This window comes from Bacillus mycoides (genome assembly GCF_018742245.1).
Classification (GTDB): domain Bacteria; phylum Bacillota; class Bacilli; order Bacillales; family Bacillaceae_G; genus Bacillus_A; species Bacillus_A cereus_U.
In genome coordinates, this window is the sequence record NZ_CP036132.1 from 2,897,941 (window position 1) to 3,128,626 (window position 230,686).

The window sequence follows — 230,686 nt, forward strand, 5'->3', positions numbered from 1 at the left end:
TCCTTAGCTTCTTTTTAATTGTAATTGGAGAAGTTTGTTTATCTCCTTCAGGGTTATCAATAACGACGAAGCTGGCTCCAGCTGCTTTCTCTTCGCAAACCATGAGCTTATGGTTCTTATCAACTGCGTCTGCGCAAGCAATAAATGCCCAAGTTGTTAAACTGTATAATCCTGCAACAGAAGCAATTTACTTTGGTGTTATTGGTACTATCTCCATTTTAGTTAGCATCCTGCTGTTTGCATTATCATCAAAAATCCAAAATTTCATGAAGGGACTTCAATAACGGTCTCTTATTGAAATGAACAAATACAAGTTTCTATGTGAAGAGTAGCCAAACGGGTTACTCTTTTTTTGTATAACCATAGTAATATCCATTACGTATTTTTGATTTTGTTTTTCTGCTTGAAACTCTCGGTTCAAATGGTTTTTAAATACCACAGATGTTTTTCTTCCATAAAACGGACGTTTTTTTCTGATGATAGATTGAACGCCCAGCTCTCTCATCAGACGGCAAACACGTTTATGATTCATTATCATTCCTTCCCGCGTAGATTTGGATTGCGCTTTTTTAAATACTCAACCTGCGCCTTCAAATAAGTATTTTCTTCTTCAAGACTATTAAAATTCTTTCAATTCCAAACACCACGTTGTTTCTCAAATGACTCCCCTTGTTGAGCTCGTTTTACCCACTCTACAATTTGAGCATCACTCTTCACACCAAGTTGTTCACGAATTTCTCGTAATGATTTTCCTTCTTCTAATCGAAGACGAACTACCTCTCGCTTTAGTTCTTCTGTATATTTTTGAAATGATTTTCCTTTTTTTACTATAAAAAAATCCCCTCCGGATAAACCAGTATTGAGTCCATCATGCCAGATGGACTCTTTTTTTACTGTCTACCTATAGGGGATAATACCAATGCCTCTCTTTTATATTTGGAATTCTGCTTGTTGTTCTTCCGTAATAGTCTCATATCCGTCAGGGTTAACTGTATTACTAAAGATTAACTTAGCTGATGTAATCTCCTCAGGCTTCCCTTTAATAATAAGACCTACACTTCCCTCTTTTTTTACTTTACCATAAAATTTACTATCATTATCTTCTCTTTCCCAAATGAAATCATTTCCAATTGCATCCAGCTGTTCACCATTGTTCAGAACAACTTTTTGAAGACCATAGAAGTCTACATTTTGATCACTAGTGTTTTCTACACTGTACTGAATTTGTATGTAATTTAGATCCTCAGGCAACTTGTTCCCGCCTGTATATTGAAGTAAAAATTCTGTCATAGACTTATTAACTTTATTAAGCTTAATAATCTTCATATCTTTTACAGTATATTTAATAGGTGCAATATCTACAGTTTGGTTAACTTCTTTAATTTTCATTAATTCGGCTTCATTACCATCTGATTTGGCTTTCTGTCCTACTTTAGATAAGTTTACAGTACCTTTCTCCTCTTTTTCGGACTTGTTAGAAACATCTTTTTGCTCAGCAGAAGTTGCTTTTTCCTTATCCTCTGTGGATGCTTTTTCATTTCCACAACCTGTAAGAATGCTTCCAGTCAGCATGATGCTGCCTAATAAAATTGAAATTTGTTTTTTCATAATGTACCCTCCATGGTGTTTCTCATACTTAATTTTCCCTTGAAAACTTTACCATGGAATATTATATTATGTAAATAGTTACATCAAATTAAAAAGAAATCCAATTTTCGGATTTCTTTTCCTTTATTACCAGTTATTCTATTATTTTTGCAAACATTTTTTAAACTTGCTATTTAGCTACTTTATCATCTTGAAGTTGCTTTTTTATTTCATTTTATATTTCTAATAAATCCTTATCGAATAACAAAATATTAAAATTAGATTTAACCTTCTATACGCGTGACACATAATATTACTCCGAAGAATAGAATTTTACCCATTGCCCTCACCTTAACTATCTCTCCAAAACTTTGTGAAATCATCTATGGAATATGATTGTATCCCAATTTATTCTTCTATTTAATGCGTCGCACCGCCGCACGCTACAATATCTACTTCCACTTCCGTCGTTACCTCAATTGCCAATTCAATCCCTTTACTAATAGTAGAAAGTGACATACTCGGTTGACCTGGATAGTTACTAGCTTGTTCTGGTAAAAACGGAATATGAACAAATCCGCCTTTTATTTTTTGATCATGCTTCCGCAGTTCATGCATGAGACCATAGAATAAGTGATTACAAACGAATGTACCTGCCGTTTGTGAAACGGAAGCTGGTATGCCTTCCTCGCGAAGTTTTTTTACAATTGCTTTCATCGGTAATGTCGACCAATATGCAATCGGTCCTTCTTCTACAACCGGTACATCCACTGGCTGATTTCCTTCATTATCAGCAATTCTTGCATCATCAACATTAATTGCTATTCGCTCTATCGTAACATCTGGTCTGCCCCCAGCTTGTCCAATACATATAATAATGTCAGGCGACAACTCTTCTATATACTCTTTTAATACTTGTATCGATTTATGAAATACCGTTGGAACTTGTTTACTTATAATCTTGTATTCTCCAATTGTTTTTTCATGTAAACTTTTTGCGACTTCCCAAGCTGGGTTGATGCTTTCTCCTCCAAACGGATCAAATCCTGTTACTAATACTTTTTTCATAGTTTCACTCTCCTAATTAGAAACGATATACAAGGCCGTACATGATAAACATATTGATAATGAAAATGGAAAGAGCAATTGGTACTTGCGCCTTAATAACAGCATTCTTATCTTTCAATTCTAAAAGCATCGCTGGAACAATATTAAAGTTTGCCGCCATTGGCGTAATAAGCGTTCCGCAATATCCAGCAAACATACCGAGTGCTGCCATAATTGCTGGGTTCCCGCCGTGCATTTGAACAATTAAAGGCAAGCCAATTCCGCCAGTAATAACCGCAAACGCAGCGAAAGCATTTCCCATTACAACTGTGAATAGCATCATTCCTAAACAGTACGCCATAACAGCAACGAATGGATACTCTGTTGGTAACACTTGTCCGACTAAATCAGAAACGACCTGGCCAACGCCAGATTTTGCGAAAATACCGCCAAGCGCTGCTAACATTTGTGGTAAAATAACAGCCCAGCCGACAGCCTGTAGTAATCTGCTTCCTTCTTGAACAGGCGTTGTTATTTTCGCTTTTGTAATACGCATCGCTGCAACGAATGCGAGTAATGCACCTAACGCTAATGCAACTAACGTTACTTTATCAGGATCAACAAGAGAGACATTTCCCCATTTGATTTTCCCTAATGTCAGTGTACCGATAATTGTAAAAATAGGTATTAACAGTGCAGGCATAAAAATTTTATTCTTTAATTTCTCAGCATGTTTCACACGTTCTTGCACTGGTACTTCTTTTTCCTCGGATTTTGTTACTTTATTTAATGAAGCTAACACGACCATAGCGAGTACGATACAGCCAACGTAAAACGAAGGTATTATATTTCCAAATAAAAATGTAACTGCAAACAATGCCCAAAATAAGCTAGAACCGAATCGGTTTGGATGTTCACGATCAAATGCAATACGAACAGCGATAAATGCAACGATTATTCCTAATACATAATAAATTGTATCCATTGTTATGATGTTCATCTTATATAGCCTCCTTCTCTTGTTTTTCTTCTGCCTTCATTGTTTTCTCTATATACTTATCAAACCTTCTAAACCTAATCCAGCTCACAATAAGAGCAGATATCGCAGTTGGAATACCCCAAAGCGCCATATCCCATACACCGACATGCATACCTACTGAATCGAAGAACCCTTTCATTAATAAAATGGCACCAGTTGCGATGAAAATATCCTCTCCGAAAAACCAAGCTGTATTTTCCGCAGCTGCTGCGTTTGCTTTAATCTTTTCTCTCAATTTTTCAGGGAGTTTACCGTATCTTCCTTGCGCAGCTCCTTCTGCCATCGGTGCAACAAGCGGTCTCACTGTTTGCGCATGACCACCGATATTAAGTCCAAGTGCTGCTGATGATTCTCTTATCGTAAAATATGACATTAATACTCTTCCAGTTGTTGCTCCTTTTGATTTCGTTATAAGTGCTTCTGCTCTTTCTTTTAAACCGTAACGCTCTAAAATTCCGATTACCGGTAAAGTTAATATGATTGGCATAGACATATATCTGTTTTCTATGAAAAATTTACCGAACATGCTAATCACATCATAAAAGCTTAAGCCTGAAACCATACCAGTAACAATACCCGCAACCATTACTACTAACAGTGTATTTAATCTAAATAAAAACCCAACTGCAACAAGTAGTATCCCAATTAATTTAATCATTTCCAGCACTTCCCCTCATTTATTATTTCGGTGCACTTATAGAAACACCGTTAAGTTCGAATGTTCTGTATATTTTTTCCGCAAATTGTACTGCTTTCTCTCCGTCCCCGTGTAAACATATCGTTTGCGCCTGAACTGCTACTTTCTCCCCATTAACCAATTCTACATACCCTTCCTTCACCATTTGAAGTACTTGTTTTATTGCTTCATCTTCATTTTTTATAAGAGCATTTTCTTCTGTACGGCTCGTTAAAGTTCCATCCTGCTTATACGTACGATCAGCAAAAGCTTCTTGTACGAGAGTTATATTATATTTTTCTGTTGCCCTTATAAACGCCTCACTATTCGCTAATCCGTAAAGTAATAATCCAGGGTTAATATGATAAATTGCTTTTGCGATTGCATCCGCAATTTCCGAATCAGTTGCCGCCATATTATATAACGCACCGTGCGGTTTTACATGTTGCATCTTCCCACCGGCAGCTTTAACAAATCCTTCTAATGCGCCAATTTGATATAAAACATAATCGTATACTTCACTTGCTGAAACGTGCATATTCCTTCTCCCAAATCCAATTAAATCAGGAAATCCAGGGTGTGCTCCTATTGCTACGTTATGCTGCAGAGCTTTTTCAACCGTTTGCCGCATAACGGCCGGATCACCAGCATGAAAACCACAAGCAACGTTTATAGAGGAAACGAACGGAAGAATTTCATCATCATTCCCCATTTTATAAGCTCCAAAACTTTCTCCTAAATCACAGTTCAAATCGATTGTAGTCACGATGTTTTCCTCCTAATCTCAGCTTCGTAAAGCGATGAATTTCTTTAATAGACTCATACTTGTTTCCTGTTCTATATATAAGTGTGCAGCTTCTTCCATAGTTATTTTTTCAAAAGTTACATAGTCTCCTGGTTTTAGCTGCGCTAGAAGAGGTAAATCTACTGAAACTACATTTCCAATTCTCGGATAACCACCTGTCGTTTGTCTATCCGCCATTAATATAATAGGCTGTCCACCATTCGGTACTTGAATTGTTCCGAATGTAACTGGGCTCGATAAAATTTCTATCTCTTCAACTCTATTTAAAACATCTCCGTCAAGCCTATATCCCATGCGATCAGCATAATTGGATACTTTATACTCTTTCGAAAAAAACGACTTTATACTTTCTTCTGTAAATTGATCATATTCAAAGTCTGTTATGACGCGAAGAATAGGCTGCTTCTTATATTTTGGTAAAGTATTGTTACCAATTGCCCACTTCGTTTTTATACGCTCTTCTTCTTGTAAATTTCGAATGAAACGACTCCCAACTTCTGCCCCTGTACCAATTTGAAAATAATCTCCTTTTTTCAGCATTCTCCCTTCAATACCGCCAAGAGCAGCACGTATGTAAGTACTTTTACTTCCCATCGTACGATCAATATTTATACCACCCGCAAAAGTCACATACGCCCTGCAACCGCTTTTCGCCTTTCCGAGACAAAGCATGCTTCCTTCTTCAGCTAATATGGGACGCCATAATGGAATGCGTTCTCCATTTAACAACGGTTCCATATCTGCTCCACCAATCGCGAGCAAAGTCGTTTTCTTTATTAACAATTTAGGTCCCATTATTGTAATTTCGAGTCCAGCCTCATTCTCCTCATTACCTACTAACATATTAATCATCCTGAGCGCATTTTTATCCATAGCCCCGCCAACAGGTACACCGTATTGTTGATAATGAGATCGTCCTAAATCTTGGACTGTTGTAAACATTCCTGCATGCAAAACCTCTACATCCATTCTTTAGCCCCCTCAAGCGATACGTACTCTTCCTTTGTTATTGGTATAAATCGTAAATACATACCACTTTGAATATATGTTGGTGTTTCTTCTTTTGGATTAAATAGAGAAATAGGTGTTCGGCCGATAATATTCCAACCTCCTGGTGTTTCAAGCGGATAAATACCTGTTTGATTTCCGCCAATACCTACTGAACCAGGAGCAATTTGTAATCGCGGCGTTTCTTTTCTAGGTGTTTCTAGTTCTTTCGGTAACCCGCCTAAATACGGGAACCCAGGTGTAAAACCTAACATATACACGAAATATGTTGTTTCACTATGTATTCGAATAACATCCTCTACTTGTAATCCTTGATAATATGCAACCTCTTCTAAATCAGGTCCATATTCTCCCCCGTAACACACTGGTATAGAAATATGTTTCACATCTCGGTTCACTTCTTCTTTATATGAATCACACAGCTCCTTTATATACTGGCAAACGTGATCATACGGTCTTATATTTCTATCATTTTTCTTCCATACTTCGTACAAATTGTAGTACACCGCTAATGAAGTAAACGACGGAACGCATTCAACCATTCCTGCAAATGGATGCCGCCTCAGCGCTTGAAATAATCGTTGTACTTTTTCGTATATATCCATCCCAATTTCTTCACCAAATGTAACAATAATTGCTTGATCCCCTAACGCAGAAAATTTCATCCCACTCCCTCTTTCTATGCCCAAAAGCCGAGTTCTTTCGAAATGCGGTATGCTGTTTCTTTCACTTTCGCAGTAAAATATGCAATGTTACTTTCGCTATACTCAATTGCTAATCCCGAAATACTAATGCCAGCTACAACCGTTCCATCACTTGCAAAAATTGGTGCTGCTATAGCTGCTGTATGATTTTCTAATTCAGAGTAGCTAATTGTGTACCCTTCTTTTTTCGCCATATGCAATACTTCTAACAAATGCTCCTTATTCACGATTGTTCCATCCGCAAACTGCTTTAAATCTGTTTCCTCTACGTACTTTCTTTTCTCTTCCTCAGAAAAATACGATAGCAAAATTCTCGGACATGCACCCGCATACAGTGGAGCCCTTCTTCCAACCGCCGTATAAACACGTACCGGCTGAGCTCCTTCCATTTTTTCAACATAAATTGCATCATTACCATCTTGAATAATTAAATTTACTGCTTGCCCTAAACTATCTCTAAGCTCTTTCATATAAGGTATCGCAATATTTCTTACGGATAACCTTTGTGAAACAAGTTGACCAAATCGTAAAAAAACGACTCCGAGACGATACTTTCCCTTTTCTGTTTTTTGTAAAAAGTCCATTTCTTCTAACGAGCCAATTAAACGATAAACAGATGTTTTCGGCATATTCGTAAGCTGAACCATCTCTGTTAAACTTAGCTCCTCATGCTCATAAAACAACTCTAAAATATCCATTGTCTTAACTGCCGTTTTATTTATACTCATCCTATCTCCTTTATGTTCCGAATTTCGGAACTTGAATTCCGTTTTTCGAAACAAACATATAATTTAAAATTATAAAATATTCTTTCAATTCTATCAATATATTTTTCACAAACAAAAAAGTATGGAAGAATATTCCTCCCATACTTTTGCTTTATTTTATAACGCTCTCACTTGTTTCAATGGCCAGAAAACAGCTTGTCCTTTTCCGACAATTTCATCTTCTGAAATAAATCCAAACATACGACCGTCTTTAGAAACTTCACGATTATCTCCTAAAACAAACACTTGGCCTTCTGGCACTTTCGTTTTTCCTGTGATTTGTTCTAACGTAAAATCAGGAGTTAATACACGGCCAGCTGCCTTTTCTTTAAATTCTTTTAAATACGGTTCTTCCATCGCTTTTCCGTTTACATATAAAACATCATCTTTATACTCAACTATATCACCTGGTAAACCAATTACTCGTTTTACTAAATCGTACCCTTCTTTTCCGTGGAAGACGATAACGTCAAAACGGTCTAACCCGCTTATACTATAACCAATCTTATTCACGAGAACTCGCTCATTATTTTCTAAAGTTGGCATCATCGACTCACCTTGTACTAATGACGGCGTAAATAGCACCCCACGAACGATAAAGGCAATCGCAAAGGTAATACCTATCGTTTTAATCCATGAGATCAATTCTTTCTTCGTATTTGTCTTCATCGTCTCTCCTCTTTCTTAAATACTTACTTTATTATTTCAACTAACTCTTGTACTAACTTTAGGTCAATTTCAGAAAAACATGACTTACCTTCTCTAACCGCTGTACCTACATGCGCCTGCGTAATTCCAGTTTCATCTAGCAATTGTTTTACATTCTCTTTCGTTACTCCGCTTCCGACAACAAGCTGTATATTCCCTTCACTTTCCTTTTGCATCTCTGTAAGCACCGGAATATTATCTACTACATTTCCTTGTCCGCCTGAAGTTAACACGTGAGTAACTTTATTGAATTTCTTCAAAGCTTTCATCGCTTCTACTGGATTTTCTGTATCATCTATCGCACGGTGATACGTGACATTTATTCCATCTACAACAGATAATAAATCTACTAATTTCTCTTCATCAACTTCATTTTGTTCGCTTAATATACCTAATACAACACCAGCAGCTCCAAGATTTTGAGCAACTACAATATCTTCTTTCATCATTTTAATTTCTTCTTCCGTATATGTAAAAGACTTCGCATGCGGACGAATCATAACATGAACTGGTATTTTCACTGCTTCTACTGCTTTTTTTATAAAAGCATAACTCGGTGTTAAACCACCTTCTGTATATGATGAAATGAGTTCAATTCGATTTCCACCAGCCTTTTCAATTCGCTTCACATCTTCTAAACAAGTTGCAATAACCTCTAGCATGAGATAACCTCTTTTCGTACTTTTTTCTTATTATACAGTAGGTGAAATAAGAAGCATAGCATTCCACTATAAAACTACAAAAAGAAGAATGAAAAGAAAGATTTTTTAATTGATAAATCGAGAATTCCCTCTTCTTGAACAATGACATAATACATGGAATTATATCAACGATTTTTTAAATATATCTATCACAACTCTAAATATACCAACGATTCACCGACAACGAAAAGTCTGTTCCAGAACGGAACAGACTTTATATTTCTTCATTAAGACCGAAACGCCGCATCCGCCAGCATAGATAGTGTTGCATCATCCATCGGCGGATTGTGTAGCCCTGCTCTGACGTTTAAATAATAACGATGAAGCGGATTTTTTTCTGATAAACTTTTTGCTCCTACGATGCGCATTGCTTTATCTACAATGGATATCGCCGCATTTGTTACTGCATATTTCACTGCCGCTAGTTCTGCTTGCAGTGATAGTTTATCTTCTGCTTCATCGTACTTTTTCGCAATTTGATATAAAAAGACGCGAGCTTGCATAAGCTCAAGTTCTAATTCTCCAACTAATCTTCTAACATTCGGCAATAAACTAATAGAATGATTTAAACTATTTGGCTTGTATGATTCCGCAAACTGAACCGCATAATTTCTTGCCGATTGTGCGATTCCTAAATAACATGCTGGTATATGAAGTAACCAGCCAATCCCCTTAGCTTTAACCTTTGAACCCTTTATATCAGTGAAAAAGCGATCTGGTATCTCTACATTTTGTAAAACGAGATCATGGCTCGCAGTTCCTCTCATTGCGATACTATCCCACGTTTCTTCAATTGACACGCCTATTGTATTCTTTGGAATGACAAACTCTCCGATTTCTTCCTGGCCTTCAATACTTGCTGAAATGATAAAATAATCAAGTACTGGCGCCATTGTCGTAAACGTTTTTCTTCCATTTATAATCCACTTCTCACCTTTTTTGACAGCTAACGTCTCTGGTTTCCCGCCGCGCGTAGGACTACCTGTATTCGGCTCTGTCGCTGCTCGATTAAAGAGGGCGCCATTACGCACTTCTTCACAAAACCAAGTGAACATTTCCTCATCCCAAGAGCGATTTTCAGCTAATTCCTTTACAATGCCAAGGTGCCATCCAATTGATAATGCGGTAGCACCGCATCCTTCTGCTATTTTCTCTTGAAATAAAACGAAGTCATATAAAGAAATCGCATTGCCTCCCAATTCTTTTGGCAACGTTAATTTCGTATATCCGATATCTTTCAAATTATTAATATTTTCATACGGAAATGATCCTAATTCACTTAGTTGATGCTCCCTTTCCATGAACTTCGGAATCAATTTATTTATTTTCTCAATAACTAAAGATTGTTCTTCTGTTTCAACAAATGAGAGTGCCATACATAATCTCCTTTATGTTCGATTCATAAACCGTTCATTTTGTCATTATGATTATATGAAGTTACTTCTCTACTGTTTCACTATTCCGATAAAAATACAATGCTTTTGAACAATAAGAAAAGTTCCTATATGAAAGGATAGGTTCTTTTCTTATATTAATCCCCTTTCAATGCCTTTAATGGCAAAGAGGTTACATATCCAATATACGAGCATAATTCTTTAAAAAAGAAAGGGATTTCTGTATCTAACGTTTTATACGCTGACGTTGGAGTTGGTGATGCATACGCTTCAATTTTAAGATGTTTTGCAATTTTCATCGCACGTTTCATATGAAGTGGATCACTCACGATCGTATATGTGTGTATTCCGTTCTCTATTCCAACTTGCTTTGCATTCTTTAAATTCTCTTCTGTGAAAAGAGATTTTGTTTCAATTAAAATATCCTCATCTTTTACACCATGTTTCAGTGCATACACTCTAGCAGTACGCGCTTCCTCAAGCTCTGCCTCAAACTTTGTACCACCTGTGAAAATAATCTTTTTAATATTACCATTCTTATATAAGGAAATTGCATGATTAATTCTTTCTTTAAATACAGGAGATGGTTTTCCGTTCCATGAAGCTGCTCCCAGCACAATACCAGCATCTGTCTTCACACCATCATCTGTTTTAAAGCGATAACTCCAAATATCGTAAGCTGCATAACTTACATATAAAATAATAGAACAAATCATAAGCAAGAATACTTGCAAGATTCTTCTTTTCTTACTTTTCTTATTTTCTTTCATTTAAACTGCCTCCGTACATCATCCATACTTCTATATAAAAACGTATATATCAAATCATTTTGTTTGAATTTGTTTAAAAGAAGGAATTTTTCTTGTCATATATATTCATTAAAGGGTTTTCATTTAAAATTGAGGATTATCAATTCATTTTTCGTTTGCGGTTTCATTACATTTGTGTAATTTATAAGTTTATTACCATACAACTACATTGTAACGAATTTTTTATCATAATGGAATGATGAAACAAAAGTAAATAAAAGAAGTAATCATTTTGTAAGAAAAAAGGTATATTTTTCATCTTGACGATCAATACACCTTTCTTAATATGAATTATCGTTTTTCTTTATACGACTCTAATTTTTCTAATAACCGTTCTTTTACAACTGGCCATTCACTTGCAATAACACTGTATACAACTGCATCTCTAACATGTCCACTCGGCAATTTTCTTTCGTTTCTAAGTACCCCCTCTTTTACTGCGCCGAGTCTTTCAATTGCTCTTTGTGCTTTTTCGTTTCGGGCATCCGTCTTAATTTGTACTCTCCGCATATACAATTTTCCAAAAGCATATTGTAATAGTAGGATTATCAAGACCTAAATCCAAAAAACACTTGAAATATCACGCTTCTAACATATTATATATGACTAATATGTTAGGAGCGTTTATTTTTGGTAATGAGTTTTGAAACTGAATTTGAATAGTATTTTTCTCTATCCGGATAGAAATAAGTAAAATACCATAAACGGTCGTTTTTGTTACGGTGGTTAACTTAGTGCAAATAGGGTCAACATATTTGCTTAATAATGAGTTAATCTTATGCTATGATACACCCTTGTTCATAGTTTCTCTCTTCTCTTTTTGTAAAACTAGCACTTGAGGTATAAAAACTCCAATCAAAATACCCAAAACCCCAAACCATTGTAAAAGCGATACTTTTTCATGTACAAGTGTTATAGAAGCAATGATAGCTACTGGTAGTTCGGCTGCCCCTAAAATTGTTCCAAGACCTGTACCGACTTTTGGTACACCCAGCGAGAAACAAATAACCGGTATAACTACCCCAAATAAACCTAGGAAAAAAGTATATTTCCATAAACCTGCTTGTAATGTACCATCTATTAAAAAATTAGGAGGATATATGAAACAAACAAGGAGTGTAGCACCTGTTGTCATGAGAAAACTTTTAGAATAGGTTGGTACAGTTGTAGCTACACGTCCGCTTGCAAATATATATAAGGCAAAAACTATAGCTGCTAGTAATCCATAAATAATTCCTTTTACAGATAAATGTTGTCCTAAGCCTTCAAGCATACCACTAGCAAACAAAGTTCCTATAAACAGAACCAGAATCGATAATAGTTTTTCACGGCTTGGGAAAGTTTTACTAACAACAGCTTCAATAAGCACACCAATCCATGTGGATTGAAATAATAAGATAACAGCGATTGATGCTGGTAATTCTTTTACTGAATACCCATAAAAAATACTCGTTACGCTCATAGTTGTCCCAACAACTAACAATAGAAATATATTTTTTCTTGATACTTTATGACGGGAAAATAAGAGAACAAGTACTAGTAGTCCCAACCATCCAAATACATATTGTCCACCTAATAATTCATCAAAAGAAAATCCATTTAAAAATCCAACTTTTAGAATAGATGAAAGGACACCATAGCTACAGGCACCTAATAACACTAATAATGAAAACTTTAGTTTTTCCAAAAAATTCCTCCTTCGAAAATAAAAAACGCCCGTTGTCTATACATAGACAACGGGCGAATGAAACAGAGTTAAACTCTACAAAATTCCGCCGCTCACATACATGTGTGTGAGTTTGCGAATAAAATTCTAATTAAGATTCTATACATAAAACTTAAAATAGTCAACGACTAATATATATAAGAGTCGTCTTTTATGTTCATCAGAATAAATAGACGAGAATTACTAGGTACAAAAAAGTTATAACTGATCATAAATGACCCATTAGACGGTAAAAAAGACCAACCAATGGTAAAATCCCGATTTGAGAACAGTTATAACCAAATGGGTAAAAAAGCTTTAAGTATCTATTACCTCTCATAATCATCCACAATCACTTGAATCACACGATACGATTCTTCGGCTACTTTCTCATTACTATCCCTATTCGCATCATATGTAATTAACGCCTTCCAAAGCGCCCATCCTCTCGCTCTATTCCACGTTTCTTCATCCATACGTAGTACTTTTTTAAATATCTTTCTACTATTCTTATCAAAAAATGTCCATGCCATCGCTGCATCACAAGCAGGATCTCCTACTCCTAAAATACCAAAATCAATTACGGCACAAAGCTTTCCATCTTTAACAAGTAAGTTACCCGGTGCAACATCACCATGGACCCAAACTGGTTTATGGTCCCATGTTGATCTAAGTGCTAAATTCCAAAGATGCTTTAATGATGTCTCATCAAAAACATCCTTATTATTTTCAATGGCTGCTCTCGCCTCTTTATCGTATACAGATATAAGCCCGCCACGGTAAAAATTATGCGCTCCAGCTATTGGTCCGTTACTCGTATCAATTGATTGTAATTCTACTAGAAATGAACCTAAGTCCGCCGCAAACTCATCTAAGTCACGAACATTTTCTTTCGTAACGGTCTCCCCTTCTATCCACTTATTAATAGACCAAGGCCACGGATATTCTTCAGATGGATTCCCTTTCGCAATAGGTGCAGAAATTTGTAAAGAAAGTCCCTTACTTAATATAGGAAGCCAAATATTTTCTTTCTCTACTTGCGGTGCATATGCTGCATCACTTGGTAATCTCATACTCATCTGATCTCCTAAATGAAACGTTCTATTATCATGCCCGCTAAGCTTTACAGGCTTCACTTCTAAATGTGCCCATTCAGGAAACTGTTCCTGTATTAACTTCTCAACTAAACTTACGTTAATTGGATTCATTCACTTTCTCCTTCTCTTTTGAAATTTACTAAGCCCATCTGTACTACCAATATATTCTAAGCCGCATCGCTTATAAAAATCATTCAACAGTTGGTTATGCCCAACACAATCTAACTTCAAATACTCTTTATCACTTTGCACATTCTCTTCTACCCAATGCAAAATCCATTCTCCTATTCCATTCCCCTTATACTTCCGTTTTACCGCAAATCTATGAATATATAATGAATTAGAAACTTCCTCTTTACCAAAAATATGTTCATCCCATTCATTTTGTTTAGGAGAAACTGTAACTGTACCAACTATTTCATCTTCTTTCATAACAACATATGTATATTTCTCTCTTATACATTCTAGTATTTCAGCCGTAGCTTCCTCTCCTAAAAGATACTGCCACTGATCCACTTCTTTATGTTGTAGCCATTGTGCTACTTCTTTTAATAGAATTATAATACTATCACTTTCATTTTCAGTAGCAATTCGAATTGTATATTCTTTACTAATATTTCTCTCCATATTGCTGTTCCCCTTTCAAATTACTACCATACTGACATACGAGTCCTTCCATCATTTTCATCTGTAATATATTCTACATAAAATCCTTGATTCAGTGCGTTTTCATACATCATTTCAATCTCTTCTTGTTTTTTCGCATAAATTTGTATGTAATCACCATCGGCTACTAATACGACTACTTCACACTTACTCTCCTTAAATTCTTCATATGTTTCAATTTCTCCTAGTACTTCCCCTTTTGGATATGCTTTTAAGTCTACAAATAAAAGATAATATATGTTATCTTTTATTTGTTTTTTTAATTCTGATCCTTCCATGATCTCGTTATCTTCTGAAAATAATTCTGGACCTAATCCATTCCCTACTATTATATAAGCTTCCTCCCTTCCCACGGCTTGCCAATCAAATGCAGTAATATCAATTGGCTTTAACACTTTCCAAAGTAAATTATCATATCCATCTAGAATATCTACTGTAATTCCTCTTTTCATATGTTTGCTCCTAGCTTATTTATTTTTATTTTCATTTTTGTTTCATACATTATATATCAAATTTGATTACTCTATTTTGTCGATACCTATGTAACTTCTATTTCATCATAAAAAACCGCTCCACTACTAGCGAAACGGTTTCCTTCTGCTTACATTTAAATATCTTATTCAATTGTTGCACTGCGTTTTAAAATAATTCCTAATATATTCACCACATCAGCCATTCATTCTTAATGCTCACTTCGACTTCACAAAGTAATATAAAAACCATACCGCATGATTTTGTTCATCTGCAGCTATTCTCCGCAACAAATCTTTCATAGATGCATCTGATGTTTCATCTGAAATTTCTAAATAAAAATCTACAGTCTTTTGCTCATCTTGTATAGCGAATTCTAATCCTTGTAAGTAAGTATTAGGACATCCTTCATTGATCTGCGGTTTCGGCTGCCTGCCAGTTAAATTCGTATAGATTTGTACAAAATTTTGAAAATGCCTTATTTCATCATTACGGATTTCAAGAATTTGTTTTTGTTCTACTTGATTTGGAGCCATGTTAGCTAATTTAGCATAGCAATTTATGGCAGTAAACTCTCCGTTTATAGCTTTTTCAATATCACTTATCAACTTATCATTCTGCCTATACCAATCTTGATAATTCGAATTATACATCGTATCCCCTCCATAATTTCGCATAACATTTTATGCACTTTGAAATAGTAGGAGCATGTATACAAAAAAGAACCGCAAATACTATTTCTTCAATCACCTTTAAAATATTGAAAAAGCCTATCTATCGCTGCTTAATTTTCTTATCAATTCATAATGAATTCATCAAAAAAAACGCTTCACTACAAGTGAAACGTTCTTTACCTTTTAAGCGCTTAATTCAGTTTTATGTTCCTTTATTGCACTACGCTTGAAAGCCGTTATTAAAACGATAACCATACTTACCACACCAATCCAAACAAGCACAGTAACAGGTGTACTCCAGCTTAACCCTTTTCCGAAGAAGAATATTTCTCTAAGTCCTTCGATCATAAATTTCATTGGTAACCATGAGTAAATCCAATCTTGATAAAACGGAGACAACATTTCAGGTGCTAATGATAATAACGGTGCTCCGAAGAATAGTAAGAGTGCAAATAATCCGATTCCATTTAGTCCAACTAATGAAAGCACTGCAGAAATCATTAAGAAGAAACTAAACGCTGTAATAGATAAGAACAACGCCGTATCCGTTACATTCGAAATATTTAATCCTACCATTCCATCTGCAATCCATGTAAGACCAAATCCAATTACAAGCGCCGCGATAGCTCCAGCTAATATTTGTTTTAGTTTTAATACAAAGTTTTCTTTTCTTGTACCTACCGGCATTTTGCTAATCGCAATAAAGATAATCGCTGCACTAGCTAAACTTGCAATCCATAGCGGTTGGAATAAAGATACTGGTGAATTACCGTTCGCACTATTTTTGCCAATTTCATTCACATTTGTCACTTTCTTCGCAATAGGTGTTACTAAATTTGAAGCTTGATCAGCTGTTAAAGTAGCTCCTTTTGCTTTCAATCCGTCTAATAGTTCAGTACGAACAGTATTGTTCATATTATCAACTACACCATTTAATATTTGCCCCGCCATAGTTGATGCCGCTGTATTCATTCCTTGATTTATGAATATTTCTACCTCTGGTGAAGATGGCTGTGATGTTCGTAATGATGCTTGTTTTGCACTGAATTCTTTCGGAATGACTAATGCCGCATAATATTCTTTATTATTTAAACCTTTTTGAACGGCTTCTTTATTTTTTACTTCTACCCATTTCACCGCAGGTTCTTCATCTGATTTCGATTTGTTTTTCATCGTATCAACAATTGTTTGCCCCATATTCATTTTAGGTTGATTCGGAATTTCTACTCCTTGATCTTCATTTACAATTGCAATTGGCAAGTTTTTCGGCTGAGGTTGAACTGTCGGGAATAATGTTAATGAAAAAATGAAAACAACAAGTAGTGCAATAACTGGTGATAACAATAAAAGTTTGTTTTTAAACATTTTCTTTTCTCCTCCTTTAATTTGATTTATAATAGCCAACAACGTGTTGTTTATTTATATTTTGAATCATATGTTTAAGTTAAACCTTATACAATAATCAAAATTCGTGAATGTGTCGGTTATAAGACACTTTCTTTAAATGTGTTGGAAAAAATTAAGGAGGGACATGCTTTGCGCGATAGTAATTTAGATTTACGTGTTATTCGTACGAAAACTGCCATACGAAATGCATTGGTGGAGTTAATTGAGGAAAAAGGTTTTGACGCCATTACAGTGAAAGATATTACTACGAAAGCAAACATAAACCGTGGTACTTTTTATGCACACTATCAAGATAAATTTGATTTAATGACAAAATGCCAAGAAGAAATTATGTATGAGTTTTCTAGCATCGCCAAACAGAAATTTCCGGAAGTTATTGCTGAACTTGGATCAAATCCTTCTCCAACAACGCCGTTTGTACTTATCACTTCTATCCTTGAATTTCTAAATGAAAATAGTGATTTTATGAAAGCTGTACTAAGCCCAAAAGGAGATTTATCTTTCCAAACAAAATTGAAAGACTTTATGTGGAAAACACTATTTGAAGATACGAATGGCGCTCTTATTAATAAGGAACATTTACTCGTTCCAAGCCAATACTTAGCTTCTTATATGGCATCTGCTCATATAGGTGTCATTCAGCAATGGTTAAATAATGGACAAAAAGAAACACCTGAGGAAATTGCTCGTATTTTATCAACAATCGCAGTTCATGGACCTTTTTATGCAGCTGGCTTAAAAAAATAAGCTTGCCTGCATAGAAACATGCTTTAATCAATCTGAACATCAACAAACTTCTAAATGAAATATATGGCTGAGTAGTTACTATTATTATTAATAACTTGAAATTTATGTTCCTATGAAAAAAGCTGTTGAAAGGAATCCTCTTCAACAGCTTCTCCATTATTAACGATATAAACGAACTGCACCTGCAGTATTATCATCTGCTTGTCCAACTACTTCAAATTTCAATCCAAGCTTCGGTAATTTACGTCCTGCATCTGGGATTAAATCGTTCATATACGATTTAGAATCATCAAACTTCGTTACACCTGGTAACCCTTTGTAATCATATGTTCCGCGTGTTGGAGATACAACTTTCCATGCTGGCGTTTGGTTAAAGGAGAACGCAGCATCTGCGATTTGGTATCGTGTACTATTTTTAACAGTTGGTTTGCCGTTTAGCGTTCCAACAATTGCCTCTGGGTGAGAGTCAACAACCCCTAAGAAACCTTCGCCTGGATGCATACCAACCCAATTATCTGTAAAGCTAGAGTCTGCATACCATACAACAAGACCTGTATTATACGGTACACCACTGCTATATTTTAACGCTTGATCAGCACCAGCGTGGTTTCTCCACTCTAAATAGTAGTTATGTTTCTTCTTATCAAAACCGTTTGCTGTAACGAAACCATTTAATTTTAATTTCGCTTCGCCTTCTGCATCATCAGAGAACACAACATTTCCATCTACAGTTAATGTAGCGTTATCAAGAGTAAAACCGTTCGGTGCTAAACCACCATCTGTAATGTATTCGAATACTAGTTTTACTTTTTGACCTTTAAATTGGCTTAAGTCATATGACTTATCTACCCATTTACCATCCGTTGTGTCTAGACCATTTTTCACATTCTTTTCGCCAATTCGATCCACTAACGTTTTCTTATCATCCTCTGTCACTGCATGTACTTCAAGGAAGTCATAACCTGTTTCAATTTCATACAATGATTTGTAATCAAACTTCGCCAGTGTTGCATTTGTTAAATCAAACACTGGTGTTTCTATTGTTGTATGAATATCATCGCCTTTTGTACTATAGTAATATTTCTTACCGAATGCAGGCTGAATACCTTTTACATCTTTATCTGGTAAGTTAACGCGAATCAGACCAGGACGAGCTGATTTCGTTACACTTTGATCTAAGTACGTCGCAAGACCGATACCGCGATTTAATTTATCATAGTCAACCTCTACAATATTTGCCCAGTTTCCACCCATATTCTTTTGAAAGAACTCTTTGTTTTGTGGAGAGAAACTTGGTGGCGTTGAACCTGCAATTTTACCAGCCCAGCTGCCGCCACTCATAACAGACCAAGAGTTAATTGGCTCACCTGCTCCTGAATACTTCGTATCATACTCATCTGGAAGACCTAAATCATGACCAAATTCATGTGCGAATACACCAACTGCTCCGTCTTCTGGCTCAATTGTGTAATCGTATGCTGCCATTTTGCCGCCCCAGTTATCAACCTTTGCTTTTGTTCCTTCAATTGGATATGGTGTTCCAAGGTTCCAGCGATGTGACCAAATTGCATCATCACCTAGTCTACCGCCGCCTCCATCTTGCCCAACTCCAGCGTGAATAACCATTAAGTGATCAATAAGACCATCTGATTCGTTTTTATTGCCATCACCATTATTGTCATATTGATCGTATTGGTCAAATTCAGATAAATCAATACCACTTTCTACAGCTGCATTTAATGCCTCTTTTACAAAATCACGAGGTCCTTTTGGTCCTTTATTATCATGACCGCCATCTCCTGCATCTGCACCATAATCCGCTGCTGTACCTGGAACTGTCAACCACTTTGTTACTGTCCCATCGACTGTATAACTACCACCAGATTGCTCTTCATAATATTGTTTAAATGTTGGGACTTTTGAACCATCAAAGAGTGTAAACGGCTCATTACCAAATAACATTTTTTGATAATGTTCTGGATTAAAATCATTTGAATACATATAACCTGGTACTTGATCAATATTGTTGTGCTTAAAGTCAGCAAACTCTACTAGCAATACAAGAACTTTATCTTTACGAACATCACCGTTATATTGTTTTTGCTTCGCTGAATTAGTTGGTACTTTGCCGTTTAATCCCCCTTTAACCGGCTCTTGTCCAGCTACCGGGCCACTAACAGGTTGATCAGCTTTTGCTTTCGTATCTGCTTTTGCATCTTTAACTTTTTTTAAAAAGTCAGAAGCTTCTCTCGTAACACTGTCCCCCGCTGCTGGTTCTTTTCCAGCATTTTCGCCTTTTTTCTTCTCTACGTATTTTTCAACAGCTTTTAATGTGTCTGCTTTCGACGTAGATTCACTAATTACACCGCGTTTCTTGAGCGCATCTGCTAAACGCTCCTCTGGAATTAAATTTTCATCAATTGGACTTAAAGCTCCTACATTAGGCGGCGTTGCCGCATAAACAGATTGACTACCAAATCCAAATGTGCAACTAAGCACAGCTGTCGCCGCAAGCGTAGACAGCACTTTAAAAGGCTTTTTCTTCATCCCTATTCCTCCCCAATCTTAAATGTTTCCCAACGTCCTTATAATAAAGAAAATTCTAATAATTTGCAATATACTGTCTTAATTTGTAATATTTTTGAAAATATTCTTTGTTTTAGATTGGTGTACATTCTGATTCATCGATATTTATGGTTGCTTCTTGCATGTGAATTAGAATCGTGGCATGTATGTTTTCTTCTACGACAAGGACATCCAAAGAAATCCAATCCATATGCTCATTTTTATTTTGATCTTCAGTTTCAGGTGATAGCAGTTGGCTTAAAATCATAAAGAAATCGTCCACTATATTTAGTGGACGATTTCTTTATTTATCTAAAATACAACTACAGTATCTCAATATACCCTTCTGTTCCATGTACCCGAATTCGTTGCCCGTCTTTTATTAGTTTTGTAGCATTCTCTACTCCGACGACTGCTGGTAATCCATATTCACGTGCAATAACTGCTCCATGTGTCATCAGTCCGCCAACTTCGGTGACTAACCCTTTTATAGACACAAATAACGGTGTCCAGCCAGGATCAGTAAATGCTGTAACTAATATATCTCCATCTTCTAAATTCGCATCTTCCATATTTAAAATAACGCGAGCTCTCCCCTCTATAACTCCTGAAGAAACAGGTAGACCTACAATTGCTTCGGCCGGAAGGTTTTCTCGTTTATACTTCCCTGTAATGATTTCTCCATCAGACGTAATAACACGTGGAGGTGTTAGTTTTTCATATAATTTGAACTCATTTTTCCGATTATTGATGACTTTGTAATCTAGTTTATTTGTACGGACAACTTCGTGAAGTTCTTCCAAAGTCAGATAGTATATATCTTCTATTTCATGAATAACGTTATTTTGCAAGAGTTGCTCGGCTTCTTTTAATATTGCCTGCTTATATATGAAATAGCGATTAATCATGCCGTACTTTGGATATTCACGATAACCGATAAAATTCCGGATGTTACTAATCATTCGCTTCGTCTCTTCTATTTTTTGTTTACCATCCGGCAAGTGCTGCAATCGCTCTAATAACTCTTCTTCTTTTTTCAAAGCTTCCTGCAGCCCTGCTTCAAATTTCCGTTTACTAGCACCAGTTTCAAAATCTCTTATGTTATTTAAAATCATCGGGATAATTGTAGTTGGCTTTTCACTCCAGCGCGTTTTTGTGATATCGATTTCTCCGCTACATCTCATTCCGTATTTATTCAGAAAAGCATAGATTGCATCTTGTGCTTTATCCCCGCCTTCAAACTTAACTAGCTCATCTAAAAAACTGTCATCTTCTATATGCTGTAAATACGCAATGACTTCTGGATATGGCCGAATCACATCTGCAACATCCAATAATGCTAGACCCATTTCCGACGTAATATTGTTTTGTACAGATTGTGAAAGTGTGTCTGCTACGTTTTTTTCACCTAGCCATTGCTCCATCTTTTCATTGATCCATGATGAAGCATTCATACCTGCCATAAGGACAGCCATACTTTGCGGGTGAAATAATATTTTCTTTAATTGCTGGATATCTTCTAAAATAAAATCAAGTACATCCAGCCCTGATTTCGTTTGAATATTTTGTTTTAACTCTTCGATCGATGCTTGACTATTCTTTATTAAATCCATAACGATTGCCGGATCGCTTTCGATTTGTGGTTGTGAACTTGCAGGTGGCATACTTTTACCAAGACTCTTTTCTTTTTCATCATCCGGTAACAATTTGATAAAATTATCTCGCTCTATTACAGTCGTTAATGCATCTTTAATAAGCGGCTCCGAGTTCCCTATTGTATTTAATAAAAGTTCTCTACTAGCAGGCGACGCCAATCTTTGTGCAACATCAACAAACAGCCTTCCTCCAGCTTGAAACCTCGGTCCAAAGGATGTTAACTGGAATAAAGACATTCCTAACGGCTTCAAAGGATCGGTCATCATTTGTTGGTGACCAACCGATACATACACATGATTTTCCTGATCATTTGCTTCTGGAATTGGATATAAAGTCGTGATTGGCCTGCTTTGAACAATATAAAATGTGTCATTAACTAAACACCATTCAATATCTTGTGGGCAGCCAAAATAAGCTTCGATCTGTCTTCCAATCTGTGCTAGTTGTACTATTTGTTGTTCCGTAAGCGTTTGAATCTTTTGCTGAGCGAGATTGATTTGTTTCGTCTCTGTTCCGCCCTCTTTGAAGGCATAGATAGCCAATTTTTTAGTTGCGATCATCTTCTCGGCGATTTCGCCTTCTTTTACTTTATAATTATCGGCAGAGACCAGTCCTGATACTAATGCCTCGCCAAGTCCAAAACTGGCATCGATCGATAACACCTTTCGATTACAAGTAATCGGGTCAGCAGTAAATAAAATTCCCGAAGCCTGCGGGAAAACCATTCTTTGAACGACAACACATATAGAAACTTGGCTATGTTCAAAACCATTTTGCATGCGGTAAATGACTGCTCGATCTGTAAATAAAGAAGCCCAGCACTTTCTTACATGCTGCAAGATTGCTTCTTTTCCGATGATATTTAAATACGTATCTTGTTGACCAGCAAATGAGGCATATGGTAAATCTTCAGCAGTAGCGCTAGAACGCACTGCATAAGCATGTTCATTTCCAAAACGAGAGAGATAATGAGCCACCGCTTCCACTACATCAAAAGGGATTTCTACTTCCATAATGGTTTCTCTAATCTTCTTACTGATTTCAGCAATTTGAGCCCGGTCTTCAATTTTTAACATTGCTAATTGACTCAACAAAGCTTGAAACGCTTCATTTTGTTCGATGGCTTTTTCATACCCTATCGTTGTAACACAAAACCCTTCTGGCACTTGTATCCCTTGAATATTTGATAATTCCCCTAAATTCAATCCTTTTCCGCCAACGAGCGAAAGCTGTGTTTTTTCTATTTCCTGAAAATCGAGAACGAAAGAACTCATTCGGCACCTCTCCTTACTGTTCATGTGCTATTGATTGTAGCAGTAGTAAATGAGAATAAACAGTCTATTTTGAACGTGATTTACATGATATAATTAAGTTAGGAAGAGATAATTATTTTTATTCCCCCTCTAATTCACTTCAATTACATCACCAAACTTAAACATTCTCTTATTACGAAAAACATCAGTACATATAATCGTCTTATTTAATGGATGAATATCAACTACTGTTATTTGAGACTCCCACGACTAAAGTCGCAAGCCCAAATCCTTACGGATTTACGGGTGGGATTCTTGAATGACTAAGCGTTCGCAGTCCATTTCTGTTTTGAACAGCCTTCAAGATAAGGGCATCTCATTGCCCCTCCTAAACCAGACCATATAGGTGCTTAGGCTGATTGACTGTTACCATCAATCACAGTTGCGTAGCGAATATTCATCGCTCCAACGATATCACGATGTGTCTTAAACCCACATGGACACTTGTATTTTCTATCTCGAGCCTTATTCTTTTCAGCACATTTCGGACAACTTTGACTTGTATAAGCTGGATTCACATATTCAATCTGAATACCAGCTATCGTTGCTTTATAGGCAATAAATTGTGCCAAACGATAGAAGGACCAAGTGTGTAGATTTTTTTCGTTTTTACGGCTTGTTCTTGCCGTCTGTCTTATATTCGTTAGTTGTTCTAACCGAATGACAGAAATACGATTTGCAATCGCAAAATTAATAATTGCACGACTTATTTTATGATCTTTATCTTGCATCCATCTTTGCTCTTTATCATCCAATCGCCGAATGGCATTCACTTTTTTGTCTTTTCCGAACTTCTTACGAACACTACGAAACTTACGCTTCCTATATTTGTTTTTCCTACCATTTCCAAAGAAACGAACCTTATCATCATCTGTGATTGCTACCGCGGGGACCTTGAGACCTAAGTCCACTCCTAAAATTTTCATTCCTGTCCTTTTATTGATAGAAAGTGTGACAGATATTTGGGCTATCCACTTATTCGATTTTTTTATGATGCGAAGTGTACCTAATTTATGTTTTAACAGATTCAGATTACGATTGTTTTTATCGCTTAATAAAGCTCGGATTTTTACACGAGTCGATTTTCCATTTACCTTCAATGGGATTGAAATATAAGTAGGATCAAATGAATAATTTTGATTGTTCCATACACAAACAGGTCTCTTTAGAATCGGGATGATTTTATAATGGCTTTTCTTTACTTTTGTAGCAAACAAACTTTTCGCGTCTTTAATCGCTTGATTCTTCACTGCACTTGGGATATTTGCTTCAATATCTTTTGTGCTTTTTTTCGTACTTTTCTTTGCTTCCACCATTTCCGATACAAGTGTATTTATAACTTTGATATATTCGTGACTGCTTTGTTCCAATAAACGGATTTGTCCTTTTGTTGGAATCAATTTCACTTTCACTGTTAGGGTCTGTGACATACGTTTCATCCCCTTGTTTTTTTGATTTTCAACATCGTGTTCATTTGATACATTTCTAGCAATCAGAACAAAATCAGAACGTGTTTATAAACTTTACAACTGCATGAAACGAGGATGTTTTCCTCTCAAACACTTTGAAACATTCTTCTATCATCATTTATTCTAGTTATATCATTTATTTTCGAAAAATTCCAACAAAACACCCGAAGAAACTACCTATACTTTGGATACTTAAAGTACCACGAATCTTGCGATTTTTAGTGGTACTCCGTATCCAACCTCACTTTCATCCCATGCCTAAAGGCAATGGGCTTTCTTGTTCGGGAAAAGCTGTAATTTTTATATAAGTAGCCACCTCTGTAATATGTAAACAGCGTGTATGTTCAATTTCACGACCATTACGACAAAAAAATCACCAACTTCTTTACGTACAGGAAATCGGTGATTTTTGTTTAAATAGTCTCTTAAGGAACTATCAGTTTTTTGTTATGTTCAGATTTTCCAAAACTAGTTTCTTATACTCATCACATATGGATACATGGGATCTCTTAATTCAAAGTCATACGTTTCTCCATTCACAATTCCTACCACCTTCTCACTATCATATAAATTGAGTAAGAAACCGGCCATTTGTTCAGCTGTATGGAACTTAGGAACAACATTATCATATTCAAAATTATCAACATCATAAGACCGTTTTGCAAATTCGGTCTCTGTAGCAGCAGGAGCCAACACTTTTGCTTGCATTGCCGCTCCTTTTTCTTTTAATTCTTGTGCTAGACCTTCTGTAAAGGCACTTACATAGAACTTTGTCGCGCAGTAAGTCACAGCATCGGCAACAATCCTATATCCTCCTCCTGAAGATATATTGATAATTTGAGTTCCTTCAACATCTGCATAATCACGTACATAAAGAGAGGACAGAACGGTTAAAGCCTCAATATTCAAGTGAAGCATCGTCTCAATTTTATTTAACTTTTGCTCCCCAATGGAAGCAAAGTTTCCAAATCCAGCATTATTAATCCAGGTGTCGATTTGATAAACCTGAAGACTTTCATAGAATTCATAAACATTTGCAGTAACAGATAAGTCAACGGTTCGAATGACAACATCCAGGTCTGGATTAATTTCAGCCACTTTTGACTTTAACTTTCCTAATTCCTCCGTTCTGCGTGCTGCTATAATTAAGTTTTTTCCACGAGTCGCAAAAGCAAGAGCGGTTTCATATCCAATTCCTGAGCTAGCCCCTGTAATAACTGTATATTTCATATAAATCCCTCCTAAATTTTATCCAATTGATTTAATTGTAAACGAACTATGAGTTGATTATAATGATTAGAGTAAACTCTAAGTCAAGAAAAATTTATATGGAGGTTTCTTATGTACACTATTGGTGAAGTGGCTAAAATGTTAGAGATAAGTACATATACATTACGGTATTACGAAAAAGAAAAAATTATAATTCCTGTTCGTAACATTAACGGAGACAGACGATATAACGATTCACATATTAAATGGCTGCAATTTGTTATCAAGTTAAAAGAAACACAAATGCCAATTGCGAAAATAAAGAAGTATGCTGCATTAGCTTTGGAAGGAGAACATACCACGACAGAGCGTTTAAATCTTTTAGAAGAACATAAACACTCTATTAAGGAACAAATTAGAACGTTAAAAGCTGCGGATGAGATGCTTGAATATAAAATTACCACTTACAAAGATTTCATCAATAAACGAGATTAAATACAGGTTTTATAAGGAAAATCGCCACAGATCTATGGAATAGAAAGAACCATAACCTTGCCGTTTTCCTCTTATTCCCCACTATTTTTTGGGATTGAACAGTTAAAGATATAAGCTGGTGGTACATTTCTAAGTTCCCTTTTCACATCTATTCTATTAAAAAACTGATTAAGAAAATTCTTTTTAAATTTAGTATATTGAAAGGTAATAAAATTCCCACCTTCCTTTAAAATTTTGGTGGTAGTTACTAATATTTTTTTTGAAACATTGGGGGGTAAACTAGAAAAAGGAAGACCAGAAACAATATAGTCTGCATAAGGAATGCAATAGCCCTGTAGATACTCGTCAATATTTTCCGCAGACCCTAATACAATGAATACATTTTTCTCTTTTTTATATTTTTCTTTCAATAATAAATAAAACTCTTTATTATTTTCCACTAATAAAAGAGTAGTATTCGAACTTCGTTTTTCAAGCAATTTATTCGTGAATACACCCGTACCTGGCCCATATTCAACAATATATTTAGCTTCCTTAAAATTGATGCTTTCCACCATTTTATCTGCAAGAAACTTTGAACTTGGAAGTACTGCACCAACGTTTCTCGGATTCGTTATATATTGAGATAAAAAAGACAGAGGCTTCATATTTAATCACTCCAATAGTTTGAATTTACTACTATAGTTTAAAATTCAAACCTGAAGAAACTAGAGTGACATCCTTAAGAATCCTTAAGATTTGAATAAGCTCTCTAAAAATAGTTTTTCTTAAAGGACATACCTTATAAAAACTCCCTCTCTCCCCTTTACCATAGTTTTTTCAAACGTCAGATACAGAAAACCATATATTTCTCCTTCACTTTCCAAAGAAAACCTATAAGATTACCAGTAATTATACACATACTTGCGGTCATATCCATGAAAAATTCGTCGGTGCAACGTTTTGTAAGGCTAAACTTGTTACATAATTGGATTTACAATCATTATGTCCGTACATTTTCATATTCCGTACAACCTAATCATCTTTTCATCCATAGCACCTTTGAAGGTACTTCTCCTACTACAGCCCACTTTATATACCGCGAATCAAGTCTTTTTTTAATATATGAAACAATTACATAAAAGTTACGAAGATCTACACAAATAACAATCACACAAGGTCATCACTCAAAGTGACAAACATAATGACTCCCCTGCTCTATTCTCGTTAATCTGCATAAAAGGAATCCCATGCTCGCGTAAATAATGCGTAAGCCGTAATGTAACAAAAAGCCTTTATTTTGATCAAACTTTCTTTCAAAGCTACACAATAAAAAAACTCTGTAAAATTTTTTACAGAGTTTTTTTCTAATTATTTATTGTTTTACATATCGAATACGAACGTTATCGTCCATGTGATACATTTGTAATGTATTACCATCGTAGTTTTGTAGTTTATACATTACACTGTCATTTGTTAGCTTCACTTCTTGACCGTCTTTAACTGCTTTTGTTATTTTTAAGGCTAACTGGAATGACGGAACATCTACTGTATATGTTCCTGTTAAGTAGTTATCCTTATTCGGATAAGAACCATTCGCATAAGACTCAAATGTCTTATCACCTTTTAGTACTAACGTAGTTTTTACGCCACTACCGTAATCAATACCCCAATTACCAATAATTTCAGTACCGTCTTTTATGTTCTTTTGCATGTTTCCATAACTAATTCCTAACTCTTCAGATGTACCAATTGTACCTACGAATACGCCAGTTTTAGCTTGACTTTTATCTGTCTGAGCCTGACTACCAGTAGTTGGGCTTGCTGATATAGAACCACTAGAACTACTTGTTGTACTGGAAGGTTTATCTGTAGTTGTACCACCGCTTACTTCGGATCTTAACTTATCGAATGTAGGTTTCCAAATACGTTTTGCTTCCTCTAGTTTTGTATTTGCTTTATCTAAGATTTCCTTATCAGTCTCTAAGCTGAAACCTTTATCGTTGAATAACTTCTCTATTTCACCGAATGTTTCTCTTAATTTATCTGTAGCTCTTTCAATCTCTTTTTGATCTTCTTTATGTTTTGGCGGTGCGGCAATCTTCTCTATCTTATCAAATACTTTATAGACGTCTTTAATGCTATCTAATACCTCAGCGTTTGATTTACTTCCGTTTCTCAAATCTCTTACCGAAGCATCATAGTAATCAAATCGTCTTAACATATCCTGTTCAATGTCTAATAAATATTGTGCATAATCTTCATCTAAAACTCGAACCTTTTGAACATCTTTACTTTCTTCTTTCGAGTTAGTTGATTTTTCTTTTGTTTCAGAAGACTTATGTTTACTTGTTTCTTCTGTCTTTTCTTCTTTATTTGCCGATTCTTTTACTGTAACACAACCACTTAATAATAATGCAACTGGAACTGCAACACCTATTAGTTTCTTCACTTTCATACCTCATACCCCTTTTAGTAATATATTCTTAGTTGGTTTTACTAGCGATACTCTTTGCTGCTTCTTCAAACAGTTTTGAACCTTCTTGTGCTTTCGATACGGATTGATGCATTTTACTCTCGTCTTCTTGGTCTAATGCATCAAAGAGAAGTTGGAAACAATCCGCATACAGTTCCATTGACTGCTTTATTTTCGCCTGTTCTCCCTGTAACTCAGGAGGTGCTTGTAGATTCTTCAGTTTCGTTGCGGTTGCCTTTGCTCCACCTAAACTCAGTTGTACTTCACTTTTCTTTTGTTTGTATGACTTTACGTCTGAACCTGCTATTCCTTCAATTAATTTCATTGTATCTTCAATTTGAGTAGCACTGTTTATGATATCTGACTTGTACCTTTCAACATCTGAACCAGTTACCTTACCAGTTGAAGAACTAGAAGAAGAGCTTGGTTGACTACTTGATGAACTACTGTTTGTACCCTCACCTTTCGCTACAGATAAGCTATCCTCTTTCTTGCTATCAGTTGACTTACTCTCTTTTTCAGAAGTCTTACTCTCTTTCTCTACCTTTTGCGTTTCTTCTTTCTTTGGTTCAGCTTTCTTACCATCAGTTTCAATTGTAATACAACCACTCAATAACATAACTGGTAACGCTAAACTTACTAATTTCTTTGCTTTCATGCCCCTCATACCCCTTTATTTGTAAAATCCATTGCAAACAAGTTAATATACTTAACTAATAAATTTTCCCCGAATAATTTATTAGAAACTATTATCCATAGATTGCCTGTATATTCACAATTTTTCTATATATATCATTTTACAAAAAATCACAAATATGGTCAAAGGTATTTATGCAGTTTTTTAAGAGTAATTTACTAGATGGGGTCACCATATTAGATCCTTGCGTTGGGTTTTCCACCTCTTTTAGGTTTAAAATCATTATAGCAATGTAAATTTTGTATTATTATTTTTCTAACAATCAAATTGAATAAAATCTATATATTGTATTCATTTCTTTAAGTCTATTAAAATATCAAAAACACCTGTCTTTTAATGTAAAACAAATGTTTTTCTATATTTAAGCACTACTATTGGATAGAGGAATCTTTACCGCAATAATTACAGCACAAACAAAAAGGCCGCATTTGCGGCTCATGAATTTATAGGACTAATACATGCGTTAGTTGAATGACTTATCGTTTAATCGCATCAACAATTAGCGATGGAAAACCAAGTTTGTCTCCTTTATTTCTAGAATCATATCTTTTTGAACGGAAGATAACACCATCATTCGCATCCCATTCATTGTAATAAAATTGCCCATTTTCATCACAATATTCCAGCAAAACTACTTCAAATCCAGCAGTTTCAAACATTTCCGTTAATGTTTTATAATTATGAACGATTTTATGGCTTGCAGCTGGATGATCTTTCGGGCCAGGTCCGCCTACTTGAACTATGTTTTGGTATGTTTCATCTGGGAAAAATGCATCAGGGACGCCGCACCGAATATGACCTGATGTTTTTAAAAATTTATAACAAATTTCAGCTGCTTTTACCCCTTCTTCAAAAGTAAGGTGTTCCCATACATGCTCTGCTAAAATAGCTGAAATGGAACTATGCTCAAACCTTTCTTCCCATGTCGTTTCAACTAATAAGTTAAGCTCTTCTTCTTTAGTTTGAATCCAACCTGGATTATTGTTAAATGCTCCAGCTCCAACTACTACTTTAATTTCATCTTGTTTTATTGCCATCACTTTCACCTCATAAAAATTTCAAGTCATTACTCTTTTTCTATGTTTACTATAAAATTCAAATTAACCCCAAACAACACCTCGCCTCTCGTATTCCATTCTATATTCAACAGCAGCTGCAATTCGGGAGCTTGCAAACCTTTCCGTGATCCAAAGTCCCAAATCAAGCCCTGAAGTGACTCCTCTTGCAGTGATAATATTCCCTTGATCCACAATTCTGTAACGAAGAAGCTCTGCCCCATATTCACTGATTTCATTCTGCGCCAAATGATGCATCGTCGCCTTTCGACCATTCAATATACCGGATGCAGCTAGTAACATCCCTCCAGTACAAACTCCAGCAACAATCGTTCCTGCATTGTGCATCTCTCTAATCATTTTTGTCAGGTTTCCAATCTCTGCTTGCTTTCGTGCTCCATGTTCAGCTTTATGATTCCATCCACCACCAGGTACAATTAACAAATCTGGACGATTATCCATTCGTAAAAAATCATTTAGTTTAACCGTAACTCCAAACGAAGTAATAACTTCTTGCTTTGGTTCACTTGATATGAGTTCAACCGTAAATGGAGCCCCTTCTTCTATCGCTCTGTTGAGTACCTCAAAAGGTGCAAAAGTGACAAGCTCTCCGAAGCCATTAAACAATACAATTTGTATTTTCATTTTTAAAACACCTCATATGCTTTCTTTTATGAAACATAGACATATAAAACAATTCGGCTATTATGCAATTGATTTACACAAAACCTCATCTAATAGAAAATATCCTGTATAGCTAAACAAATAAGTCCTGAATCAGGAGATGAAATGTTATCTACAAATTAACAATGAAGACAATCTTTCTCCTCTTATTTTATAAACTTTCAAATGTTCCTCTAATCCACTCTCATCATCTAACATATTTAACGTTTCCTTCACAAAATTCCAATTCAAACTACCGGATAACCACAAAAGTGAAGCAAGTCTTTTATAATCGATTGAAGTTAAAATATTACTAGCTTTATACCCTTCTAGAAATGCCCTAACAACTTTCGAACATACTTCATGTGACTGTATCCCTTCTGTTCGAGAATACCATTTCATTAAAAAGGCTAATCCTTCAATACGATCAACATATCCAATCGATTCAAAATCTACAATCCCTATTACAGATTGACTTGAATCCCATATGACATTTAAAGGATTTAAATCTGTTTGTATAATAAACTCCAAATCACTTGTATGTGCGCATTCTATATGATACTTAGCGAGATCTATATACCCCCGCAATTCCTTACATGTACCGCCCTTATTTTCTAACAGCTGTATAAACTCACCATATCCATCTAAATGAGATTTCTTTTGAAAAATCGAAATTTGAAATCTACTAGAAATATCATGTATCTTTCTCGCTTCCTTTCCAAAGACTTCTGCAATAGTTTCTGTACAATGTGTAATATGTTCTCCTTCAATCCAAGTAGACAATACAAATCGGTATTGATCATCATTCCAATTGACAAACGTAAGTAACTCTTCCGCCCTATTCTTGTTAATTCGCATAAAAGGAATCCCATGCTCTCGTAAATAATAAGTAAACCGTACTTGTTCTTTCAATTGTTCATTTGATAACGTCCCAAAGGCCGGATTGATTGTTCGCTTGCTATTAATAAACCGTGCGGAATATCGCTTTCCATTTACCATGATTTTATAGTGTAGATCTGTATTCCAACTATCCTTATGTAACTCTTCTTCCACTACTAATGAATGGGTTTCTTTAAAATAATTTATTAATACGTCTTTTATTATGTGTTTCACCCTATTCTCCTTTCATGCAAAATTTAGAGTAAATGGGATTTATTTTACTCCCAAATAAAACTCTATTAAGGTGAGAAGTTTGTAAAGTACGCCTAATTTACTCAAACGAAAAATAATACCCTACATAATTAAACACATTTGCAAACCCTACATTTTCTACAACAGCAACAGAAGACTTGTTTAATTCCATACAATCCCAATATGGAATGATGTCATTCTCCAAACACTCTTTTACAAAACTATGAGCTATCTTTTGAGCTAATTTTCTTCCCTGATGACCTTCTATCGTTTCAATATCTATACAATGTATATTTCCAAAGACGAATCCTGAAAAACAAACACTTATGATCCTATTGTCATAAACAATACAATAACCTATTCCTTCATTAAAAAAGCTATCCGGTGAAGACCAAAACTCTAAAATTTTTGATTGTAAAAATTCAATATTCTTCAATGAATTTTCATAGAGGGTTTTACTGATTTTCACCACAGTATATCCTTCTTCAATTTTAGGTTCATGATTATCTTCATAGCCCCCTCTTTTTAGCGTATACACTCTTTGATTCCAACTCTTTAATTTACGATGCTGAAATATTCTTTCGATTGTTTTATTCCACTTTGAATGATTACCGATTCCTTCAAAGCAATTTAGTCCAACCTTTCTCGCCTCAGGTTCTATTACATTATCAATAAAACTACTAATTTCATTATTAAACTTTTCATTTTCTGCACTTCCTATAAAAAAGAAGCCATCGTTATTACCTAACCAAATAAGTCCTGAATTAGGAGAATAAATATTATCTACAAATATACGACCAGGATTAACTCCTGCAATTACAGCCTTTACTTCTAATTGTCCTTTTTCATTTACTAAACTGTTACATTTATAAAAATCATTCTTGTTTAATTCAGAAATCATACGTTACACCGCCTTCCTGAAACTATTCTATTCTAACTTTACCACTATGACAGAATATTCTCTATTCCTTTCATTTGATTTAAACCGATGCAACAAATAAATGGCTATGTAATGAAATCTATAATAAAAAAGAGCCAATCCCCTATACGATAGAAGATTGACTCTTTACTTTATTCACCTATTTCAGAAAATCGTTTAATACGTTCTCCGATTTCATTACGAACACGTTGAAATTCAGACCACTCTTTTCCTGCTGGATCATCGAATCCCCAGTGAACACGATTCACATGCGAAGGAGTAGATGGACACACAGCATCTGCATGACTACAAAGCGTAACGACTAAATCAGCACTATTTAAAGTGTTTGAATCAATTATATCCGATGTTTGATTTGTTATGTCGATATTTACTTCTTTCATAGCTTTAATAGCATTTGGATTTACTCCATGTGCTTCAATGCCTGCAGAATAGACATTCCACTTATCTCCTAAGTATTGTTTGCCAAAGGCTTCTGCCATTTGACTTCGGCACGAATTTCCTGTGCATAAAAAGTAGATTGTTTTTTTGTTTTCCATGTTGTTTTCCGCCTTTATTTTTAAATTAGACTGGTTGATCATTAAAATATTTACGTTTAAACCAAAAAGCAACATTTACAAGTGCAATCATTACAGGTACTTCAACTAACGGTCCGATAACAGCTGCAAATGCTGCGCCTGAGTGAATACCAAAAACACCAACTGCTACAGCAATTGCTAACTCAAAGTTGTTGCTACCTGCTGTAAATGCTAACGTTGTAGTCACCGAATAATTTGCACCAATTTTTCTTCCCATAAAGAAAGAAACAAAGAACATCACAATAAAATAGATTAATAACGGAATCGCTATTCTTACTACATCAAATGGTACGCTAACAATCATTTCTCCTTTTAAAGAGAACATGATGATAATCGTAAAAAGTAATGCAATTAATGTAAGTGGACTAATCTTAGGTATAAACACCTTTTCATACCACTGTCTTCCTTTTAGTTTCACTAATACGAATCGTGTCAACATACCGGCTATAAAAGGAATTCCCAAATAGATAAATACTGATTTCGCTACTTCTACCATTGTAATATCTACAATAGCCCCTTCAATTCCTAACCACTCTGGGATTACTGTTACAAACACGTATGCATAAACTGAGAAGAATAACATTTGGAATACTGAATTAAAAGCAACTAAACCTGCTGCATATTCTTTATCACCATCAGCTAGATCGTTCCACACAATTACCATTGCAATACAACGTGCTAAACCAATCATAATGAGACCGACCATGTATTCTGGCTTATCAGGAAGAAAAATAATTGCTAAAACAAACATAAGTACAGGCCCAATAATCCAGTTTTGTACTAAAGATAGAACCAACACTTTTACATCTTTAAATACCCGGCCCATTTCCTCATAGCGAACCTTCGCCAACGGTGGATACATCATTAAAATCAAACCAACAGCAAGTGGGACAGACGTCGTTCCAACTTGTAATGTATTAAGTCCGTCTACTACACTAGGAAACACAAATCCTAAACCAATTCCAACAGCCATAGCTAGAAAAATCCATAATGTTAAATATCGATCTAGAAAAGATAAACGTTTCATTTTATTTTCCATCTCCTATTAACAACAAGAATTTTTATCTACTACGTTAGAAGTCGTGCAACAAGATGGATCTTCAATTTTATGAACATCACTATCTGCTTTTGTATAAAAGAACTCCCACTCGTTACCATCAGGATCCGTTACCCAAAACTTATCTTGAACCGCATAACAACAAGTAGTATCCATCTCATCACGTGCAAAGAAACCTTCTTTTTCTAATCTTTCTTTATGAAATGTAATTTCTTCAGCTGTCTCTACTTGGAAACCAAAATGATTTACCTGATTTCCCTTCACTTCATCTCGTACATTCAGTGTAAAATTAAGCCCTGGGTTTTCTAATAAAAATTTTGCATAATCCATTTTCACCTTAACTGGTGACACACCAAATAACTTTTCATAAAATTCAATAGACTTCTCTAAATCCGTAACATTTATACCAACGTGAACATATTTCATAGCTTCTTCCTCCTCTTTACATGTTATTAATCAAGTTTTTTTGATTAATAGGGCAAAATTTTAACAACAGCTCCCTTTTCCTGTTTTTCTAAAGATACAGCACAATTCTTCTGATAATAAATTATTAACTTCCGCATCATTTAAATCATAATAACTCCACGTACCTTTTGTTTCTTTTACAATTAAACCTGCATCTAACAGGATTTTTAAATGATATGACAACTTAGATTGTGTCATTTCGAAAACCTCTGTTAAATCACACACACAAGTCTGGCCGCGCTGGCAAAGTTCATACATAATCTCTAAACGCTTCTGATCAGCTAACGCTTTAAACTTTTTCTCATACAACCGAAAATCTTGTGCCACTATCATTCACTCTCCCTTCATCAAGTTTTTTTGATGTTTATAGTATATACGCTGGTTAAGTCTTTATGCAACTAATTAATCAATTTTTCTTGATTAACATTACACTTTCCTCAAAAAAGAAAAAGGAGTGGTCAAATCCACTCCTTCTCACCTACCCCTAATTCCTCTGCACCTCTCTAAACTCCTCCTTCACCTTCTCTAACAACCCTTCTTCCGTAATTAATCGATACGCTGTATTTGCTAGTGCTTTTGCGGATGTAATTAACGCTTTGTCTCCTAGTTCTGAACGAGCTGCTTCTCTAAATTCATTCGTATGCGCAATTAAATCGTCTGGACCAATTTTAATGTACGGATGAATTGTCGGTACGACTTGGCTTACGTTTCCTGCGTCAGTTGAACCAATGCCGATTCTTTCTTTACGATTTACGTCTTCACCTTGTAATTCTAGTTCTTCGGCTACGACGTCATTAAATGTTTTTGTTACGAGCAATTCATCGATTTCATTTTGGAATTGATGAATTTTCACTTTCGTACCAGTTGCTAACGCTGCCCCCTGTGCAATATTTCTTACTTTTTCTGTTACTTCCGCACATCTTTTTCTCGTTGCTGCGCGGATGAAGAACCTTGCTGCAGCGTAGTCTGGAATAATATTAGGCGCTTTTCCGCCTTCTGTAATGACCCCATGAATTTTCACATCTGATGGGAGTTGTTGGCGAAGTGCATTAATACTGTTATACAGCTGAATAATCGCATCTAATGCGTTTATTCCTTCTTCTGGTGACGCTGCTGCGTGAGCTGTTTTTCCGTAAAAATGAAAATCAAGTGGATCAACTGCTAGTGACGGACTCGTTGTCGCTGTTTTTCCGCTCGGATGAATCATAAGCGCCGCATCAATGTTTTTAAATAAACCTGCCTTTACATAACTCGCTTTCGCGCTACCGTTTTGCCCTCCTTCTTCAGCTGGTGTCCCAAACACGACAACTTCTCCGCCGATTTCTTCCAGTATTTCTGATAATGCGATCGCTGCCGCAACGCTAATTGTGCCAATTAAATTATGACCACACGCATGACCGAGTCCTGGCAAAGCATCATACTCCGCTAAAAATGCAATTACTGGTCCTTGTTTCCCTGAACTTTTCCGCGCGATAAATCCTGTTTCATGACCAGCTATATTATGTTGCAATTGAAATCCTGCACTACCTAGCAATAAACTTAACGTTCTTGATGCATAAAATTCTTGGTTACCAATCTCCGGATTCGCATGAATATCATGACTTGTTCCTATGTACTTTTCCTTATTTCTTTCTATACTCTCTTCAATTGTTTTTCTTTGTGACGTTACTCCTGTCGCTCCCATTTTTCTTCCCCCTTTATTTTTACGTAAAAAAGCCTCTTTCTAAAAGATAGAAAGAGGCTTTGGCATATACAGTCAAAATGAGCTTCTTTCTTATCTTTCAAGTTACCTTGCTGGAATTGGCACAGTATTCATAAAGAATCCGCTGCCGAGGTGTCATAGGGCCAGTCCCTCAACCTCTCGTGATAAGAATTTTCATAAAATTATATTAAATTATTTTTATTCTAAGTTTATTCCAAGTAAAAGTCAAGGAATTCCTATCCGAATTTACCGAATATCTAAAAATCCTTTTAATACACCAATTGTTTCAGGTGCTTGCATCCTTGCACATATGTACGGAAATTCCGTACTACCTTCAAACATCATTTGAGATGTGAGCGGTGCCCCCGCCCAAAAGATTTCATCATCAATTACTATAAACGGGAATGCTTTATTTTGCCTTTGTAACTTTATATTTTTCAATGGAACTGGTCCATCACTATACACCGTTATTTGCGCATTTGTACGCATTAACGCTTGCCATACTCGTTTATCTACTTGCCTTGTACTTGGAAGGGAAATGATAATTTTTCGTTTTGCCGCTAAAATATCTTTTAATAGCCCTTTCGGCTCTTCAAGATTCATTTCCATAAACCAACGTAATCGTTTCGAGATTTTTCGCTCCCACACTTGTCTTGATGTCGTCCGATCATACACATCTCCGTGACGTTCTATATGAGCGGTTAATTGCGATAACGCTTGTTTTCTCGACAGATTTTTACGCATGTAGTGGCAATCTGATAATTGAATGAACTTTCCTCTCGCTCTCGTTACTGCTACATTGACAAGACGATGGTTTTTATGATCAAAGAATAACACGCCAGGACGTTCTTGTGGGTAACTATCAACCGTATCAAAGATCATCATATCTCTTTCGGACCCTTGAAACTTATGAACTGTCGCCGCTAAAACTGGTATGTGTTGATATTTAGTTTTCTGCAACATTTCTCTAATACACGTTGATAAAAAGCGGGACTGCGCCCTGTAAGGTGTAACTACACCGATAGATTGAACACCGTCTAACAGTCCAATTAAAATCATTTGCATCGCTACTAAACCAGACATAATATTAAAACGCGAACCTGAAGCAGCGTCTTTTAAAGAAAATGCCCCCATTAAGCTCGTATCAAATAAAACACTCGCTTCATTTGCGAACGGTTGTAGCTGTGCAAGCTCCTTACGTTCTGAAACAGACGGATGGTCATACACTCTATTTTTATAAATAAATGAGTTTGTAAACTTCGATATATCCGCATGCATACGTCTTTGCTCCTGTAGCATAAAAAGATTGGGATGTGCTTCTGATTTATTTACAGAATCAACAATCCCTGCATGATAAAACATATCTTCGCCGAGCCACTTTCGAACAAGTTCATGATTCGCCATCGCAATAGGAGGCAATTGTAAAAAGTCGCCACAAACGACAATACGTTTTCCAAGAGAAGCAGCTAATGCAATTTGCGGAACATATGCCATACTTACTTCATCTACGACAACTAAATCAAATGTACGCTCATAAATAAGTGAATCAATGGCACATTTTGATAGCGTTGCACCGATTACTTGCGCATTTTCAATATATTCTTTTTCTACTTCTTTAATTTTCGCTTTTTGCTTTCGAAGATCACTTTCAATCTCTTGTATACGCTTCTTATCAGCAGAAGTCGCTTTATATGATAAAATCTTTTCACGAAGATCTTGTCGTGTCTCTTCTAAATAGAGTCTTTCTTCTCCCCAAGATCCGTTCGTCGTTTCAACTAACTTCGATGTAAGTAACGTTTCATGATTTCGTATATGTTCATGTTGGCTAAAACCGTAACGAACGATTTCACCAGGTGTCCATTTCTTTTTCTTCTCAATTTGCTTCGTTACTTCGCTCATTAATACGTCAACTGCCGCGTTACTGTGAGCTAACACAAGTACCGATTTTCCTTTTTGATAATGAGCCGAAATAATACGTGATAAATTGTACGACTTCCCTGTTCCAGGCGGTCCCCACACATACGTTGTCGGATTGTAAAAAGAGCGATACGCCAATTCATTTTTCGTATTTTTCATCTTTTCAAGGTGTTTCGGACTGCTCGTCCCATCAACAAGACGCTTTATACGATTACGTTTCAGCTTATCTTTATGTGCTTCTTTCAATCTCTCTTGCAACTGTTCTAACAATTGCCACGGTTCACTGTATAAAACGGCTTCTCGTATTTCGCCTTGTATATAATCATTTAACTTCAATTCGATTTCTAATCCATGTACAGATAATACTTCCCCCGTCGCTTCCTCACCATCGAACTCAATTCGAATTGGTGAACCTTCAGGTAAACTTACTTCCGATATAAGCTGAAATACGTATACTGTACTTTCATAATCTGTATATAAAAAACGACCGTTAATGATAGAGATTTTACTACCACCTATCGTTTTCCAATGTTTAATTTCATATGCTAATGCATAATGCCACTCTTTCATTGTTTCCGATAATGAAGGAGTTTGAGTAGTTGTATTCATAGTATAATCTCCTTCCTTCTCCCCAAACATACTTTCTCACTATACCATATAATACGCTAAAATTTGTAAGGTTTTTATCTTGCTTATTTTCTTAATTTTCAATAATATATTGTATATAATTTTCAGAAAGAAGGAGTGCACATGCCAGTTAGAAGAATCGAACACGTCGGACTTATGGTCACAAATTTAGAAACATCTATTTCATTTTATGAAAAAGTAGTTGGCTTACAACTTATTAAGCGCATGGGACATCCAAACCCAAACTTAAAGCTCGCATTTTTAGGCGTAGAAGAATCAAAAGAAACGATACTTGAACTAATTGAAGGTTACAACGCTTCCCTTCCGGCAGAAGGAAAAGTACATCACATTTGCTTTAAAGTGGATTCATTAGAGGATGAAATCAAAAGAATACAGAAACATGGAGTAACATTTCTACTAGGAGAAGAAATCGAAACATTACCAGATGGAACACGTTACATATTCTTCGCTGGTCCTGATGGAGAGTGGATTGAGTTTTTTGAGACGGAGAGATAGAAAAAGGAGCTGGAATTCCGGCCCCTTTTTTTCGCAAGTGCATCAACGATTTGAACACCATTAACAATTAAACATACCTTCAACCTGAAAATTCACCCAGATTAAGAAACAATCATTTTGTTAGGGGTAGAAACTGATGAATACAGTCTATATTATAGTTTTTTGGATACTTATACTATTTCCAATCCTTTATATAATCAAGATAAAGCATTGGAATATAAAAGTAGCTGCCGTATTTGTTGGAAGAATCCTATTAAGTATTATCTTTTTCATAAACGGAATGGTTTTAGGACTGCAACGAAATTGGGTAGAGCCTCCCTATGAAAAAGAATGGGATTTCTTTATAAAGTCTTTACTAAACGGGAAAACTGATGCACTTATACACTTGTTACTTCTAATTATTATTATCACTTTCGACTTACTAATTATATTTTATTATAAAAATAAAAAGAAATAGGGTGTTTCCCCTATTTCTTTTCTTACTGGGGTATCGCTATCAAGCTAAGCTTATGCAAAGTCAATTTTAGGCGAGATTGTTTCTTTTTTCTAAAGGGCAAGTGTAGGTGATTGAAAGATTTGCATACGAAATAAACCCTAACTGGTTTCACTTTTTTGAATTAAGCGGCTTGGTTATCAGACAGGGTACAATTGTAAACGACACCTAATATATCAAAGACCGTTTTTTCTCATATCGATGAAGAATCACACGAGTTGGGACTTTATCAGTCATAGCTACATTTTGGCTCACCCATACACATAAAGCTACTAAATCTTTTGCTTGGTACTTACTGGTTCGTTATACAAAACCAACATCTCTAGCAAGATCCCGTAAGGTATTTGGAGATAAAAAACTTTGAATCTCTTGAGCAAATAGTTGTAATTCGTCAGACACAGAAACAGACATAAAAAACGCCATCCTTTCCTAGGATTCTACAGAAAAAATAGCGTATTTTTTCATTTTAGGGGGCATTTCTTTTTATTAGTTTGATACCGAGGTAACGATACCCCTTTATTGTTTTTCAGACTTCGCTTGTTCTAAAATGTATGCTTCTTCTTGTTCCGGTGTCGCTAATTCGTATGCTTTACCAGTGCTGTTATTGTCCCATTCCCATAATAAATTATGCTCCTCAACCGATTGAGAGAAATCGCCTTCATACCAACGAACCAAAATCTTGAGGTACTGTTCTTTATGTTGTAAGGTTCCACTATTACTTTCATCAATCGCTCGACGTACTTTTTCGATGTTTTCTGGAGTCATTTTTATAAAACCTTGCTTTTCGTGAGATAATACTTTTTGATGAGTCATTTTGTGCATTGCATTGATTATATGACGATCAGAGTTGAGGTCAAGTATTACCTCTTCCCCTTTAATTCTCTCAGTCTGCTTTTCCTTAACGTCTGAACCTGCATACGTACCGACTTTGTAACCAATAAAAATACCAACTGCTATAGCAATAACTAAGGTTGATGTGATTTTAATCCACTTTTTCAAACCTCTTCCCCCCCCTTTTTATTGAAGTGTACCATAAAAGAAGAACTGTATACCCATATCTATCTGTGAGGTCTACATAACGCATCATTATCAGTAGTCAATGATGCATGAAATTTTCGTTCTGGGGGTAATTAAAAATCTTAGCTTGATAGCGATGTGGTTCTACCCCACATCCATCAACTTAACGTATATTTTTATACAAAATGCGGTCTTTCCACGTAGTTTTTTATTATCTTTTATAGATGTTATAAAAGTAGGCACATCAAATAAACCCTGACGGGTTTCAAATTTTTCGTTATGCTACCTGATGGGCAGAAGTGGTATACTCATACACAACACCTAAAATATCAAAGACTGTTTTTTTCTCATATCTGTGAGATTTTCGTCCGTTTCGCTGTAGGAGGTTAAACAGACGAAGGAGAATCTTTGATAATTCTTGGGTGTTTTTATGTAGTGCTTGATGAAAAAGTAAGAAATAATCTTTAATTATGTACATCGCTTTATATTCACTTAGTTCTTTCTGTTTCTTACGTAACAGGAGTTCTCTCATTTTAAACATAGTAGAAGAACATAATAGGATACTAATGAGTTGTCCATAAAGGTGGCATTCTAATCGCTCTTGTTTAATAGATTTACAACGATGAATTCGAAACCAAGATTTCCATATTTTAAATAACAGCTCAATTTGCCAACGCAGTGAATATAAATCATAGATTTTCTCTTTCGGTACCCATTCCGTAGGAATGTTTGTCATATATACTGTAATTCCTTGTAAAAGTTTCGTACGCTCTGTATATGTAATCCCTTTTTTCTTTTCACGAATAGCTCGATCATGTAGACGTTTCTGTTTTTGCTCCTCTGTACATCTATAAACCACAATGCGAGTGGGTAGTTTGTCTTTGCTCCCTACATATACATCATGTAATTCATACACTTGGCCAGGTTGTAATTGGTTCATGATGTCTTCCAAATGAATTTGTATATATACCGGTCTCAATTGAGCAGGTTTTGTTTTAAATACCACTGTTTCGAATTCTTTTCTATATATTTTAGTTGGTAATTTAAGACGCGATAAATAATACCCTTCCTTATCTTGGATCGATTTAAAGTCTTGTAAACGAAAATACCCTAAGTCACGAATATATAGTTCATTCTTTTGTGTCATGTCCATTCGAGTCGCCCCATATGCCTGATCACTTCGTTTTCCTGGTTCAATTTTCACATCAGAAAACTCTCCACTCAACAAGTCATACTCTAATTGAATTTTCACACCAGCTGTATGACTACAGCCTCCGGCACCAGGATAAGTAGCTGCGAATCGATCTGGAACTTGAAAGGTTGTAGAATCAAGGATGCGAATCCGCTCAAAGTAAGCAGAAAGAGAATGAGAAATTGTAGATGATCCTCCAATTTTAGCTTGTAGAAGTGTAGTAAATACATTTCGAAAGAAGGCTACAGAAGCCGAGTTAAATCGTCGATTCAGTCCCTCAGGACTTAATAAAATTCCTGTTGAAGTTTCTAATTGACTACAAAGTTGAGTAAGAGAGGTTGTAGCGATTTGTTGATTTAACCATACACACAAAGATAAAAAATGGTGCCCATGGCACTTACGTTTTCGTTTCATTCCACCTGCTTCTATAGCTAATTGATTAAGTCTAGCGGGAGACATATATCGATATAACTCTTCGGCAAATAAAGACAGCTCTTGTTTTTGATGCATATTCATAAAAAGCACGTCACCCTTTCTCATTAACATAAGAGAATAGTAACGTGCTTTTATGTTTAAGAATAGTCTAAATCCTTAAGTTGATGGATGTGTGGTTCTACCCCTATAAACGCAAAAAAAGACACCCTAAGGTGCCTTCCTGCGACTTGAACCATCTTAATTTTAATAATATGTATTGGACTCCCATCCAAATATTGTTTTACCATGTTAAGTAATGTTGGTCATTGAGAAAAAAGAAAAAGCCCTATATAGGGGTATCACCACATGACTAGCCAGCACTCACACCCAAAAACAGGAGGGAATGATAAAATGTAGTTTAAGGAGGGCAAGAATGAAAAATGTACATAGATGGTTAAATTATTTTGGTTTTATATGTGTGTGCATGTCTAGCTTCGGCTTTTTTCACCAAAATACTTGGGGGTATTTCAAAATCTCAAGTTGATGGGCATGTGACGGTGCCTCATGCTCACCAAGCTAGTTAGTGTATGTTAAGTAAACCTTATGGATTTGTATATCTCATCCATCCACTTTCAGATTGTTTCGCTTTATACTTCCCATAAGACAGAAGCTTCATTGCCGAGCGATTGGCCGCATGAAAAACCAAGTTCAGCTTCCATTCTTCCTCCATTTCACTGGGATAGGTGGTAGATTCATAAACATAATAACCCGCCATGATACAGGGGATTACTTGCTCCGGTTCAAATCCATAAGCAGTTGCATCATCCACAACCAAATCAATGATGCATCGGTTTCCATCTTTAACTTTTTTCTGGAGTAATTTTTTTACCGATCCTGGTACTAATTCTAATATTTTATCCTTCATGTTAGTCACCTCATCTTTTATCATGTCCAGATAACCTGGGGATATGTGTCAAACAGAATGAAATTCCAACCATAATTGCACAGGTCCTTTAAGAAAAAAAGGCCCCCTAAGGTGCCTTCTTCCGAGTTAAATCATCTTAATTTTAATAATATGTATTGGACTCCCATCCGAATATTATTTTACAAGGTTAAGTAATGTTGGTTATTGAGAAATATGGTTCAAATCTATATTTTAAAAAGTTATATAGAAGAGAACAAGCTATTAATTAGGTGGAAAAACACATGCCGAACCGATCAAGTTAAGATATCATAATCCCCCTGAACGAAAATTTTGAGCATGTTGCTCGTATTTATTGTTTAAGGATAACTGGTTCTTTTAGCTTGATGGCGATGTGATACTACCCCCAAAGGAAATACCGTATTGCAGAGTAAAAACATTTTACTTCCTAGTGGAGTGAAATTCAATTTCATTTCTATAACTCTCCATGTCTCCACTCTTTATTATGAATATCTAATCCTTCTTGACCAAAGAAATGGAGAATAAATTCTTTTTCATCACTATCAGTTTTTTTAGCTAGTTTAGATCCCTCCACACTTAGCTTTTTTCCAGAACGTAAATAATGAATTTCACTATAGTCTTCAACTGCAGATTCGAAATTTCCATCGTACCATTTGTTCAGAATAGATTCATATTTTTGTCTTTCATCATTATTGATAACATTTAAGTTGTTTTTTAAGTACTGAATGTTTTCTTTGGTCATTTGAAATCGACCTACATCACGGGTACCAGAAACATGAAGATTATTCCCATTGAATATGAGTTTTTGGAAAGACATATGTATCATCATGTCATTTATAGTCTGCTCGTTTTGGATTTCTCCAATCGACTGTGCTGCTTTAGATAAATCATCTTCACTTACTACATAACTATCTTTTTGTTGCTTTTGAATAGTTCGAACTTTCGGTTTTTCCTGAACCTTTTCTTCTTGTTTAGGTTTTGATTCAGCTGCAGGCTTCTCATTTGAGCTACAAGCAGTCATACTCAGAAGTAATGTACCGCATGTTAACGCCGTAAGTAACTTTCGTTTCATTTTTTCCCTCCGATCTGTATTAGTTATTTTAAATAGTTCTTTTTAAAATGTAAGATTTCTCATCTCATAGTAGCAAACGATTTATTTGTGTATTGTCATATTTTGTCGAAGGGTAATAAAAAAAGACACCCTAAGGTGCTTTCCTCCGACTTGAGATCACATCTATGGATTGAAGAAATTTAGAAAAGATAAATACAAAAAGGGAAGCTTCTAACTATAATTTATAGATATTTATTACTCTGCAACGTACTGAAGATCTCCTGATTTATGTAATGCGGCTGTTACTTCATCACCGAAATTATTTAAAGAGAATGTTTGCTCTTCTATCGGATCCATTTCTGTAGCTTCACCTATCTTGCCGTCTTGAAGTTCCCAGAAATAGTTATGTTCTTCTACGATTTTACTAAAATCTCTATTTACCCATCTTTCAGTGATTGCTAATAGTTCTTCTTTGTTCTTAAAATCATTTTGGTTTAGAATGCTTCTTACTTTTCCTGCATTCTTTTTAGACATAGGAGTTGCTCCCCGTCCGTCATTCACTTTTACTTTTTGATGAGTCATGCTATGCATAGCTGAAATAACTTCTTCTTCAGTAGAATTTTTAGTGATGTGAAGTTGTGCATTTGAACCTTCAATTTCTGCTTCATTCGATGGTGTGCTTCTTTATAATCAGACTCTGCAAAAGCATGCTTATCACTACCCATTGGTACTTCAGCAAACTGTAACATTCCATAAGTCATACCAGCTGCAAGTACTATTACCCCTATGATAGATCCTAGCCAATACGTTAACTTCTTGTCCATATTCACTTCCCCTAGCTACATTTTAATATTCCATATAAATAATATTATATCGAATTACCTTTTTATGGATATATCATTTTACCACGTTAAGTTATATTGTTCATCGAGAAATATGATTCAAATCTATATTTTGCTAGATATCTAATTACGACTAACTCCTAATTTCGATTCAACTTCAGTTAGATTAGCTAATGCGTTAATTAGTTTTTGATTGGAAAGTTTAATGGATTTTTGAGCTTCCTCCATTCTTCCTTTCAACGGAGCGATACCTTTCATCCCTTGAGTTACAGCTCTTCCAGCATTACTTCTATAATTCGTTGCTAGTCCAAACTCTACTCTAAATTTTTCGATTTTTTCTTTTAATACAGGATCGCTTAGTTTCGCACCATCTTTAAATGCTGTATTTTTATTGGATAGTTCATCGTATCTATTTGTATCTGCCTCCATTTTCTCTTTTAAAGCGTTCTGATCGACAGATGCAGGGTCTTTACTTGCTTCGCCCCAAATAGGTCGCCATTCTTGATTCCATATCTCATCATATTCTTTTATCATGGAATCAATTTTTGGTTTAAGCTCATTTTCATATCTACTTTTATCAGTATTTACAGCTGTTTTTTGTTGCTCTTGTTTTTTCTTATCTTCATCTTGTTTGCATTGTTCTTCAACCTGCAAAATTACAGCTGTGAACATTCTCTAAAATTTAGAGATGTATAATAAAAAATAGCACCAAATGCCCATCCACCTAAGATTTTAAAATATCTCCAAAACGAAAAATTTATATCTCTACAGTTATTTATGAGAATTCAGCTCATTTTTTCGTTTTTCAGATGAGTGTATTTCTTAACTTGATAGCGATGTAGCGGCTCCCCTTTTAGAATAGTAGAGTATAAACGTGAAAAAACTCATAACAAATTTTGTTAGGAGTTTTTTAAAATACATGATATTTTATTTGTCAATATTTCTTCAATCTTCATTATTGATTTCTATTGTGCCTGTTCTAGCACTAACCTTTAAAATATTTAACAGATTATCAGGTGTCTTGATTTCCAATTCATATTCAAATTTAGATTGTGCTAAGTTGTCATCTTCTAATTCGAATTCTTTTTTCACATTAATAATTTCTCCATTTGTATGAGCTAAAGAAATTTCACGAACTTGTTTCTCTGTGTAGTTTTCATTCTTTTTTGCATAATTGTAACCCATACCATAATATCCACCAACAATAGCAATACCACTTACTAAAATAGCAATTACACTTATAATTATTTTCTTTTTATGTTTTAACATTTTCATCCACTCCTTAATGATTAATCATCTATTCCAAATCTTACTTCAAGTGCATTTTCTGCTTGCTCTAATTGATCTTCAAGTATATCTTGTTCTCTTTCTTGTATTTGATATTGTTCAACAGTTATCGTTCCAGCGTGATAATCTGCTTCTAACTGATCTTCAGATAGATCTATCTTGTCATCTAATTGGTCAATTTCTTTTTTTGCTGCTAAGTACGTATTTAAGTTATCTTCTTTTGCTCCAACTGATTTCGTGTTATTTGCCTTTTCTACAATAGATGTAACTTCGTTTTTGAAATCTTGTGTTTGCTTAGTATCATTCATAGCAGGCCCTGTTTTGTGTGGTTCTTGTTGTAGTTGAGCACCTTCTTTTTGTAATTTATCATTTTCCACTTTCAGTTGTTTTACTTCTGTATTGTTATCAGATTGAGTAGAACAAGCTGTTAAAACTAAACAAGACATTGCTCCAATCATCATCCATTTTCCCATTATGTTCTCCTCCCTTTACATGTGCACCTTATCCATGTCCTTATATTACTGAACAAACATTAAAGGAAGATTAATGTGCAAAAAATAAAATGATATAATTAAATAGTTTCTAATCTTTCTTTAATGTTTTGGAATTATAGTGATACATATAAATAAGAAGAAAAGGAGAATGTTAATGCGAGTTCTTATTGTCGAAGATGAACAAGACTTACAAAATATATTGGTAAAACGATTAAATGCAGAATATTATAGTGTCGATGGATGTGGGAATGGAGAAGATGCTTTGGATTATATAAGCATGGCTACCTACGATTTGATTGTGCTTGATATTATGATTCCCGGAATAGATGGTTTACAAGTATTACAAAGATTACGCGCGGACAATAATACAACTCCTGTCTTGCTTCTTACAGCTAAAGATACGATTGATGATCGCGTAACAGGACTCGACTTAGGTGCGGACGATTATTTAGTAAAGCCGTTTGCTTTTGACGAACTGTTAGCAAGAATTCGAGTGTTGATGCGAAGAAAAACAGGAAATACATCTAATGTGTTTGAAATCGCTGACCTAGTGGTGGATTGCAATATGCATAAAGTAACAAGGGGCGACCGAGTTATCAATCTTTCCAGTAAAGAATTTGCTATTTTAGAATATATGATTCGTAATAAAGAAGTTGTGTTAACACGAGATAAAATTGAGCAACATGTGTGGAATTACGACTATGAAGGTGGCTCGAATATTATTGATGTTTACGTCCGCTATCTTCGCAAAAAAATTGATAGCCAGTTTGAAACGAAGTTAATTCATACAGTACGAGGCACTGGTTACGTATTGCGAGTAGAATCATGAAAAGACTATCAATAAAAATGAGAGTGACCCTGTGGTATACGGGGCTAATTGTAATTATTATGGCGCTCGTGTTAGCTTTTATTTTAACTTCTTCAGATAAAGTTGTGCTCTTTAATATGAAAAATCAATTGAAGAGCACAGTAAAAGAAAGCATTGAAGATATCGAATATAAGCATAGACAGTTAAAGATTGACGATGATTTTGAAAATTTAGAAGATGGAGTAAATATCCTCATTTATAGTAAACAAGGTGAGCTGCTGGCAGGACATAGTCCAACAGGATTTAATAAAAAGGTATCGCTTAAATCCGATGAAATACAAACCATTAAAGATGGTAATAAAGAATGGATAGTATATGATTTCCTCCATAATGTAGGCGGCGATGAGCAATTCTGGGTTCGTGGAATAATGACCATGAATCAATTATCATCGACCATGAATACGCTTATTGTGGTAACACTCATCTCATTTCCATTACTTATTCTCATTGCGGCAGTGGGTGGATATTTTATTACGCAAAGAGCGTTTCGACCTGTGCAACAAATGAGTGATTCAGCCAGTGAAATTGGTGATGGTAAAGACCTTTCGAAGAGAATTAATTTACAAGGTTCATCGAAAGACGAAATGTATCATTTAGCACAAACCTTTGACAAAATGTTTGAGCGATTGGAGACATCATTCGAAAGTGAAAAACAATTTACATCTGACGCATCTCATGAATTAAGAACACCAACATCTGTTATTATTTCGCAATGCGAATACGCTTTATCGCAGAGGAATAATCCGAAAGAAATGGAAGAATCGTTAGAAGTAATTTTAAGGCAATCACGTAAAATGTCCGCGTTAATCTCGCAACTCTTATTATTAGCAAAAGTTGACCAAGAAAAGCATAATACTTTTCAATTTGAATGTATCAATATGAGTGAATTAACGGAAATCGTTGTAGAAGAGCTTTCATTAATGGTTCAAGAAGCTTCGATTAATATAACAACTAATATAGAAGAAGACCTGTTTATTAAAGCAGATCAAACATTGATGATGCGTTTATTAATGAATTTACTAACGAATGCGATTGCTTATAGCAAAGCGAACGGCACTGTGAATATGCAACTGTTCCGTGATGAAACCAACATAATAGGTAAAGTCTCCGATAATGGCATAGGCATCAGCGAGCAACATATTGCGAAAATATGGGACCGCTTCTATCGAGTTGACGCAGCACGAACATCTTCAAACAATGGAAACACAGGTTTAGGATTGTCGATGGTAAAATGGATTATAGAACTACACGGAGGAGAAATTACCGTTGAAAGTGAATTAGGAGAAGCCAGTACTTTTACATTTAAACTACCAATTGAAAAACGAGCATAATGTATGCTCGTCTGTAGCTTCAGAATAAAGATTGATTAAAAAGCTCTCTTCACTCCTTATTTAAAAGTAATTACAAAAACTCCATTTTGAAAAAGAGTGATCAAAATGGAGTTACTCTTTTTAGCTATATATGAGATTTTATAAAACCATCCACTTAAATCTATTTTCCAAATATACCATTCAACACTCTGAAATATTCTAATCAACATAATCACTCAATTAACTAAAAAAGTCGGTTAATTGCATAACGCTCTTCTAACTTTTCTTGCGAAAGTTAGTGGATCATCAACGTCTTCGATATTAACGTAAATCAAATTTGGATTATCACATAACCACTCATTGTGTATAGACGAAACTATTATTCCTTGTTTAATAATTGTAGCAACAAATTCAGTAACTTCCTTTTGCAAGAGTGCTATCCGGCCTAAGCATAATGCCCGTCCAGTTTTATTATCTCTTGATTCAAATGAGAAGGAAGTTGTTACTCTAAAACGTTTTCCCAAGATCGTTGCGCGTATTTCATCCCGGTTTATTGTTGCCACGCATTTTCCACCGGCGAATCCTTCTTGGCCGCCGATAATTCTTGCAAACTGTTGACAAATTGATCCCTCATTAATCGCCATACCTTTAATCATCCCCCTTTTACTGTTAGGTTATGAATGAATACATCGGTCTGAAACGGTAATGAATCTATTCTATTACAAAAAAGATAATGGCAATCTAACGAAATCTATTAGCTCAATTATTCTTGATCATTTGAATGGTTACCAGAATTTAAATGATCAAGAATTTTTATTTTATGTTTGATGGGCATCGGAGACTGAAGACAAAACTCGACTATTATATGTTAAGACATTTTTAGAGAGCATAAAAAAGACACCCTAAGGTGCCATCCTCCGACTTGAGAATCATATCTATGTATGGAGAAATTTAGAAAAGACAAATACAAAAGAGAAGGTTCTAACTATAATTTATAGAGCTCTTATGCCATTAATTACTTACATGCATATTTCCTTATTTACTGAAAGAAGAATCCCCGTTATATTACTTTCTAATCAGTCTCGTTAAAGCCATCCCAAGAAATCCAGCACCCATTCCTATTAGCCATCCAGTTTGGGTACTTCCTAACATAGATCCCACCCCTCCACCAAGAAACATGCAGCCAACGAATACTAATCCTCCAATTCCCCAGTTCGGCCGTTCCATAATTCAATCACATCCTTTCAATAAAACATATGCTATTAGCTACCTAAACTTTCTTACATAGGATTGTTAATTATTTTGCTTAAGTTTAGTACTTTCAGGGAATTCAAAAGATGCGGTGATTGAGCCATTTGAATGGATTGTAGAAGGTGAATTTAATTTTTTTATATTATAATAACTTAAGAGTTGTGGAACAAATTCTTCTTCAACTAACCAGTTAATAGAAGCATGGAGATTTTCCACTATCGGGAGCTCGTCGCTATTAAGCTAAAACTTCATTTTTGGGGAAGAATGTATTTCTTTACTTGGTAGCTGAAATAAAGTGAAACTTTAATCAGCTCGCACTAATCGGGCGTTTACGGGCAGTAAGGCTCCCAACAAACTTCTGTACTCCACCTAAATTTCGAGGTGAGAGTTTACTGCCCACAAATAGCAAGAAGCTAAATATATAGTAAAACCCCAGAAATCCAAAGATCTCTGGGGCTTCATTATATATTTAGCTCTTTTTGCTTTTTATTTTGTTTATATCTATAGAGCAATTTTCGACTTATGAGAGAAATCAGTAATAAAATCAGTACTAGTACGAAAAGTTGCATATATGATAAATTAAAATATTTAGCACCTGTAACAAGTAAAAGTGTAGAAATCGTACCTTTTACAATGAAAAAAATAATAATCCATAATCCGCCTTTTTTCCAGTTCATTTTTATTTTACCCTTTCCTACGTTTAAATTCTTGAAAAATTTAGTGATGGTTCTTGAATGTGACACCTTAATAGAAATCTATTATATTAATAAAAAAATAGACTTTTTCACAAAAATCATGTCCAATTACATGTGACGACTTCATAATAAATGAAAATGATATTCAGTGTCAATTTTATTGACTATTTGAATACCTATTTTTCATCTCAATCTCTTTCCGCTTTGTTTCTTCTGGTAATGAATTCTTATCTTCAAACGAAAAACACCTCTATTGAATTCGCATACTTAGTATGCGAATTCAGGAGGTGCTTTTTCATGTACCACTATTCAGGTTCACTTCAATCATGATTCCCTGCTTTTTTTATTAATTTAAGTTCTTGATACATGCATTTCTATTTTCTAGTACACGATAACTGGATCATAAGTGTTCAAACTATCATACACAGTTTTTGCAACATTAGGAAGAAGATTAACACACCCGCCTGATCCCCCTGTTAAATAAGCATTATTTGCCCAGTCTTTTCGCCAACCTGCATCATGGAATCCTTGACCACTATTTGTGAATGGAACCCAGTAATCTACTTTAACTGCATAATCAGCTTTACCTACTGCGCTACCTTTCAGCGTGTACGGTGTTCGTTTATATAGAACGTACCACACACCTGGTGATGTATCTTCACTCGTGCTATGTTTACCAGTTACTACATTTGTTGTAACTACTAAATTTCCATCTTTGTAAATCCAAATTTGTTGCTCTGCAATTGAAACTTCCGCATACGTGTCTCCGATGCCATTATTCGAAGTTGTTTTATAACCGATACCTTCCTTCTCCCAACCATTTCCGTGAATATTAGAAGCAGATAGCGATTTTTCACCCTTTTCAAAGGCTTGTTGAACTTGTTTTGTTTCTTTTTCAACATCTAGTGCCCAGCCATAGCCTTGCCCTTTTACTGATATGACCGAACCAGAATGAGTTTTAAATGCGAAATCTTTATTTAACGTTGATTTAGCATTATTAATTTCAGCGATCTTATTCTTAATGTCGCTCGCATCGATTGTAACTTTCATATCCTTTGACATAGAGGCATTTTGAATTAAATCTTTCGCTTTTAAAGGATAAACTTCATTCTGCACTTTATACTCAACGGACTGTTGAAGAAGATTTTGTAGTGCTTCCTCCTCTTTTTTGACAATCGGATCGTCTTCTTTAATAGGCTTTATGTATGTAGACTTCAGATGAATTTCACTTTTATACTTCTGCTTGTCGTAATCTTTCAGTAGACTAGTAACGTCATACTGTTTTCCATCAACGCTCTTCGAAATAACAACTTTTCCTTGTTCAAGCTTCGCCATAGCATCTTGAGGCGCTTTTAATTTTTCATTCATAGAGATGAGCTTTTCTTCTACAAGTTTTTTCATCGTTTCACTACGATACTGATCCGCCTCGTCCGGTAGCAATGAATAATTTTTTTCCTTTGAAGAAGGGAAAAATGTCCACTGGCTTTTTAATAGTTTCTTAATTTGAGGCAAATCTTTTTCCGTAAGTTCCGTTTTTGTATCTTTTTCATCTAAAATTTGTTGTTGATCGACATAGACTTTGTTTGCTAATCCAGATGTTTTTAATTTCTGTATTGCCTGATCAGCGCTCAAACCACCGACTTTTGTATCGTTAATCGTAACATTCGAATTGAAGTGAGTTGCCTGATAATAACTCACTCCCCCAATGAGAAGTACAACTATACCAATACCCGCTGCGATAAACTTCCAATTTGTAAAACGTTTGCTTGATCTTACTCGTTTTCTATCAACTTCTTCAACTGATTCATTTACTGTATTGTTGTTCATTAATCTTTCCCCCGTATACATTAACGTCAATCGATTTTAAACCAAAACCATTGACTAGTGTACCTTATTTTTCCTGAAATTTCATTATTTTTAACTAGATTTTATCGCAATTAATTGATTTAATTTAGATTTCTTAATAGAACGACACATTGAATAGTCCCTTACACGTAGTAAATCATTACAATAAACACCAAAAAGTTAAGTACCTTATACTTTTATTCAGCTAACTTCTCTCCCGTAACAATCCAAAACAAAGTGGCTGCATTTTTTCCTTCTAATTGAGCATACCGATTATCCCCCGCCATTACTTCTACTTTATCTTTATTAGGACTTATCCAAATTTGATACAACACAGCTTTCGCCTCTATTTTCGGATTTTTAAATTGAAAAACAAAGTGATAATCAGCTGAACGAGACATTTCCACTTTTTTATTTTCAAAATGAATTTCATTTAATATTTTCTTTACTTGCAACACCTGATTATTGTCTGTCACTATCTTAAGATCTTCATATTTATCATCACCAACACGTTTTTGCACTTCGATTCTTTGATCTTCATTTCCTAGTATATTTGAACAGCCTGTTACTATGAATATACAAATAGCAATAAACACTAAAGTCAATTTTCTAATTCGCATATTAGTCCCTCTCTTTTTAATAAAAAGCATCCCTAATTGTAAAATAAAGGTAAATAACTTGCAATTAGACATATAAACACTAATAAGGAAGGAGTGCCCTTCGATGCAACTAAAAACATACACTTGGAAAAGTTATACGTTTCTTATTGTAAGTATATTCGTTACTATTAATCTATTTCTCTTCTCACCTATTTTAGACAGAGTTGGTGTAGAATATGCGGTTCCTTTCGCATACTTCATATTAGCTTCCGCTGTTATAACAATTATATTAGCAGTTATCTCTTTTTGTAGTCGTACCGAAAAGAAAATTTTATCTATTATCAGTTTAACCTTTACATTATTTAATACAGCAATTATTTTATTTTTCCTTTGGTTCGGTTATCATTTCACGTAAAATAAAAATTAAGCGAAGTAAGGGAAGCCATTTAGCTTCCCTTACTTCGCCTTTAAAGAATAATGAGTAAGCGTGAATAGCTTACTCATCCGGCTTATTAAGTAACAGTTCACTATTTTTTACACAATTTTAATTATAGTGTTTTTTGACATTTGATCATTATAAATTTAAATGGAGGTTTACTCTCCATATTCTTATGTGGCTCCACAATTTCTGTAGTTTCCATCAGTCCATATTTTCCAAAGTCTTCTTTTACCGAGTCAACATCATAAAAGTACATTTTGACCCCTTCCATTATCTCGAAGTAATCTTTACCTAGTTGTTTACCCTTCCCAAACATTGGGGCATCTTTAGAAATAGTAGTAAAAATCATATATCCGTTTGGTTTTAGCTGACTATAACAATCTTTAATAAACTTCTCTCTCTCATCCTTATTTAATAAATGAATAAGTGCATAACAAAATATACCATCATACAGTTTATTATCAAAAGGCATATTCGTTACTGAACCATGGAAGAAATCAGCATTGAGTTCATTTTGCCTTGCCAATTCAATCGCTGTTTTTGAAATTTCAATACCTGTTACGTTTATTCCGTTATCAATAAAAACCTTTGCATTTCTTCCATATCCAATACCAGGAATCAATATATCCTTCACTTTCTTTTCAAGGAAAAAGTCCTTCGCTAAAATTGCGGAGTCTGAAGGTTCAAATCCCCACATCATTTGATTTTCTATAAAACTTGCTTCCCAAAATTCTGTCATACATCAATCTCCTTTATATATCTCTCGTTATTTACCATTGAATGTTGAAAAATCATCGCATATTCACGAAATTGTATCAAATTTCAACATTAATTCAAAACAAAAAGCATTGGATACCCAATGCTTTTTCACACTTACGCAAACAGAGATGTATTCGCATATAAAGCTGGCGAGCCACCTGAATGTACGAATAAAATGTTGTCTTCTTTATTAAATTTACCTTTTCTAATTAAGTCGATTAGTCCCGCTACTGCTTTACCTGTATAAACTGGGTCAAGTAAAATACCTTCAGTTTTCGCAAGTAACTGTACTGCTTCAACCATTTCTGGTGTTGGTAAAGCGTATCCTGGTCCTACATATTCATCAAAACATGTAACTGCTTCGCGTGAAATAGAGTTTGGGATACCAACGTGAGCTGAAGTTTCATCTACAAGTTTTGCTACTTTCTCTTCTTGCTCCGCTTTTCCTCTACTTACATTTATTCCGATTACAGGAATTTTGCTTTGTGTTCCGGAAAAACCAGTAATTAAACCAGCATGCATACCAGCGCTACCACTTACACAAACAACTGAACTGAAATCAATTCCTTGTTCAAATGATTGAGCCATAATTTCTTGCGCACAAGCAATATATCCCATTGCTCCAGTAGGGTTCGATCCACCAACTGGAATGACATATGGTTTATTTCCTTTTTCACTTACTTCTTTCGCTACTTTATGCATCTCTTCCATAAGGTCTGTTCCATTTGGCACAACAATTACGTTTTCAGCGCCTAATAAATGATATAAGAAGTAGTTTCCATTAAAGTCTGGCTTTTCTTCTGGCTCAAGCCCTTCTTCTAACACAAGAATACATTTCATTTTTTCTTTTACCGCAGCTGCAAGTGTTAGACGGCAATGGTTTGACTGAATACCACCAGCTGTAATTAACGTATCTGCACCTTTTGCCTGTGCATCCGCAACTAGAAACTCTAACTTTCTCGTCTTATTACCGCCAGCTGTTAAACCAAGTAAATCATCTCGTTTAAAATAAATAGTTGGCCCACCAAGTGCTTCAGAAAAATTGTTTAACTTTTCAATTGGTGTATATGATTCTGTATATTTTTTTCTCGGGAATTTAGCTAAATTCATCAAAAACGCTCCTTTTATACTCTTTCACAGTAAATGTAACCATACTATTATTACATGGAAAAATGATGAAGTCACCTTTCTGGATTAAAAATGTATTGAAATTCGGTAAATGAAATTTATATCAATGTTTTTTAACTCCAGTACGGTAAATGAAATTATACGAACGATTTTCTTAATATATCGTTCATTACTTGCAATATATCAACGATTTTTCAAATATATCGATCGTAACTTGAAATATATCAACGATTTTCTTAATATATCGATTTACCGACAAAAAATCACAAACAGAAATACTTTCTCATCAATCAAAAAAGAGCCCACTCTTCTTGAGATGGGCTCTCTCCAATCACTTATTTGCCAAAAAACGAAGAAGCTGCGTTAATCCTGACTGTAAATTCATTTCCCCTTTATGACGTACGTATACGATTTTGTCGCCATCAAATTTTGGCGGGTTTCCTGGATTATACGTATTCCACTCGTTCGTTCCTTCTACAGAGTACTCCATATATTCTGTTGCACCAACGATTACATTATTTCTATCATCAGCCGTCACATCTGGTGCCATTTGTGCGATTTTCGCATCACTAATTGATAATTTCTTTATATCCTTATCACGTTTGTAATCGTAAGCTGTTACGATTACATCGTTACCATATGCTTTCACTTGTAATCCTTGTTTAAATGAATATCCATCGGGAGCAGTCTTCTCTCCGCCATTTGGTCCAGCTGACATCCAGCCTGTTTCAATTCCACCCGTATTTACAACCGTAAATCCTTTTTCATCTCCGCCTGCAATTTTCTTTTTACCAGCCCAGTCTGGTAAGTTTAAATCCCAATGCGTATGACTTGTGAAGAAAACAACTTGCGGATAGTCCTTTAATATATCGTACAATTTATCAATGTTTAAATAATCTTGTAAATACGGATTTTGTCTTGATCCAGATACCGTATCCGGTAAAACGTGATGAGAGAAAATGAAAATTGGTTTATTTTTATCTTTTTGACTATACTCTTCTAAATTTTGTTTTAACCATCCTAATTGCTCATCACTCATATATACTTCATCCCACATTTTCGAATCGTGGTATTTCATATATTTTTCAGTTCCTAAAAATAAAAGCGGATAACCGTCTAATTCTTTTTTATGATATACCTTTTCTTGCCCGCTAAATTGCAAGTAGCGGTTGAATAGTGTTTCTTCCGTTACACCATTTGGCCATGTATTTTGAGCTAACGTTCCATCAGCTTTCCATTTCCCAGCATAAAACTCATGATTCCCAACCGTTGACCATACATTCTCCGGGTGCTTATTTTTGTTTAACACACGCTTCACATCATCATATTGTGACTGCTGTCCAGTTGGCGTTATATCCCCATTCATAATAAGCGCTCTAGAAAGTGGCGTTACTTTATTCATATCTTTTAATACGTGATCAAAATCCCCTAAATCCCCTTGAATGTCACTAATAACATTAAACATCGTAGCTGTTTTTCTTACTCGCTCTTTCTCTTCCGCATGCATTGTAAATGTCGGTAATAATACCGCCATAACAGCTAATGAAGCAACTGCCTTTTTCATACAATTTCTCCCCCTAATAATAGAATGTATAAACTGACATGTTCTGCGTTCTCTTAGTTGCTTGTCCAATTCATATTATAAGGAGGGATTGTAAAGATAGATGGAGTAAAAATTTAAGTGTTTTTTAAGAGATTTTGTCTTTTTTACACTACCCATTCAACAATTGGCACCAATTGTTCTATTTACCTATTAATATTAAATGAGTGTAAAATCACACGATAAATCGCTTAGTTTGATACGTTGTGTTTTAATCTATTTTACATAATCTCAATAAAATACTTTACCTTTTCAAATTCTCTTCATTTAATCCGAACAACTCTGACAAAATAAAACGTCCATCTTTTCTTATCAGTACGTCATCAAACCAAATTTCACCACCGCCATACTCTGGCCTTTGAATGTTTACTAAATCCCAATGTATTGCTGATTTATTCCCATTGTCTGCACCTTGTAACGGATCTCCAATCGCTAAATGAAAACTACCATTTATTTTTTCATCAAATAACGTATTATTCATCGGGTGTAGTATATAAGGATTAAAAGCTAATGCAAATTCTCCAATATATCTCGCTCCCTCATCCGTATCAAGAATTCGATTCATTCGCTCTGTATCATTTGCATATGCCTCTATTATTTTCCCCTGTTTAACATGTAACTTTACATTTTGAAACGCATAACCTTGTTGAACAGATACTGTGTTAAACGTTATTACTCCATTTACAGAATCTTTAACAGGTGCTGTATATATTTCGCCATCCGGGATATTATCCGTACCATCCCCCTTTAAAACACCTATTCCTTCAATAGAAAACTCCAAATCCGTTCCTTCTCCAATAATCCTCACTCGTTTTGTCTTTTCCATTAATTCTTTTAATGGCTCCATTGCTTTCGACATTTTCTTGTAATCTAACGTACATACATCATAATAAAATTTTTCATAAGCCTCCGTGCTCATATTTGCTTCTTGCGCAGAAGCCGCATTCGGAATGCGAGTTGTCACCCATCTCGTTTTATACACTGCTTCACTATGTGCTTTTCCAAATATCTTTTGATATAACTTCATTTTTTCTGCCGGTACATCTGCTAATTCATATGCATTTCTAGGACTACGGAGATTAATATAAACTTGCATTTTACTTAATCGATAACTCTCCCAATCTGCAAATAACTTAAATTGTTCTTCAGATCCTGATAGAATTAATTGCCTTGTAACAGAAACATCGCGCATTGATACATGCGCATATCCCCCTGCTTTTTCCACAGACTTAATAATTTCACGAACTACTGCGGGATCTATTTCAGTAACACTTTGAATTAACACATGATCACCAGGCTGCACTTTAGTCGAATGATTGACTAGTACATCCGCTAATTTCGATAGTTCTCGCTTCATTACGCTCTCGTCCCTTCACTATCGTTTCAATAGCTTAATAAAAAATAAAAGGCTCTTTTCGTAAAGATTGTTGCTTATAATTAAAATAAAGGTTAATTTTCTTAATACGGTATAGTATTTACAGCAGATTATTCAGCAAACGGGCAGGATTGTGAAAGTATTGAGTTCGAGATATCTTCCTCAAAACCATTACTATAATAAAAGGATGACAAAATTTTTATGGTTAGTATGATAATTTGGAAACAGAAGTCAACTTAATCTATGAAAACCTTATCTGAGGAGTGATGTAGGTGAAACAAAATATTTACGATAATCCGAATTTCTTCAAAAACTACACAGCATTGCGTGAAAGTGGAATAAACGCTAATGACTTCATAGAACAGCCAGCAATCAAATCATTAATTCTGTGTTTGAAAGGAAAATCGGTATTAGACTTGGGTTGCGGTGATGGTCATTTTTCAAAGTATTGTATAGAAAATGGTGCAAAAAACGTAATAGGTGTAGACATATCCAAAAATATGATTGAACGTGCTAAAAAGTTAAATCAGGATGATAACATAGAATTTATGTGTCTTCCTATGGAGGATATGGGACTAACCAATCAAAAGTTCGACCTGATTATAAGTTCCCTCTCTATACATTACATTGAAAATTACTCGGCAATGATTCAAAAGATTAATGAACTATTAAAAAGCAGTGGTGAATTTATCTTTTCAACCGAACATCCAATAGCAACAGCTCGCAAAGGAAGCAACCATTGGATAAAAACTGAGGATGGTAATACATCACACTGGGCATTAGATAATTATCAAGAAGAAGGAATCAGAGTACACAACTGGTTTGTTGACGATAGTGTGGTTATTTATCATAGAACTGTTGCCACATTAATAAATACTTTGATTGAACACGGGCTTTCGCTGGATAAAATAATCGAACCACAATCAACTTTGGCAGGGATAGAGAAAATGCCAGATTTAATAAACGAATCGCGAAGTCCATCTTTTATTATAATCAAGTCAAAAAAAACAAAATAATATTTAAAAATATCTACCGCAATCTGGGAGCTTTTATTGAATTACAAAAACAGCCGTTTCACTAAGGAATGGCTGTTTTTTATACTTCACGCAGAAAATTCACAGTGATTTGATTAGAATTTTGACAGGCACTAAGTAGTATTTGATTTATCTGTTCTTTTTCCGCCAATTTTTTGCTTTGTTGAAGAAAGTTGAACCAATAAAGGTAATTGTCCAAGTATTTGGTTGCTACTCCTTGAAACCTATTCATCCACCCTTTTAATCGCTTGTGATAGTTGTTGACGTTTTGGAGATGGTAGATGCCCTTTTTTACATATCCTTCTTTGCTTAGATTAATAGGTTCGTGTTTCAGAGCTTTAATTAGAGCAAATTTCTTGTAGTTCGTTGCTGTGTCTGTGCATAGCAACGAAGAAGGGTCAATGTAGCATCCGATAACCGCATCAATTTCTTCAGCTCTCACACGACCAGTTCCAGCTTTTTGGGCGATAACTTGTCCATTACGGTCCTGAGCCACCACAACGGCAATTTTAAGATTGCTAATCCCTCTTTTTTTGTCTCTTCCTCCGCGTTTCTTGGGCTTTCTATCTAAACCCCTACGCCCTTTTAAAGACTCTTTAAAAAAGGTCTCATCGCTCTCGATAATCCCGTTCAACATTTGAAACCCCATCGAACGGAGGGAATAACCTTCGACCATCATTTGAAAATATTTCGACCATTTTCCAAGATAACGTGTCCCTGAAATAGGGGTATTAGATAAGTCATTGAAAGACTTTCCACAGTTACGACAGAGATAACGCTGTCTATCTCTATACTTGCCGTTCCGCTTTACCTTGACACTACCGCAATGGACACAACCTAACCCTTCTTTAAAACGCATTTCCCTAATGGTGGTAAAAGCATCCTTCATATTCTCTTCATCGTTAGAAAAAAAAATCTTCTGTTAATAGATTAAACAGCTTGATTTGCTCATGTTTTGGCAAATCTGAAAAATTGGCATAAACGTCTTTCCACATACTAAAATCCCTCCTGAAAGAGAATTTTATTACCTCTCAGAAGGATGGTCAAAATAGCAACAATCTATACAAAAAGAGCCAAACAAAAAGAGAACTACTCTCTCCAAGCACTTCTCTTTTTCATCCAAACGATAGATATAAAATAAATCATTAAAAATATAATGTATAAATTCCATAACGTAGGTATTGCAGCTACACTAAGGTACAGAGTCCCAGGTAATAACCAAACTCCACAAAAGATCATCAAAACAGTTTTCCTAACAAGTACTGCAATAACAGCTAAAAAAGAAGGAAGCAACAAAATAAAAAATACAGTGATATATACTTCCTTATCAAGCATTTGATTGCTATAAGGGTTAAAATACAGAAAAATAATTGAAAGGATAACAATACTTATAGCTGCAACAATCGCTATACAAACGCTTAAATTATTTTTCATAATCCCCCTACTTCCAACAGCAATTTATTCCTATATACCATTACAATAAACGTTGCTCCCCTTTTAATTCGCTTTAAAATTGTAAATCGGCTTAATAACATGTTTGATATCGATTGTGTCCTTTGTATTCTCCACAATTTCATCCATCGGCTTATATACCATTGGAGCTTCATCTAAAGTGCTTTCTGTAACAGATGTAGTCCAAACCGCTGTCATTGTATTTTGAAAATCCTCTAAGTTAAGTACTTCTTTAGCCTTTTTACGGCTCATAATACGCCCCGCTCCATGTGGTCCAGAAAAGTTCCAATCTGGATTTCCTTTACCAAATGCAATGATTGAACCGTCTCTCATATTGATTGGAATGATTACTCGTTCATTTTTCTGAGCTGAAATAGCACCTTTTCGTAGAATCATATTTTCCAAATCGATGTAGTTATGAATTGTAGTGAATTGATCTGCTACTTTCCAATCCATTCTAGTGACGATTTCATCCATCATTGCTTTACGATTTAACTCCGCATACTGTTGAGCAATTTTCATATCATTCATATAGTCTTTAAATCCTTGACCTTCTAAATAGGCTAACTCTTTACGAATTGCCGGCTTCTTAATCCCTCGTATAGCTTCATGTATTTCTTGTTGTCTACCTTCTCTTGTGAGACGCTCAATGATTTCTTCTTTAATAGATTTAACATTAATAAGTTGCTCGTAAGCAAGGTTTTGATAATACTCTGCTATTTGTTTACCTAAATTACGAGAACCACTATGAATGACAATGAATACATTCCCTTTATCGTCTTCATTCAGTTCGACAAAATGATTTCCACCACCAAGCGTACCAATACTCTTTTGAGCACGTTGTAATGTGAACGGGGCTCTTACACTATCAAAATCAATCATTTTTGAAAATCTATGTTCCTTATCTCGAATACGAAAACCACTTGGAACAAATTTACGAATTGTTTCGTCTAAGTGATCGAAGTTGATTTCCTCTTTCTTCTTATTAATCATAACAACTTCCATGCCACAATTACCTGTAATAGCAATACATCCATTTCGTCTCATAATCCAATATCCAGTATGAGTAGTAAAACAGTATTTAAAACCATCTTCAGAAGAAACAGTTTGAATTTCTGTCTTTGGTGTTCCTGCTATTTGTACTCTAGGCTTTGATTTTGCCACTAAACAACGATACGACTCCTTGCCTTCTCTCTTGTCATGATTAATAGATGTACGAATTCCTTGTGTTGCAAAAGCATATTGTATAAAGTCTGCATCTTCTTTATAAATGCTACAATATGCTCCTTGATCCACTGCATAATCCCAATGTTTTACTTCATCACAAATAACAGCCAATTGAGATAAGGATGCTTCATATAATTTATCCATTCTCTTCTCCATTATTGGCGGCTGGAAGCGAAAATGAATAACATCGTCGTATGTTTTCTGAGAGTACATAATGTTAGCGGCCTCTAAGAGCTTTTTAATTCTTGAAATTTTACGCTCTTTCTTTAATTTAATGACACATGTGGTCTTATTTTCTAATCGACCGTCTGCCATAACCATCACCTGTACTCTAACTTGTGCATCCGTTAATGGGAGTTGTGTCGAAATCTCTAAGCCTGGTATTTCAGTAATAAAATTATCACGAAAACCAAGTTTTAGTTCTGAATGCTTGTTAAATAGTTCCTCTGCTGTCAAAGTATAGCGTTCACCTCTAGATTTCGGCCTATGGTGTGAACCCTTCTCCACTAAAACTGTATGCTCCTTAGAAAGCATTTGATCAATACCATATTTGGTCTTCAAATGATAAAATTCAGTTTCTTCTTTCTTAATAAACATAATAGGCTTTTCGAAATAGGTACGATCGTTTTTAATGTCATATGTCGCAACCTCTTCACCATTATATTCAGAAATTTTAACCCATCCTTGCTTGGATAAAAACTCTGTACCTTTATCCACACAACCAATATCCACCCCGACTAAATTAGGAACGATTTTATCTTGAATCGTCATTGTTGTCCCAATCGTACAACCTGCGCCCGCATGTGTATCTGGCATAATGCGAATCTTGCTATCCTTTACGAATTCTTGATTGCAGAGGTCAACAATCTGCCCTGCTGCAGTTTCTTCAACGTTAGTAGTAAATACCTTCGCCTCATTGTATTTCCCTTGTAATTTCAACATCTTTTATTTCCCCTTTCCTTTAGTTTCCACAAAACAGTGATTAATATATAATTGAATTATTGGAGCTTTAAGTGGTGATACAAATAACTAATACATTTAGATGAAATATAGATTTAAACCATATAGCAATATACATATCATTATACTTTCCATCATTACATCTCATTTCCTTTTTTCATAAAAAAGAGACACAGAGATTTCTCCCCATGCCTAATTGTAGCTTTAAAATAAAGTTTAATTGAAATAATACCATTAACTTTAATAAACAAAAGAAAAGAAAAGAGCCTATTTTAAAAAAAGGTCAATCAAAATACAATATTTTTGTGATAATTCCAATAATTCTTTCGAAAAAAGTTTAATCGCTTTGTACACCTTATGCAACAGAAGCATTTCGCTTAACAAGATGTTGTTTCTTGCTTTTATTTTTCTACTACTCTTAAAAATTAACTACTGAATATTTTTATTGCGCTCTAATTGGTTTTGAATTCCTGACCTATCAATTTGAATCCAATACTCTGCAATTTTTCCATCTTCTACTCTATACACTGCACTTGCTATTTGAATGATTGGAAGTCCTGTAGGTTGATATCCATCGATTTCTCCTACATGCATACCTACTTGTTTCCAACGTACATATACTTTACTTCCTTGTACTAAAAATTCTTGAATTTCTAAAGAAAAATTGCCATATACTTCAATCATCTCTCTTACATGTTCAGCATAATCTTCAGGTGTTCTGCAAACTGTTTGTTCTTCTTCAGATACAATTTGATGTGCCAATACTTTTTCTGCCATCAATTGATTTGAATAGTCAGGATTCTTCCCTGAACGTACTTCATCAAAAAATTTTCTAACAATTTGTTCTGGCGTCATTTAAAAACCCCCTTATTAATAAATCCAATACTAATCATATCACAGTTTATTTTAATCTAACTATTAAAGTAAACTGATCCGTGTGTACAAAAAAACAAAACCTCTTCATTATTAAGATATTTCGGTTCTTATCTTTCAGAAAAATCGAAACTTTATTCAAAACATCGTATGACGTATTGTTTTGCGCCTAATGCAATTTCATGTAGTAATACTCTTTCACAATATGCCGCGCGTGCCAAAGGTGTTGGTGATAACTGTACTTGTGTGATCCATTTTAATATTTCTTTCGGATCATCTTGAAACTGCTGTACAATATCTGACTTAAAAAATGTATCCCTTGAACCATATTCGTTTCGATATCATGACGTTCTTTTTTTGAAATTAAAGCTTTAGCTACATAATCATCAAAGATTTTAGGCGTATCAAATCCACTATGATACGCCCTTCCAAAAGCTGATACTAACGACGTTATACTTGCTTCACCTTTTTTCACGCACATACACACTCCTTCATCTCCACAACAAAAATAGGGTTCCCCTGGCCAGGAGAACCCTATTATACATCTTATTTTTAAATTGGTAAATTATGTCATAAATAAGTTTTTTGTCAAATGATACGTGTTTCCAATCGCTCAAAATCGAAACTACTAGTTCTTGCAAACGCCATTCTCGCAAACTGGACCAGCTTCGGCTGAAGTAGGATTCAGCACGGCCAGTGACTGTGATTCAGCCCATGTTTTCTCAAGCGCTTCGAGAAACACATTCGCCGGCTGCGCACCGGAAATAGCATATTTGCGATCGATGACATAAAACGGTACGCCACTTACACCCAAACGAATGCCCTCGAGATGATCCGCTCGCACTTCATCGGTGAACTGCTCGCTTTTCAGCATCTCCTCTGTAGCTTTCGGATCAAGTCCTACTTCAGCGGCAATCGCAATCAACGTTTCATGACGGCCGACATGCTTACATTCGGTAAAATAGACTTTGAACAACAGCTCAGCTACCTCATTATTTTTGCCATGCTGCGCCGCAAAGTGAAGCAGACGGTGAGCGTCTAACGTATTTGTCAGCTGAAGCGTATCAAATCTAAGGTCCAAACCATCTTCTTCAGCCTGTTTGGCAAGCTTCTCGTGTATCTCCTTTGCTGCTTCACGGCTCATTCCAGACCTAGTGGAAAGCGCATCGTACGCATCATATTCCGTATCTTTCTTCGCATTTTCATTCAGTTGAAAGCTTTTATAAACAATTTGCACTTGATCTTTATGAGCAAATTGCTCAAGTCCTGCTTCGATACGACGTTTCCCAATATAACAGAATGGACAAGCAATGTCTGACCACACTTCTACTTTCATTTAAAAACCCCCTTTATACTGCAACCACGTCTCAACTTGGTTGACTATATTATGCATAGTACAATAACCTTTTGAATAAAGCCAATTAAGTTGACTTTATTCAAGAGGTTATTATGTACTTTGGTGCGACTAATTAAAAAAGATATATAAAGACGTAGATTTTTCGTTTCGCTATATTTTATATTCTCCATTTTTATCACTCGAACTTTAGCTCTGCAACTGAATATAGAGCTGTTTTTTCAACAGAAGCCGAAATGGAAGGATGTATTTGCTGAAAGCCTATCTTTCGTACGTTGATTTTTCGTCATGGCTTTGCATGGCATATTGGCACACTTTAGATTGAACTTGCTGTTCCTCCGCCACCGTTGTACGTGTTGTGACTTTACATTTACAATGGAAGGCACAAATAATAAAATTAAACTAATCAAAAGACGTGGTTTTGGCTATAGAAATGACAGTCATTTCTTCTTACGACTTCGCTTGGAAACTGGGTGTTGATTTTGTCACCCCGACTTTTGGTGATGAACCTAAAAAAGAGGCACAGAGATTTCTCCCCATGCCTACTAATTAGCTACTTCTTCACCGCATGAACATAATGTACCGTCTCAAAAGCTTCTAAATAATCGTTTCGTCCTTCAAAATATAATTTATTTATATCCTCTGGTGATAAGTGCTCATAAATGAGTAAGCCCGCCTTCTCTAACAGTACTTCCATTTCGGTATAAGAATAACACGCTGTCATCGGTTCTCCACCTACCGAAGCCATTTTCACCATTTTTTCAACTCGATTGGACAGCCCTTTTTCTGTAAATAAGTTTTCATCCGGATAATCGAAAACGATAGAACTTCCTACTGGAACCATTTTGAATAAATATTCTATTAAACTGGAAAGTTCCTCTTTCATTAAATAATACGTAACCCCTAACAAGCTGAAGAAAGTCTTTTTATTTTCAAATCCTTCATTTATTAATTCTTGTTTAGAGAAATCCTTAGTGAAATCCATTGAAACAAAATGAAGATTATTTGGAACTTCAAGTTCTGCTTCTTTTATTCTTTCCTTCTTAAACTGCTGTGTAGAAGGATGATCTACTTCAAATATTTCTATATTATTCTCTAATTCTCGGTGTCTAAAACTGAACGTGTCTAAGCCTGCACCGAGTATGACGTATTGCTTTGCTCCTAATACCATCTCATTTAGCAATACTCTTTCACAATAGGCTGCACGTGCTAAAGGTGTTGGTGACAACTGAACTTGCGTAATCCATTTTAATATTTCATTTGGATTATCTTGAAACTGCTCTGCAATATCTTTATTGAAAAAATGTATCCCTTGAACCATGTTCATTTCAATATTTTTACGCTCTTTTTGTGAAATTAAATCTTTAGCTACATAATCATCAAAGATTTTAGGACTATCAAACTCACTATGATACGCCCTCCCGAAAGCTGATACTAACGACGTTACACTTGCTTCACCTTGTTTCATGCACATACACTCCTTCATTTTCACAACAAAAATAGGGTTCCCCTGGCCAGGAGAACCCTATTATACACGTTATTTTTATATTGGTAAATTATAGCATAAATAAGTTTTTTTGTCAAGTTTTCAACCTACTACCACTCCGACAATTTGTGTATTATCTGGCAGGAAGATTTCAATCCACACCGAATACTCCAGATTATAACAATATAAATGGAGGCCATATGAAACGATTAGTCATTATTACAGTAGGAAAAACTACATTTGCAAAAGAGCTAGAAAAAGAGGTACCTAACTCTTTCATTATGGATCAAGACAACCAAGCTGAATTTATTAACACATATTATGAAAAATTACAGCCGACAGAAGGAACGAATACACTAAAGCATGGTCTTTCAAAATTCATTGTTGATTATGCAAATGAATATACAAATTTATACTTTATTATCTGTAATTCCAATCGCAACAAAAACGGAAGATTATATTTACTAAATGAAGTGTTTCCACAAAATGAATATGTACGTATATTAGTTCATTTTGACATTCCAGATGATGTACTTTATGAAAGAATGGCTCGTAGTAAGCGAAATACAAATATATTTAGAGGTAACTATTCCAGTTTCGAGGAAGTATTCGTTCGGCAACAAGCTGAATCTCAACATGAAAATGTAGTAGATCCTGTAGAAAATGAAGCTGATTATTTGTTTGTTATTAACGATAGTGAGGAAGTGAAATCTACTATAAAGGAAATCGTTCATATCTTTGAAGGTCTGTCCCTCATAGGTTAATCCCTTTTAGTCCCCTACCCCATAGCTAAGAAAAAAAGTTTAATAATCACAGATTATTATGCAAATGCTTCCTCTGGGCATCACACATGGTATATAATGATATAATAATCTGCTTTTATATGCTCAATTTTACACAATAGAGTGCATTCATAGGAAAGAGGTACAAAAATATGAAAACAAAACAAACAATCGCTGCGTCTACACTGGCTTTAGCAATTATTGCGGGATCTACCCCTACTCATGCAGAAGTAAATGATGCTACTCCCCAGCAAAGTACTGGAGATCGCTTAGCTGAGATTAAGCAACATAGACAAGAGTTAGATGCGAAATTGCAGCAGCACAAAGAAAATGTGGATCAAACGTTAAATGAACTTAACCAAGTTAAGCAAACTGTCGATGAAAAAGCGAATGAACTGCATCAACATAAACAAGTAGCAGATGAAAAAATCGGCGAGATTAAACAACAGAAACAAGAGTTAGATGCAAAACTTCAGCAAGACAAACAAATCGCCGAGGATAAAATCACTGAAATTAAAGAGCATAAAAAACAAGTAGATGAAAAAGTTGCTGAAATTAAAGAGCATAAGCAAACTGTTGATGAAAAGGTTAACGAGATTAAAGAGCATAAACAAACTGTCGATGAAAAAGTGAATGAAATTAAGCAGCATAAAGAAAACATCGATGCAAAGGTTAATGAACTTAAGAAAGTTAAAAAACATGTAGATGAAACATTAGCTGAGTTAAAGAAAGCAAAACAAACTGCTGAGGACAAACTTGCTGAAATTAAAGAAAATAAGCCGAATACCGGTAACACGTTAGAGGAACTTAAGAAAATTAAACAAAATTTAGATAGTCTTTCATCTAACTTAGAACTAGCTAAACAAGATATAAAAAACAAACTAGCTGAATTACAAGAAGCTAGACAAGATTTACTAAATAAAATAAACGAAATGAAACAAGCGAAACAAACTGTTTCAGACGATTTAACACAGAAAAAACAAGACTTAGATATTAAAATAAACGATTTTAAACATACTGAGAAAAAAATTGATGACAAATTAGCTGAGATACATACAACAAAGCAAAATGTAGATAACAAGATTAATGAAGTATCACAACCTAAACCAACGACAGCGAATAATAACAATACGAATGTTCCAGCGAAAAACACTGCTAGAGAACTTCCTAACGCTGGTAGTGAGCAATCAAGTAACGTTCCACTCGGAATGTTATCTGTCTTAGGCGGCGTTTTATTACTTTCTCGCAATAAAATTAAAACGTTATTCTCAAAATAATGCTATTATAACTATCTTAAATTATTAATAAAAAGGACAACAGCGTTTATATGTACTGTTGTCCTTTTTCATTGTTTAATTTTGTATTAACTGCCCATCTCTAAGCGTCAATATACGATCACATACATCAAGCATTCTTTCATCATGTGTAATCATAATTGCTGCTTTTTGACTTTCTTTCACTTCACGTTTCATCATTTCCACAACTTCACGTGCGCGTTTTGAGTCTAAGCTTGCAGTTGGTTCATCAGCTAATATTAAATCTGGATTGTTCATGAAAGCACGAGCGATTGCTACCCTTTGTTTTTCCCCACCAGATAATTGATTTGGATAATGAGTTTTTCTTTCGCCTAATCCAAATGCCGCTAATAAGTGATCCGCACGTTTTTCAGATTCTTGTTTGTTGTCTTTTTTTAGCTTTGCAATGTAAAGCAATTGTTCTTTTACATTTAAATATGGAACAAGATTTGCAAACTGGAAAATGAAGCCAATTTTTTTCAAACGAATGTCTGTCATTTCCTTTTCTGATAACTTCGTAATATTTTTCTCACGAATGTAAATATCCCCTTTTGACGGTGATAGTAAAGCACCCGCGATTGATAATAACGTACTTTTCCCTGATCCAGAAGGACCGACGATTCCGATAAACTCTCCAGCTTTCACATCAAGCGACATCGGATGAAGGGCTGTTACTTCAGTATTCCCTTCTCCGTACACTTTACTTACTTTGTCTAATTTTAATAATGAAGTCATTACATCCCGCCTCCAATTGCTTCTAACGCATCAACTTTTAATACTTGATATAACGAAATAAGTGTTCCTAAAATACTAATTACGATAAAGATTGCTGCATATTGTGCAATCATCGGTGTTGTTAATAAGAACGGCATACCTGCTGGTAAAATTTGTTCTAACCCTTGTACAAGAACAATACTGATTATCATCGCAACGACTGATAAGAATAACGCCTGTACGACTAAGCTATTTGCTAAATAAGAATTTTTCGTACCGATTGCTTTTAATACACCTAATTGCTGTGTTTTTTGTAATGTAATTACGTAGAAGAATACACCAATTAGTAACGCTGCGATAACAAGTAAGAACGCAATAATCATCGTTAATGTTCCTTGTTCTTCTTTAAATCCTGGAATACTTTGTAATACTTCTTTTTTGTCGATAACATGTGCATTTTTAATGTCTTTATCTGTATTAAGCGCAATTGCACTATAATCTTTTTGATTTGGTTGAGAGATAGCGCCCCATACGTCTTCATTTACATAAACGACTGGTGTATGGCTAAACATTTGATCTTTCGTAAATCCAACGATTTTAAATTCTTTCTTTGAAACAGGATCAATAATTGTATCTCCAATATCGATTCCTTTTTCTTTAATTGATTCATCAGCAACCATTTCGTTGTTTGCTGTACCTAATTTCTCACCTTTTACAATTTTCGGCTCTAAAAATGAATCACGTTCACTTGAGAAAATAGCAACATCCACTTTTTTTGAACTATCTTTCTTTTCATAAGTTGAAATTTTTACACGAAACGGAACGGCCTCTTTCTCGCCTACTTGATTTACTACGTTATCTACATCATCTTGCTTAATTTGTGAACGAAGTAATTTATTTTCCGCATCATCCGCTAATACAAATTTATTTGCCTCCATATTTTGAATCGATGAAGCATTATCATATGATAATCCATTTGCTAATCCTGAAATGACAAGGACTAAAAATGATAATAACACCATAATAAGTCCGATTAATCCATATCTTAATTTTGATTGTTTTAATTCACGCAGAGCTAAAAACATTTCGCTCGCTCCTTCCTATTACTTTCTATGCACTTATCATAAAAAAGAAATATGAACGGAGTATGAACAGAAGATTACAGAAGAAAGATTAAATTTTCGGAAAGTATTGAAAATAATCAAAATCCTTGATACAATTCAGTCAAATAATATTGACCGAGTAATTTAATTCAAGGAGTTGATTATGTTGAAGCCCGTGTTAACACTAACTACTTATAGCCAACTAAAAGCATTAAGCGATCCACTACGTGCCGAAATGATGATACGTCTATGCGAACGTCCTTATACTGGACAATTACTTTCTGAGAAATTCGGCATTTCAAGGGCGAAAATTCATTATCATTTAAAAGAATTAGAGAAGAATGGGCTTATAGAGATCGTTTACACCGAAGAAAAGAATGGCATCGTTCAAAAGTTTTATCAATCTGTTGCTAAAGGCTTCACTCCTGCCGCAGATCTATTACCTCATTTAGAAATATTAAGCGAATCAGGTCGCCAAATCTTTTTACAAATGATAGAAAGAACAAAAAGACAAATTCTCGCTGCACCAGAAGAAGCTTTTACATTACGAAATGCAAGTGAAGACCCAACTGAGTGGAATTACGTTTCATCCTGCTGGGAATTTGATGCTACGCCAGAACAATTTCAATTGTGGGTGAAAAAGTTTCATGAATTAATGGCTGAATTAAACGAAATCACAAAAGGTGCAGATAAAAATCCAAATAGTAAACCTTATTATATTTCTACTACTGCACTTCAAATCGCTGAGAGAACAATGCAGCAATTTGTTAAAGAAGAAGAAAAATCGTAATACGATTTTTTTTACCGAGACGGTCAAATTTATTTTACCGAATAAATTTATTATAAAGGAGTAGATTAAATGGACGTATTAAAAAACCGGAATTTCCTCTTATTATTTTTAGGGAGAATTTTTACAAACATAGGAGATAGTTTGTATTATGTAGCAGCGATGTGGCTCGTATATGAACTTAGTGGTAATCCTTTTTATTCTGGATTGGCTGGTTTCCTTACATTATTACCTTCTGCATTACAATTTCTTACTGGTCCATTCGTTGATAGATGGTCAATAAAAAACACCCTCGTCATCACACAAGTTCTGCAATGCATTCTTATATTAATCATTCCTATTACACACTACTTCGACCTATTAACAGTTCAACTACTACTCATCGTTATGCCCATCGTAGCCTTTATCGAACAATTCGCCTATCCCGCACAATCAAAAGCTTTACCACTTCTACTGCATAAAACACAATTATTAAAAGGAAATTCACTCTTCTCATTTGCTTATCAAGGCATCGATTTAATTTGTACGACTCTTTCTGGAATATTAGTAGCACTACTTGGTGCCATTACTTTATATGTGATTGACTCCTTTACATTCGCAATTACTGCCCTTTTATTCTTTTCATTAAAAATGCCGAAACAAGCAGAAGCCAATACATCGCTTTCCACTAAACAATATTTCTCTGATTTAAAAGAAGGCTTTTCAATCGTCTTTCGTTCATTAATGGGCGTCTTCTTAATCGGTTCAGTTGTCGCTAATTTTTCAATTGGTATGACGATGGCGATACTTCCTTCTTTCGCTGATTCTTTAGGAGGCGTGAAATTATATGGCTTCTTTTTAGCCGCTATATCAGCCGGCAGTTTAATCGGAGCACTATTCAGTTCATGGGTTGGTAAACATAACGTTGGCCGTGTCTCCATTATTAGCTTTGCGACTAGCGCTTTCTTTTGGTTTCTCTCTACGCTTGTACCGTTTCAATGGTTATCCATTTTTTTATTCGGCTTAGCTTGGATACCAATTGGTGCGACCAACATATTATTTGCGACAATTGGTCAAATTGTAATTCCAAACCAGTATCTTGGGCGCATCAACTCAGTCACACGAAGCATAGGTACAATCGCTATGCCGCTTGGTTCTTTAATTGGCGGATACACTGCGAATGTATTTAGTAGCCAACTCATTTTCGCGCTCGCTAGCATCGGGGTTTTATTTATTTCTCTCGTATGGCTACTTCATCCGAAATTACGGGCTTTGCCGAAAGCTGATGAAATTACAGCGGATACTTTTGAGCTTCGGTTTAAGGAAGAACATACTAAGGGGGCAGCTTTATAACAAAAAAAAGAGGCCGTTCCAAAACAGCCTCTTCCTTTTCATTTATTTCGGAAGCTCAACCTGAACAGTCGTCCCTTCCCCTTTCGTGCTATATACCGAAACGTTTCCGTTATGAAGTTCGACGATTTTCTGTACGATGGATAATCCTAATCCACTACCTTCTACGTTTCTTGCCCTTGCTGTATCTACTTTGTAAAAACGATCAAATATACGGTCCATTTCTTCTTTTTCCATGCCGATTCCGTTGTCTGATATAGAGATCATAACGCTAGATTCTAATTCTTCTACAACAAATTCAATCGTATCGCCATCGTTTGAAAACTTAATGCTATTCGTAAAAATATTGCTCCATACTTGATGCAGTAAGTTTTCATCACCTTTTATAGTGATGTCCGGTACATCAAATTCGACGGCTATATCTTTTTCACGCCATTTCCATTCGAGCATAAAAATGACGTCTTTAATTTGTTTTTGTAAGTGAAACTCTTTAATTTGTAGAACTTTTTCTTCTTTATCTAATGAAGCGAGCGTAAGTAACTGTTTACATAAACTAGACATCCGCTTACTTTCACCCTCAATAATTTTCAAGTAACGTTTTCTTTCCTCTTCACTCATATTCTCCGATTGTAATGTTTTCGAAAAACCTTGTATCGAAGAAAGTGGAGATTGAAATTCATGAGAAACGTTCGAAACGAACTCTTGTCTCATTTGATCTAATTCTTTAATACTTTTCGTCATCTTTTGAAAATTAGTTGCCAGTGTACCAATTTCATCTTTTCGGTTTTCATCTAATTCGATATCATATTCACCACTTGCAATCTTTTGAGTCGCTTTCGTAAATGTTCGAATTGGACGAACGATATAACCTGCTGCAATCGCTATAAAAATGATACTTAATACAACGATGAAACTAAGTAATACCGCTAGAAAAATTCTCATCTCACCAAATTGTTGCTGAATGTCAGGGCGAATGAATAAAGCGTACTGTTTATCACCGTGTTTTAATGGGACACCGACACTATTAATTAATTCATTATCGAAAAACCCTGTAATGAACAAGCGGGTTGGATATGTGGAAACGCCATTAAACGTTTCACCTTGCAATACTTTATGAACTGTATCATCACTAATTGTTATCTTACGAAACGCATTCCCAATACGCTTTCCATGATTTTCGTCATCTACAATATAAATTTCATATCCTAATTTCGCAATAGACTGTAAGTATGCCTCTTTATTCTCTTCACTTTGCTTTTCATATAATGATTTTACTTCCTCAGCATACATTAAAATCTTTTCACTATTGTACGGTTTTAACTTCACTTGATAATATACATTCGTTAATAAAAAGCCAATTATACTACTAAGTAGCATAATCCCGACCGTCATAAAAACAAATCTAGAATACAATGATTTCATCTTATTTCAACTCCAACTTATAACCGAGTCCACGTACTGTTGTAATTTGAAAATCATCTGTTCGTTTTGAGAAACGATCTCTAAGTCGCTTCACATGAACATCAACCGTTCGTTCATCCCCTTCAAAATCCATTCCCCATACTAACTCAATTAATTCTTCTCTTGAAAATGTTCTTCCAGGATAACTAGCAAGTTGCGATAATAATTCAAATTCCTTCAGTGGTAATAAAATCGTCTGACCGTTACACTTCACTTCAAACCCTTTTCGGTCAATTGTCGTCCCGTGCAGCGTAATAATATCAGCACTCAGCATTTGATAACGACGCAATAATGCTTTCATGCGGAAAATTACTTCAGCTGGTTCAAATGGTTTCACAATATAATCGTCCGTGCCAGAAATGAATCCTTTTTCTTTATCAACTAACTGATCTTTTGCAGTTAATAATATAACAGGTATATCATGATACTTCCTGATTTCTTCACATAACGTATAGCCATCAATAAACGGCATCATAATATCCACTATCGCAAGATGAATATTTTCTTTCTCTAATATGCCTTGAGCTACCTTCCCATCTTCAGCCTCAAAAACTTTAAACCCCTCTTTTTGTAAATGGTAATGTAACAACTCTCTAATATGCTTGTCATCATCAGCTAATAAAATATGTATCATCTTCATTAAACCCTCTCTTGTTCATCCTTCTACATTCTTACATTAAGAAACAATTGGATTTTTTGCAAGAAAAAGAAAAACAAACTGCTATTTGTTTTTTTGAATAAGAGTTGATAAATAGTAATCTTTACGCCAACATTTTACTGTACATAAAAAGAATCTATTTTGAAAAAAGATGATTCAAAATAGATTCTTGCATTTTAGTATTCAGATTTTTTTAATAAAAAACAATTTCTAAGCCTTCGAAATATCAACAAATCCTTCTCCAAATACGTCACGAACATCGTGTATAGCGATGAACGCAGCCGGATCCGTAGTTTGAACAATCCGTTTTAGCTTCACTACTTCTTGCTTATTAATAACAATATAAAGAATTTCCTTCGGAGTTTTCGTGTAATAGCCATGACCTGAGTACACGGTAACCCCTCTGCCCATTAAGGTAGTCACCTTCCCGGCAATTTCATTCGGGTTATCAGAAATAATCGTAATAGCCTTTTTCGGATTTAAACCTTCAATTACAAATTCCATCACTTTCGTTCCTACATATAGCATAATAATTGTCAGCATCAGTTTTTCTGCACCAATGATGAAATAAGATGAAAACGCAACAATTAGATCGAAGAACAATAGACCATAACTAATGCTCCAGCCTAAATACTTATGTGTCATCCTTGCTAAGATGGTAGTACCTGCTGTTGTTCCGCCAACACGAATAATTAGACCAATCCCGCATCCGATAAATATTCCTCCGAAAATGGCATTTACGAGCATTTCATCCGAAGTAATATACCAGCCCTCTGTCAAATGAAGAAATAGCGAGTTAGTAACTACGGCAATGATCGTATAAATTGTTGTTATCTTATTCAAAAATTTATAGCCAGCTATTAACAAAAACGCGTTTAGAATTAAGTTGACTAAGCCTGGTGACCATTCAAATAAATAGTAGGTAATAATCGTGATACCCGTTACCCCGCCTTCACCAAACTCGTTCGGGATAACAAACAAATTCACACCTAATGCAAAAAGGAATGCACCAATAATAATAAAAATAATGTCTGTCGTTCTTTTCTTCATACAGTACCTCACTTCTTATGTAAATATTTATTCTGTCATAAACTCTCACCATTATATCGTGGAATATTCAAATCGAACAGTGGTTTGTTTTTATTTTAATATAGGATGATAAACAAACTTTTCCTATATCCACATGTAATTAAAAAAGTAAAACAACTGTATTTATTATGTACTACAAATAAAATTTTGATTTCACACGCAATTGACGCTTAAAAATGAATATGAACACTCACTCACACCAACTTCGAATACAAAACAAATAGGCGAAGCTATAGAATAGACTTCGCATCAAACATGTGATCACAGAGATTTATATGAGATTTTATATTCATACATTCCAGAAATAAATTTACTTATCTTTCTCCATATATTTTTTAATCTTTCGTTCTTCCCACTCTTTTCCGAATATCCCAAATGGAAAAGTTGTCAAACCGTGTATAACGATACCGATCCCCCAACCTCCAAGTGGATATAAAAACCATAATTTGCTTGAATCAGAGCTTACATTTATAAAAAAAAGCATTAAGTTAACTAGTATATAAACCGTTAAATGAATGTAAAACGCTTTTAAATTTTCCACCCTTTTTTTAGCTCGTAAATAAATCTCATCTCGCTCCATATATAAACACCTCTTTCATTATTGTATTTTTTAAACTCGCTCCGATTTAAACATCATATTCTAATCGAAAATCCCTTATTCTCAAAAAATACAAAAGAAAAAAGTACCGAGCAAATCGTCATACACATGATCATTTGCTCGGTACTCCGTGATACATTTGTTATTTACAGAAGTCTAATTAAGACCAAATCCAAACATCATCATTATTTTCAACGTTGCTCTTTACCTCATGAACTTTTTCAATGTTGTCCGTTGTGTTCCAGTTAATAGAACTTCCGCCCCAGCCCACATACTTCATATCAATTTTTACTTTCTCACCCGTATTAAATACTTGTCCCTTTGTTAAGAAAACATCAATAATAACTTTCTTCCCATTTATCGATGGATACTCAACTACGACATATTTAGTAGAAACGTCTCCGTCTTCTTTCATGTGCATGCCTAATTTATTTGACGTATTTTCAACTGTATTTGCAATCATATATTCCGTAAAATTACGCATCATAGATCCAGTAGCTTTAACCTCATCCCCTACTTTCACATTTGAAAGGGAATCCATATACACACTAACAGGTTCTTCATATTGCTTAGATTTTACGACAATTACACCTTTATCTACTTCTATTACTCGTCCTTCTAACGTCGAGAAATTCGACTCAATAGAAGCCGCACTCGCTTTTGACAGTTCTAATCCTGGTAAATTCGTTCCTGATAATGCTGCGATCCCTAAAGCACCTGCTAAAATTAATTTTTTCATACCCATTATGAAACATCTCCATTCATGATGATTTTATTTTTTCGATTGGATACGACCAACATGTAACCATTATAGTTACACGTTATAAAGAATAGCAATCACTTTTCTCATGCAATGTTACATACTGTATTTTTCAAATATTCAGTAATATAACTAGATTCTCGAATTACAAAAGTTGATTCAAAGCTAAGATAACCTTATGAGCACGGTATAAAGAAATTAAAAGCAGTTTTCGGTCTTAAAGTTAGCGAATACCTTTATAAAAACTCAATCAAAATCTATTCAACCAATTGAAAAAATGGCTTTTGTCGAAATTTATTTTTATAAAATTCAAATTTCAAGGAGGTTTTACAAAATCTTACACAGAATCATTCGTATATCGTAATGTAATTGGTAATTTTTTACGATTCATTTCATTTTATCTACCACGTTTAGACAAAATGGAAAAAACAATACAAAAGGAGAGATATAGATTGAAAAGAAAAATTGGTACAGCTGTTGTAGGATTATCAGTACTTGGTTTTGGTCTTTTTGGTGTAAACATTGGGGATGGAGGCATTGTAAAAGCTGAACACGGCGATGTTCCTGCTCCGAAATTAGAAAATCATGGTGACTACGGCGGCGCTCCTGCTTATGATCATGGAAGACCTCCAGCTCCGAAATTAGATTCACATGGAGATTCATGGGCTCCTGCCTTTAATATTGGCGATACGCCTGCTCCGAAACTAGAAGCACATGGGGAAACAGCACCAAAGTTAGATGCCCGTGGCGACACTGGTGGGGCTCCTGCCTATAACATCGGGGATACTCCTTCTCCTAAACTAGATTCACACGGCAATACTGGCGGTGCTCCTGCTTATAATATTGGTGAGGGCGGCGGTGCTCCGAAGCAAGAGGGGCATGAACATTTTCCAACTCCGAAACTAGAAGCTCACGGTGAAACTATTTAACACAAAAACCCTAGCCATGTAGCTAGGGTTTTACCTTCTCATCCTATTCACATCTCATGCAAACTTTCTCAACTTTTATTTTAGTACTGTGCATGTGACATCATTTTATTAAGATTCTATAGTCGATCGTGGTCCCGTTTCTCCCTAAAAAATAGCCAGCACCATAAAAACACATGGACTGACAGGTTTTATCCATCTATAAAATTCAGAATATTATTTATCAATAAAAAATTACAAATAATCACTTTTAATTGTGTTACCATTATAGTTGCAACTATATAAAAGAATATAAAGGGGGGCTATTATGAACATTTCATTAAAGGGACATACATATACAACAAAACATTTAGAAGCTTGGTACCATGCAATCTTAACGCAAAACGTTAAGGAAGCACAAGTTCAGTTTCAAGAAGCTACAAAAGAACATGAGGAAATGCTTTTGAAAGAAACCGAAACAATTCCACTCTATCATTTATATTACGCATTACTCCAGTTCCGACATACAGCTCTGACAGATGGACTATCAATCACGAAAGATAGTTTTCAAATCATAGAAGACCAGGAAAAACCAGAAGATAAACACTTATCTTATCTATATCATTATTATAAAGCGATTCATTTTGCAGCAATTAATCATTATCAAGAAGCAGAAGAATATTTCTTAAAAGCACAGGCACTTTTATCCGGACACAGTCAGATTGAACAGGCTGATTTCTATTACCGATACGCAGCTTATCATTGTCACCAACAACAACCGAGTTTTGCGATTGTAAATGCTTCTAAAGCATTAGAAATTTTTGAAACGCAACACGGATGTGAAAGAAATATTTCTTCCTGTTTAAGTGTACTTGGTGCTTCTTATGTAGACGTTGGACATTTTGAACAAGCTGAAGAAAGCTATAACAAAGCGTTAGATATTCTCCAGAAATTAAATGAAGAATCATTACAACTGTATGTACGCGGTAACCTAGGACATTTATACGCTAGCCAGAATCTATCTGAAGAAGCGATTCGTCACTTGACACAGGTCGTTGAAAAAATCCCTTCTCACTACAAAGCTATATTCTTACTTGCACAAGAACATGAAAAATTAGGACATACAGAAAAAGCGAACGATTACATTAAAATAGGAAATCAAATCGTGTCTAACTTAGATAATGAAGAGCACAAACATCACTTTGCTATATTAGAAGCTTTCATGAATCAAACTGAATTAGACAAAATTGAACCGATTGTTTTAGAAGGAATTGAATACTTCACTAAAGAATCTTTATATATATTTGTTTCTGAGTATCTTGAAAAGCTAGCTCTTGCGTTTTATAACAAACAACAACATGAGAAAGCAAGTTTATACTTCTTTAATAGTACAGTAGCAAAAAAATCAAATGAAAGAGGGTTAAAGAAATGAAAAAAACAATTGGTAAAATCGCTTTAGGTATTGCATTTACGGGTATTGCTGCATTTGGCTTAAACGCAGGTTTCACGAACCAAGCTGGACATACTCACTTCCCATCTCCACCAGCTCCTTCTTTTTCTGAGGGACATACTGGAGGCGCTCCTGCTTATAGTATAGGCGACGGCGGCGGCGCCCCTGCTAATTCTGAACATGGTACAGGTATTTAAGTTACCAAAATTGAAATCTATTTAGTTTTCAATTTCCATATCTATACGGAAACCATTCAATTTAGCAAATATTATGTATTCCATTGTGCTACACTGTAACCGAGAGAAATCTCCAATACATATGTGGTTTTCAAGTCTAAAAAAATACACCTATTAATTAGGTGTATTTTTATTTTACCTCTCTACCTAATAATCAAAGAATAATCCCCGAAAAACTCCCCTTCAATACTTCTTTTTCAAGTTGGTTCATACATGTAAACATCGCAATAATCTTTGTCCGATTTTTTTCATCGGGTTCAAATTGTTCAATTGTTACGTCACAACGAATCGTATCACCGCTAAAAACGGGACGTAAAAATTCAAAATCCATCTTGCGAGCTAATACATTATGATCACCGCCAACTTTCGTAGGAAGCGTTGATGTTAAAAGACCTTGTACAACAAATCGTCCTTGTTCATCTGGTGTAATATGATGAATTCCCTCATCCCTAGATACTTCTGTAAATAAAACAACATCTTCTTTTGTAAAAGTTCGCTCAAAGGTGATTTTTTCGCCTACTTGCAATTTCATCGATACCCCTCCTCAAAAACTCTTTTAAAATAAGAAAAACCGAAACTAAAATCAGTTCGGTTTTTCAAAACTAACGAAGTCTATTTACTTTAACGAATGAACAAACAACCCACTGCGCAGTTTCGGTTCGAACCACGTTGATTTTGGTGGCATTACTTCCCCGGCATCTGCGATTGCTAATAAATCTTCCATTGACGTTGGATATAATGCGAATGCCGCTTTATATGCACCGCTGTTCACAAGGCGCTGTAGTTCTTCTAGCCCGCGGATTCCGCCGACAAAATCAATACGGGAATCAGAGCGTGGATCATGTATTTCAAGTACTTGGCTTAATAAATGATCTTGCAGGATAGATACATCTAAACCTCTCACAAGATCGTTCGCATCAAACGTTTCCTCTTTCACAGTAAGCTTATACCACTTCTCGTTTATATACATGCCAAATGATTTTGGTTCATTTGGTTTATATGGAGAAACATTTGCTTCTTCCACATAAAAATATTGTGCAATTTGCTTTAAAAACTGTTCCTCTGATAAGCCATTCAAATCTTTCACAACTCGGTTATAGTCCCAAATTGATAATTCATCGTGAGGGAAGAGAACTGATAAAAAGAAGTTAAACTCTTCTTCTCCTGTGTAATTCGGATATTGTTCTCTTCGCATAAGTCCAACTTTTGCAGCTGATGCCGAGCGGTGATGTCCATCTGCAATGTACAAGTTAGGGATATCATCAAATGCATTTACTAAAGTCGTAATTACTTCTTCATCTGCAATCTTCCACGCAACATGCTCAACGCCGTCTTCTGCTGTAAATTTATAAATTGGCACATGTTCTTCTTTCCAGCTTGCAATTAAACGTTTCACTTCTTCTTTTGTACGATAAGTTAAAAAGATAGGACCCGTATTTGCATCACACACATCTACGTGACGAATGCGATCTAGTTCTTTTTCATGACGCGTTCTTTCATGTTTTTTAATTGTATCGTCTTCATACTCGTCAATCGATGTACAAACGACAAGGCCTGACTGCGTTCTTCCTTGCATCGTCAGTTCATAAATATAAAGCGCTGGCTCTTCATCTTGAACGAACACTTCTTCTTGTATAAATTGCTTTAAATTTTCACCCGCTTTTTCATATACGCGATCATCATACGGTGAAAGTGCTGGATCTAAATCAATTTCTGCTTTATCAACATGTAAGAAAGAATATGGATTCCCTTTTACAACTTCTCTTGCCTCTTCACTATTTAATACATCGTAAGGTAAAGCTGCCACTTGCACAGCTTTTTCTTCTACTGGACGGATGGCCCGAAACGGTCGGATATTTGCCAAGTTCCTCTCTCCTTTACACAATCATTCGAACGGCTACAACACCTGTAATTTTGCTTATATTTTCCACAATATTCTCTTTAATTATATCATCAATACCATTATCGATATCAATCATTGTGTACGCCCAAGAATGTTTACTACGATTAATCATATCCGCAATATTAATATGATGTTCTGCTAAACATCCTGTAATTTGCCCTACCATGTTCGGAACGTTTTGATGCATAATCGTAATTCGTTTTTTTCCAATGTACGGAAGTTCTACGTTTGGATAGTTTACTGAATTACGAATATTTCCTGTCTCTAAATATTCACGTAATTGACGAGCTGCCATTACCGCACAATTTTCTTCAGACTCAGACGTAGATGCACCAAGGTGAGGCGTCGCTGTTACATTTTTCATCTTTATAACATTTTCATTCGGGAAATCTGTTACGTAATGTGTAATAATATCTTCTTCTAACGCTTTTTGAAGAGCTGTTTCATCTACAAGTTCTCCTCTTGAGAAATTGAATAGACGCATTCCTTTTTTCATCGTCTCTATAGCGTGTTCACCAACAATCCCCTTCGTTTGGTTCGTAAGAGGAATGTGTAATGTAATATAATCACAAGTTGCAAAAATTTCATCTAAACTAAATGCTCTTTGCACTTGCGTAGAAAGACGCCATGCTGTTTCAACAGATATATATGGGTCGTATCCGACAACGTCCATTCCTAAAGCTAACGCATCGTTCGCAACTAAAGCACCGATTGCACCAAGACCGATAACACCTAGACGTTTCCCTGCTATCTCTGATCCAACGAATTGCTTCTTCCCAGCTTCAACAAGCTGTGGTACTTCTTCTCCATCCAACTCTTTCGTCCAGCTCACTCCATTTATAATATTACGGGAAGACATAATAAGACTTGCGATAATAAGTTCCTTCACTGCATTCGCATTAGCCCCTGGCGTATTAAATACTACAATCCCTTTTTCCGTACAACGCTCAACAGGAATATTATTTACACCGGCACCAGCTCTTGCAATTGCCTTTAAATCCTCTGAAAACTCTTCTTGATGTAAAGAATAGCTACGAAGTAAAATACCGTCAGGATGACCTACTTTGTCTCCAATTTCATAGCGATTCCCAGCAAAAATTTGCAAACCCTTTTCCGCAATTTGATTTAACGTCTGAACACGAAACATATCCCCATCTCCCTATCTATTTTCAAGCTCAAATTCCTTCATATAAGCTACTAATTGCCCAACACCTTCCGCCGGCATCGCATTGTAAATACTTGCACGCATACCACCTACTGAGCGATGTCCCTTTAGCGTAACGAAACCGCGTTCTTTCGCTTTTTGTAAAAACTGATTGTTAAGCTCTTCTGACGGTGTTGTAAACGGAATATTCATAAGTGATCGATACGTAGGGTCAACTGGTGAAGTAAACAATTTAGATTCATCTAAAAAATTGTAAAGAAGTGAAGATTTCATTCTATTTTGTTCTTCAATCGCAGATACCCCGCCTTGTTCTTTCAACCACTCTAGTACAAGTTTCGTCACATAAATACTAAAGGATGGCGGTGTATTATATAGGGAGTTATTTTTACTGTAAGTTTCATAGTTTAGCATCGTAGGACAAGCACTACTTGCACTGCCAATTAAATCTCTTTTTATAATTACAATCGTTAAACCCGCTGGCCCTAAATTCTTTTGCGCACCCGCATATATGAGACCAAACTTCGTAACATCATATTGTTCTGATAAAATATTTGAGGACATATCCGCAACAAGCGGCACTCTTTCTACATGTGGAATATCCACATATTTTGTCCCCTCAATTGTATTGTTTGTTGTAATATGTATATAATCTAGTTCTTCATCATTTGGTAAATCATCCATTTTAGGAATCGTAGTAAATTTCTCTTTTTCAGAAGAAGCAATCACTTGCACTTCCCCTACTTTTCCGGCTTCTTGCTGCGCCTTTTTAGACCATGAACCTGTCAGTACGTACCCAGCTTTTTTATACGTACTCATTAAATTTAACGGTATCATAGAAAATTGTAATGACGCACCGCCTTGTAAAAATAAAACTTCATAATCATAAGGAATGTTCATTAATTCACGAAGTAAGCTGCTGGCTTCATCAATAATACTTTGGAAATAAGAAGATCTATGGCTCATTTCCATAACAGACATGCCTGTCCCGTTATAATTTACAAGCTCCTTTTGCACTTTCTCTAAAACCGGCAAAGGGAGTATAGATGGTCCTGCTGAAAAATTATACACTCTCTCCATCACCCAGATAACCTCCCTATTTCTCATTTTTATTATTTTTTAAACTTTCTGAATTATAACCTATATACAATACACGGTCAATTTGTTTTCCGTTATTACGGCGTAAGACGCAATGGAATCGCTTGCATGTGCAAATATTTTTTTATATAAAGTGAGCAGAAAACATATCAACAAAACAACAGCCTAGATGCATAGTGCTCTCCTTTCAAATTTGATAGGTTCTTCTCTTATCTATTTTACTTTTTATACATTAGAAAAAGAGCGAATCTACATTCGCTCTTTTCCACATATTTATGGCCCAAAGCTTATCATCCAACCTAACATAAATCCAAATATAGAAAACAGCAGCATAAAAATAAATAAACTACATGCCCACAATGCATATTTTCGACTTTTGCTTTTTGTGATCATACCTATGACTGAGCACACCACTCCAATACCAACTATTTGCAGAAAACTTTTACCTATAAATGTTTCTTGAATAAGCAATATAATGTTCAAATACAATAACGCTAGAAAGGCAATAATTAATGAAATAGTCCCCATCCACGTTTCCTGTTTATACATATGATTCTTTCCTTTTTTTAAGAATGCCAATTCCATAACCTCGCTTCACCTACTTTCAATTTTCTAACTTTTTCGTGGCTCATCAATTTTTCAACTTCTACTTTAGGCCCAGTTACAACTGCCCCGTATGTTTTTATCCCATTTTTTTCAAGGAAAGAAATACGCTTTGACAACTCTAATACTTTCGCTCTAGATAGCTTCACTGCTAAATTTTCATGCTTCTGTAATGACTTTAACACATCAATAAATTGTTCCTCATGAGGTAAATCACTTACAAAAGCACCACTTGGACTTGAAATCATTTCTGCTGGAAAGCCAATCGGGGCTACATACATACCCTCTTCATTCGTTTGCTTCTCCTCTAATCCTGTATTAACGGCATACCACACAATATCAATAGTAGGAAACATATTCGTTACCTCTTGTACACTTAATAATTCTCTAAAAGATACAAATGCTTCTACAACAGATTCTTGCGGAAGACCCTTTAATACCTGCGCTTCTTCGCTACTATTATAGGACGCATTATAATTATTAGGATGAGACAACACCTCGTTATCTATATATGGGACTTCTGGAATTTTTTCATCTGTTGTATATTCACGGCTTACTTTCGTTGCTCTACTTAATACATAATCTGTTTTCTCTTCTCCTATTCGAATATCTTTCTTTCCTACCCTTTTATACAAATCAAAATGCAATTGCAAACTAAGCGGTAGCAATGTTTGCTCCATGTCCCTATCTTTCAAAAATACATTTGGTTCTGTTACACTTAACGTTTGATTTACTACATTCCGTATCTCCATTGCGTTTGTAGGTGCCACTGTATAATATAAGAGTGTAGATATATATAAAATAGGTTGAATAAGTAGTAAAAAAGTAAATACAATCAAAACATTCGTAATACGCGCTCTTTTTTTACCTATTTTCAACACTTGCTCCTGTTTTCCATCAGGAAGTGAAGCCGGTCTTTGATCAAGAGCTTCTTGTAACAATTCTTTATAATCATCTTGTTCAGAATGAGGTTTATCATTTGTCATTTTGACTCTTTTCCTCCTTTAACAATTCTTTTAATCTCTTTCTCCCGCGAAATATGTGACTTTTATACGTGTTTACCTTTAAATCTAATACAGTAGCACCCTCTTCGTACGTTAATTGATGTACGTCACATAATAAAATAGATTGTGCCTCTACCACTGGTAAAGTATGAATAATCTGAATTAATTTTTCATAACTATTTTTTGCGACTACATACTCTTCTGTAGATTCCCCTGCTTGTATTGTCTCTAATTCTTCCGTTCCTACAAAAGTTACTTTTTTCTCTTTCCTAACAAAATCAATAAACGTATGATATGCCACTTTAAATAGCCATGATTTTACCTTTTGGTTTTCATAGTCTTCTAGATAAAGATACGCCCGATAAAAAGTCTCCTGCATCAAGTCCTCCGCTACGTGATGGCTACGAGAAAGGGAAAATAAATACCGGTACACATCGTTTATATAAACTTTATATATTTCTTCAATTTCCATCCCCCTCCTCCTTTCATATATAACACGAATAAGCGCGTTAAAAAGTTGCATTATTTTTCCTTTTTATATTTTTTATTTATTAAAAAAGAAATAACATTTATAGATTTCAATAACTATTTACAATTATAAACAAAATATGAGATGTTATAACTGTAAATTCCTAAAAAAACTCCACATGTAGTATGTACGGAGATTATCTCATGGGTTATTTACAAATTATAGGTGGGGAATATTTGACGCTTATTTCATAAACATACAAAAAAGTGTTAAGTACATAATCATACTTAACACTCTAGTAATAAAGTATAATAGCTACTTACTCGTAAAGAACCGATCAAAAATTTGATAAATAGCTGAAAGACCAAAGAGCCAATAAATAGTATCCACAAGCGCCGGCATAGAACCAAACCATTTCTCAACTACATTATAATCTAACGCTACAAACAACCAATTCAAACCGCCAAGAATCACCAAAATTACTGTAAGGTATGACAAAAATTTCATTATGATTGCCCCCTAGGTGATAAGATGGTGAAAGGCCTTTCACTAAAATATATGTAATGGATTCTAAAACTTACCTATTTTATAAAATTTATTTTCGATACCATCCATTAATAACTGCCTCTGCTTCTTTACTATGTATTTGATATGAATGATTACTATCATTAGAGCCAATAAACCAAATTGAAAAACCTTTAAAATACGGCTTCGGTTCTAATACATCTCGGTAAGCACGCCACCCGTTAAGTTGTACATCTTTTGAAAACACATTCGTAATATCTGGGTTCCACGGATTTTGCAGTCCAAGTTCGCGTGCTGGTACATTAAATCCACCAAAATATACTGGCTTTCCTGTTGCTTTATGTAATGTCTCAAGTTGCTGAACGACATTTTGGCCACGATTATATACTGTCGTCGCAAATAAACCTTGTTTTACTTCTTCGTATGATGGACTTCTTTTTCCTGAAACTTCAAACCAACTATCAATACTTACGATGTCGACCTTTTTTAAATACGGGCGATTTATTTTCTCGTTAAATTTCGCCTCAAAAGAAGGATCCCAACTTGCAGTTAACCACCAGTTCATTTGATACAAAATATTTCCTTTATACTGCTGGCGAACAAAATCGATTGTATCATTCCAATATCCTTCTGCATATTCCATATTCACGAAATTAGAAGCGATTTTTAGCCCATAAATATTGTACTTACTTGTAATGGAATTAAAAATATCTTGTAAAACAACCGTTTTCCAATTCCAGAAGAAATCGTTAATATTACTCGGGTTCCATTCCGTCTCCCCAATATTTCCTTGCTGAATAAATGGGAATGGCTCCAGTATAACTTGAATATTACGCTTTAATAATTCTCGAATTAAAATAATAGCTTGTTTCTTTTGTGCCTGATTAATTACCATATTAGCCGAATTCACATTCGGAATATCAACTTGGATCGGTACATTCACCGTATTCAAATTCAAGCGCTCTACATCAGCTAACACTTTCGCTACATTTTCTACTTCCCATACTGTTACGTTTCCTGATTTTATTTTTCCAGATTGAACAGTATTTACATCTGCCTGTACATTTCCTTGGAAACAAAAAGAAAACAACATGATACACACTCCTAAAATACTTACTAAACTCTTACTTTTCTTCACAAGTTTCCCCCTATAATTTTTGGCTTTCTTGATTATTTTATACAATGTTTCACATATATTCCAGAAAAAATCACATGAAGTTTTCATTAATAAAAGTGTTATTCATATAATTCTCCTAAAAATAGTAAGATAAATAAAAAAGAGCGGATTTCCGCTCTTTTTTATCCTTTTACGATTGAAATTATTGAATTCCTTCTGGTAACTTAATTGAATCAAACTTTTCATATGAATCAATCTTTATACTCACAACTGCATCCAATTTTTCCTTATCTGTACTAGCTTTTTTATCTGAGTTACTTTCACTCACTTTTATAGTTGTTCGCATCTCTTCAAATTTATAATCTCTTGTTATTATATATTCAATGTTAAACGCATCCATATTAAATCCTTCCGTTAATTTCTTCATATCTCCATTAATTTTTTGTAACGTATCTACCGCTTCTTTTCCCTTTAATTCAAGTGTAAGTTTATATGTGTCCCCATCCTTCTTTGCTTTCATTTTCTTAGCCAAAGCTTCCGGTAAATCTAACTCATTAAGTAAATTTTTACTGACCATTACATCATTTACATTAAATTGATCATTAGGTATCGTAACTAACTCTCCTGTATCAGGGTTTTTCACTTGAGCAGCGACCTTTCCATCTACTTCATACGTTACAATATCTGTACCACTTATTTTCATTTCAGCTCTAGAATTCTTCAGTTTCGGCTCCATCTGTATTTTCATTTTAATCTCTTCTGATTGGCTGCTCCCCTTCATTGACATAAGAGATGTCAATGTAAGATATTCCTCTTGTTTTAATCCGTCAGCTGCTTTTTTAAAAATATCTTTCGCTACTAACTCTTTTTCTTTTTTTACAGATACTGTTTTAGGTCCACTTATTTTTTCACTGCTACAACCAGTTGTTAAACCTACTATTAGCGCCAAACTAGATATTACAACCATTTTCTTCATAATGATCCTCCCCATTTCCCGCTTAAAAATATTTTCATCTCATGTATAGTAAATCAACTGAAATAAATATATATACAATAATTATTTAACCTCTAAACTAAACCAGTTATTCACTCCGTATACTAACGTAACTAATGCTCCTATTACACCAAAAACAACAATATTTATACCAATTGACGAACCGAATAAAACAGCCATCATTGACACCATCAGTAATAGCATGGCGATACTATTTATCTTAATTTCTACTATTTCGCCATCCTTTACTTTCTTTTCTTTACTTCCAAAAAAGAATTGTTTTACTTTAATATTCGCTTCATCTAATTCAAAAGGAAGCGTATATTCTTCGTTATTCTCAAGTTTCATTACTACTTCGTTATCTACCTTTACAGCAACTCTTGTTGCTCCGCCCATCATACCCGTTGCCCTTATTACTTTAATGCTCATATTAAATCCCCCTATTAGATTTCACTGCAACTATTAAGAAATTCCCCTTGTTGCACACTACTTCATCCTCAGTTCAATAAACATAATATTCCAAAAGATATTATAACAATTCCCCGTCCAATATTTTGTCAAAATTTGTCGCGTTTCTACAAAAAGGATATTTTATCCATTATCATAGTAAAGAGACTCTTACAATAGTAAGAGTCTCTTTTATAAAGTAAAACCTTCATTAGCGGAAGGATTATTACTTCATAAAGCTGGGCCATCTGCAAATAGGAACATACTATCACTTCGGCTGTAAAGTTAATACTTTCCCTTCAATTCCATCTGTATTTAAAGTAGTCGTATGATACTCACCATTCACCCAATCATCTATTTGATCATGATACCAATCGCTTCTAAAATGTCCTGACTGTCCCGGCCCCACTATATGATAACCGTTTGACATATCTTTCGTATCAATGACAAATCTCCATGAAGCACCGTGATTTACAATACCGTTATCTCCGTAATTCGCTGCTTGAACCGTAACTTGACTTCCTCCAATTGGAACTGGTTTCTCACGATTAAATGCGAGTAGTGCTAATATACTAGATGATCTCGAAATTGGATGTGTAAAAGCAAGTTGATGGTAATCGCCCCACTTCCATTCTCCAACATCGGATCCATACTCCTTCTGCAATTTCTTCATTACATTTGCATACGACGTATGTACAACTTCCGTGAAGCCACCATACTTTGAAAACCAAGTGCTATTTTCACCATTTACTTGTTTACGAATTAATTCATCGACAACTTGTTGCTTACCTTCAAATAACTCCATCACATCTTTCGGAATTTCTTTTGAAAATACTGTATTAGAAATCTCTTTCATTACTAAATGAAAAATTAATGGTGCTGCTTCATCCTTACTATCGTAAAAATTCCACTTCGATAATTCTTTTACTCCTTCTTTCTCTACTTCTGATAAATTTGTTTTATTTAACTCATTCAAAAATATAGGAACAAACTCTTTCCCATATAAATTTTTTTGATCCATCTGTAACTCTTCTAAATCTTTTACCGTATACTTATCCTGCTCTTGCAAAAACTCTTGAATACGCATTTGTCTGTACGGCTGCGCCCACGTATTACTAATATGGTATGGATAAGCGTCATCAACAATTTTATTATTCGCAGTTGAAATGAACCCTTGTTTTGGATTTATTACTTTTGGAAGCTGATCAAATGGGATATACCCTTCCCATTCATATTCATCTGTCCATCCTGGAACTGGCAAACTACCATCGCCTTTTTTACGCACTGGTATATTTCCATTCGCTTTATAAGCAATTGTGCCGTCATTTGATGCAAACACAAAGTTTTGAGTTGGTGTATGAAAATCTTGAAGTGCAGTTTCAAACTCATTCCAGTCTTTCGCTTTATTCATATTTAATACAGCCTTTAATTCAGCGGAAGGCTCCAAAGCAGTCCATTTCAAAGCGAATACTGTTTTCGTTTTCTCTTTCCCCTTATCCGCAAACTCTGAAATTACTGGACCATGCCTCGTAACCGTAACGTTATACGGAATTGTTTTCCCGCCTTTTACTTTAATAGATTCATCAACAACCGTAGCCTTTTCCCATTTATCGTTATACAAAAATTCATTTTCATTATTAGGATTTCTCTTTTCAATATATAAATCTTGTACATCAGGACCAGTATTCGTAACACCCCATGCTATTTTGTCATTGTGACCTAATATAACACCTGGTACTCCAGCAAAAATAACGCCACTCACATGTAAATCTTTCATGTCAAGTCTCGTTTGATACCATATAGAAGGTGTCGCAAGCGATAAATGAGGATCATCCGCTAAAATCGGTTTACCAGACACACTCTTCTCACCGCTTATCACCCAGTTATTACTACCGTTAAACTCCGGCGGAATTACTGTCTTTGAAAAACTTTGTGCTACATTTACATTTGTATTTTTCAGTTCAGCTAGTAATCTAGGTGCATCTTTCGGATAAGCCGGAAATAGTTCAGCTGCTTGCTTTTCCGGAAGATTTTTCAACGCCCAATATCGAAATGCTTGTCCATGCCAATGTCCTCCTAAATCAAACGCCATATACTTTCCGATCGTTAAAGAATCAACCATTGACCATTCAGCAGGTTCATAACCTAATAGAGTAAACTCCACTGGCAATTTCTTTTCGGTCTTCGCCTCACGTATAAAAGCATTCACCCCATCTGCGAATGACTGCAGGACATATTTCGCTTCTCCATCATATTGATTTAAAGATGCTTCTGCCGCTCGCCGTAAACCGAGCGTTCGAAACAACTTATCTCTATCAACAGCTGCTTCCCCTACAACTTCACTTAACATACCAGAAGCTTGCCTTCTACTTAAATCCATTTGAAACAAACGATCTTGCGCTTGTACATACCCTTGCGAAAAATATAAATCATGTGCATTTCCCGCTTTAATATGCGGTACTCCTTTACTATCCCGCTTCACCGTAACAGCGTGTTGTAAATCCTCTAGCTTTATCGTTCCATCTATCTTTGGCATAGAACTAAGCGTATATATGTTCAAAAAAATCATAACGCAAATAAACAAAAAAAGAACGATACTACTAGACCAAATAAAAATTCTTTTTCCCCTATTTCGTTTCTTTTTTATGACGACTTCCATACAATCCCTCCTCTCTCAATCTATTCGCTTCTATTGTAAAAGAACCTTTTAGAAAAATTGAAAACCCCCTTCATTTTCCTACCAATGAAGGGGGTTTTTCTTATCGTCCGCTACGCCAGCTTTCATTATGACCAAGATTTGACTCGGTCGCTAATTGCACATTATATAATATTTCACTAAAGAAACGCTTATCTACTCGTTTTGGTACAATGCGTCTCTCATCATCAATTTCGTCATATTCATATGAACCGCGGTTCACTGTACCCGCTTTATAAAATTGAATTTCAAATACACATACATCTTCTTCACCTTCATATCCAATCGGCGCTCCGCTAAATGAAAGTTCCGCTCCTACTCCAGTTCGAGTGTCTTCTTTATAAAATGTATAATAAACGCCGCCATCTTGAACCGATCCACGAGTCCATCCAAGTTTCGTCATCTTACCGAATAACGAGCGACCATTTAGTAAAATACCGCCAAATCTCTCAACAGCAATCTCCTCATTTTCCTCTACTACAAACACTGGACGTTCAATTTGTAGGAACGGCTGGACAATTCCCGAATTGGTCAGTTGCTCTTTCCATAACTCCTTTTTCGCCCCGGATAATTCTAACGGATGAATTAAACCAATAACAGTTCCAGATGAAAGCTCATGATTCTCTCCTATCATTGAATAAAACGTATCATCCTCCGCATAACGGAACGTTTTAAGCAACTTTCCTTCCGTATATTCACCCCAAATAAGTGAAGTTGCAAATTGCTTCATAATTAGATTCTCCAGAAATACCGACTTCCACGAATCGTATGACCAATAGCGCTTTCGTGATAGAGCAGCTTCCAAACGTTGTTTCTGCATGGAAAGAGCGCTTCGAAGCTCTTTCTTTAAAGTGGATAACTCTTTCTTAGCTTCTTCAGCTTTTTCTACATCATCTTTTGCATTCGGCTTTGGAAGTGACTTCATACGTTTTCCTTCTTCTGTCTCTAATTCCATTTTCGACTCTGAAGTTAAAATAGCAGTAAAACATCTATTTCCGAAATCAATTACCTTTTCACCACGTATATTGAAGCCAAGGTTTGGTACCAGTTGATCTTCCAGCTCTTCTTCCGTTATACCACGTGTTTTCGCAGCAAGACTTAGTGCTTCTTTTGCCGCATTACGCACTAACTTATGTTTATATTTAAATGCCATTGCATGAATAGACGTAAGTGCAAGCTTAGATGATGACAAGCCCAAAGCTTGAACAGCATCCGCTGCAATCTTCCCTCTCATATGAAGCACCCATTCATCAATTTGCTTTTTAAGTATACCTACCATTTTGTCATCACTATATATTCCATATAATGAAAGGATTCCACGTTTCTTCACATCTGCATCTTGAGAAATCCATATTTGATATATTGTTTGTACATACTCTTTCAAGTCTTGTTCATTTAAAGTACTACCAATTACTTCAGCTGCCTCCTTCTTCTCAATAACAGAATCTGAAATATACTGCTGTATATAAGCTAACGAAATTGTTGCGTCTGCTATTTCATTTGAATCGCGAAGACGGATCTTTGGTTCAAATCCAATCCACTGCACAAGTGCATCTCTTTTTTGTTCCGTTACTATACGACTACAAAGCTCTTCGATATTTTTTGAATCTCCTCCTACTTTTCCCACTTCAAGTAATGGAGCAAACTTCTCGATAAAAGAGGCATTCTTCTTTTCTTGTAAAGCTTCCTGTACAAGTTGCATATATTTTTCAATCTTATAATCTATAAGTATTTCCATCACATGTTCACGGACAATTTTCTTTTTATTATTAAGTTCAACTGCTACGTATTCTACCGCTTCTACATCTTTTGAAAGCAGTTTAACTACAGACTCACGGATTTTTTTAGAAGAAGCGCCTAAGCTTTTGATTAAAATTGGACGCATTTTAACTATGTTATCCCTTGCTAACTCTTCTAAAATATATGCTTTGGCCACAGTAGAATGCTCATCAAATCGTTCAATTATGTACGCTTGTTCTTTTACAATGACATGAACAAGCGCTTCCTTCGCCTTATTTCTCTCTTCACTGTAGCATGCAGCTTGTTCAACTGCATAAGCGATAAGCTTTTCCTTACTTAACCCATACGAAAGAAGATCTTCCAATACTTGTTTCGGTTCTATCCCTCTGACAGAACATTCGTAAAGGAGTTCATATAAATTAACACTATAATCATCTCCGAATTGTAGTGTAAGTACGGCTTCTCTCTTCGCCACATCATCTATATCCCAAAGGATTGCGACCTCTAAAACTGGCATACCCCAATACATACTTCTATATTTCGGATTTTTAAGTATTTGCTTCATATCCTCAAATGACAATTTCCCTAGCAAATAATCACGATATGTATCCCGCACTGTAGACAATTTAATTTGCAAAGCAGCCACAAAAAATTCTTCTCGCATTTTCCCTCTATTTAGCTCATGCCCTTTTTCAGCTAACATTCGTGCGATGATGAGATAATTAATTTTACTTAAATAATGCAAAGTACGTTGAACAAATTCAGGATTTCCCTTCACCATGAAGCATAGCAATTCATATTCATACGTCTTACAAAAGTCTTCACTATTCAAATCATGTTGTCTCAAACGATGTGCAAAAAACCTTTCCTCAGAAATCCAAAACTGTTTACAAAAACTTTGAATACCTTCATATGTGTTTTTATTTACACTACCTGTTTTTTTGTAGTTTTGAGACTGACCGAGAGTATGACACATATAACGTGTAGCATAATTAATAAAACTCCAAACATTTTTCTTCGCTAATATCTCAATATATCGTCTCGCAACATTTGAATACTTATGAACACAAAATAATAGTCGCCAAATATATTCTGGTAAAGCCCCACCTACAAATACTTCACTACCATCTTCACCTTTAATATACCGTTTAACCGCTTCAACCTTTTCCTTTTCTCCTAGTAGTTTCAATATAAATTCTGCATGCTCTTCTAATCTCTCATTCAATAAAGAACTATATGTACGAAACTTTTCATAATCTACATCAAACATTACGAGAAATAATGTTAATTGCTGCTGAGTTGGTAAAGCGTATAATTGCTCATCTATATAGTTCGGATTCTCACTTATTAATTCTCTAAGAAAAACATCTGCTTCATTCACATAACTTGAAATATTGGATAAATATTTACATGCACTTGCTACAAGTTTCTCCAAAGGAAGTTCACTTTTTTCTAAATAAACCTTCATTTTAGGAAAACTTACATGTGCAAAACGTACTACAAGAACATTTAATAATTGCCCCTCGAGTATATGATAAAATAACCGAAAGAAAGCCGGATCTTGTTTATGTACTTTCCTAAAATCGCTTATAAACTGCTCCGCAAAATCGGCTCTCTTTTGATCTCTAATTGTCGTTAGTTGAATATCCTTTAAAATTGCTTCTTCTCTCGACTCTAAATATCGCAGTGATAATTGTTTCTGCTCTTCTGTCATATTAATATATTGAAACAACTTTGATGTACTGTTTGTCAAACTCTGTTCCTCCCGCATCTTTTTATCTATTTATAAAAGAAAAAATACCCATATATAATTCCTCTATCATTCAAAAATAGTATAGCATACAACCCACTGAATACGAACGTATATTCTACATTAAATTTATATAAATTAAAAAACACTACTCAAAATACTTCTCCTTCGCTCCAAATTTCCCATCACATTCTTTTCTTCACTAGAATTCTCCAACTTTTTATTACACCAATTCCTCAAAATCCCCTGCACATAAGCAAGTGTTCCCTTATTATTTTCAAACGCGATTTTAAGCGCCTCTAATACTGTCTCTCCTGAAACTTTTTGTATCCACTCCTTCAATTCCTTCACGATATATGGAGATAGACTACTTATATTTTGTTCGTAAAACTTATAAACTTTACTATGCGAAGTAGCCTCTTCTACCGTTTCTACCTCTTTCATATCTTCTTTCTCTTCAATAACTGCTTGTGAACCCTCTTCTTTCGGCATACCAAAATACTGTAGTAATAATGGAATCTTGTATTCTTCTTCAAGACATTTACGTAAAAACATATGTATGAACTCGTTACTTTTCACAGTCTTTAACTCACGTAACACACACTTCTCTACATTCGTATTTAAAATAGGGTTATAATGTAGCCAATTTATTATGAATAACTCTTTCGTTTCCGCATCATATAAAATCTTCCCGTATTCCACAAACCGGTTCAATAACTTCTCAACAGTCTCCATACTGTAACCAGTTTCAAGCTCTGCCAAACGCTTTGGCAATATGTAAATACCACATTGCTTCGTTTTCGTACCAGTTAACAAATATATATAAAAATAACGCTCTTCTGGCGTTAAATCTAATATGAATTCATCTTGCCAAAAGTTCACCTGCACATTACGGTACACCGCCATCAGTTTCCCTCCACTCTTTGCTAGCAAATAGGAAAATTCCAATCCTTCAATATAAATATAGGAATGTACGGATGGTTTGGGCAGTTGAATTCAAAATTTTTCACTACTACAACAACGGTTTTGTTTTTTCGCGCGTTTTTGTTCTTGTAGTTGTTTTTGTTTTGTTTTTTCTTAGTGATTTATTACTTGGTAGGTGCTTATAAGGGGCTTTGAAGGGGGTTATATAGTGTTTGCATGCCCCTCTTATCTGATGTCTAATTACAAATGTCTCCAACAATCTTCATACATTGCAGACAACTATTATGACTCACCTGCTCATATTTACCGGAAAACAAAAAGCACTTGTTGCCTTCGTAGACAATTCAGTGCTTTAAGGTTGAAAGTTTATAAATAAAATTGTCTATAATCGACATAGTTGATTGAAATACAATTCTGTTACATTTATTTTAATAACGATAATATGATAGATACCGAATTATCTACAACTGAACGTTCTGGACGAGATTTCATTAACACTGTTAATCCAATTAATGAAGTGACTAGCGTTTGTGCTAATGCTTTAGCATTCACATCACTTTGCAGTTCTCCAGACTGAATACCTTTGGCGATTAATTCTTGAAATATAACTGAAAGATACATTTGATGTTCTCTAGTCAACACTTCAAACTTTTCATTATGAGGGGCAATCTCAACCATTGTGTTAATACAAAAACAGCCTTTATTTGATTCTCTTTTATATTCCTCTTCCACCATATTTTCAAAAAACATACGAATTGATTCTTTGACAGATTGTTCTTTTTGAAGTTTTGTTCGAATGCTAGTCGCGTGTAAATTCGTGTATCTCCGTAATGCAGCTTCAAACAGCCCTTCTTTATCACCAAAGGCTGCATATAAACTCGGTCTTTGTATTTCCATTTTAGCAGTTAGATCACTTAATGAAGTAGTAGCGTATCCTTTCTCCCAAAAAAGTTGCATAGCAGCATCCAAAGCTTTTTCTTCATCAAATTCGCGTAGTCGAGCCATTTAACCCCTCCTCTTTCTTCATCTGTTTTCTAAATTACAAATCACGATTTTATGTACTAATCAGTATATTATATATCGTATAAAATTATAAATGATATGTCAAAAGAAACTGAAATTACTTTACAATTAACTTGACATAGCAACTTCTCCCTGTTTATATTTTACTTACGAAATAATATACCGTTCGGTACGTTATTTTTTTAAAAAACAAAAGGAGATGATATTATGAATACTAAAGAAAAAACAACAACTGCTCTTACTCAGAATAATGATCAGTTCCAATTACCTATCAATACAATCATGCCCCGCTATATAACTCTATTATTTTCAATAGCTTGCGGGATGGCTGTGGCGAATATATACTTCGCCCATCCTCTACTTGATTCTTTATCAAATGAGTTTAAGATCAACCATTCAACTATTGGTGTCGTTATTACGATTACTCAAGTTTGTTATGCACTCGGATTACTTTTATTAGTTCCACTTGGTGATTTGTTAAGCCAAAAAAGACTTATTATTGTTCAAATGCTTTTATCCGTTTTCGCTTTAATTGTGGTCGGAGTCGCTCCTTCAAGTACCGTACTTTTTATAGGTATGGCCTTAGTCGGAATTCTTGCGACTGTTACGCAGACACTCGTCGCATACGCATCCATTTTAGCTAACCCAGAAGACCGTGGGCGAATAGTAGGTTTCGTCACGAGTGGTGTCGTAATAGGAATTCTACTTGCACGTACATTTGCCGGAACATTAACAGATCTAGCGGGATGGCGTTCCGTTTATCTTACCTCTGCTGTACTTATGCTCTTCGTAATTGGTTTGTTATATCGTAATTTACCTAATCTTGAACATAAAAAAACAGCTATGACCTATCGTAAATTATTACATTCTGTTCTCTTATTATTTGTAGAAGAAAGGATCTTACGTATTCGCGGAATATTAGCATTGCTTATTTTTACTTCCTTCAGTATTTTATGGACTTCATTAGTTTTACCTCTAAGTGCTGTACCATATAATCTATCACATACAGCTATCGGAGCATTTGGTCTTGCTGGAGTTGCTGGTGCATTAGCTGCCACTAAGGCCGGACAACTCGCTGATCGCGGATTGGGAGAAAGAACTACTGGCATAGCCTTATCCTTATTATTACTTTCATGGCTCCTCATTAAATTAATGAACCATTCTCTATTCCTACTAGTTATCGGTGTTATCCTTTTAGATTTAGCTGTGCAAGCTGTACATGTCACGAACCAAAGTATACTTTTCACAGTGCGTCCTGAAGCGCGAAGTCGGCTCACTGCTAGTTATATGATTTTTTATTCTATCGGCAGTGCTACAGGTGCTATTCTTTCCACAAACATTTATGCAAGCTACGGATGGAACGGAGTTTGTATATTAGGTGCATCTGTTAGTGCTTGTGCTCTTTTATTCTGGGCAATGACCTTACGACGATCATCACAACTAAAAGAAGACTAATTCATAAGTATATTTTTTAATATGTGTTTTTCTACAAGACTATAGAATACCCTTTACTTTTTAAAATAAATCAACGGCATTTTCATATAAAAAATGCCGTTGATTCCAAACTTTTATGTATGTGATTCGCCATTTCATGATAATAGATCATATACTAGCGAAATACATCTATTACAAATTACCTTTAACTTGTCCGACAATCTCATTTATCGTATTTCGATCAAACTTATCACTAATTTCGTATGGCTTACGATCTCCTACTAATTGTACCCCTACGATGTCTTTGCGGTCCTTACCATATTGCACTTCAATAATAGATCCGCGCTCTATTTGTTTCCAAATGTAACCTGCTTCATCTTTATTATCTAAAATAATACAGTCCTCAATATTTTCATCGATCCCAATTAACTTGTTATCATCCATATACCCAACCTCGTATTGTAGACGTTCTTTCGCTTTTCCGCTTACTAATATACCTTTGCTACCATATGAGTAATCCGTATAATCCTTTTTCTCCGCTTGTACCGCTTTCGGCTCTTTTGCTTCAGTTTTTTCAGCAGTTCCACAACCCGTAATAAGACATATTGGCATAACCGCCGTTAATACTACTCTAGTAAATTTCTTTATCACTTATAACCAACCTCACATGCTTAAGTTTAAATTGCATTTATTACCTTATTAAACAATAACATGATACTAAGTAGACAGAACCAAAGATAACCTATTATTTACATACTCACACTTTAATTAAGGACTATGCCATTTAAACCTAGTCCCTACATAACTTTAACTTTGCTTCACATACTTAATTGTATTGAATGACGTCTCATTAAATAATCGCAAGTTTTTCCCATCATAATCTTGAACTTTATATGTTATTTTCTTTTTTTGAATTGTATCTTCTACACCGTCTACTAAACGTTTATTGAGATGTAAATAGATTGTAAAAGCTTCCTTATCATACTCCCAAGTTCCTTCAATATAATTCTTTTTATTTGGATACTCACCTTTACCATATGTTTCAAATGTCTTATCACCTTTTAGAATGAGTGACATATTGAAACCGTCTGTTCCTTGGAATCCCCAGTTACCGATTAACTCCGTACCATCTTTCACATTCTTCATAACGTTATCCGTGTTAATTCCAGCTTTCTTATCTAACTCTTTCAAATCTTTCATAGATACTGTACCGTCACCGACTTTAATATCCCCTTCAAGATCTTTGAATGCTTTAAGCCAGTAAATATCTCCTTCTTTCACTAGCTTTTCGGATTTCTCGATTAACTCTTTATCAGTCTTATCACCTTTTTCTCTTTTTTCTTTTCGGGTGAATACTTCATTTATTAAAGAAAAAGACTCTCTAAAATAACTAATTGCTTTTTCAAAATCCTTTTGTTGATTTACATACTCTTTCGGCGGATCTATCGACTCAAATTTATCTAACATTTCATTCAATTCTTTCACACTATCTACTAGGTCTGATTTCTTTTTCTTACCGTCAAAAACCTCTCTTGTTATTTTATTATGCTCGGCAAACAACTTATCAAACTCTATCCCTAATTTATATACTTTATTAGGGTAGTCTTCCTTCGAAACTTTTTCCTTCTGAATCTTAGACTTCGATTCTTTTACTTTAGACTCTTCTGTTTTCTCCTGTTTAGAAGTGTTCGTTTTCTCAGAAACTCCACAACCAAATAACAACATGACTGGAACTGCTACCCCTAGTAGTTTCTTTGCGTTCATGAATGAATTCTCCTTTTGCTTGAATAGATTATTCGTACTATACTCATCCTTTATTTTTATCTTGTAATTAAAGTTATAATCGCAATAACTCCTAGAATCGGTCCCCAATATTCCATTTTTATAAAAAATAGTGAGTGCCTTTTGTTAAACATCACTTTTTCACCAGTTTCGGCATCTATATAAATTTTCCCACTTGGTTTATTAATATATTTTCCTAAATACCAAGACATAAGCCCTGATATAATAAACATTACTGCCATTGGCCAACTATGTTCTTGAAAATATGTAGCGTCTCCCGTTATAGATTCAAAGAAAACCTTACCCAAAAGAGTATTAATAATTACAATAATTGCGACTAAAAAACCCCAACCTGACCAAATAATCATTTGTTTCTCCTCCTAATGCATACAACTTTGTACCTTATGTTAATTTGAACTGCACACGAAAACATCTATTTTTTTGAATATACAGACTCTAAAAATTACACTTAAGCTATATTCATCAATTAGAGTCTAACTTTAATGTTCTAAATGCAAATGAACCAGACATAATTTGTAATATTGTCGGAATAAGTAAAAAGAATAATGACATAAATAACATAACTATAGGAATCACAATCATACAAACTCCATAAACTTTATTATTAACCTTGTTTACTAAACATGATAAAATGAATAGCCCTATTTGAACCGTTAAAATAATAGAATAATAAGCCAAAAGTTTGTAATCAAAACCTTCCATAACATTAATAGCTACAATTATTAAAATAATAGAAATTATAATTCCCAAAATACCACCAATTAAACCTAATACGAATTCAGGTGTTCTTTTCAATACAATCCCCCCTTCTATTAACCATTAACAATATGTATATTTTTCCCATTCACTATCATACCAAATATTTATTGGAAAAACTATACATATTCATTTTTTATTCTTCCTTACCTTACTATGATTTTCTCACAACTATAGATAGCTTGTAGCAGTTACAAAATCAAAGCCTTCAAAATTACTAACGGCATTGTCATACTGAAAATTATAAATTAATACGATAGAATTATAGGATTTCTTTAATTTAACTTCTTCCTTAATTCGAGAAAGTATTTTATCATCATATGAGCATCCCGTTAACAACACAGAAATATCATCACTCGCTTCTTCTAACACTTCCTTTTCAATAAAATCCTCATCTACATCAATCATATCAATATTAAAATCAACAAAAAACCTTGCTGATATAGAGTCTCCTTCTTCATTATATGTAACCTCCATATATACATCTAACTGATCTTGCGTTTCCATATTCCCTAACCATATTGAAACCATTCCATGTACTTCCATTAATAGCGTCCTCCACTATGAAAATATATTATACTTTCTCATTCAACTTACACTTTAAATATTCAGCAATTTTCATCTCCCCTCTTTCAATAGCAAACGTATAAGCGTCCATATCTTTCATATTATTACCAGAATATTTTATCGTTATATCTATACCATTCATAACTAGCAATTTAACGATTTCAAAATGACTGCTATATATTGCAGCAAACAGAGGATTTCGATCCGGCTCGCTAGTGTCTATTTCAACTTGGTGTTTAATGAGATACTCTGCAATATGTAGATATCCTTTCGTAGCAGCTCTTTCAAGAGCATTTGTAGAAAAAGTCCCACCCTTTGCATGAATATTAATTCCTGAATTGATTAAGTACTCTATTATTTCTAACTGTCCATGCGCTGTTGCTACATGTAACCACGTACCAAATGGCGTCACATATTCCAACATCTTAGGCTCTTTCTCAAGTAAATCTCTTAACGTGTCCAATTGACCACTCTTTATGGAATCTCTCATTCTTTTCGCAATTTGAATCTTATCCATTCTACTTCCCCTTTAATTCTTATCTTGTAGAAATAGCTTTGTAACTTATCGACTAATTTAAAACTCATGATTTTTATAAAAAAGCATTTCTTCTTTCCATTCAGTTAAATGGGATTATTCAGAAATTCACTATCATACTTCTTGATTAAGACTTTATCATTTTCATCAATTGGTAATTCTCCTAAGTATTTATATTTCCAAATAATCATCTGATCACTAAAACTATATTCTGTATCGAACCAATTTGTATAATCGAAATGCATGTTAAATTTCCCACTATGTTCAAGCGACATCGTAAAGGCGTACCAAAGTTCTTGCTGATTATCTTTGAAAACATTTCTTAATTCTTTACTCAATCTATATAAAGAATCTTCTTTTCTTTCAAATTCAATTTCATCAATTTCATATTTAAAAGGAATTTCCACACTATATGTATACTTTTTTTCACTTCTGATGGTGTTATAGAAAAAGTAAGTTCCCCCTCCCGTTTCTGATATTTGAGCATAAAAATAAAATCCCTCCCACTCTTCCGGAATCATGTCATTAACCGTTTCCGCTATCTCTCTATATAACCTATTCAGTTCTTTTTCCAATCGACTTCCCCCTATTTGATTTTTACCATCCACTTTTTTCTATATTATACCATCCTCTCGATTAGCTCTGTTTTCATTTGCAATAAAATGTAATTTATTTCATTCAAAAATCAGACCAAGTTTCGATGAACTTTAGAAAGTAGACATACCTCCTGAATACAATTAGTATTAAAATTGAGAAGTATGAAAGACTTGTAAACTAGATAATTACACTTAAAAAGGTTTTTATATTAAGGAAGGACGTGCACAGCTATGGACTTTAAAACAGTTATGCAAGAGCTTGAAGCCCTCGGTAAGGAACGAACAAAAAAAATATACATATCTAACGGTGCACATGAGCCAGTTTTCGGCGCGGCTACAGGCGCTATGAAACCAATTGCTAAGAAAATATCAAGATTTAGCTGAGGAACTTTACTCCACAGGTAACTACGATGCTATGTACTTTGCAGGTATTATTGCAGATCCAAAAGCTATGAATGAGTCTGATTTTAATCGTTGGATAGACGGGGCGTATTTTTATATGCTGTCTGATTATGTGGTGGCAGTGACTTTATCAGAGTCCGATATTGCACAAGATGTTGCCGATACATGGATTAAAAGTGGGGACGAGCTAAGAATGTCAGCAGGATGGAGTTGCTACTGCTGGCTTTTAGGAAATCGCAAAGACAATGAATTTTCCGAAAGCAAAATTTCCGATATGCTTGAAATTGTGAAAAATACGATTCATGATTCACCAGAACGAACAAAATCCGCTATGGATAATTTTCTAAACACTGTCGCAATTTCATATGTACCACTACACGAAAAGGCAGTTGAAACTGCAAAAGAAGTTGGTATAGTTGAAGTAAAACGTGATAAGAAAAAAAGCAGTTTACTAAATGCTCACGAAAGTATCCAGAAAGAACTTGATAGAGGCAGACTTGGTTTCAAACGTAAATATGTAAGGTGTTAAAAAAACTTCGTATTAGGGTGTCAATCCGATAAAGATTGATACCCTTTTTTACTCACGTTATTCGACTATTAGATAAGCTTAATGACTTCATTAACAGATTCACTAAACATATCAGGATCTTCATTTTTTATTTCCAATAATAGTTCTTTAATGCCACTCGTAATGGATGGATTAAATTGCGAAAGTACTTTTCCATACACCGTTCTTATTTGCGGATTATTGAGTATTCTGTAATGTATAATCTCTACCCAGTCTTTAGCGCCACTCATCATCGACGGAGCAGCTGTAGCAATATATTTCAATCCCTCTTCTATATTATTTTCATATAAGCTCTCTATCCCATGAATCAAACTAAACATAACGTCAAACTGTTCCGTATCATCATCAAAAACTAAACACAAATCTGGAATAACAGAAACATCATTACACTCGATTACTCGTATGCATGACTCATTAAACTCTCGTATCTCATTTTCATTTTGCAGCAAACGACTATCATATAATCGCTTTAAATATTCTTGAGTATCCAAAAGAGATTATCCTTTCCTTTTTTCATCTTCAAAATATTCACTGTCCCGATTGATCTTTATTATAAATTCCATCAGTGAATCAGCTATTTTATTTTCAAAATAATATACGTGCGCTTGTTGAAGCGTATTTAAATTCAAGGTTAAATATATCCCCTCATTTACTTCGAAAAAAACTAGTTTATCTTCCTCTTCGTATATGCCATCTAAATCTGGATCGAACTCAAAAACCCCTTCCCTCAATGTAATATCTGCTACAGTATCAAGATCCATTATTCTATTTATTGCATTCACATTACTTCCTTTTATAAAACCATAACCAATCTCTAAGTAAAACTTTCTAAGCTCAATAGGAAATGTAATCCCAAGTCTCTCTTCTGCCATTATTAGTTCGTTTTCTTGTAATCTAAAAAACTTATGATGTCATCATCTTCTTACTTGTTTTATCCATACCCTTACAATCATATATAGATTAGTTTTCTTATATTATTTTGAAACTATTAATTACATAACAGCTCCATTCTAAAAAAAGGTTACCTCACGAATAAGTAAAACCACCACTTATGAGATAATCCTTTTATTCTAATCCTCCACTAATCATGTAATTTATTTAAAAACTCCTTAAAATTATTAGCCACAAAAAATACATTTTCCCTCGCTACTTCCTCTGCTTCTTCTGCCGTAATCCCTTCACTTTCCATCAATGTTTCCTTTTCCCATGCGTCTTCATGTTCCCAAAAGACAACAATTGGAGCTTCTTTATGATTTTTATAATCAAAGCAAATTAAATTTCCTGCTGGATCAAATGCGAATGGCACCAATGCTCTCGGTAATGTGTCATTGTAGTCATGAAATACCTCAATAATATTTTCATCATCATCCATATCATAAGTTAGTAATGTGCCAAAAACTTTTCTCTTCCCCTCAACTTCAAATACTTCTGGGCTAACATGTGATCCATTATTCTTCATTACACATTCTATATAATCTAAAGGGTTTAATGTGAAATTATCCATAAGTCTACTCCTAAATACTTTTAATAAGTTTTATTCCCTCAATAAAGAATAATACTAAGTGCATAGCGTTTATTAAAAACCATAACATGAAATTTGAGTTCTTTACAGTCTTCAACTGATTTGACTTTGTATCAGACAATTCTATCTTTAAAGACGTTAATATAATAGTGTTAGACATAAAACCTAACAATATAAATCCGAATAAAGGTAAGTTTGTTATAGCACCTATTACCATAATTCCTATGTATACTATAGTTAACTTCTTAATATACTGTTTATCTTCTTTTAACTTCTCTATATCTTTACTCTTGAACCAGTCTCTTGCTATTCTTACAAAGACAATACTTTGAAATATCAATACAATTATACTTACAAAGATAAGAAACAAGGTCTCAACATGATTTTCAATTAAGTTCCCTATACCGTTCATTTCGTCTGTACCCCTTTTATTTATGTAATATTGACTTTAATAATACAATCTATTAAGCAATTCCGTAAATGTGTTACAAATTGGCTCAATTGCACTCTCATTTTGTTCTTCATGATTATAAAATATAACTGTTGGTTCATTCTTGTTCTGTCGATAATCAAAACAAATTAAATTTCCAAAAGGATCTCTACCAAAGGGAATCAATTTTTGTATGGCAAATTCAGAAAACATCTTTATATTTAAGTCTTCATCAGTTAAACTAATCAAATCATTGAAGACCGCCTCAATTCTTCCACTATCACAATCAAACGTATTTGGTTCTGGATAACCTCCATCACTTTCCATTACACAATTTTTATAATCACCGGGAAGGGAAAATCCGAATAAACTTTCTACTTCAACTATTTTATCTTCAGCTAAATAATCTCCTGAAAAAAGCCATTTTTTCACTCCCATAAATTCATCTCCTAAACCTTTTTTTAATTCTCTATTTTTGATTAGCTATACAGCCTATTAATCTCTTTATTTTTAGTCTTATCCCTTTTACAATCTTTATTATCTCTTATCCATCTTACGCTTTATATATGTTGCAATTTCTGTTTGTCCGAATTCTTCAGCATATTCATAAGCATTCATATTCTTAATGTTTTCTCCAGTGTATCTAATTGAAATATCTATTCCTTTTTCAACTAGAAACTCAACTACTTCTTTATGTCCGCCATAAATTGCTCCAAATAGTGGATTTCTTTTTGCTAAGGTTACATCCAATTCGGCACCAGACTCTACTAAATATTTTACTATTTCTAAATGTCCTTCTCCTGCGGACAAATTTAATGCAGAAGCATCAAATGTACCACCTCTAGCATTAATATCTATCCCTTTATTAATCAAATACTGAACAATTTCAATATGTCCTTTCTTTGCTGCAACATGTAACCACGTACCAAATGGTGTCATTGAATGTGAAAATTCTGGATTATCACCTATTATACGTTTTACTTCATTACTATCACCAAGCTTAATAGCATTTCTTATTGTTTTATTTATACTTTTCTCCTCCATAACATCACCCCCTATATTTCTGTTCTCTTGTCTAACTATACCTCTTAGATTTGCAGGAACATGAACTATTCAATCGAAGTTTTATAAGCAACCTTTATATTTTTTAATCCTTCTATTACATTATTTATTCTTCTCGATAAATCTTTTATTTCCTCTACTGTCAATTCACCTTCTGCCTCTTGAGGGTTCAACATACTTAGCCTCTTTATTATACCTTCAATACGCCCAACAAAAACTATATTATGATCGACTGCAATTTCTCCTATGGCAGTATCCACTATAACATCTTCAATTTTTCCTAAATTATCAAATTCATCCGCTAGTTTTGCTATAGCATATCGATACCCTCTCTCTTCATCTAATAACTCTTCATACGCCTCCTGAATTGCATTAAATAATTCGTTATACTCCCAATTTTTCATACATCCTCCCTCCAAAAAAATCCCCACGCTTATGTGAAAATAATCTTTCAACACAAATATGAGGACTTCCTTATTTCATTACTATACTTTATACATTTTATGCGTTAGAATCTTCGTCTTTCACTTTATATACCCTATCTCTTTTCTCATCACTTTTGACAAAAATAAGCTTTCCTTCTTTAACAAAACCTTCTAATAGTAAGCATACTTGCCCGTATGCTTTAGGCTTATCAGTTGTGAATCTTTCATCTGATATTTTACCAGCTCGTATTAATTGTTCGCACAGCTCAAGTGCACTTATTTCTTCAGAATTAAGTAATTCTAAAATATCCTTTTGTAAGGGCGATAAAGGTACTGGTATCTCAGCTATCTCCACCTTTTCTTTTTCTTCTTCAAATAAATCTTCAAATGAAATTTGATTCATTACATCTTTTCCTTTCTAACAATTGGTTTATATAACATGAATTGAATCCTATAGGTACGAGAACTTTGAATATTAGCTATTGTTATGTAGTACTTACCTCATTACATGAATTTCAAACTCATGTACATCATTTCATATAGTATGTTTTGATTATACCAAATATACGTTCTGTCTTCTATTGTAGAATTCGTTATAATAAGAATGAAAGTAATTATGAACATTTATCTCGTTGTTATTTGCATAATTCCTGTAAAAAAATAGAAATAAAATCCGTAAATTTGTATAATAAAATTGAAAGAGTAAAATCTTAATATAGAAAGGTCTTGGTAACATGTTAGGTATTAATGTTGAAAAAACAAAAGACGAACTAATTATTTCATGGCAATTCTCTAAAATTCATATTCCATTATGTGAAATCACTGAGGTAACTGAAGATAATACATATGCTGGTGTTGAAGAAAAAAGCGCAATCCGAATTGGAACAGCATATGGTACAACTGATCGTATTTTAATTAAGACAGTAAAGCAAAATTATTTATTATTCACTACTAATAGAGTATCCATTTTAAATAAAATAAAAGCTTAATTGTTTTTCTTCATATATTTAAATGTTAAACACCTACATTCTATTATAGGAAACGCTACAAAAGATTCGTTGATTACTCCTGCTCCTAATTCTGAAGCATATGGTGAAACAATATAACACAAACACCCTAGCTCTTCGCTAGGGTGTTCTCAGTTTTATCTATAATACAGTAAATTCTACAATTCTCATTTATTTTTATTAACTCCCTGTAATTGACTAAGAACCTCATTGGCAGTGCTCTCAAATCTTTTAGGGTCATCAGCAATAATTTCATTAAGTAAATCAATTACCGTTAGTTGTATATCATGATTCATTCCTACAAGCACTTTAGCATACTCACTTCTACATAAATCACTATTTAAAATTCTTATGTTTAGTAGAATTGCCCACTCTTTTGCACTCTCAACCATTTTTGGTAAAGCTTTAGGCATCTCTGTTAGATATTTTTCCATTTCAAAACTTTCAATAAAATGAACTAAACCAAACATAACTTCTTCCGCTTGTGTTTCATCCTCAAATACTATACACAACTCTTTAATAAGCTTCTCATCAGTACAATCTGCTAAGTTTTCTAATATATTATCAAACTCTTCACATTCCGATTGATTTTTTAAAAATCTACAACTATATAATCTCTTAACCTCAGATTGAGAGTCCATATAAATTTCTCCTTTTAAATGAATTGGGTAATTAAATTAATATGATCATTAGTTTTCAACTTTTCTAATCCGCCTAATCCAAGAAAAGGCACAAACCCGAAACATTCATTATATGTGGTGTTCCATACTTTTCTATTAAATCAATATATGGCTTCCACCTTAAGTATAAATTTTTAAATATTCAGCAATTTCCGTTTGTCCTCTTTCAATAGCAAATTCATAAGCTCCCATATCTTTCATAGTCTTCTCTGTATACTTGATATTTATATCCAGACCATTTTTAATGAGAAACTTTACAATATCAAGGTGTCCGCCATAAATAGCTGCAAATAGTGGATTTCTATTTGGGGCACTAACATCTAATATTGCACCATTATCAAATAAGTACTCTACAATACCAATTTCACCTTTACTAGCTGCATGTGCAATAGGCGCTGACTTTGGTACACCTTCATTAAGGTTAATATCCAGACCAGATTCAACAAGAAATTTTATCATATCCAGTTCACCAGCTCTAGCCGAAACATGTAGCCACGTTCCATAAGGCGTTACAAAATCAAGCAAACTTTTATCAGTAATAATTATCTCTTTCGCTTGTTCTATATCACCATTTTTAATGAAATCATAGATTTTTATCGCTTTTTCCTCACTTTCCATAGAGTCCCCCCTGCATTATTTTTATCTAGTTTAAAAAGTTAGCTTTCCTCTTCATACTTTTCCTCTATCACTATCTGTTAGTTAATTCTTTAATTATCGTTTCAGCCTTATGTAATTCTTCTAATAGCGCATGTGGATAGTCATTGTAACTGTCCATATACGCACGCACACCACCCACAATGGTTATTCCCTTAATATCCTCGTTATTCTCTAATATTTTTAATGCCTTCTTATATCTTTTATATATTAATTGTAAAATGCCACTATTAATATCTTTAACATAGTCTTTCTCCAACTTATGTATCACGACTTTTACTTGTTGAAGTAACTGCCTTTTCTTGTTCACTATGTCCTCCTATTTACTCGTTACGAATTATAATTGTCCATTTTAATATCCTTGCATGCTCCCCAATCTAATTTATCTCTTTTATAACATAATATTTTCCACTTCTTTTTTCTGTTTTTTCTATAGTCTTACCTCTTTGTATCTGGTCAACTGAGTATTTCTATCCTGCTCTATTTAACTAAATTGGATTATCTGGATACTCATCTAAATATCTGCTAATTAAATCTTTACTTTCACTATCATCTGGTTCTGTTCCTAAGTATTTATACTCCCAAATAACTAACTGGTCACCAAAACTATAATCAGTATCGAACCAATTGGTATAATCATAATGCACCTTCAGCTTTCCATTGCTATCAAGAGATAGTGTAAAAGAGTACCACAGTTCTTGTTGATTATCATTAAAAACCTTCCTTAGTTTATTACTTAACTCAAATAAAGTTCTACCCTTCAGTTTATAGTACTCTTTATCAATGTCGTATTCATAAGCAATTTCTAAACTATACTTATAGTTCTGTTCATCCTGGGGTGTGTTATAGAAAAAGTAAGTTCCTCCACCTGTCTCAGATATTTGAGCATAAAAATAGAATTTTCCCCATTCTTCCGGAATCATTTCATTAACTGTCTCGGCTATTTCTCTATACAACTTATTCATTCCTTTTTCCATATTAATTAACCTCCTGTTCGATATTTTGTTCTGAAATTACTGTAACCCCTTTTAAAGCTTATTATTTTTCACTTCTTCAAACCACTCATCAGCAATATGATCGGCCGTTTTAATCTCGTCATGAGTATATATTAAATCATACTTGTATTCAGCTTTAAACCTTCCACTCTCAGTATCATAAATTAACTTCATCTCTGTTGGCATATCTCTTTCATATTCTTTACATAATTCTTCGATTTTTTCGATATCTTCACATAGTATTCGAAGTACCATAAACATTCTTTTTGGAGACACATCATATTTTCCGTCTCCATCTTCCAATGCATCATTCACTTTATGACACTCTACATACTTATTATTAATCAAATAAAAGAAGCTGCTTGAAATAACGTCTTCTTCACATGAAGCATACACATATACTTTATCGGCCCTGTCTTCAACATATTCCATACATATAGATATCATATCCGATTGCAATTCACTAAACTTTTCCTCAAATTCTTTCATACTACTTTTTCACTCCTTAGATTAAAAGTTAAATGGCAACGTCTTGATACCCCACTTCAGTTACTTTTTCATTTAATAGACGTAGTCCAAGTCCATTCTCTGTATCCCATGTACAATCGAAAGTTATCCCAATATCTCGCTCTTCATTAATATCTCCATATGGGACTACAATTCCAACTAAAGTGATCCTATTAAGTAACTGATCAATTGTTTCAATATGCGGATAATTTTCATTAAATCCAATATCATATCCTAATTGTTGACGCTCTTGCTTGTAATAGTCTAAAATCGCTTGTAAAAAAACTTGCTGCAGTTGTTCCCAATTTTGCAATAATGAATTATAAGCAGTATATTGTTCTTCATCAAACTTACCGTCTTTTTCACCTTTAACTATCAATGCTATTTCAACTTCTTTTCCACAAAATTCAACGGTAATGTCCTTAACCCATCCATATGTATATTCAATCTCACCAAAAACCACATCATTTATGATCATGTTTAACTCTCCCTGTTTACTCTCTTGGATTAATATCGATTTCTCTAATCGTATGAAAGTTACCCTCTAATATTAACTGTTTTTTCCAGTTATTTCTATACTCAGTATCGTAGTACTAATTGCTAGTTTTTCAATTAGTTTTTTCGCCTTACCGTATGGAAATCTCTCTACTAATATATAAGGAAGATTTTTTGAACCCTTTAGCAAATCTACTGCAGGAATCTCAAGCCCTAATACATTCTTTATTCTTATTAAATCTTTCAAACCTTCACTAGGAGTTTTCACTAACACTATATTACAAATATCAGATGACTTATTTATTGTTTTCTGTTCTATTTCACTTACACAACCACTATTCACCCATTTTTTAAAATCAGCGGTAATTACAGTAGCATGGCTTGGATTCATATCCCCAGAACCAATTACTAACACCCCTTTTTCCTCTGCATGCTGAGCCATTAAAAATACATTACCGCCACCGTCATCACCAATTGAGACATACCCCATCGCATACTCATTTACTTCCCAAACCTCGTTCCTTTCTGCAATATGCTCCGTACCATAAATAAGTAACCCACCACCGATTGAAAAGCCATTTGCACATCTCAATAAACCCTTATATACATTTGGTAATGTAACATTCATGCGATTTTCTACTGCTTGAATTTCAATATCACTCGCTGCTGAATTTTCTATCAAATCTGGAATATTAAATAGATTAATCATTTAATAATCCCTCCTAAACTATCAATATATTTAAACATATCGCCTGTCATCTCTCTATAATCGTTTCGCAATAGAGTTCATTAAATTCATAAAGTATGTCGGTATGTAAGTCTTCATTTTTCATTTGGTAAGTAGACAATCATTTTCCCTTTCATGTACTCACCGTTCCATCCACAAGGCCATCCTCCCATTTTATACACCTTAAATACCTTTTCATAAAAATTATCCACTTTTCCATTTACTAAACGATTTAGTGCACACATATGTAAATCTCCAATTATTTCTTCAAAAATATCAATATATTGTAATACAAAATCACCTGGATAGTTCTCGGATGATTGAATAATCTCCCTTATAGGACGCTCCATAGAGTTTAAATCATGCTCATATAATTGTCCTATTATTTCCCCACCTTCTGAGGATTTAATATCTTCCCAAACGTTTTCAACCTCATCCAAATCTTGAGACCATGCCAATTCTTGTGCTCTTTCATACTCATTAACCATAACAACATCACGATTTAGAAGGTTTTCATTATGAAAAAGTTGTAAATTTGTAATAAAATTAATAACCTCTTCGACTAATTGAGTGTTTTTTCCGTACTTCATTTATTTATCCACCTTTCCCAAAGTTCTTCAGTAGCACCGCCACCTCTTTGCCAAATCTTTATTTCTTCATTTAATTTTGTCTTGTAAAACTTCTCAATACCAATTTCTAATACCTTTGATTTGTATAATGGCAAGCCACTTTCTGTACCTTTTTTTAGTTTTTGTTGCAATTCAAATACTTGTTGTTCCAACTCCTTAATACTTTGATTGATATTTAATTTATCTAACTGATCTTTAACCACATTATTATATACACTATGAAATCCTCTATGCCTAGACAAAGCACTTGGATCTTTTGCTGGTATCGGTAAAAATATCCCGTTATCAGCATGATCCATATCCATTCCAATTTTCTTTAATACCGGATGATTTCTTAAGTTTTTAGGTATTATATGTTGTGCCTGATATCCTTTCCGTGATGCAGAACGTGGAAGCCCCATGGATTCCAATAAATTTTGCCCTAATTTTGTAGAACTACCTCCTGTAACCTTTCCAGGGGTACCTGGAATAAGTCTAGTAGCTTCACCCGTACCCTATGTTGTAATCTTAAACCCTCACAATAAAAAAACAAACCATGTAAAACCTTATTAAACTACTTCTTTTTCTTCTACTACCGGCAATTCATAAGCTGTTTTATATTTCATCATACCATATACAATATTTACAAGCCTTCTCATAATACATACCAATGCTTGTCCTTTTGTTTTTCCTTCTTTTAATTTCTTTTGGTAGTACGCATGAAACACTGGATTCCGTGGCTTCTTACTTCCTTTTGCTACTTGCACTTGCTGTACTGCTAAATTATAAAATAAAGCGTGTAGCGCCCTGTTTCCTTGTTTGCTTTTATGTGTCTTACCTTTCCCACCAGAACCAAAGTAAACAGGCGCAATCCCCGCATGTTGGCATTTGGAAATCGCCTTACATCCCCAATTTCTGCAATTAATGCTGATGCCGTCACAAGTTCTATTCCCGGCATCGTCTCTAATTGATAATCTAGTAGATTTACTAACTGTTTTAATTCTCTTTCGATGTATTTCATTTCTGTCTTTTTAAACTCAATGTCCCGTACAATACTTCTTACTAAAAAGTCTCGTGTTTCTTGATATTCCTTCATTGTATGTCCATCTTCTTTTACAAGTTTTAATATGTCGCTTGCTTTCTTTACTGAACATGTATTGTTGCTAACATCTAATAAAAAAGCTGTTAATTGCTTTATATTCGCCCCCTCTAAACAAGAGGGTGACGGATATTGCTGCCAAAATGCTAATGCTGTTTTTCCATCTAACTCTGAGAAAAACTTTTTATAACTTGGATAATGGTGGTTTAATTGAATATGTAATTGGTTCTTTAACGCACTTTGTGCTTTTACTAATGCATTCCTTCTTGAAACTAGTTGTTGTATCGACCAAAATAAATCGTTTGGCTTTGCATCTGGTAATTGATTTAACTTATTTATTAGTATACGGGCTACGCATTCCGCATCCCAACTATCACTTTTTTGTGTCGTCACATGGCTTTTTCGCTCTAAAAATGATAAAGCTGGATTTACTTCTTTCACTACTTGTTCATGATCTACTAAATATTTCGCTAACGCTCTTCCATAACCACCAACATCCTCTAAACCAAATACAACTGATACCCCAGCACTCACATATGTCTCTACTTCTAATAAAAACTTCGAAAATGCAGATGGTTTATTCTCAAATTGTATTTCTCCTAGTTTCTCTTGCCAACAATTAATAATAACAGCCGTATGATGCTCCTTATGTAAATCTACTCCTACATACAAATAGTTCTGCCTATTATGCATAACTCATCCCTCTATTCAATAATTTAGTCATATATAAAAATGTCGGCAACCTTAGTTCGAGCGTTCATCTTCCGATGCGCATAGGTACGCAAGCCTATCCATTTTCGTAACTTCATAAGTACATATAGTAAAATGAGCGATTTTTTTAAGTACGACTGTTATAAAATTGCTGAATGTTTACCGTTTGTTTGTATTTGCCCGTATGTATATACCCCTCGATAAAAGTTCTCTCGGTCTAACATGCGTTTCACTTGTACTTTCGTAAACAGCTTTCCTTTCTCTGTACGATAACCTTCCCTATTCAGTCGTTCTGCCAATTGAGTAAGTGACCAATGTTTAAAAAAGTGTCTTAATTCAAATAGTCTACGTACAACTACCGCTTTCTCCGCATCTACTTCTAACACTTTTTGCCCTTTCTTTACTCTATAACCAAACATCACACCGCCCCCCGCATATCCACCTTGTTCCGCTTTCTTCTTTCTCCCTCTACTTAGTTTTAATGCAATTTCAAGACGTTGGTATTGGTCTAATAGTTCTAACATGCCATTTACTAAAAAGTCATTGGGGTCATGTGTATATATACTGTAATTCGGTTGTTCAATTGCTTTCACATCTACCTTGTATTTCTTTAGCTCTCGTTGTATTAATACTTTTGCCATATCAGAGCGCCATAACCGAGATGTATTTAATACAATAACTTTGCCCACTTGATGATATGCAATATCCGACAATAGCTCTTGTAGACCTTCACGTTCAACTGTTAATCCATCTTCATCTACTTTCGCTCCGCTGATTCCTTTATCTTCGTATATGTGAAGCAGTTGTAGTTCATTTTCAATGCAGTACCGTTCAATTTCTTCTACTTGATATGTTAAACTGTACCCTTCACGTACTTGCCCTTCTGTTGAAACTCGTACATAACCAACTACTTTCTCTTCCATATTGAGTCCTCTCCCGTTACAGCAATTAAAGTCCCTGTAACGTTTACCCGTTTTTTGCGGATAACGTGTGCATAACGTCCATCCGTTAAAACGTACTTTACGATGACTTCAAAAAGTAACACAACCCTTTATTTTTCCCTCTACTATCGTCGTATACTGTACATAGCCACTACAGTCTATAAAACAACAATAAAAATTTAACACTTAATGTACTTATAAAATTATAGTGCTCTTTTAAATTTCTACGCTAAAACGCAAAAAAGCACTCGTTGCCTTTAGTCGACAATCAAGTGCTTTAAGTTCATCTATTTTTAAGTAGTATAAATTTGTACATTTTGTAGTAACAGTATGACACCTTTTATATGTCGTGACAACTACTACGTTAAAACTTACGAGCTTGTACGAGTTCTTTAGTTTAATATACATTCCATGTGATTATATTCATCGCCTAGTAAAATGTCATATCGCCTAAGCTCGTACTTCGTTTTCTATTCTCTCATTGCACGCAGTACTCCATGATGGTACAACCATCGTGGAGTACTTACTTTCAAACACCATATATTTTTTCTATCCACATCAAAAACAAATTCGTTTTCATTCTCTTTTCTTGTCTACCTTAAAATAAAAAGCACTTGTTGCCTTTAGTTGACAATCAAGTGCTTTAAGTTCACATGTTTTCTAAGTTTTCAAGTCACTAGTCGCTTTAAGTTTGTACGTACAATTTTGATACTGAGAATATGAAATCTTTTGTATTTCATGACAAATAGTACGTTTAAACTAACGAACTTGTACGAGCTATTTGTATGGTACAGTACCAATAAATTTAATTTCTATATTTTCGGATTCATCTCCACTTTTCGCTTCATTGTATTGAAAATCATAGAGTACAATAACAGAATTAATACTGTATGCTAATTTATCGCCATTTATTAACTCTTTTATTTTTGGGATAATTAGTTCGCTATAAGAAAAATCATTTAAAATATCGTCTACATTATTTTTAGGATTTTCATAAAAACAAATTTCAATGTTATCTTCATCATAATAACCAAATTCAAAGTTTGTTCCAAACTTTGAGTCTATTGAATCTCCATCTTCCGTATATTCTATATCAACATACTCCTCAAGATTTTCAAACGATTTAGAAACTCCAAACCACACTGAAGCCATTCCACTATATTCCATATTATCACTCCTCATTTTTTTAGAGTACCTGGTAATCCTTCTACTCCACCCTTGTATCTATAATGAGACCACATCTGTAACCTTCTTACAAATGTATCATAGTCAAGTGATGTGTCTATTATCTCTAATATTTCATTATGCGCTCGCTTAGAACCCGGCGCACGATGATGTTTCCCTGGTGGATTAATAAACTCAACATCTTTTGTTGGTGTTCTCAATTCTTGGATTTGTTTAGCACTTATCCCCCATCTTTTAAAAGTAGGTGCTCTTGCAATCATTAACCATTCATGTAATTTTCCAGGCGATCTCAATCTTGAAGAAATTACTTTTTTAACTTCAGGATTAGCCCACGCTATCTCTAATTCATCTAAAGTTATATTGTCAAACCACCTAATAAACTCACCATCTCTTACACTAGGAATATCTTTTGGGTTATAAATATTAGTACGTGATGTAATTTTAACAAAATTATTTTGAATAACCTCCGATTTTCTTTGATTTGGAGTTTGTCTTTTTACTGTAGTTTCACCCGTACCCTTACTAGCAAGAGAAGCCTCTACACCCTTAATCTTATCATCTATAATCTTATTACTTTCTGTATGATGCTTATTCACCCAGATTTGGAAATCTGTACCACCTTGTTTAGATATTAGTAAGCCATTTCCGTCAACTTCAAAACTTGCCGATTTGGCTGTCCTATCATCTATGCTTTTGGCTATTTTTTCGCCAAGTTGATACATCTTTCCATTTCCAGATTTCTCCATTTTAAGGCTCGCTAGTTTCAAACGGTCAAGCATAGTAGCTTTATTATCACGCAATGATTGTACCACATTTTTACCCAAATTTGGATTGAAACCAGGGATTCCTTCTTTGAATTTTAATAATTTCGCTAAATCAGCTAATTCATTCGTGCCTTTGAATGCTTTTACTCCTTTTCCTACTGCTCCAACAACTGGAATTGCGTCTAATCCGCCAAAAATGATGTTTGCTGTGCGTTCTTCTTGGCTCAATTTCCGGTGTGTTCCCCAGTCTTCTCCGTCGATACCGCTTTTTATTTGTACAGCGCCGTATACAACTGCGGCAGCGGTTCCGAGTGGCGGGCAAAGGATTGTTGCGATTATAATTCCTCCGCCTATTGCTAGGTCACGTATTGTTTCTAGTTTTTTCTGTTCATCTTCTATCGATTTGTATTCAAATCCTCGTGTGGATGGGACTACTTTCTTGTATTCTTCATAATTTAGTTTTGCATCTGGATTTTGTTTTTTTAGTTCTTTGTATTCCCCTCTCAGTACGTTATCAAATGCAGGTGAATCTTTAAAAATATCTTCTACTGTTATTTTATCTTTTTTTGTTTTTATTGTTTGCGGTACACTTCCGTATCCCGCGTGCGCATCTGGTAATACTGTCGTTGTTGTAGAGCCAATTCGGTTATTTGTTTCGAAACTAAGAATAGATGTATCTCTCATTTTTTGAGCGAATTTATCCATTTCTACTAAAAAAGGTTTATCTATATGTTCAGATACCAATCGCCCTGCTTCTCCGCAATATTTTTGTAATGTCGAATAGCTCTCGAGTAACTCCCCGATTTTTCGCGATTGATCTTTTGGGTTAAAATGTATACTACCATCTGAGTCTAAATCTCGTATTCTTCCATCAATTTTTTTTAATGATTCATTTGCGTCCCGTAATTTTATGAGTGCATCTTTTGTAATTCGATTCATACCATCTCCCATGTCTTGCCATGGTTCAGGTCTATATTTCACATCCATTTTGTTTTCATCCCCCAGCCGTATGGTGATTTCTACAACTTACTTAATCTTTCACGTAATTGTTCGTCCTTTTCAAGCATTTCTACACATACATTTCCTACAACTTTCGCCGATCTAGAATAGTGTTCAGCCAATTCAAGTGTTTTATGTAATATATCAGGATATTTTTCAATTACTCTCATCGCTTCACCTTTTTGATAAAAATCACAGCTTAGTAAACTCTCAATATTCGTTCCAATGACGTCTACATGGATTGTATATATGTTTTCTAACTTCATTACTATATCAAGTAGTTCTTGAAAATTAACTAATACTTCTTCTCCACCACTAGAACCGCCATCTCCCATTGATACTTGCATTATTCAATACCTCCTAACGAGAATTGTCTCGGGTCAATTAATTTTTTATACGGCATTTTTAACACGTCATACAATTTCTTATTCACCGCATAGAGGCTCACCCAGTCATATCGATTACGATCTACATCTATTTGAACGAAATCTTCTCCTTCAGTGAAATATAAGAAACATTCCCATTTTCCTCCTCTATTACTCCGAGGCCTCGTATACGTTTCCATCGCTATAACGTCTTTATTTGATAAACCTTTTTCCTCAAATGTTTGTTGTTCTGCCTCTGTCATTCTCTTTGAGAAAAATGTATCTTCTATTTCTCTCGGTTCTCTCAATAGGAAGGGAATACGTGTTAATAATGAAAAATATACGTCTGGTTTTGGTATGTAGTCGATCTCGTATTTTTTATTTGGCTCTACTTCTGTTAATACAGCCACTCGGTCTTTATCATGTTTCAAAAAACCAATTAATACATTATTAATTCTCGTGTATTCATGACAATTTTCATATTCCTTTAATAGCTCAATAATTTGAAAAGCTGCAGGGGTAATTCCATTTTCGCTTGTAAGTAAGCCTTTTTCTTTTAAACTCGTAGTTGCTTTCGTGACACATTCTTCATCAAGTAAAATAATTACGTCACGGTTTGGCAATCCAAATATATCCGTAACCCCAGCTGCACCTGCGAGAACATATAATTCAGCAGGTACAAAATTCATTTCTTTTCCCATTCTTTTATCCCTCATTTCTCCATCACAACTGTTTTATCGCCCTTACTTCCGGTCTATCTCCGTACGTCTGAATACTTTTATCTAACTCTTTCAAAGCTTTCGTATGTCCTTCAAATGCCTCTACCATTTCTGAGTTATATTGAATGATTAAATCTAGATAACTTAAAAAGGCATCTCTCGTTTTTCCATTCCAGTTCGCACATGTAACGTATGCTTTTAAGTTTTTCGCTTGATTTAAAGAATCCTTCATACCATTTTCAATATTTTGCGCGTAAGAAATGGCACTTGCAGTGTTACTTCCTATAATTTCAACCTCTTTACCACTCATGTTGATTCCCCCATTCTTTGTATGCTTAATGGATAAGTTTTTCAATTTCCTTTTTCTTTTCTTCAAAAGCCTTAGTCGCTGCAGCATATGCTGACGCTTTCTCCGCTTCTGCTTTCGCTTTATATTCCAAATACTTTGCATAAGCTGTGCCTATCGCAGAGCCAACATCACTTAATGCACTTTTAAAATAGGATACTAATGTATTTAATTCTTCGTCCTTTTCATGACGTTTTTGTTCAAATTCCACTGCCGGAATTTTATTAGCTTCTAAACCATTACTTTTACTCTCATAATCTCTCTTCGCTGATTCAGCCTCTTGAATGGATTGTTTTAACTCTCTTTCTTTATCTTTTAAATAATCATGTAATCTATCATACTGATCTCGTTTCCTTGCGCTTTCCGTAAAACCCGATGCATTTAAAAAAGCTGTGTAAAATTCCTCTAACATCTTTCTCCCCCTTTATTACAATAATTATGTAGTTAAATTCGTATATATAAACATGAATATTCATTACATTAAGAATTAACAAATAATTTTTTTGCATATTGCTATTTTATCAAAGGGGTTTTAACATTTCCATATTTTATAAAGTGAAACTTTAATCAGTGGGGGTTTTGTTCACCCCCACTGATTATTAGCCTTCACCAATTGGGCGTTTATGGGCAGTTTAATCTCCCATCTAACTCCTTTGCTCCAGCTGAATTTCGAGGTGAGAGTTTTACTGCCCTCAAATAGCGGGATAAAAAGCTTTCGCATTTTTCTTCAATAAATGAAACTTTAATCACTGGGATTAATATGACTATGTATTTATGTGCAGAAATAATAAAAAACACTACCAATCGCAGTGTTTGGGCTACCTCCACATGTCCATCAAGCTAAGAAAAGCGAACATCCAAAACAAAAAAGATGGCGAGGTTAATGTTGTAGTATTTGGAAAGCAGGCAGTCTCTAAAGCCTAGTTAAGCAGATACAGTAATCAAGTATTCTACGTTACGAATGAAAAAGGATCTGATATGAATATCAGATCCTTTTTCACTGCTTCTTTTATAAATTTAAGTTCTTCATACATACATCGTTTCACACAAGGTTGCTATTTACTAGTACACGATAACCGGTTCATACGTGCTTAAATTATTATACACAGTATTTACAATACTAGAAGGCAGGTTCACACATCCTCTAGATCCGCCTTTTCCCGTAGCAATGCATAATTTATTTCCTTTAAGGAAAGGAAATATGTCCACTGGCTCTTTAATAGAATCAAAGTGTATTTTTATTTACCAGACTTAATTTTTTCGCTGTACTCTTCTAAAGTTAACCCATTTTCTTTTAGATAAATAGCAACTTCTTTTCCTACATAACGATAATGCCATGGCTCATACTTAATACCAGTAATATTCTCTTTATCTTTTGGATAGCGGAGAATAAACCCATACTCTGCGGCATTCTTATCTAACCATTTGAATGCATCAGTAGTTTCAAATTTTGCATTTAAATCTTCTACAGTATTCTGCCATTCAACTGAAATAATGTCTAATGCTAATCCAGTGTGATGTTCGCTTGCACCAGGATACTGAAGATATTCCAATGCCTTATCACTAGCCTCTTTATCCGACAAACCCTGAGATTTATAGCTTTTAACTGAAGCATCATAATAAGTTTGTTGTAATTTTATAGCTCGATAACCTGATCTTAAATAAAGGTTGATTCCCTCTTTTTTTGCAGCTGTTACCATATCCTGATAGGAAGTTGCAATTCTGCTATCGATTTTCATATTTGGCTTAGCATTTTGAGTGATACTTGTTAATTCAATTCCTAGTTCCTTTGATAACATATGCTCTCTATTTACAAGAATGATTCTCCAATCATTAAGATCAGAGATAGGTAAAACATCTTTTTTATTCGCATTTATCTCATTTTTATTTTTATCGTTATTATTAGTAGTTTCCTGAGATGTTTGCTTTCCACTACAAGCAGCAAGACTCCATCCCATTGCCAATACCAATGCTAAAATTATAAATTTTTTAATTGTATCTCATTCCCTTTTTGTTTATTAGTCTTTATACCAATTTCCCAACACATCTCTAGGAATCTCCTTGAAATCCTTCAAAGAAACGGGGCCGACAAATTTTTTAATCCCATGATTTTTAGAATCTTCATCCGAATAATCTTTTAAAAATTGAATTTTAAATTGTTTCTTACCATCAGCATAGTCGGTTACTGTCGGTACGAGTGCCGCTTGTCGTATACCAAAAGTTTTATCTTCATACTTGACGAATTGTATATAAGATAGTCCTCCAACCAATGTTTCTAATTTTTCTTGAGCAGAAATAAGATTTCCAAGAGAATAATAGATTAGCGTTTCATGTCCATCTTTATTTTGTTTCCACTCAACTGGTTGAATTACATGTGGATGATTTCCAATTACTACATCTACACCTAAATCTGTTAAATATTGAGCAACTTCTTTTTGTTGCTTTGAAGGTGTAGTGGTATATTCTACTCCCCAATGCACCATAACAATCACCATATCAGAGCTATTCTTTGCCTTTTCCACATCATTTTGGATCGCCTTTTTATCAATTAAATTTAATGCCCAAGACTTATCAGCTGCAACTTTAATTCCATTCGTACCGTATGTATAATTAAGTAGCGCAAAACGAATACCATTTTTTGTAATCGTTTTTATTTCATTGCGTTCATTTTGACTCTCATTAATGCCTAACGGGATAACATCCGGATATTTCTTCCAGTATTCTCTTGTATTCATAACACCATTAATACCCATATCCATAGCATGATTTGTCGCTTGAGTCACTATATTGAATCCAGTGTCCACTAAAGATTGACCTACTTCTTCAGGTGTATTGAAAGTAGGATATCCCTGTACTTTTAGATTATTTCCTGCAATTGGAGTCTCCTGATTCACTATAGCAAGATCACTTGATTGAACAGCTTTTTTTATATTTTCATAAATATAGTGATAATCATATGAACCGTCTTTTTGTTTGCCATCTTTAATTACTGCATCATGATATAAATTATCACCCGTTGCTATTAAATTCACAACCGATTCTACTTTTTTATCTTCATTAAAATTAGGAGACTGTTGAATAGGACTATTGTCTACCCAATTTGGTGCTTTTAATGATTTATCTATATTTGATTGAGCAGGTGCTAATGAAGCTTTAGATGTCTTAACATCTGTATTACCGCAAGCGGTTAAAAGCACTAAAAAAATAAGACATAATAAAAAAAACTTTTTACTTCTCTGTAAATTATGTAACATGTGATCCTCTTTTCTATTTTATTACTTATAACCAGTTCTAACAAATAACTTTTTAAAACAGTGTATTGTGGTTTTTACACTTAATTATGGAAGGGTTACATCTGCTTCGGAATATGTGGATAATCGTTTTCAACTTTCTAACAATCTATCGATTCCATCAGAATTGATAGATTGCTAGAAAAACATTATCCACGAGGATATCGACTAGATTCCAATAAACATCCTCCAGATATTGAATTTGATATACCCGTTCCAATTGTAGTAGCTGGTTAATCTAAACAAGAGAGGAGAATAGTTCATATAGCCTCCTCTCTTGCTTTACGTTTGTGAGTGGCTCCAAAAAGAGGGAATCGTTGCCGGACCCCCTTTAGATATTGCGAAATCTTTGTAACTAATTTCTTTAAGTTGAGCGACAATCATTATACTGATAACAACAAGTAAGACCCAAGAACTTATTTTACCAATATACGAAAAAAGTATCAATATTTTCTGCGATCCATATAAAGAAGCCAATTAGGAGAAATGAAAAAGGAAGTGGCATTTTATATGTGTTGTTTCGCACTGTGAATTGTACATAAATAAGTTTTAGCAAAAACAATAAATAAAGGCTCTATTGCAAAGTTTTCTACATGAAGCTACACTCTAGAAAATAGGATCTAGGAGAATTGGGCATGTCTTTTCGTTCTTCCCAGAAAATATATTTCCCTTCACTGATCAATTGTAAAAAAACAAGCCATCCAATTCATAGAGGATGAATTGGATGGCTTGTTCTGTATCAAAAAGAAAATCTGTTATTTGATTACTTCAATTTCCCCTCAAAAACAATTTTTCTACCACACGGTTCAACTTCTGTTTTCCCGTCTTTCTTCACTTCATGAAAGATTGGCTCTTCCATGCGACGAGACGGTGCATATCCTTCTTGTTCCATACGTGCTAAACAGTCTGTAATTGTTTCGTTTTCTAGTACTTCAAATTTCTTTTTATTAGGTTGTTTTGTCATGCCCTAACCTACTTTCTATTTTTCTTGATGCGAATTGATTCTTCATGTAGATCATATATAACATTGCGAGAATTCCCATTATAATCATAACCGCAATAAAAAAGCTTGTATACTGTATTTTTTCTATAAATACGCCTCCTAATACAGGACCCATAATACTTCCTAGACTAAAGGCGATTCCGGATAATATATTACCTGCTGGTAGTAAGTGTCTCGGTAATAAATCTGTCATAAATCCAAGACCTAACGAGAAGCATGATCCAATTACCATACCTGCTAGAAGCATACAGGCAAAGACAATCCAGTAGTATTGATCAAATACTGCTGCAAGTAGGAAAATTCCTGTACTTATGCTGAACGTCCACGTTAATATACGGTCTCTTCCGTATTTATCACTCAATATACCGAGCGGAATTTGTGTAATAATACCCCCAATCGCGAATGCTGGTATTAAGAAAGAAACATCTGATACAGACCACCCTTTGCGAAGGGCGTATACTGGTAAATTACTATTTAGCATTGCTTCAAGCACACCATATGCAAGTGGACCAATAAGTGCAATCCAAGCTAATCCCACGACTTGTTTATAACGAGAAAATGATGATTCACTTTCAGTTTTCGTTTCATCTTGTGCTGGGAATGCATTTTTCGTTGGTAGTAGTAAAATCCATCCTATTAAGCAAAGTATAGTAGATACGATAAATGGCGTTGCTAGTCCATACTGAACTGTACTTGCCAGATAAGGGCCAATTGCAAAACCAATTCCGCAGAATACGCCGTATATCGATACTTGCCTACCTATTTTACTAGGGTCTGTCGTTGTTGTAATCCACGTTTGTGTTCCGACATGAAGCATATGATCTCCAACGCCAACTAGAAATCTAAGAATAAACCATACCCAAAATGAAAATGTTTGTGTAAAAAAGAATAATGAAATAATAACGAGAAAAACACCAATTACGATAATTGGTTTCATTCCAAACCTTTGCATCGGTTTTTCAAGAAATGGTGAAATAAATAATATCCCGATGTATAATGCCGTCGCATGAATACCGTTAATACTTGAACTAACTCCTTCTTGTTCAAAAATCATGGCGATTGTAGGTAGTAACATTCCTTGTGATAAACCGGAAATTGCAGCAATTCCAGCCATAATCCAAAAAGTAAAACGCATTGACATCCTTTTGCCCCCCCCCTTCTCACGCTTTCCACTTTTCATTATAAACTGTTTCTTCAAATGCGTGTACGAATATTCAAAATAAAAAATAAGCTAAAAGATTGAATCTTTTAGCTTATTACCCTTCCCAAACTTGTGCTTTCACGTGGTAATGAAAGTGCTTAAAATATGGACTTTCATAAAATGATGGTCCATATAAGTATTGATGTGAATGAGCTATTGGCGGCTGCACTTGTAAAGGAACTACAGCTGGTGAAACTTGCATATACATCGGATCAATAATAATTTTTACATATTGGTGATCATTATATGGAGAATGATATATTAAAAATGGATTATGCATTGACTCTCTCCCCTTATACATACAAATGCTATAGTATATGCAAGTTTTATATTTTGGGAATTATTTATTGTCTAACCAATCCTCTACATGCTGTATAAACACATCTAAACAATCAATAAACGGTGAATGCCCGCAGTCTTCTAACACCTTCAACTCCGCATTTGGCAAATGTTTCGCTAATTCCTCACCAACTACTTGTGGTACGACGTAGTCGCGGTCACCTTGTATGACGAGTGTTGGGGCTTGAATACGGTGAATATGTCCATTTCCTCGTACAACACCATTATGTTCATCTGAAATATTAAATGTAACTAATGAATAGTTCACATCAACGAAATTGCGCTGCGTTAACATATCATCTAAATACTTTTCATAACGATCCGGTTCAGGTTGATTATGTGTATATATTAATAGATTCCATACTGTACGGTAATATACTTTATTCATATTTTTTATTGCATCTAGTACAGGGGCAATTTGCACTGGATCTTGCCCAATTTCTTCTTTCGTTTTTAATAAACTCGATACGATTGGTTGCCCGTTAATATCTTTTTTAAATATCGGGTATCCTTTCATCCCTACCGATTCTACTAATATTAGTTTTTCTACAAAAGTTGGATGGCTCGCTGTAAACTCCATCGCAACACCGCCGCCCATTGACCATCCCATTAATGAAAATTTCTTTACATTTAATTTATCTATAAAAAGTTTCACATCTTCTGTAAAGTCTTGCAAAGAATCTATCGGCTTATTATACGTTGATTGTCCAAATCCTCTTAAATCAATTGCGTAAATATGATATTGATTTTGTAGTTTCTCAATAACTAAATCAAAGTGTTGTGACGATGTCATATTTCCATGAATGAGCACGAGTATTTCTTCATTTTGCCTTCCAACTTCTTGATATGCAATCGTTTCTCCGTTCGATAGTGAAACATACTCCATTGTTGCAGGCTTAATCATCACAAGTTCCCCCATTCTTTTAATAGAAAGAAAATTCTTTACTTAATTAAAGAATACCACACAGAATATATGTTCTCAATATAAAATCTATACGAAATTTCCACATAAAACTGCATGTCTATTACTAGACAGTTATTATAAAAAAGTATATAGTTAGCTAGGTAACTAATTTGAAAGGATCCAAATACATGGACGAAAAACAACATTTTTTCCACATTGTCAGTCAAACTTCTCGTAAGTTTACGAAGAAATTTAATGAACGTGTATCTCCAACAGGATTATTTAGTGCGCAATGGGCTGTTATTTTCCGCATTAATCAAACTGGATCTTGTACTCAAACAGAATTATGTCAGTATTTAAATGTTGAATCACCAACGATGACCCGCACGTTAACACGCATGGAAACGATGGGCTGGATTATTCGTACGGAAGGAAAAGATCGCCGTGAGAAGCTCATTTCCTTATCGGAAACAGCAATAGAAATGATTCCAGTATGGCAAGAAGAAGTTGATTCCTTTGAAGAAAAGACGCTAGAAGGTATTAAAGAAGAAGACTTACATGAAGCTTTTCAATTGTTACAACAAATTATCAAAAATTTAGATCATTAATATGGAGGGATGACGATGCAAAGTGAAAAACTTTGGACGAAGGATTTCCTCGGAACTTGTTTTAGTAGTCTGTTTCTCTTTTTAACATTTTACATGCTTATGACTACTCTGCCTGTCTATGTTATAGACAGCCTAAAAGGAAAACCTGAGGAAATTGGTTTAGTTGCAACTGTTTTTCTTATTTCATCTGTTTTATGTAGACCATTCACAGGAAAATGGCTCGATGATTTAGGAAGAAAGAAAATATTATTCATTTCACTTTCACTATTTTTAGCCGCTACTGTTATGTATTTCGGTACGCAAAGTTTATTTTTATTACTTGCCCTTCGCTTCTTACATGGTATTGGATTCGGAATGGCAACGACAGCAACTGGAACAATTGTAACTGATGTAGCACCAGCTCATAGACGCGGTGAAGCACTTGCTTATTACGGCGTATTTATGAGTCTACCGATGGTAATTGGTCCTTTTTTAGGTTTAACAATTATTTCTCATTTTTCATTTACTGTACTATTTATCGTTTGTTCAGTATTTTCATTACTCGCATTTTTATTAGGATTACTAGTCGATATTCCGCATGAAGCACCAGTAAACAAACAAAAACGAGAAAAAATGAAATGGAAAGACTTAATTGAACCATCTTCTATTCCGATCGCTCTGACAGGATTTGTTTTAGCCTTTTCTTATAGTGGCATTTTATCCTTTATTCCTATTTATGCGAAAGAACTCGGTTTAAGCGAAATTGCAAGTTACTTCTTTATTCTATACGCACTTGTTGTGGTCATTTCTCGTCCATTTACAGGGAAAATATTTGATCGTTTCGGTGAAAATGTACTTATTTATCCAGCTATCATTATTTTCACAATTGGGATGTTCATTTTAAGCCAAGCGCAAACTTCATTTTGGTTCCTTGGCTCAGGTATGTTAATCGGTTTAGGATACGGAACATTAATTCCAAGTTTCCAAACGATTGCAATTTCTGCCGCTCCAAACCATCGACGTGGTTCTGCGACAGCTACTTACTTCTCGTTCTTTGATAGCGGCATTGGCTTTGGTTCTTTCATTTTAGGTATAGTCGCTGCCAAATCAAGTTATCATAATATGTATTTTATCGCAGCTATTATCGTTGCGTTCACTTTACTTCTTTATTATGGATTACACGGACGAAAACAAAAATTCAAGAAGCAAAGTACAGATGGACAAATCTCTGCTTAACGTTCATAAGGAAAGTAAACTTACCCGTTTACTTTCCTTATTTTGTATTTCTTTTAAGACGAGCGTATACTTATAATAGAAACTAAAGGAGGTACATACATGAATGGAAAGAAATCTCCCCTGCTATTACTGTTACTAGTATTACTATTCGTAGTTACAGGGCTTGGGTTTACTTTTTTTAAACATAATAAAACGACCCCCACTAAAGATACTGTCACAAAAGAAAACTGGCTAGACGATCCTTACTTACGCTGGTCGTATACACATATGAAAGAATTTACTTTAATTAATGAAGTAAAAAACAATCCTGACCAAGTTGCTCCCTTCCCTACCGCGTTACAAAACTTAGACGATTTTGCTGTGGAGCGTGGATTTGGAAATACAACTCCTCTAACAAAACTTTTAGACGAAAACAAAACAGACGCTTTTGTCGTTGTACATAATGGACAACTTGTTTATGAGCGATATTTCAATGGATATAACGAGAGTGAACCTCATGGCATGGCATCATTAGCAAAGGTTTTTACTGGTGCAATCATACAATCTCTCGCTGAAGAAAATTTTATTGATGTAGAGAAAACAGCTGACACTTACATAAAAGAATTAAAAAATACACCGTTTGGTAAAGCAACACTTCAGCAATTAATGGACATGCAAGTTTCCGCTGAATACCCTACTCACGGATATATGCAGCTAGGACTAGAAAATCAAGATGCACAACTATATTTAGCTAGTAATATTTTACCCCGAGGTAAAAATTACGAGGGGCCTATGAAAATTTATGATATGTTACTAGAAGCAGAAGAAACTGCACCGCCTGGCTCCGCTTTTTCTTACAATAACGGCTCAAGTGAAACGCTCGCTTGGATTATTCGAACAATCACCGATAAATCATTAGCTGAAAACGTAAGCGAGCAAATTTGGTCTCAAATTGGTATGGAAGAAGACGCTTATTACGTTACAGATGAAACAAAAGTAGAACAAGCAAGCGCCGGTTTAAATGCAACTGCTAGGGATATGGCGAGATTCGGGCAATTACTTTTAAATAATGGTCAATATAATGGAGAACAAATCGTCCCTTCTTCTATTACAGAAAGTGTGAAAAATGTACAAGAAGACGAGCTCGCAATTGGCAGCGGCGCTTCAATTTCTTATCATAATCAATGGTGGATTCCGCACAATGAACAAGGTGCTTTCGAAGTGTTAGGCAGTTACGGACAATCTCTTTACATCGATCCGAAAGCAAATATGGTAATCGTCCACTTCTCTTCTAACGCTACGCCCAGTAATGAAATCCATTCGGTTTATTCCGATATGTATGTTGATATTGCACATCATTTGGAGAAGCTTCCGCGGTAGTGGAGGCTTTTTTATTTACACAAATCCTATTCCATTTATCACTTGGTTATTAGAAGTTGCCGAAAGGATTACTATTTGAACCACGCCTAAACCCTATTTATAGTGATAATATTTTATAAATTTGAAAAGACTAGTGCTTAGGAAAGGAGGGATTGTGAATGTCTGTGAAAAAGCTATTAACTGGATTAATCATTTCCCTTACGATGATTGTAGTTATGACTACTTTAGGATCGCTCCGTGTATTTGCCGAACCCGACGTTGTGAGGCAGCCTATTGAGGTTGAATTGAATGATGATTACTTTAATCCGAATGTCATCACTGTTCCAGTTGGAAAAACGACAACGTTGCTATTAAAAAATAAAGGAAATAGAGATCACACCTTTACGGTGAAAAAGCTCGGAATCGACGCTGAGGTCCCGCCAGGAAAAGAAAAAACAATTACCGTAAAACCTGAAACCCCCGGTACATATGAACTAATATGTCGGTTCCACTACTTGAAAGGAATGGATGGAAAAGTAATAGTCAAATAACAAGCGGTACCGACCAATCCTTACTTTTTTAAAACGTGAAACTCAGATCCTTGGGGGCCATCCCCCCACTGATTATTAGCCCTCACTAATCATTTTTTTACGTGCAGCATAAAATCTTTACATTGTCGTAGCGTACGAAATTTGTGTTTTGTTGCTGCTATCCCATGCCCATCAACTTAAGAAAATAGATTCACCCCAAAACGAAAAAATGAGCTTTTCTGTTAAAAGTTAGCACAAAATTTCGTTCTGGGGGTATTTGTTTTTCTTAGCTTGATAGCAATGTGGCGGTACCCCATTACGAAAGAATAGAATAAAGAAGAAATATTCCTTAACGTACAATTTTCTTTTTTCGATCGTGTGACCCCTAGTAACTGAGTAGTTATAAAATAGCTTCCTTCTCAGCTTTTTTTACAGCTTCATTCCTTTCAGAAACTTCAATTGTCCCCTTAGTTTAACAAATGCTTTTTTGTAAATAATATGTTTGTTAAACAATTAATTAAGGGGGACTTGTATGCCACAGAATCGAAAAGAAGAAGTTCAAAACGATGCATACGAAGGAAAAGAGATCATGCCAGATAATCCACAATATCTACCGCGTCACGTGCAAATGGAGCTGCCTCACGAATTTTCTGTAAACCCTCTGTTTGCCCGCGAAGGAGAATCAGTCGTTCCGCGCTTTCACATGCCTGATGAAGGCATGTTACCAGAAACAGCGTATCAAATCGTCCATGATGAAATTGCTCTTGATGGCAATGCCCGCTTGAATCTTGCAACATTCGTTAGCACATGGATGGAGCCTGCCGCAGAGCACTTATATGCCAAATCATTCGACAAGAACATGATTGACAAGGATGAATATCCACAGACAGCCGAAATTGAGGAGCGGTGTGTCCGCATTTTAGCCAACCTCTGGCATTCACCCACTCCCCTTACGACTATGGGCGTTTCAACAACTGGATCGTCGGAAGCATGTATGCTCGGGGGGCTTGCGTTAAAGAGACGCTGGCAAAATGCACGCAAAAGCGAAGGGAAGCCGGTGGATCGGCCCAATATTGTGTTTAGTTCTGCTGTTCAAGTCGTTTGGGAAAAATTCGCGAACTATTGGGAGGTTGAACCACGCTATGTGAAGGTTAGCCCAGAGCATCCTCGATTGGATCCTCAGGGGGTCCTCGCTGCCGTGGATGAAAATACGATTGGTGTGGTACCGATTCTCGGTGAGACTTATACCGGGCTGTACGAACCGGTTGCCGCCATTGCGAAAGCGTTGGACGATTTACAGGAGAGGACGGGCCTCGACATTCCCATGCATGTGGATGCGGCTTCGGGGGGATTTATAGCACCGTTTCTTCAACCAGATTTAGTCTGGGATTTTCAATTACCGAGGGTGAAGTCCATCAATGTATCCGGACATAAATATGGATTAGTCTACCCTGGGTTGGGTTGGATAATTTGGCGGGAAGCTGAAGATCTCCCTGAGGATCTAATCTTCCGCGTCTCCTATTTGGGCGGGAACATGCCGACTTTTGCCCTGAATTTCTCTCGACCTGGCGCACAAGTGCTCCTGCAATATTACAATTACCTGCGTTTGGGGAAAAGTGGGTACTATGATGTCCAAAGGGCTTCTCAGAAAGTCGCTCTTTTTCTTAGCAAGGCGATTCAGAAGATGGAACCGTTCGAACTTTTGTCCGATGGTTCGGATATTCCGGTTTTCGCTTGGCGACTGAAAGATGGTTACACATTAAACTGGAATCTTTATGATTTATCTCGACAATTGCGTGTGTTCGGCTGGCAAGTACCCGCCTATCCATTGCCTCCAGATATGGAAGCGGTGACGATTATGCGCGTTGTGGTTCGAAATGGATTTTCCATGGATCTCGCGCATTTATTTTTGAGGAACCTCAAACAGACCGTTGCCTTTCTGGATTCCCTAGACGGGCCTATGCCACATGATACGAAATGTGATAATGGGTTTCATCACTAAATGAAAAAAGCCTAATTTCTTCACATTAAATTGAGAAATTAGGCTTTTTAATATTGAAATTTCCTTAACGTTGTAAATCCGCATTTTTCTGACGCTACCCCATAAAGAAAAGACACCCTAAGGTGCCTTCCTCCGACTTGAACCATCTAAATTTTAATAATATGTATTGGACTCCCATCCAAATATTATTTTACTATGTTAAGTTATATTGTTCATTGAGGGTATCGCCAGCATTTCGAAAAACCCCAGGTTAAGCAAAAAATAAAATAAGCCGCCCATATGGACAGCTTATTTTATTTTTTCTCACTAATTTTAAGCCGTTTTGCATTTGTGAAAAATGTGCTCCCAATTATGAATATAACGGAAGAGATATACATTGTTATCCCTGAATATTCATTATCAAATATTGTAGTATTAAGTAAATTAATAAACATCATCAATATAAGTGATATGTACAATCCATTAATATATTTCACTTATGCTCCTCCCTTACTTTATCTACAATCTGCCCTTTTCCGTATCCTTTTTTAATATTTATATTTCTACTTTTTTTCTTTTCTCTTTCATCTCTTTTTTTTGATTAATTATACCATTCAGAAGAAACTATGTATTGTGCCTTTTTGACTGTATAGAGGTAGAGTCACATCGCTATCAAGCTAATAAAACAAAATACCCCCTATAATGAAAAAAAACGCTATTCTTTCTGTAAAATCATAGGAAAGGATAGTGTTTTTTTACGTCTATTTCTGTATCTGATGAATTACAATTATTTGCTCAAGAATTTTAAAGATTCTTATCTCCAAATACCTTACGAGATATTGCTAGAGATGTTGGTTTTGTAAAATGAACTGGTAGGTACCAAGCAAAAAATTTAGTTACTTTATGTGTTTGTATGAATCAAAATGCCGCTAAAACTTCTTTCACACGTATGGAATATAAAGGGATTTATAACTTGATATAGAATATAAAAAGAGGAATTTATACTGTAAATAAGGGGACATACATATGGAATTAGAATCCGAGGTTAAAGCAATCGTTTTAGATTTAGATGGTACGTTATTAAATTCACAAAAGAAAGTGTCAGAAAGAAATAGAAAGGCTATACTGGAGTGTCTGAAGAAAGGATTAAAGGTTATTTTTGCTACAGCAAGGGCGCCACGATCAGTCAAAGTTTTTCTTCCTCACGAACTTCAAGACATTGCAACTATGATTTACTACAATGGAGCTTTGGTAGTGGATAACGCATTAGGTTACAGACAACATTACCCGATTGAATCAGCAATCACAAATGAAATTATAGAATTTGTTATTACTCACCAGGCTGATGCATGCCTCTCAGTTGAATCGGAAGATACATGGTACAGTAATAAAACATTGGATTACAACAAAACCATGAATGCAGTTGTAAATCCAATTGTAGTTCCATTAAATGAATTAAAAAAAGTTAGTGCTTCAAAATTATTAATCTCACAATATACTCATTATGAAAAACTACAAAAACAGTTTGCACATAAAGTAAGTACTATATGTACCGATGCAGGAACTTTAACTCAAATCATGGCAAAAGGTGTTTCTAAAGAACGAGCTGTAAGGGAAATCTGCACCCAAAATAATATCTCTATGGGTAACATAATGGTCTTTGGAGACGATTGGAATGATTTAGAGCTATTCTATACATCTGGTTTTCCAATTGCTATGGGAAATGCAATACCTAAATTGAAGGATGCTGCATATTTTATTACCGATACCAATGATAAAGATGGTGTAGCTCAAGTATTAGAAAAGTTAATTTGTACTGTTAACAACAGTTAAAAGGGTAGAATAGTTACTTCCTATATCGAATTTTACGTCAACTAGTCCATTATGTATCTAAAGATACATGTATCCTTCATCAAAATAGAAAAGTAGAAGTGTATATTTTTCCTTTACTATTGTGCACTCTATATTGCTGTGAATCGTTGACCTTTACTTTTTCGTCAATTATAAACCCTTTACCTATATTTACAGTTCCAGCGACATCTTTCCCCTGCCCAGAAAGGTATTATTGAAACGTAGATTATTAACCTTAGCAACAACACGCTTACCTACAAAGGGACTCCACAGTAATTTCTCCTACTATATATATAAATCATACTTAGTTAAATTGGGTTTATTTTATACGGAGCCAAAAACCTCTAAATGTTTATTTTATAATTACATAAATAATCCTAACATCTCCAAAAATTGATATAATGATACAGTTATTAATAGCAATTAGGGAGATATGCAGCATGAACTATACACATATGCCAAAAGGAATAGGAATGGTTAAGCGGACTCCGTTCGCTCCGATACCGAAGAAATTCATCGGCATTGGTAAGATTGTTAAAAAACAAACAAAAGTGGAGCGCCCTACATTAACCCAAAACGAACAAGAAATTATTGAAAACAAGTTATTATGTTCATTTCTTTCTGAAGAGAAAATATTGATTATTTATTATAGAGATGGTCATTTGCTTACTAGATATGTGACTGTAACTGACATAAATCCGATAAAGAATTTAATAACTTGCACTGATGCATCTTATAACAGAATTTTCCTTAATTTTATAGATATAATTGATTTGAGATAAAAAACATACAGTTTTTCAAGTATAGCCGGGAATAAAAATGAAAGAATCTTGTATTCTAGGTTAAATACAGATAGAGCAAAAGTGTAAGTTCTTGTGAGAGTTAGCAAGATAAAGGCTGTTTGTTTATGTTTTCGACTGTCTGTTATGGTTATCGAATTTACAAATACAAAAGAGGAACAGAACTCAATAGAGAAAGCTAAGGAAGCATTTAGATAATAGTTGAAGACGCCCGATTAAGGACGGCTTCAACTATTATCTCACTTTGATATATTCATATCACCATTTACCACCTGGTCTAGTATCCATCCACCAAGTAATCTTATCTAACTCTGCATTAGGTAGGACATCGGTTTGGATATAACATAGTCCAGAAATTGGATCAACATTAACGCTACCTTTTATTCCTCGTTCTGCCATAGCTTGAATAGCTTCATCTAAGGAGTTAGTACCGAATCCACCTGACTTAACGTATTGATATCCACCATTAGAACCGCCGTTTCCTCCATCATTCCCAACAGTTTGTCCCGTTATAGCGTATACGTAGGAAGTAACTCGTCATAACTCCTCCTTATGGTAATTCCTTTTATAAATCTTTTAATTTAAATGTATAATTGTTTAAAAAGTTCTAAAACTTTGAATCGAGGTGAAAATCATGAGAAGTTTTGGTTCATTATTGACCTCTACTATCTGCTCAGTAATCCTTATAATTTTGAATGCCTATTCCTTCTATGATGGATTCACAATGGGACATACGTACTACTGGGTTAATGGCATCGCAGCTGTTATCTTCCTTCTATTTTTTATCGTAAACATGCGAGATATCAACAAGAAAAACTATAGAACCTCAGAACAATAGGAGTTGATACATATGTGGAAAAAAATTAAGAATTATAGATTGAGCTTAAAAGATTTGAAGTTCATGTTATGGTTGTTTGGCATTACATGCTTTATATACAGCTACAATTTCATTGTAGGACTTGCTTTTGCCCACAAATTCCCGGTTTATGATTTAGGTAGTGCTATAGCGACATTCGCCGCATTTATGGATACTAGAAATAGGATTAAAAATAAAAATTATAAGGCAGCGTAATATAAAAGGGATCCTTTGCGGTTTCCTTTTTTTGTATGCAAAATAAAAAGCAGCTGTTAAGCTACTTTGAATTCTTCTTATCCCCAAATGAAATGATATATATATTCTCCCGTTACACGTTCATTAATTCCAGCAATCCTAGCGAATCTCATTAAGTCCGCCCCTTGAAGAAAATACACCGAGATCGTAACTGGTACTTGTGACCACATGAATTGATAAAGCTCATTCACTCTCTGATTCGTCGAAACGATTAAATCATTTACAGGCCCATGATTCCATGCAGAGGTTTGAACTGAAGTGAACGGAAGGTCTTTCCCATTAACCACTATTCTTGCCACACTTTGAGTTATGTCCACAACAATCCCCTCCGTCATTACAAAAATCAGACCTGTTTCTATACTCATATTCTTGATTATAATTAAATGCTTAAGGCAAACCCCTATTTTCATTTCTACTCAGAAACAATTTATTTTATAAAATAAAAAGTAGCAGATTCGCTACTTTAAAATCTACATAATCCCCTTTTCTTTCGCTCTTTCATAAAGAACAGTACGGCTTACACCAGTTACTTCACATCTTTTCTTAACTGTATATCCGTTCTCTTCACGATTGGCAAGCAGCTCTAAAGCATGCTCCATTTTAGGGTTTTTATCACCGTATTTTTTAGGCCTTCCCTTATATACGCCACGTTGTTTAGCAAGGTCTATACCTTCTCTTTGACGCATCTTAAGTAAATCCCTTTCTAACTTTCTAACTGGTTAACACCAGCCATTACAGTGAGTAGAAAAGTACTGTATGGATTATCACTCGTAGTATCAAGCCATTTTTATAGATTTAATTGAAGCTCCTTTACTCTTAATAACCTCAATTAGTTCAAATAAATCCTTTGTGCTACGACTAATACGAGTTAAATCAGTAACAACAATCGTGTCACCTTCTTTTAAACTATCGAGCATCAATTGTAGTTCTTCTCTGTTTGTTGTTGCTCCGCTTGTTTTCTCTTCATACACATGATCACATCCATAATCATTTAGCTGTTTCAACTGCCTAGCTAAATTTTGTTCTTGTGTAGAAACACGAGCATAACCAATTATCATAATATCTTCCCCTTCGTCCGTTAACGTGTTCGAAAATTAATTCTAAGTACATAACACCATTTATTTTCCGTATATGTAAACAGGACGTTGAGAAGTATGATAAATCCGTTCACTCTTTTACGTCCGTATAGGGTAGACCTAATCGGGACGTTATTAACTACCTCCATTTTTGTTCATGGATTTCGTTTATTTCACCTAATAGAAGTTCAACCGCTACACACTCTAACTCCAATTCTTCGTCAGTCATTTTTCCTAATTCTTCAAAAGTGTAGTCTTCTCCGACTTTCATGCCACCTTCAATGATGAATCGCATCATTTTTTTCCTGCTTATCCTCTTATCTGTATCCTCTCCGTACCAACGGATAGTCATAGAAACAATTCCTATAAGAATAGAAGATGTTGCAGCTGCAGTACTAGTAGTTATACCGAAAAAATCAGATAAAAAAATGAATACAAATGTAAATATAAGAACTAAGGTTCTAATCGAATTTCTAAATAATTTTTGTTTCCAGTTCAAATTATCACCTCCATAATAAATTATGAAATAATATGAACTTTTTATCTACCTTTTTACAGCTGTTATAACAAGGGCGATCATCCCTTCTCCCCCTTATCTTTCCTTAACAACAAACAAGACGCCGCCAAGATCACGGCAGCGCCTACGATAATTGCTATTGGTTTAATCAATTACAGTTCCACCCAATCATTTGCAAACAAATCAGCTTGGGACGGAACCCACATATAACACACGCCATCAGCAGCCATCATTTGTAAGTAAGGAGCACACTTGAATAAATCACCTTCATTTAATCCATAAGCTTCAGCGGTTTGTTTGTTGCACGGAATTCCATTCGGATAGCCTTTTTTGTCTTACAATAAACATTCCTTTACCATTCCAACCTTCACGAGCTACCTTGCTATCTTGTTTTAATAATTCTAAAGCAGAACCAAAATTCATCTATATTCCTCCTCTATTTTCGTTCGTTGTGTTCGTTTGTTTTGTTAGAGAAAAATAAAAAAACAATTAAATAGATTAATTGTTTTTTCTATGTAAAATCTTAATTTTTATTTTTTTGAAGTAACCTATAATGCTTGAAAAAATGAAATCCCCAATGCGAGTGGCATATAGATGAACCATATCTTTAATATTGCTTTTGTTTCTCTATGATCAGAATCCCCCATCCAAATCACCTTATCCCCTTTATTTATCTATATTTTCATTTTAATTCCAATAACAAGAAGATTATACCACTTAAAGTGCTAATAGTATTTATTTTTTAAAATTTACAAAACCTTTACTCCTTACCTTTCCTTAACAACAAACAAGACGCCACCAAGATCACGGCAGCGCCTACGATAATTGCTATTGGTTTAATCGTTAACAAATACATCTTGCCCCTTCTTCAACATGTACGAGAAATCCGAAGATTTTCTTTTTAGGTTAGTTATAGTTGATTTTTCATTAGATATGTTAAGGTTTAATTGATTCTCGAGATAACCTTCCACTGCATGGAATATTTTAGTTGCAGATTTGTGATTGTTTGTAAATATTTTAAAATCATCCGCATACCTAACTATATACATTCTCTTCAATTTTGTTTTTGATAGATGATAGTTTTTATTTGGTAGTGTATATGGTTTTCTTGTTTTGATATTATCCCACTGACTAGATATCCACCAATCTAAATCATTCAATACAACATTACTTAGTAATGGGCTTAGAATTCCTCCTTGCGGAGTTCCTTTTGTAGGAATGCCTTTTCCTTTGATTGGTGCTTTTAACATTTTCGAGATGATTGTCAGTACTTTTCTATCAGTTATACCTATGTTATATAGTTGTTTTAGTAATTTGGAGTGGTTTACGTTGTCAAAGAAACCTTGTATATCAATATCAACTACGTGACTATATCCCCCACGATTCATCAAGAATTGACACCTAGCCATCGCATGATGCGTTGACCTATTGGGTCTAAACCCATATGAATGCTTGTAGAATTTTGCTTCGCATATTGGCTCTAGAACCTGCTTGAACATTTGTTGAATCAATCTATCTCTCATTGTAGGTATTCCTAATGGGCTTTTCTTTCCATTTGGTTTAGGTATTTCTACCCTACGTACCGTGTTTGGCTTGTAGTCTACAAGAGCATTTCTTATGTTATCAACGAAAGAACCTACATTTTCCATTTTATAATGGTCGATTGTGATACCATCTGTTCCTTCAGTTTTAGAGCCAGTGTTTGCCTTTATGTTTCTATATGCCAGTAGAATATTTTCTTTTGATATGATGTGTTTATATAAATTTATACCTTTAGTAGCATTGTTTTTACTACGTTGATATAAATCATCAAACACTTTTTGCACATCGTAATATTCTGCATATCGTAATGTTGTACTCACCGATGTGTTAATTCCCCTTTCTTACGAAAAGTCCCATCATCTTACTCGATCCTGTGAGTTACATCTAGTTAATTTAGTTTTCAAAGAACAAGACTAGGGTCTATCCCTCCACATTCGTTACATGTTTCGTCGGTACTGTGTCCCCACCTTCACAAGAATGAAGCAATTTCGGTTCGTTAGAACCTTATATGCATCTGTCCGCTAGTAGGCGTTGGTGACAGTTTCTTGCTTACCACGTTCCGATTGACCTAGCTATACATATAATCCTTAGGTGCTTGCTGTAAGCCTGTTATCTTTACATCATCATCGTTAGATGTTCCGAATTTCATATCCTTTAATCTTACTTTTCGGTAGATAACATCGTCATTGACGACATACATATTTCTTATGTATTAATAATTTAGACCCGTATATTCGCAAGTTCGCCAGTCCGTTATTTTGGACATTCTCACCATAGATGTTTTGTAGCATCCCGACCTATCCATTACCATATGATTTCTCACTTAGGTTTTGTTCAGCCGACTTCACCTAGCTTCATACAATTTGTGGCTACTATCACGCCTTGCATGTAGGAGTATTAGATAAGTAGTTTCAGCTCAACCTGACGGCTTTCATTCCTACTTTCAGTCAATCAGTTGTTGTTATCAAATTGATGACCCTCCCATTTCGTATTTACACACTTATAAGGAAACGTGTCGCGCAAAGGATTATTTTGTTAAAAAAATTCATTTTAATTTATAACCACTATCTTTTTCTTATATTTTCCATTAAAATTCAATAGAAATATTTCGATAACAAAGGAGCAACCTATGAAGCATAATATAAATCTATGGTCCTTTATTTTTTCATTCGTTTGCATTGCTTTTTTTCTTTTATATCTTGAAGTATGCACACCTGAAATGAATGCATCTTTTATAAACGTCGTTTATTTTCACCCTTTATTTTTTGTACTCATTTTTTCAATAGGAACTTTTTTTGCTGGTATGAAAGGATTCTCTAAAGTAGATAATTGGATTTCAATACTTAGAAGCATAGTAACAGTTCTACTAACACTTTTATTATCAGTGTTTTTAACACTAACTTTGATTGTGGGCTATGCATTAAGTTAAACGTATTTCTTCACGAATAAAACTCGATATCCCGTCAATACTGTAGATAACCTAGTTGGAACAAGACCTCCATTAGGTGAGCAGTTAGCTTTGGCTGACTGTTCTTTTGTTTGAAATTAAAATAGCGTTTTTGTTCAAATCCTTCACGCCTCATGAAAAAATCACATATGGTATCACTTACTCTTTTACATTAAGAGTTTTGGTCCGAAGAGCACTTATATATGGTGCTCTTTTTGGTATGGAATGTGAAATACAGGCTTGCTCTTAAAACCTTTTATTTAATTTTTATAGGTTTTTTCCTTACACCCGTGTGTCTGTCTACTCATAAGTTGTTAAAGTATAAATATAAATTGGTAGTTAATTTATAAGGGAGGTGTAAAAATGAGTAAATTTAAAAAGAATTGTCACATACCCTTTCCATGTGCCTTTCCTTTGCCTCAAATAGGGCCTACTGGAATAACTGGAGCGACAGGATCTACTGGGCCTACCGGAATAACCGGAGCAACAGGACCTTCAGGTGGACCTCCAGGACCTACTGGGCCTACCGGAATAACTGGAGCAACAGGACCTTCAGGTGGACCTCTAGGACCTACTGGGCCTACCGGAATAACTGGAGCAACAGGACCTTCAGGTGGACCTCCAGGACCTACTGGGCCTACCGGAATAACTGGAGCAACAGGACCTTCAGGTGGACCTCTAGGACCTACTGGGCCTACCGGAATAACCGGAGCAACAGGACCTTCAGGTGGACCTCCAGGACCTACTGGGCCTACCGGAATAACCGGAGCAACAGGACCTTCAGGTGGACCTCCAGGACCTACTGGGCCTACCGGAATAACTGGAGCGGCCGGATCTACAGGACCAACCGGGCCTTCCGGACTTCCGACATCTGGTTTATCTCAGTATGCTTATGTTTTCAATACAGCAGCTCAAGTTGTTGCCTTACAAGCACCTATTCTTTTTAATTCACACGGTAAAATCACATCCGGTTTTACTCATACTCTTGGAACTTCTCAGATGACAGTTATTAATGCTGGAGATTATAAAATTTCTTTTTCTGTATCAGGAGTTGAGCCTAATCAATTTGCCCTCTTTTTAAATGGGGCTCCCGTTACCAACTCCGTTTATGGATCAGGTGCAGGTACTCAACAAAACAATGGGCAAACAGTTCTCACTTTAGCCGCAGGTGATATTCTTACCCTTAATAATCATACTTCCGCTGCTGCAGTTACTTTGCAGACTTTAGCGGGTGGAACACAAACCAATATAAATGCTTCAATTGTAATTGAAAAGTTAAATTAATTATTCCTTGAAGCTCTGGCAGTCAATAATCTAGAAAGGATTCTTTTTTCAACAAGTATTTAGCATTAGTGATTCATTTTCACATTACGTTGAAATGGTCATATATTATTTCGAAGCAAGAAACCCTAATCTACTTTTCAACATTTCACTTTTCCCCTAAAGAGCACCGTAAGTAAGTGCTCTTTTTTAGTTTCATCTATTCTACAAAATGAAATTTTTGTATTAATCCTCATCTTACGCCGTAACAGTTAAATAATTACGAGCTTTCTTTCTGCTGTCCACTCTCTTTCTATAAGCTGGTGTCTTATAAAAGAGTATTGTCTTAGGAAGTACGCCCAAATGTTGAGCGCACTCCTGTACAGTTCCAATACATATTAGTGATTCACCCTTATAAATGGCGTAATCCTTTAACTCCATTCCCCAACTCCCCTTTGCTCTAAAATGAAGTTTTTATCATGAAACAAACCTTGAATGTTTATGTCACTTTTAGACATCCTAAAAATAGGAGGTGATATATATGAATAACTCTAAAAAAGAAAAAAATGATGTGACAAATAATAATGTGCTTGGTCTTGATTTAGATGAACAGACTATGAACGGATTATATGGAATGCCTGAAACTGATATTGAAGACAAAGATCACCGTAAAAAAAGCAATTCACCAAAAATCTAGTACATATTTACACATAACATCTTTCTGATTAAGGGCACATTGCAAAAGTGCTCTTTTTTATTTACTATGAAATAACGATTTTGTTTAGTTTTCTAAACTTTTCCCTACCTTACATTCATAAATTTAGATATAATAAAATGTATAGTTACAACAATTTATTATTAGGAGGTGTAATTATGTCATTTGCAGCATGGAGTGCAATTTTTATGACTTTAATTGGAGCAATGTCTGGAGCAATATTTGGTACAATCTCTTCTAGAAATAAGAGCAAAACTGCCAACTAAAAAACCTAATAATAAAAGTTAATACCTATTCCATTGACAGTTGATACATCCTTGACATTTCAGCTGTCATTTTCTATTTAAATAAGGATTTTGTTTAGTTTTCTCTAACCGTATTTACTGCGGCTTTGCAAACTGCTATTCCGAAATTATCTTCGATATACTCTTCACCGTACAAAGTCACACACCAAGAACCATTTTCATTTTTAATTTCTACTTTATGATCTTGTTCGTTTAATTTATCTAAAATAATTCCTGCGTAATCAATTGCATTGAAATCCTCTATTGGCATATCATGAAACGCTTTTCCGTCTTTGCCCCAATGCGTTCCTACCTTTTCCCACCCAAGCACTTCATAAGCAATTACATCATTTAATTTTTCAACTTCATTTAAATCTTCAAATGAAATCCAAGTTTCCTCGAAATGAGCTACAAAGTTTTCATCGATAACACTGTACGTAATACATCCAATTCTCCATTCAATATCGTCATGTGCTATTACAGAATCATATTGCTTTAATGCTTCCCCTTTTTTATCAACTACATTTATTTCAATCGCACCTTGTTTCCACATTTCTTTAGCTTTTTCGATGTTTGTCATTTTTCATTTCCTCCATTCTTTCTGCCACTTTTTTTGCGTATCTAACTTGTTGTTTTATATAAGGATCCTCCCAGCTTCCACCGCTTGCAATCCAATCAGTTAAACGACTTTTTATATCTGTAAGTACCTCGAAAGGTAATAAATAAGCAATCCTATTTAGTTCGTCCATCTTCTCACTCTTTTCTTTCAAATAACTATTTTGTTTAAATTTACCTTAAATCACATCGAGTTTTCTTAACATTCAAATTAATAACTGTATAATATTATTAAACTATTTGTATAGGAGGTGATTTTTATGAAATGGAAACAAAAATACAATCCAAAGTATCTCTTTTACCGCATGTATAGTTATATTTATAAAGCCATTGATGATATATCATGGTCCATAAGATAATTTAGATTTGATAAGTAGTAAAATTAAGCAGACTTCCCTACTTATTAAAAGTTTTTAGATGTTTATGAGATATCACTCATAGAATCACTCCTTTCAAGAGTACACATTTGCGGTGTGCTCTTTTTACATTGCTATAAAATAACGCTTTTGTTTAGTTTTTATTTCTAACTTACCTTTCTATATCTCGCATACTTTAGAAATGTTTTATAAGGGGTCACCATACATGCCCATCAACTTAAAAAATATATACCCCCCAAAAAAGAAAAAAAGAGCTGAATTCTCAAAATAACTAACTATAGAGAAAGAAAATCTTCATTTAGGGGTTACTTTAAAACCTTAGATTGGTGGATACGGGATGGTACTCAGTATTGTAAAGAATGCTCTAATAAGTTATTATAGGTTTGTATAAATTGGTCGGTTGACCAAATAAAAAATAAGATGGTGAAATACAATGTCTAGTCCAAAAAAAACAGCTACTCGGGATCAAATACTAATGGCTACGTTTGAATGCTTAGCTGAAAAAGGTACAACCGCTATTACATTACGAGATATTGCTACAAAAGCGGGAATTACTTTAAGTTTAATTCACTATTATTTTCCAACAAAGGAGGGTTTATTAGTTAACGCTACCTCTTATGTCATGCAAAAACAAATTAAAGAAATTCAGAAGGAACTCTCAAACATACAAGATTTTTCAGAGAAATTGAAAAATCTTATATTTGTAGTACATCACCAATTCAAAAATTCTGAATGGAGAAAGGTGTATTTTACTTTATTAGCGGCAGCAGCTTGGTCACCGAAAATTATGGAAGAAATTCAAGTTCTACAGAACCAATTGATAGACATAATTCAAGAATATGTTCAAACTTCCAATGTAGAAATCATTGACTTAGCAGCATTTTCAAGGGCCTTATTGGCTTCAGTGAATGGATTAGCATTACAAGTTATGCATGGGGCTTCAGAGGAACAAATTGCTCCGGCATATGCGATTATAGAAAAAGCATTTATATCAGAATTTGCCCTCCAAAAGAAGCAATGAGTGATTACTAAACTCTATAATCCCGAGATAATTCATGTGCCAATCCATTATTCCATGAGACCAAATGGAATGTAGGATTGTAGAACATTATAAAGTGAGGTTACAGCATGACCGCATATGGATCATTTTATTTTTTCGCTATAGTGGGGATTTTATTGATACCTACTATCATAGCTGGATTAAGAGGTAAAATGTTGCGCAAATATAATGCTGTCTTAACGCTAATTATGCTTGCTATTATCTTCTCGGATAAACCAAATCAAGCAATGATGTTAGCAGTATTTATTATTTGGCAATATGTCCTTATTAAAGGCTATTTACTACTAAGAAAACAAAATAATAATACATTCATGTTTCACATGGCTGTTATTTTGTCGATTTTGCCACTGATTTTGGCAAAAATCGCACCATTTGTACCTGAATTAAAACTCATTGTTTTTACTGGTATATCTTATGTAACATTCAGGGCAGTACAAATGGTATTTGAAATTCGCGATGGCTTAATTAAAGAATGCTCATTTTTTAATTTCTGGGAATTCATTTTGTTCTTCCCTGCCATTTCGACCGGACCTATCGATCGGTATCGCAGGTTCCAAAAAGATATTCAAAAACCACCAAGTGCTGAAGAATATCAAAATCTACTATACATGGGTATTAACCGTATTTTTCAAGGTTTTCTGTATAAATTTATACTTGCTTACTTAATAAAAGAAAATATTATGGATGCAACAATAGCTCACCAAAACACAATTTTATCAAATATGATTTACATGTATAGCTATAGTTTATATCTATTTTTTGACTTCGCAGGTTATAGCTCATTCGTAATCGGTGTCAGTTATATGATGGGTATTAAAACACCAGAAAACTTTAATAAACCGTTTATCAGTCGTAATATTAAAGATTTCTGGAATCGTTGGCATATGAGCTTATCATTCTGGCTCCGTGATTTTATTTACATGCGCTTTGTCTTTTTTGCCACAAAGAAAAAGCTCATAAAAAATCGCTATATGATTTCATATATTGGCGTCTTTTTGAACTTTTTTGTCATGGGAATTTGGCATATTACAGGTCATCATATTGCTCAATATATGATTTATGCTCTATATCATATTGCTCTGTTTATTTTATTTGATATTTTCGAACGAAAAAACAAGAAGTATAAATTTTGGCCCAACAATACGTTCATGCATGTCCTTGCAATTGTGATTACATTCCATTTCGTATGTTTCGGTTTCCTAATTTTCTCTGGTCACCTAAATAATTATTTTTAATAAGTAATTTCTTTTCTTGTAACTAAGAAGTTACTAATAATACATTTCAGATATAAAGGAGATTTTTTTAATGGTAGAATTCAAAAATCAAGTATTAGATATTTTAGAAGAAGTATGTGAAAATGATATTGTAAAAGAAAATCCTGATGTGCAATTATTTGAAGAAGGTATCCTTGATTCTTTTGCTACAGTATCTTTACTAGTAGAATTCCAAGAACGTCTAAATATTGAAGTGTCTATTTCTGATTTCGATCGTGATGAGTGGGCAACACCAAATATGATTATTAAGAAGTTGGAAGATATCCGATGAAAAAGCAACCTTGGGTCAGATGCTCCTAGCATTGGACCTTTTTGTTATCCTGGTATAAAAAATCTATAAAACTTGGACATTTTGATACTCTCACAATCTTTGGGTTCATCCGCATGCCCATCAAGTTAAAAATATTCACTATGCCCAAGTATAAAAAAACGTTATTCTTTCTAAACAAGATTATTAGAAAGGATGACGTTTTTTATGAATTTTTCGATTCAAGGTGAACTACAATTATTTGCTGAAGAATTATATCAACATCTTACTCCTTCATTTTTAGAAAAACTTGCTAGAGAAATAGCTTTTGTACAACGAAAGCGTAAGTTTTCAGGTCATGATTTAGCTACTATTTGTGTCTGGATAAGTCAGCGGGTAGCGAGTGATTCTTTAGTACGACTGTGTAGTCAACTTCATGCTGTTACAGGAACTCTTATGAGTCCAGAAGGACTTAATAAGCGATTCAATAAAAAAGCTGTTTGCTTTTTAAAACATATTTTCTCTACATTATTAAAAAATAAAATTTGTGAAACATCAGTGATTCCAGGCTCTTCAATCTCTTATTTTCAACGAATTCGTATTTTAGATGCAACGATTTTCCAAGTGCCAAAACACTTAGCTAGTGTGTATCCTGGATCAGGTGGTTGTGCACAAACAGCGGGTATAAAAATTCAGTTAGAATATGATTTACATAGTGGCCAATTTTTAAATTTCCAAGTGGAACCAGGGAAAAATAATGATAAAACCTTTGGAACAGAGTGCTTAGCTACATTACGTCCTGGAGATCTATGTATTCGGGATTTAGGCTATTATTCACTGGATGATTTAGATCAAATGGACCAACGTGGCGTGTATTATATATCACGGCTTAAATTAAACAATATGGTGTATATCAACAATGAATTTCCTGAATATTTTCAAAATGGGACAGTAAAAAAACAGTCTCAGTACACCAAAGTTGATTTAGAACACATTATGAATACCTTAAAACCAAGGCAGGTCTATGAAATAAAAGATGCTTATATTGGAAAGGATAAAAAACTATTCACTCGGGTGATTATGTATCGATTAACAGAAAAACAACTGCGTGAGCGTATGAAAAAACAAGTGTATACGGAAAGTAAAAAAGGTATTACGTATTCAGAAAAAAGCAAACGATTAGCTGGCATGAACATATATGTTACCAATACACCTTGGGAGATTGTTCCGATGGAACAAATACACAATTTTTATTCTCTCCGTTGGCAAATTGAAATCATATTTAAAACTTGGAAATCACTTTTTCAAATTCATCATTGCCAAAATATCAAACAAGAGCGATTAGAATGCCATGTTTATGGAAAACTCATTGCCATTTTTCTTTGTTCTTCTACTATGTTTAAAATGCGACAATTAATTTTACAAAAGAAACAAAAGGAATTAAGCGAATATAAAGCTATTGGAATGATTAAAGATCATTTATACATCTTGTATCAAGCTACGCAACTAAACACCCAAGAAATAACAAAGATTCTTATTCGGCTGTTCCACCTCCTACAGAAGAATGGACGGAAATCTCACAGATACGAAAAGAAAACAGTCTTTGATATTATGGGGGTTGTCTATGAGTATAATGAGGTGACCCGGCAAAAGAAAGATGCATAATTTTTGAAATTAGGCCGATTGAGGTTTATTTAGCATGCTCATTTTTAAGGATACACAGTATTTTAAGGGTTTTTCCGTTCATATGAACGAAAGTTCATTTTGTTTTGGTTCTTAAGTTGATGGGCATGGGGTCACCATATCAAAAAAAGAAAATTGTACGGTTAGACACAATTTGGACACGTTTTAGCCAGTTCCCTGTACGTTAAGGAATTAGTTTGTATATTTGAGGAGATATACGAGACAGGTGTAAATGTAGGGTAATCCAATATTTTCCATTCAAATATGATAGAATGGAAATATATCCAAAACGGAGGGAAAACAAATGAACTCAAACACAAAACAGTTTATTTATGATATCCAGCAAAGAAAAAACAATTATATGGAAAATGTATTAAAGGCAATACAACACCCTAAAAAAGAGCAATCTGAACAGGTCATTCAAAATATAGTAGAGAAGATGGATATGATGATTAGTCTAGTTACTACGTACATGAGGATTGAAACAGGATCTACGGAAGAATTAAAAGAACTTCAGAAGGAAATTATTCATGCTCAAGCATATATCCAAAAACGAAAATTTGAAGAAACACAGAGATAAGACCCTGTGTTTTTATTTGGTCGTCTATGAAACCAATCTGTTATAAATCAAATTAGATGTAATTTAATCATTGTTTTGGCATAATCCATACAATTTGTTGAATACGTACAATATACGGTACCGTATATTCAATGAGCAAATGATCTGGTTTCACATCCTTTAACTTACCTCTTACATTACCTCTTACAGTTTCAATAACCACACGTTTACCAATTACTGATTGTAATGTCTGATATACATAGGGATTAGGTACACTTACCATATTTTGTTCACTAAAGTCATTTCCCTCTAAATAACTCATTCTATAAGACTCCTTTCTAACTTGCATTCTTTCTCCTAATATATGATATAAATCTTATAAATATACTAGAAGGATAATTCATTATATGAACGGAAATAACATTTTAATAAGGTAAGGTTTCTATTCCTAAATTGCTAAAAAATTATTTATATAAGGTTACTTTTACTAGTTAATAGGTGATGATATAGGGATATTTTGAATGTACATCCAGGTTGTTCCTTTCAAGATATGTAGCATTTTAAATACGCCCTTTATTAGAATAATGCTCATACTTTTTTTGAGATTCTTTAGTAATACGTGCGTTAAGTAAAATTGCTAACAATAAAAACACTCCATATTTTCCCCCTGTAGCTCCTATGATAATCACACTACTACAAACAAGTACAATTAATAGGAAAAACGAAACTACATAAATACGGTCATAGTTCTTTGTCATCTTCTCGTATTTTATACGTGCTTTCCTTGTATCCATCTAAATTCCTCCTTTACATTATCCATTTCACTATCAAATAAATCTCGCCCTTAAAAAGGAAACCATATATCGTTTTAAATAATTAGTTTGTTTTTTTATCAACTAATTTATATAACGTAAAAAGAAATCCTACCAATATTAAGCTTTCCACCATGATAATTCCGACCCTCTCCTTCCTTTTAACCCCAACACATCAGATAAAAGTTATGTATATCCCATATTAGCTGCAGCAAACAAAAAGGATCTTCCCTTCTCGTAAAGGCTGATCCTTTTCTTCGTTCATTCAACTATTTTTAGCTATTCTTGATTAATTAGAATAACAGCTGGTCCATCTACACGAATTCCACCAACTTCGATTTTTTCATAAGGCTCAACCGTAATAGAAATGATCCCTTCCCGCTTCTTTAATTCATTACTTAATTCTTTTGTTAACATTTTTTTCATGTGTGCACTCCTTCTTACTGCTTAATTTACTATTGTTATGTAAATGAAATTTAAAATGGTTTCCTGGTCTGGAAACCATTTTTTGTAGTTGACCATATGGTGTTACCAGTTCGTTTATCAATTTTACGTAAAGAAGATAAACAATTACTATTCACTGTCTCAATAGATGTAAGAAACTCTTAAAGATAGCGGTGAGATTGATTGTTTTTTCTTCTAGAAATAATGACTTAGATAGTATATTACCTAAAACAATGAAAGCCCTACCTCTCTTTCATCCTTACGGCTCCTTGTCCGTGCCAGTGTGAATCAGGATTGCAAAAATCAAGTGACTATTTAATCGAGTTATTTGATGAAACTTCGAACGTTCGTAAAAGAAATATAAAAATAAAAATGGATTAGATTGAAGTAATAACAAAAGAGGTTCCTACTCTAAAAGTGAGTTGAAGAAGTTGAATGTCTTTGAAATGATTTATTTTTAATAATAATCATATTCCCGAAAAATTCAGGATATTTTCGGGGGATGTAATACATTATCTATAATGAACCTTAACAGAAACTTCTTATTTGATTTTCAGTGATCCCTTTAATTAATCCTAGTTCACTAATCAAAAATTCATGTGCGTTATCCAACATTTTTTTTTCGCTTGTATTAAGTGCTTTTTCTTTCTTCATACGCATTAAATCACGTACAACTTCAGCACCTTCTTGTATTTCACCCGTTTTTATTTTGTCCGTGTTCACTTTATACCTTTGTTTCCACGGCAGTAATCTATCTGATTCTCCATGCTGAAAAATGTGTATAATGTGTTTTAATGCAAGTATATCAGTAACTGGGCGTATACTCGAACTTAATATTTTACCCATAGGAATCATGACTTGCATATTACTGATTGACATTTTTATGACATAATACTGTTGTTTTTTCCCTGAGAATTCTTTTTCTTCTATGGCTTCAATTATACCTGCTCCGTGCATTGGATAAACAATGTTATCGCCAATTTGAAACATATAATCCACCTCCATATATGGTAACCTTGTTAAGCTTAACATATATGTGATTTTTTATCAAATATTTAATAATATCATAAATTTATTTTTAGTGTCAATATCTTTTTCTTCAAAAATAAAATTTAGTAAAAACAGCACCAAATTTATAGGAGCGTGTCGGATTTCGAATAAAGGGAAGGGGGATTTTCCCGCGTATATTCTGAAACCTCTACTAATTAACGTAGATCAGTTTTCCCTTGAAAACGACCAAATCGATCCCGTATTTTTTTCAATCTTGTGTGGTACTCCAAAATCTCAATTCTTGCTTTTTCAGCTAGAGGTGCAATTGGTCTTAAATCTTTTAACCCCCAATAATCAACCACTACATCAAGTACTTGATCAAAATATTGTAGTGGTCCATAGTTAGCTTCTTTTGCAATCACAGCCATTCTATTTTCAAAATCAGGCATGACAGCACCTGGCATTTTAAAATTCATAATTACATTGGCAATATGATAGCAATAATTAGGTTCCAATTCCAAATGTGTTCGAATGACGTCTCGATAAAATGCATAATGAAGAGTTTCATCTTTTGCAAGACGGCGTAATAATGTAGCAAGATCTGGATCATGCTTACTTGCAACCTTAGCTACATTATTGTAAAACACCATCGTTGCAAGTTCTTGTAGCGTCGTATACGTCATTGCTTCGATTGGTGTATGAAAATCAGGCTCAAATCCACCCTCAACGACTGACTTTCTTAATTCATGTATTCGTTTAGGGTTCACACTTCGAGTGAGTAGTAAATATGTCTCCAATAAATTCGAATGTTGATCCTCTTCTGAGGTCCAAGTATGAATAAAGTCTGTAATAACAGAAAGGGATCCTTTAAAAGTCGCAGATAAATACGTTGTAAACCATGGTAAATTCACTTCTGTTAATAAAGCTGTTTCAATGGCCGTAATTACACCAGAAGGAAGAGTAACTTGACTTTCATCCCAAGGAACTCTTTTAAAGTCCATTCCCTTATCCCATGGTAAAAACTCATGATAACCCCAGTCTATCTTCTGCGCTCTTATTTTATGTTGTTCATACAGTTCTTTTAAACGTGGTTCTAATCGGAAATCTAAATCATTTGTTAGCATATATAAGTGCCCCCTTTTCTTATCATAGATAGTCATTCTATTTTTACATTCATTTTTATCCTTAAAAATTTTCTACAAATAAATATTACTTTCCTTTTTTTAAGTCAAACATAACAAATTTGTAACAAAACTCTTTAAGAGCACTATATTTTTATATGATTTTTTCAAATCAAAAGGGGAACCGTTACATATATTGTCCTTTTTTATAAAAGGGGTTCTGAGGCATACGGTATGTTGCTTAGCCTAGATAAAAAAACGATCATCAGTAAATAGAGAATAACATTCATGGATGAAGATACTCGTCATGTTGTAAATCTTGGTGATTGTAAAAAGGTGCATGCCCATAAAGAATCGTTTTATAATAAAGATTGATAAACAATTAATCTTTCCTGCGTTTTCACTACTTTCTAATTTTGTTATTGGTAGCAAAAACTGAAAAGAGTAATGGTATGTTATACAGACTAACAACTTATTTAGATGTAAGATCCAAGATGCTAGATTAAGCGCTTGAAAAATATATACAGTTGATGAGATAGCCTTAAACGACAATTCCCAACAAGATCACTGTACATTGGCTATGATGGGGTTATTTACACGGTTAGACCGTGCACAAAGGGAAGAGGCGATAAACATGCAGTCAACGGAAGCGCATATGAAGGAAAAGCAACGTAGAGAAAAAATAGAAATAATATTTAGTCACAGGGTAAAAGGAGAAAGTTATTTTCACGGTTCCTCCTATCAATGAAAAAATATTGTATACCAAAATTATAATAGGATACAACAAAAAGAGTTGAAAATTGAACAACTCATTTCCAAAATAGAAAAAGAAGGGATTTGTTTTACTCAGCACCGTTCACTCATACACTATCCCGTCATTGATTTTGTAAAATATATAGCTAAGGTTTATAAGGAAACCCTCGAAATACAATAATCATATTCAAAGGAAACCTTTATAAAAAGTTTATTTTCGAAACTTTGTTAACAAAAAGCTCAAAGCTCATTATAACATTCTTTTTATTCTCAATACTCTTCATCTTTTTTATAATAATAACCATAACGTATTCTAGTCGTTTGTATATCTTCAGATTTTGTAAATTTTACTACACAAAAAGACAACTCTTAATTAGAGTTGTCTTTTATTTTTTCTCGATATACATAATACTGTTCTGATGCAAAAACTCCAAGATTCCTACAACCGGGGGCAAAGTAGCATTTCTCCATTCTTCCATTTTGAGTGAGTTTCTTCTATTAGGAGTCACCATATCAAAAAAGTAAAGGATTACAATATGGGAAGTGTGCCATTAAAGGAGAGTGTATACAATGAATAGCGTCAATGTAAAATTGAATCCTTAACTGATGAGAAAATGATAGTTTTGAGCTTCAGTTCTTGCCTCTTTCCACTTTTTAATTTCGTATTAAATAATTTGATAATAACTCCATAAACTAAACTTACTTGTATCTCATAGGAGTGTATTATTCTTGAAAAAACTTGGATGGTCCTCATTCTTTTAATCATTTCTTTTTGTTCCACACAAATACCCATATATGCTTTTACAGATAGTCGTAAGGCGTATGAAAAAACAGGGAAGGTAATTTGGGAAGTAAATACAAAGGAAAAAATAGTTGCAATAACATTTGATGATGGGCCTCATCCTATTTTCACCCCTCAAATACTTGATATTTTAGCTAAATACAATGCGAAAGCAACCTTTTTCGTAGCAGGTAATAAAGTTAAAAGATTTCCTGCGATTTTAAAAAGGCAAGTAAAAGAAGGACACGAAATTGCTAATCATACTTATAATCATATTTATGATAAAAATATTACCGCCGCTAAATTAACTGCAGAATTAGATCAAACGGATGAAATTATCAAGCAAATTACTGGCTATAAACCAACTCTCTATCGTCCAGTCGGAGGCCTTCACAATGATTTAATTATTAATACAGCTATAAAAAATGGGAAGCTTATTATTCTATGGTCATGGCATCAGGATCCTCAAGATTGGAGAAATCCAGCAGCCAGCAAAATTTCTAGATATATAACAAAAGGTGTTAAACCTGGCAATATCATTCTACTCCCTGATTGGAATGGTAGCGAATTTTCTCAGACATCTCAGACAGTTAAAGCATTAGAAAGTATTATGAGATATTTATACAGAAACGATTACGAATGTGTAACAGTATCTGAAATGCTCTATCGTTCCAAAAAATAATCCCCTCCCCTTTTGATCCTTTTTATCAGTGAATCTAGGCTTATTTACTATCTGTTTTTTAAAGTCTATCTTACTTACGGAAATTTATGAGAATTATCTAGAGGATAATATTTTTTAGTAACTCTATATACTAAAGATCATAATGTAAAAAGGAGCTTGCTCTTATAAACAAAAACTGAATGAAGAATTGAAAAGTAATTTATTCCTTAATAAATTACAATTTTAAAAAAGGAGAGACGATGTGTCTCTCCTTTTTTATTCATGTGTTATCTAAGGTTAACGATTAACTCCACCGCCAAGTTGTTGTTCAGCCATTGCTACTAGACGTTTTGTCATTTCTCCACCAACAGATCCGTTTGCACGAGCTGTTGCGTCTGCACCAAGTTGCACACCAAATTCTTGAGCGATTTCATATTTCATTTAATCAAGAGCTTGTTCAGCACCATGTACTAATAATTGTTTTCTGCTTCCACTGTTATTGTTGGACATGTTATGTCACCTCCTTCACTCTTTAATATGTTAAAAAGCAATGCAAAATAAATAACCCTTTTTTGGGTATCCATTTTTTTACTTTTCATAGTATAAATCATACTTATATTTCACAAAATAGTATTGTGTAGGAGAATGAAATAAAAAGTGTTTGCCATATGAGTATCATGTAATAAACAGACCTCCAGAACATAATGAAACAGGCTGTGCTTTATTAAGGCACAGCCTGTTTTTATTAAGGCGTTTTCTCTTACATACCGATTAAAGAATTGGAGGAATACAGATGAAACATATTGTTGCCTTATTAATTAAATATACCGGTATTAGTGCTGTATTATTGATGATACTAGGCATTTTTCAGGGTATTTCGATTCCAAGAATATTGTTTATTTCATTAATAATTACTGGAGCGGCCTATTTAATAGGAGATTTATTTATTTTACCTAAGTATGGAAACATGGTGGCTACCATTGCTGATTTGGGCTTGAGCTTTGTAGGAATTTGGGCATTAACGTATCTTTTAGCAGATATAGACTTGACTCGTAATATTGGAGCATCTGCTTTTTTTGCAGCTTTGCTTATTGGTGTGGCAGAAATATTTTTTCATATCTATATGAAGAAAGTTGTTTTACATGGGGATGAGGATTCACGAGAATCCACTACTATTGGTCATGATAAATATGCTATGGAGATCTCTGATGAGTATGTAGATTATTCTAGAATAAAAAGGGGAAATCCATCTAGAAAAGTAGAAGATAAAACTGATAAATTGAAATAAAAAAGTGGCCGAGAGCCACTTTTTTTATTATTCCCGTTAAGCTTGTTCAGAATTTCGAACATGTAATGGCGGAGGAACTACCCAACCCTTCTTCTTACTTAAACGTAGTAAAGTTACTCCAGCTTGTGCTTTTTTCATGTGAAATTGTCCAAAGAGCATGCCTACATCCTCTCGAAGACATTTCCCCATCACTTGACTACAAGTTACTAATCCTGCTGCAAGGCTTACTCCAACAGCTGCTGCAATTTCAGCATCATTGATGCGTGCGCCAGGAGGAATATCTTCAATAGAAGCAACCGGTCTTTCTGGAGGTGCTGGTGGTAAAGCCACTCCATTCACCTTTAAAAGAGCTTTTAACTCTTCTATTTCAGAAGTCATATCATTTTCAATTAAGTTTTGTAAGAACTTCTTTAAATCTTCATCACCTGTGTGATTCATAAATACTTGATGTCCAGCAACAGATCCTTGTGCCGCAAGAAGATAACTCCAAATATCAAATACTTCTCCGTAATGTAAAGGCTCATTTTGAGGATTTCCACTTAATACACCCATTTTAAAATGCCTCCCTTTCGAAAATATCATAATAAGTATAGTTTTCAATATTGAAAAGATATTTTTAAGTATGTTTTTTCCTACAAAAGACTTTCTATCATACATGGGAAACACCTTCCCAACACTGTGTGTGTTTGTAGTTTAGGAAAGAAATTTGCAAACAAAATACTCAAAGATTATTATCGAAGATTATCAATAATCTTTGAGTGAAAAATCGTTTGCTATAAGGGTCTATTTTAAAATTAATTAAACGACAGAAATTGGTTTGAATATCTGCTACAACTTATATCAATTACCTATTATTTATAATTAAAATTAGCGGGTAATTCCACCGCCAAGTTGTTGTTCAGCCATTGCAACTAAACGTTTTGTGATTTCGCCACCAATAGAACCGTTTGCACGAGCTGTTGTGTCTGCACCAAGTTGTACACCAAACTCTTGTGCGATCTCATACTTCATTTGATCAATTGCATTCTCAGCGCCTCGAACCAATAATTCATTACGACTTCCGCTATTAGTGTTTGCCATAGTGTATCACCTCCTATAATTTTAATATGCTACGAATCATGGAAAAATAGTTATTCCTTTTTATGGAAAAATAAACCCACTTTAAATTATATATAAATGTTGAATCTCTTCTTAAAAGACGATTAAAAAATAGAGCTGAACAGAGTAAGAATAATTAATCTGTTCAGCTTTATCTAGTACAATCTAATTAATATATATTTTTTTAATGTGCAACTTACTATTTCCTATATTATTGTAAAGGCTGATTAACAGGCTGATAAATGCTTGCTATAGCTTGCATTTCAGAATCATATTCCTCAACCCATGATGACATTCCTATTACTGCTTTAACTCTTGCATACACTCTTGTACAAGAGTTACTGCCTGACTCATAGTAGCACCACCACCAAATGCAGCTGTCACTCCCACCGCCTCAAAGATCTCGTGTTCTGAAGCTCCTTGATCTAGACATCCTTTAATGTGATAAATGATACAATATTCATCCTGAGAATAAAGGCTAATACCTAAAGCAATTAACTGTTTTTGCTTTTTTGATAAGGTGCCTTCTTTAAAGCATTCCTCTGTAAAGGAATTAAATTGTTCGGCTAGTTTAGGCATCTTCTCAGTAAATAAACCCAAACCATACTTATAATGAAGAAGTGCAGATTCTGTAGAATTTCTACCTTCAAATTCCATATTTAATCCAACTCCATTTCGCATATTTTTCAAACAAAATTTAGTATGAACCTAATGGGAATTGATTAAACAAAAATGATATTTATATCAAGGTAATTGAAAGAGGAGAGAGGATTTAGAGGTACGGTATAACAATTAATTAACGAATAGTATTGCACACACAATATGGATAATCCATCGACTTCTGTAAAAGGATAACGTAAAAAGGAAATGATGATATGGAAAAACAGAGTGTAGTCAATACATTAAATGCCTTTCTAAAAGGGCAGTACATGGGTATTCATGCCTATGAGCATTATATAGAGAAGTTAAAAGATCCAGAAATAAAAAAGGAATTTCAAAGAATACAACAAGATCACAAACAACATGCCTTAAAAGTAGCAGAAAGAATACAAAATCTTGGAGGAGTACCAGTTGATAATGAAGGAATCGTTGGCTCTGTTCAAGGTTTAATAAGTCAATTTACAGTACCAGATACAACAGAAGGAATTGTAAGTAGCGCGTTAAAGGGCGAAGGTTATTATGGCGTTCAAATATCAGAAGAAATTGTATATGGTGATTTGGATCCAGAAAGTCATATGTTAATACATGATATTTTAGATAAAGATAGGGAACATGTAAATGTATTAAAAAAACTTACGCATTAACATTTTTAGTTACGCTGTATCATAATGAAAAGAAGATATTTAAAATAAATCCACATATTTTCACAAGACAGGAAAATACTAATACTTGTTTTAGTACTTTAATTCCAAAGTATTAAAGCAGGATTACTAACTGCGATACTAGGAGGACGTTACTATGAATATTCGTGAAGGATTAATTCCAACTACATTAGGTACAGCAGTTACAGCTGCGGGTTATGCCTTGAAGCAAACTCGTGGATCTAATAAGATGATTGCAAATACATTATTTGGATTTGGTTTAGCTCACGTTGTTTTAGGTGTAATTGATCTTGTGGAACATCGCCGTTAGAAGAAAGGGCAAGCACATTTTGATGCTTGCCTTTTTAATATCGTCAGTATGTATTAATTTTGTTTAATTTATGAAAGTAATCCACAAATTAAGAACTATGAAAAGGCGGTTACATGCTCAATATGTATACAAGAAGGATTTTGTTATCCAGGCTAAAGGAATGGGCTCATTCTTATCAAAAATTACCGACTGCCAAAGAAATATTAAAAGATCCTAATATACCTGCCTTATCCACATATGTAAGGCATTTCGGCAGTTGGAATGAGTCTCTAAGGCAAGCTGGGTTCCAACCAAGAAAAAAGGTAAATAAAATGTGAAAAATAAACAAAGCAGTCAGTTCAATGAACTGTCTGCTTTGCCCACTTGTTATGAAACGGTAGCCATTTATTTAAGCTTTTTAAAGGCTCAGGTGTAGTATGAACGTACTGTTGTATATTATGCAAAATAAAAGAAGCAAGTTGTTTAAGAAAAGGTTAGTTTATGTAACATCAAGAAGCCTTTGTAGAAATAAAATGTAAATCCAGTATGTATTAGGTATTTTGTGTATGAAACCATTGTTAATTTCAAATGATAAGATTGAATCATAGCAACTAACATGATAGCTAATATAATGCAGAAAGTACAAATAGGGTTAATTATTGCAGTACAGATAACCGTAATATTATCCAATCTTAAGGCAGTACTAAATAATAAAAACATTAAAATATTAGCCAAAGTTTATATTATGGCATTTGAATGTACTTATGTTGAATTATGAGCTATCACTTTAATTAAAAATCAAAGCTAACGATTCAAGCAGGAAGAATACCTAGTATTCCTGTACATAGTTTTAAAAGTTGAGACCGAAGGAGGTGTTATATCAATGAGAACTATACAGCGAATTGCCTTAGCTTTAGTTATTATTGGTGCTATTAATTGGGGGCTAATTGGTTTCTTTAAGTTTGATTTAGTAGGGACAATATTCGGTGGACAGAATGCCTTTTTGGCAAGAGTAATCTTTGCTCTTGTTGGACTAAGTGGGTTAATGTGCTTAACGCAGTTATTTCAACCGATGAAGGATGCTAATCACGAGATGAATCGTAAAGAATATGGAAACCCTAATTATAGTACTGAATTTGGTGAGGAAACACATATGACAAATATAAATAGATCTTCTACGGAAGTTTATAAGAATACCCGCAATACATTAGATGAAGATTAATACAATTTATTTTCAAAGTCATGTATTCCACATGGCTTTGAAATTTTTTATTTTGGATAATTAGTTGAAGTACCAGCTTTCGTACGACTAGGGGCAAAGTAGCATTTCGTATAGGATGATGCTACTTTGCTTCGTCATATTCCTTCATAATTTTATAAAACGTGTTTTTTCTTAGTTCTAACATTTCCATAAACATAACAGCAGTTATTTCTCCACTCTTCCACTTTGAATAAGTTTCTACTATTATATTTATTTGTTGTTTGCTTAGCGTCGAAAGGTTTACCTGAGGACGGCCTAAGTGTTTTCCTTGAGATTTTGCTACAGCGATACCTTCCATTTGTCTCTGATGAATTTTTTTACGTTCTTGATCGGCAACATAAGAAAGCAAAGATAAAAATTGATCTTCCATCAACCGACCCATGTCACCCATTTCACGGAACTTACGGCTATCGAATAAAGTTTCATTTTCTAAAACAACAATATCAGCTTGTAATTCTCTTGTTATGTATTTCCACTCTGAAATTACTTCATCATAATTACGTCCCATACGATCTAAAGCATCTATGTAAACAATATCACCTGTACTTAATACTTTTCGTAATAATTGATACTGAGGACGATCAAAATGTCGCCCACTTGCTTTATCGACAAAAATTCGCCGAGCTTCCACATCTCGTTCCATCATCTTATGTAACTGACGTTGTTCATTTTGATCTTTTGTACTTACACGAATATATCCATAAATATTTGCCACGTTTTGTATTCTCCTTCCAATTGTTACCGCAATTATACCACATTCGTTTATAAAGGTATTCACTGAAAATAAACGTTTATAAAATAGTTCGAATCACCTTTATAAACTTGATGATTCAATGTTTCATAGATACGTCTAACCTGTTTGTAAAGGTATACCTTTACAAACAGGTTATTTCTTTGAGGAAAAGCAAGCATGTACCGAAGAAAGGTATTAATATTGGTTCTGGTGCAAAAACTTAATGATAATTGCAATGAATCTATAAATCTTGGACATACTGTTACTATTACTTTAGAAAGGGTGCGTGATTGGTATGGAAAAGGAAAATGTATTCAAATGGAAGCATTATCAGCCTGATATTATTTTGTTAACGGTAAGATGGTACCTACGGTACAACCTTAGTTTTCGTGATTTGGTGGAAATGCTAGAAGAACGGGGTTTATCCATTTCTCATACAACGATTATGCGTTGGGTTCATCAGTATGGTCCTGAATTGGACAAACGAATCCGTCGTCACCTCAAACAAACAAATGACTCTTGGAGAGTCGATGAAACATATATCAAAGTAAAAGGTCAATGGATGTATTTGTATCGTGCTGTTGATTCGAAAGGAAACACAATTGATTTTTTCCTAAACAAAACAAGAGGCCAGAAGGCTGCAAAGCGCTTTTTCAAGAAAGCTTTGCGGTCTTTTCATGTTTCAAAGCCACGTGTTATAACAGTCGATAAGAACCCGGCTTATCCTATAGCAATTGAACAGTTGAAAAAAGAAAAAAGCATACCTGATGGTATGCAACTTAGACAACAAAAGTATTTGAATAACATAGTAGAACAAGATCATCGCTTTATAAAGAAGCGAATCCGTTCTATGCAAGGGTTCAAATGTTTCGACACAGCTACATCCATTCTTTCAGGAGTAGAAGCCATGCATATGATTAAAAAAGAACAGCTTGATTTACGGGACCAGTCTGTCCAAAATCAGAAAGAATTCATCCATCAATTGTTTGGACTTGCAGCATAAGATACGATTACGTTAGGAATATATGCGCTTTATTCTCTTTTATTTTATTTTTGCACCAGAACCTCTTAAAGTAAAGTTTTCATGGGTTGAAAAAATTTACAATCAATTATTTACACATAAAAATCCCTTATATATATGGAGTTGGATATTAATAACTAATTTAGGGTTTGCATTATTACATGGACCTGACATATCAAATTTCTATGCATATTTCATTCCAGGTATAATTAATGCTTTACTTTTTTTAAGATTAGGATTCCTATCAGCTTGGTTAGCTCATGGAGTTTTTAATTTATCCTCAATGATTATCCTAAGCATCTTATCCTTTATATTCTTAAAGTAAGTATATAGATTAAACCCTAATGTTAATGAAATCGTGTATATGCGATAGCTAAAAACATTTATTGAATTTTAAAACGAGAAAAGGTGAATTCCTTCTCACAAGGGATTCACCTTTTCTATTTACCCAGCATCAAAAATTTTCATAACTGGGAACAAAACATTATATTAATACATAAAACGCGTAGAACGACCTAATTACTAAAGAATAGCACTACTTTCCGGCTTCTCTATAAATATATAGTAGCCCTCTAATGATAGATTATATATAAGGGCAGGGATAATTCTCTTAGAATCACTATCTCAGCAATAATTAGAGAAGTTACATTTTCTATAACTATTTAGATTGAGCTCCCCTTAACTGCGGTTTCCCTTACTATTCCTCTTTAACTAAATTTCTATTGCATTAACTATTGGATAACCTGTAGATATAAGAGACTCCCCTATAGTTAGGTTACTTAGATTTTTTTAACTCTTTGTTTGCTTTATCTATTAACTTAGAAGCAGTCTCTAATCTTTCAACCCCACCATCAACTTCATATTCTTTACCCTTATCTAAACCGCCTTGTATGATTTCCACCCCATCTTTTACATGAATCATCGCTAAACCTACATTATGTTGTACTGGATAATCTTCTTCTTCATACTCTAACTTACTTATTTTGTCCACTAACTCTAAATAAGGTTTAGATACTTCTTTTAACTCTTCTGACTTTTTCTTCATTGACTTGCTACTTTTTACAATACCGTCTATTTCCTTAGATTGTTCCGAGAAATCTTTCATTAAATATGCTAGGTTCTTACTGAAGTCTTCTTTTTTATTCTGTTTAACAGAAGCTTCCATTGCTTCATCTTTCTTAACCTTAGTCTCACATCCCACCCCAGTTAACATTAACATTGGAACTACTACAAAAGATAAAATCTTACGTTTCATTGACATATTCCCCTTTGCTTTAGAATGCTTTTTCTATTCTTCCAACTTTTATATTTGTTTCCATCTATTTAATGTCTTTCATCATCTCGTTTGCTTCATCTATCTTCTTAGAAGCTTTGACTACTGCATCATTACCTATTTCTATTAATTTTTTATCTTTTAATTCTAGACCGTCTCCAATTGATTTAAGTGACATATCTAGTAAACCCATAGCAGTATCCATTGTAAACTGCACATCTTTATACTTTTCGTCATGCTTTAATTTTTTAACCTTTTCAGATGTTTCAAGTAAGTCCTTAGAAGCTAAATCAAATTCTTTCTTCTTCTCTTCTACTGACTTTTGGCCTGTTAATATGTCACTTATGACCTTTGACTGTTCAGAAACATCTTTCATCAGATAGGCTAAGTTTTCTTCATAGTCTTCTTTCTTATTTTGCTCAATAGAAATTTTACTGTCTACTTGTTTTTCTTTTGTAGTACACCCTGCTGCTCCCCCTGCTACAAACATAAGTGAAACTGCTAATAATATTAGATTCTTTACCTTCAAACCCCTACACCCCTCCTGAAAAATTGTAAGTAATTAACATATGAAACCATAACATAAATTACGTAAATAGACTATAAAAAAATAGCGATTCTTCCGATAAATTTTGAGTGTTCTAACAACCTTTAAATATGTATCACAATTATAAAGTATCTGGCTCCATATACTTTTTTAATAATCCTTTATTCAACTTCTAAAGTTTAGTATTTTGTTGCTTTTTATGCTCCCTGGGATACCGTCAGCGTTTTTCAAAATAATCTATGATATGCGGAAAAATAAAAATCAGCTGTCCATGTGGACAGCTGATTAACATAATTATCGTTATCGGAAGATATGTTCATAAATAAAGTATTTGCATTTAAACTTTATAAAACTCAAATGTATTTTTTTCTAAACATATTGTTTCATTGGAATTTTTGATAATAATATTAAAACTTTGACTATACGGATGCATAAACACTTCATACTGAATCCGACGTTCTTCATGAGACTTCCTTAAATAATTAATATCGGCTCCTCTTTCAATAATATCACGGCTAGACCTTCTCATTAATTCTGTTTCTCCATCTGTATAGAAGTAAATTTTCAAATCAAATAAATTTGGATTAATAAATGCGACACTCATTCCTTCTACAATCGTCACCTTATTTTTCGAAGAAATTAACTCACTTTTTATATAATGTGTATCCATTGTATAAAAATCTAAACCAGCTCTTACCATTTGAACATCTCTTTCTAACGCAGACAAATGATGGGCTGATGGATGACAAGCTGTCATTTTATCATAATGATTTTCATTCTGATATGTATAGTGGATATTTGTATACTTTCGTACATTTGAACTAACAATGTATGGATCTGTATTAATATAATTCACTTTATTTTGATTTAATTGGTTTATGAGCTTATTGGCGAACGTTGTTTTTCCGGCAGCACCGTGTCCTGAAATGCCAATAACAATCTGTTCATCGGTCATACTAATCCAATTTATAATTTCTTGTAATAACTTTTTCATTATTCTCCCCCTGTTACTAATATATCCCCTTATTTATGTCATCTTAATATAGAGGTATCCTTCTATAAAATCATACACGAAGTGAAAAAATGGTATGATTATCCATCATATCATCTCTATTTTTAAAAAACTATATTAATTTTCGAAGGATTTTATTGTTATTTAAACAACAACTTTATTATTTAATAAAAAATTCTTTCTCTAGGGGTAGTACCACACATCCATCAACTTAAGGATTTAGACTATTCTTAAACATAAAAGCACGTTACTATTCTCTTATGTTAATGAGAAAGGGTGACGTGCTTTTTATGAATATGCATCAAAAACAAGAGCTGTCTTTATTTGCCGAAGAGTTATATCGATATATGTCTCCCGCTAGACTTAATCAATTAGCTATAGAAGCAGGTGGAATGAAACGAAAACGTAAGTGCCATGGGCACCATTTTTTATCTTTGTGTGTATGGTTAAATCAACAAATCGCTACAACCTCTCTTACTCAACTTTGTAGTCAATTAGAAACTTCAACAGGAATTTTATTAAGTCCTGAGGGACTGAATCGACGATTTAACTCGGCTTCTGTAGCCTTCTTTCGAAATGTATTTACTACACTTCTACAAGCTAAAATTGGAGGATCATCTACAATTTCTCATTCTCTTTCTGCTTACTTTGAGCGGATTCGCATCCTTGATTCTACAACCTTTCAAGTTCCAGATCGATTCGCAGCTACTTATCCTGGTGCCGGAGGCTGTAGTCATACAGCTGGTGTGAAAATTCAATTAGAGTATGACTTGTTGAGTGGAGAGTTTTCTGATGTGAAAATTGAACCAGGAAAACGAAGTGATCAGGCATATGGGGCGACTCGAATGGACATGACACAAAAGAATGAACTATATATTCGTGACTTAGGGTATTTTCGTTTACAAGACTTTAAATCGATCCAAGATAAGGAAGGGTATTATTTATCGCGTCTTAAATTACCAACTAAAATATATAGAAAAGAATTCGAAACAGTGGTATTTAAAACAAAACCTGCTCAATTGAGACCGGTATATATACAAATTCATTTGGAAGACATCATGAACCAATTACAACCTGGCCAAGTGTATGAATTACATGATGTATATGTAGGGAGCAAAGACAAACTACCCACTCGCATTGTGGTTTATAGATGTACAGAGGAGCAAAAACAGAAACGTCTACATGATCGAGCTATTCGTGAAAAGAAAAAAGGGATTACATATACAGAGCGTACGAAACTTTTACAAGGAATTACAGTATATATGACAAACATTCCTACGGAATGGGTACCGAAAGAGAAAATCTATGATTTATATTCACTGCGTTGGCAAATTGAGCTGTTATTTAAAATATGGAAATCTTGGTTTCGAATTCATCGTTGTAAATCTATTAAACAAGAGCGATTAGAATGCCACCTTTATGGACAACTCATTAGTATCCTATTATGTTCTTCTACTATGTTTAAAATGAGAGAACTCCTGTTACGTAAGAAACAGAAAGAACTAAGTGAATATAAAGCGATGTACATAATTAAAGATTATTTCTTACTTTTTCATCAAGCACTACATAAAAACACCCAAGAATTATCAAAGATTCTCCTTCGTCTGTTTAACCTCCTACAGCGAAACGGACGAAAATCTCACAGATATGAGAAAAAAACAGTCTTTGATATTTTAGGTGTTGTGTATGAGTATACCACTTCTGCCCATCAGGTAGCATAACGAAAAATTTGAAACCCGTCAGGGTTTATTTGATGTGCCTACTTTTATAACATCTATAAAAGATAATAAAAAACTACGTGGAAAGACCGCATTTTGTATAAAAATATACGTTAAGTTGATGGATGTGGGGTAGTACCACATCGCTATCAAGCTAAGCTTTTGAAGACCCCCCAAAACGAATTTTATCTCGCTACAGTTAGTTACTTATAAGAATTTAGATTCGTTTGAGATAACAATAAATTTCTTAACCTGATGGTGATGAAGCGAGACCTCGTTTAGAAAAAGCATCCTATTTGGATGCTTTTTCTAAATGAATATATTACTATCTAACTGCTGCTATTGATCGTCTCAAAAAATCCAGTAACTTCATCATAAAAAATACTCTTAGATTTATCTAGGAGCATTTTTTATGAAACAGTATTTTTTATTTGCTTATGAACCACTTTATTATAGCAACCATGTTTTACTACTTGCCTAACATCATCTACTTCTATTCCCATTATCTCTGAAATATCTACAACAATTGTATTCTGTAGAACACTCACTACATATCCCATTAATTGCAAATTAGAATTTTTACGATATGAAAATTGAACGTAATTCCCAATGGTTACCTTTATTTTATACTCCATTTGGTACCCTCTGAATCATCTTTTTCACTTAACTTAGTGTACCATCTCCAATTGTTGCGTAATTTTTCTGTCTAACTTTTCGGGTTCAGTTCATTATATTTTCTACTTTGTCTTTATATACAACATATTCTTTTCCATCCACTACTGCTACCACTGCAAATTCATCTTTTGGATTGAATGAAAGCCAGTCAGCCCACATGTTTGTATTTGGTCCTCCACTCCACATATTATGAACAGTGTTTTTAGTTAAATTCATAACTTTATAAGACGCATTTGGTGCATTTGTTCCAGTCTTTATTTCAAATGTGTATGCGTTATGAATTTTTTTATAAAAATAGAAAACGTTTGATGGACGAAGCTGATTCATAAAATCCTGTTCTTTTTTCTCTGCAATTTTTATCCCTTCTTGTAATGTGACAACATCTGTTCGTAATGTTTTCCAACTGTCTTTAGCTGCATTCAAGTTAGGGGCTAAGAATTTATATCTATTTTGATCGGCTTTTTGATTAGCTTTATCAATATGTCCCAGTACGCCCGAATATTGAGAGTCTAAATCATCCCATTGCGTGGACATATAAGTAAGAGCAGTAATAGCATTATCAATCGCACTATGCATATCACTAATATTATGAAACGCAACTCCTACTACACGATTTAATGTTATCTTATAATCTACATTCTGACGTAATTTTGCTAATTCCGGCTCTAGCCAACCTAACTTACCTCTTGCATCACCTATCATTATCCCACCAGCAATCAATGTGGGAAGAAAGGGGATCTTTACCATGTCTAATCCTTTAGATTCTATGTCTTTCTGATAGTTTACTTGCCCTAAAAGGTCCTCTAGACGCTTTTGATCATCCTCTACCGCAGCTCCTTGGTTTTTTAAAATAGACTGCAAGGTCTCTTTATGGCTCCCAAATACTCTAACATCTTCTCCAATAGCATTTTTAAATTTAGTTAATTCTTCTATTAATACTTTTGCAGACTTTTGATTTTGTTGAATTTCCTCCCGTAAATCCGTAATCCCTTTTTTTAAAGTATCTCCATTCCCAGTATTGATCGCCTCTACTAATGTTTCATAATGATTTTCAAATTTTGTATCGTATTCAATAATACCTGTCAATGTATCTAAAAGCTGTTTTTTTACTTTCGTATTCCATGAAACTGCATGTGCTCTTGCATTCTTTTGATCTTGTACAATTTTACTAGGTAAATCTGCATATCCATTAATAGTAATTCCTTCAAAACTCACATCCGGATTATTAATTAACAAATAAGAATATTCATTCATAGATTTTACAAATAACCCAGCATCTTGCACAGTTTTTTTCATCTGTTCTTCATTTGCTGAAAGAGACATATCTCCATTGTTAGTTTGTTCAATTTCACTTGCAAAAGCTACTACTGGTGTAACTGCATAAGTTGTTGTCATAGTTAAAAATGTCGATACAGCGAGTATTTTATAAGGGATTTTTTTCAGCATTTCATATTCCTCCTATATAGGGTTTGATTTCAAGTTCTATTCTTCTTTAAAAGCAATTTCTTTCGAAATGAGTTCTACATCTTTAATGAGTATCATTCTAACTTTCTTTAGCAGCCTTTAAATCATCAAGTATTAAAGAGAATCTATATTGTTTCATAGAGTCGATATTACCAAGCTAATCTGTCCCCAATTAATCGCTTCTGTTGCAAAGTTTTAAAAAACAAGTAAAATTGCAAGGTTATCTTTTTATTTTGGATGAAACTTATATAAGTGAAAGGCGAAGTCATTAATGAGACTCCGCCTTTCTGGTGTATAAGGATTTATTAATTTTCGTATTACTATTTAACAACGTAATCATAGATTCTATATGTTTTAGGTGACTTTGCAACAGAATTAATATTTCCCTATTTTTGTGGAGTAACAGGTTCCACTTTTAATTCTTTTATCCCTTCTTTTAATGTGACTGCATCTGTTCGTAATGTTTTCCAACTGTCTTTCGCTGCATTCAAGTTAGGTTTTAAGAATTTAAATTTATTTTGATCCGCTTTTTGGGCTGCATTCTCAATATGTCCCAGCACCCCCGAATATTGAGAATCTAAATCATGCCACTGAGTGGACATATAAGTAAGAGCGTTAATAGCATCATCAAGTGCCTTATGCATCTCACTAATATTAATATACGCAACTCCAACTACACGATTTAATGTTACTTTATAATCTACGGTCTGACGTAATTCTGCTAATGTAGGCTCTAACTTGGATAAATTACCTTGTGCTCCGAGTACTATTAGACCACCAATTAACGGTAGGCCAAAAAGGGCACCCTTCATTACATTAAATCCATCAGATTCTAATTGTTTATAATAATTTACTGATCCTAAAATTTCATCTAGACGTTTTTGATCGGCCTCAACATCAGCTCCTTGGTTTTTTAAAATCGATTGCAAGAGATCTTTATTACTTCCAAATGCTCTAACATCTTGTCCAATAGCGTCTCTTAATTTAGTTAATTCTTGTATTAACTGTTGTGCAGACTTTTGGTTTTGTTGAATTTCACCTCGTAAATCTGTAATTCCTTCTTTTAAAGTTTCTCCATCCCCTGCATTAATCGCATCTACCATTGTTTCATAATAATTGTCAAATGTTGTGTCGTATTCAACAATGCCTGTCAATGTATCTAAAAGCTGTTTTTTTACTTGTGTATCCCATGTAAGAGCATGTGCTCTTGCATTCTTTTGATCTTGTACAATTCTATCAGGTAAATCTACATATCCATTAATAGTAATTCCTTCAAAGTTCACATCTGGATTTTTAATTAACATATAAGAATAGGCATTCATAGATTTTGCAAATAACCCAGCCTTTTGCAAAGTTTCTTTCATCTTCGTTTCATTTGCTGAAAGAGACGTATCTCCATTGTTAGTTTGTTCAATTCCACTTGCAAAAGTTGCTACTGGTGAAACAACAGAAGTTGTTGTCAAAGTTAAAAACGTCGATACAGCGAGTAGTTTATAAGGGATTTTCTTCATCATTTCATATTCCTCCTATATAGGTCTTAATTTTCAGTTCTATTCTTGTTTAAAAGCGATGTCTTTCGAAATGAATTCTGCATCTTTATGAATATCATTCCAGCTTTGTTTAGCAGCTTTTAAATCATCAGGTATTAAAGAGAATTTATGTTCTTGCATAGAGTCGATATTATCAAGTAAATCTGTATAGTTAGCCCCCATTGTATTCCATTGCTTTTGAATATTTGTTAGAGACAGTATCGCTTGATCCACTGTCTGATACAGATATGCCAATGTGTCTTTCGCGTTAGTAAGCGAAATAACTGCTTGGCTAGCAAGATCAGCTTTCGTACCTAATTCTCCGATTTTTTTAGAGATTTCGTTATAGGAGTTCATATGATTAGACGCCGTGACACCAGCTGCTGTTCCTAAACCGATACCAGCTGCACCAAGAGCCGACAGGCCACCAATAACAGCCGGTGTTGCTGTACCGCCAGTTACGACAATTACTACCGCTCCTCCAATAGCTGCAATAACTAAAATAGCTGCTCCCAATCCACCACCAATTGACCATGCTAATACATCATCAAAATGTTTTTTCTGAGTAGAACGGAGTTGCTCAATTTCAGCTTGAAGTTGTGGAATTGTTGCCTGCTGACCTGCTAATATTGCCGTTAATCCACCTTTACCATCTGGGCCACCAACATTATTTTTAAAATCTGTAGAATTTTGATATAGTTTCCCTTTGAAGTCTTGTAACATCTTAATTACATCTGTAATTTCTTTTGAATTTGTATTAATTGTAGTGATTAAATCATTTATGCCCTCTTTTAGGCCTGCCTTATCTTTCTTTTGTACAGTATCTACTAATGTGTCGTAATAATTTTGAAATTGTTCATCGTAATTTACAATATTACGTGCTGTTTTTTGAATCTGCGGTTTTGCTGTATCTAGCCAATAATTCGCATTGATTCGAGACAGTTCCTGATTAAGGTGAATATTTTTGATTAATTCTCCCCCTTCTGAACCTAAATCAATATTGGATAAATTTACATTCGGTTGCTTAATCATTGTTTTTGCGTACAAATCCATTACAAGAATATGAGATCCTGTTTCAGCCAATGCTTTCTTCAGTCCTTCAGGCCCTAATGCATAATTCCCTATTTTCTGTTCTTGAGCGGTCTGTTCTTGTGCAAATGCATGAATAGTGTTACCGGTAGTAGAAGTTATAACCGTTGCCAGTGTGGCTAAAGTTAACACTTTAAATGGAAATTTCTTCATATCTATTTTCCTCCCTATTTTTCGATAGATTCTTATAACCTTCATGTTTTTATAAATTCCTAATATTAAAATTTATAAACCTGTTCTTCAAGATAACTTGTCATGTTTTTTAATCTTCTTAATGTATCTTTTTGAGACTCCTGGTTAGTATTATCAACATTAGTAGATAAAGTTGTAATACTATTTTTTATTAGATTCAAATCTTCTTTATAGCGTTTCATTAGATCAAGTTCTACATCTACTTGATTTGCAAACGTATGCAAATCATTTTGCATAAGAAGAAGCATTGATTTTTGTAAATCTGCTATTGATAGTTTCGTTGTTAAATCATATAACTTTTGGTTTTGTTTCTCTAAATCATCTAAATGTGCTCGCTGCTCTGCTGTTAGTTTATTCATTTCAGCGAAGGCACCAAATGTTTTCTTAATTTTTTCAGTGTCAATAGCTTTCATCAAGTCATACTCTTGCGTTTTTGCGGCTGCAGCTGCAGCTATTTCACCTTGTTTGCTTTTCTCAATTGCTTCACGAGCTGCTTTTTTTGCCGATTCAATCTCTAAAGCAGTTTTACCCTTTTCTTTCGCTTCTTGCTCTGCTTTTGTCTCTGCTTCTAAAATAGTGCTATTAATTTCTTTTCCTTTGTTATACGCTGCCAACCCTGCTTGAGCAACCGGTTCAATGATTTCTTTTGAAAGACTATAGACTTCTTTGAATATAACAAATCCTTGTTCATTTAAAGCTCCTGGTACTAATGCTATTTGTTGTAAATCATTCTGAATTGCTTTTTTTGTATTTATTAATTCATTTTTTAGCTGGTCTATTTTCCCTGTTCCATCTGAACTTAGTACATCCTGTGCTTTTGTCACATCAGTATCGAGATCTTTAAGTTTTTTATCAAGCTGTAATTTAAGATCTGTTAATTCATTAATCTGACGTTGTACAATGTCTTTGTTCGTCATAGCCATTTCTTGAAGAACTTCAAGTCTATCCACAAAACCTTCTTTATCTTCTTTATTGTCTATAAACGCTTTTAATGTTGGATAATAGCTATTAAATTTAGTTACAAACCCTTTATTTTTTGAATTTAATAGAATTAAATGCGGATAAAGTTCTGATGACCATTCCTTCATATCTTGCTTGATTAGGAATTGATTTGTATTTAAAGCTGGGACTTCCTCAAGCTGTACATTAGGACTCATTAAAGCTTGATCAATATATGTTTGGATTAATTTAGATTGTGCACCTAATTTTCGTAAGGATGAGGAAATATCCGTATTCTCTTGTTGCGTTTCTGCCTGAACGATTGGCATTGCGAGAGTATTGATAGGAATAGTCGCCCCAGTTACTATTGATGTTATTAAAAAACCTTTAATTATTTTATTTTTCATTCCGTACACCTCTTCACTATTGTCTGTTTATAATCTTATACATACATCTTGAACGACCTAACGCTAGGCTCTTTTCTTGCACATACTTGAGGAAGGAGAATTCTTTCGGATAGAGAGTGTTAAACCCTCGTTATTATTTACTTTTTATAGAATGTAAGGACCTTACTTCCCCCTCATTTAATTACTATGTTTTTCACAAGTAAACAATAAAAGTTCATCACCTATATTTGAATTAGCTGTCAAATGAATAGTATAATATTGATTTTTCTCTGGAGTTGCTGCTTGACTTACAGGAGCCCAGATAGATAAACTCATTGTTCCTAAAGCTAACCCTGCCATGACCTTTTTGATAATAATTTCATAATATCCCTCCTAGTTTTGTCGGCAAGGCCCTACAAGATTACAAAAGATGAAATTATACTGTACATTGCTTATACTTTTATTACGGAATAAAATCATTTTTGCTATGTAGAAACTTAAAACACTTTTTTTCAAATGTGATACTTTTGAGATTCTAGACCCTTTTGTAAATGAACGAATATTAAGATAATTAACTTCGACATAATGTTACTTGCAACTTTAGTGCACATTTATTATTGCAATCTTCTCCCCCTCGAGTGGTCATACCAATTGCACCTTTATTAAAACATCAATTTTTTAATACGTAAATAGTAGAATTTTGTCGATTATATTCAATAATTCGAATGTCGAGTGTTAATGTAAATGAAAATGTTATATTTATAAAATGATTTTTTAATATAATTTAAGTAATTATAGCAGTTACAACTTGATATACTTAGTTAAAAAGGAGTTATTTTAACTATATAAAAAATAGTTAATATAATTTGAATTTTGTTTAATATAATTTAATCACACTCTGCATATCGATCCCCTTTATTTAGATATGCATAATTACATATTTCTCCATGACAAAAAACAACAAATAAACAACAAATAATAGACGAATAAACAACAAATAAAAGATAAATAAGCAACAAATAACAACATTTTTAAAAAACATGTCGTTATTTGTTATTTTTCGTTATAATATTTATAACTTAATATGAAGATTTAATAAAATTCGGTTTAATGTCAGCTCTAAAAAACAGTAAAATTGGTACAAAGTTGAATACATTAATGATTACAGCTAGTATCGTATGGGTTCTATTGCAAAGTTTTCTAACTAGGGTACACTCTAGAAAAAGGAACAAGGAGAATCATACATGCAATATTTTAATGGGAAACAGTTCAAGAAAGATTTTATTTTGGTAGCCGCTGGCTACTACTGTCGTTTTTCTTTAAACTATCGGGATGTATCTGAGATTTTGAAAGAACGTGGGATTTCCGTACACCCTACAACTATCATGCGATGGGTTCATGAATATGGTAATCTTATTTATCAGATTTGGAAAAAGAAAAACAAATCTGCGCAACTCTCTTGGCATCTGGATGAAACCTAAATTGGGTAAAAACAAATCAAGACTAAAATGAAGAAACTATAGAATAAATAAGGCCTCCTACTTTGGTTATATGAACACAAAGTAGAAAGCCAGTTTAGTTTATGTTGTTCAACAATCGCACTCTTCACCTTAAGTTCTACTCGAGTTAAAACAACAATTGTTGTAATATGAAGTTATTAAAACATTTGTTGTTTTAAAGAAATTACGGGAAAACAATTTGTTTTTATGGCACGATATCGAAAAAAAGCAAAAGAACTTGGGAGGAACTTTTAAAAATATCCTCCGTATGAATAAAGCCTTTGATAAAATTAGTGCGATTGCCTTTGTTCGGCAAACGCGCCCGATTACGGAATAGTAGCGCCCCCCCAGTATAATCACCTTTTTACGAAATAAATGCTCCCATCATAAACTTTTGGCCTATTAAAAATAATCCCCAAGCAACTATTCCTAGTGAAATCGCTAGAACTAAATGAACAGATTGCTTTAATGCGATATAGATCACAAACAGCATTATCGCTGTTGCAGGAAATCCTACTAAAACGCCAAGTGTAAATTTGTTGATGTTTTGAGTAGATTCTCCTTGAATTGTTAGCCAAATAATACTTAGGATGCTGATTAAAGGAAGAGCAGCTACAATGCCTCCATATACAGGGAATCGCCTAGCCAATTCTGTTACGATGCCAATAATGGCAGCTGAACTTATAATTTTTATTAGCAAATACATTTATTTTGATACCTCACTTAAAATACGAAATGCTTCAACTACCATTTCCCTTTCATTAGCCGATAACCTGGTAAGTGCAGCTTGCAGTTTATTTTCATCTAACTCTGTATTCTTCTTTAATATTGCGGAACCTATTTCTGTTAAATGTAGATACACCTTACGTTGGTCTTCTTCCGACCTTTCTTTATACAACCATCCATTACCCACTAATTTTTTTACATGTTCCGAAGCTGTATTGTGTGAAATTGATAATTGCTCAGCAATGTCACGAATCATAACATATTGCTTTTTCTGAACCGTTTGTAAAATACGAACACTTTGATGCGAAATGGCTTCCTCTTGCTTAGGATGTAAATTGAAGTAAATATCGGAAAAGTAATTATTTATATTTTGAATCATTAAACCACGCTCCTAAATTAATCGTATAATACGATTATATCGTAAATTGCGATATATTATCAATAAAAAATTCTCCCTGTCTTTTCTATTTTAGTAACGGGGATCAGATTATAAAATAAGCGCTTATCCTTTTTCAAGGATTGCGCCCGTTTGTTAAACATTATTTAAAAATATCTTCTAGTTCATCTTTTAATATTTCCTTGGTCTTGCCTAGATTGAATTGGGAATTATCAAGCCAAATTTTCTTCATATCAAGATTGTCGTAGATTTCTTTTTCGAGCAACTTCATAGCCTCTAACACCTTAATAGTTCCATCTACTCCATATAATTTGTGGCTTTCCCCGTAACCTTGTTCAGTATAATATTCGATAAACCCCTCCGACCATGCTTTTGGCCGTTCATCTAAAGCTTTTTTAAAGGATGTTTCAAGGTTGTTTTGATCCACATATATTAATAATGGATTTAAACTTTTTATATTCTCGGCTAACCCTAAAACGTAGCCTGAAACCTCTTCCATCGATCTATTATATTTGACCAATCCGATAGTCAATGGGTTTTGCATAAAACAACATTCAAATACATAAGGTGAATCTTCATGAAGTGCCTTTTCACCAAAGTCCTTCCAACTTTCCGTTATGAGTTCTGTATTTTTTTCAAATGAAAGTTCATAAATATCACGAGTGCAAATTTCATTGAATAGCTGATGAGGTATTTGTTCCCCATATTTTTCCTTGATTTTAACATACGGAATAAAATATCCGTTTCCTTTCATCACCACGTTATTTTTTAGCATTTTTTGGTACTCAGGGTATTCTTCTAGAAGTCTTCTATATTCGTTTTTATCAAAAAAAGCGACACTATCATAATCAGCAGGGTGATCTAAATTGCCTTCTAAAAAGAGTTGGGCATCCAACCCTTGTTTTTTCAAAAGCTCGTGTACAAGTTTTGCAATAGTTGTTTTTCCTGATCCGGGTAAACCTTCGATCAAAATTAATTTTGTATTCATCCTGTCTCCTTTGTTTAATTCTTTTTCAGTTAAATGGCCCGATTCTTGAAGATCAAAGAAAAACAAGCCAGCTTTTCCGTTGCATTTATTTAACGGGCAACGTATTAAACCTTTTGGTTCTGGTGCAAAAATCATTTGATAGAGACATAGAAACCTACATAGACTGTTCAATGGCAGATTATGATGCAATTCCAAACAATTTATGTATGAACCTAACTTCATTTTGGGCAGACTTCACCTGTGAGTGAAGTTGTCCTTTTTTCATCATATGCATGGCTTCAACACCACTCAATATAGAGGTTGCTGTTTTAAATGACTTGAATCCCAACATAGAACGCACGCGTTTCTTAATAAAACGATGATCCTGTTCCACTATATTATTGAGATATCTAACTTGCCTTAGTTGTATACCTTCAGGCATATGTTTCTCTTCTTTCAACTCTTGAATCGCTACAGGATAGGCAGGATTCTTATCTACTGTTATCACGCGAGGTTTAGAAACGTACGAAAAAGCCAAGGTTTTCTTGAAAAAGTGCTTGGCTGCTTGTTTATCTCTTGATTGACTTAGATAAAAATCAATTGTATCCCCTTCTGAATCGACTGCACGATATAAATACATCCATTGCCCTTTTACTTTGATATATGTTTCATCGACTCTCCAAGAGTCATTTGTTGACTTAAGATGATGTCGTACTTTCTCTTCTAATTGAGGTCCATATTGATGAACCCAGCGCATAATCTTTGTGTGAGCAATTGATAATCCTCTTTCCTCCATCATTTCCACCAGGTTACGAAAGCTCAAATTGTACCGTAGGTACCACCTTACTGTTAATAAGATTAGTTCAGGCTGATAATGCTTCCATTTGAACAAATTCTCCTTTTCCATACTGATCACACACCTTTTGTAGAGTAGTAATATCAGTATGTCCAAGTTTAAGAGATTTTTTGCACCAGAACCAAAATTAGTATATTTTTTGATTACATTTCTATGAAATCATACATTAAGCATAATTCCAATCTTTTCCGATATCACAATCCCCATATGGATTTATTCCATCAAATGCTCCAACATACATAACTTTCCCACTGCGAATGATCCATTCCATACCATGTTCCTCTTCCCATGTGCAATTTAATTCTAAATCAATGACAGGTTCAGATTTATTTTTAGGATTCGGAATACATATAGTATTTGGTGTAATATGAGGTAGAACATCTGTCAGTTTAGAAAATTCTATAATATCTTCACCTATATCATCAAGAAATTCATTACAGTATCTAATAGATGCTTTACAAAGTTTATTTATCAGTTCTTCACTTAAAGAATTTAAGTATGTTATACATAGCTCTGCGTATTCGATATCTGCATCTTGGTCTATGTATACCAGAATATTTTGATCAAATAATTCGAAATAGGCTTCTCCTTCTAATTCGGAATTTTCATTGGTTTTAAGGTTTTTAATAGCCATTTCATTTAATACCTCCTTTAAATTGAATTTTTCTATTATAAGTAGTCTCTATTTTTTTAAGGTTATTAACTAACTATATTTAAACTAATCGGAACAATGTCCCCTATTTTAGATACTGTTAGATTATTAAGAGTTTGATGGATACCAAGAAAATTTTATATCGCTATCAAGTGGTTTACCGTGTGTTTCCTTGTTAATTAGGCTATACCATTCGTTTAATATTTGAGCCTTTGGTAATTGAGAGGCTGGGTCATCTTCCCAGATAATGTGTGAAAACCAAGCTTTTGTTTCCCATTCAAATTGTAATTCTGCAAACGAAATTGTAGGATGATCTGCTTCGATAAAGTGTTGGTTTACAGCATCTGAAACTTCCGAAGCTTGTGGTAATAACTCATTTTTAATTCTATTTTTCATTTCCTGATTTTCTATTTGATCCCAAAAATACAATTGTCCGTTTATTTGATAAAAAATATCAAATGAAGCCTCTCCCTTTTTCATATTAAGCAATAAAAAAGCACGCTCCACATTATTTCCAGCGGCTTTTACAGTATTAATAAGTAAATTTTGTGCCATTGAGACCCAATAGCTATTGGCTTCTTCTAGTGGGGATTCAACATACAATTCTTCATCTAATTCATGGATAGTGGCCTCTTTATTGTTTACTTGTTCCACCTTTTTAAAAAATCTACTGAAAAAACCCATGGTTTCTCCTCCTCTTTGTGATTTCCTTGTAATATATTTTAGTAATTAGATAATATTGACAATGCAATCATATCATTTTCACATGAGTTATGAAACCAAGCTAATGAATGGAGTTTGTTCTTGTATTTCTTACATTCATTTGAGAAACTGAATGTAAGAAAGAGTTTGTTTTAAGTTGTAACGGATAGCACAGTTTCAATTTTGCAAAGATGGTGGGTAAATGGAAGAGAAAAACTTAAAAAGTAAGAAATATTATAGAATTGCTTTTCTTGTATCAACAAGTTACATTTGGTTTTTGATTTTAGCAGCATACAGTATAGGTATTCCGCGATATATCGAGTTACTCGGGGGGATTTTTCTAATTACAGCCTTTACATTTTACTTTTCAGTACCTATTTTTTATATCGCTTTGCCTTTAGTATATATTCGTGTTGTACTTTCCTGTTTCCGTATATATACTACAGAGCGAATGTTGGCTTATTATGCACTTTCTTGTTTCGTTTTAGGGCTTGCTTTATTTGTTCCTTTAGCAATGTATCATTTGTATGAGGAGAACTACATTTTCGCGAAACAGGTTCAGGAACAACGTATTGAAGAAAAAGTAAAACATGAGGTTGAAAAAACTAATGGTCCAATAAAGATTACATATGTGACAAAGGCAAGTAGGGTGCAAGCGAATGAAGGTACAGGAAGTCCGGAATATTCCAAAATAAATATTCATTTTGAATTAGTTAGCTGTGATGCACAAAATGAAGGAAAGAGCGGATTTTCATGCAAATCCTCTGTCGAAGCGTACTACAAAGATAAAAAGTGGCTGGTAGATTATAATTCAGAAGAAAATACAGGTGTTCTAAATCTATCTACAGATAACCAACATGCTGTAGAATTAGAAAAGCAGTTGGCTCTTACACCAGAGGAAGCAATGAATATCCGTAATATTTCTGAATCGAAAGCGATTCAGTATATGAAAAATGAGTATAACTTTGATTTAACAATTGTTGAACAAGTCTTTGACAAGCATACGAGTTCCTATAAAAAAGAAAATAGATCATCAAATGCAATTCATGCCCTAACGATTGAAGGATATGTAAACACAGATGCTCAAAAGAATGTCACAGTTAGGGTAGAATATGATCCGATTACAAAAAAATATTGGACTCATATCATTGAAATGAGTGATGAAGCTAAAAAGTAGATAGAAAACTTTTTTACAGAGTTTGAAAATGTAATTAGGGACATGGCCAGCAATATTACTCCAATTCTTTGGGCGAGCTGGCACTTTATCAATCATTCCTACATAAGCATCAGCTATTTCACATGTTTGTCCTGGTTGAAGGGAGTTCATTAACGTCTCCATAAAACACTATCCTTTCCTATGATTCTACAGAAACATTAGCGTGGTTTTTCATTTTAGGGGGTGCTTTGTTTTGTTAGCTTGATAGCGATGTGGTACTACCCCATACCCCAAAGAGTATAATTCCTTTAACGTACAAGGAGTTCCATATATCATTGTAAAAGATCATGAAAATAACACCCAAAAAAGAAACGAACAAAAATGTTCGTTTCTTTTTCATGGTATTCAATGCTCAAGAAAACTTATAACCGCATAAATATATAGAACGACTAGAGCAAAGGCACATATTCCCATAATTATAATCGCTAGTGCGCTTTTCTCTTGTCTAAACCCTATAATTCCAAGAATAAATGCACTCAACATTGTTACCTTAAGCATTTTAGAAATGTTGGGAATTGAATATTCACTCAACCAGGTAGAGAAACTTACAATTGCGAAAAAAGAGAACAAAGCTAGAATAATAGATAATATATTAATGTGCTTCCCATACTTCAAGTGCATTTCGCTACCCCCTTTTCTTTTCATTAGTGAATAATAGGTAGATGACTATTTTTATTTTATTCTAAATTTTCTTGAAAGTACACAACAAAAAGAAGAGGTTGTCCCAAAAGTCGCTGAATAGTTACTTTTGGACAACCTCTTTTCTTTATTTTTTACTTCCCTCTAGTTTAGAGATACTTGCTTCTTTTACATCGCCAGTAATTTCATTCATGCTCAACTTATTAAATGTAGCTAAAAATTCTTGTTGAATCTCACCTTGCAATGCATTGGCTTGCTTTGTTAATTCTTTATTTTCATCACTTTTTGCCTTTTGAACATTATTCATAGCTTTCCCGATTTCATGTTTATCAAAAGCATCTTGCGCTTTCTTTAAATTTTCGGTTTGTTCTAACTTACTTCTAATCTTCTTATCATCCTTCAACTTCAAAGGAATTACTACTACAAGCTGCCAGTAGCAAGATGAATGCTAGAATTAACCCATAAAACTTAACATTTTTCATAGAACCTATGCCTCTCCTTCTATATGCATATACTTATATCATTACAATTTCTGTAAAAAATGAAGGGAATACATGTGTTATCAATTTGATAAATATTCTGTTGGAGGCATTATGTATCATTTATTATCTTTTTCGATAGACTGAATATATTCAAAGAAATCCGGTGGTTCTTCCATTGCTTCTTTTTCAAGTTCTTCACGTTCACGCGGAGACAATTTTTCTAGTAGGGGTACTACCCCATTATGCAAAAGGTAAAAATCGGAATCTAATAAATGAAAAATAATAATTCCTTATTCAACTAACGCATGCATTAGTTGAACAACCTAAGGCTGCTCCGGTAGCCATTTTTTTGTACCAACTGGCAGTTTAGTTTTCAATATGTGAAAAGGGATTTCTAAGTGATTAATTGAATATATATTTATTGTTTACTAATTTTTGGGAGGTCCCTTTATGGGAGATAAGCTTTACTGTATTGCTACATATCAAGTTCTTAATGAAGAAAGACTAGGAGCTTCGCACGGTTCTATAATAACTTATAGTGATGCTGTGACAGGATCTCCTGTTAGTGAGCTAGGGTATTTTTTAATTTATTTATTATAGTAACGTAACCGAAGAGGTTGATATGGTGACATATCAACAAACTGAGGTGGTACACTCTCGTCCTCAAGAATTATTTCTTTGGGGTGAAAGTTTTTTTATTATGTCATAATTTAAAGTTTTTGAGAGGAGAAATTATATGAATCCTATTTTATTAGATGTTCCGTTACAGATAGAAACAGACAGACTAATTCTTCGAGCACCACTTCAAGCTGGTGACGGGAATGTAGTATACCAAGCTATTAAGGATTCAATTAATGAGTTAAAACAATGGTTGCTTTTATTCCAGTCAATTCCTACTGTTGAAGAAACGGAAATTATCCTGAGAAATGCCCATATAGATTTTTTGAAAAGAGAAAGCTTTCGCTATCTTATCTATCATAAGGATACTAATGATTTTATTGGAACTGCTAGCCTTCACGGAATTAATTGGAAGATTTCTAAATGTGAAATTGGATACTGGATTAACACGCAATTTAGTGGCAAGGGATATATGACAGAAGCAGTAAGTGAGTTAACAAACCTTGGATTTCAGTTACTCAAATTTAGAAGGATTGAAATACGATGTGAATCTAATAACACTAAAAGTCGTACGATCCCTGAAAAACTAGGTTTTGAGCTGGAAGGGATATTACGTAATGAAGATCTTTCAGCTGACAGTAAACAACTAACTGATACCTGCATCTATGCAAAGGTAAATTAGATTAAAATTTTAATAATCAATTGAGTCTGTGTACATAGTTTATTCCCCTTCTAATCCGTTATTGTGATTTGTTTAGAACTATAGTACATCAATATGTTTAAAATGAAATGTACTGAAATGGTATATTCTATTAAAACAAGAAGATTTACTTCTCATAGTAATAATGTCAGTATTATATACAAATATTACAATCATTTTATAAATAAATTACTTTATGAAGTTATAAAATTAGGACCGCACATATTAGACATATCTAAAATGTGCGGTCCTTTTGTTCACTAGTGGTTCACTTATTTAACCTAAAGATAAGTATGTGGTCCTTTTACAATTTGAATTTCTTTTTAAGCTTCTTATATTTTCTATATGAACGTCTAACAATGTTTAACATGAAATACGGTATTTTAACAGGGAAAGGCAATTTATAAATGAAAGGCAAGTAAAATGTAAAATATGCCTTTTCTAGGTCTCTCCACTTACTATCTTCTTTTGTTTTTAAGAAATCAGATACATCGACTACATATCCCCTTCCGTTTTCCATCATCACATTTTTCCCGTGAACATCACAAGGAGTTAATCCTTGCTCCCTTGCATACTCTATAGCTTCATTGATATCAAGGATTACCTGCTTCGGAATTTTAATCCCCTTATGAATAGCATCGTATAAGGTAATTTCTTTTAAACGTTTCAATACTATGAAATTTCCCCCTTCATATATAAGCTTCGAATAAGAAGGATGATTTCCGATTCTTCGGTATACTTCTGACTCTTTTTCAATTCCTTCTCCTTCTCGCGCGTAAACTTTCACTACCCAATCTTTGTATTCTTTGTGCATAAATACTGCGGCATAATTACCTGTCCCTAAACACTTCCAAAGTCTGGGAATATCTTTAACTACTACAGGCTCGAATTCATCCTCACTTCTTATGCTTACCTCTTTTAATAATTCGTCCTTTATCAATCCCACAAAACTATTTATACTCATCATTCCCACTCCGGTTTTGCTAAAAGGGCTACTACCCCATACCCATCAAGTTAAAAAGTACCTTCTTCCCTAATACGAAAAAATGAGCAGACTTCACTAAGTAACTAACTTTAGAGAAATAAAATTTTCATTTAGGGGGTACTTTAAAACCTTAAAATGGATATTCTACGCAAATATATATTATTGATACAATAAGTTATGTTAACTTCACATGATTATATTATACAAAAACTCAGCAAATACCGTTACGAAAAGTGTACAAGCCATATCTACTCTCCCTAAATAGTTTATTGTGAATCTATTTTAAGGAGATAAGTAAATGGCATATTATGTAGGCTTAAATATATTTGTTGCCCAAAATGCTAATAGTAGTAATGATAGACTTGCTCAAATGTTTGTAGGAGCTCAAGACTATTGATTTGCCTATACCAATGAAGAGTATTCCGCAGATAAAATTGACTGTTTTAATCCAGATACTCAAGGAATTAACGAATGGATTGGATTATTTTTTGCCTGTGGAAATAGATTAGCAGATGGAGAAAGCTCTGGATGCATTTCGTATGTACCGATTGTTCAGAATGGTGAAATAACTGATTTTCAAGCTAATATTGTTGTCACTGATGAAGCAGATCATTTGTTACTTGCTCATGAAATCGGACATGTATTATTTGCTAGAATAGTAGGAAACAATATAGAAAGCACAGCACCTTGTTGTCCAAATGATCCTACAGGTCATAGTAACGAAGAAAATGATCTAACGCTTCCGATAGTACCAGAAATTCCTAATCCTATTCTCACACAAGAAGAGGTAGAAAAAGCTCTGCAAAGTCCTAAAGCTTTTTATGTTCAATAATTAATATAAAAAAGAGGACAAGAAAATTCTTACATCACAATTCCCCCCCATTTCTCTACTTATCAAGTAACATTAATAAATGAGGTACCGTCACATTTTCATAAATCTAAGGTTACACACTATTCATTAAGCAAAAAAGACCGTATCACTACGGTCCTTTTCTCTCTCTTATGCAAACACTATGACTGTGTAACTTTATTAGAAACAAGTAATTTTCCAATACATATAGGTAACATATCTAATAACGTTTCAAATGCGTAATTTACGTCCAGACGCTCCGTCCATTGATGTGCATCTTTTCCTACCGGCCCCATATTTAATACTGGAACGTCAAACTCTTCTAATTCCTGAAGTGGAATTGAATAACCTTTATCCCATAATGGCATATTGTCTACAAGAGAACTCATTGAGTCCAATGGGTTTTGTAAGCCCACATAGCTCAAGTCTGAAATTCCTCCAAAATAATTTTGATTTTCAAATGTAATGCTATGATTATAGTGGGCATACTTTTCCATTTCTACAACTACCTCTTTAATTAAAGGATTGTTGCGTGAACTCACAGCTGGATAGTATGGCGGAGCAAAGAAAAGTACAATCATCGGAGCCTTTTCTTTACATAAGATAGATAATTTGTCTACTAAATCAATGGTTACCGCACGATCATCTTTATCTTCTCTATTTTTTATAATATTAGATTGAATTTCATCTATTTTTTCTCTTCCATGTTGTTCAATTGCATAAGTGATAAGCTCTTCATACGTTAATACATTTACTTTGAGATTAGGCGGTATGAACGGATTATGCTTAGAAAAATGATACGCTCGCTCCTCATACGATTCTTCGATTTTCTCTGCTACTTTCGTTACTTTTTGACGTAATAATGAAACTACATCTGTCATCGTTTTTTCTAGTAAAAACAAGTTAAATAATGTGACAGCACGATGAGGAATTTGTACAGAATAATCCTCCTTTAAGTCTCTTTGAAGCAAGTTAGTTGGTGGTGGACTCGCTTCACCATCTACAATATCACAAAGGTCCGTATTCAACTCTAATTCTGCTGTTAATAATGCAGCCATATAACTCCCATTTAATCCTGCAAAAGGTTCGCCTACATGTGTCTCTTTTCCATAGCAAAGGAAACCAGGTAACACTTTACCAATAGAACCAGTATAAATATACTTATTTTGGTCACCAGGATGCCTTGAAAACATAGGCTCTGAATTTAGGACCGTTTTATAATCTAAGTCATGTTCTTTTGCTAAATCTAATAATCTCGGAACTGCAGCTCTCATCCCTACAGAGTTCACTTCTTCATCTGGAACAGCTAATAAAAGAACATTCCCATCAAATCTTCCTTCACAAGCTTGCTCAACCATCGCCATTTGTAAAGCTAGACCACATTTCATGTCCATCGTTCCTCTACCAAATAGCCAATCTCCTTGTTCTATATCTTCACGTACGTGATCTGGTAGCTCATCTTTATGAGAATAAAACATAGATGTTAACTTTTTAGGGTTAAATGCATCTTCTTTCCACACTCCGTAATCTTGTACATCTACAACATCAAAGTGGCTAACAAGAATTACGGTATTTTTCGTACTATCGCTTTTCTTTACTAGCGCTGTAACAAAATATCTTCCATCCCCGGTCGGATTTTTTTGCAAATGATGCGGATTTTGTTTGAAATACTGTAAGTCAGATAATTGTTCTACAACAAAGTCTGGTAATATAACTTCAGCTTCTGAACCTGTAATACTAGGAATTTCAACAAGATTGCTTAATAATTGCACTAATTGTTCTTTTGATTGCCACTTTGACATATAAATCCCCCTATTTTTCCGCATTATGAAAATCAATTCCAATATATGAATAAAAAATGACGACAGTTATCAAAATTATAATTCTGATGTACTGCCGATTTTTATTGATATTTCATGAGCTGCTTGTTTTACCTTACTAATAAGAAAAGATAGTCGATCATCATTAATGCGATGACTAATTAACCCAACACTTAATGCTCCTACTACTTTATGATTAAATCCGATAATAGGTGCAGCTACTGAAGCTGTCCCTTCTGTTTTTTCACCATAACTCACAGCATATCCTTCATTTCTTATTTGCTTTATTTGATCGAAAAGAATTTGCTTTTGTTCTGGTAAAGAAGAAAGTAAATGTTCTACAATGTGTTCCATTTCATTCGTGTTCATATTGGCAAGCATCGTTTTATTTGCGGCGCCAATTGAAAGTGGAATCTGTTCCCCTAAGTTATCGATAACTCGAATTTTTAAAGGGCTATCAATTCTTTCAATGATAATAGAATGTGTTCCATTTGGAATGTTCAAATAAACACTTTCTTCAACTTCAGAGGCCAAACGCTTCATCACTTCTCTTGCAACGGATCTGTAGTCTACCTTCTCCAATTGACGTAATCCTATTTCCATCCACATTGGCCCAATCTTGTACTGTTTTGTTTCTGAAATTTGCGTAACTAACCCATGCTCCATCAAAGAGTTCAGTAACCTATGTACTGTACTAACCGGGAGATGTGTTCTATCAGCTATATCAGAAATAGCCCAATACTCTTTTTCATTTGTAGAATTCAGTAACTTAATAATACCTATCGCTCGATCAATGGACTGTACCATAACTCGCCTCAACTTTACTTGTAGTATGTTTAGCCTAATTAACTATCAATTTAACAAAAATTCAAACTGAAATCAATTAATTTATTTAATTTTCTAAAAATAGAGATATAACACTATCAAAAAAAATGAAAACGTATACAAAAAAATATTGACTTTTCTTTTTAATTATCTGAAAATTAGAACAAGATTTCACATCACGGAATACATTCCATAATACGGAAAAACATCAATCTTCATACTACCAATTATGAAAGTGAGGAAAACAATGACGCAAGTAAACAATACAAACAATGAATTAAAGCGCACAATGAAAGGTAGACATTTATTCATGATTGCACTCGGTGGTGTGATTGGAACGGGGTTATTTAACGGATCTGGTTATATTATAAGTCAAGCTGGACCTGGTGGATCCGTACTTGCCTTTATGGCCGGTGGATTATTAATGTATCTCGTTATGCTATGTCTTGGTGAGCTTGCTGTAGCAATGCCAGTTTCAGGTTCCTTCCAGGAATATGCCACTAAGTTCATCAATCCAGCAACTGGATTTACCATCGGATGGTTGTATTGGCTAAGCTGGGCGAATACGACTGGTCTTGAATTTACAACTGCTGGTATTACAATGCAGCGATGGTTTCCTGATATTCCTGTCTGGGTTTGGTGTTTAATATTTGGTGTTACAATATTCACTATTAACGCATTATCCGCTCGTAGTTATGCAGAAACAGAATTTTGGTTTTCAAGTATAAAAGTATCTGCCATTATCGCTTTCATTATTCTTGGCGGCGCCGCTATGTTCGGTTTTATTGATTTAAAAGGAAACGAACCCGCTCCGCTTCTTTCAAATTTCGTAAATCATGGTGGTTTATTCCCAAATGGACTTGCCGCTATTCTTTTAACAATGGTTACAGTCAATTATTCCTTCCAAGGTACAGAACTTGTTGGAATCGCAGCAGGTGAAAGTGAAGATCCAGCAAAGACTTTACCTCGTTCTATTAGAAATATAATATGGCGCACGATGTTTTTCTTCGTCTTAGCAATCTTTGTTCTCGTGGCTTTAATTCCTTGGGAAGAGGCAGGATTAACAAAAAGTCCGTTTGTTGCTGTATTTGATAATATAGGTATTCCATATGCAGCTGATATTATGAACTTTGTTATTCTTACTGCTGTTCTTTCTGTCGCAAACTCAGGACTGTACGCCGCAACTCGAATGCTTTGGTCATTATCAAAAAATGATATGGCTCCAGCCTTTTTAAAGAAATTATCATCACGAGGGATACCTCTAAACGCTTTACTCTTGACGATAGCTATTTCTGCTTTTTCTCTTTTGACAAGCGTTGTAGCTGCTGAAACGGTTTACTTATGGCTGATTTCAATTTCTGGAGTCATTACAATTATTGTTTGGATGTCAATTTGTGTTTCTCAATTCTTTTTCCGTAAACATTATTTAGCCGAAGGTGGAAAATTAGAAGACTTAAAATTTAAAACTCCACTTTATCCACTTGTACCAATTCTTGGTTTTGGATTGTATGGCATTATATTAATAAGTCTTATCTTTATCCCAAGTCAAAGACTAGGAATCTATTGCACTGTACCATTTATCATCTTTTGCTACACCTACTATCACTTTAAGATAAAGAAAAGAATTGCTACTAACACTCATACAGAGACTAAAATTAGTGAAACTTCTTAATACTATGCTTAAAAGCCCGCACATTGCTTTTACTTCATGTGCGGGCTTTTCTCATTGCTTTATTCATTTTTCCAGGTCCCCTATTCCCCCTTACTATTGCAAGGATTATTTAGGCGAACTATAAGTTGAAGAGTTATCCTCAAACGAGTCAGTATTGCTATACCCTTTAGCTCAGATTTCAATTGTATCTTGCTTTTGTTTCCCAAGTTCTGCGAAGAATGATGTCGGTATCGTTAATGTAGTAAATGCTACACCAGCAATTATGATTTTTTACTGTTCATAAGTTGCTGATTTTCCTTACTATTACTCTTTTGTTTTGATATATTAAATACATACTACGTCACACTAAAAATTAAAAGACAGACAGGAGTTAAATACGATGATAAAAGGTTTCGGAGGAATATTTTGGAGAACTAAAAATCTTGATGTTATAAAAAAATGGTACAGTGAAGTGTTGAAGATTGAAATAGAAAATTGGAATGGGACTGTGATTAAACCCGAATTAGGAACTGAGACTATCTTTTCTTTCTTCACTGAAAATGACAATTATTTTCCAACAGAACAACAAGTGATGTTGAATTTCCAAGTACATAATCTAAACGAGACTATTCAGCATCTTGAACATATTGGTGTACCTCTTGAAAAGAAAGAAGAGATTAGTGAATTTGGAAAGTTTATTTGGATTAAAGATCCTGAAGGTCGATTGATCGAACTTTGGGAGAAATAGCCGGTTGCAATCATTTACTATTAAGCTAACGAGTGCTTTAGTTCAATAAAAAAAGTTAATTCCTTTGAAGTGCACCTCCGATTATTAGACACAGTCTAACACTCGGAGGTGCACTTTTTTATGGATTAAAACTTCTTAGTGTTGTAAATTCGCATTTTCCTGTGTGTTAGCTATTGATAACCCTCTTTCCTCCATCATTTGCACCAGGTTAGGGAAGCTCAAATTGTACCGTAGATACCATCTTACTGTTAATAAGATTAGTTCAGGCTGATAATGCTTCCATTTAAACAAATTTTCCTTTTCCATACTAATCACGCACCTGTTTTAGAGTCATACTTTCAATATGTCCAAGCTTAAGAGATTACTTGCAAGAGTCTTGAATTTTTCGCACCAGAACCATAAAAAGTCATCCTATTATTTCTAAAAATTCTATAAAAATATTGTCCCACACACAAGATTAAGTGGCCTTATATATCTAAATGAAAAAATAACCCATACTTCATTGACAATCACATTAAATATCTGAATTTTCCATATATTAGAGGGTATTACTCAAACAACCTCGAATATTGTAATAAACATACATAAGGAGGTTGACCTATTTTGTTTCGTTCATTTACAAATGGATGTGTTGCCCTTGTGCAGCGTTTCTTACCAGAACCGTTTATTTTATCATGCTTATTAACCGTTTTCGTTATCTTCTTCGGCATGTTTGCAACGCACCAAACACCGGTCGAAATGATTACGCATTGGGGCAATGGAATTTGGGGACTTCTCGCCTTTTCTATGCAAATGGCTCTTGTACTCGTGACAGGATCTGCATTAGCAAACGCTCCTCTTATTAAAAAGGGATTAACAAAAGCAGCGAAACTACCGAAAACGAATGGACAAGGTATTATTGCAATTTCAATCGTAAGTTTACTAGGAGCGTACATAAACTGGGGATTTGGTATTGTTGTATCTGTTTTATATGCAAAAGAAGTGGCAAGACAGTTAGAAGGATTAGATTATAGGTTGGCAATTGCTTCTTCCTACTCTGGATTTCTTATTTGGCATGCAGGTCTTTCTGCTTCTATCCCTCTTACGTTAGCAACAGGCGGCGAAACGTTAATCAAAACGACAGCTGGAAGTATTAAAGAAGCGATTCCAATAACAGAAACGTTATTCTCACCATACGCTCTCGTTCCAGTTATTATCTTTCTCGTTACGATGCCTCTTATTAACCGGGCAATGCATCCAGATGAAAAACATACAATTACAGTAAATCCTAGCGTGTTCCATGAAGAAGCTGCTGCTCAAGAAGTGAAGCAAAATACGTTCGCTGAAAAAATGGAAAATAGCATAATTATTACACTTTGTATTGGATTATTAGGTCTTATTTATATTTTCAACTACTTTTATACGAAAGGCTTTAACCTTACACTTGATATCGTTATTTTCATGTTATTGATTGCTGGTCTTATTTTCCACCGTACTCCGATTCAATATATCCGCGCTTTCTCTGACTCAACTAAGAGTGCTTCAGGCATTTTACTTCAGTTTCCGTTCTATGCTGGAATTATGGGGATGATGATTGGAGTAAATAGTGAAGGTCTTTCGCTTGGAGGAGCTATTTCTACTTTCTTTATTAGCATTTCAAATGAAACCACATTCCCGCTCTTTACATTTTTAAGTGCTGGAATTGTTAATATTTTCGTTCCATCTGGAGGCGGTCAATGGGCAGTGCAAGCACCAATTATGATTCCAGCTGGCGCTGAACTTGGTGTACCTGCCGCGAAAACAGCGATGGCAATTGCATGGGGCGATGCTTGGACAAATTTAATTCAACCTTTTTGGGCATTACCGGCATTAGCGATAGCTGGTTTAGGCGCTCGTGATATTATGGGATTTTGTGTTGTTAACTTACTATATGCAGGATTTATCATTAGTCTATGTTTCTTATTTATTTAAACGAAAAGCTAGTTTTATACTAGCTTTTTTATATAATAAATCATTCGTTATCTATACAGCTTATTACCTTCCTCCACTCTACCTCTGCATGATTTAATGCTTCATATGTAAACAAATCTTCACACACTTTTCCAATCATATGAGGATTGTTCTTAAGGAAATTCCACTGCAATACTTTAGGAAGAAAATATGTTTCATATTCTTTACTTCCCTTTATTACCTCATCAACTTCTCTTTCACAAATCCCTCTTATTAAATAATCATTTCTTAATTGTATCTGAATTTGTTTTAACGCTTCACTACACTTCTTCAATTGGACTAAACACTTAATATACGTACGAAAAAGTTCGTCATCATGCTTACAACACTTTATAATACGATCGATTTCATTCATAATGTACGAGCCGCTTCTTCTATTTGTAATAGCCATTTTTCACGCTTCGTTACTTTACTCGTTTTCACAGATTGAAAAACTGACCGTTTTATATCGCGAATACCACAAAAACGTAAAATCCCTCTTTTCATCATAATCCAATCTGCTGATCGATATAATAGTGCTACGTACCATAATGGTGAGTCTAACGTATTAATAACCCACGCCTTCTTTCCTTTAAATAAGCCTTTTGGTAATGACCCCTCATATTTATAAGCAAATCCAGCTACAAAAATACGATCGATAAATCCTTTTAAAATAGCAGGCATGCCCCACCACCATATCGGATATATGAAAAGAAGAATATCCGCCGCTTTCACTAATTCTCTATATCGCTTCGTCTCTTCTTCATTTAGTAAATCACGTCTTTTCTTCTCTTCATTAAATACAAGCACTGGATCAAATTGTTCTCTATACAAATCAAGTATTGTAACAGAATGATTTGTTTCCCCAAGTCCTTTTTGCACATGCTCTAAAATTGCCCCGTTTAAGCTTGAAGGATTAGGATGGGCATATATAATTAGTACGTTCACTACAAAACAACTCCCTCTTTAGTTAATCTTTCCCCTTCTTTAACATCTTCTCTACAATTCGCACATTTTTCGAACTTTGTAACAAACGATTTAATACTGTTAGTAACTCTTCGTTTTCTAAACCGTTCAGTTTCTCTTTAACCGTACTCTCACCAGCACCTTGAATATCGTAAACAACTGCCGCCATATGTTTACAATAATTTTCGTACGGACACTCGCAGCTACTTTCTGCAAAATCTTCAAGATCAATAACTACTTCATAATTTCCTGCATTACCAGTAACGAAAGCAAATACTTTCTTGTCGTGTATTTCAACATCTTCTACATGTCCCTCTTCATAATATTCATAACCTCTATCTATAATGTACTTTGGAATCCATTTCGTTATATCGTTTAATAAATAAGCGTACATAACAACACCTCTTCCTTTAATTCCCTTTTGACTTCCAAAATCCTGCATGTTATTCTAATAACTGTCAAGTAGCGAGTCTACGTGACAAACGACTGACACCTATTCGGCGAAGGTGTCTCTTTTCATTTGCAGCCGATATGAAGTGCCTCTTTCAGGCACATTCAATCTTTGACACTACACACTCAACACCATTCCCTGTATCAGGCTGCTTTAGCAGTCTTTTACGCTACATACTTCGTTATTTCAAGACAAAAAGAGAGCTTAGCTCCCTTTTCCCGCTTTATAAAATACCCCTTTTTCAGCATAGCGATATTCATCATCAGCTAAAGTAATTTTCCCATCCAGTTTGAGTTCATCTAATAGTCTTGATAAATAAAATTGATGTAACATTTTTTTAGTGAATTTTCCTTCATGATGCGAAACGATATGTTCTTGAATATCTAACAATGATATTGGCTTATCTTGCTCTATCATATATTCATAAACTGTACTACGCAGTTTTACGTATTTTTCGAGTGTCACAGTACTTCGCAACCCCTTTCTTCTTATTATATGTTTTCGTAATCGGTTTTTTTGCAACAAAAAAACCTCTCCGATAAGAAGAAGTTACGTATATCTTCGTCTTATCTCCCAGAACAAAAATGTTCTGCTGGAATTAGCACCTGCATCGCGGTTGCTGGGTTTCATCGGGCCAGTCCCTCCACCTCTCTGGATAAGAAAATATTCACTTAAATCTTACTATACGCAATTTTATTATAATTGTCAAATAAAGTGAAACTTTAATCAATGGGGAGTGATCCATCCCCCACTGATTATTAGTCTTCACCAATCGGGCATTTACGGACAGCCCGACTCCCACTTCTTTGAATTTTGATATAGACGTTTTACTGTCCACAAATAGCGGGATAAATATAAAAAATCATATTTTCTTCTTTATTGTTCATACTACAAAAAGATGTACAAAAGGAGGCTACTACGTTGCAAAAGAATGCTCGTGGATACGTACAAGATTCTTTTCAATCCTTACAAGAAGCAAAACATTGTTTAGAAGATGCATTACAAACTGTTGAAGAAGATTTTAATCGTGCACGTATTGAACAATCCCTTTACGCTGTAGAACAAGCATTACAAAGATGCGATTATACCGTTCATATTTTAGAACAAGAATGAAAACTTCCCATCAAAAGATGGGAAGTTTTTTTTCAAATGGCATACTTCATCATTATTACCGTTATGATTAAAAAATATACAGAATTAACAATTTCTAAAATCCCTACTTTTAATATAGAAATCTTTTTGCCATACAACATAATGGCCCGAATTACACTTGGTACAAATATGAGTGAACACCACGGATTTATAGTAAATACGATTACCGTTAATATAATATGATATCCCCAAGATATAAAACGATACTTCGGATTATTTTTTTCACGAATCATCGTTTTCACATAAAACGTACTTCCTAAAAAATATAGAAATGAAATAAGCGCAATGAATAATGCGGTTCTATCAATAAATTTCATTGAGAAATAATAACTTATTAAGCCACCTATACAAAACACAATAATCGCGCAAATATCATTTAGTAATGCTCGTTCATTTTTTTGACGAGCATAATACATATTTACAATAAACAATGGAATCATTAATACTGCGAATAAAAGAATTCGCCATTCATATAATAAAGAAATCATCCCAAATACAAATGCAATGATAAAATAAACAATTGCAGCGTGTAGAAATTCTTTTTTTCGTCTTTGCCTTATGTACATGAGAAATGGATAAGTAGCTAGATAGATAAAGAACCAGGCTAAAAACAATGGGATATGATAAAAAGTAGGTTTACCAAGTAATACACTTAATAGAAATGGTATGACAAGCATCGCCCATGCACCATGTTGCTTCGGAATAACTAACTTCATTAACTATACATCTCCCCCTTGAAAAAAGTTCTCACCTACTATTATACAAATAATTTTATAGGATAACGGATGTATATTGGATCTATTTTTTGACAATAAAAAATGCTCCTTACAATATGTAAGAAGCATGAAAGAGGCAAACGAATATGTAAGTCGCGACCCTACCTTATATGAATATGCTTTTCTATGTCACCTTATGCTCATCTAATATACCGTATTTCTTTTTAAATCTTGTGAGGATCGTAATCCATGACGTACTAAATAACAGCAGGAAAATAACATTCGATATCGCATGACTAAGATCGAAAGAAAAACTTGCGACATAGTAAGCAATAACTGTTTCCCACGTTGCTTCCTGTACAAAACCAAGAAGACCCCATAAATTCATAATCCAGCCAAATAGAAATCCAACGGCAAATCCATATATGAGTCGTCCCCATAGTTTTTTCATCAAAAATGTATTTCGAAGTAATCCTGCTATAAACCCGATCATGCCCCAAGAGAACATTTGCCACGGAGTCCACGGACCTTGTCCTAAAAAAATGTTAGATACAATAGCCGCCGTTGCCCCAATCATAAAGCCAGTTTCACTCCCAAAAACAATTGCAGAAACGATAATGACAAAAGAAGTCGGTTGTACACTCGGTAAAATAGAAAATGGTACCCGGCTAACCGCTGCAATCGCCGCTAACACAGCAACGATAACAATTTCACGTGAAACAAACGCCTTCCTTTCAAAACGGACATAGAAAGGTAACATAATGATAGCTAATAAAAACAAACTACTTACCATGTAATACCCGTCCATAATAAGAGTCGTAAAGAGTAGTGTGCATATTACAACAGCAAAAATAAATATTATAAATGCAACATATCGTTTGGACACGCTTCGTACACATCCTCCCACGTTAATGCAAATGGCAACTCTCTACGGATGAATCTATTAATAGATGTTGTATAAAAGAAGTTACCACTAAAGAATTCTTTCGGAGCATCATTCATAATGACCTTCCCGTCAAATAACATCATGCACTGATCTACATACTTTGCTGCAAATTCAATATCATGCGTTGCCATTACAATTGTTGTACCTTCTTTTTGCAACTGTTTAAATAGCTCTCCTACTCTTTCCTTTTTCCATGGATCTAATCCCTTTGTCGGCTCATCCAGTAATAAGAAAGTTGGCTTTGACAATAACGTTGTACATAATGCGAGTAGTTGCTGCTCTCCGCCGCTACAATCATGTGGATGGCGCTCTTTAAGTGAATCTAACCAGAATTTTTCCAACATTTCTTCTGCTATTACTTTTCCCTCTTCGCCATATAATTCACGCGCACGCTCATAAACCTCTTCCCATACTGTATCAAATGTAAAATGATAGTACGGATGTTGCGATACGTACCCTATACTTTTAAATCGTTCTTTCGAATCAATTTTATGTATCACTTTTCCATTCCACTTTACCTTACCTCTTCTAGCTTTTTGCAATCCTGCTAAAATCGTTAACAGTGTAGACTTCCCAGTTCCGTTTTTCCCAACTAGAGCTGTCCATTTTCCCTTTTCGATGTTCACTGTTAAATCTCGTAAAATAAGTGGACTATTTTTTTCATATTGAAAAGATATATGTTCTGCACTTAAAATTACTTCTTGCTTTTCACATTGTTCTACTTGCCCATTCCTATATGATATCGCTGAAAAATCATTCATTTTCATTTGCGCTTCTCGCACTGTAAATGGAATCTCTTTCACATTCCACTCTAAAAACAATCTTGGAATTTGCGGAATGAATGGACGGAACTTTTCTACTTCCCACATGTTCGCTATAACCGTTTTAGGGCTACCATCATAAACTATTCGGCCCTTATCCATACAAACGACACGAGTCGCTAGCGACATCACCTCATCTAAACGATGTTCACTTAAAATAATCGTAATTCCAAGTTCTTCATTAATACGCTTTAACAATCCTAAAAACTCTTTCGCTGCAATCGGATCTAGTTGTGCTGTCGGTTCATCCAGTAATAGTAACTTCGGCTGCATAACTAATACCGCCGCTAAATTTACTAGTTGTTTTTGACCACCAGATAAAGTATGAACAGATTGATGTAACAAATCTTGAAATCCTAAAAAGCTAATGAGTTCCGCTATTCTTTGTTGAATAATATGTGATGGTAGCCCGATATTTTCTAAAGAGAATGCTAATTCTTGAATAACTGTATCCATTACGAGCTGATTTTCTGGATTTTGAAATACCATACCAATTTCTTGTGCAGATAATAAATCAGGTACTTCTTCTAATAAAGCACCATCATAATATGTATGTCCAGAACGCGTGCCAATTGGAAGTAACTCCTTTTTGAAATGCTTTAATAAAGTTGTCTTCCCAGAACCTGAACCACCAGCAAGTACTATAAATTCTCCTTTTTGAACAGAAAGAGAAATATGCTGTAACGCTTCTTCATTTTCATCAGCATATATAAATGATAAATTCTTTATTTCTGCATGCGCCACCATATCCATTCCCTTCCTTCCATTACAATCGGTAAACTAATAAACATCATAAATAGGAAAAACATCATTCCATCATATTGCTGGAATAGTATTGATTCCACTTTCGGATAAATGATCAACTTTCCTCCACCATAATAACTAAATATGAATGAGGTTATAAGTAGAATACTTAAATAACTTAGCGTGTACCAATCGCGTCTTTCCATTCTATATCGAATATAAGTCGTACGCTTCGTTACACCAAATCCGCGAGCTTGCATAGAATCTGCTGTTTGTAGTGCATCTTCTAACGAACAAACTAATAACACTTGAAGTAACTTCATCCCATTTTTTATACGCTCAATGAGTGAACCCGAATCTAATTGTACACCTTTCGTTTTTTGGACGAGTGTAATTTTCTTTAACCGCCTAATAAACAAAGGAACAAATCGCACTGTAATCATCGTTAACAATGCAACTTTCGGTGAAATTCTTGAAAACAAATATAAAAATTTATGACTCGAAATAATATCGTTATAAGAAGCAAACGTAAACATAATCGTAACTAATAATAGCCCCATAACAAGCCCAAACATAACTGCCTCAAGCTTAATCCGGCTATCTCCTAACCAAAATAACGTAGTCGCCCCTCTATGTGTTAATAGAGAATTAAATAAAATTACCATTAAAAAGAATACAATAGCACTCGGCAGCATGTTTCTTATTTTCTCGCCATTTCCTTGCACTATATTTAAGATTACTACTAGTACAATCGCTCCAATTAAAAAAAGAGGATGAAGACACATCATACATAGTATCATCACCCCAATATAATAGAAAAAATTCACAAAAGGATGTAAAGAAGAAAAGCTTATTTTCATAGTCCTTTACCGAATATCCCTTCTTCATTTAGTATACATACACCCACTCGACTTTATCTCCAGGCTTAACTGTAACTACACCTGCGCTACGGTTCGGAAATGCACCGTTCACACGATATTTCCATCCACTATTATCATTTACATCTTTTTCATATAAGTTTTCAATACCTTTTACGTAAACATCACCTTTAGATCCACTCGCATCAACATCTAATCCTGTACTCTTTAGCACACTGTAAACTGTATCGCCTTCTTGAACATCAACCTTTTTCGCAGCTAATAAGTACCCTTCATTTCCTTTTATCGAGATAGTGACTTGTTTCGCTTTAGGTTCTGGTGGTACTGGTGGTGGTACTGGGTTTAGTGGTGGTACCGGTGTTGGCGGAGTTGGTACACTATTGTTCTCTTCTGGATTTTTCTTTTGCTCCTGCTTCGGTGTTTCTTTCGGCTGATTAACAACCTTCGCTTCTTCTTTTACTTCTGGTGCTTTCTGCTGCTGAGGTTTCTCTTCTTGTACTTTTTGTTGTTCCGGTTGTTTATTTGCAGCAGGCTGTTCCTTTGGTTTCTCTTCCTTCTTTACTTCAGGTTGTTCCTGCACCTTTTCTTCTTTTTGTTTCTCTTCTACTTTTTGTTCTTGTTTATCTTTCTGCTCTTCTTGTGGTTTCTGTTCCGGTTCAGCTTGTTTCTCTTCCGGTTTCGGCACATCTTTTTGTTCTTCCTGTTTCGCTACTTCTTTTTGCTCTTCTTGCTTCGGTTCTGCCTTCTTCTCAGGTTTTACAGCCGTTTCTTCACATCCGGCTAATAATCCCAATGAAAGAATTAAAGAAATGAACCATTTCATTTTACTCATGCTGCCCCTCACCTTTCATAATAAAGTGAAACTTTAATGAGTGGAGATTTTGTTCATCTCCACTCATTATTAGCCCTCACCTTTTATAATAAAATTAGGAGCAAATGATTGCTCCTAATTTTTGTTAAGCTGCTTTACGTCTCCATAATACATATGCAGAAGCGATACATAATACACCCATACCTACTTGTGCAGCTGCACTATGAGAAGATGCTCCTGTTTGTGGTAATTGATTCTTATTCTTATTTGTTTCTTTATTAACTCGTTCGTTATTTACAACAACTTTCAGATTTTCATCTTTTGGTTGTTTTTGTAACTCTTCTTGTTGTTTCGGTTGTTCTACAACTTCTTTTTCTTCTACAGTTGGCTCTGGTTCTACAATTGGTTTCGTATCGATTTCATTCTCTACTACATTTGACCAATCATAAATCGATTTTCCAAGCTCTTTAAACTGAAGTAAAGCTAAAAATGCTTGCTCTGTAGCCATTCCACTACCGTTTTGATCACTTGGTAACCATTTGAACTCACCATTTGGAAGCTGATATGACATTAAATTTTGTACTGCTTTATTAAGACGATTGTGATCTACATCTTTAACTAACGATAGTCCAATAATTGCTTGTGCAGTACTATTAGAATTCTCTTGTCCATCAGCGGCAAAACCACCATTACCTAACTGCTGCTTGTATAAATAATCCACAGCTTTTTGAATAGCTGGCTTAACGTCTTGTTGTTCTTGATAAGGAGCTAATGCTGCTAATACCATACTTGTTACATCAACGTTACTAGCACTTTCTTTACTACTTGAACTATCATACGTCCAGCCACCGTCTGTATGCTGCGCCTGTAAAAGTGCTTGTACTAAAGCAGCTCGATTCCATTTCGCTTCGGCCGGAACCTCATATTTCTTTGTATCTAATGCAAGTAATGTAAATGCGTATCCTGTAACGGAATTCACTTTATCTGATTCAAATAAATTTTGTACTAAATTTTGTCCCTCGACCTTTGTAGGATCTACGTTCATTGCATTCATCATAATAATCGTTCTAGCTAAATCTGTTGCTGAAAAACGATTTAAACGCTTCTTAACTTTTTCAGCTACTGGCTTAACATAGTTTATTTTCGTTTCAAGTGGAACATTTACACCTGAACGAGCAAGTCCAATCGCAATCCAATCACTACCAATTCCATCTTGTAACATCTTTTCTGACGTTTTAGAAATCGCTTCGTTTAATTGTGCGGCTGGGATTTCGATTTTCTCTTGCTTTGGTTGTTCTGTTGTTTTATCTTCTAGTTTTGGTTCTTCTGTTTTACCATCTGGTTTTAGTTCCTCTGTTTTACCATCGGGTTTTGGTTCCTCTGTTTTACCATCGGGTTTTTCTGGTTTCGGTTCCTCTGTCTTTGGCTCTTCTACAGTTTTACAAGTGCCAAATTTATCTAACGTTTGTTGCAATGTTTCTTGACTCATATTGCTCCAGTCTGCGACGTAACGAAATGCAACAACATCCCCAGACTCTAATTTATAACTATCCGCCCCAACTTCTGCAGATTTGTCATTTACATCATACAACCAAGCGCTCGTTGCTCCTGCCATTAATCCATCGATGCCCTTTATATACGTTCCAAATGACATACTTTCAGATGTTACCTTGTCACCCATGACTTTTTGTAGCAAACTAAAAGCTGTTTCTCCATCTTCAATGGAAACTTCTTTCGGACATAACATAATTCCTTTTTGTGATTCACCAATAATTGCAAGTTTCGCTGTCTTTCCTTCAGCAAACGTAATATGTACTGTATTCGCAAAAGAAACAAATACAAGTGCCACTGCCATTAATGATGTAAGCAGCCATTTCTTTAACATTGCCATCCCAAAATTCCCTCCCTTTACTAACATTCACACAAAAAAAGACCCTTTAAGGGTATGCGGTTGACACTCTCTTTTTGTAAGTGTCGAACAAAAATGTACAACACCTCCTACCCGCATGATTCGCGGCTATATTTGTATAGGAAAAATAATTTCGTTTATGAACGCACCATTGTGATAACATTCACTTTTCTAGGCAAAATTTACTCCCTTTTTAAGCTATCCCGCTATTCGCCGAGCAGTAAGACCCCCACCTCAAATTCAGCGAAAGCAAAGAAGTTAGGTGGGGATCAACTGCCCGTAAATGCCCGATTGGTGAAGGCTAATAATCAGTGGGGATGAACAAAATCCCCACTGATTAAAGTTTCACTTTATCGTAAATACGATAAACCTATACATTCTGCAAATTTTGATTTTCTGTATTATTTTACTATTGACAAAGAATTTTGTCCATGCTTTATCAGATTTATTTTCTAAGAATAATGGCTTAATAGCCTTCCATTAATAGAAGTCATCCCTCACTATGTAAGCTTTTATCACTAACAATAATTCCATCTTCATCTACATAAACATATTCATTCGGTTTCCATTCAACTTCACCAAATTGCAATGGAATATTTCTTTCTCCTTTTCCTTCTTTTACACTTCTATTTGGCATCGTTCCTAACGCTAAAATACCAATATTAATATTTTTTAATTCACTAGAATCGCGAACATATCCATTTACAATAATCCCTGCCAACTTTCTTTCTTCCGCAATAGCTGCCAAATTATCGCCGAGTAACGCGCAATTAGTAGAGGCCTCACCATCAACAACTAATACCGTTCCTTCCGGCAGTGTTTGTAACCCCTCTTTTACTAGTACATTATCATCCTTCACTTTTACCGTTGCGATTTTCCCATAGAATTGTTCTTTCTTCCCATAAGATTGAAAAGACTGACGACATATTTGTAATTCTTGTTCAAATTCATCACATAGATCGGTAGTTTTCCACATCTCTTTCCCTCTTTTCTTTTCCTTTTATATTACATATTCTTGGATTTTTTTCGTTTCCCTGTCTAATGTTGCAATAATTTGTATGTACGGTGAAAGTCATATATAAATGAAGTAAAAGAAAGCTTACCACTTGAAACTATTGCTTTAAGCAAAAAGCTTTATTATAATCTATTGCACTCCTATGAAAAACATTTATTCTAGCATAAACATAAGAAGGGATGGATCATAATGATCCATCCCTTCTATCAAAGTATAATGTCACTAAAAATTCTTTAAAAATCTTAGTTCCAAATTTTATTTACCCATTCAGGATGATCAATAAAAGGATTACGATTATGTTGATATTTTGTAAAAATCACTTCATTACGCTTTCGCTCTAAATCATCGACAGGGTCTTGTTCATTCCATTTTAGTAAAACAGATAGTTTCCCCATGTATGGATCTTTGTTGTTATTCACCTTTTCATTTAGTTCTAAGTCTATTTCGCCGTTGTCTCCTTCGTAACGAACAGCCATGTAAAACAGCATTCTAGCGATATCTCCTTTTACACTATCACGAGGTTCCCAAGAATCACTATCATATTTACATTCTGTCGCTTCCGAATGATTCATACCACCATTATCAAAATCCAGATTTCCACGTGAACTATTTACAGATACATCTGTCGCTCTTAAATGATGCAGATCTGTTCCTGGTCCTGCAGCCGTTCCAAAATCACCGTGTGATTTTGCCCAAACATGCTCTCGGTTCCAGTTATCAACTCCTGAACCATTCGTAAATTTCCCTTGCGAACGCCCAGTATATAAGAGCAACACATTATTTTTATTATTTGGATCTTCATCAGTATCTCTTAGCGCTTCCCAAACCGCACTGTATGATATCTTTGTATGATTATCAATAACATTATGAAGTTCCTTCTTTAATTCTAAACCCGTTTTTCCTATAGCGTTATTATAATATGTATCGTCATAGTTTTTTACAGTAATCTCTTGTGGAGATGCAGAAACTACTTCACCATGTATGATATCTGTGAATGATAGAGATGCAGAACCTAAAATAAAAAATGATGATAGTGTAACCATAGCAAGTTTTGTGTTTCGGAACTTCATATACCCATTTCCCCTTTAAAATATAATTTGAATTGATTAATCAAAAAAGCCTATGTACATAGTTTCTTTTTCATACTGTTCTCCTAAATTTTAGTTTCTTCAATTACATAAACAATTTTTATTTTCACAAAGAATATTCTTCTCTAGTAAAGACTATTAAAATATTCGCTTAAAGAAAAAAGACGTTTAATGATAACTTATAAACTTCAATTTTTCTATGCACTTATACATATTTATTGAATAGTTCATAAAAAAAATTTACATAAAAAAGCTCATTTCTTATCTTTTCAAATAAGAAACAAGCTTTTCTTTTCCAACTACTAATCCTAATATAGGTCTATCTGTCTCGAAAACTTTTGGAGTTACTTTATGTTTATGTTGAGAATAGAACTACCTTTACTTATTTATTTGGCACCGAATCTATATACTTTTTAACTACTTCATATACATATTCTTGATTTGCCGCTGCTGTATTCGGGTTGTATTTTCCGCCGTTTGTTTTATTGTTAGATAATACTCGAATTCCTAAGAATGGTACGTCATAAGCTTTTGCGATTTGCGCTGCTGCAGCGCCTTCCATTTCTTCTACAGATGTACCGTATTTTGTATGGAACCACTTAATTCGATCAACTTCATTATTCCAAACGTCTGCTGAACCTATAGTACCTTCCACCACTTTACCTTTTGTATATTTATCTTTTACTGCATTAGCTGCTGCAAGTAAATCCTTATCTCCCTCGTAGTATCGGATTTTCTCAGCATTTGGATCTTCTCCTGCACTTCCTTCAGAAGCCATCAGGTCCATAGATATCCATTTTGCCGGCTCAATTCCTTGGTTCTCATCCATATTTGTTGTTTTTAATGAACCTATATTCGCGACTTTTTTTCCTAAAACAATATCAAATACGTTTAAATTAGGATCATGCCCGCCTGATGTTCCTTGGTTAATAATCGCTATAGGCTTATATTTTTCAATAGCCACTGCTGTAGCGGCTGCTGTATTTTCCATTCCTTTACCTGTTTTCGCAACGATTACAGGATAATTGTCTACAGTACCTTTATAAAATACAAAAGTTCCAGATTTTTCTTCTTTCACATTTTTTAACCTTTTTGCAAATTTTTCAGCTTCTATTGGCATTGGACCTTGAATTAAGATAGGTTTTTGATTACTTTTTGCCTCTACTACTTGTTTTGGACTAGCGTTACATCCTGCAAGTATTGAGAATGATAATACGATAGTAGTTGCTAGAGCACCATATTTTTTCAACAGGTTTTTCTTCATAAATAATCTCTCCTCTTTCTCTTGTTGTTTTCTATACTCGATGTTTTGGTCCAAAGAAAAAAGCTCTAGAAATTGTAGAAGAATCTCTACTTTCTAGAACTACGGTAGTCAAAGTTAATGAAGCAAAAGATGAGACCAATGCTAAATTATAGATCGGTAGCGGCTCAATACAGAAAGCGACCGAATACTTTAACCCGTAGTCCAGTTCTTTCATTGGGAACTAGGTAGAAACGCTCGGACCATATTACCGAGTATATACGAGTGATGTTATTCAAAATTATTATATTGATAATATAACAAACCATTTGTGAATACACAACAAAAATATGAACATTTTTGTTTAAGTAAATAAAAATGTTCGTCTTTAAAAGTATAACAGGTGAAAAATATTGTTTTCCGATGAATTAATCTATTAAAAACCATAAATACCTTTAGAGTTATATAACGGTATACCTAGTAAAAGTTTTATCTTTTTCTTTCCATACACGATATTTTAAAAATAATGCATTTGTTTAATTTTACATTTCAAGCAGAAAAATCCCACAACATATTTAATATGCTGTGGGATTTTATTTCAAATTCGCTGGTTTACTAGCACTTCTTTTTTCAAATATGTAAGGATTCTACCTTTAAATTTCACTATTTACTTCGTTACCTCACCAAACTGCGCTCTCGTCACTTTCGCTAAGTCATCAACTTTAAGCTCAATTTGTGTACCAATTTTCCCGCCGCTTACAATGATTGTTTCAAGTGATTGAGCACTCTCATCAATACATGTAGAAAATAACTTCTTCATCCCTACTGGTGAACAACCACCGCGAATATACCCTGAAACTTTCGTAATATCTTTAACAGGAATCAGTTCAATCTTCTTTTCACTTACTGCCTTTGCTGCCGCTTTTAAATTTAGTTCCTCATCTACCGGGATAATGAACACATGATAATCTTTACTATTCCCTTGAGCGACAAGTGTTTTATATACTTCTCTCACTTCTCGTCCAATCTTCTCCGCTACTGATACACCATCAATTTTCCCGTCATTTGGATCGTATGACATCATGGAATATTCAATTTTTTCTTTATCTAATATTCGCATCGCATTTGTTTTATCTTTTTTCATGAGGTTCTCCTTTTAAGACATAGAAATTTATTTCACATCATTAATTTTCCTTTTATTATACACCTTTTTCAAATTCTCCTACAAAACTTCACATATTGTTCAATTTAAAGTAAAACTTTAATTATTAGGTTTTGACTCTAAACATCCTCAACTTAAAGGTACTAAGAGAGAAAAAAGAAAACCGACTCTCACCTTCAAATAAAAGGCTTGATGTCGGTTTTACATTTAACGTCCAAACTCCTTATTAAATATTTTATCCCTCCCCTCAATAACCTCCGGACCTACTGCATTGATAGCAGTTACTAAAATATGCTCTCCTCCAATAGGTCCACCGACCCTCGTTTCAAATCCATAAGTCCCACCAGCATGCCCCCAATATGATTGTCCGTCCGGTGTTTTTTCTTCATAAATTCCTAGTCCAACCTTGCCTATAGGTGAATCTACTGTTTTGAACATCTGATCCATTAGCTCTTGATTTAGAAGCTTTCCGCCCAACAGTGCACTAAAGAAGGTAGTCAAATCTTTCGCTGTTGAAACCATATCTCCAGCTGCATTCGCCCATGACTGATTTATTTCTGTCAAATCATACAAACGACCCGATCTATCCATATTATACCCATTAGCATGCTCACCCGGTATATGCGAACTTACTTCCATTACAAATGTCTCTTTTAACCCTAACGGTTCAATAAATCTTTTTCTAATTTGCTCGGCATACGTATCTCCTGTTACCTTTTGAATAATCTTCCCCGCTATAACAGTATTTGTGTTCGAATAGTCCCATCCCTCCCCCGGCGCAAATACAGGTGGCTTTGCAAGTGCTAAACTGATAAGTTCATCGGTACTATAGTAACGAAATGGGTTTTGGGGCAGTGTAAAATCTCGCATATCCTTATCTATATTGGTTGCAATTCCACTTGTATGATTCAACAACTGACGAATTGTAATTTTATTCCCATCATATCCGTTACCCTGTACGACTCCTGGCAACCATTTTTCGACTGAATCATCAAGGTTTAATTGTTTCTCTTCAGCCAGTTGTAGTACAACAGACGCTGTGAATGTCTTCGTTATACTTCCGATACGGAATGAAAAATTCGGCTCTACAGGGTGTGGTACCTCATAACTAGCTGTTCCTGTAGCATACGACCAGTTCTTTCCGTCCTTTAATCCGCCGGCTATAACACTTGGAATTTTTTTATTCGTTATTACTTGATCTATTACGTTTTTCACTTCTTCTCGATGTTTACTTTTCTTTTCCTTATCTACGGGGTCCTTTTTAGATTTTGCCGCAAATTCTGAAGCTAAAATATTGTTAATCTGTTTTTCTGCTCCTAATACATTAATATTTATCGAGATAACATGTTGACCATCTTTCGTTCCACCAGCAAAGTTAGTAAAACCAGGAATACCACCACCATGCCCCCATACTTCAGTACCATCTGGCAATTTTGTTGCGTGAATACCAAGCCCATACTTTCCTAATGGGGTATCAACTGTGTTAGTCACCATCTCCTTCTGCATTTCCGGCGTCAGTAATTTACCACCTAATAAGGCACGGAAGAACGTTGTCATATCTTCTCCTGTCGAAATCATTTCACCACTAGCATTAGCAAATGATGGATTAAACAAAGTAATATCTACTAATTTATCTCCTGTATTTAAATAGCCACGAGCATTTTTTTTCGGAATATCCATTGAGCTCCCAGGAAGGACTGTTTCTTTTAAACTAAGAGGTTCCATAATTCGTTTCTTTATCTGCTCGGCATACGATTCCCCTGTTACCTTCTGAATAATTAATCCTACAATAACCATATTCGTATTCGAGTATGACCAGCCTTTTACTGGTTCTAATTGTAAAGCACGAGAAATTAATTGTTCCGCTGTATAATTCTCACTTGGATTCTCTATTAATTTCTCTTTAAGATCTGGAGTCAAATAATCTGCAATTCCGCTTGTATGATTTAATAGTTGGCGAATCGTAATTTTATTACCATCATAGCCGTTTCCATTTATAAGTCCCGGCAACCATTTCTCTACCGTATCATCAAGACTTAATTTCTTCTCTCCCGCAAGCTGCAGTACTACTGTAGTCACAAAGGTCTTTGTTGTGCTCCCGATTCTAAAAGCAGAATCAGCATCCACTTTATGATTTCTCTCAATATTCCCTTCACCAGAAGCATATGCCCAACTTGCCTCTCCATTTTTCACTGTAACAATGACTCCTGGAATATCCTTTGTATCGGCAGCTTTATCAACAATTTGCTCAGTTGATGTCCTTTTGGTTACCGCATGTATGTTTCCATATGAAGGTATTGCTAGCGCTCCAACCAATATAGTTGCTGTTAAGGTAAGTGCAGTTCCTTTTTTAATAATGAATAATTTCATAATGCATCGCTCCTATTATTTTGAATTTTTCTGTTGCCTCACTCCCTCACCTTAACTTCAATATTGTTAAATAACATAGTGACAAAACGCTTTAATTTACTCGTTACACTATGTGGAACTCTGTCACATAAAACATATGACAAACTGTAAACTGCTTCATATGACATACTTTGTTGACGGTCTTTCTATTGACGATTTAAAAGATATGTTACATGATGAATCTGAATCATTGGATAATTAATCTTAAAATATAAGTAGGTGCTTAATTTATGTTCTCATTCACAAAAAAATGGATTTGGTATGACTGGATATTTGTGCTCATACGAACATTTTGGCTAATCGTTATTATCAGTACCAATTTTATGTTTCCATCATTCATTCATACGTCTAGTATAATTGTACTTTCTCTCGCTTTTGTCGTTTACCTTGGACCATTAATTATTCGATATAAGAAAGCAGAATGGTACCCAGCATTCGATATTATCACTGCTGGTTGTTTTTATCTTTACTTCGCATCGGTAGCTCCAAATTTACTTTGGTCTTTCATTTTACTCGTAATTATTATTGGCCTATGTAGTAATCAAAATAATTATATATGGAGCGGTATTTTTTGTGGATTTGCATTTCCACTATTGAACGCTTGGATTGCCAACCGACCACCCTATGAATTAATCGTTAGTTGTAGTCTCGGTTTTGCCATTGGCATTTCTTTTAATATATTAATTCAGTATCATAAGCAATCTCGAATTATTGAAGAGCAAAAACTACTATTAGAACAACATATTAAAAGAATTGAAGAGCTTACTCTAATAGAAGAGCGTAATCGACTGTCACATGAACTACATGACACAATTGGTCATACACTTACTTCTCTCATCGCTGGCGTAACATCAATAAAATCATCAGTACCCAATTCACAGTTTGAAAGAATTGATTCACTTATCAGTATTGCTCAGCATAGTCTAGATGATATTCGAAAGCATCTACACGAGCTATCTCATAATCCACTTAGTAATTCATTAAGTGAATCACTGCAACAATTAACAGAAGAATTTATGAAATCTACAGGTACAACCGTTACATTCCGTGTGATCGGCAGCGAGACTCTTGTGATGCAAAAAGTGAATTTTTGCCTATATCGTTGTCTTCAAGAGTCATTAACAAACGCTGTTCGGCACGGTAAAGCGCGCACCATATCCGTTCAATTGCATTTCGACAGACAACAACTTCGATTGCAAATTGAAGATAACGGTATTGGGATGGAAGAAATTCAATTTGGCTTTGGACTTAGTGGAATGAAGGAACGACTTGAACAAGTTCACGGTACATTATCAGTTCATTCTAGCTCTGAGCAAGGAACATTTATCGTTTGTAATATTCCATTACAAACAGAGCTTGTACATAACATAATTCGCTTATTGGTCGTTGATGATCAGGCACTTATTACAAATAGTTTAGAGCAAATTTTAGAGCATCATACTGATTTTATTGTTGTTGGTAAAGCACACGATGGATCTGAGGCTTTAAAACTATGTGAACAATTACAACCTGACATTGTACTAATGGACATTCAGATGCCAGAAATGAATGGTATTGAGGCTTTACTAGAAATGAAGCGACATTGGCCTAATATGAAGATTGTTCTTATGACAACATTTGAAGATTCCTTACAAGCAGCAACTGCATTAGAGCATGGTGCTGAAGGCTACATGTTAAAATCTATTCATCCACAAGAGATGAAGGAAGCCTTGAAACTTATATATAATGGTGGAACTTGGATAGACCAATCGGTTGCTACACGAGTTTTCGAAGAAATGAAACATCAACGTGAGCAATTAGCGAAAATCAAATCAACTAAACAAACTTATCCGTATGGACTTACAAAACGCGAAATGGAAATTTTAGAACATCTATCAAACGGATTACGCTATAAATCCATTGCCGCCAAACTATTTTTATCTGAAGGAACGATTCGTAATTACTGTTCAAATCTCTACTCAAAGCTTGGTGTCAACAACCGTGAAGAAGCAATTAAAATGGCACGAACGGAAAACATTCTGTAGGTACTGTAAAATTAATATGTTTCCCTCAAAACTGAAAATATTGATATTTCAAAAATCATTTGTTATACTTTGTAAAAAACTTATTAAGGAGAGAGTTCATATGTGTACTTTCAATACTTCTTTCCAACTTCATCATCATACGTAACGCCGTGTATCCGAAGAAAAATTTTTCTTCGTGGGTACAGGGTTTTTCCTGTTAACCCACGAAGCGTTCATAAAGCTATGTGGGTATTTTTATACCCGCATAGCTTTTTTTAATTTAAAAGAGGAGTGATTCTAGTGGAAATGAAAAATGTAAAAGGAACAAAAGACTATTTACCAGAGGAACAAGTACTGCGAAATAAAATTAAAAGAGCATGTGAAGATACATTTGAAAGGTATGGGTGTAAACCTTTAGAAACTCCAACGTTAAATATGTATGAACTTATGTCATACAAGTACGGTGGTGGTGATGAGATTTTAAAAGAAATATATACACTTCAGGATCAAGGAAAACGCGAGCTTGCCTTACGTTACGATTTAACAATTCCCTTCGCCAAAGTTGTCGCGATGAATCCAAATATTCGCCTTCCTTTTAAACGTTATGAAATTGGTAAAGTATTTCGAGATGGTCCGATTAAGCAAGGGAGATTTCGTGAATTCATTCAATGTGATGTTGATATAGTTGGTGTAGAGTCTGTCATGGCAGAAGCTGAACTTATGAGCATGGCATTTGAACTATTCCGAACGTTAAACTTAGAAGTAACGATTCAATATAATAATCGAAAATTATTAAACGGTATTCTCCAGTCTATTAACATCCCTACCGAATTAACGAGTGACGTAATTTTATCATTGGATAAAATCGAAAAAATTGGGATTGATGGTATACGAAAAGATGTATTGGAGCGTGGAATTTCTGTAGAAATGGCCGACACGATATGTAATACCGTTTTATCTTGCCTAAAACTTACTATTGCCGACTTTAAAGAAACTTTCAATAATCCACTTGTTGACGATGGAGTAAACGAATTGCAACAATTACAGCAATACTTACTCGCTCTCGGAATAAATGAAAATACGATATTCAATCCGTTTTTAGCAAGAGGACTCACAATGTATACAGGCACTGTGTATGAAATCTTTCTAAAAGATGGCACGATTACATCTAGCATTGGTAGCGGTGGTCGTTACGATAATATTATCGGAGCCTTCCGTGGTGATAATATGAGCTATCCAACTGTAGGGATTTCATTCGGTTTAGATGTTATTTATACCGCTCTATCACAGAAAGAGACCACATCATCTACAGCGGATCTTTTTATCATTCCACTCGGGACAGAATTACAATGTTTACAGATCGCCCAGCAATTGCGCTCTACTACTTCCTTAAAAATCGAACTTGAACTAGCAGGACGCAAATTAAAACGTGCCCTTAATTATGCCAATAAAGAAAATATCCCGTATGTGCTTATAATTGGCGAAGAGGAAATTGTTACAGAAACAGTAGTGCTGCGAAATATGAAAGAAGGTACTGAAGTGAAGATTCCCCTCTCTTCCTTAGAAAATAACACATTTAATAACTATATATAATAAGCGCCACCCTCATTTGGGTGGTTTTTCTAGTGAAGAAATAAAAAACCATTTAGTTTACATAATATAATTATCGATCGCTATAAATGTGATTTTCAACTATATACAAAAAAAGAGGGCAGATATGCATCTCCCTCTTTTGTCTAACTCTTTTTATTATTATTCTTGTTCTTGCTCGTCCATAATCTTCTCGAACGCCGCAGATACTTTTTCAAATACTTCATCATTCTCTATGTATGAGAATTCATTATCTTCTTCTACTTTTAAAAAGAAGATATCAATGTCTTCCTCTGTTTCTGTTTGAATGTCTTCTACAAAGGCAACTGCAATGTATTCTGCTCCTTCGACATCCATCGCTCCAAGCACTTCAACTTCCTGCTCTTCATTATTCTCATCACTAAGACTAAAAACTTCGCCTACTTCAATTGCTTCCATATTCATTCTCCTCCTATCATACTCTAAAAAATAAAACGTTCAAATTGCACACTTACTAACATATCTTTCCATAAAAAAGTTGAATTCATACAGAAAGAACAACAAATTCTTGCTGATTCAGCAAAAGTATTCAACTATAAGGATATCATTTATGAATAGGAATGAACATATTTTTAATTGGATAATTGGATTAACTAATTTTAAATCCTCCATGTTCCATAATGATTCTTTCATAATAGGTAGCAGATATGTCACCTTTCAATCTGTAAGTAACTACTAAAATGGTACCTCATACCCTGATTCGTTTCCGTACGTTTTTAGGATGAGAGATAAATCCTTCTATATAAAGTGAAACTTTAATTAGTGGGGTGTTTACGGGCAGCCCGACTCCCACCTAACTTCTTTGCTCCAGCCGAATTTTGAGGTGGGAGTTTTACTGCCCACAAATAGCTGGATAAACTAAAGAGACTTATGCAGCAATTCCAGTACATCTTTCATCGCAAAAGGACCGTCTTTTTTTACATGCTCAGCGAATTCAGAAACGAGACGTAATGTTTTCACACTTTCAATTGGATGATCCCCTGACGCGCTTTCAGCAGAAAGCATAACAGCATTCGTCCCGTCGAGTACAGCCTGAAATACATCAGTTACCTCAGCTCTTGTAGGAATAGAATGATCTACCATAGATTGAAGCATTTGTGTCGCTGTAATTACATATGTATTCGTTCGATTGCACTCACGAATCATCATTTTTTGTAAAAGTGGAATAAATTGATACGGCAATTCCACACCTAAATCTCCCCTTGCGATCATAATGCCATCCGCTTCTTTGCATATGTCTTGAAAATTCTCGATTGCTTCCATCGTTTCTATTTTTGCAATTAAATGGGGCCAAGTTTCTTTATACTCTTGTATAAACTCTCGTATTTCTTTTATATGACTAGGTTTTCGCACAAAGGAACACGCAATAAAATCAACATTCTCTTCTAAAAGAAACTGAATATCTTTTTTATCTTTCTCTGTAATAGCTGGTAAACCAACAATTGCGCCTGGTAAATTCACCCCTTTATGAGAGGCAATATTTCCACCTGTTTTTATCCTCGTTTCTATTTTTTCCATACTTACCTTTTCAACGATTAACTCAACTTCTCCATCATTAATAAGAATTCTACTTCCAACTTTCACGTCATTCGCAATCCCTACATAATCAACACTTGCTTCTTCTTTATTCCCTTGAACTGGATTGGTATGCAAAATAAATAACTCCCCTGCTTCAAGGGTAATTTGTTCCTCTTTCATTTCACCCAATCTTATTTTAGGACCTTGTACATCCCCCAGAATTTTAATAGAATCGTCTAACGATTTTACTAAACGAATAATATCTTTATGACTTTCATGCGTGCCATGTGATAAATTCAACCGAACAATTTTCATACCATTGTTTATTAACTGCGCTAATGTTTCTTTATTATTACTTGCTGGCCCAATTGTACAAACTCGATCAATTGTCATTTTCCCACCATCCTTTTTTTAATGTTTCCCATAAAATAAAAAGAAGATTCTTTTTATAGGAAAGACCATACAACTAAGAGATTTTATATGAGGTGAATATTTTGCTGAATAAATAGCTTAAATTTAACTTTTTGACTCCATAGTTATTGTTAGTTTCGTTGCAATAGGGTACTACTAATAATAAATCTTGTTAACATACGAACGTTAGATTCGGATATTGAAAACAATCTATGGAGGAACCACAATGACTACTCTTCGTAAAAAAATAATAGGACTAACATTAGCGGGAACGGTAGCACTATGGTCATTAGCAGCAGGAGTCATGATGAACGATAACGAGGTAAAAGCTGAGGTGAAAAAAGCAGGAAAGCAACCTAAAAATGTAATTTTCATGGTTATAGATGGGACAAGTTCTTCGGCTACAACATTAGCCCGGTGGTATAAAGGTTCACCCCTTGCACTAGATCAAATTGTATCCGGAGGTGTTCGTACGTATTCGGCAGAATCAGCTATTACGGATTCTGCACCGGCAGCTACAGCTTTAGCTACTGGAAATAAATCAAATTCAGGTTACGTGGGCGTATTGCCTTCTGTTGTGAATTCACCTGGCTTAGAACCAGTGAAAGAAGAATGTAAGTTTCGTCCAGTTGCCAACGTCTTAGAAGGCGCAAAACGTTCAGGCCGCGCAACAGGAATCGTTGCTACATCAGAAATTCAGCATGCTACTCCGGCTAGTTTCTCTGCCCACCATGCTAACCGTAAAAATTTTGAAGTGCTTGGTGAACAGCAAGTTTATCAAAATATAGAAGTTGTATTAGGTGGTGGAAAGGCAGCACTTCAGCCTACGACAAGCAATGGAATTCGTAAAGACAACGAAGATTTAGTAAAAGTGATTCAAGGCAAAGGGTACGATTTTGTCGAAACAAAAGATGCGTTACTAAACTCCAAATCAAATAAAATCTGGGGTTCTTTCTCTAATACTGCCCTTGCGTTCGATATGGATCGTGAAGCAAACCAGCCTAAACAGCCAACTCTTTCCCAGATGACGAGAAAAGCAATTCAAACATTATCAAAAGATAAAGATGGTTTCTTCTTATTCGTAGAAGGCAGTAAGGCAGATTGGGCAGCACATGCAAATGACCCTATCGGGATGATTAGCGATGTATTGGCGTTTGATGATGCGGTTACAGAAGCATTAACATTTGCGAAGAAAGATGGTAACACTATGGTCATTGCTTTAGCGGATCATGGTAATAGCGGTATTTCCATCGGTAACAGCAATACAACAAAAGGATATGATACTACACCAGTATCAGCTTACATTGACCCACTGAAAAAGGCGAAAATGACACTTGAAGGTGCTACAAGTAAACTAAAAGATGATTTATCTAATATAAAAGAAGTAGCTGCTCTTTACGGTTTAGACAACCTAACTGATGATGAAAGAGAAAAGTTAAAAGCTGCACATAAGAAAGCTGATGTAGGTCCAATCCTTACTAAATTATTGGCCAACCGTGCGAACATCGGTTTTACAACTGGTGGTCATACGGGTGAAGATGTATTCTTATACTCTTACGGTCCTCAAAAGCCATACGGTTTAGTCCAAAATACAGACATTGCGAAAATAATGGCCAAAGCAATGGGCTTTCAATTAGGAGAAATAACTAAGAAATTATTCTTAGATGCTGAAACAGCCTTTAAACAAATTGGTGCAACTGTAACGATTGACAAAAAAGATGCACGAAACCCAGTGCTTGTAGTAAAACGCAATAATACGAAGGCCAAATTATTTGTTAATAAAAACATTATCTGTATCGGTGGAAAAGATTATGAATTAGGAAGTGTTGTTGTAGAAAGCAACGGGAAATTCTATGTACCTGAAAAAGCAATTGAACTATTCACAAAGCATTCTCGCTAAAAAAGATTGCCTCTTAGTATACAGGCAATCTTTTTTTGAGTAAAAGGATTATTTTGTTTAAATATTCCTTAAATCGCACTCCTATTCGTTAATCTCAAAGTAACTTCCTGTATAATACAATTAAGTAATCAATAGGAGTGTTATTCATGCCAGATATATTAAGACTCGTTATCTTTATCGTTGTTGCAATTGGTGCAATCATTAACTTATATCTAGAGTTTAAAAAGCCTAAAAAAAGTATATTCTCAATAATTTTTCTATCGATACTCCTTATTGGGGCCTCAGGTTTAATTAAAGATATTTTATCTCGACTTTTATAGAAGAATGAATAAAACCCGATATTCCGTCAATAATGTAGACAACATTATATTTTCTCCATTCCCCCTTGGAGATGAGCAGTTAGCTTTTGCTAGCTGCTCTTTTTACGGATTCACTACATAAACTTCTGCTGTATATGATTTTCCTGTTAAATAATTATCGATGAAAAAGTAATCATTTCGAGGTACATTCAAAATCAATTCATTTATACGATTAATTATGCAAGAATCATGATGTGTGATTTCTCCTAACTCCTTGTACTGCCTTGCTCCTTGTTTCCATTTCACAATTACAACATCACTCTTTTACAACTGATCCAATTGTTCTTGCGTTTCAAGTTTCACAAAATTCATATCCATTCCCCTTTGTATTAAAATGAAATTCCCGTTAAAAACAATGAACTTTAAAAACTACTAAATTGTAAATATAAATACAAGGGAGCGTTTTATATGACTTCCTATCAAAGAATATCTTTAATAGTTATCACTCTTTTTTATCATTGTGATGTTCCTTTCAAATGAAGTCTTTATTTCTTAACACCCAACGAGAATGTACAACAAACTAAAAAAGCCTACTCACACGAGTAGGCTTTTGAAACTATGAAAGCTTCGTTAATAATTGATTTAAATCTTTTTTCGTTTTCGTCGTTAATGCCTTCATTTTATTAACATCTATCTTTTCTTTTTCCGCTCTTATAATTAATGGATACAAACTTTGTTCAATTGTTTTGTATTCAGTTGGATGTGATGCCTCTATATCTTTTTCAATTACATCCCACTTCTCATTAATTTGTTTTCCAAGTTTATTTACTGTTTCTAATTTAGGATTTGCAGCTAATTGCTTGTCTAAGCTTTCAATTAAGGTAACAACTTCTTTTACATTTGCTTTCACAGCGACGTTTTTCTTCGGATCTTTCGTTGTCTTTCCGTTATTGTTTGTACTTGTGCTTTGATCTGTTGTTTTCCCGCTAGTAGTTTGATCATTCGTTTTTCCTGTCGTTTCTTTTTCTTTTGTTGTTTTGCCGTTACTTTCTGTTCCTGTTGATTCTTTTGTATTTTTTGCATCTTTATCTGTTTTTTCATTCGAAGAAGTATTTGTGTCTTTTTCACTATCTTTCGTTGTTTTTGACGCTTCATCTGCACTTGTCGTTTTTGATTGCTCTTCATTTTGCGCTGTTGCTGGATCCTTCTTCGCTTCATCTTTATCTGTGAAGGTACTACAAGCTGCCATTGAAAGCATTGTACCAATTGCTACTGATGCGATAGCGACCTTTTTCATTTTCATAAAAATCCCCCTATGTTTATATAATTTATCCTCCTCTTTACGATTCTATTTTCTCTTAAAAAATCCCTTTTCACACGAATCACCATCTTTCCGACAGTAATCTTCATAATAATACGTACAAAAAACGATAAATTTATTTTAATATTCGAGTTTCTTCTACCTCATTTTTCTTCTCTGTAGCAAAAGAAAAAGAGTATATTGTCACATGAAGATTTACAATCTACAAATGACAACATACTCTCCTATCAATTTTTTATCTTTCTTGACATTTTATTTACACAAAAAAATAAAATAATTCCTAATTTTTTTATTTCTCAACACTTGTTAACATAATATTTTTATGAAAAACCACCGTTCGAATGAATGACTTGCCCAGTAACCCACTTCGCCTCTTCACTTACTAAAAAAGCGATTAAACGGGCAGCATCCACCGGTTCTCCAACTCTACCTTGCGGGAATTTCCATACTAAATGATGCTGTAATTCCTCTGTAATCCATCCTGTATTCGTTGGTCCTGGATCAACAGCATTGACTGTAATCCCCTTCTCCATAGCAACTGGTGCAACTGACTTTGTAAATGCTTCTATTGCTCCCTTTGTTGCTACGTATGCCAGTTCATCTGGCATTGGCGCTAGTGACTGCCCAGAAGTAAGATTGATAATACTTCCACTCGTTTTAAGTGAAAAATGTTTCATAAATAATGAACTTAATAGCATAGTAGCACGAACATTGACCGTATAATGTTTATCTAACTGTTCTACATCTAACTCTTCAATTTTCGTATGAGTAGAATACGCCGCATTATTAATAAGAATAGATGGCTCACCTAAACGTTCTGATACCATATACAATACACGATTAGGCGAATAAGACTTCGATAAGTTGATTTCTGCCATTTCACATCGAACGCCGTAACTTTCAATTTCCTTTTTCAACAAAAAGGGTTCTTGATCATTCATTCCCCACGGCATTGCTTTATCATACCGAGGCCAGTACGTGAAAAAGACGTCTATCCCCTTTTGAGCAAGCACCTTGCATACAGCTGCACCAATTCCATTCAGACGAGTTGCCCCTGTTACAATTGCTATTTTCCTCACCTTTTCTCCTCCATCTATGGATATATCCTCTGCACGAATACAGAGGATATATCTTCTTATTGAATATTTGACAATATACGCTCTGCACCTAATTTTAAAATTCTAATTAAAATTAAATTGGTAATGGTAAACAGTATAAATAAAATAATAAACATAACCCACAGTCCTACCTGAAGGACAAAGTACAATACACTTACTCCCGCTACAATAACTAAAGCTATTAAAATATTAGCTAAAAAATTCCACAAAGTTGTGTATCGACTTTTAAATAATTTTTGTTCTGTATCCCAATGTATATCTGCAGTTTGTGCATCCCAGCGCGTACCGATTAAATTAATTAAGAGCAATCCGTTCGCACTTAGTAAAAACCACAGTATCATGAAGACTGGAGAAATACCCGCTACAACTGCCATCGTAATACCGAATACTGCTAAAATGACCACATTAATTAACCAAGCAGTTATTGCTTTCGCAAAAAAGATATCCGAAGCCTTTACTGGTAAATAACGATTCACAAACCATGAACTTCCATCTCGAGAAAATGACGTCGTTGCAATAACGTTACTCCCCATTAAAAATAAGGATGCACAAAGGCCAACACCAATTGCAAAGCCTGCTGATTCTGGATTATCAATATATTCCGTAATCCATTTTAAATTTCCATCTTGTACAAATAAAACAAAGAACAGCATAATTGGCATAACGAAAGTTTGCACAATACAATTTAAGAAAAATTGTGGCGTGCGGAATAACGTTTTAAATTCTTTTTTCACATATGCTTTTAAATGTGAACTTTGTACCGTTGATTTCTGTAAACCTTCTGCTGAAATTACCTCTTTCTTTGCTGTACTCGTTGAAAGACCAATAACCCCTTTTAAATATGTACGCTCTGCAATATAGTAAAACAGCCCAAAAAACGCGATAGAAATAAGAATGTATATTAGTACGTATAATATTCCCTTCCACGATGCATTTTCTACTAATCCCATTGCACCAAAATATGTAGTCGGAAAATAATTTGTCATTTGTATGAAAAGGGAGGATTGATTATTTACAAGATAATTCGCAACTGAATCTCCAGCTCCAGATACTGCACTTTTATTTCTCCATTGCATAAATACATTGATTCCGACGATAAATAGTATACTTACGATTCCAATAAATATACTTCCTCGATCTTTATTTTTCGCTATATTCGTATACCTCATAATAATTGTCATAATTAACGAAGCTAGCACTAACGGAACGATAGGGAAGAATATGTAAATGACAACCATATAAATGTAATATGTAATGAAAGCACCACTCTTTAAACCGTAAGTAATAAAGATAGGCCATAAAATAAACGAGCTCATTACGTATTGTGTAATTAACACTGTAAAGAACTTTGCCGAAATAATTTGCGCTGGTTTTAACGGTAACGGTAGTAACATTTCAACATCATTACTATAGTAAAACACTGTTAAAATGTTCATAATACTCATCAAAAATACCCATATACTAGCAATAGCTAATCCCATTGCAATAATAATCCCTGGATCCTGTCCTAGATGTATCATTCCTTCATACATTCCATGCGTCATCGAACCAAATATTAAAAACCCAACAAATAAAATCGCTGCAAAGGAGAATAAATATGCCCATCGTTTCTTTTTATCAGTTATAAAATCTGCATAATTTAATTTCAATAATACCTTCGTTAACGTCCAAATTTTACTCATTACCCGTCATCTCCAAGAACATTTTTTCAAGTGATTCATTGGATTTAAAATGATCTCTCATTTCATTTAAATTTCCTTTAAACTGCAAATTCCCCTTATTAATAATAGCGACGCGGTCACATATTTTTTCCGCCACTTCTAATACGTGTGTAGAGAAAAATACAATCTTCCCTTTATCTGCATGTTCTCTCATCATTTCTTTCAAAATATATGCAGATTTCGGATCAAGCCCTGTTAACGGTTCATCTAAAATCCATACATCCGGCTCATGCACGAGCACACCAATAATAACAATCTTTTGCCTCATACCGTGTGAATAACTTTGAATTTGATCAGATAAAGCATTATAAAGATCAAACTTCTTCGCTAAAGACTCTATTCGTTCTTGCCTTACTTCCTTCGGCACTTCGTACATATCAGCCATAAAGTTTAAATATTCAATTCCTTTTAATCGTAAAAACATATCCGGGCTATCTGGAACATAGCCAAATGTTTTCTTCGCTTCCATCGGGTTTTTCATAATATCTTTACCATTGATTGTAATGGTCCCTTTGTCCACCCCATGAATACCAGTAATCATCTTAATTGTCGTTGATTTACCTGCACCATTCGGTCCTAAAAATCCGAATATTTCTCCGCTAGGTACAGATAAACTTAAATCTTTTACTGCGTAGTTAGATCCATTATAACTTTTTGACACATTCACAATTTCAATCATTACATCCAATCCTTTCCTTAATTACCAATTAACTATATTGATATTATAGCATACTTATATTTTCAGATTTTTACATTTTTCAGTTTTTTAACCTTTAAAATAAATATAAACTCCTAATCCAACGATTAAAACAACGGCTAGTATAATATAAATCATCGTAAGTCGTTTAATATTTCCTTTTGTCGCTTTACTATAATTCGCATCACCATTTCGCCCAATTAACACCGTTCCAATTACAGTAATCACTACAAGTAATATAACGATCATTATCCCAGTTAACATTTCTTCCTCCCCCTCCTTACAACCATTTTACGATATTTCCCTTTTTATTTTACAGAATATTTAACCTTTTTTACTATTATTATGAAATAAACCGCAAAACTATTATTACTATGAATTTCCACATGTGATATATTTATAACATATAGTGATTTATTTCTAACATCGAAAGGAGAATCTATCGTGAAAACAACTTGGATTAAATATTTAGGATTTCTCGGTTTCTTTGGGTTTCTCGGATTTTTTTACGAAAAAGGATTGTTTACTATGTTCTGTTTCTTCTCCTTTTTCACGACATATAGAAAAGTTCATCACGATGAGCTTTTTGAACAAATCGTCAATAAATCATGCCGCAATGCCTTTATCATTACATTACTAACAACAACTATCATTATGTTTATTGAAATGTTATTTCCGAATCCATTTTTACAAGAGATTGATATCGCTCTTATTTTCAGCACACTCATTCTTACATTCGGATTCTCTATCTTCTTTTACGATAAACCTGTGGATGAAATGGAAGATGCACCATGGCGTTCGTAACCAAGATAAAAGAATACCGCGCCAAAGTGCATATGACGCAGGAAGATTTAGCGAAAAAGGTTGGTGTACGTCGTGAAACGATTAGCCATCTTGAAAAAGGAAAATATAATCCTTCCTTACAGCTTGCTCATGATATAGCGAGGGCACTTCATAGTACGATTGATAAGATTTTTATTTTTGAGGATTAATAAAGGGCACTAAGTCTAATATGTAATACTGAATCTACCGTAATTAAAGATATACTACACGATGACGCATGTTGTTTAACAATGTAGTTTTAAGGTGTATCAACACTTTGCTTGATACGCCTATTTTTATGTTTTTTATCACTACATTCATCAAAGCGACAAATATGTTGCTTTGATATAATGTTATTTCTGTAATTTTTACAGAAATATCTTCAATAACATTCTCTTTTTCATCATATTTCAAATAAATGTGGTTTTGAAATAATGTCGTACCGTTTATAAAAAAGTTGCACCGTTTTTCCCCTTTGGATTTGTTTATCTAAAGGGGTGTTTTTAGAATGAAAAGGGAAAAGAAAATATGAACTGCAAGGCGGATTAAGGCAATATTGAGTAGCAATAAAATTACTCAACTAAAGGGCCATTTAATTCAGTAAGAAGGAAAATTCATTAGACAAAGAGAAATACAAGTTGATTGGCAATTGAGTATGTTAAGGAGATCATATTTATAATGAATACTACAAAAACCACAGGGTGCTTTACTATTGTTGATAATAATGAAGGCAAAATATTGCTAGTTAAACGAAATGATTACCCTATCTGGGATTTACCTGGGGGAAGACTAGAAGAAAATGAACAGTTAGATAAGTGTGCTATAAGAGAAACTAAAGAAGAAACTGGCTATATAATTGCTATTGAGCGTAAAATAGGAGAATATCACCAACCTCAATACGATGATATGCAATATATATTTTCAGGGAAATTACTAGGGGGAACACCAATAAATAATGGACCTGAAACTGCAAAAATCGGGTGGTTTAATCCTAGCAGATTACCTTTGTTAATGGTTCCAAATAGACGAAAACAAATCAGTAATTTTATGAAATACAAAAATTCACTAATAAAAGAGACATTAAAGACACCATTTATGATAAGGTTATTGAAAAAAATTATGTGAGATGGTTATTAAATTAACGGGTGCTTTAGTTGAGGAAGGCTCATTGAAATGATCAAACTTTTTTATAAAACATTTGAGCAATTAGATGAAATAAGAGCATGTTTTGATTAATATTTTTTCAAAACATGCTCTTTCTATTTGTCTTTTATCAGCGTCATTTTCATTAATTTGATTAAACTTTATTTTAAAGCTACAATAAATACAATCTTTACACCAGAACCACATAAAAAATACTAGCATCCTTCCCACGAAGAATACCAGTACTTCTCATTTATCCCGCTATTTGTGGGCAGTAAGACTCCCACTGATTAAAGTTTCACTTTATCACCCATACAAAACCGCATGAAATACACCTAACAGTAAGTATTGATCCTCTATATAATCCTCATCATATACATTCATCTCGATGTAATACATATCTTCCTCAAGACGAATATTCCAATCTGCTATTACATAGCCCTTTCGTAATACCTTTCCAATCCCAAGTGAATTTTTGTGAACAACATATTCTTCTGTCTTATATGTAAAGGTAAATAAGAAATTTGCATCCAATAACTTTCCGTCACATACAATTATTTCATGCTCTGCATCATTATTATCGATGTACGTTACTAAAATCTTTCTTTGGCGCCGCCTACTTGCATCCTTTGCAATGATGCGAATATTGTCCTTACTATCCTTTATTTCATAATTGATATTACTACCAACTTTCGGAATGAAGTCTAGCACTTTCATCAACGTATTTTTATAATAGCCCCGTACTACACTTACTTGTTTGCTTCCATTGTAAACCTCTATCGGCGTCGTGTCTGCCTTACTATCACACAGTCGTTTGTAAGAAAGCTGCATAATCCGCTCTCCTCTTAAGTACTGATCAAACGTCACAGGATATTCTATCGCGCGCAGTTCCTTATTTAGCTCATATAAATAGCGTTGAACGCTCTCTACTAATGTTGCAGTAGATATACGCTCCTGAAGTTCAAATTCTTGCCAACCGGAAGAAATTCTCCACTGATTGTCCTCTTCATAGAAAAAACAAAGAATTAACTCATCATCTTCAATCGTTTCATAATTCATATGTATGTTCTGCCCGTGTTGAACTTGTTCCATCCACTGTCCTAAATAAATGCCCAGCTCTGCGACCTTCATGCATGACTTTTGAAAAAGTACTCTGTCACCCACACAAATCGTTAAATCCCCTTCGATAAAGCCATTTGTATAAGCAACATACCGTGGCTCATCCTTCTGTGGAATAGCCTTGTCTAACTCAAATAAAAACGTTAACATCCTTCACTCACCTCTAGTTGTTACACAGCTCATACTTGACATCGCATTACTCTGAGAAACTATGTATTATATACACATATTTAATTAACACCTTATAACACGTGAATGACATTAGTATAGTAGCGCTATTTTTTCTTTGCGAATTCCCTCAAAACAACATACTCCCAATATATCGACCACAACTCAAATTATATCAGCGATTTTTTCAATATATCGATTTACCGACACCCATCGACAATAGGAAAATCTTATGAGAAGGAAACTACTTTTCCTTCTACAATTTCCATAATACGAAGCAGACTCTCCACTTCATAGGTCGGCTTAACACTTGTCTTGTTTTCTTTCAGACTCGGGTTATACCAACACGTATCAATACCATAATCTTCTCCGCCTTTCATATCAGAAGTTAAGGAATCTCCAACCATTAGTACACTTGATTTATCAGTAATCCCAAGCCTTTCAAATGCATAATCAAAAATCTCACGTGCTGGTTTTTGATGGCCTACCTCTTCAGAAATAATGATATGATCAAAGAAGTTACATAAAGGCGAATTTCCAATTCTAGATTGTTGCACCTTAGTGTATCCATTCGTAATAATACCTAACTTACAATCTTGAAGATTCTCACATAGTTTCACTGCACCTTCTATAAGATGTACTTCTTTCCCTAAGTTTTCAAGGTATACGTCACTAAATTGCTGCGCGTCTACTTCTATATTATGAAGAGCAAATAATTGTCTAAATCGATCTACCGCTAATTCACTTAGCGTAATCATTTTATTTTCTAAATCTCTCCATAATCCATTACTAATCTCTTTATAACTTGCAAGATAATCATTATACCCTGTAGGCATGCCAAATTGTACAAACGCGTTATGTAATGCGTTTCTTTCTGTTTCAGGGAAATCTAATAATGTATCGTCTACGTCAAATAGTATTACTTTGTATTTCATGATGCTCTCCTCAATTCCTATATTCTCATAGCTTAATTATAGCAACAATAAGAAAAGGAGGCTAATCCAAACCAGCCTCCCTTCTCATTATTTATCCCGCATTAACGGGCAGTAAGACTCCCACCTCAAAATTCGGCGAATGCGAAGAAGTTAGGTGGGGGTCGGACTGCCCGTAAACGCCCGATTGGTTCAACTAATAATCAGTGGGGATAAACACCCCCCACTGATTAAAGTTTCACTTTACCTTCTAGCAATAATTCTTTCATTTCCTCTAACGATTCTTTCGTAAATCCAAGAGCTTTTTCAGCGTATGCTTCAACTGATCCATACTGCTTTTTAATTTCATCAATCGCAGCTTGTAAATACTCAGCACGAGCTTCAAACATCGCACCTAATATCGCTCTACTTTCATCGTTTTGTAATTTTGCACCTAAAAATGCCATCATTTTTTCGTTTAACTTCTCACGGAAACCGTTACTTAATAAATAGTCTTGCATTACCGTTTCTTCTGATACACCTAATAGAAGTAATAATAATGCGGAACCAAATCCAGTACGGTCTTTTCCAGCTGTACAGTGGTTTACTAATGGTAAGTTTTCTGGATTTTGTACTAACTTTAAGAAGCTCACGAATGCCTCATTACCACTTACAAAATCTTGATTCATTTTCACAAGATATTCACCAGGTTTTCCTAATACTGATAAATCACCAACTTGGAAAAACTCATTTATATTTAAATCTTTCGCTAAGTCTTGCATAACTGGTAAGCATACTTGGCGAGCACCTGTAATGCCTGGGTTCGGCTTATGCTTTACTTCAAAATCTGTACGGTAATCACAAATTAATTTTAACCCTGACTTCTGTAAATACTCAATATCCCATTCTGTTAATCCTGCTAATTCTTCAGAACGATACAATTTACCCCATTTTACTTTACGGCCTTCAGTCGTTTCATATCCGCCCATATCACGGAAGTTAAACGCACCTTGTAATGGTAATCTACGCTCCGCGACTGTAACTGCTTGTCCATTACTTCCTACTAACCTAAAATAGGGACGCTCATTTTCACTCGGATTGGCAATTGTAGTAAATGACTCTCCATTTACCGTCACAAGTAATTCACCATTTTCTTCAATATGATCTGGTGAAGTACCCCAATAAATTTTAACTTCTTCTATATTATTTTCCCACTCTATATGTAACGTGTTATCTTCATTTCGTTCTACAGTTGCTTGTAACCAATTTATTTGTTGCTTCATACTTCCACCAACACTTTCTTCGTATAGTATAATCCTTCTCTATTGTATTATAGGAAAGCTTACTTTGTCGTTTCGATTTTTCTTTTTATCTTACAAACATGCAAAAAGTTCTTTTACTTGTTCAAAGTTTGTACATGGATTCCCGCTAAATGAATTCGCGAGACTACGTCATTCATCCTTCTAAACCCTTTTCACATATCGCTCACTACAACTCAGCTGCTGACATCCATTCTTTTCAAAAACATCATTCATCCACTCATCTTGTACATTTGCCTCACCAATATAATAAGTGGCTCCTATTTCCTTTAATACAAACATCGTTTTTGTAAATAAGTCAGATTCATATCCTTTATTTCGCATACTCGGAGCGACTGCGAAATACATAAGTTTCCCTTCTTCTAACGTACCCCGTTCAATATGAGGAACTACTATTCCTATTGGCTTTTCATTCAAGATTACTGTTAAACAATGTTCTTTCCATTGCCCACCAATTTCTTGTTCCATCATATTTACAAATTGATCATACGCTATTTCTTCTTCCATCAGCTCATTCCAAAGAGAATAAAAAGCGTCTTCTCCGATCTCTTCAATAAGCTTAAAATCAATATCACTTTCTATATCTTCCACTTCATATATATCTTTAAATACTATTATATTTTCAGCAATATGTTCAAATGAATACTTTCCAAAGCATTTCTTATATACATCATAATTGGGACTTTTTGAAGAAACCTCAAATTGTAGATTTTCTAATCCACCTTTTTTCGCCTCAGTAACAAAATATTGCACCATTTCTTCAATTTGCTCTTCTGTAAAAACCTCTGCATTATTTTCTTTTATCATTATAGAAGAAGCACTTCTTCTTATTTTAAAATGTTTTTCTAATTGTTTTATAATCGTCATACTCTTCCCTCATCTATGTAATACTTGAATTTAAGTTTGGTCTCCTTGCATGAGCAGGATTGTCCTTGAATATATAGAATACTAGAAAAGATCGCATCTTTAAAGTGCGGAGGAGGTTCTCCATTGGATATTACAGCGCTGCAACAACAGTTAGAGCTTATACAACAAAATGATTATTCGCACATGCAACATATAGATATAAATGAGTTAACAACGAACATGCTTCAGCACATTGGAACTACTGACAGTTACATTCGCTATCAGCTGATTTATAATTGTTTTTCTCACTTTATTCAATATGAGCTTCTACTCGATGATCAACTTAAATTACTTTTACATACTTGTTTAAGCGATGAATACTTATATTTTGATATTAATTCCCCATATACAGATGGGGTTTTCACACGCTCTTATACTGTTTCATTAATTGCTTTAATCCTCCAATTTTCCAACTCCCACTACTTTCTAACTGAGGAGGATGTTACAGAAATAAAACAAAATCTCATAACATATACAAATTTAGAGACTGATTTCCGTGGATATATTGAAGATAAAGGCTGGGCTCATTGTATTGCACACGTTTCTGATGCATTTAATGAAATTATCCAAAATTCCTATATTACCTTTGAATGCTATGAAGAAATGATACATTGTTTATTAAATAAAATCTTCACTTCGGCAGATATTTATCATAATAATGAAGATGAAAGAGTTGTCACTCCGTTAGTATCGATGGTATATCATGACTTTGCACAAGAAGATTTAATTTCAATTATTCATAAAAAAGTACAGAGACTTCCTCAAATTAGAAAACGCCTTTCTCTCAATGAATATTGCATTTTATGCGCCAACATTAAAACATTTTTACGTACATTATTCTTTAGAACAAAAAATGATCACAACTTAGCTTTTACCGCACATAAGACGGAAAAAATGTTAAAGGAACTGCCCAACTATTATTAAGTACAAGGAGAAAAAATATGGGTTATATTGAAGAGATGAGACAACGAGTAGGAAATCATCCACTCATTTTAATAGGGTCACACGCCATTATATTAAATGAAAATAATGAAATATTACTGCAGCTCCGTACAGATTTTAACCGCTGGGGGATTATTGGGGGTGCATTAGAATATAACGAAACACTGGAAGACGCTGTGAAACGCGAAGTATTTGAAGAAACTGGACTTACCGTAAAAAATGTAGAACTGTTCCGTACATACTCAGGACCAGATTTTTTTCAAATCTATCCAAACGGTGATCAAGTACATGGTGTACTCGTTGTTTATATTTGCCGAGAATTTCAAGGTGAACTTGTATGCGATCAAACGGAATCGAAAGAATTACGCTTCTTTCCGCTTGATGAGTTACCTAGCAATCTTCCTCCAGTTATTGAGAGGATTATTACAGATTTCCAAAAAAAACAAGGGAACGCTTAACGTTCCCTCTCAAATCCAATCCATTTTTTTATTTCCGCTAAATTTACCTTCGCAATAGCTCGTGCCTTCTCAGCACCTTTTTCTAACGCCTCATATAGTAAATGCGGCTCATTCATATACTTAACGTATTTTTCGCGATAATCTGCTAGTTCACGGTCTACAACGCGGAATAAATCTTTTTTCACATCTCCCCATCCGATTCCAGTTTCATACTTTTCACGCATCGACTGAATTTCAGCTTCTCTTGCAAATTCTTTATAAATCATAAATAACGTTTCCAGTTCTTTCGGTTCATTCGGAAGTGACGAATCTGTTTTTATTTTAAATATTAACTTTCGGAGTTTTTCTTTCTCTGCAAATAATGGGATAACATTCCCGTAACTTTTACTCATCTTTCTTCCATCAAGGCCAGGTAAAATCGCTCCCTCTTCTTGCACTACATACTCTGGGAGTGTAAATGTCATGCCAAATGTATGATTAAAGTACGTCGCAATATCACGCGCAATTTCAATATGCTGAATTTGGTCTTTTCCGACAGGTACATGAGTAGCTTGAAATAATAAAATGTCAGCTGCCATTAAAATCGGGTACGTATATAATCCCATATTAACTCCAGCATCTATCTCTAACCCCGCTTCTTTATTTTGCTCTACCTTCGCCTTATATGCATGAGCACGGTTCATAAGGCCTTTCGGAGTTAGGCAAGATAATATCCACGTTAATTCTAAAATCTCCGGTATTTCTGTTTGCCGATAAAAAATAACATCTTCGCTAAGTCCAAGTGATAACCAAGTAGCTGCTACCTCTTTCGTATAACTACTGAACTTCGCCGGATCATGTACAGCATTTAACGCATGATAGTCTGCTATGAAATATAACGCTTTTCCTTCTTTGTTTTTTGACATTTGTAACGCAGGTTTAATCGCACCAATATAATTGCCTAAATGCGGGTAACCTGTTGGTTTAATTCCTGTTAACATAATTTTCTCGCTCATCCCAACTCCTCCTTTCTCAAAATAAAAAGAGCCCCTCATCCTTAAAAAAGGACGAGAAACTCCCGCGGTACCACCTTAATTAGCTATATTATAGCTCACTTCAAGCTTCTATAACGTGAAGTAACCGTCTTCGCCTACTCATTTCAGCTAGAAGCTCCAGAGCCCATTCCATATTCATCCCTTACTGATTCCCACCAAATATCAGCTCTCTGAAAAGTTTTGAATATGTACTCTTCTCTTTCATTGCTTTTTAGTTATTTTTTACAGTTTATCACATTTGAGCTTAATATAAACCTGAATTTTCTGGTTTTTCAACAAGGATTTTCATTCTTTGACCCTTTAACCATAATTAACCCCTTGTTTTTAACACTCAGTGGAGACTTAAGAATTTTAGTAATAATCATTACCAATTTATTCCATGT

The 230,686-nt window shown here is 34.5% G+C and carries 239 protein-coding genes, 22 pseudogenes, 3 riboswitches and 1 other annotated feature (1 of these 265 cut by a window edge); of the genes and pseudogenes, 65 read left to right on the forward strand and 196 right to left on the reverse strand.

The annotated features are described in order from the left end of the window. On the forward strand, positions 1-284 hold the end of the coding sequence (locus EXW56_RS14740; RefSeq protein WP_215596694.1) for a peptide MFS transporter. It extends 1,204 nt beyond the left edge of the window; only the last 284 of its 1,488 coding nucleotides appear in the window; its start codon lies beyond the left edge, outside the window; it ends in the stop codon at positions 282-284. Positions 285-358: 74 nt separating this feature from the next. Here the strand turns inward: EXW56_RS14740 and EXW56_RS14745 are convergent. The 20 genes and pseudogenes from EXW56_RS14745 to EXW56_RS14840 all read right to left on the reverse strand — a co-directional run. Next, positions 359-831: pseudogene (locus EXW56_RS14745) on the reverse strand (transposase); the annotation flags it as partial. A gap of 99 nt (positions 832-930) precedes the next feature. Beyond that, positions 931-1,608: a hypothetical protein gene (locus EXW56_RS14750; protein WP_002161265.1), complete on the reverse strand. Its 678-nt coding sequence runs from the start codon at positions 1,606-1,608 to the stop codon at positions 931-933. Between the two features lie 399 nt (positions 1,609-2,007). Continuing rightward, positions 2,008-2,655, reverse strand: a complete 648-nt coding sequence (gene pcp, locus EXW56_RS14755; RefSeq protein ID WP_215596695.1) for a pyroglutamyl-peptidase I — start codon at positions 2,653-2,655, stop codon at positions 2,008-2,010. A gap of 16 nt (positions 2,656-2,671) precedes the next feature. Next, positions 2,672-3,634, reverse strand: coding sequence for a DUF979 domain-containing protein (locus EXW56_RS14760; RefSeq protein WP_215596696.1), 963 nt, complete (start codon positions 3,632-3,634; stop codon positions 2,672-2,674). Between the two features lies 1 nt (position 3,635). Then, entirely contained in the window at positions 3,636-4,331 is a 696-nt protein-coding gene (locus tag EXW56_RS14765; RefSeq protein ID WP_002110619.1) for a DUF969 domain-containing protein, read from the reverse strand. Between the two features lie 22 nt (positions 4,332-4,353). Then, positions 4,354-5,115, reverse strand: a complete 762-nt coding sequence (pxpA, locus tag EXW56_RS14770) for a 5-oxoprolinase subunit PxpA (RefSeq protein ID WP_215596697.1) — start codon at positions 5,113-5,115, stop codon at positions 4,354-4,356. A gap of 18 nt (positions 5,116-5,133) precedes the next feature. After that, positions 5,134-6,123, reverse strand: a complete 990-nt coding sequence (locus tag EXW56_RS14775) for a 5-oxoprolinase subunit C family protein (RefSeq protein ID WP_215596698.1) — start codon at positions 6,121-6,123, stop codon at positions 5,134-5,136. Next, positions 6,114-6,827 carry a 5-oxoprolinase subunit PxpB gene (gene pxpB, locus EXW56_RS14780; RefSeq protein ID WP_002200015.1) on the reverse strand — a complete coding sequence of 238 codons (714 nt, stop codon included), beginning with the start codon at positions 6,825-6,827 and terminating at the stop codon, positions 6,114-6,116. The genes EXW56_RS14775 and pxpB overlap by 10 nt, the downstream gene beginning before the upstream one ends. A 14-nt stretch (positions 6,828-6,841) precedes the next feature. Next, positions 6,842-7,594, reverse strand: a complete 753-nt coding sequence (locus EXW56_RS14785) for an IclR family transcriptional regulator (protein WP_204209861.1) — start codon at positions 7,592-7,594, stop codon at positions 6,842-6,844. 156 nt (positions 7,595-7,750) lie between these two features. Then, on the reverse strand, positions 7,751-8,302 hold the full coding sequence (gene lepB, locus EXW56_RS14790) for a signal peptidase I (RefSeq protein ID WP_215596699.1): 552 nt from the start codon (positions 8,300-8,302) through the stop codon (positions 7,751-7,753). Between the two features lie 23 nt (positions 8,303-8,325). After that, positions 8,326-9,003, reverse strand: a complete 678-nt coding sequence (locus tag EXW56_RS14795) for a copper homeostasis protein CutC (protein ID WP_215596700.1) — start codon at positions 9,001-9,003, stop codon at positions 8,326-8,328. 266 nt (positions 9,004-9,269) lie between these two features. Then, positions 9,270-10,418, reverse strand: coding sequence for an acyl-CoA dehydrogenase family protein (locus tag EXW56_RS14800; protein ID WP_215596701.1), 1,149 nt, complete (start codon positions 10,416-10,418; stop codon positions 9,270-9,272). Positions 10,419-10,573: 155 nt separating this feature from the next. After that, positions 10,574-11,206, reverse strand: coding sequence for a YdcF family protein (locus EXW56_RS14805; RefSeq protein ID WP_002161257.1), 633 nt, complete (start codon positions 11,204-11,206; stop codon positions 10,574-10,576). Positions 11,207-11,536: 330 nt separating this feature from the next. After that, positions 11,537-11,788 (reverse strand): annotated as a pseudogene (locus tag EXW56_RS14810) (GNAT family N-acetyltransferase); the annotation flags it as partial. 238 nt (positions 11,789-12,026) lie between these two features. Next, entirely contained in the window at positions 12,027-12,932 is a 906-nt protein-coding gene (locus EXW56_RS14815; protein ID WP_088078867.1) for an EamA family transporter, read from the reverse strand. A 347-nt stretch (positions 12,933-13,279) separates the two neighbouring features. Beyond that, on the reverse strand, positions 13,280-14,158 hold the full coding sequence (locus EXW56_RS14820; protein WP_215596702.1) for an aminoglycoside phosphotransferase family protein: 879 nt from the start codon (positions 14,156-14,158) through the stop codon (positions 13,280-13,282). Beyond that, positions 14,159-14,674: a GNAT family N-acetyltransferase gene (locus EXW56_RS14825; protein WP_215596703.1), complete on the reverse strand. Its 516-nt coding sequence runs from the start codon at positions 14,672-14,674 to the stop codon at positions 14,159-14,161. A 23-nt stretch (positions 14,675-14,697) separates the two neighbouring features. After that, positions 14,698-15,165, reverse strand: a complete 468-nt coding sequence (locus tag EXW56_RS14830) for a DUF2691 family protein (protein ID WP_002110639.1) — start codon at positions 15,163-15,165, stop codon at positions 14,698-14,700. 237 nt (positions 15,166-15,402) lie between these two features. After that, positions 15,403-15,837, reverse strand: coding sequence for a ferritin-like domain-containing protein (locus tag EXW56_RS14835; RefSeq protein WP_002200003.1), 435 nt, complete (start codon positions 15,835-15,837; stop codon positions 15,403-15,405). A gap of 204 nt (positions 15,838-16,041) precedes the next feature. Further along, positions 16,042-17,262 (reverse strand): YhgE/Pip domain-containing protein, encoded by a 1,221-nt coding sequence (locus EXW56_RS14840; protein ID WP_215597579.1) that lies wholly within the window; start codon positions 17,260-17,262, stop codon positions 16,042-16,044. Between the two features lie 132 nt (positions 17,263-17,394). On the opposite strand from EXW56_RS14840, the gene EXW56_RS14845 reads away from it, so the two are divergent. After that, on the forward strand, positions 17,395-18,012 hold the full coding sequence (locus tag EXW56_RS14845; protein ID WP_286118816.1) for a TetR/AcrR family transcriptional regulator: 618 nt from the start codon (positions 17,395-17,397) through the stop codon (positions 18,010-18,012). A 159-nt stretch (positions 18,013-18,171) separates the two neighbouring features. On the opposite strand, the gene EXW56_RS14850 is transcribed toward EXW56_RS14845, so the two are convergent. The 5 genes from EXW56_RS14850 to EXW56_RS14870 all read right to left on the reverse strand — a co-directional run bounded on the left by EXW56_RS14850 (position 18,172) and on the right by EXW56_RS14870 (position 26,245). Next, positions 18,172-20,559 carry an immune inhibitor A domain-containing protein gene (locus EXW56_RS14850; protein ID WP_215596705.1) on the reverse strand — a complete coding sequence of 796 codons (2,388 nt, stop codon included), beginning with the start codon at positions 20,557-20,559 and terminating at the stop codon, positions 18,172-18,174. A 112-nt stretch (positions 20,560-20,671) separates the two neighbouring features. Then, entirely contained in the window at positions 20,672-20,845 is a 174-nt protein-coding gene (locus EXW56_RS14855; RefSeq protein ID WP_157263604.1) for a hypothetical protein, read from the reverse strand. Between the two features lie 55 nt (positions 20,846-20,900). Then, the gene (ppsA, locus tag EXW56_RS14860; RefSeq protein ID WP_215596706.1) at positions 20,901-23,507 is read right to left on the reverse strand and encodes a phosphoenolpyruvate synthase; all 2,607 of its coding nucleotides are present in this window, start codon (positions 23,505-23,507) and stop codon (positions 20,901-20,903) included. 389 nt (positions 23,508-23,896) lie between these two features. Continuing rightward, positions 23,897-24,976, reverse strand: a complete 1,080-nt coding sequence (locus EXW56_RS14865) for an RNA-guided endonuclease TnpB family protein (RefSeq protein WP_215596707.1) — start codon at positions 24,974-24,976, stop codon at positions 23,897-23,899. A 507-nt stretch (positions 24,977-25,483) separates the two neighbouring features. Next, on the reverse strand, positions 25,484-26,245 hold the full coding sequence (locus EXW56_RS14870) for an SDR family NAD(P)-dependent oxidoreductase (RefSeq protein WP_002110647.1): 762 nt from the start codon (positions 26,243-26,245) through the stop codon (positions 25,484-25,486). A 111-nt stretch (positions 26,246-26,356) separates the two neighbouring features. Here EXW56_RS14870 and EXW56_RS14875 point away from each other — a divergent pair, with 111 nt between their 5' ends. After that, complete coding sequence (locus EXW56_RS14875; protein ID WP_002110648.1) at positions 26,357-26,719, forward strand: MerR family transcriptional regulator; 363 nt, start codon at positions 26,357-26,359, stop codon at positions 26,717-26,719. Between the two features lie 71 nt (positions 26,720-26,790). On the opposite strand, the gene EXW56_RS14880 is transcribed toward EXW56_RS14875, so the two are convergent. The 13 genes from EXW56_RS14880 to EXW56_RS14940 form a co-directional block, all read right to left on the reverse strand. Continuing rightward, on the reverse strand, positions 26,791-27,366 hold the full coding sequence (locus tag EXW56_RS14880) for a class I SAM-dependent methyltransferase (protein WP_002199997.1): 576 nt from the start codon (positions 27,364-27,366) through the stop codon (positions 26,791-26,793). A 707-nt stretch (positions 27,367-28,073) separates the two neighbouring features. Then, entirely contained in the window at positions 28,074-29,156 is a 1,083-nt protein-coding gene (locus EXW56_RS14885; RefSeq protein ID WP_215596708.1) for a DUF3994 domain-containing protein, read from the reverse strand. 28 nt (positions 29,157-29,184) lie between these two features. Then, complete coding sequence (locus EXW56_RS14890; protein WP_215596709.1) at positions 29,185-29,832, reverse strand: DUF7018 domain-containing (lipo)protein; 648 nt, start codon at positions 29,830-29,832, stop codon at positions 29,185-29,187. Between the two features lie 515 nt (positions 29,833-30,347). Continuing rightward, positions 30,348-30,908, reverse strand: coding sequence for a class I SAM-dependent methyltransferase (locus EXW56_RS14895; RefSeq protein ID WP_016105332.1), 561 nt, complete (start codon positions 30,906-30,908; stop codon positions 30,348-30,350). A gap of 63 nt (positions 30,909-30,971) precedes the next feature. After that, positions 30,972-31,571: a DJ-1/PfpI family protein gene (locus EXW56_RS14900; RefSeq protein WP_002199993.1), complete on the reverse strand. Its 600-nt coding sequence runs from the start codon at positions 31,569-31,571 to the stop codon at positions 30,972-30,974. 147 nt (positions 31,572-31,718) lie between these two features. Then, complete coding sequence (locus EXW56_RS14905; RefSeq protein WP_002199992.1) at positions 31,719-32,702, reverse strand: phosphotransferase enzyme family protein; 984 nt, start codon at positions 32,700-32,702, stop codon at positions 31,719-31,721. Between the two features lie 97 nt (positions 32,703-32,799). After that, a complete protein-coding gene (locus EXW56_RS14910) occupies positions 32,800-33,621 on the reverse strand; it encodes a GNAT family N-acetyltransferase (RefSeq protein ID WP_002199991.1) in 822 nt (273 codons plus the stop codon). 170 nt (positions 33,622-33,791) lie between these two features. Beyond that, positions 33,792-34,196 (reverse strand): arsenate reductase (thioredoxin), encoded by a 405-nt coding sequence (gene arsC, locus EXW56_RS14915; protein ID WP_002199990.1) that lies wholly within the window; start codon positions 34,194-34,196, stop codon positions 33,792-33,794. 25 nt (positions 34,197-34,221) lie between these two features. Next, positions 34,222-35,262: an ACR3 family arsenite efflux transporter gene (arsB, locus tag EXW56_RS14920; RefSeq protein WP_016105337.1), complete on the reverse strand. Its 1,041-nt coding sequence runs from the start codon at positions 35,260-35,262 to the stop codon at positions 34,222-34,224. 18 nt (positions 35,263-35,280) lie between these two features. Beyond that, on the reverse strand, positions 35,281-35,718 hold the full coding sequence (locus EXW56_RS14925) for an ArsI/CadI family heavy metal resistance metalloenzyme (protein WP_215596710.1): 438 nt from the start codon (positions 35,716-35,718) through the stop codon (positions 35,281-35,283). 60 nt (positions 35,719-35,778) lie between these two features. Then, positions 35,779-36,090 carry an arsenical resistance operon transcriptional regulator ArsR gene (gene arsR / locus EXW56_RS14930; RefSeq protein WP_002199987.1) on the reverse strand — a complete coding sequence of 104 codons (312 nt, stop codon included), beginning with the start codon at positions 36,088-36,090 and terminating at the stop codon, positions 35,779-35,781. 151 nt (positions 36,091-36,241) lie between these two features. After that, the gene (locus EXW56_RS14935) at positions 36,242-37,441 is read right to left on the reverse strand and encodes a M20 family metallopeptidase (RefSeq protein ID WP_002199985.1); all 1,200 of its coding nucleotides are present in this window, start codon (positions 37,439-37,441) and stop codon (positions 36,242-36,244) included. 87 nt (positions 37,442-37,528) lie between these two features. Next, a riboswitch (SAM riboswitch) is annotated at positions 37,529-37,630 on the reverse strand. 75 nt (positions 37,631-37,705) lie between these two features. Next, positions 37,706-40,015 (reverse strand): AAA domain-containing protein, encoded by a 2,310-nt coding sequence (locus EXW56_RS14940; RefSeq protein WP_215596711.1) that lies wholly within the window; start codon positions 40,013-40,015, stop codon positions 37,706-37,708. Between the two features lie 111 nt (positions 40,016-40,126). On the opposite strand from EXW56_RS14940, the gene EXW56_RS14945 reads away from it, so the two are divergent. Next, the gene (locus tag EXW56_RS14945) at positions 40,127-40,519 is read left to right on the forward strand and encodes a VOC family protein (protein ID WP_215596712.1); all 393 of its coding nucleotides are present in this window, start codon (positions 40,127-40,129) and stop codon (positions 40,517-40,519) included. 133 nt (positions 40,520-40,652) lie between these two features. Then, positions 40,653-40,976 (forward strand): hypothetical protein, encoded by a 324-nt coding sequence (locus tag EXW56_RS14950; protein WP_427224266.1) that lies wholly within the window; start codon positions 40,653-40,655, stop codon positions 40,974-40,976. 267 nt (positions 40,977-41,243) lie between these two features. On the opposite strand, the pseudogene EXW56_RS14955 reads toward EXW56_RS14950, so the two are convergent. The 9 genes and pseudogenes from EXW56_RS14955 to EXW56_RS14995 form a co-directional block, all read right to left on the reverse strand. Beyond that, positions 41,244-41,423: pseudogene (locus EXW56_RS14955) on the reverse strand (IS4 family transposase); the annotation flags it as partial. Between the two features lie 105 nt (positions 41,424-41,528). Next, entirely contained in the window at positions 41,529-42,011 is a 483-nt protein-coding gene (locus tag EXW56_RS14960; RefSeq protein ID WP_215596714.1) for a PRK06770 family protein, read from the reverse strand. 295 nt (positions 42,012-42,306) lie between these two features. Continuing rightward, positions 42,307-43,737 (reverse strand): IS4-like element ISBce2 family transposase, encoded by a 1,431-nt coding sequence (locus EXW56_RS14965; protein ID WP_215557207.1) that lies wholly within the window; start codon positions 43,735-43,737, stop codon positions 42,307-42,309. Positions 43,738-44,236: 499 nt separating this feature from the next. Continuing rightward, positions 44,237-44,560, reverse strand: coding sequence for a hypothetical protein (locus EXW56_RS14970; protein WP_002110670.1), 324 nt, complete (start codon positions 44,558-44,560; stop codon positions 44,237-44,239). A gap of 472 nt (positions 44,561-45,032) precedes the next feature. Then, a complete protein-coding gene (locus EXW56_RS14975) occupies positions 45,033-45,650 on the reverse strand; it encodes a DUF6241 domain-containing protein (protein WP_215596715.1) in 618 nt (205 codons plus the stop codon). Positions 45,651-45,884: 234 nt separating this feature from the next. After that, positions 45,885-46,453 (reverse strand): annotated as a pseudogene (locus EXW56_RS14980) (PRK06770 family protein). Positions 46,454-46,594: 141 nt separating this feature from the next. Beyond that, positions 46,595-47,143, reverse strand: a complete 549-nt coding sequence (locus EXW56_RS14985) for a hypothetical protein (RefSeq protein WP_002199970.1) — start codon at positions 47,141-47,143, stop codon at positions 46,595-46,597. Positions 47,144-47,416: 273 nt separating this feature from the next. After that, positions 47,417-47,740 carry a PepSY domain-containing protein gene (locus tag EXW56_RS14990; RefSeq protein WP_002110675.1) on the reverse strand — a complete coding sequence of 108 codons (324 nt, stop codon included), beginning with the start codon at positions 47,738-47,740 and terminating at the stop codon, positions 47,417-47,419. 20 nt (positions 47,741-47,760) lie between these two features. Then, entirely contained in the window at positions 47,761-48,231 is a 471-nt protein-coding gene (locus EXW56_RS14995; protein ID WP_215596716.1) for a hypothetical protein, read from the reverse strand. Between the two features lie 175 nt (positions 48,232-48,406). Between EXW56_RS14995 and EXW56_RS15000 the strand changes: the two genes are divergently transcribed. Together EXW56_RS15000 and EXW56_RS15005 are read left to right on the forward strand one after the other, a co-directional pair. Then, positions 48,407-49,081: a response regulator transcription factor gene (locus tag EXW56_RS15000; RefSeq protein ID WP_002161191.1), complete on the forward strand. Its 675-nt coding sequence runs from the start codon at positions 48,407-48,409 to the stop codon at positions 49,079-49,081. Continuing rightward, positions 49,078-50,451: a sensor histidine kinase gene (locus tag EXW56_RS15005; protein WP_215596717.1), complete on the forward strand. Its 1,374-nt coding sequence runs from the start codon at positions 49,078-49,080 to the stop codon at positions 50,449-50,451. Before EXW56_RS15000 ends, EXW56_RS15005 begins: the two co-directional genes overlap by 4 nt. Positions 50,452-50,687: 236 nt before the next feature. On the opposite strand, the gene EXW56_RS15010 is transcribed toward EXW56_RS15005, so the two are convergent. The 5 genes from EXW56_RS15010 to EXW56_RS15030 form a co-directional block, all read right to left on the reverse strand. Continuing rightward, positions 50,688-51,074 (reverse strand): DUF1259 domain-containing protein, encoded by a 387-nt coding sequence (locus tag EXW56_RS15010; protein WP_215597580.1) that lies wholly within the window; start codon positions 51,072-51,074, stop codon positions 50,688-50,690. Between the two features lie 421 nt (positions 51,075-51,495). After that, complete coding sequence (locus EXW56_RS15015) at positions 51,496-51,657, reverse strand: hypothetical protein (protein ID WP_000441013.1); 162 nt, start codon at positions 51,655-51,657, stop codon at positions 51,496-51,498. A gap of 485 nt (positions 51,658-52,142) precedes the next feature. Next, positions 52,143-52,358 (reverse strand): hypothetical protein, encoded by a 216-nt coding sequence (locus EXW56_RS15020; RefSeq protein WP_002110681.1) that lies wholly within the window; start codon positions 52,356-52,358, stop codon positions 52,143-52,145. Between the two features lie 399 nt (positions 52,359-52,757). Next, positions 52,758-54,203 carry a L,D-transpeptidase family protein gene (locus tag EXW56_RS15025; protein WP_002199966.1) on the reverse strand — a complete coding sequence of 482 codons (1,446 nt, stop codon included), beginning with the start codon at positions 54,201-54,203 and terminating at the stop codon, positions 52,758-52,760. A 215-nt stretch (positions 54,204-54,418) separates the two neighbouring features. Beyond that, a complete protein-coding gene (locus EXW56_RS15030) occupies positions 54,419-54,841 on the reverse strand; it encodes a YhfM domain-containing protein (protein ID WP_215596718.1) in 423 nt (140 codons plus the stop codon). 103 nt (positions 54,842-54,944) lie between these two features. On the opposite strand from EXW56_RS15030, the gene EXW56_RS15035 reads away from it, so the two are divergent. After that, on the forward strand, positions 54,945-55,235 hold the full coding sequence (locus EXW56_RS15035; RefSeq protein ID WP_215596719.1) for a hypothetical protein: 291 nt from the start codon (positions 54,945-54,947) through the stop codon (positions 55,233-55,235). Positions 55,236-55,368: 133 nt separating this feature from the next. On the opposite strand, the gene EXW56_RS15040 is transcribed toward EXW56_RS15035, so the two are convergent. The 4 genes from EXW56_RS15040 to EXW56_RS15055 form a co-directional block, all read right to left on the reverse strand. Then, the gene (locus EXW56_RS15040; protein ID WP_002199964.1) at positions 55,369-55,998 is read right to left on the reverse strand and encodes a class I SAM-dependent methyltransferase; all 630 of its coding nucleotides are present in this window, start codon (positions 55,996-55,998) and stop codon (positions 55,369-55,371) included. A 134-nt stretch (positions 55,999-56,132) separates the two neighbouring features. Next, a complete protein-coding gene (locus EXW56_RS15045) occupies positions 56,133-57,128 on the reverse strand; it encodes a D-cysteate sulfo-lyase (protein WP_002199963.1) in 996 nt (331 codons plus the stop codon). A gap of 349 nt (positions 57,129-57,477) precedes the next feature. Continuing rightward, entirely contained in the window at positions 57,478-58,710 is a 1,233-nt protein-coding gene (locus EXW56_RS15050) for a DUF4073 domain-containing protein (protein ID WP_002199962.1), read from the reverse strand. A gap of 280 nt (positions 58,711-58,990) precedes the next feature. Beyond that, positions 58,991-60,103, reverse strand: a complete 1,113-nt coding sequence (locus EXW56_RS15055; protein ID WP_002199961.1) for an aminopeptidase — start codon at positions 60,101-60,103, stop codon at positions 58,991-58,993. Between the two features lie 290 nt (positions 60,104-60,393). Here EXW56_RS15055 and EXW56_RS15060 point away from each other — a divergent pair, with 290 nt between their 5' ends. Beyond that, positions 60,394-61,137 carry a class I SAM-dependent methyltransferase gene (locus EXW56_RS15060; RefSeq protein ID WP_088099254.1) on the forward strand — a complete coding sequence of 248 codons (744 nt, stop codon included), beginning with the start codon at positions 60,394-60,396 and terminating at the stop codon, positions 61,135-61,137. 79 nt (positions 61,138-61,216) lie between these two features. On the opposite strand, the pseudogene EXW56_RS15065 reads toward EXW56_RS15060, so the two are convergent. From EXW56_RS15065 to EXW56_RS15090, 7 genes and pseudogenes are all read right to left on the reverse strand, one after another. Further along, positions 61,217-62,150 (reverse strand): annotated as a pseudogene (locus EXW56_RS15065) (IS1595 family transposase). A gap of 94 nt (positions 62,151-62,244) precedes the next feature. Further along, the gene (locus EXW56_RS15070) at positions 62,245-62,589 is read right to left on the reverse strand and encodes a hypothetical protein (RefSeq protein ID WP_215596720.1); all 345 of its coding nucleotides are present in this window, start codon (positions 62,587-62,589) and stop codon (positions 62,245-62,247) included. 63 nt (positions 62,590-62,652) lie between these two features. Next, the gene (locus tag EXW56_RS28000; protein ID WP_033716833.1) at positions 62,653-63,612 is read right to left on the reverse strand and encodes an RtcB family protein; all 960 of its coding nucleotides are present in this window, start codon (positions 63,610-63,612) and stop codon (positions 62,653-62,655) included. A 939-nt stretch (positions 63,613-64,551) separates the two neighbouring features. Next, positions 64,552-64,776, reverse strand: a pseudogene (locus EXW56_RS28005) (RtcB family protein); the annotation flags it as partial. A gap of 447 nt (positions 64,777-65,223) precedes the next feature. Continuing rightward, positions 65,224-65,649 carry an ester cyclase gene (locus EXW56_RS15080; RefSeq protein WP_215557156.1) on the reverse strand — a complete coding sequence of 142 codons (426 nt, stop codon included), beginning with the start codon at positions 65,647-65,649 and terminating at the stop codon, positions 65,224-65,226. A 167-nt stretch (positions 65,650-65,816) separates the two neighbouring features. Beyond that, positions 65,817-66,148 (reverse strand): annotated as a pseudogene (locus EXW56_RS15085) (class I SAM-dependent methyltransferase); the annotation flags it as partial. A gap of 147 nt (positions 66,149-66,295) precedes the next feature. After that, positions 66,296-67,003 carry a DsbA family oxidoreductase gene (locus EXW56_RS15090; RefSeq protein ID WP_002199957.1) on the reverse strand — a complete coding sequence of 236 codons (708 nt, stop codon included), beginning with the start codon at positions 67,001-67,003 and terminating at the stop codon, positions 66,296-66,298. A 393-nt stretch (positions 67,004-67,396) separates the two neighbouring features. Here EXW56_RS15090 and EXW56_RS15095 point away from each other — a divergent pair. Then, positions 67,397-67,501, forward strand: a pseudogene (locus tag EXW56_RS15095) (transposase); the annotation flags it as partial. A 73-nt stretch (positions 67,502-67,574) separates the two neighbouring features. Here EXW56_RS15095 and EXW56_RS15100 read toward each other — a convergent pair. Beyond that, positions 67,575-68,489 (reverse strand): class I SAM-dependent methyltransferase, encoded by a 915-nt coding sequence (locus EXW56_RS15100; protein WP_215596722.1) that lies wholly within the window; start codon positions 68,487-68,489, stop codon positions 67,575-67,577. A gap of 218 nt (positions 68,490-68,707) precedes the next feature. On the opposite strand from EXW56_RS15100, the gene EXW56_RS15105 reads away from it, so the two are divergent. Together EXW56_RS15105 and EXW56_RS15110 are read left to right on the forward strand one after the other, a co-directional pair. Further along, the gene (locus EXW56_RS15105) at positions 68,708-69,271 is read left to right on the forward strand and encodes an ATP-binding protein (protein WP_215596723.1); all 564 of its coding nucleotides are present in this window, start codon (positions 68,708-68,710) and stop codon (positions 69,269-69,271) included. A 170-nt stretch (positions 69,272-69,441) separates the two neighbouring features. Beyond that, entirely contained in the window at positions 69,442-70,566 is a 1,125-nt protein-coding gene (locus EXW56_RS15110; protein WP_215596724.1) for an LPXTG cell wall anchor domain-containing protein, read from the forward strand. A 75-nt stretch (positions 70,567-70,641) separates the two neighbouring features. Here EXW56_RS15110 and EXW56_RS15115 read toward each other — a convergent pair whose 3' ends face one another. Next, positions 70,642-71,319 carry an ABC transporter ATP-binding protein gene (locus EXW56_RS15115; RefSeq protein WP_131231427.1) on the reverse strand — a complete coding sequence of 226 codons (678 nt, stop codon included), beginning with the start codon at positions 71,317-71,319 and terminating at the stop codon, positions 70,642-70,644. Then, the gene (locus EXW56_RS15120) at positions 71,319-72,383 is read right to left on the reverse strand and encodes an ABC transporter permease (protein ID WP_215596725.1); all 1,065 of its coding nucleotides are present in this window, start codon (positions 72,381-72,383) and stop codon (positions 71,319-71,321) included. Before EXW56_RS15120 ends, EXW56_RS15115 begins: the two co-directional genes overlap by 1 nt. Positions 72,384-72,567: 184 nt before the next feature. Here EXW56_RS15120 and EXW56_RS15125 point away from each other — a divergent pair, with 184 nt between their 5' ends. Both EXW56_RS15125 and EXW56_RS15130 read left to right on the forward strand, forming a co-directional pair. Beyond that, on the forward strand, positions 72,568-73,191 hold the full coding sequence (locus EXW56_RS15125) for an ArsR/SmtB family transcription factor (RefSeq protein ID WP_098988794.1): 624 nt from the start codon (positions 72,568-72,570) through the stop codon (positions 73,189-73,191). A 69-nt stretch (positions 73,192-73,260) separates the two neighbouring features. Next, on the forward strand, positions 73,261-74,520 hold the full coding sequence (locus EXW56_RS15130) for an MFS transporter (protein ID WP_215596726.1): 1,260 nt from the start codon (positions 73,261-73,263) through the stop codon (positions 74,518-74,520). Positions 74,521-74,562: 42 nt separating this feature from the next. On the opposite strand, the gene EXW56_RS15135 is transcribed toward EXW56_RS15130, so the two are convergent. The 5 genes from EXW56_RS15135 to EXW56_RS15155 form a co-directional block, all read right to left on the reverse strand. After that, positions 74,563-75,939: a sensor histidine kinase gene (locus EXW56_RS15135; protein WP_215557162.1), complete on the reverse strand. Its 1,377-nt coding sequence runs from the start codon at positions 75,937-75,939 to the stop codon at positions 74,563-74,565. Between the two features lies 1 nt (position 75,940). After that, complete coding sequence (locus EXW56_RS15140) at positions 75,941-76,618, reverse strand: response regulator transcription factor (protein WP_002066188.1); 678 nt, start codon at positions 76,616-76,618, stop codon at positions 75,941-75,943. A gap of 228 nt (positions 76,619-76,846) precedes the next feature. Further along, positions 76,847-77,686 carry a YitT family protein gene (locus tag EXW56_RS15145; RefSeq protein WP_016105375.1) on the reverse strand — a complete coding sequence of 280 codons (840 nt, stop codon included), beginning with the start codon at positions 77,684-77,686 and terminating at the stop codon, positions 76,847-76,849. A 349-nt stretch (positions 77,687-78,035) separates the two neighbouring features. Beyond that, positions 78,036-78,305, reverse strand: coding sequence for a 2TM domain-containing protein (locus EXW56_RS15150; RefSeq protein WP_215557163.1), 270 nt, complete (start codon positions 78,303-78,305; stop codon positions 78,036-78,038). A 178-nt stretch (positions 78,306-78,483) separates the two neighbouring features. Continuing rightward, positions 78,484-79,068: a hypothetical protein gene (locus EXW56_RS15155; protein WP_215596727.1), complete on the reverse strand. Its 585-nt coding sequence runs from the start codon at positions 79,066-79,068 to the stop codon at positions 78,484-78,486. A 467-nt stretch (positions 79,069-79,535) separates the two neighbouring features. Between EXW56_RS15155 and EXW56_RS15160 the strand changes: the two genes are divergently transcribed. The 3 genes from EXW56_RS15160 (at position 79,536) to EXW56_RS15170 (ending at position 81,635) form a co-directional block, all read left to right on the forward strand. Continuing rightward, positions 79,536-80,012: a hypothetical protein gene (locus EXW56_RS15160; RefSeq protein ID WP_215596728.1), complete on the forward strand. Its 477-nt coding sequence runs from the start codon at positions 79,536-79,538 to the stop codon at positions 80,010-80,012. 304 nt (positions 80,013-80,316) lie between these two features. Further along, complete coding sequence (locus EXW56_RS15165; RefSeq protein WP_204209369.1) at positions 80,317-81,420, forward strand: tetratricopeptide repeat protein; 1,104 nt, start codon at positions 80,317-80,319, stop codon at positions 81,418-81,420. Next, entirely contained in the window at positions 81,417-81,635 is a 219-nt protein-coding gene (locus EXW56_RS15170; protein WP_078181087.1) for a hypothetical protein, read from the forward strand. Before EXW56_RS15165 ends, EXW56_RS15170 begins: the two co-directional genes overlap by 4 nt. Before the next feature lie 193 nt (positions 81,636-81,828). Here the strand turns inward: EXW56_RS15170 and EXW56_RS15175 are convergent, their stop codons facing one another. The 15 genes from EXW56_RS15175 to EXW56_RS15245 form a co-directional block, all read right to left on the reverse strand. Next, positions 81,829-82,206: a hotdog family protein gene (locus EXW56_RS15175; protein WP_002013746.1), complete on the reverse strand. Its 378-nt coding sequence runs from the start codon at positions 82,204-82,206 to the stop codon at positions 81,829-81,831. A gap of 84 nt (positions 82,207-82,290) precedes the next feature. Further along, positions 82,291-83,538 carry a DUF1015 domain-containing protein gene (locus EXW56_RS15180; RefSeq protein WP_215596729.1) on the reverse strand — a complete coding sequence of 416 codons (1,248 nt, stop codon included), beginning with the start codon at positions 83,536-83,538 and terminating at the stop codon, positions 82,291-82,293. Between the two features lie 13 nt (positions 83,539-83,551). After that, complete coding sequence (locus EXW56_RS15185) at positions 83,552-84,724, reverse strand: 3-phosphoglycerate dehydrogenase family protein (RefSeq protein WP_002199942.1); 1,173 nt, start codon at positions 84,722-84,724, stop codon at positions 83,552-83,554. Between the two features lie 12 nt (positions 84,725-84,736). Then, entirely contained in the window at positions 84,737-85,819 is a 1,083-nt protein-coding gene (gene serC, locus EXW56_RS15190; RefSeq protein ID WP_215596730.1) for a 3-phosphoserine/phosphohydroxythreonine transaminase, read from the reverse strand. Between the two features lie 291 nt (positions 85,820-86,110). Further along, entirely contained in the window at positions 86,111-86,422 is a 312-nt protein-coding gene (locus EXW56_RS15195; protein WP_002110719.1) for a hypothetical protein, read from the reverse strand. Beyond that, on the reverse strand, positions 86,404-87,426 hold the full coding sequence (locus tag EXW56_RS15200; protein WP_002110720.1) for an anti-sigma factor: 1,023 nt from the start codon (positions 87,424-87,426) through the stop codon (positions 86,404-86,406). Before EXW56_RS15200 ends, EXW56_RS15195 begins: the two co-directional genes overlap by 19 nt. Further along, positions 87,416-87,916 (reverse strand): sigma-70 family RNA polymerase sigma factor, encoded by a 501-nt coding sequence (locus EXW56_RS15205; protein WP_033714735.1) that lies wholly within the window; start codon positions 87,914-87,916, stop codon positions 87,416-87,418. Before EXW56_RS15205 ends, EXW56_RS15200 begins: the two co-directional genes overlap by 11 nt. A 312-nt stretch (positions 87,917-88,228) precedes the next feature. Then, positions 88,229-88,420 (reverse strand): DUF378 domain-containing protein, encoded by a 192-nt coding sequence (locus EXW56_RS15210; RefSeq protein ID WP_002084566.1) that lies wholly within the window; start codon positions 88,418-88,420, stop codon positions 88,229-88,231. Positions 88,421-88,508: 88 nt separating this feature from the next. Continuing rightward, entirely contained in the window at positions 88,509-89,576 is a 1,068-nt protein-coding gene (locus EXW56_RS15215; protein WP_215596731.1) for a glycoside hydrolase family 113, read from the reverse strand. Between the two features lie 181 nt (positions 89,577-89,757). Continuing rightward, the gene (locus tag EXW56_RS15220) at positions 89,758-90,531 is read right to left on the reverse strand and encodes a DUF6612 family protein (protein ID WP_002199938.1); all 774 of its coding nucleotides are present in this window, start codon (positions 90,529-90,531) and stop codon (positions 89,758-89,760) included. 81 nt (positions 90,532-90,612) lie between these two features. Further along, the gene (locus EXW56_RS15225; protein ID WP_002199937.1) at positions 90,613-90,978 is read right to left on the reverse strand and encodes a hypothetical protein; all 366 of its coding nucleotides are present in this window, start codon (positions 90,976-90,978) and stop codon (positions 90,613-90,615) included. A gap of 286 nt (positions 90,979-91,264) precedes the next feature. Continuing rightward, positions 91,265-93,655, reverse strand: coding sequence for a penicillin acylase family protein (locus EXW56_RS15230; RefSeq protein ID WP_215596732.1), 2,391 nt, complete (start codon positions 93,653-93,655; stop codon positions 91,265-91,267). Between the two features lie 100 nt (positions 93,656-93,755). Next, a complete protein-coding gene (locus EXW56_RS15235; protein WP_215596733.1) occupies positions 93,756-97,184 on the reverse strand; it encodes a DUF4132 domain-containing protein in 3,429 nt (1,142 codons plus the stop codon). A gap of 135 nt (positions 97,185-97,319) precedes the next feature. After that, positions 97,320-98,171 (reverse strand): DnaD domain-containing protein, encoded by an 852-nt coding sequence (locus EXW56_RS15240; protein ID WP_176555937.1) that lies wholly within the window; start codon positions 98,169-98,171, stop codon positions 97,320-97,322. 357 nt (positions 98,172-98,528) lie between these two features. Beyond that, a complete protein-coding gene (locus tag EXW56_RS15245; protein WP_002199933.1) occupies positions 98,529-99,110 on the reverse strand; it encodes a TetR/AcrR family transcriptional regulator in 582 nt (193 codons plus the stop codon). Between the two features lie 225 nt (positions 99,111-99,335). On the opposite strand from EXW56_RS15245, the gene EXW56_RS15250 reads away from it, so the two are divergent. Next, complete coding sequence (locus EXW56_RS15250; RefSeq protein ID WP_002199932.1) at positions 99,336-100,583, forward strand: MFS transporter; 1,248 nt, start codon at positions 99,336-99,338, stop codon at positions 100,581-100,583. A 171-nt stretch (positions 100,584-100,754) separates the two neighbouring features. Here EXW56_RS15250 and EXW56_RS15255 read toward each other — a convergent pair whose 3' ends face one another. The 7 genes from EXW56_RS15255 to EXW56_RS15285 all read right to left on the reverse strand — a co-directional run bounded on the left by EXW56_RS15255 (position 100,755) and on the right by EXW56_RS15285 (position 104,798). Further along, a complete protein-coding gene (locus tag EXW56_RS15255) occupies positions 100,755-101,213 on the reverse strand; it encodes a hypothetical protein (protein ID WP_002199931.1) in 459 nt (152 codons plus the stop codon). A gap of 156 nt (positions 101,214-101,369) precedes the next feature. Next, a complete protein-coding gene (locus EXW56_RS15260; protein WP_002110736.1) occupies positions 101,370-102,326 on the reverse strand; it encodes a DUF3994 domain-containing protein in 957 nt (318 codons plus the stop codon). Positions 102,327-102,382: 56 nt separating this feature from the next. Then, entirely contained in the window at positions 102,383-102,712 is a 330-nt protein-coding gene (locus EXW56_RS15265) for a hypothetical protein (protein ID WP_002110737.1), read from the reverse strand. Positions 102,713-102,827: 115 nt separating this feature from the next. Beyond that, a complete protein-coding gene (locus EXW56_RS15270; protein ID WP_002110738.1) occupies positions 102,828-103,160 on the reverse strand; it encodes a DUF4064 domain-containing protein in 333 nt (110 codons plus the stop codon). A gap of 132 nt (positions 103,161-103,292) precedes the next feature. Then, a complete protein-coding gene (locus tag EXW56_RS15275; protein WP_215596734.1) occupies positions 103,293-103,667 on the reverse strand; it encodes an immunity 22 family protein in 375 nt (124 codons plus the stop codon). A gap of 28 nt (positions 103,668-103,695) precedes the next feature. Beyond that, complete coding sequence (locus EXW56_RS15280; RefSeq protein WP_002199928.1) at positions 103,696-104,205, reverse strand: ankyrin repeat domain-containing protein; 510 nt, start codon at positions 104,203-104,205, stop codon at positions 103,696-103,698. 104 nt (positions 104,206-104,309) lie between these two features. Next, positions 104,310-104,798 carry an antitoxin YezG family protein gene (locus EXW56_RS15285; protein ID WP_002199927.1) on the reverse strand — a complete coding sequence of 163 codons (489 nt, stop codon included), beginning with the start codon at positions 104,796-104,798 and terminating at the stop codon, positions 104,310-104,312. A 252-nt stretch (positions 104,799-105,050) separates the two neighbouring features. On the opposite strand from EXW56_RS15285, the pseudogene EXW56_RS15290 reads away from it, so the two are divergent. After that, positions 105,051-105,750: pseudogene (locus tag EXW56_RS15290) on the forward strand (DNA alkylation repair protein). A 68-nt stretch (positions 105,751-105,818) separates the two neighbouring features. On the opposite strand, the gene EXW56_RS15295 reads toward EXW56_RS15290, so the two are convergent. The 8 genes and pseudogenes from EXW56_RS15295 to EXW56_RS15330 form a co-directional block, all read right to left on the reverse strand. Then, on the reverse strand, positions 105,819-106,280 hold the full coding sequence (locus EXW56_RS15295) for an Imm30 family immunity protein (RefSeq protein WP_002110743.1): 462 nt from the start codon (positions 106,278-106,280) through the stop codon (positions 105,819-105,821). A 6-nt stretch (positions 106,281-106,286) separates the two neighbouring features. Next, positions 106,287-106,700: pseudogene (locus EXW56_RS15300) on the reverse strand (SMI1/KNR4 family protein); the annotation flags it as partial. Between the two features lie 170 nt (positions 106,701-106,870). Beyond that, on the reverse strand, positions 106,871-107,293 hold the full coding sequence (locus EXW56_RS15305; protein WP_002199923.1) for an SMI1/KNR4 family protein: 423 nt from the start codon (positions 107,291-107,293) through the stop codon (positions 106,871-106,873). A gap of 10 nt (positions 107,294-107,303) precedes the next feature. Continuing rightward, entirely contained in the window at positions 107,304-107,723 is a 420-nt protein-coding gene (locus EXW56_RS15310) for a hypothetical protein (protein ID WP_002199922.1), read from the reverse strand. Positions 107,724-107,759: 36 nt separating this feature from the next. Continuing rightward, positions 107,760-108,179, reverse strand: coding sequence for an SMI1/KNR4 family protein (locus tag EXW56_RS15315; protein WP_002110774.1), 420 nt, complete (start codon positions 108,177-108,179; stop codon positions 107,760-107,762). 99 nt (positions 108,180-108,278) lie between these two features. Then, positions 108,279-108,785 carry an ankyrin repeat domain-containing protein gene (locus EXW56_RS15320; protein WP_002199921.1) on the reverse strand — a complete coding sequence of 169 codons (507 nt, stop codon included), beginning with the start codon at positions 108,783-108,785 and terminating at the stop codon, positions 108,279-108,281. Positions 108,786-108,850: 65 nt separating this feature from the next. Further along, positions 108,851-109,207, reverse strand: coding sequence for an Imm3 family immunity protein (locus EXW56_RS15325; protein ID WP_070128765.1), 357 nt, complete (start codon positions 109,205-109,207; stop codon positions 108,851-108,853). A gap of 97 nt (positions 109,208-109,304) precedes the next feature. Next, on the reverse strand, positions 109,305-109,631 hold the full coding sequence (locus EXW56_RS15330) for a DUF3895 domain-containing protein (protein ID WP_002199919.1): 327 nt from the start codon (positions 109,629-109,631) through the stop codon (positions 109,305-109,307). Between the two features lie 331 nt (positions 109,632-109,962). Between EXW56_RS15330 and EXW56_RS15335 the strand changes: the two genes are divergently transcribed. Beyond that, on the forward strand, positions 109,963-110,217 hold the full coding sequence (locus EXW56_RS15335) for a SunI/YnzG family protein (protein WP_002066160.1): 255 nt from the start codon (positions 109,963-109,965) through the stop codon (positions 110,215-110,217). Between the two features lie 185 nt (positions 110,218-110,402). On the opposite strand, the gene EXW56_RS15340 is transcribed toward EXW56_RS15335, so the two are convergent. From EXW56_RS15340 to phaZ, 25 genes and pseudogenes are all read right to left on the reverse strand, one after another. Continuing rightward, positions 110,403-110,876, reverse strand: a complete 474-nt coding sequence (locus tag EXW56_RS15340) for an Imm30 family immunity protein (RefSeq protein ID WP_002066158.1) — start codon at positions 110,874-110,876, stop codon at positions 110,403-110,405. A gap of 14 nt (positions 110,877-110,890) precedes the next feature. Further along, on the reverse strand, positions 110,891-110,968 hold the full coding sequence (locus EXW56_RS28105; RefSeq protein ID WP_162617079.1) for a hypothetical protein: 78 nt from the start codon (positions 110,966-110,968) through the stop codon (positions 110,891-110,893). A gap of 67 nt (positions 110,969-111,035) precedes the next feature. Next, on the reverse strand, positions 111,036-111,533 hold the full coding sequence (locus EXW56_RS15350; protein WP_215596735.1) for an ankyrin repeat domain-containing protein: 498 nt from the start codon (positions 111,531-111,533) through the stop codon (positions 111,036-111,038). A gap of 70 nt (positions 111,534-111,603) precedes the next feature. Further along, positions 111,604-111,879 (reverse strand): hypothetical protein, encoded by a 276-nt coding sequence (locus EXW56_RS15355; RefSeq protein ID WP_215596736.1) that lies wholly within the window; start codon positions 111,877-111,879, stop codon positions 111,604-111,606. Positions 111,880-112,057: 178 nt separating this feature from the next. After that, complete coding sequence (locus EXW56_RS15360; protein WP_002066155.1) at positions 112,058-112,546, reverse strand: immunity protein YezG family protein; 489 nt, start codon at positions 112,544-112,546, stop codon at positions 112,058-112,060. 51 nt (positions 112,547-112,597) lie between these two features. Then, positions 112,598-113,053, reverse strand: coding sequence for an immunity protein YezG family protein (locus tag EXW56_RS15365; RefSeq protein WP_002066154.1), 456 nt, complete (start codon positions 113,051-113,053; stop codon positions 112,598-112,600). A gap of 28 nt (positions 113,054-113,081) precedes the next feature. Next, positions 113,082-113,549, reverse strand: a complete 468-nt coding sequence (locus EXW56_RS15370; RefSeq protein ID WP_215596737.1) for a DUF2004 domain-containing protein — start codon at positions 113,547-113,549, stop codon at positions 113,082-113,084. Positions 113,550-113,621: 72 nt separating this feature from the next. Further along, a complete protein-coding gene (locus tag EXW56_RS15375; protein ID WP_215596738.1) occupies positions 113,622-114,275 on the reverse strand; it encodes an SMI1/KNR4 family protein in 654 nt (217 codons plus the stop codon). 113 nt (positions 114,276-114,388) lie between these two features. Beyond that, positions 114,389-114,883, reverse strand: a complete 495-nt coding sequence (locus tag EXW56_RS15380) for a cytoplasmic protein (RefSeq protein WP_215557184.1) — start codon at positions 114,881-114,883, stop codon at positions 114,389-114,391. Beyond that, complete coding sequence (locus EXW56_RS15385) at positions 114,880-115,392, reverse strand: AHH domain-containing protein (protein WP_044784602.1); 513 nt, start codon at positions 115,390-115,392, stop codon at positions 114,880-114,882. The genes EXW56_RS15380 and EXW56_RS15385 overlap by 4 nt, the downstream gene beginning before the upstream one ends. 78 nt (positions 115,393-115,470) lie before the next feature. Continuing rightward, positions 115,471-116,693 (reverse strand): annotated as a pseudogene (locus EXW56_RS15390) (IS110 family transposase). A 158-nt stretch (positions 116,694-116,851) separates the two neighbouring features. Further along, complete coding sequence (locus EXW56_RS15395; protein ID WP_215557186.1) at positions 116,852-117,634, reverse strand: recombinase family protein; 783 nt, start codon at positions 117,632-117,634, stop codon at positions 116,852-116,854. A gap of 795 nt (positions 117,635-118,429) precedes the next feature. Beyond that, a complete protein-coding gene (locus EXW56_RS15400) occupies positions 118,430-118,819 on the reverse strand; it encodes an immunity 22 family protein (RefSeq protein ID WP_033730812.1) in 390 nt (129 codons plus the stop codon). An 11-nt stretch (positions 118,820-118,830) separates the two neighbouring features. After that, entirely contained in the window at positions 118,831-120,588 is a 1,758-nt protein-coding gene (locus EXW56_RS15405; protein WP_252197270.1) for a hypothetical protein, read from the reverse strand. Positions 120,589-120,620: 32 nt separating this feature from the next. Then, positions 120,621-120,947: a hypothetical protein gene (locus EXW56_RS15410; protein ID WP_002013799.1), complete on the reverse strand. Its 327-nt coding sequence runs from the start codon at positions 120,945-120,947 to the stop codon at positions 120,621-120,623. Then, entirely contained in the window at positions 120,947-121,666 is a 720-nt protein-coding gene (locus tag EXW56_RS15415) for a DUF5081 family protein (protein WP_215557187.1), read from the reverse strand. Before EXW56_RS15415 ends, EXW56_RS15410 begins: the two co-directional genes overlap by 1 nt. Before the next feature lie 22 nt (positions 121,667-121,688). Continuing rightward, on the reverse strand, positions 121,689-121,994 hold the full coding sequence (locus tag EXW56_RS15420) for a WXG100 family type VII secretion target (protein WP_002110836.1): 306 nt from the start codon (positions 121,992-121,994) through the stop codon (positions 121,689-121,691). Between the two features lie 25 nt (positions 121,995-122,019). After that, the gene (locus tag EXW56_RS15425) at positions 122,020-122,442 is read right to left on the reverse strand and encodes a hypothetical protein (RefSeq protein WP_071151456.1); all 423 of its coding nucleotides are present in this window, start codon (positions 122,440-122,442) and stop codon (positions 122,020-122,022) included. A gap of 826 nt (positions 122,443-123,268) precedes the next feature. Then, on the reverse strand, positions 123,269-124,000 hold the full coding sequence (locus tag EXW56_RS15430; protein WP_087952622.1) for a M15 family metallopeptidase: 732 nt from the start codon (positions 123,998-124,000) through the stop codon (positions 123,269-123,271). Positions 124,001-124,048: 48 nt separating this feature from the next. Beyond that, complete coding sequence (locus EXW56_RS15435) at positions 124,049-125,284, reverse strand: CapA family protein (RefSeq protein ID WP_070139688.1); 1,236 nt, start codon at positions 125,282-125,284, stop codon at positions 124,049-124,051. Between the two features lie 318 nt (positions 125,285-125,602). Then, positions 125,603-125,891: pseudogene (locus EXW56_RS15440) on the reverse strand (DUF817 family protein); the annotation flags it as partial. Between the two features lie 192 nt (positions 125,892-126,083). Next, on the reverse strand, positions 126,084-126,284 hold the full coding sequence (locus EXW56_RS15445) for an NETI motif-containing protein (protein ID WP_000166302.1): 201 nt from the start codon (positions 126,282-126,284) through the stop codon (positions 126,084-126,086). Further along, entirely contained in the window at positions 126,268-127,464 is a 1,197-nt protein-coding gene (locus tag EXW56_RS15450) for an MFS transporter (protein WP_215596739.1), read from the reverse strand. The genes EXW56_RS15445 and EXW56_RS15450 overlap by 17 nt, the downstream gene beginning before the upstream one ends. Positions 127,465-127,579: 115 nt before the next feature. Beyond that, positions 127,580-127,804 (reverse strand): hypothetical protein, encoded by a 225-nt coding sequence (locus EXW56_RS15455; RefSeq protein WP_002199904.1) that lies wholly within the window; start codon positions 127,802-127,804, stop codon positions 127,580-127,582. A 60-nt stretch (positions 127,805-127,864) separates the two neighbouring features. Continuing rightward, the gene (gene phaZ / locus EXW56_RS15460) at positions 127,865-128,767 is read right to left on the reverse strand and encodes an intracellular short-chain-length polyhydroxyalkanoate depolymerase (RefSeq protein WP_002199903.1); all 903 of its coding nucleotides are present in this window, start codon (positions 128,765-128,767) and stop codon (positions 127,865-127,867) included. Positions 128,768-128,955: 188 nt separating this feature from the next. Between phaZ and EXW56_RS15465 the strand changes: the two genes are divergently transcribed. The 5 genes from EXW56_RS15465 (at position 128,956) to EXW56_RS15485 (ending at position 134,460) form a co-directional block, all read left to right on the forward strand. After that, entirely contained in the window at positions 128,956-129,375 is a 420-nt protein-coding gene (locus tag EXW56_RS15465) for a MarR family winged helix-turn-helix transcriptional regulator (RefSeq protein WP_002013810.1), read from the forward strand. 15 nt (positions 129,376-129,390) lie between these two features. Beyond that, positions 129,391-130,590 (forward strand): MFS transporter, encoded by a 1,200-nt coding sequence (locus EXW56_RS15470; protein WP_002110844.1) that lies wholly within the window; start codon positions 129,391-129,393, stop codon positions 130,588-130,590. Positions 130,591-130,689: 99 nt separating this feature from the next. Next, a complete protein-coding gene (locus EXW56_RS15475) occupies positions 130,690-131,949 on the forward strand; it encodes a serine hydrolase domain-containing protein (protein WP_215596740.1) in 1,260 nt (419 codons plus the stop codon). Positions 131,950-132,107: 158 nt separating this feature from the next. After that, entirely contained in the window at positions 132,108-132,479 is a 372-nt protein-coding gene (locus EXW56_RS15480) for a cupredoxin domain-containing protein (RefSeq protein WP_002199901.1), read from the forward strand. A 511-nt stretch (positions 132,480-132,990) separates the two neighbouring features. Beyond that, the gene (locus EXW56_RS15485) at positions 132,991-134,460 is read left to right on the forward strand and encodes a glutamate decarboxylase (protein WP_002199900.1); all 1,470 of its coding nucleotides are present in this window, start codon (positions 132,991-132,993) and stop codon (positions 134,458-134,460) included. 293 nt (positions 134,461-134,753) lie between these two features. Here EXW56_RS15485 and EXW56_RS15490 read toward each other — a convergent pair whose 3' ends face one another. Continuing rightward, positions 134,754-134,936: a hypothetical protein gene (locus tag EXW56_RS15490; protein ID WP_002172467.1), complete on the reverse strand. Its 183-nt coding sequence runs from the start codon at positions 134,934-134,936 to the stop codon at positions 134,754-134,756. A gap of 266 nt (positions 134,937-135,202) precedes the next feature. Between EXW56_RS15490 and EXW56_RS15495 the strand changes: the two are divergent. After that, positions 135,203-135,391, forward strand: a pseudogene (locus EXW56_RS15495) (IS4 family transposase); the annotation flags it as partial. 74 nt (positions 135,392-135,465) lie between these two features. Continuing rightward, positions 135,466-136,272, forward strand: coding sequence for an HAD family hydrolase (locus tag EXW56_RS15500; RefSeq protein WP_215596741.1), 807 nt, complete (start codon positions 135,466-135,468; stop codon positions 136,270-136,272). A 79-nt stretch (positions 136,273-136,351) separates the two neighbouring features. Here the strand turns inward: EXW56_RS15500 and EXW56_RS27675 are convergent. Continuing rightward, positions 136,352-136,557: pseudogene (locus EXW56_RS27675) on the reverse strand (N-acetylmuramoyl-L-alanine amidase); the annotation flags it as partial. 173 nt (positions 136,558-136,730) lie between these two features. Between EXW56_RS27675 and EXW56_RS15505 the strand changes: the two are divergent. Continuing rightward, positions 136,731-137,072, forward strand: a complete 342-nt coding sequence (locus tag EXW56_RS15505; RefSeq protein ID WP_002161228.1) for a YolD-like family protein — start codon at positions 136,731-136,733, stop codon at positions 137,070-137,072. 276 nt (positions 137,073-137,348) lie between these two features. On the opposite strand, the pseudogene EXW56_RS15510 reads toward EXW56_RS15505, so the two are convergent. Next, positions 137,349-137,618, reverse strand: a pseudogene (locus EXW56_RS15510) (N-acetylmuramoyl-L-alanine amidase C-terminal domain-containing protein); the annotation flags it as partial. A 106-nt stretch (positions 137,619-137,724) separates the two neighbouring features. On the opposite strand from EXW56_RS15510, the gene EXW56_RS27680 reads away from it, so the two are divergent. Both EXW56_RS27680 and EXW56_RS15515 read left to right on the forward strand, forming a co-directional pair. Next, a complete protein-coding gene (locus tag EXW56_RS27680; RefSeq protein WP_252188327.1) occupies positions 137,725-137,928 on the forward strand; it encodes a hypothetical protein in 204 nt (67 codons plus the stop codon). A 12-nt stretch (positions 137,929-137,940) separates the two neighbouring features. Further along, the gene (locus EXW56_RS15515) at positions 137,941-138,162 is read left to right on the forward strand and encodes a hypothetical protein (RefSeq protein ID WP_215557192.1); all 222 of its coding nucleotides are present in this window, start codon (positions 137,941-137,943) and stop codon (positions 138,160-138,162) included. A gap of 77 nt (positions 138,163-138,239) precedes the next feature. On the opposite strand, the gene EXW56_RS15520 is transcribed toward EXW56_RS15515, so the two are convergent. From EXW56_RS15520 to ltrA, 6 genes and pseudogenes are all read right to left on the reverse strand, one after another. Next, positions 138,240-138,611: a hypothetical protein gene (locus EXW56_RS15520; protein ID WP_215557193.1), complete on the reverse strand. Its 372-nt coding sequence runs from the start codon at positions 138,609-138,611 to the stop codon at positions 138,240-138,242. A gap of 60 nt (positions 138,612-138,671) precedes the next feature. Next, positions 138,672-139,259: pseudogene (locus EXW56_RS15525) on the reverse strand (recombinase family protein). A gap of 157 nt (positions 139,260-139,416) precedes the next feature. Next, positions 139,417-139,776 (reverse strand): hypothetical protein, encoded by a 360-nt coding sequence (locus tag EXW56_RS15530; protein ID WP_215558633.1) that lies wholly within the window; start codon positions 139,774-139,776, stop codon positions 139,417-139,419. A 170-nt stretch (positions 139,777-139,946) separates the two neighbouring features. Further along, positions 139,947-140,027 carry a Thoeris anti-defense Tad2 family protein gene (locus tag EXW56_RS28110; protein WP_427227327.1) on the reverse strand — a complete coding sequence of 27 codons (81 nt, stop codon included), beginning with the start codon at positions 140,025-140,027 and terminating at the stop codon, positions 139,947-139,949. Positions 140,028-140,079: 52 nt separating this feature from the next. Then, a complete protein-coding gene (locus EXW56_RS28115; RefSeq protein WP_215596742.1) occupies positions 140,080-140,217 on the reverse strand; it encodes a Thoeris anti-defense Tad2 family protein in 138 nt (45 codons plus the stop codon). A 458-nt stretch (positions 140,218-140,675) separates the two neighbouring features. Beyond that, positions 140,676-141,656, reverse strand: a pseudogene (ltrA, locus tag EXW56_RS15545) (group II intron reverse transcriptase/maturase); the annotation flags it as partial. An 809-nt stretch (positions 141,657-142,465) separates the two neighbouring features. Here ltrA and EXW56_RS27690 point away from each other — a divergent pair. Both EXW56_RS27690 and EXW56_RS15550 read left to right on the forward strand, forming a co-directional pair. Continuing rightward, complete coding sequence (locus tag EXW56_RS27690; protein WP_252188328.1) at positions 142,466-142,765, forward strand: hypothetical protein; 300 nt, start codon at positions 142,466-142,468, stop codon at positions 142,763-142,765. A 381-nt stretch (positions 142,766-143,146) separates the two neighbouring features. Continuing rightward, positions 143,147-144,067: a BclA C-terminal domain-containing protein gene (locus EXW56_RS15550; protein ID WP_215557194.1), complete on the forward strand. Its 921-nt coding sequence runs from the start codon at positions 143,147-143,149 to the stop codon at positions 144,065-144,067. 234 nt (positions 144,068-144,301) lie between these two features. On the opposite strand, the gene EXW56_RS27695 is transcribed toward EXW56_RS15550, so the two are convergent. Next, a complete protein-coding gene (locus tag EXW56_RS27695) occupies positions 144,302-144,484 on the reverse strand; it encodes a hypothetical protein (protein ID WP_252188329.1) in 183 nt (60 codons plus the stop codon). Between the two features lie 100 nt (positions 144,485-144,584). Between EXW56_RS27695 and EXW56_RS15555 the strand changes: the two genes are divergently transcribed. Then, a complete protein-coding gene (locus tag EXW56_RS15555) occupies positions 144,585-144,740 on the forward strand; it encodes a DUF4021 domain-containing protein (RefSeq protein ID WP_001065784.1) in 156 nt (51 codons plus the stop codon). Between the two features lie 378 nt (positions 144,741-145,118). Here EXW56_RS15555 and EXW56_RS15560 read toward each other — a convergent pair whose 3' ends face one another. Together EXW56_RS15560 and EXW56_RS15565 are read right to left on the reverse strand one after the other, a co-directional pair. Next, entirely contained in the window at positions 145,119-145,622 is a 504-nt protein-coding gene (locus tag EXW56_RS15560) for a BC1872 family protein (protein ID WP_215557195.1), read from the reverse strand. Further along, the gene (locus tag EXW56_RS15565; RefSeq protein ID WP_215557196.1) at positions 145,600-145,791 is read right to left on the reverse strand and encodes a DUF6877 family protein; all 192 of its coding nucleotides are present in this window, start codon (positions 145,789-145,791) and stop codon (positions 145,600-145,602) included. Before EXW56_RS15565 ends, EXW56_RS15560 begins: the two co-directional genes overlap by 23 nt. Before the next feature lie 676 nt (positions 145,792-146,467). Here EXW56_RS15565 and EXW56_RS15570 point away from each other — a divergent pair. The 5 genes from EXW56_RS15570 (at position 146,468) to EXW56_RS15590 (ending at position 150,878) form a co-directional block, all read left to right on the forward strand. Next, positions 146,468-147,055, forward strand: coding sequence for a TetR/AcrR family transcriptional regulator (locus EXW56_RS15570; protein WP_002128093.1), 588 nt, complete (start codon positions 146,468-146,470; stop codon positions 147,053-147,055). A gap of 107 nt (positions 147,056-147,162) precedes the next feature. Continuing rightward, positions 147,163-148,329 carry a D-alanyl-lipoteichoic acid biosynthesis protein DltB gene (gene dltB, locus EXW56_RS15575; RefSeq protein WP_215557197.1) on the forward strand — a complete coding sequence of 389 codons (1,167 nt, stop codon included), beginning with the start codon at positions 147,163-147,165 and terminating at the stop codon, positions 148,327-148,329. Positions 148,330-148,399: 70 nt separating this feature from the next. After that, positions 148,400-148,639 carry a D-alanine--poly(phosphoribitol) ligase subunit DltC gene (dltC, locus tag EXW56_RS15580; protein WP_002128090.1) on the forward strand — a complete coding sequence of 80 codons (240 nt, stop codon included), beginning with the start codon at positions 148,400-148,402 and terminating at the stop codon, positions 148,637-148,639. Between the two features lie 204 nt (positions 148,640-148,843). Next, on the forward strand, positions 148,844-150,280 hold the full coding sequence (locus tag EXW56_RS15585; RefSeq protein WP_215557198.1) for an IS4 family transposase: 1,437 nt from the start codon (positions 148,844-148,846) through the stop codon (positions 150,278-150,280). Between the two features lie 322 nt (positions 150,281-150,602). After that, positions 150,603-150,878, forward strand: a complete 276-nt coding sequence (locus EXW56_RS15590) for a hypothetical protein (RefSeq protein WP_098310525.1) — start codon at positions 150,603-150,605, stop codon at positions 150,876-150,878. Positions 150,879-150,945: 67 nt separating this feature from the next. Here EXW56_RS15590 and EXW56_RS15595 read toward each other — a convergent pair whose 3' ends face one another. The 5 genes from EXW56_RS15595 to EXW56_RS15615 form a co-directional block, all read right to left on the reverse strand. After that, positions 150,946-151,179, reverse strand: coding sequence for a YuzF family protein (locus tag EXW56_RS15595; protein WP_215557200.1), 234 nt, complete (start codon positions 151,177-151,179; stop codon positions 150,946-150,948). A 238-nt stretch (positions 151,180-151,417) separates the two neighbouring features. Further along, on the reverse strand, positions 151,418-151,651 hold the full coding sequence (locus tag EXW56_RS15600) for a hypothetical protein (RefSeq protein WP_215557201.1): 234 nt from the start codon (positions 151,649-151,651) through the stop codon (positions 151,418-151,420). A gap of 297 nt (positions 151,652-151,948) precedes the next feature. Next, entirely contained in the window at positions 151,949-152,095 is a 147-nt protein-coding gene (locus EXW56_RS15605) for a BC1881 family protein (RefSeq protein ID WP_000738547.1), read from the reverse strand. A gap of 546 nt (positions 152,096-152,641) precedes the next feature. After that, complete coding sequence (locus tag EXW56_RS15610) at positions 152,642-153,103, reverse strand: CarD family transcriptional regulator (protein WP_215557202.1); 462 nt, start codon at positions 153,101-153,103, stop codon at positions 152,642-152,644. A gap of 215 nt (positions 153,104-153,318) precedes the next feature. Next, positions 153,319-154,227, reverse strand: coding sequence for an acyl-ACP desaturase (locus EXW56_RS15615; protein ID WP_215557203.1), 909 nt, complete (start codon positions 154,225-154,227; stop codon positions 153,319-153,321). A 631-nt stretch (positions 154,228-154,858) separates the two neighbouring features. On the opposite strand from EXW56_RS15615, the pseudogene EXW56_RS15620 reads away from it, so the two are divergent. Then, positions 154,859-155,158: pseudogene (locus tag EXW56_RS15620) on the forward strand (hypothetical protein). 562 nt (positions 155,159-155,720) lie between these two features. After that, positions 155,721-156,472 (forward strand): annotated as a pseudogene (locus EXW56_RS15625) (polysaccharide deacetylase family protein). Positions 156,473-156,716: 244 nt separating this feature from the next. On the opposite strand, the pseudogene EXW56_RS15630 reads toward EXW56_RS15625, so the two are convergent. Beyond that, a pseudogene (locus EXW56_RS15630) lies at positions 156,717-156,929 on the reverse strand (small, acid-soluble spore protein, alpha/beta type). Positions 156,930-157,212: 283 nt separating this feature from the next. Between EXW56_RS15630 and EXW56_RS15635 the strand changes: the two are divergent. Beyond that, positions 157,213-157,707 carry a YndM family protein gene (locus tag EXW56_RS15635; RefSeq protein ID WP_215596744.1) on the forward strand — a complete coding sequence of 165 codons (495 nt, stop codon included), beginning with the start codon at positions 157,213-157,215 and terminating at the stop codon, positions 157,705-157,707. 36 nt (positions 157,708-157,743) lie between these two features. Here EXW56_RS15635 and EXW56_RS15640 read toward each other — a convergent pair whose 3' ends face one another. The 3 genes from EXW56_RS15640 to EXW56_RS15650 form a co-directional block, all read right to left on the reverse strand. Continuing rightward, complete coding sequence (locus EXW56_RS15640; protein ID WP_215596745.1) at positions 157,744-158,259, reverse strand: DUF3231 family protein; 516 nt, start codon at positions 158,257-158,259, stop codon at positions 157,744-157,746. Between the two features lie 315 nt (positions 158,260-158,574). Then, the gene (locus tag EXW56_RS15645; protein WP_215596746.1) at positions 158,575-158,787 is read right to left on the reverse strand and encodes an alpha/beta-type small acid-soluble spore protein; all 213 of its coding nucleotides are present in this window, start codon (positions 158,785-158,787) and stop codon (positions 158,575-158,577) included. A 318-nt stretch (positions 158,788-159,105) separates the two neighbouring features. After that, positions 159,106-159,462 carry a carboxymuconolactone decarboxylase family protein gene (locus EXW56_RS15650; RefSeq protein ID WP_215596747.1) on the reverse strand — a complete coding sequence of 119 codons (357 nt, stop codon included), beginning with the start codon at positions 159,460-159,462 and terminating at the stop codon, positions 159,106-159,108. 218 nt (positions 159,463-159,680) lie between these two features. Here EXW56_RS15650 and EXW56_RS15655 point away from each other — a divergent pair, with 218 nt between their 5' ends. From EXW56_RS15655 to EXW56_RS15665, 4 genes are all read left to right on the forward strand, one after another. After that, a complete protein-coding gene (locus EXW56_RS15655; protein ID WP_215596748.1) occupies positions 159,681-160,109 on the forward strand; it encodes a ferritin-like domain-containing protein in 429 nt (142 codons plus the stop codon). A gap of 154 nt (positions 160,110-160,263) precedes the next feature. After that, positions 160,264-160,437, forward strand: a complete 174-nt coding sequence (locus EXW56_RS15660) for an asparagine synthase (protein ID WP_215596749.1) — start codon at positions 160,264-160,266, stop codon at positions 160,435-160,437. A 122-nt stretch (positions 160,438-160,559) separates the two neighbouring features. Beyond that, entirely contained in the window at positions 160,560-160,754 is a 195-nt protein-coding gene (locus EXW56_RS27700) for a homing endonuclease associated repeat-containing protein (protein ID WP_252197292.1), read from the forward strand. 545 nt (positions 160,755-161,299) lie between these two features. Next, positions 161,300-161,638, forward strand: coding sequence for a DUF378 domain-containing protein (locus EXW56_RS15665; protein WP_215596750.1), 339 nt, complete (start codon positions 161,300-161,302; stop codon positions 161,636-161,638). Between the two features lie 121 nt (positions 161,639-161,759). On the opposite strand, the gene EXW56_RS15670 is transcribed toward EXW56_RS15665, so the two are convergent. Beyond that, a complete protein-coding gene (locus tag EXW56_RS15670; RefSeq protein ID WP_215596751.1) occupies positions 161,760-162,392 on the reverse strand; it encodes a recombinase family protein in 633 nt (210 codons plus the stop codon). A 313-nt stretch (positions 162,393-162,705) separates the two neighbouring features. Here EXW56_RS15670 and EXW56_RS15675 point away from each other — a divergent pair, with 313 nt between their 5' ends. Further along, positions 162,706-163,413 carry an IS6 family transposase gene (locus EXW56_RS15675; RefSeq protein ID WP_215596752.1) on the forward strand — a complete coding sequence of 236 codons (708 nt, stop codon included), beginning with the start codon at positions 162,706-162,708 and terminating at the stop codon, positions 163,411-163,413. 793 nt (positions 163,414-164,206) lie between these two features. Here EXW56_RS15675 and EXW56_RS15685 read toward each other — a convergent pair. The 3 genes from EXW56_RS15685 to EXW56_RS15695 form a co-directional block, all read right to left on the reverse strand. After that, complete coding sequence (locus EXW56_RS15685; protein ID WP_215557209.1) at positions 164,207-164,692, reverse strand: hypothetical protein; 486 nt, start codon at positions 164,690-164,692, stop codon at positions 164,207-164,209. A 58-nt stretch (positions 164,693-164,750) separates the two neighbouring features. Continuing rightward, the gene (locus EXW56_RS15690) at positions 164,751-165,233 is read right to left on the reverse strand and encodes a tungsten formylmethanofuran dehydrogenase (protein WP_215557210.1); all 483 of its coding nucleotides are present in this window, start codon (positions 165,231-165,233) and stop codon (positions 164,751-164,753) included. 355 nt (positions 165,234-165,588) lie between these two features. Continuing rightward, a complete protein-coding gene (locus tag EXW56_RS15695; RefSeq protein WP_002199897.1) occupies positions 165,589-166,245 on the reverse strand; it encodes a uridine kinase family protein in 657 nt (218 codons plus the stop codon). Positions 166,246-166,553: 308 nt separating this feature from the next. Between EXW56_RS15695 and EXW56_RS15700 the strand changes: the two genes are divergently transcribed. Then, positions 166,554-167,984 (forward strand): IS4-like element ISBce2 family transposase, encoded by a 1,431-nt coding sequence (locus EXW56_RS15700; RefSeq protein WP_215557207.1) that lies wholly within the window; start codon positions 166,554-166,556, stop codon positions 167,982-167,984. 407 nt (positions 167,985-168,391) lie between these two features. On the opposite strand, the gene EXW56_RS15705 is transcribed toward EXW56_RS15700, so the two are convergent. The 5 genes from EXW56_RS15705 to hblC form a co-directional block, all read right to left on the reverse strand. Next, entirely contained in the window at positions 168,392-168,616 is a 225-nt protein-coding gene (locus EXW56_RS15705; RefSeq protein ID WP_002144097.1) for a DUF2187 domain-containing protein, read from the reverse strand. Between the two features lie 85 nt (positions 168,617-168,701). Beyond that, positions 168,702-170,102, reverse strand: a complete 1,401-nt coding sequence (gene hblB, locus EXW56_RS15710) for a hemolysin BL regulatory component HblB (RefSeq protein ID WP_215557214.1) — start codon at positions 170,100-170,102, stop codon at positions 168,702-168,704. Between the two features lie 404 nt (positions 170,103-170,506). Further along, positions 170,507-171,634 carry a hemolysin BL binding component B gene (hblA, locus tag EXW56_RS15720; protein ID WP_002017155.1) on the reverse strand — a complete coding sequence of 376 codons (1,128 nt, stop codon included), beginning with the start codon at positions 171,632-171,634 and terminating at the stop codon, positions 170,507-170,509. Between the two features lie 36 nt (positions 171,635-171,670). Next, the gene (hblD, locus tag EXW56_RS15725; protein WP_002199893.1) at positions 171,671-172,891 is read right to left on the reverse strand and encodes a hemolytic enterotoxin HBL lytic component L1; all 1,221 of its coding nucleotides are present in this window, start codon (positions 172,889-172,891) and stop codon (positions 171,671-171,673) included. Positions 172,892-172,956: 65 nt separating this feature from the next. Next, entirely contained in the window at positions 172,957-174,276 is a 1,320-nt protein-coding gene (gene hblC / locus EXW56_RS15730; RefSeq protein ID WP_215596753.1) for a hemolysin BL lytic component L2, read from the reverse strand. A 1,223-nt stretch (positions 174,277-175,499) separates the two neighbouring features. Between hblC and EXW56_RS15735 the strand changes: the two are divergent. Further along, positions 175,500-175,733: pseudogene (locus tag EXW56_RS15735) on the forward strand (IS6 family transposase); the annotation flags it as partial. A gap of 385 nt (positions 175,734-176,118) precedes the next feature. On the opposite strand, the gene EXW56_RS15740 reads toward EXW56_RS15735, so the two are convergent. From EXW56_RS15740 to EXW56_RS15765, 6 genes are all read right to left on the reverse strand, one after another. After that, on the reverse strand, positions 176,119-176,460 hold the full coding sequence (locus EXW56_RS15740; RefSeq protein WP_215557217.1) for a DUF3147 family protein: 342 nt from the start codon (positions 176,458-176,460) through the stop codon (positions 176,119-176,121). Next, entirely contained in the window at positions 176,461-176,859 is a 399-nt protein-coding gene (locus tag EXW56_RS15745; RefSeq protein ID WP_002199889.1) for a MarR family winged helix-turn-helix transcriptional regulator, read from the reverse strand. Between the two features lie 160 nt (positions 176,860-177,019). Then, positions 177,020-177,865, reverse strand: coding sequence for a P-loop NTPase family protein (locus tag EXW56_RS15750; protein WP_078181424.1), 846 nt, complete (start codon positions 177,863-177,865; stop codon positions 177,020-177,022). Between the two features lie 178 nt (positions 177,866-178,043). Further along, positions 178,044-178,751, reverse strand: a complete 708-nt coding sequence (locus tag EXW56_RS15755) for an IS6 family transposase (protein ID WP_215596754.1) — start codon at positions 178,749-178,751, stop codon at positions 178,044-178,046. A gap of 115 nt (positions 178,752-178,866) precedes the next feature. Next, the gene (locus tag EXW56_RS15760) at positions 178,867-179,334 is read right to left on the reverse strand and encodes a DUF6985 domain-containing protein (RefSeq protein WP_002199885.1); all 468 of its coding nucleotides are present in this window, start codon (positions 179,332-179,334) and stop codon (positions 178,867-178,869) included. 126 nt (positions 179,335-179,460) lie between these two features. Beyond that, positions 179,461-180,036: a hypothetical protein gene (locus tag EXW56_RS15765; RefSeq protein ID WP_215557219.1), complete on the reverse strand. Its 576-nt coding sequence runs from the start codon at positions 180,034-180,036 to the stop codon at positions 179,461-179,463. A gap of 220 nt (positions 180,037-180,256) precedes the next feature. On the opposite strand from EXW56_RS15765, the gene EXW56_RS15770 reads away from it, so the two are divergent. After that, positions 180,257-181,231, forward strand: coding sequence for a hypothetical protein (locus tag EXW56_RS15770; RefSeq protein ID WP_002199883.1), 975 nt, complete (start codon positions 180,257-180,259; stop codon positions 181,229-181,231). 384 nt (positions 181,232-181,615) lie between these two features. Here the strand turns inward: EXW56_RS15770 and EXW56_RS15775 are convergent, their stop codons facing one another. Continuing rightward, entirely contained in the window at positions 181,616-181,891 is a 276-nt protein-coding gene (locus EXW56_RS15775; protein ID WP_215557220.1) for a hypothetical protein, read from the reverse strand. A 145-nt stretch (positions 181,892-182,036) separates the two neighbouring features. Then, on the reverse strand, positions 182,037-182,318 hold the full coding sequence (locus tag EXW56_RS27705) for a hypothetical protein (protein WP_252197272.1): 282 nt from the start codon (positions 182,316-182,318) through the stop codon (positions 182,037-182,039). Between the two features lie 523 nt (positions 182,319-182,841). Here EXW56_RS27705 and EXW56_RS15785 point away from each other — a divergent pair. Both EXW56_RS15785 and EXW56_RS15790 read left to right on the forward strand, forming a co-directional pair. Further along, entirely contained in the window at positions 182,842-182,991 is a 150-nt protein-coding gene (locus EXW56_RS15785) for a hypothetical protein (protein ID WP_215596755.1), read from the forward strand. Between the two features lie 136 nt (positions 182,992-183,127). After that, positions 183,128-183,691: a GNAT family N-acetyltransferase gene (locus tag EXW56_RS15790; RefSeq protein WP_002199879.1), complete on the forward strand. Its 564-nt coding sequence runs from the start codon at positions 183,128-183,130 to the stop codon at positions 183,689-183,691. Positions 183,692-184,013: 322 nt separating this feature from the next. Here the strand turns inward: EXW56_RS15790 and EXW56_RS15795 are convergent, their stop codons facing one another. Then, positions 184,014-184,673, reverse strand: coding sequence for a protein kinase family protein (locus EXW56_RS15795; protein WP_033713999.1), 660 nt, complete (start codon positions 184,671-184,673; stop codon positions 184,014-184,016). Between the two features lie 634 nt (positions 184,674-185,307). Between EXW56_RS15795 and EXW56_RS15800 the strand changes: the two genes are divergently transcribed. Further along, positions 185,308-185,526 carry a hypothetical protein gene (locus EXW56_RS15800; RefSeq protein WP_215596756.1) on the forward strand — a complete coding sequence of 73 codons (219 nt, stop codon included), beginning with the start codon at positions 185,308-185,310 and terminating at the stop codon, positions 185,524-185,526. A gap of 179 nt (positions 185,527-185,705) precedes the next feature. On the opposite strand, the gene EXW56_RS15805 is transcribed toward EXW56_RS15800, so the two are convergent. Next, entirely contained in the window at positions 185,706-187,346 is a 1,641-nt protein-coding gene (locus EXW56_RS15805) for a M20/M25/M40 family metallo-hydrolase (RefSeq protein WP_215557224.1), read from the reverse strand. Between the two features lie 75 nt (positions 187,347-187,421). Then, the gene (locus EXW56_RS15810) at positions 187,422-188,171 is read right to left on the reverse strand and encodes an IclR family transcriptional regulator (RefSeq protein WP_002120836.1); all 750 of its coding nucleotides are present in this window, start codon (positions 188,169-188,171) and stop codon (positions 187,422-187,424) included. A 265-nt stretch (positions 188,172-188,436) separates the two neighbouring features. Here EXW56_RS15810 and EXW56_RS15815 point away from each other — a divergent pair, with 265 nt between their 5' ends. Both EXW56_RS15815 and EXW56_RS15820 read left to right on the forward strand, forming a co-directional pair. Next, positions 188,437-189,861 carry an amino acid permease gene (locus EXW56_RS15815; protein WP_002199875.1) on the forward strand — a complete coding sequence of 475 codons (1,425 nt, stop codon included), beginning with the start codon at positions 188,437-188,439 and terminating at the stop codon, positions 189,859-189,861. 379 nt (positions 189,862-190,240) lie between these two features. Beyond that, entirely contained in the window at positions 190,241-190,588 is a 348-nt protein-coding gene (locus EXW56_RS15820; protein ID WP_002013943.1) for a VOC family protein, read from the forward strand. 162 nt (positions 190,589-190,750) lie between these two features. Here EXW56_RS15820 and EXW56_RS15825 read toward each other — a convergent pair. Further along, positions 190,751-190,894: pseudogene (locus EXW56_RS15825) on the reverse strand (IS6 family transposase); the annotation flags it as partial. Between the two features lie 297 nt (positions 190,895-191,191). Between EXW56_RS15825 and EXW56_RS15830 the strand changes: the two are divergent. Next, complete coding sequence (locus tag EXW56_RS15830; RefSeq protein WP_002199873.1) at positions 191,192-192,538, forward strand: short-chain fatty acid transporter; 1,347 nt, start codon at positions 191,192-191,194, stop codon at positions 192,536-192,538. 40 nt (positions 192,539-192,578) lie between these two features. Here the strand turns inward: EXW56_RS15830 and EXW56_RS15835 are convergent, their stop codons facing one another. The 4 genes from EXW56_RS15835 to EXW56_RS15850 all read right to left on the reverse strand — a co-directional run bounded on the left by EXW56_RS15835 (position 192,579) and on the right by EXW56_RS15850 (position 194,498). After that, the gene (locus tag EXW56_RS15835) at positions 192,579-192,932 is read right to left on the reverse strand and encodes a group-specific protein (protein ID WP_215557225.1); all 354 of its coding nucleotides are present in this window, start codon (positions 192,930-192,932) and stop codon (positions 192,579-192,581) included. Further along, a complete protein-coding gene (locus tag EXW56_RS15840; protein WP_215557226.1) occupies positions 192,929-193,504 on the reverse strand; it encodes an NAD(P)H-dependent oxidoreductase in 576 nt (191 codons plus the stop codon). The genes EXW56_RS15835 and EXW56_RS15840 overlap by 4 nt, the downstream gene beginning before the upstream one ends. Positions 193,505-193,526: 22 nt before the next feature. Further along, complete coding sequence (locus EXW56_RS15845) at positions 193,527-193,916, reverse strand: SWIM zinc finger family protein (RefSeq protein WP_215557227.1); 390 nt, start codon at positions 193,914-193,916, stop codon at positions 193,527-193,529. 261 nt (positions 193,917-194,177) lie between these two features. Further along, the gene (locus EXW56_RS15850; RefSeq protein ID WP_002110869.1) at positions 194,178-194,498 is read right to left on the reverse strand and encodes a hypothetical protein; all 321 of its coding nucleotides are present in this window, start codon (positions 194,496-194,498) and stop codon (positions 194,178-194,180) included. Between the two features lie 38 nt (positions 194,499-194,536). Continuing rightward, positions 194,537-194,635: riboswitch (SAM riboswitch) on the reverse strand. A 259-nt stretch (positions 194,636-194,894) separates the two neighbouring features. On the opposite strand from EXW56_RS15850, the gene EXW56_RS15855 reads away from it, so the two are divergent. Continuing rightward, the gene (locus EXW56_RS15855) at positions 194,895-195,086 is read left to right on the forward strand and encodes a hypothetical protein (RefSeq protein ID WP_002110871.1); all 192 of its coding nucleotides are present in this window, start codon (positions 194,895-194,897) and stop codon (positions 195,084-195,086) included. Between the two features lie 32 nt (positions 195,087-195,118). Here the strand turns inward: EXW56_RS15855 and EXW56_RS15860 are convergent, their stop codons facing one another. The 11 genes from EXW56_RS15860 to EXW56_RS15910 form a co-directional block, all read right to left on the reverse strand. Beyond that, positions 195,119-195,841: a YwiC-like family protein gene (locus tag EXW56_RS15860; RefSeq protein ID WP_002110872.1), complete on the reverse strand. Its 723-nt coding sequence runs from the start codon at positions 195,839-195,841 to the stop codon at positions 195,119-195,121. 184 nt (positions 195,842-196,025) lie between these two features. Next, entirely contained in the window at positions 196,026-196,727 is a 702-nt protein-coding gene (locus tag EXW56_RS15865; protein ID WP_070139703.1) for an ECF transporter S component, read from the reverse strand. Continuing rightward, on the reverse strand, positions 196,700-198,361 hold the full coding sequence (locus EXW56_RS15870) for an ABC transporter ATP-binding protein (protein WP_215596757.1): 1,662 nt from the start codon (positions 198,359-198,361) through the stop codon (positions 196,700-196,702). Before EXW56_RS15870 ends, EXW56_RS15865 begins: the two co-directional genes overlap by 28 nt. Beyond that, positions 198,334-199,212: an energy-coupling factor transporter transmembrane component T gene (locus EXW56_RS15875; protein WP_215557229.1), complete on the reverse strand. Its 879-nt coding sequence runs from the start codon at positions 199,210-199,212 to the stop codon at positions 198,334-198,336. Before EXW56_RS15875 ends, EXW56_RS15870 begins: the two co-directional genes overlap by 28 nt. Before the next feature lie 28 nt (positions 199,213-199,240). Next, positions 199,241-200,062, reverse strand: a complete 822-nt coding sequence (locus EXW56_RS15880) for a DUF4430 domain-containing protein (protein ID WP_215557230.1) — start codon at positions 200,060-200,062, stop codon at positions 199,241-199,243. 124 nt (positions 200,063-200,186) lie between these two features. Further along, on the reverse strand, positions 200,187-201,932 hold the full coding sequence (locus EXW56_RS15885; RefSeq protein ID WP_252188331.1) for a DUF4430 domain-containing protein: 1,746 nt from the start codon (positions 201,930-201,932) through the stop codon (positions 200,187-200,189). Positions 201,933-202,440: 508 nt separating this feature from the next. After that, on the reverse strand, positions 202,441-202,926 hold the full coding sequence (gene rraA, locus EXW56_RS15890) for a ribonuclease E activity regulator RraA (protein ID WP_002199864.1): 486 nt from the start codon (positions 202,924-202,926) through the stop codon (positions 202,441-202,443). Positions 202,927-203,207: 281 nt separating this feature from the next. Further along, a complete protein-coding gene (locus EXW56_RS15895) occupies positions 203,208-204,035 on the reverse strand; it encodes an endonuclease I family protein (RefSeq protein ID WP_002199863.1) in 828 nt (275 codons plus the stop codon). 400 nt (positions 204,036-204,435) lie between these two features. Continuing rightward, a complete protein-coding gene (locus EXW56_RS15900) occupies positions 204,436-205,317 on the reverse strand; it encodes a 5'-methylthioadenosine/S-adenosylhomocysteine nucleosidase (RefSeq protein WP_002110883.1) in 882 nt (293 codons plus the stop codon). Positions 205,318-205,494: 177 nt separating this feature from the next. Further along, a riboswitch (purine riboswitch) is annotated at positions 205,495-205,598 on the reverse strand. A 362-nt stretch (positions 205,599-205,960) separates the two neighbouring features. After that, on the reverse strand, positions 205,961-206,437 hold the full coding sequence (gene ybaK / locus EXW56_RS15905) for a Cys-tRNA(Pro) deacylase (protein ID WP_199661606.1): 477 nt from the start codon (positions 206,435-206,437) through the stop codon (positions 205,961-205,963). Positions 206,438-206,662: 225 nt separating this feature from the next. Beyond that, on the reverse strand, positions 206,663-208,825 hold the full coding sequence (locus EXW56_RS15910) for a serine hydrolase domain-containing protein (RefSeq protein WP_199661605.1): 2,163 nt from the start codon (positions 208,823-208,825) through the stop codon (positions 206,663-206,665). A gap of 269 nt (positions 208,826-209,094) precedes the next feature. On the opposite strand from EXW56_RS15910, the gene EXW56_RS15915 reads away from it, so the two are divergent. After that, positions 209,095-210,888 carry a hybrid sensor histidine kinase/response regulator transcription factor gene (locus tag EXW56_RS15915; protein WP_199661604.1) on the forward strand — a complete coding sequence of 598 codons (1,794 nt, stop codon included), beginning with the start codon at positions 209,095-209,097 and terminating at the stop codon, positions 210,886-210,888. A 285-nt stretch (positions 210,889-211,173) separates the two neighbouring features. After that, on the forward strand, positions 211,174-212,460 hold the full coding sequence (locus EXW56_RS15920; protein WP_206771623.1) for a histidine--tRNA ligase: 1,287 nt from the start codon (positions 211,174-211,176) through the stop codon (positions 212,458-212,460). A gap of 159 nt (positions 212,461-212,619) precedes the next feature. Here EXW56_RS15920 and EXW56_RS15925 read toward each other — a convergent pair whose 3' ends face one another. Together EXW56_RS15925 and EXW56_RS15930 are read right to left on the reverse strand one after the other, a co-directional pair. Continuing rightward, positions 212,620-212,895 carry a DUF1292 domain-containing protein gene (locus tag EXW56_RS15925; protein ID WP_002110889.1) on the reverse strand — a complete coding sequence of 92 codons (276 nt, stop codon included), beginning with the start codon at positions 212,893-212,895 and terminating at the stop codon, positions 212,620-212,622. A gap of 459 nt (positions 212,896-213,354) precedes the next feature. Further along, positions 213,355-214,407 carry a pyruvate kinase gene (locus EXW56_RS15930; protein ID WP_215596758.1) on the reverse strand — a complete coding sequence of 351 codons (1,053 nt, stop codon included), beginning with the start codon at positions 214,405-214,407 and terminating at the stop codon, positions 213,355-213,357. 244 nt (positions 214,408-214,651) lie between these two features. On the opposite strand from EXW56_RS15930, the gene EXW56_RS15935 reads away from it, so the two are divergent. After that, on the forward strand, positions 214,652-216,325 hold the full coding sequence (locus EXW56_RS15935) for an alkaline phosphatase (protein WP_215596759.1): 1,674 nt from the start codon (positions 214,652-214,654) through the stop codon (positions 216,323-216,325). A 146-nt stretch (positions 216,326-216,471) separates the two neighbouring features. Beyond that, the gene (locus EXW56_RS15940) at positions 216,472-216,645 is read left to right on the forward strand and encodes a hypothetical protein (protein WP_002110892.1); all 174 of its coding nucleotides are present in this window, start codon (positions 216,472-216,474) and stop codon (positions 216,643-216,645) included. Between the two features lie 102 nt (positions 216,646-216,747). On the opposite strand, the gene EXW56_RS15945 is transcribed toward EXW56_RS15940, so the two are convergent. From EXW56_RS15945 to EXW56_RS15970, 6 genes are all read right to left on the reverse strand, one after another. After that, positions 216,748-216,930, reverse strand: a complete 183-nt coding sequence (locus EXW56_RS15945) for a hypothetical protein (RefSeq protein WP_252197273.1) — start codon at positions 216,928-216,930, stop codon at positions 216,748-216,750. A 310-nt stretch (positions 216,931-217,240) separates the two neighbouring features. Beyond that, on the reverse strand, positions 217,241-217,927 hold the full coding sequence (locus tag EXW56_RS15950; RefSeq protein WP_199661600.1) for a hypothetical protein: 687 nt from the start codon (positions 217,925-217,927) through the stop codon (positions 217,241-217,243). A 338-nt stretch (positions 217,928-218,265) separates the two neighbouring features. Further along, on the reverse strand, positions 218,266-219,024 hold the full coding sequence (locus EXW56_RS15955) for an SDR family oxidoreductase (RefSeq protein WP_002199850.1): 759 nt from the start codon (positions 219,022-219,024) through the stop codon (positions 218,266-218,268). A gap of 56 nt (positions 219,025-219,080) precedes the next feature. Beyond that, positions 219,081-220,745, reverse strand: coding sequence for a putative ABC transporter permease subunit (locus EXW56_RS15960; protein ID WP_002110895.1), 1,665 nt, complete (start codon positions 220,743-220,745; stop codon positions 219,081-219,083). Beyond that, positions 220,738-221,463, reverse strand: a complete 726-nt coding sequence (locus tag EXW56_RS15965) for an ABC transporter ATP-binding protein (RefSeq protein ID WP_002110897.1) — start codon at positions 221,461-221,463, stop codon at positions 220,738-220,740. Before EXW56_RS15965 ends, EXW56_RS15960 begins: the two co-directional genes overlap by 8 nt. 87 nt (positions 221,464-221,550) lie before the next feature. Continuing rightward, a complete protein-coding gene (locus EXW56_RS15970) occupies positions 221,551-221,745 on the reverse strand; it encodes a hypothetical protein (RefSeq protein ID WP_002142517.1) in 195 nt (64 codons plus the stop codon). Positions 221,746-221,925: 180 nt separating this feature from the next. On the opposite strand from EXW56_RS15970, the gene EXW56_RS15975 reads away from it, so the two are divergent. The 3 genes from EXW56_RS15975 to EXW56_RS15985 all read left to right on the forward strand — a co-directional run bounded on the left by EXW56_RS15975 (position 221,926) and on the right by EXW56_RS15985 (position 223,428). Next, positions 221,926-222,285 carry a DUF2178 domain-containing protein gene (locus tag EXW56_RS15975; RefSeq protein ID WP_002110899.1) on the forward strand — a complete coding sequence of 120 codons (360 nt, stop codon included), beginning with the start codon at positions 221,926-221,928 and terminating at the stop codon, positions 222,283-222,285. Further along, positions 222,273-222,473, forward strand: coding sequence for a helix-turn-helix transcriptional regulator (locus EXW56_RS15980; protein WP_002110900.1), 201 nt, complete (start codon positions 222,273-222,275; stop codon positions 222,471-222,473). The genes EXW56_RS15975 and EXW56_RS15980 overlap by 13 nt, the downstream gene beginning before the upstream one ends. Before the next feature lie 508 nt (positions 222,474-222,981). Beyond that, complete coding sequence (locus EXW56_RS15985; protein ID WP_002199846.1) at positions 222,982-223,428, forward strand: NUDIX hydrolase; 447 nt, start codon at positions 222,982-222,984, stop codon at positions 223,426-223,428. Between the two features lie 324 nt (positions 223,429-223,752). Here EXW56_RS15985 and EXW56_RS15990 read toward each other — a convergent pair whose 3' ends face one another. The 4 genes from EXW56_RS15990 to EXW56_RS16005 form a co-directional block, all read right to left on the reverse strand. Then, entirely contained in the window at positions 223,753-224,715 is a 963-nt protein-coding gene (locus EXW56_RS15990; RefSeq protein ID WP_002199845.1) for a tubby C-terminal domain-like protein, read from the reverse strand. A 248-nt stretch (positions 224,716-224,963) separates the two neighbouring features. Next, entirely contained in the window at positions 224,964-225,668 is a 705-nt protein-coding gene (locus EXW56_RS15995; protein ID WP_002199844.1) for a YjjG family noncanonical pyrimidine nucleotidase, read from the reverse strand. Between the two features lie 227 nt (positions 225,669-225,895). Continuing rightward, complete coding sequence (locus EXW56_RS16000) at positions 225,896-226,927, reverse strand: tyrosine-protein phosphatase (RefSeq protein ID WP_002199843.1); 1,032 nt, start codon at positions 226,925-226,927, stop codon at positions 225,896-225,898. A gap of 180 nt (positions 226,928-227,107) precedes the next feature. Next, positions 227,108-227,830 carry a GNAT family N-acetyltransferase gene (locus EXW56_RS16005; protein WP_002199842.1) on the reverse strand — a complete coding sequence of 241 codons (723 nt, stop codon included), beginning with the start codon at positions 227,828-227,830 and terminating at the stop codon, positions 227,108-227,110. Between the two features lie 123 nt (positions 227,831-227,953). Between EXW56_RS16005 and EXW56_RS16010 the strand changes: the two genes are divergently transcribed. After that, positions 227,954-228,793 (forward strand): DUF2785 domain-containing protein, encoded by an 840-nt coding sequence (locus tag EXW56_RS16010; RefSeq protein WP_002110905.1) that lies wholly within the window; start codon positions 227,954-227,956, stop codon positions 228,791-228,793. 17 nt (positions 228,794-228,810) lie between these two features. Further along, complete coding sequence (locus EXW56_RS16015; protein WP_002199841.1) at positions 228,811-229,269, forward strand: NUDIX hydrolase; 459 nt, start codon at positions 228,811-228,813, stop codon at positions 229,267-229,269. On the opposite strand, the gene EXW56_RS16020 is transcribed toward EXW56_RS16015, so the two are convergent. Further along, complete coding sequence (locus EXW56_RS16020; RefSeq protein ID WP_080013697.1) at positions 229,266-230,303, reverse strand: tryptophan--tRNA ligase; 1,038 nt, start codon at positions 230,301-230,303, stop codon at positions 229,266-229,268. The two genes, EXW56_RS16015 and EXW56_RS16020, sit on opposite strands and share 4 nt — an antisense overlap. 5 nt (positions 230,304-230,308) lie before the next feature. Continuing rightward, positions 230,309-230,517 (reverse strand) — a binding site (T-box leader). Between the last annotated feature and the right edge of the window lie 169 nt (positions 230,518-230,686).

Excerpts from the sequence above, each read along its gene's own strand:
- EXW56_RS14750 (WP_002161265.1), bottom strand. The coding sequence starts at position 1,608 with ATGAAAAAACAAATTTCAATTTTATTAGGCAGCATCATGCTGACTGGA.
- pcp (WP_215596695.1), bottom strand. The coding sequence starts at position 2,655 with ATGAAAAAAGTATTAGTAACAGGATTTGATCCGTTTGGAGGAGAAAGC.
- EXW56_RS14760 (WP_215596696.1), bottom strand. The coding sequence starts at position 3,634 with ATGAACATCATAACAATGGATACAATTTATTATGTATTAGGAATAATC.
- EXW56_RS14765 (WP_002110619.1), bottom strand. The coding sequence starts at position 4,331 with ATGATTAAATTAATTGGGATACTACTTGTTGCAGTTGGGTTTTTATTT.
- EXW56_RS14775 (WP_215596698.1), bottom strand. The coding sequence starts at position 6,123 with ATGGATGTAGAGGTTTTGCATGCAGGAATGTTTACAACAGTCCAAGAT.
- pxpB (WP_002200015.1), bottom strand. The coding sequence starts at position 6,827 with ATGAAATTTTCTGCGTTAGGGGATCAAGCAATTATTGTTACATTTGGT.
- EXW56_RS14785 (WP_204209861.1), bottom strand. The coding sequence starts at position 7,594 with ATGAGTATAAATAAAACGGCAGTTAAGACAATGGATATTTTAGAGTTG.
- lepB (WP_215596699.1), bottom strand. The coding sequence starts at position 8,302 with ATGAAGACAAATACGAAGAAAGAATTGATCTCATGGATTAAAACGATA.
- EXW56_RS14795 (WP_215596700.1), bottom strand. The coding sequence starts at position 9,003 with ATGCTAGAGGTTATTGCAACTTGTTTAGAAGATGTGAAGCGAATTGAA.
- EXW56_RS14800 (WP_215596701.1), bottom strand. The coding sequence starts at position 10,418 with ATGGCACTCTCATTTGTTGAAACAGAAGAACAATCTTTAGTTATTGAG.
- EXW56_RS14805 (WP_002161257.1), bottom strand. The coding sequence starts at position 11,206 with ATGAAAGAAAATAAGAAAAGTAAGAAAAGAAGAATCTTGCAAGTATTC.
- EXW56_RS14820 (WP_215596702.1), bottom strand. The coding sequence starts at position 14,158 with ATGAATCCAATTAACGTAAGTTTAGTTGAGAAGTTAATACAGGAACAG.
- EXW56_RS14825 (WP_215596703.1), bottom strand. The coding sequence starts at position 14,674 with ATGGAGAGAAATATTAGTAAAGAATATACAATTCGAATTGCTACTGAA.
- EXW56_RS14830 (WP_002110639.1), bottom strand. The coding sequence starts at position 15,165 with ATGAAAAGAGGAATTACAGTAGATATTCTAGATGGATATGATAATTTA.
- EXW56_RS14835 (WP_002200003.1), bottom strand. The coding sequence starts at position 15,837 with ATGTATAATTCGAATTATCAAGATTGGTATAGGCAGAATGATAAGTTG.
- EXW56_RS14850 (WP_215596705.1), bottom strand. The coding sequence starts at position 20,559 with ATGAAGAAAAAGCCTTTTAAAGTGCTGTCTACGCTTGCGGCGACAGCT.
- EXW56_RS14855 (WP_157263604.1), bottom strand. The coding sequence starts at position 20,845 with ATGATTTTAAGCCAACTGCTATCACCTGAAACTGAAGATCAAAATAAA.
- ppsA (WP_215596706.1), bottom strand. The coding sequence starts at position 23,507 with ATGAGTTCTTTCGTTCTCGATTTTCAGGAAATAGAAAAAACACAGCTT.
- EXW56_RS14865 (WP_215596707.1), bottom strand. The coding sequence starts at position 24,976 with ATGTCACAGACCCTAACAGTGAAAGTGAAATTGATTCCAACAAAAGGA.
- EXW56_RS14870 (WP_002110647.1), bottom strand. The coding sequence starts at position 26,245 with ATGAAATATACAGTTATTACAGGGGCTAGCTCAGGAATTGGATATGAA.
- EXW56_RS14875 (WP_002110648.1), top strand. The coding sequence starts at position 26,357 with ATGTACACTATTGGTGAAGTGGCTAAAATGTTAGAGATAAGTACATAT.
- EXW56_RS14880 (WP_002199997.1), bottom strand. The coding sequence starts at position 27,366 with ATGAAGCCTCTGTCTTTTTTATCTCAATATATAACGAATCCGAGAAAC.
- EXW56_RS14885 (WP_215596708.1), bottom strand. The coding sequence starts at position 29,156 with ATGAAAGTGAAGAAACTAATAGGTGTTGCAGTTCCAGTTGCATTATTA.
- EXW56_RS14890 (WP_215596709.1), bottom strand. The coding sequence starts at position 29,832 with ATGAAAGCAAAGAAATTAGTAAGTTTAGCGTTACCAGTTATGTTATTG.
- EXW56_RS14895 (WP_016105332.1), bottom strand. The coding sequence starts at position 30,908 with ATGGCAATAAAACAAGATGAAATTAAAGTAGTAGTTGGAGCTGGAGCA.
- EXW56_RS14900 (WP_002199993.1), bottom strand. The coding sequence starts at position 31,571 with ATGAAAATACAAATTGTATTGTTTAATGGCTTCGGAGAGCTTGTCACT.
- EXW56_RS14910 (WP_002199991.1), bottom strand. The coding sequence starts at position 33,621 with ATGATTTCTGAATTAAACAAGAATGATTTTTATAAATGTAACAGTTTA.
- arsC (WP_002199990.1), bottom strand. The coding sequence starts at position 34,196 with ATGGAAAACAAAAAAACAATCTACTTTTTATGCACAGGAAATTCGTGC.
- arsB (WP_016105337.1), bottom strand. The coding sequence starts at position 35,262 with ATGAAACGTTTATCTTTTCTAGATCGATATTTAACATTATGGATTTTT.
- EXW56_RS14925 (WP_215596710.1), bottom strand. The coding sequence starts at position 35,718 with ATGAAATATGTTCACGTTGGTATAAATGTTACGGATTTAGAGAAGTCT.
- arsR (WP_002199987.1), bottom strand. The coding sequence starts at position 36,090 with ATGATAGTGGCACAAGATTTTCGGTTGTATGAGAAAAAGTTTAAAGCG.
- EXW56_RS14935 (WP_002199985.1), bottom strand. The coding sequence starts at position 37,441 with ATGGGAGCGACAGGAGTAACGTCACAAAGAAAAACAATTGAAGAGAGT.
- EXW56_RS14940 (WP_215596711.1), bottom strand. The coding sequence starts at position 40,015 with ATGTTTGGGGAGAAGGAAGGAGATTATACTATGAATACAACTACTCAA.
- EXW56_RS14945 (WP_215596712.1), top strand. The coding sequence starts at position 40,127 with ATGCCAGTTAGAAGAATCGAACACGTCGGACTTATGGTCACAAATTTA.
- EXW56_RS14965 (WP_215557207.1), bottom strand. The coding sequence starts at position 43,737 with ATGAATATGCATCAAAAACAAGAGCTGTCTTTATTTGCCGAAGAGTTA.
- EXW56_RS14970 (WP_002110670.1), bottom strand. The coding sequence starts at position 44,560 with ATGAAGGATAAAATATTAGAATTAGTACCAGGATCGGTAAAAAAATTA.
- EXW56_RS14975 (WP_215596715.1), bottom strand. The coding sequence starts at position 45,650 with ATGAAACGAAAGTTACTTACGGCGTTAACATGCGGTACATTACTTCTG.
- EXW56_RS14985 (WP_002199970.1), bottom strand. The coding sequence starts at position 47,143 with ATGTTCACAGCTGTAATTTTGCAGGTTGAAGAACAATGCAAACAAGAT.
- EXW56_RS14990 (WP_002110675.1), bottom strand. The coding sequence starts at position 47,740 with ATGTTAAAACATAAAAAGAAAATAATTATAAGTGTAATTGCTATTTTA.
- EXW56_RS14995 (WP_215596716.1), bottom strand. The coding sequence starts at position 48,231 with ATGGGAAAATGGATGATGATTGGAGCAATGTCTTGTTTAGTTTTAACA.
- EXW56_RS15000 (WP_002161191.1), top strand. The coding sequence starts at position 48,407 with ATGCGAGTTCTTATTGTCGAAGATGAACAAGACTTACAAAATATATTG.
- EXW56_RS15005 (WP_215596717.1), top strand. The coding sequence starts at position 49,078 with ATGAAAAGACTATCAATAAAAATGAGAGTGACCCTGTGGTATACGGGG.
- EXW56_RS15010 (WP_215597580.1), bottom strand. The coding sequence starts at position 51,074 with ATGGCGATTAATGAGGGATCAATTTGTCAACAGTTTGCAAGAATTATC.
- EXW56_RS15015 (WP_000441013.1), bottom strand. The coding sequence starts at position 51,657 with ATGGAACGGCCGAACTGGGGAATTGGAGGATTAGTATTCGTTGGCTGC.
- EXW56_RS15020 (WP_002110681.1), bottom strand. The coding sequence starts at position 52,358 with ATGAACTGGAAAAAAGGCGGATTATGGATTATTATTTTTTTCATTGTA.
- EXW56_RS15025 (WP_002199966.1), bottom strand. The coding sequence starts at position 54,203 with ATGAACAACAATACAGTAAATGAATCAGTTGAAGAAGTTGATAGAAAA.
- EXW56_RS15030 (WP_215596718.1), bottom strand. The coding sequence starts at position 54,841 with ATGCGAATTAGAAAATTGACTTTAGTGTTTATTGCTATTTGTATATTC.
- EXW56_RS15035 (WP_215596719.1), top strand. The coding sequence starts at position 54,945 with ATGCAACTAAAAACATACACTTGGAAAAGTTATACGTTTCTTATTGTA.
- EXW56_RS15040 (WP_002199964.1), bottom strand. The coding sequence starts at position 55,998 with ATGACAGAATTTTGGGAAGCAAGTTTTATAGAAAATCAAATGATGTGG.
- EXW56_RS15045 (WP_002199963.1), bottom strand. The coding sequence starts at position 57,128 with ATGAATTTAGCTAAATTCCCGAGAAAAAAATATACAGAATCATATACA.
- EXW56_RS15050 (WP_002199962.1), bottom strand. The coding sequence starts at position 58,710 with ATGAAAAAGGCAGTTGCTTCATTAGCTGTTATGGCGGTATTATTACCG.
- EXW56_RS15055 (WP_002199961.1), bottom strand. The coding sequence starts at position 60,103 with ATGAAGCGAGAACTATCGAAATTAGCGGATGTACTAGTCAATCATTCG.
- EXW56_RS15070 (WP_215596720.1), bottom strand. The coding sequence starts at position 62,589 with ATGAAAAATAATTTAAGCGTTTGTATAGCGATTGTTGCAGCTATAAGT.
- EXW56_RS28000 (WP_033716833.1), bottom strand. The coding sequence starts at position 63,612 with ATGGAAGTTGTTATGATTAATAAGAAGAAAGAGGAAATCAACTTCGAT.
- EXW56_RS15080 (WP_215557156.1), bottom strand. The coding sequence starts at position 65,649 with ATGACGCCAGAACAAATTGTTAGAAAATTTTTTGATGAAGTACGTTCA.
- EXW56_RS15090 (WP_002199957.1), bottom strand. The coding sequence starts at position 67,003 with ATGAAAGTAGAAGTGTGGTCAGACATTGCTTGTCCATTCTGTTATATT.
- EXW56_RS15100 (WP_215596722.1), bottom strand. The coding sequence starts at position 68,489 with ATGAAACAAGGTGAAGCAAGTGTAACGTCGTTAGTATCAGCTTTCGGG.
- EXW56_RS15105 (WP_215596723.1), top strand. The coding sequence starts at position 68,708 with ATGAAACGATTAGTCATTATTACAGTAGGAAAAACTACATTTGCAAAA.
- EXW56_RS15110 (WP_215596724.1), top strand. The coding sequence starts at position 69,442 with ATGAAAACAAAACAAACAATCGCTGCGTCTACACTGGCTTTAGCAATT.
- EXW56_RS15115 (WP_131231427.1), bottom strand. The coding sequence starts at position 71,319 with ATGACTTCATTATTAAAATTAGACAAAGTAAGTAAAGTGTACGGAGAA.
- EXW56_RS15120 (WP_215596725.1), bottom strand. The coding sequence starts at position 72,383 with ATGTTTTTAGCTCTGCGTGAATTAAAACAATCAAAATTAAGATATGGA.
- EXW56_RS15130 (WP_215596726.1), top strand. The coding sequence starts at position 73,261 with ATGGACGTATTAAAAAACCGGAATTTCCTCTTATTATTTTTAGGGAGA.
- EXW56_RS15135 (WP_215557162.1), bottom strand. The coding sequence starts at position 75,939 with ATGAAATCATTGTATTCTAGATTTGTTTTTATGACGGTCGGGATTATG.
- EXW56_RS15140 (WP_002066188.1), bottom strand. The coding sequence starts at position 76,618 with ATGAAGATGATACATATTTTATTAGCTGATGATGACAAGCATATTAGA.
- EXW56_RS15145 (WP_016105375.1), bottom strand. The coding sequence starts at position 77,686 with ATGAAGAAAAGAACGACAGACATTATTTTTATTATTATTGGTGCATTC.
- EXW56_RS15150 (WP_215557163.1), bottom strand. The coding sequence starts at position 78,305 with ATGGAGCGAGATGAGATTTATTTACGAGCTAAAAAAAGGGTGGAAAAT.
- EXW56_RS15155 (WP_215596727.1), bottom strand. The coding sequence starts at position 79,068 with ATGGGTATGAAAAAATTAATTTTAGCAGGTGCTTTAGGGATCGCAGCA.
- EXW56_RS15165 (WP_204209369.1), top strand. The coding sequence starts at position 80,317 with ATGAACATTTCATTAAAGGGACATACATATACAACAAAACATTTAGAA.
- EXW56_RS15170 (WP_078181087.1), top strand. The coding sequence starts at position 81,417 with ATGAAAAAAACAATTGGTAAAATCGCTTTAGGTATTGCATTTACGGGT.
- EXW56_RS15175 (WP_002013746.1), bottom strand. The coding sequence starts at position 82,206 with ATGAAATTGCAAGTAGGCGAAAAAATCACCTTTGAGCGAACTTTTACA.
- EXW56_RS15185 (WP_002199942.1), bottom strand. The coding sequence starts at position 84,724 with ATGTTTCGTGTTCAGACGTTAAATCAAATTGCGGAAAAGGGTTTGCAA.
- serC (WP_215596730.1), bottom strand. The coding sequence starts at position 85,819 with ATGGAGAGAGTGTATAATTTTTCAGCAGGACCATCTATACTCCCTTTG.
- EXW56_RS15195 (WP_002110719.1), bottom strand. The coding sequence starts at position 86,422 with ATGGAATTGGCATTCTTAAAAAAAGGAAAGAATCATATGTATAAACAG.
- EXW56_RS15200 (WP_002110720.1), bottom strand. The coding sequence starts at position 87,426 with ATGACAAATGATAAACCTCATTCTGAACAAGATGATTATAAAGAATTG.
- EXW56_RS15205 (WP_033714735.1), bottom strand. The coding sequence starts at position 87,916 with ATGGAAATTGAAGAAATATATAAAGTTTATATAAACGATGTGTACCGG.
- EXW56_RS15210 (WP_002084566.1), bottom strand. The coding sequence starts at position 88,420 with ATGAAATTTTTGTCATACCTTACAGTAATTTTGGTGATTCTTGGCGGT.
- EXW56_RS15220 (WP_002199938.1), bottom strand. The coding sequence starts at position 90,531 with ATGAAGAAAATGGTTGTAATATCTAGTTTGGCGCTAATAGTAGGTTTA.
- EXW56_RS15225 (WP_002199937.1), bottom strand. The coding sequence starts at position 90,978 with ATGAGCATTAAAGTAATAAGGGCAACGGGTATGATGGGCGGAGCAACA.
- EXW56_RS15230 (WP_215596732.1), bottom strand. The coding sequence starts at position 93,655 with ATGGAAGTCGTCATAAAAAAGAAACGAAATAGGGGAAAAAGAATTTTT.
- EXW56_RS15245 (WP_002199933.1), bottom strand. The coding sequence starts at position 99,110 with ATGGCTCGACTACGCGAATTTGATGAAGAAAAAGCTTTGGATGCTGCT.
- EXW56_RS15250 (WP_002199932.1), top strand. The coding sequence starts at position 99,336 with ATGAATACTAAAGAAAAAACAACAACTGCTCTTACTCAGAATAATGAT.
- EXW56_RS15260 (WP_002110736.1), bottom strand. The coding sequence starts at position 102,326 with ATGAACGCAAAGAAACTACTAGGGGTAGCAGTTCCAGTCATGTTGTTA.
- EXW56_RS15265 (WP_002110737.1), bottom strand. The coding sequence starts at position 102,712 with ATGATTATTTGGTCAGGTTGGGGTTTTTTAGTCGCAATTATTGTAATT.
- EXW56_RS15275 (WP_215596734.1), bottom strand. The coding sequence starts at position 103,667 with ATGGAAGTACATGGAATGGTTTCAATATGGTTAGGGAATATGGAAACG.
- EXW56_RS15280 (WP_002199928.1), bottom strand. The coding sequence starts at position 104,205 with ATGGATAAGATTCAAATTGCGAAAAGAATGAGAGATTCCATAAAGAGT.
- EXW56_RS15305 (WP_002199923.1), bottom strand. The coding sequence starts at position 107,293 with ATGGATAATTTCACATTAAACCCTTTAGATTATATAGAATGTGTAATG.
- EXW56_RS15310 (WP_002199922.1), bottom strand. The coding sequence starts at position 107,723 with ATGAACGGTATAGGGAACTTAATTGAAAATCATGTTGAGACCTTGTTT.
- EXW56_RS15315 (WP_002110774.1), bottom strand. The coding sequence starts at position 108,179 with ATGGGAGTGAAAAAATGGCTTTTTTCAGGAGATTATTTAGCTGAAGAT.
- EXW56_RS15320 (WP_002199921.1), bottom strand. The coding sequence starts at position 108,785 with ATGGAGGAGAAAAGTATAAATAAAACAATAAGAAATGCTATTAAGCTT.
- EXW56_RS15325 (WP_070128765.1), bottom strand. The coding sequence starts at position 109,207 with ATGAAAAATTGGGAGTATAACGAATTATTTAATGCAATTCAGGAGGCG.
- EXW56_RS15330 (WP_002199919.1), bottom strand. The coding sequence starts at position 109,631 with ATGAATCAAATTTCATTTGAAGATTTATTTGAAGAAGAAAAAGAAAAG.
- EXW56_RS15335 (WP_002066160.1), top strand. The coding sequence starts at position 109,963 with ATGTTAGGTATTAATGTTGAAAAAACAAAAGACGAACTAATTATTTCA.
- EXW56_RS15340 (WP_002066158.1), bottom strand. The coding sequence starts at position 110,876 with ATGGACTCTCAATCTGAGGTTAAGAGATTATATAGTTGTAGATTTTTA.
- EXW56_RS15350 (WP_215596735.1), bottom strand. The coding sequence starts at position 111,533 with ATGGAAAGTGAGGAAAAAGCGATAAAAATCTATGATTTCATTAAAAAT.
- EXW56_RS15360 (WP_002066155.1), bottom strand. The coding sequence starts at position 112,546 with ATGGAAAAAGGAATGAATAAGTTGTATAGAGAAATAGCCGAGACAGTT.
- EXW56_RS15365 (WP_002066154.1), bottom strand. The coding sequence starts at position 113,053 with ATGAAAGAATTTGAGGAAAAGTTTAGTGAATTGCAATCGGATATGATA.
- EXW56_RS15370 (WP_215596737.1), bottom strand. The coding sequence starts at position 113,549 with ATGATCATAAATGATGTGGTTTTTGGTGAGATTGAATATACATATGGA.
- EXW56_RS15375 (WP_215596738.1), bottom strand. The coding sequence starts at position 114,275 with ATGATTAATCTATTTAATATTCCAGATTTGATAGAAAATTCAGCAGCG.
- EXW56_RS15380 (WP_215557184.1), bottom strand. The coding sequence starts at position 114,883 with ATGAAGTACGGAAAAAACACTCAATTAGTCGAAGAGGTTATTAATTTT.
- EXW56_RS15395 (WP_215557186.1), bottom strand. The coding sequence starts at position 117,634 with ATGGAAGAGAAAGTAGTTGGTTATGTACGAGTTTCAACAGAAGGGCAA.
- EXW56_RS15400 (WP_033730812.1), bottom strand. The coding sequence starts at position 118,819 with ATGGAATATAGTGGAATGGCTTCAGTGTGGTTTGGAGTTTCTAAATCG.
- EXW56_RS15405 (WP_252197270.1), bottom strand. The coding sequence starts at position 120,588 with ATGGATGTGAAATATAGACCTGAACCATGGCAAGACATGGGAGATGGT.
- EXW56_RS15410 (WP_002013799.1), bottom strand. The coding sequence starts at position 120,947 with ATGCAAGTATCAATGGGAGATGGCGGTTCTAGTGGTGGAGAAGAAGTA.
- EXW56_RS15415 (WP_215557187.1), bottom strand. The coding sequence starts at position 121,666 with ATGGGAAAAGAAATGAATTTTGTACCTGCTGAATTATATGTTCTCGCA.
- EXW56_RS15420 (WP_002110836.1), bottom strand. The coding sequence starts at position 121,994 with ATGAGTGGTAAAGAGGTTGAAATTATAGGAAGTAACACTGCAAGTGCC.
- EXW56_RS15425 (WP_071151456.1), bottom strand. The coding sequence starts at position 122,442 with ATGTTAGAGGAATTTTACACAGCTTTTTTAAATGCATCGGGTTTTACG.
- EXW56_RS15435 (WP_070139688.1), bottom strand. The coding sequence starts at position 125,284 with ATGTTACATAATTTACAGAGAAGTAAAAAGTTTTTTTTATTATGTCTT.
- EXW56_RS15445 (WP_000166302.1), bottom strand. The coding sequence starts at position 126,284 with ATGACAAAACAACCTAATAAAAAGAAATTTGAAGTACTAGAAAACGAA.
- EXW56_RS15450 (WP_215596739.1), bottom strand. The coding sequence starts at position 127,464 with ATGTCAATGCGTTTTACTTTTTGGATTATGGCTGGAATTGCTGCAATT.
- EXW56_RS15455 (WP_002199904.1), bottom strand. The coding sequence starts at position 127,804 with ATGCATAATCCATTTTTAATATATCATTCTCCATATAATGATCACCAA.
- phaZ (WP_002199903.1), bottom strand. The coding sequence starts at position 128,767 with ATGATTAAGCCTGCAACAATGGAGTATGTTTCACTATCGAACGGAGAA.
- EXW56_RS15465 (WP_002013810.1), top strand. The coding sequence starts at position 128,956 with ATGGACGAAAAACAACATTTTTTCCACATTGTCAGTCAAACTTCTCGT.
- EXW56_RS15470 (WP_002110844.1), top strand. The coding sequence starts at position 129,391 with ATGCAAAGTGAAAAACTTTGGACGAAGGATTTCCTCGGAACTTGTTTT.
- EXW56_RS15475 (WP_215596740.1), top strand. The coding sequence starts at position 130,690 with ATGAATGGAAAGAAATCTCCCCTGCTATTACTGTTACTAGTATTACTA.
- EXW56_RS15480 (WP_002199901.1), top strand. The coding sequence starts at position 132,108 with ATGTCTGTGAAAAAGCTATTAACTGGATTAATCATTTCCCTTACGATG.
- EXW56_RS15485 (WP_002199900.1), top strand. The coding sequence starts at position 132,991 with ATGCCACAGAATCGAAAAGAAGAAGTTCAAAACGATGCATACGAAGGA.
- EXW56_RS15500 (WP_215596741.1), top strand. The coding sequence starts at position 135,466 with ATGGAATTAGAATCCGAGGTTAAAGCAATCGTTTTAGATTTAGATGGT.
- EXW56_RS15505 (WP_002161228.1), top strand. The coding sequence starts at position 136,731 with ATGAACTATACACATATGCCAAAAGGAATAGGAATGGTTAAGCGGACT.
- EXW56_RS27680 (WP_252188327.1), top strand. The coding sequence starts at position 137,725 with ATGAGAAGTTTTGGTTCATTATTGACCTCTACTATCTGCTCAGTAATC.
- EXW56_RS15515 (WP_215557192.1), top strand. The coding sequence starts at position 137,941 with ATGTGGAAAAAAATTAAGAATTATAGATTGAGCTTAAAAGATTTGAAG.
- EXW56_RS15520 (WP_215557193.1), bottom strand. The coding sequence starts at position 138,611 with ATGAAAATAGGGGTTTGCCTTAAGCATTTAATTATAATCAAGAATATG.
- EXW56_RS28110 (WP_427227327.1), bottom strand. The coding sequence starts at position 140,027 with ATGATGGCTGCTGATGGCGTGTGTTATATGTGGGTTCCGTCCCAAGCT.
- EXW56_RS28115 (WP_215596742.1), bottom strand. The coding sequence starts at position 140,217 with ATGAATTTTGGTTCTGCTTTAGAATTATTAAAACAAGATAGCAAGGTA.
- EXW56_RS27690 (WP_252188328.1), top strand. The coding sequence starts at position 142,466 with ATGAAGCATAATATAAATCTATGGTCCTTTATTTTTTCATTCGTTTGC.
- EXW56_RS15550 (WP_215557194.1), top strand. The coding sequence starts at position 143,147 with ATGAGTAAATTTAAAAAGAATTGTCACATACCCTTTCCATGTGCCTTT.
- EXW56_RS27695 (WP_252188329.1), bottom strand. The coding sequence starts at position 144,484 with ATGGAGTTAAAGGATTACGCCATTTATAAGGGTGAATCACTAATATGT.
- EXW56_RS15555 (WP_001065784.1), top strand. The coding sequence starts at position 144,585 with ATGAATAACTCTAAAAAAGAAAAAAATGATGTGACAAATAATAATGTG.
- EXW56_RS15560 (WP_215557195.1), bottom strand. The coding sequence starts at position 145,622 with ATGACAAACATCGAAAAAGCTAAAGAAATGTGGAAACAAGGTGCGATT.
- EXW56_RS15565 (WP_215557196.1), bottom strand. The coding sequence starts at position 145,791 with ATGGACGAACTAAATAGGATTGCTTATTTATTACCTTTCGAGGTACTT.
- EXW56_RS15570 (WP_002128093.1), top strand. The coding sequence starts at position 146,468 with ATGTCTAGTCCAAAAAAAACAGCTACTCGGGATCAAATACTAATGGCT.
- dltB (WP_215557197.1), top strand. The coding sequence starts at position 147,163 with ATGACCGCATATGGATCATTTTATTTTTTCGCTATAGTGGGGATTTTA.
- dltC (WP_002128090.1), top strand. The coding sequence starts at position 148,400 with ATGGTAGAATTCAAAAATCAAGTATTAGATATTTTAGAAGAAGTATGT.
- EXW56_RS15585 (WP_215557198.1), top strand. The coding sequence starts at position 148,844 with ATGAATTTTTCGATTCAAGGTGAACTACAATTATTTGCTGAAGAATTA.
- EXW56_RS15590 (WP_098310525.1), top strand. The coding sequence starts at position 150,603 with ATGAACTCAAACACAAAACAGTTTATTTATGATATCCAGCAAAGAAAA.
- EXW56_RS15595 (WP_215557200.1), bottom strand. The coding sequence starts at position 151,179 with ATGAGTTATTTAGAGGGAAATGACTTTAGTGAACAAAATATGGTAAGT.
- EXW56_RS15600 (WP_215557201.1), bottom strand. The coding sequence starts at position 151,651 with ATGGATACAAGGAAAGCACGTATAAAATACGAGAAGATGACAAAGAAC.
- EXW56_RS15605 (WP_000738547.1), bottom strand. The coding sequence starts at position 152,095 with ATGAAAAAAATGTTAACAAAAGAATTAAGTAATGAATTAAAGAAGCGG.
- EXW56_RS15610 (WP_215557202.1), bottom strand. The coding sequence starts at position 153,103 with ATGTTTCAAATTGGCGATAACATTGTTTATCCAATGCACGGAGCAGGT.
- EXW56_RS15615 (WP_215557203.1), bottom strand. The coding sequence starts at position 154,227 with ATGCTAACAAATGATTTAGATTTCCGATTAGAACCACGTTTAAAAGAA.
- EXW56_RS15635 (WP_215596744.1), top strand. The coding sequence starts at position 157,213 with ATGAAACATATTGTTGCCTTATTAATTAAATATACCGGTATTAGTGCT.
- EXW56_RS15640 (WP_215596745.1), bottom strand. The coding sequence starts at position 158,259 with ATGGGTGTATTAAGTGGAAATCCTCAAAATGAGCCTTTACATTACGGA.
- EXW56_RS15645 (WP_215596746.1), bottom strand. The coding sequence starts at position 158,787 with ATGGCAAACACTAATAGCGGAAGTCGTAATGAATTATTGGTTCGAGGC.
- EXW56_RS15650 (WP_215596747.1), bottom strand. The coding sequence starts at position 159,462 with ATGGAATTTGAAGGTAGAAATTCTACAGAATCTGCACTTCTTCATTAT.
- EXW56_RS15655 (WP_215596748.1), top strand. The coding sequence starts at position 159,681 with ATGGAAAAACAGAGTGTAGTCAATACATTAAATGCCTTTCTAAAAGGG.
- EXW56_RS15660 (WP_215596749.1), top strand. The coding sequence starts at position 160,264 with ATGAATATTCGTGAAGGATTAATTCCAACTACATTAGGTACAGCAGTT.
- EXW56_RS27700 (WP_252197292.1), top strand. The coding sequence starts at position 160,560 with ATGTATACAAGAAGGATTTTGTTATCCAGGCTAAAGGAATGGGCTCAT.
- EXW56_RS15665 (WP_215596750.1), top strand. The coding sequence starts at position 161,300 with ATGAGAACTATACAGCGAATTGCCTTAGCTTTAGTTATTATTGGTGCT.
- EXW56_RS15675 (WP_215596752.1), top strand. The coding sequence starts at position 162,706 with ATGGAAAAGGAAAATGTATTCAAATGGAAGCATTATCAGCCTGATATT.
- EXW56_RS15685 (WP_215557209.1), bottom strand. The coding sequence starts at position 164,692 with ATGTCAATGAAACGTAAGATTTTATCTTTTGTAGTAGTTCCAATGTTA.
- EXW56_RS15695 (WP_002199897.1), bottom strand. The coding sequence starts at position 166,245 with ATGAAAAAGTTATTACAAGAAATTATAAATTGGATTAGTATGACCGAT.
- EXW56_RS15700 (WP_215557207.1), top strand. The coding sequence starts at position 166,554 with ATGAATATGCATCAAAAACAAGAGCTGTCTTTATTTGCCGAAGAGTTA.
- EXW56_RS15705 (WP_002144097.1), bottom strand. The coding sequence starts at position 168,616 with ATGGAGTATAAAATAAAGGTAACCATTGGGAATTACGTTCAATTTTCA.
- hblB (WP_215557214.1), bottom strand. The coding sequence starts at position 170,102 with ATGCTGAAAAAAATCCCTTATAAAATACTCGCTGTATCGACATTTTTA.
- hblA (WP_002017155.1), bottom strand. The coding sequence starts at position 171,634 with ATGATGAAGAAAATCCCTTATAAACTACTCGCTGTATCGACGTTTTTA.
- hblD (WP_002199893.1), bottom strand. The coding sequence starts at position 172,891 with ATGAAGAAATTTCCATTTAAAGTGTTAACTTTAGCCACACTGGCAACG.
- hblC (WP_215596753.1), bottom strand. The coding sequence starts at position 174,276 with ATGAAAAATAAAATAATTAAAGGTTTTTTAATAACATCAATAGTAACT.
- EXW56_RS15740 (WP_215557217.1), bottom strand. The coding sequence starts at position 176,460 with ATGTATTTGCTAATAAAAATTATAAGTTCAGCTGCCATTATTGGCATC.
- EXW56_RS15745 (WP_002199889.1), bottom strand. The coding sequence starts at position 176,859 with ATGATTCAAAATATAAATAATTACTTTTCCGATATTTACTTCAATTTA.
- EXW56_RS15750 (WP_078181424.1), bottom strand. The coding sequence starts at position 177,865 with ATGAATACAAAATTAATTTTGATCGAAGGTTTACCCGGATCAGGAAAA.
- EXW56_RS15755 (WP_215596754.1), bottom strand. The coding sequence starts at position 178,751 with ATGGAAAAGGAGAATTTGTTCAAATGGAAGCATTATCAGCCTGAACTA.
- EXW56_RS15760 (WP_002199885.1), bottom strand. The coding sequence starts at position 179,334 with ATGGCTATTAAAAACCTTAAAACCAATGAAAATTCCGAATTAGAAGGA.
- EXW56_RS15765 (WP_215557219.1), bottom strand. The coding sequence starts at position 180,036 with ATGGGTTTTTTCAGTAGATTTTTTAAAAAGGTGGAACAAGTAAACAAT.
- EXW56_RS15770 (WP_002199883.1), top strand. The coding sequence starts at position 180,257 with ATGGAAGAGAAAAACTTAAAAAGTAAGAAATATTATAGAATTGCTTTT.
- EXW56_RS15775 (WP_215557220.1), bottom strand. The coding sequence starts at position 181,891 with ATGCACTTGAAGTATGGGAAGCACATTAATATATTATCTATTATTCTA.
- EXW56_RS15785 (WP_215596755.1), top strand. The coding sequence starts at position 182,842 with ATGGGAGATAAGCTTTACTGTATTGCTACATATCAAGTTCTTAATGAA.
- EXW56_RS15790 (WP_002199879.1), top strand. The coding sequence starts at position 183,128 with ATGAATCCTATTTTATTAGATGTTCCGTTACAGATAGAAACAGACAGA.
- EXW56_RS15795 (WP_033713999.1), bottom strand. The coding sequence starts at position 184,673 with ATGAGTATAAATAGTTTTGTGGGATTGATAAAGGACGAATTATTAAAA.
- EXW56_RS15805 (WP_215557224.1), bottom strand. The coding sequence starts at position 187,346 with ATGTCAAAGTGGCAATCAAAAGAACAATTAGTGCAATTATTAAGCAAT.
- EXW56_RS15810 (WP_002120836.1), bottom strand. The coding sequence starts at position 188,171 with ATGGTACAGTCCATTGATCGAGCGATAGGTATTATTAAGTTACTGAAT.
- EXW56_RS15815 (WP_002199875.1), top strand. The coding sequence starts at position 188,437 with ATGACGCAAGTAAACAATACAAACAATGAATTAAAGCGCACAATGAAA.
- EXW56_RS15820 (WP_002013943.1), top strand. The coding sequence starts at position 190,241 with ATGATAAAAGGTTTCGGAGGAATATTTTGGAGAACTAAAAATCTTGAT.
- EXW56_RS15835 (WP_215557225.1), bottom strand. The coding sequence starts at position 192,932 with ATGAATGAAATCGATCGTATTATAAAGTGTTGTAAGCATGATGACGAA.
- EXW56_RS15845 (WP_215557227.1), bottom strand. The coding sequence starts at position 193,916 with ATGTACGCTTATTTATTAAACGATATAACGAAATGGATTCCAAAGTAC.
- EXW56_RS15860 (WP_002110872.1), bottom strand. The coding sequence starts at position 195,841 with ATGAAGTTAGTTATTCCGAAGCAACATGGTGCATGGGCGATGCTTGTC.
- EXW56_RS15870 (WP_215596757.1), bottom strand. The coding sequence starts at position 198,361 with ATGGATATGGTGGCGCATGCAGAAATAAAGAATTTATCATTTATATAT.
- EXW56_RS15875 (WP_215557229.1), bottom strand. The coding sequence starts at position 199,212 with ATGAAAATAAGCTTTTCTTCTTTACATCCTTTTGTGAATTTTTTCTAT.
- EXW56_RS15880 (WP_215557230.1), bottom strand. The coding sequence starts at position 200,062 with ATGAGTAAAATGAAATGGTTCATTTCTTTAATTCTTTCATTGGGATTA.
- EXW56_RS15885 (WP_252188331.1), bottom strand. The coding sequence starts at position 201,932 with ATGGCAATGTTAAAGAAATGGCTGCTTACATCATTAATGGCAGTGGCA.
- rraA (WP_002199864.1), bottom strand. The coding sequence starts at position 202,926 with ATGTGGAAAACTACCGATCTATGTGATGAATTTGAACAAGAATTACAA.
- EXW56_RS15895 (WP_002199863.1), bottom strand. The coding sequence starts at position 204,035 with ATGAAGTTCCGAAACACAAAACTTGCTATGGTTACACTATCATCATTT.
- EXW56_RS15900 (WP_002110883.1), bottom strand. The coding sequence starts at position 205,317 with ATGAAGAAAAACCTGTTGAAAAAATATGGTGCTCTAGCAACTACTATC.
- ybaK (WP_199661606.1), bottom strand. The coding sequence starts at position 206,437 with ATGAAAAAAGATAAAACAAATGCGATGCGAATATTAGATAAAGAAAAA.
- EXW56_RS15910 (WP_199661605.1), bottom strand. The coding sequence starts at position 208,825 with ATGAAATTATTCATTATTAAAAAAGGAACTGCACTTACCTTAACAGCA.
- EXW56_RS15915 (WP_199661604.1), top strand. The coding sequence starts at position 209,095 with ATGTTCTCATTCACAAAAAAATGGATTTGGTATGACTGGATATTTGTG.
- EXW56_RS15920 (WP_206771623.1), top strand. The coding sequence starts at position 211,174 with ATGAAAAATGTAAAAGGAACAAAAGACTATTTACCAGAGGAACAAGTA.
- EXW56_RS15925 (WP_002110889.1), bottom strand. The coding sequence starts at position 212,895 with ATGGAAGCAATTGAAGTAGGCGAAGTTTTTAGTCTTAGTGATGAGAAT.
- EXW56_RS15930 (WP_215596758.1), bottom strand. The coding sequence starts at position 214,407 with ATGACAATTGATCGAGTTTGTACAATTGGGCCAGCAAGTAATAATAAA.
- EXW56_RS15935 (WP_215596759.1), top strand. The coding sequence starts at position 214,652 with ATGACTACTCTTCGTAAAAAAATAATAGGACTAACATTAGCGGGAACG.
- EXW56_RS15940 (WP_002110892.1), top strand. The coding sequence starts at position 216,472 with ATGCCAGATATATTAAGACTCGTTATCTTTATCGTTGTTGCAATTGGT.
- EXW56_RS15950 (WP_199661600.1), bottom strand. The coding sequence starts at position 217,927 with ATGAAAATGAAAAAGGTCGCTATCGCATCAGTAGCAATTGGTACAATG.
- EXW56_RS15960 (WP_002110895.1), bottom strand. The coding sequence starts at position 220,745 with ATGAGTAAAATTTGGACGTTAACGAAGGTATTATTGAAATTAAATTAT.
- EXW56_RS15965 (WP_002110897.1), bottom strand. The coding sequence starts at position 221,463 with ATGATTGAAATTGTGAATGTGTCAAAAAGTTATAATGGATCTAACTAC.
- EXW56_RS15970 (WP_002142517.1), bottom strand. The coding sequence starts at position 221,745 with ATGTTAACTGGGATAATGATCGTTATATTACTTGTAGTGATTACTGTA.
- EXW56_RS15980 (WP_002110900.1), top strand. The coding sequence starts at position 222,273 with ATGGCGTTCGTAACCAAGATAAAAGAATACCGCGCCAAAGTGCATATG.
- EXW56_RS15985 (WP_002199846.1), top strand. The coding sequence starts at position 222,982 with ATGAATACTACAAAAACCACAGGGTGCTTTACTATTGTTGATAATAAT.
- EXW56_RS15990 (WP_002199845.1), bottom strand. The coding sequence starts at position 224,715 with ATGTTAACGTTTTTATTTGAGTTAGACAAGGCTATTCCACAGAAGGAT.
- EXW56_RS15995 (WP_002199844.1), bottom strand. The coding sequence starts at position 225,668 with ATGAAATACAAAGTAATACTATTTGACGTAGACGATACATTATTAGAT.
- EXW56_RS16000 (WP_002199843.1), bottom strand. The coding sequence starts at position 226,927 with ATGAAGCAACAAATAAATTGGTTACAAGCAACTGTAGAACGAAATGAA.
- EXW56_RS16005 (WP_002199842.1), bottom strand. The coding sequence starts at position 227,830 with ATGACGATTATAAAACAATTAGAAAAACATTTTAAAATAAGAAGAAGT.
- EXW56_RS16015 (WP_002199841.1), top strand. The coding sequence starts at position 228,811 with ATGGGTTATATTGAAGAGATGAGACAACGAGTAGGAAATCATCCACTC.
- EXW56_RS16020 (WP_080013697.1), bottom strand. The coding sequence starts at position 230,303 with ATGAGGGGCTCTTTTTATTTTGAGAAAGGAGGAGTTGGGATGAGCGAG.